The sequence below is a fragment of the Pseudomonas psychrophila genome (assembly GCF_001043005.1).
GTDB lineage: Bacteria > Pseudomonadota > Gammaproteobacteria > Pseudomonadales > Pseudomonadaceae > Aquipseudomonas > Aquipseudomonas psychrophila.
In genome coordinates this window covers 342,505-573,190 of sequence record NZ_JYKZ01000001.1, presented here as the reverse complement: position 1 = coordinate 573,190, position 230,686 = coordinate 342,505, and the positions used below count along the sequence as shown (strand labels likewise).

202 protein-coding genes, 10 tRNA genes, 13 pseudogenes and 1 riboswitch (2 of these 226 running past the window's edge) are annotated in these 230,686 nt (G+C 56.0%); of the genes and pseudogenes, 105 read left to right on the top strand and 120 right to left on the bottom strand.

The window, feature by feature from the left end; all coding sequences use genetic code 11:
- From TU76_RS02695 to TU76_RS02680, 4 genes are all read left to right on the top strand, one after another.
- Positions 1-438: the 3' portion of an adenosylcobinamide-GDP ribazoletransferase gene (locus tag TU76_RS02695; protein ID WP_048351043.1), read on the top strand. The gene continues 300 nt to the left of window position 1, outside the view; 438 of the gene's 738 nt are visible here — the last part of the coding sequence; the start codon falls outside the window, past its left edge; it ends in the stop codon at positions 436-438.
- 78 nt (positions 439-516) lie between these two features.
- Positions 517-930: a MarR family winged helix-turn-helix transcriptional regulator gene (locus TU76_RS02690; protein WP_019827705.1), complete on the top strand. Its 414-nt coding sequence runs from the start codon at positions 517-519 to the stop codon at positions 928-930.
- Positions 931-995: 65 nt separating this feature from the next.
- Positions 996-2,204 carry an MFS transporter gene (locus TU76_RS02685; protein ID WP_019827704.1) on the top strand — a complete coding sequence of 403 codons (1,209 nt, stop codon included), beginning with the start codon at positions 996-998 and terminating at the stop codon, positions 2,202-2,204.
- Positions 2,205-2,377: 173 nt separating this feature from the next.
- Positions 2,378-2,929 carry a glutathione peroxidase gene (locus tag TU76_RS02680; RefSeq protein ID WP_019827703.1) on the top strand — a complete coding sequence of 184 codons (552 nt, stop codon included), beginning with the start codon at positions 2,378-2,380 and terminating at the stop codon, positions 2,927-2,929.
- Between the two features lie 88 nt (positions 2,930-3,017).
- On the opposite strand, the gene TU76_RS02675 is transcribed toward TU76_RS02680, so the two are convergent.
- The 3 genes from TU76_RS02675 to TU76_RS02665 all read right to left on the bottom strand — a co-directional run bounded on the left by TU76_RS02675 (position 3,018) and on the right by TU76_RS02665 (position 5,414).
- Complete coding sequence (locus TU76_RS02675) at positions 3,018-4,298, bottom strand: OmpP1/FadL family transporter (RefSeq protein WP_019827702.1); 1,281 nt, start codon at positions 4,296-4,298, stop codon at positions 3,018-3,020.
- Positions 4,299-4,444: 146 nt separating this feature from the next.
- On the bottom strand, positions 4,445-4,924 hold the full coding sequence (locus TU76_RS02670) for a hypothetical protein (protein ID WP_019827701.1): 480 nt from the start codon (positions 4,922-4,924) through the stop codon (positions 4,445-4,447).
- 265 nt (positions 4,925-5,189) lie between these two features.
- Positions 5,190-5,414, bottom strand: a complete 225-nt coding sequence (locus TU76_RS02665) for a hypothetical protein (RefSeq protein ID WP_007898912.1) — start codon at positions 5,412-5,414, stop codon at positions 5,190-5,192.
- A 999-nt stretch (positions 5,415-6,413) separates the two neighbouring features.
- Between TU76_RS02665 and TU76_RS02660 the strand changes: the two genes are divergently transcribed.
- A complete protein-coding gene (locus TU76_RS02660) occupies positions 6,414-6,737 on the top strand; it encodes an SEL1-like repeat protein (protein ID WP_037032656.1) in 324 nt (107 codons plus the stop codon).
- A gap of 172 nt (positions 6,738-6,909) precedes the next feature.
- Entirely contained in the window at positions 6,910-8,274 is a 1,365-nt protein-coding gene (locus TU76_RS02655; RefSeq protein ID WP_173667422.1) for a DNA recombination protein RmuC, read from the top strand.
- A gap of 64 nt (positions 8,275-8,338) precedes the next feature.
- On the opposite strand, the gene TU76_RS02650 is transcribed toward TU76_RS02655, so the two are convergent.
- Positions 8,339-11,809 (bottom strand): hybrid sensor histidine kinase/response regulator, encoded by a 3,471-nt coding sequence (locus tag TU76_RS02650; protein ID WP_048351042.1) that lies wholly within the window; start codon positions 11,807-11,809, stop codon positions 8,339-8,341.
- 315 nt (positions 11,810-12,124) lie between these two features.
- On the opposite strand from TU76_RS02650, the gene TU76_RS02645 reads away from it, so the two are divergent.
- Together TU76_RS02645 and TU76_RS02640 are read left to right on the top strand one after the other, a co-directional pair.
- A complete protein-coding gene (locus TU76_RS02645; protein ID WP_019827697.1) occupies positions 12,125-13,276 on the top strand; it encodes a TDT family transporter in 1,152 nt (383 codons plus the stop codon).
- A gap of 135 nt (positions 13,277-13,411) precedes the next feature.
- The gene (locus TU76_RS02640; protein WP_048351041.1) at positions 13,412-15,286 is read left to right on the top strand and encodes an MFS transporter; all 1,875 of its coding nucleotides are present in this window, start codon (positions 13,412-13,414) and stop codon (positions 15,284-15,286) included.
- A 108-nt stretch (positions 15,287-15,394) separates the two neighbouring features.
- Here TU76_RS02640 and sugE read toward each other — a convergent pair whose 3' ends face one another.
- The 3 genes from sugE to rdgC all read right to left on the bottom strand — a co-directional run bounded on the left by sugE (position 15,395) and on the right by rdgC (position 17,850).
- The gene (gene sugE, locus TU76_RS02635; protein ID WP_048351040.1) at positions 15,395-15,709 is read right to left on the bottom strand and encodes a quaternary ammonium compound efflux SMR transporter SugE; all 315 of its coding nucleotides are present in this window, start codon (positions 15,707-15,709) and stop codon (positions 15,395-15,397) included.
- A 118-nt stretch (positions 15,710-15,827) separates the two neighbouring features.
- Positions 15,828-16,793 carry a bile acid:sodium symporter family protein gene (locus tag TU76_RS02630; RefSeq protein ID WP_019827694.1) on the bottom strand — a complete coding sequence of 322 codons (966 nt, stop codon included), beginning with the start codon at positions 16,791-16,793 and terminating at the stop codon, positions 15,828-15,830.
- Between the two features lie 136 nt (positions 16,794-16,929).
- On the bottom strand, positions 16,930-17,850 hold the full coding sequence (gene rdgC, locus TU76_RS02625; protein ID WP_019827693.1) for a recombination-associated protein RdgC: 921 nt from the start codon (positions 17,848-17,850) through the stop codon (positions 16,930-16,932).
- A 160-nt stretch (positions 17,851-18,010) separates the two neighbouring features.
- On the opposite strand from rdgC, the gene TU76_RS02620 reads away from it, so the two are divergent.
- From TU76_RS02620 to TU76_RS02605, 4 genes are all read left to right on the top strand, one after another.
- Positions 18,011-18,086, top strand: a tRNA-Val gene (locus TU76_RS02620).
- A gap of 19 nt (positions 18,087-18,105) precedes the next feature.
- A tRNA-Asp gene (locus tag TU76_RS02615) sits at positions 18,106-18,182 on the top strand.
- Between the two features lie 218 nt (positions 18,183-18,400).
- Positions 18,401-18,476 (top strand) — tRNA-Val (locus tag TU76_RS02610).
- Between the two features lie 19 nt (positions 18,477-18,495).
- Positions 18,496-18,572, top strand: a tRNA-Asp gene (locus tag TU76_RS02605).
- A gap of 152 nt (positions 18,573-18,724) precedes the next feature.
- Here the strand turns inward: TU76_RS02605 and TU76_RS02600 are convergent.
- From TU76_RS02600 to rloA, 8 genes are all read right to left on the bottom strand, one after another.
- The gene (locus TU76_RS02600) at positions 18,725-21,163 is read right to left on the bottom strand and encodes a TonB-dependent siderophore receptor (protein ID WP_048351039.1); all 2,439 of its coding nucleotides are present in this window, start codon (positions 21,161-21,163) and stop codon (positions 18,725-18,727) included.
- A gap of 76 nt (positions 21,164-21,239) precedes the next feature.
- A complete protein-coding gene (locus TU76_RS02595) occupies positions 21,240-22,226 on the bottom strand; it encodes a FecR family protein (protein WP_048351038.1) in 987 nt (328 codons plus the stop codon).
- A gap of 7 nt (positions 22,227-22,233) precedes the next feature.
- Positions 22,234-22,752, bottom strand: coding sequence for a sigma-70 family RNA polymerase sigma factor (locus TU76_RS02590; protein WP_019827690.1), 519 nt, complete (start codon positions 22,750-22,752; stop codon positions 22,234-22,236).
- Between the two features lie 277 nt (positions 22,753-23,029).
- Positions 23,030-23,764, bottom strand: coding sequence for a phosphoadenylyl-sulfate reductase (locus TU76_RS02585; protein ID WP_019827689.1), 735 nt, complete (start codon positions 23,762-23,764; stop codon positions 23,030-23,032).
- A gap of 68 nt (positions 23,765-23,832) precedes the next feature.
- Positions 23,833-25,176 carry an aminodeoxychorismate synthase component I gene (gene pabB / locus TU76_RS02580; protein WP_046810590.1) on the bottom strand — a complete coding sequence of 448 codons (1,344 nt, stop codon included), beginning with the start codon at positions 25,174-25,176 and terminating at the stop codon, positions 23,833-23,835.
- Between the two features lie 249 nt (positions 25,177-25,425).
- Positions 25,426-26,409: an alpha-L-glutamate ligase-like protein gene (locus TU76_RS02575; RefSeq protein WP_048351037.1), complete on the bottom strand. Its 984-nt coding sequence runs from the start codon at positions 26,407-26,409 to the stop codon at positions 25,426-25,428.
- The gene (gene rloB, locus TU76_RS02570) at positions 26,409-27,941 is read right to left on the bottom strand and encodes an osmotic stress tolerance membrane protein RloB (protein WP_019827686.1); all 1,533 of its coding nucleotides are present in this window, start codon (positions 27,939-27,941) and stop codon (positions 26,409-26,411) included. The genes TU76_RS02575 and rloB overlap by 1 nt, the downstream gene beginning before the upstream one ends.
- Positions 27,942-27,946: 5 nt before the next feature.
- Positions 27,947-28,483, bottom strand: a complete 537-nt coding sequence (gene rloA, locus TU76_RS02565; protein ID WP_048351036.1) for a retropepsin-like aspartic peptidase RloA — start codon at positions 28,481-28,483, stop codon at positions 27,947-27,949.
- A 280-nt stretch (positions 28,484-28,763) separates the two neighbouring features.
- Here rloA and TU76_RS02560 point away from each other — a divergent pair, with 280 nt between their 5' ends.
- The 6 genes from TU76_RS02560 (at position 28,764) to prpD (ending at position 37,267) form a co-directional block, all read left to right on the top strand.
- Entirely contained in the window at positions 28,764-29,486 is a 723-nt protein-coding gene (locus tag TU76_RS02560) for a GntR family transcriptional regulator (RefSeq protein ID WP_048351035.1), read from the top strand.
- Positions 29,483-30,370, top strand: a complete 888-nt coding sequence (gene prpB / locus TU76_RS02555; protein ID WP_019827683.1) for a methylisocitrate lyase — start codon at positions 29,483-29,485, stop codon at positions 30,368-30,370. The genes TU76_RS02560 and prpB overlap by 4 nt, the downstream gene beginning before the upstream one ends.
- Before the next feature lie 162 nt (positions 30,371-30,532).
- Positions 30,533-31,660 (top strand): bifunctional 2-methylcitrate synthase/citrate synthase, encoded by a 1,128-nt coding sequence (gene prpC, locus TU76_RS02550; protein WP_048351034.1) that lies wholly within the window; start codon positions 30,533-30,535, stop codon positions 31,658-31,660.
- Between the two features lie 159 nt (positions 31,661-31,819).
- Positions 31,820-34,411 (top strand): Fe/S-dependent 2-methylisocitrate dehydratase AcnD, encoded by a 2,592-nt coding sequence (gene acnD / locus TU76_RS02545; protein ID WP_048351033.1) that lies wholly within the window; start codon positions 31,820-31,822, stop codon positions 34,409-34,411.
- Between the two features lie 47 nt (positions 34,412-34,458).
- Positions 34,459-35,649: a 2-methylaconitate cis-trans isomerase PrpF gene (gene prpF / locus TU76_RS02540; RefSeq protein WP_046808722.1), complete on the top strand. Its 1,191-nt coding sequence runs from the start codon at positions 34,459-34,461 to the stop codon at positions 35,647-35,649.
- A 133-nt stretch (positions 35,650-35,782) separates the two neighbouring features.
- Positions 35,783-37,267, top strand: coding sequence for a 2-methylcitrate dehydratase (gene prpD / locus TU76_RS02535; protein ID WP_048351032.1), 1,485 nt, complete (start codon positions 35,783-35,785; stop codon positions 37,265-37,267).
- Positions 37,268-37,339: 72 nt separating this feature from the next.
- Here the strand turns inward: prpD and ppsR are convergent, their stop codons facing one another.
- Complete coding sequence (ppsR, locus tag TU76_RS02530; RefSeq protein WP_019827678.1) at positions 37,340-38,158, bottom strand: posphoenolpyruvate synthetase regulatory kinase/phosphorylase PpsR; 819 nt, start codon at positions 38,156-38,158, stop codon at positions 37,340-37,342.
- Between the two features lie 176 nt (positions 38,159-38,334).
- Here ppsR and ppsA point away from each other — a divergent pair, with 176 nt between their 5' ends.
- From ppsA to TU76_RS02485, 9 genes are all read left to right on the top strand, one after another.
- Positions 38,335-40,710: a phosphoenolpyruvate synthase gene (gene ppsA / locus TU76_RS02525; RefSeq protein WP_019827677.1), complete on the top strand. Its 2,376-nt coding sequence runs from the start codon at positions 38,335-38,337 to the stop codon at positions 40,708-40,710.
- A 102-nt stretch (positions 40,711-40,812) separates the two neighbouring features.
- Positions 40,813-41,757, top strand: a complete 945-nt coding sequence (locus TU76_RS02520; RefSeq protein ID WP_046808720.1) for an alpha/beta fold hydrolase — start codon at positions 40,813-40,815, stop codon at positions 41,755-41,757.
- A 268-nt stretch (positions 41,758-42,025) separates the two neighbouring features.
- Positions 42,026-42,517, top strand: coding sequence for a ribonuclease E activity regulator RraA (gene rraA / locus TU76_RS02515; protein ID WP_019827675.1), 492 nt, complete (start codon positions 42,026-42,028; stop codon positions 42,515-42,517).
- Positions 42,518-42,541: 24 nt separating this feature from the next.
- The gene (locus tag TU76_RS02510; RefSeq protein ID WP_048351031.1) at positions 42,542-43,537 is read left to right on the top strand and encodes a CorA family divalent cation transporter; all 996 of its coding nucleotides are present in this window, start codon (positions 42,542-42,544) and stop codon (positions 43,535-43,537) included.
- A 63-nt stretch (positions 43,538-43,600) separates the two neighbouring features.
- Positions 43,601-43,846 (top strand): hypothetical protein, encoded by a 246-nt coding sequence (locus TU76_RS02505; RefSeq protein ID WP_019827671.1) that lies wholly within the window; start codon positions 43,601-43,603, stop codon positions 43,844-43,846.
- A gap of 2 nt (positions 43,847-43,848) precedes the next feature.
- Positions 43,849-44,673 carry a mechanosensitive ion channel family protein gene (locus TU76_RS02500; protein WP_019827669.1) on the top strand — a complete coding sequence of 275 codons (825 nt, stop codon included), beginning with the start codon at positions 43,849-43,851 and terminating at the stop codon, positions 44,671-44,673.
- 91 nt (positions 44,674-44,764) lie between these two features.
- Entirely contained in the window at positions 44,765-45,355 is a 591-nt protein-coding gene (gene sigX / locus TU76_RS02495) for an RNA polymerase sigma factor SigX (RefSeq protein WP_029611289.1), read from the top strand.
- Between the two features lie 105 nt (positions 45,356-45,460).
- Positions 45,461-46,438: an OmpA family protein gene (locus TU76_RS02490; protein ID WP_019827665.1), complete on the top strand. Its 978-nt coding sequence runs from the start codon at positions 45,461-45,463 to the stop codon at positions 46,436-46,438.
- 122 nt (positions 46,439-46,560) lie between these two features.
- Positions 46,561-47,586, top strand: a complete 1,026-nt coding sequence (locus TU76_RS02485; RefSeq protein WP_019827664.1) for a quinone-dependent dihydroorotate dehydrogenase — start codon at positions 46,561-46,563, stop codon at positions 47,584-47,586.
- A gap of 128 nt (positions 47,587-47,714) precedes the next feature.
- Here TU76_RS02485 and rmf read toward each other — a convergent pair whose 3' ends face one another.
- Complete coding sequence (rmf, locus tag TU76_RS24550; RefSeq protein ID WP_019827662.1) at positions 47,715-47,930, bottom strand: ribosome modulation factor; 216 nt, start codon at positions 47,928-47,930, stop codon at positions 47,715-47,717.
- A gap of 540 nt (positions 47,931-48,470) precedes the next feature.
- Between rmf and rlmKL the strand changes: the two genes are divergently transcribed.
- Entirely contained in the window at positions 48,471-50,741 is a 2,271-nt protein-coding gene (gene rlmKL, locus TU76_RS02480) for a bifunctional 23S rRNA (guanine(2069)-N(7))-methyltransferase RlmK/23S rRNA (guanine(2445)-N(2))-methyltransferase RlmL (RefSeq protein WP_046810528.1), read from the top strand.
- Between the two features lie 185 nt (positions 50,742-50,926).
- Here rlmKL and dacB read toward each other — a convergent pair whose 3' ends face one another.
- A complete protein-coding gene (gene dacB, locus TU76_RS02475; RefSeq protein WP_019827658.1) occupies positions 50,927-52,393 on the bottom strand; it encodes a D-alanyl-D-alanine carboxypeptidase/D-alanyl-D-alanine endopeptidase in 1,467 nt (488 codons plus the stop codon).
- 233 nt (positions 52,394-52,626) lie between these two features.
- Here dacB and TU76_RS02470 point away from each other — a divergent pair, with 233 nt between their 5' ends.
- Positions 52,627-52,971: a YggL family protein gene (locus TU76_RS02470; RefSeq protein WP_019827656.1), complete on the top strand. Its 345-nt coding sequence runs from the start codon at positions 52,627-52,629 to the stop codon at positions 52,969-52,971.
- 218 nt (positions 52,972-53,189) lie between these two features.
- Here TU76_RS02470 and TU76_RS02465 read toward each other — a convergent pair whose 3' ends face one another.
- Positions 53,190-53,948, bottom strand: coding sequence for a hypothetical protein (locus TU76_RS02465; protein ID WP_048351030.1), 759 nt, complete (start codon positions 53,946-53,948; stop codon positions 53,190-53,192).
- Between the two features lie 333 nt (positions 53,949-54,281).
- On the opposite strand from TU76_RS02465, the gene TU76_RS02460 reads away from it, so the two are divergent.
- The 5 genes from TU76_RS02460 (at position 54,282) to TU76_RS02440 (ending at position 56,746) form a co-directional block, all read left to right on the top strand.
- Positions 54,282-54,357: transfer RNA gene (locus TU76_RS02460), tRNA-Glu, on the top strand.
- Between the two features lie 2 nt (positions 54,358-54,359).
- Positions 54,360-54,435 (top strand) — tRNA-Gly (locus tag TU76_RS02455).
- A 101-nt stretch (positions 54,436-54,536) separates the two neighbouring features.
- Positions 54,537-54,612, top strand: a tRNA-Glu gene (locus tag TU76_RS02450).
- Positions 54,613-54,617: 5 nt separating this feature from the next.
- A tRNA-Gly gene (locus tag TU76_RS02445) sits at positions 54,618-54,693 on the top strand.
- Between the two features lie 226 nt (positions 54,694-54,919).
- The gene (locus TU76_RS02440) at positions 54,920-56,746 is read left to right on the top strand and encodes a tyrosine-type recombinase/integrase (RefSeq protein ID WP_048351029.1); all 1,827 of its coding nucleotides are present in this window, start codon (positions 54,920-54,922) and stop codon (positions 56,744-56,746) included.
- 609 nt (positions 56,747-57,355) lie between these two features.
- Here TU76_RS02440 and TU76_RS02435 read toward each other — a convergent pair.
- The 3 genes from TU76_RS02435 to TU76_RS24540 form a co-directional block, all read right to left on the bottom strand.
- Positions 57,356-58,591 carry an MFS transporter gene (locus tag TU76_RS02435; protein ID WP_048351028.1) on the bottom strand — a complete coding sequence of 412 codons (1,236 nt, stop codon included), beginning with the start codon at positions 58,589-58,591 and terminating at the stop codon, positions 57,356-57,358.
- Positions 58,592-59,092: 501 nt separating this feature from the next.
- Complete coding sequence (locus TU76_RS02430; protein WP_048654667.1) at positions 59,093-60,040, bottom strand: SDR family NAD(P)-dependent oxidoreductase; 948 nt, start codon at positions 60,038-60,040, stop codon at positions 59,093-59,095.
- 1,040 nt (positions 60,041-61,080) lie between these two features.
- On the bottom strand, positions 61,081-61,785 hold the full coding sequence (locus tag TU76_RS24540) for a methyl-accepting chemotaxis protein (protein ID WP_420892974.1): 705 nt from the start codon (positions 61,783-61,785) through the stop codon (positions 61,081-61,083).
- A gap of 213 nt (positions 61,786-61,998) precedes the next feature.
- Between TU76_RS24540 and tnpA the strand changes: the two genes are divergently transcribed.
- From tnpA to TU76_RS25555, 4 genes are read left to right on the top strand one after another with little or no spacing between them, the layout of a single operon-like run.
- Positions 61,999-62,376, top strand: a complete 378-nt coding sequence (tnpA, locus tag TU76_RS25825) for an IS66-like element accessory protein TnpA (protein WP_048351027.1) — start codon at positions 61,999-62,001, stop codon at positions 62,374-62,376.
- On the top strand, positions 62,373-62,717 hold the full coding sequence (gene tnpB / locus TU76_RS02415) for an IS66 family insertion sequence element accessory protein TnpB (RefSeq protein ID WP_048351026.1): 345 nt from the start codon (positions 62,373-62,375) through the stop codon (positions 62,715-62,717). The genes tnpA and tnpB (TU76_RS02415) overlap by 4 nt, the downstream gene beginning before the upstream one ends.
- A gap of 37 nt (positions 62,718-62,754) precedes the next feature.
- A complete protein-coding gene (tnpC, locus tag TU76_RS02410) occupies positions 62,755-64,260 on the top strand; it encodes an IS66 family transposase (RefSeq protein WP_048351025.1) in 1,506 nt (501 codons plus the stop codon).
- Positions 64,261-64,263: 3 nt separating this feature from the next.
- The gene (locus tag TU76_RS25555) at positions 64,264-64,842 is read left to right on the top strand and encodes a plasmid pRiA4b ORF-3 family protein (protein ID WP_082136488.1); all 579 of its coding nucleotides are present in this window, start codon (positions 64,264-64,266) and stop codon (positions 64,840-64,842) included.
- Between the two features lie 57 nt (positions 64,843-64,899).
- Here TU76_RS25555 and TU76_RS25550 read toward each other — a convergent pair.
- The 18 genes and pseudogenes from TU76_RS25550 to TU76_RS02315 all read right to left on the bottom strand — a co-directional run.
- Positions 64,900-65,082: pseudogene (locus TU76_RS25550) on the bottom strand (HAMP domain-containing protein); the annotation flags it as partial.
- 1,683 nt (positions 65,083-66,765) lie between these two features.
- Positions 66,766-67,815 (bottom strand): aromatic ring-hydroxylating oxygenase subunit alpha, encoded by a 1,050-nt coding sequence (locus tag TU76_RS02390; RefSeq protein ID WP_048351021.1) that lies wholly within the window; start codon positions 67,813-67,815, stop codon positions 66,766-66,768.
- A 45-nt stretch (positions 67,816-67,860) separates the two neighbouring features.
- On the bottom strand, positions 67,861-69,060 hold the full coding sequence (gene fdhA, locus TU76_RS02385) for a formaldehyde dehydrogenase, glutathione-independent (RefSeq protein ID WP_048351020.1): 1,200 nt from the start codon (positions 69,058-69,060) through the stop codon (positions 67,861-67,863).
- A 134-nt stretch (positions 69,061-69,194) separates the two neighbouring features.
- Positions 69,195-70,022, bottom strand: coding sequence for an N-acyl homoserine lactonase family protein (locus tag TU76_RS02380; RefSeq protein ID WP_048351019.1), 828 nt, complete (start codon positions 70,020-70,022; stop codon positions 69,195-69,197).
- Positions 70,023-70,095: 73 nt separating this feature from the next.
- Positions 70,096-70,491, bottom strand: a complete 396-nt coding sequence (locus tag TU76_RS02375) for a carboxymuconolactone decarboxylase family protein (RefSeq protein ID WP_048351018.1) — start codon at positions 70,489-70,491, stop codon at positions 70,096-70,098.
- On the bottom strand, positions 70,484-71,395 hold the full coding sequence (locus TU76_RS02370; RefSeq protein ID WP_048351017.1) for an NAD(P)-dependent oxidoreductase: 912 nt from the start codon (positions 71,393-71,395) through the stop codon (positions 70,484-70,486). Before TU76_RS02370 ends, TU76_RS02375 begins: the two co-directional genes overlap by 8 nt.
- 81 nt (positions 71,396-71,476) lie before the next feature.
- A complete protein-coding gene (locus TU76_RS02365; RefSeq protein ID WP_048351016.1) occupies positions 71,477-72,133 on the bottom strand; it encodes an alpha/beta hydrolase in 657 nt (218 codons plus the stop codon).
- A gap of 9 nt (positions 72,134-72,142) precedes the next feature.
- On the bottom strand, positions 72,143-73,099 hold the full coding sequence (locus TU76_RS02360; protein WP_048351015.1) for a VOC family protein: 957 nt from the start codon (positions 73,097-73,099) through the stop codon (positions 72,143-72,145).
- A 60-nt stretch (positions 73,100-73,159) separates the two neighbouring features.
- Positions 73,160-74,215 carry a maleylacetate reductase gene (locus TU76_RS02355; RefSeq protein ID WP_048351014.1) on the bottom strand — a complete coding sequence of 352 codons (1,056 nt, stop codon included), beginning with the start codon at positions 74,213-74,215 and terminating at the stop codon, positions 73,160-73,162.
- 125 nt (positions 74,216-74,340) lie between these two features.
- Positions 74,341-75,153 (bottom strand): alpha/beta fold hydrolase, encoded by an 813-nt coding sequence (locus TU76_RS02350; RefSeq protein ID WP_048654666.1) that lies wholly within the window; start codon positions 75,151-75,153, stop codon positions 74,341-74,343.
- A gap of 298 nt (positions 75,154-75,451) precedes the next feature.
- Positions 75,452-76,399, bottom strand: coding sequence for an NAD-dependent epimerase/dehydratase family protein (locus TU76_RS02345; protein ID WP_048351013.1), 948 nt, complete (start codon positions 76,397-76,399; stop codon positions 75,452-75,454).
- Positions 76,400-76,421: 22 nt separating this feature from the next.
- Entirely contained in the window at positions 76,422-77,249 is an 828-nt protein-coding gene (locus tag TU76_RS25175) for a CmcJ/NvfI family oxidoreductase (RefSeq protein ID WP_048351012.1), read from the bottom strand.
- A gap of 95 nt (positions 77,250-77,344) precedes the next feature.
- Positions 77,345-77,515, bottom strand: a complete 171-nt coding sequence (locus TU76_RS24530) for a Rieske 2Fe-2S domain-containing protein (protein ID WP_231984237.1) — start codon at positions 77,513-77,515, stop codon at positions 77,345-77,347.
- A 25-nt stretch (positions 77,516-77,540) separates the two neighbouring features.
- Complete coding sequence (locus tag TU76_RS02335; protein ID WP_048351011.1) at positions 77,541-78,395, bottom strand: SDR family NAD(P)-dependent oxidoreductase; 855 nt, start codon at positions 78,393-78,395, stop codon at positions 77,541-77,543.
- Between the two features lie 28 nt (positions 78,396-78,423).
- Positions 78,424-79,677: an FAD-dependent oxidoreductase gene (locus TU76_RS02330; protein WP_072022792.1), complete on the bottom strand. Its 1,254-nt coding sequence runs from the start codon at positions 79,675-79,677 to the stop codon at positions 78,424-78,426.
- 45 nt (positions 79,678-79,722) lie between these two features.
- Entirely contained in the window at positions 79,723-80,688 is a 966-nt protein-coding gene (locus TU76_RS02325) for a PDR/VanB family oxidoreductase (protein ID WP_048351010.1), read from the bottom strand.
- A 181-nt stretch (positions 80,689-80,869) separates the two neighbouring features.
- The gene (locus TU76_RS02320; protein WP_048351260.1) at positions 80,870-82,054 is read right to left on the bottom strand and encodes a cytochrome P450; all 1,185 of its coding nucleotides are present in this window, start codon (positions 82,052-82,054) and stop codon (positions 80,870-80,872) included.
- Positions 82,055-82,194: 140 nt separating this feature from the next.
- Positions 82,195-84,948, bottom strand: coding sequence for a winged helix-turn-helix domain-containing protein (locus TU76_RS02315; RefSeq protein WP_082136483.1), 2,754 nt, complete (start codon positions 84,946-84,948; stop codon positions 82,195-82,197).
- A 438-nt stretch (positions 84,949-85,386) separates the two neighbouring features.
- Here TU76_RS02315 and TU76_RS02305 point away from each other — a divergent pair, with 438 nt between their 5' ends.
- The 8 genes from TU76_RS02305 to TU76_RS25820 all read left to right on the top strand — a co-directional run bounded on the left by TU76_RS02305 (position 85,387) and on the right by TU76_RS25820 (position 96,272).
- On the top strand, positions 85,387-86,547 hold the full coding sequence (locus tag TU76_RS02305) for a serine hydrolase domain-containing protein (RefSeq protein ID WP_048351007.1): 1,161 nt from the start codon (positions 85,387-85,389) through the stop codon (positions 86,545-86,547).
- Positions 86,544-87,965 carry a DUF1329 domain-containing protein gene (locus tag TU76_RS02300; RefSeq protein WP_082136482.1) on the top strand — a complete coding sequence of 474 codons (1,422 nt, stop codon included), beginning with the start codon at positions 86,544-86,546 and terminating at the stop codon, positions 87,963-87,965. Before TU76_RS02305 ends, TU76_RS02300 begins: the two co-directional genes overlap by 4 nt.
- 133 nt (positions 87,966-88,098) lie before the next feature.
- Positions 88,099-89,727, top strand: coding sequence for a DUF1302 domain-containing protein (locus tag TU76_RS02295; protein ID WP_157316092.1), 1,629 nt, complete (start codon positions 88,099-88,101; stop codon positions 89,725-89,727).
- 123 nt (positions 89,728-89,850) lie between these two features.
- Positions 89,851-90,918: a YCF48-related protein gene (locus TU76_RS02290; RefSeq protein WP_048351006.1), complete on the top strand. Its 1,068-nt coding sequence runs from the start codon at positions 89,851-89,853 to the stop codon at positions 90,916-90,918.
- Positions 90,919-90,923: 5 nt separating this feature from the next.
- Entirely contained in the window at positions 90,924-93,326 is a 2,403-nt protein-coding gene (locus TU76_RS02285) for an efflux RND transporter permease subunit (RefSeq protein WP_048351005.1), read from the top strand.
- Between the two features lie 10 nt (positions 93,327-93,336).
- A complete protein-coding gene (locus TU76_RS02280; RefSeq protein WP_048351004.1) occupies positions 93,337-94,095 on the top strand; it encodes an SDR family NAD(P)-dependent oxidoreductase in 759 nt (252 codons plus the stop codon).
- A 736-nt stretch (positions 94,096-94,831) separates the two neighbouring features.
- Positions 94,832-95,815 (top strand): IS5 family transposase, encoded by a 984-nt coding sequence (locus TU76_RS02275; RefSeq protein WP_048351003.1) that lies wholly within the window; start codon positions 94,832-94,834, stop codon positions 95,813-95,815.
- A 262-nt stretch (positions 95,816-96,077) separates the two neighbouring features.
- Positions 96,078-96,272: a Dabb family protein gene (locus tag TU76_RS25820; RefSeq protein WP_053070204.1), complete on the top strand. Its 195-nt coding sequence runs from the start codon at positions 96,078-96,080 to the stop codon at positions 96,270-96,272.
- A gap of 87 nt (positions 96,273-96,359) precedes the next feature.
- On the opposite strand, the gene TU76_RS02265 is transcribed toward TU76_RS25820, so the two are convergent.
- Positions 96,360-97,118 carry an SDR family NAD(P)-dependent oxidoreductase gene (locus TU76_RS02265; protein ID WP_048351002.1) on the bottom strand — a complete coding sequence of 253 codons (759 nt, stop codon included), beginning with the start codon at positions 97,116-97,118 and terminating at the stop codon, positions 96,360-96,362.
- 729 nt (positions 97,119-97,847) lie between these two features.
- On the opposite strand from TU76_RS02265, the pseudogene TU76_RS02255 reads away from it, so the two are divergent.
- A pseudogene (locus tag TU76_RS02255) lies at positions 97,848-98,368 on the top strand (transporter substrate-binding domain-containing protein); the annotation flags it as partial.
- A gap of 17 nt (positions 98,369-98,385) precedes the next feature.
- On the opposite strand, the gene mobH reads toward TU76_RS02255, so the two are convergent.
- The gene (gene mobH, locus TU76_RS02250) at positions 98,386-100,227 is read right to left on the bottom strand and encodes a MobH family relaxase (protein WP_048351000.1); all 1,842 of its coding nucleotides are present in this window, start codon (positions 100,225-100,227) and stop codon (positions 98,386-98,388) included.
- A 306-nt stretch (positions 100,228-100,533) separates the two neighbouring features.
- On the opposite strand from mobH, the gene TU76_RS02245 reads away from it, so the two are divergent.
- From TU76_RS02245 to TU76_RS02235, 3 genes and pseudogenes are all read left to right on the top strand, one after another.
- Entirely contained in the window at positions 100,534-100,854 is a 321-nt protein-coding gene (locus tag TU76_RS02245) for a type II toxin-antitoxin system PrlF family antitoxin (protein ID WP_048350999.1), read from the top strand.
- Positions 100,854-101,312 (top strand): annotated as a pseudogene (locus TU76_RS02240) (type II toxin-antitoxin system YhaV family toxin). The gene TU76_RS02245 and the pseudogene TU76_RS02240 overlap by 1 nt, the downstream one beginning before the upstream one ends.
- 29 nt (positions 101,313-101,341) lie before the next feature.
- A complete protein-coding gene (locus TU76_RS02235) occupies positions 101,342-101,701 on the top strand; it encodes a DUF3742 family protein (protein WP_048350998.1) in 360 nt (119 codons plus the stop codon).
- Between the two features lie 12 nt (positions 101,702-101,713).
- Here the strand turns inward: TU76_RS02235 and TU76_RS02230 are convergent, their stop codons facing one another.
- From TU76_RS02230 to TU76_RS02155, 16 genes are all read right to left on the bottom strand, one after another.
- On the bottom strand, positions 101,714-103,234 hold the full coding sequence (locus TU76_RS02230; protein ID WP_048350997.1) for a conjugal transfer protein TraG N-terminal domain-containing protein: 1,521 nt from the start codon (positions 103,232-103,234) through the stop codon (positions 101,714-101,716).
- A gap of 15 nt (positions 103,235-103,249) precedes the next feature.
- Entirely contained in the window at positions 103,250-103,600 is a 351-nt protein-coding gene (locus tag TU76_RS02225) for a hypothetical protein (RefSeq protein WP_048350996.1), read from the bottom strand.
- Positions 103,597-104,985 (bottom strand): integrating conjugative element protein, encoded by a 1,389-nt coding sequence (locus TU76_RS02220; RefSeq protein WP_048350995.1) that lies wholly within the window; start codon positions 104,983-104,985, stop codon positions 103,597-103,599. Before TU76_RS02220 ends, TU76_RS02225 begins: the two co-directional genes overlap by 4 nt.
- A 10-nt stretch (positions 104,986-104,995) precedes the next feature.
- Entirely contained in the window at positions 104,996-105,931 is a 936-nt protein-coding gene (locus TU76_RS02215; RefSeq protein ID WP_048350994.1) for a TIGR03756 family integrating conjugative element protein, read from the bottom strand.
- Positions 105,928-106,347 carry a TIGR03757 family integrating conjugative element protein gene (locus tag TU76_RS02210; RefSeq protein WP_048350993.1) on the bottom strand — a complete coding sequence of 140 codons (420 nt, stop codon included), beginning with the start codon at positions 106,345-106,347 and terminating at the stop codon, positions 105,928-105,930. Before TU76_RS02210 ends, TU76_RS02215 begins: the two co-directional genes overlap by 4 nt.
- Before the next feature lie 194 nt (positions 106,348-106,541).
- On the bottom strand, positions 106,542-107,021 hold the full coding sequence (gene radC, locus TU76_RS02205) for a RadC family protein (RefSeq protein ID WP_231984244.1): 480 nt from the start codon (positions 107,019-107,021) through the stop codon (positions 106,542-106,544).
- Positions 107,022-107,214: 193 nt separating this feature from the next.
- Positions 107,215-107,964 (bottom strand): DsbA family protein, encoded by a 750-nt coding sequence (locus TU76_RS02200; RefSeq protein WP_048351256.1) that lies wholly within the window; start codon positions 107,962-107,964, stop codon positions 107,215-107,217.
- Positions 107,965-107,980: 16 nt separating this feature from the next.
- Positions 107,981-110,845 carry a conjugative transfer ATPase gene (locus tag TU76_RS02195; RefSeq protein WP_048350991.1) on the bottom strand — a complete coding sequence of 955 codons (2,865 nt, stop codon included), beginning with the start codon at positions 110,843-110,845 and terminating at the stop codon, positions 107,981-107,983.
- On the bottom strand, positions 110,845-111,279 hold the full coding sequence (locus TU76_RS02190) for a TIGR03751 family conjugal transfer lipoprotein (protein WP_048350990.1): 435 nt from the start codon (positions 111,277-111,279) through the stop codon (positions 110,845-110,847). Before TU76_RS02190 ends, TU76_RS02195 begins: the two co-directional genes overlap by 1 nt.
- Positions 111,260-112,696, bottom strand: a complete 1,437-nt coding sequence (locus TU76_RS02185; RefSeq protein WP_048350989.1) for a TIGR03752 family integrating conjugative element protein — start codon at positions 112,694-112,696, stop codon at positions 111,260-111,262. Before TU76_RS02185 ends, TU76_RS02190 begins: the two co-directional genes overlap by 20 nt.
- Positions 112,686-113,594 (bottom strand): TIGR03749 family integrating conjugative element protein, encoded by a 909-nt coding sequence (locus TU76_RS02180; RefSeq protein ID WP_048350988.1) that lies wholly within the window; start codon positions 113,592-113,594, stop codon positions 112,686-112,688. Before TU76_RS02180 ends, TU76_RS02185 begins: the two co-directional genes overlap by 11 nt.
- On the bottom strand, positions 113,591-114,283 hold the full coding sequence (locus tag TU76_RS02175) for a PFL_4703 family integrating conjugative element protein (protein WP_048350987.1): 693 nt from the start codon (positions 114,281-114,283) through the stop codon (positions 113,591-113,593). Before TU76_RS02175 ends, TU76_RS02180 begins: the two co-directional genes overlap by 4 nt.
- Positions 114,280-114,681, bottom strand: coding sequence for a TIGR03750 family conjugal transfer protein (locus tag TU76_RS02170; RefSeq protein ID WP_048350986.1), 402 nt, complete (start codon positions 114,679-114,681; stop codon positions 114,280-114,282). The genes TU76_RS02175 and TU76_RS02170 overlap by 4 nt, the downstream gene beginning before the upstream one ends.
- Positions 114,682-114,691: 10 nt before the next feature.
- Positions 114,692-115,018, bottom strand: coding sequence for a TIGR03745 family integrating conjugative element membrane protein (locus TU76_RS02165; RefSeq protein WP_231984246.1), 327 nt, complete (start codon positions 115,016-115,018; stop codon positions 114,692-114,694).
- 52 nt (positions 115,019-115,070) lie between these two features.
- Positions 115,071-115,304, bottom strand: a complete 234-nt coding sequence (locus TU76_RS02160) for a TIGR03758 family integrating conjugative element protein (RefSeq protein WP_048350984.1) — start codon at positions 115,302-115,304, stop codon at positions 115,071-115,073.
- On the bottom strand, positions 115,301-115,657 hold the full coding sequence (locus TU76_RS02155; protein WP_048350983.1) for an integrative conjugative element protein, RAQPRD family: 357 nt from the start codon (positions 115,655-115,657) through the stop codon (positions 115,301-115,303). The genes TU76_RS02160 and TU76_RS02155 overlap by 4 nt, the downstream gene beginning before the upstream one ends.
- A 377-nt stretch (positions 115,658-116,034) precedes the next feature.
- Here TU76_RS02155 and TU76_RS02150 point away from each other — a divergent pair, with 377 nt between their 5' ends.
- Together TU76_RS02150 and TU76_RS02145 are read left to right on the top strand one after the other, a co-directional pair.
- Complete coding sequence (locus TU76_RS02150) at positions 116,035-116,358, top strand: helix-turn-helix domain-containing protein (protein ID WP_024718120.1); 324 nt, start codon at positions 116,035-116,037, stop codon at positions 116,356-116,358.
- Positions 116,355-117,644, top strand: coding sequence for a type II toxin-antitoxin system HipA family toxin (locus TU76_RS02145; protein ID WP_048350982.1), 1,290 nt, complete (start codon positions 116,355-116,357; stop codon positions 117,642-117,644). The genes TU76_RS02150 and TU76_RS02145 overlap by 4 nt, the downstream gene beginning before the upstream one ends.
- A gap of 15 nt (positions 117,645-117,659) precedes the next feature.
- Here TU76_RS02145 and TU76_RS02140 read toward each other — a convergent pair whose 3' ends face one another.
- The 16 genes and pseudogenes from TU76_RS02140 to TU76_RS02060 all read right to left on the bottom strand — a co-directional run bounded on the left by TU76_RS02140 (position 117,660) and on the right by TU76_RS02060 (position 136,253).
- Complete coding sequence (locus TU76_RS02140; RefSeq protein ID WP_048350981.1) at positions 117,660-118,409, bottom strand: TIGR03747 family integrating conjugative element membrane protein; 750 nt, start codon at positions 118,407-118,409, stop codon at positions 117,660-117,662.
- Positions 118,406-120,577 carry a type IV conjugative transfer system coupling protein TraD gene (gene traD / locus TU76_RS02135; protein ID WP_048350980.1) on the bottom strand — a complete coding sequence of 724 codons (2,172 nt, stop codon included), beginning with the start codon at positions 120,575-120,577 and terminating at the stop codon, positions 118,406-118,408. Before traD ends, TU76_RS02140 begins: the two co-directional genes overlap by 4 nt.
- A gap of 10 nt (positions 120,578-120,587) precedes the next feature.
- On the bottom strand, positions 120,588-121,139 hold the full coding sequence (locus tag TU76_RS02130) for an integrating conjugative element protein (protein WP_048350979.1): 552 nt from the start codon (positions 121,137-121,139) through the stop codon (positions 120,588-120,590).
- Positions 121,136-121,666: a transglycosylase SLT domain-containing protein gene (locus TU76_RS02125; protein ID WP_231984252.1), complete on the bottom strand. Its 531-nt coding sequence runs from the start codon at positions 121,664-121,666 to the stop codon at positions 121,136-121,138. Before TU76_RS02125 ends, TU76_RS02130 begins: the two co-directional genes overlap by 4 nt.
- A 35-nt stretch (positions 121,667-121,701) precedes the next feature.
- The gene (locus tag TU76_RS02120; protein WP_048350977.1) at positions 121,702-122,439 is read right to left on the bottom strand and encodes a TIGR03759 family integrating conjugative element protein; all 738 of its coding nucleotides are present in this window, start codon (positions 122,437-122,439) and stop codon (positions 121,702-121,704) included.
- A 9-nt stretch (positions 122,440-122,448) separates the two neighbouring features.
- Positions 122,449-123,105, bottom strand: coding sequence for a hypothetical protein (locus TU76_RS02115; protein WP_048350976.1), 657 nt, complete (start codon positions 123,103-123,105; stop codon positions 122,449-122,451).
- Positions 123,102-123,686 carry a PFGI-1 class ICE element type IV pilus protein PilL2 gene (gene pilL2 / locus TU76_RS02110; RefSeq protein ID WP_048350975.1) on the bottom strand — a complete coding sequence of 195 codons (585 nt, stop codon included), beginning with the start codon at positions 123,684-123,686 and terminating at the stop codon, positions 123,102-123,104. The genes TU76_RS02115 and pilL2 overlap by 4 nt, the downstream gene beginning before the upstream one ends.
- Before the next feature lie 226 nt (positions 123,687-123,912).
- Positions 123,913-124,221 (bottom strand): hypothetical protein, encoded by a 309-nt coding sequence (locus tag TU76_RS02105; protein WP_048350974.1) that lies wholly within the window; start codon positions 124,219-124,221, stop codon positions 123,913-123,915.
- A 450-nt stretch (positions 124,222-124,671) separates the two neighbouring features.
- Entirely contained in the window at positions 124,672-125,499 is an 828-nt protein-coding gene (locus TU76_RS02100; RefSeq protein ID WP_048350973.1) for a DUF932 domain-containing protein, read from the bottom strand.
- Positions 125,500-125,762: 263 nt separating this feature from the next.
- Complete coding sequence (locus TU76_RS02095) at positions 125,763-126,314, bottom strand: STY4534 family ICE replication protein (protein WP_048350972.1); 552 nt, start codon at positions 126,312-126,314, stop codon at positions 125,763-125,765.
- 319 nt (positions 126,315-126,633) lie between these two features.
- Positions 126,634-127,475: pseudogene (locus tag TU76_RS02090) on the bottom strand (adenine nucleotide alpha hydrolase family protein).
- A gap of 144 nt (positions 127,476-127,619) precedes the next feature.
- The gene (locus TU76_RS02085; protein WP_048350971.1) at positions 127,620-127,982 is read right to left on the bottom strand and encodes a DUF3085 domain-containing protein; all 363 of its coding nucleotides are present in this window, start codon (positions 127,980-127,982) and stop codon (positions 127,620-127,622) included.
- 83 nt (positions 127,983-128,065) lie between these two features.
- Positions 128,066-128,866 carry a hypothetical protein gene (locus TU76_RS02080; RefSeq protein ID WP_048350970.1) on the bottom strand — a complete coding sequence of 267 codons (801 nt, stop codon included), beginning with the start codon at positions 128,864-128,866 and terminating at the stop codon, positions 128,066-128,068.
- Between the two features lie 309 nt (positions 128,867-129,175).
- Positions 129,176-129,889: a DUF5983 family protein gene (locus TU76_RS02075; RefSeq protein WP_048350969.1), complete on the bottom strand. Its 714-nt coding sequence runs from the start codon at positions 129,887-129,889 to the stop codon at positions 129,176-129,178.
- A 1,603-nt stretch (positions 129,890-131,492) separates the two neighbouring features.
- Complete coding sequence (locus TU76_RS02065; RefSeq protein WP_048350967.1) at positions 131,493-133,517, bottom strand: DNA topoisomerase III; 2,025 nt, start codon at positions 133,515-133,517, stop codon at positions 131,493-131,495.
- A 309-nt stretch (positions 133,518-133,826) separates the two neighbouring features.
- Positions 133,827-136,253 (bottom strand): ATP-binding protein, encoded by a 2,427-nt coding sequence (locus TU76_RS02060; RefSeq protein ID WP_048350966.1) that lies wholly within the window; start codon positions 136,251-136,253, stop codon positions 133,827-133,829.
- 33 nt (positions 136,254-136,286) lie between these two features.
- On the opposite strand from TU76_RS02060, the gene TU76_RS25170 reads away from it, so the two are divergent.
- Positions 136,287-136,451 (top strand): hypothetical protein, encoded by a 165-nt coding sequence (locus TU76_RS25170; RefSeq protein ID WP_156877919.1) that lies wholly within the window; start codon positions 136,287-136,289, stop codon positions 136,449-136,451.
- A 224-nt stretch (positions 136,452-136,675) separates the two neighbouring features.
- A complete protein-coding gene (locus tag TU76_RS02055; protein ID WP_082136479.1) occupies positions 136,676-136,915 on the top strand; it encodes a DUF7740 domain-containing protein in 240 nt (79 codons plus the stop codon).
- A 201-nt stretch (positions 136,916-137,116) separates the two neighbouring features.
- On the opposite strand, the gene TU76_RS02050 is transcribed toward TU76_RS02055, so the two are convergent.
- The 12 genes and pseudogenes from TU76_RS02050 to tnpB (TU76_RS01995) all read right to left on the bottom strand — a co-directional run bounded on the left by TU76_RS02050 (position 137,117) and on the right by tnpB (TU76_RS01995) (position 147,788).
- On the bottom strand, positions 137,117-137,512 hold the full coding sequence (locus TU76_RS02050; protein WP_019689279.1) for a single-stranded DNA-binding protein: 396 nt from the start codon (positions 137,510-137,512) through the stop codon (positions 137,117-137,119).
- On the bottom strand, positions 137,509-138,024 hold the full coding sequence (locus TU76_RS02045) for a DUF3158 family protein (RefSeq protein WP_048350965.1): 516 nt from the start codon (positions 138,022-138,024) through the stop codon (positions 137,509-137,511). Before TU76_RS02045 ends, TU76_RS02050 begins: the two co-directional genes overlap by 4 nt.
- Positions 138,021-138,848: a PFL_4669 family integrating conjugative element protein gene (locus TU76_RS02040; protein ID WP_048350964.1), complete on the bottom strand. Its 828-nt coding sequence runs from the start codon at positions 138,846-138,848 to the stop codon at positions 138,021-138,023. Before TU76_RS02040 ends, TU76_RS02045 begins: the two co-directional genes overlap by 4 nt.
- A gap of 515 nt (positions 138,849-139,363) precedes the next feature.
- Positions 139,364-140,551, bottom strand: coding sequence for an STY4528 family pathogenicity island replication protein (locus TU76_RS02035; protein ID WP_048350963.1), 1,188 nt, complete (start codon positions 140,549-140,551; stop codon positions 139,364-139,366).
- A complete protein-coding gene (locus TU76_RS02030; protein ID WP_048351254.1) occupies positions 140,551-141,111 on the bottom strand; it encodes a DUF2857 domain-containing protein in 561 nt (186 codons plus the stop codon). The genes TU76_RS02035 and TU76_RS02030 overlap by 1 nt, the downstream gene beginning before the upstream one ends.
- Before the next feature lie 11 nt (positions 141,112-141,122).
- Positions 141,123-142,829, bottom strand: coding sequence for a ParB family protein (locus TU76_RS02025; protein ID WP_048350962.1), 1,707 nt, complete (start codon positions 142,827-142,829; stop codon positions 141,123-141,125).
- A complete protein-coding gene (locus TU76_RS02020; protein ID WP_048350961.1) occupies positions 142,822-143,082 on the bottom strand; it encodes a hypothetical protein in 261 nt (86 codons plus the stop codon). Before TU76_RS02020 ends, TU76_RS02025 begins: the two co-directional genes overlap by 8 nt.
- The gene (locus TU76_RS02015) at positions 143,066-143,929 is read right to left on the bottom strand and encodes a ParA family protein (RefSeq protein ID WP_048350960.1); all 864 of its coding nucleotides are present in this window, start codon (positions 143,927-143,929) and stop codon (positions 143,066-143,068) included. Before TU76_RS02015 ends, TU76_RS02020 begins: the two co-directional genes overlap by 17 nt.
- A gap of 36 nt (positions 143,930-143,965) precedes the next feature.
- Positions 143,966-144,175: an AlpA family transcriptional regulator gene (locus TU76_RS02010; protein ID WP_048350959.1), complete on the bottom strand. Its 210-nt coding sequence runs from the start codon at positions 144,173-144,175 to the stop codon at positions 143,966-143,968.
- Between the two features lie 495 nt (positions 144,176-144,670).
- Positions 144,671-145,549, bottom strand: a complete 879-nt coding sequence (locus TU76_RS02005; RefSeq protein ID WP_239660157.1) for a LysR family transcriptional regulator — start codon at positions 145,547-145,549, stop codon at positions 144,671-144,673.
- A gap of 305 nt (positions 145,550-145,854) precedes the next feature.
- Positions 145,855-147,410 (bottom strand): annotated as a pseudogene (tnpC, locus tag TU76_RS02000) (IS66 family transposase).
- A gap of 18 nt (positions 147,411-147,428) precedes the next feature.
- A complete protein-coding gene (tnpB, locus tag TU76_RS01995; RefSeq protein WP_019437365.1) occupies positions 147,429-147,788 on the bottom strand; it encodes an IS66 family insertion sequence element accessory protein TnpB in 360 nt (119 codons plus the stop codon).
- A gap of 163 nt (positions 147,789-147,951) precedes the next feature.
- Between tnpB (TU76_RS01995) and TU76_RS25545 the strand changes: the two are divergent.
- Positions 147,952-148,201, top strand: a pseudogene (locus TU76_RS25545) (hypothetical protein).
- Between the two features lie 254 nt (positions 148,202-148,455).
- Here TU76_RS25545 and TU76_RS01990 read toward each other — a convergent pair.
- The 4 genes and pseudogenes from TU76_RS01990 to TU76_RS25955 form a co-directional block, all read right to left on the bottom strand.
- Positions 148,456-149,154 carry a pentapeptide repeat-containing protein gene (locus tag TU76_RS01990; RefSeq protein ID WP_048350957.1) on the bottom strand — a complete coding sequence of 233 codons (699 nt, stop codon included), beginning with the start codon at positions 149,152-149,154 and terminating at the stop codon, positions 148,456-148,458.
- A gap of 724 nt (positions 149,155-149,878) precedes the next feature.
- Positions 149,879-150,286 (bottom strand): annotated as a pseudogene (locus tag TU76_RS01985) (alpha/beta hydrolase); the annotation flags it as partial.
- Positions 150,287-150,343: 57 nt separating this feature from the next.
- Positions 150,344-150,454, bottom strand: a pseudogene (locus TU76_RS25960) (short chain dehydrogenase); the annotation flags it as partial.
- Positions 150,455-150,457: 3 nt separating this feature from the next.
- Entirely contained in the window at positions 150,458-150,745 is a 288-nt protein-coding gene (locus tag TU76_RS25955; protein WP_053070203.1) for an SDR family NAD(P)-dependent oxidoreductase, read from the bottom strand.
- 487 nt (positions 150,746-151,232) lie between these two features.
- Between TU76_RS25955 and TU76_RS01975 the strand changes: the two genes are divergently transcribed.
- The 5 genes from TU76_RS01975 (at position 151,233) to TU76_RS01955 (ending at position 154,393) form a co-directional block, all read left to right on the top strand.
- Positions 151,233-151,308, top strand: a tRNA-Glu gene (locus TU76_RS01975).
- Positions 151,309-151,313: 5 nt separating this feature from the next.
- Positions 151,314-151,389 (top strand) — tRNA-Gly (locus tag TU76_RS01970).
- A 281-nt stretch (positions 151,390-151,670) separates the two neighbouring features.
- The gene (locus TU76_RS01965) at positions 151,671-152,693 is read left to right on the top strand and encodes an ABC transporter substrate-binding protein (protein ID WP_048350956.1); all 1,023 of its coding nucleotides are present in this window, start codon (positions 151,671-151,673) and stop codon (positions 152,691-152,693) included.
- A gap of 21 nt (positions 152,694-152,714) precedes the next feature.
- Positions 152,715-153,566, top strand: a complete 852-nt coding sequence (locus tag TU76_RS01960; protein WP_019827901.1) for an ABC transporter permease — start codon at positions 152,715-152,717, stop codon at positions 153,564-153,566.
- Positions 153,563-154,393: a quaternary amine ABC transporter ATP-binding protein gene (locus TU76_RS01955; protein WP_019827902.1), complete on the top strand. Its 831-nt coding sequence runs from the start codon at positions 153,563-153,565 to the stop codon at positions 154,391-154,393. The genes TU76_RS01960 and TU76_RS01955 overlap by 4 nt, the downstream gene beginning before the upstream one ends.
- A gap of 22 nt (positions 154,394-154,415) precedes the next feature.
- Here TU76_RS01955 and TU76_RS01950 read toward each other — a convergent pair whose 3' ends face one another.
- Positions 154,416-155,042 carry an alanyl-tRNA editing protein gene (locus TU76_RS01950; RefSeq protein ID WP_048350955.1) on the bottom strand — a complete coding sequence of 209 codons (627 nt, stop codon included), beginning with the start codon at positions 155,040-155,042 and terminating at the stop codon, positions 154,416-154,418.
- Positions 155,043-155,129: 87 nt separating this feature from the next.
- Between TU76_RS01950 and TU76_RS01945 the strand changes: the two genes are divergently transcribed.
- Positions 155,130-156,086: a LysR family transcriptional regulator gene (locus tag TU76_RS01945; protein ID WP_048351253.1), complete on the top strand. Its 957-nt coding sequence runs from the start codon at positions 155,130-155,132 to the stop codon at positions 156,084-156,086.
- Positions 156,087-156,135: 49 nt separating this feature from the next.
- On the opposite strand, the gene TU76_RS01940 is transcribed toward TU76_RS01945, so the two are convergent.
- Positions 156,136-156,552: a PA2817 family protein gene (locus TU76_RS01940; protein ID WP_019827906.1), complete on the bottom strand. Its 417-nt coding sequence runs from the start codon at positions 156,550-156,552 to the stop codon at positions 156,136-156,138.
- A gap of 63 nt (positions 156,553-156,615) precedes the next feature.
- Positions 156,616-159,063, bottom strand: coding sequence for an acyl-CoA dehydrogenase (locus TU76_RS01935; protein WP_019827907.1), 2,448 nt, complete (start codon positions 159,061-159,063; stop codon positions 156,616-156,618).
- 151 nt (positions 159,064-159,214) lie between these two features.
- Between TU76_RS01935 and TU76_RS01930 the strand changes: the two genes are divergently transcribed.
- The 3 genes from TU76_RS01930 to TU76_RS01920 all read left to right on the top strand — a co-directional run bounded on the left by TU76_RS01930 (position 159,215) and on the right by TU76_RS01920 (position 161,683).
- Positions 159,215-159,841, top strand: a complete 627-nt coding sequence (locus TU76_RS01930) for a glutathione S-transferase family protein (protein WP_048350954.1) — start codon at positions 159,215-159,217, stop codon at positions 159,839-159,841.
- Positions 159,842-159,974: 133 nt separating this feature from the next.
- The gene (locus TU76_RS01925) at positions 159,975-160,907 is read left to right on the top strand and encodes an ABC transporter ATP-binding protein (RefSeq protein ID WP_019827909.1); all 933 of its coding nucleotides are present in this window, start codon (positions 159,975-159,977) and stop codon (positions 160,905-160,907) included.
- The gene (locus tag TU76_RS01920) at positions 160,904-161,683 is read left to right on the top strand and encodes an ABC transporter permease (protein ID WP_019827911.1); all 780 of its coding nucleotides are present in this window, start codon (positions 160,904-160,906) and stop codon (positions 161,681-161,683) included. The genes TU76_RS01925 and TU76_RS01920 overlap by 4 nt, the downstream gene beginning before the upstream one ends.
- Before the next feature lie 134 nt (positions 161,684-161,817).
- On the opposite strand, the gene TU76_RS01915 is transcribed toward TU76_RS01920, so the two are convergent.
- From TU76_RS01915 to TU76_RS01890, 6 genes are all read right to left on the bottom strand, one after another.
- A complete protein-coding gene (locus tag TU76_RS01915; RefSeq protein WP_048350953.1) occupies positions 161,818-164,067 on the bottom strand; it encodes a lipase family protein in 2,250 nt (749 codons plus the stop codon).
- Positions 164,064-164,861, bottom strand: coding sequence for a hypothetical protein (locus TU76_RS01910; protein ID WP_048351252.1), 798 nt, complete (start codon positions 164,859-164,861; stop codon positions 164,064-164,066). Before TU76_RS01910 ends, TU76_RS01915 begins: the two co-directional genes overlap by 4 nt.
- 65 nt (positions 164,862-164,926) lie before the next feature.
- Positions 164,927-165,721, bottom strand: coding sequence for a hypothetical protein (locus TU76_RS01905; RefSeq protein WP_048350952.1), 795 nt, complete (start codon positions 165,719-165,721; stop codon positions 164,927-164,929).
- Positions 165,718-166,566 carry a DUF4123 domain-containing protein gene (locus tag TU76_RS01900; protein WP_048350951.1) on the bottom strand — a complete coding sequence of 283 codons (849 nt, stop codon included), beginning with the start codon at positions 166,564-166,566 and terminating at the stop codon, positions 165,718-165,720. The genes TU76_RS01905 and TU76_RS01900 overlap by 4 nt, the downstream gene beginning before the upstream one ends.
- On the bottom strand, positions 166,563-168,638 hold the full coding sequence (locus TU76_RS01895; protein WP_048350950.1) for a type VI secretion system Vgr family protein: 2,076 nt from the start codon (positions 168,636-168,638) through the stop codon (positions 166,563-166,565). The genes TU76_RS01900 and TU76_RS01895 overlap by 4 nt, the downstream gene beginning before the upstream one ends.
- A gap of 314 nt (positions 168,639-168,952) precedes the next feature.
- Complete coding sequence (locus tag TU76_RS01890; protein ID WP_019827916.1) at positions 168,953-169,468, bottom strand: DUF2062 domain-containing protein; 516 nt, start codon at positions 169,466-169,468, stop codon at positions 168,953-168,955.
- A 133-nt stretch (positions 169,469-169,601) separates the two neighbouring features.
- Here TU76_RS01890 and TU76_RS01885 point away from each other — a divergent pair, with 133 nt between their 5' ends.
- From TU76_RS01885 to murB, 7 genes are all read left to right on the top strand, one after another.
- Positions 169,602-171,821, top strand: a complete 2,220-nt coding sequence (locus TU76_RS01885; protein WP_048350949.1) for a DNA internalization-related competence protein ComEC/Rec2 — start codon at positions 169,602-169,604, stop codon at positions 171,819-171,821.
- A 159-nt stretch (positions 171,822-171,980) separates the two neighbouring features.
- Entirely contained in the window at positions 171,981-172,616 is a 636-nt protein-coding gene (locus tag TU76_RS01880; RefSeq protein WP_019827919.1) for a MotA/TolQ/ExbB proton channel family protein, read from the top strand.
- Positions 172,613-173,041 carry an ExbD/TolR family protein gene (locus TU76_RS01875; protein WP_019827920.1) on the top strand — a complete coding sequence of 143 codons (429 nt, stop codon included), beginning with the start codon at positions 172,613-172,615 and terminating at the stop codon, positions 173,039-173,041. Before TU76_RS01880 ends, TU76_RS01875 begins: the two co-directional genes overlap by 4 nt.
- Positions 173,041-174,051 (top strand): tetraacyldisaccharide 4'-kinase, encoded by a 1,011-nt coding sequence (lpxK, locus tag TU76_RS01870; protein ID WP_048350948.1) that lies wholly within the window; start codon positions 173,041-173,043, stop codon positions 174,049-174,051. Before TU76_RS01875 ends, lpxK begins: the two co-directional genes overlap by 1 nt.
- A gap of 25 nt (positions 174,052-174,076) precedes the next feature.
- The gene (locus tag TU76_RS01865) at positions 174,077-174,262 is read left to right on the top strand and encodes a Trm112 family protein (RefSeq protein ID WP_019827923.1); all 186 of its coding nucleotides are present in this window, start codon (positions 174,077-174,079) and stop codon (positions 174,260-174,262) included.
- Positions 174,259-175,023: a 3-deoxy-manno-octulosonate cytidylyltransferase gene (kdsB, locus tag TU76_RS01860; RefSeq protein ID WP_046809896.1), complete on the top strand. Its 765-nt coding sequence runs from the start codon at positions 174,259-174,261 to the stop codon at positions 175,021-175,023. The genes TU76_RS01865 and kdsB overlap by 4 nt, the downstream gene beginning before the upstream one ends.
- Entirely contained in the window at positions 175,020-176,039 is a 1,020-nt protein-coding gene (gene murB, locus TU76_RS01855; RefSeq protein WP_019827925.1) for a UDP-N-acetylmuramate dehydrogenase, read from the top strand. Before kdsB ends, murB begins: the two co-directional genes overlap by 4 nt.
- 79 nt (positions 176,040-176,118) lie before the next feature.
- Here the strand turns inward: murB and rne are convergent, their stop codons facing one another.
- Positions 176,119-179,352, bottom strand: a complete 3,234-nt coding sequence (rne, locus tag TU76_RS01850; protein WP_046809898.1) for a ribonuclease E — start codon at positions 179,350-179,352, stop codon at positions 176,119-176,121.
- A gap of 721 nt (positions 179,353-180,073) precedes the next feature.
- Here rne and rluC point away from each other — a divergent pair.
- The 3 genes from rluC to TU76_RS01835 are packed head-to-tail and all read left to right on the top strand — an operon-like array spanning position 180,074 to position 182,695.
- Positions 180,074-181,033 carry a 23S rRNA pseudouridine(955/2504/2580) synthase RluC gene (gene rluC, locus TU76_RS01845; protein ID WP_019827927.1) on the top strand — a complete coding sequence of 320 codons (960 nt, stop codon included), beginning with the start codon at positions 180,074-180,076 and terminating at the stop codon, positions 181,031-181,033.
- Positions 181,020-181,685 carry an HAD-IA family hydrolase gene (locus TU76_RS01840; protein ID WP_048350947.1) on the top strand — a complete coding sequence of 222 codons (666 nt, stop codon included), beginning with the start codon at positions 181,020-181,022 and terminating at the stop codon, positions 181,683-181,685. The genes rluC and TU76_RS01840 overlap by 14 nt, the downstream gene beginning before the upstream one ends.
- Before the next feature lie 20 nt (positions 181,686-181,705).
- Positions 181,706-182,695 carry a S49 family peptidase gene (locus TU76_RS01835; protein ID WP_048350946.1) on the top strand — a complete coding sequence of 330 codons (990 nt, stop codon included), beginning with the start codon at positions 181,706-181,708 and terminating at the stop codon, positions 182,693-182,695.
- A gap of 61 nt (positions 182,696-182,756) precedes the next feature.
- Here TU76_RS01835 and TU76_RS01830 read toward each other — a convergent pair whose 3' ends face one another.
- Positions 182,757-183,335, bottom strand: a complete 579-nt coding sequence (locus tag TU76_RS01830) for a Maf family protein (RefSeq protein WP_019827932.1) — start codon at positions 183,333-183,335, stop codon at positions 182,757-182,759.
- Positions 183,336-183,440: 105 nt separating this feature from the next.
- Here TU76_RS01830 and TU76_RS01825 point away from each other — a divergent pair, with 105 nt between their 5' ends.
- The 10 genes and pseudogenes from TU76_RS01825 to tmk all read left to right on the top strand — a co-directional run.
- Complete coding sequence (locus tag TU76_RS01825; RefSeq protein WP_019827935.1) at positions 183,441-183,968, top strand: YceD family protein; 528 nt, start codon at positions 183,441-183,443, stop codon at positions 183,966-183,968.
- Between the two features lie 13 nt (positions 183,969-183,981).
- Positions 183,982-184,164 carry a 50S ribosomal protein L32 gene (gene rpmF, locus TU76_RS01820; protein WP_003442519.1) on the top strand — a complete coding sequence of 61 codons (183 nt, stop codon included), beginning with the start codon at positions 183,982-183,984 and terminating at the stop codon, positions 184,162-184,164.
- A 4-nt stretch (positions 184,165-184,168) separates the two neighbouring features.
- Entirely contained in the window at positions 184,169-185,179 is a 1,011-nt protein-coding gene (plsX, locus tag TU76_RS01815; RefSeq protein ID WP_048350945.1) for a phosphate acyltransferase PlsX, read from the top strand.
- A 126-nt stretch (positions 185,180-185,305) separates the two neighbouring features.
- Positions 185,306-186,244, top strand: coding sequence for an ACP S-malonyltransferase (gene fabD, locus TU76_RS01810; protein ID WP_048350944.1), 939 nt, complete (start codon positions 185,306-185,308; stop codon positions 186,242-186,244).
- A 16-nt stretch (positions 186,245-186,260) separates the two neighbouring features.
- A complete protein-coding gene (gene fabG, locus TU76_RS01805; protein ID WP_046809899.1) occupies positions 186,261-187,004 on the top strand; it encodes a 3-oxoacyl-ACP reductase FabG in 744 nt (247 codons plus the stop codon).
- Positions 187,005-187,195: 191 nt separating this feature from the next.
- The gene (gene acpP, locus TU76_RS01800; RefSeq protein WP_016779952.1) at positions 187,196-187,432 is read left to right on the top strand and encodes an acyl carrier protein; all 237 of its coding nucleotides are present in this window, start codon (positions 187,196-187,198) and stop codon (positions 187,430-187,432) included.
- Positions 187,433-187,543: 111 nt separating this feature from the next.
- Entirely contained in the window at positions 187,544-188,788 is a 1,245-nt protein-coding gene (gene fabF, locus TU76_RS01795; protein ID WP_048350943.1) for a beta-ketoacyl-ACP synthase II, read from the top strand.
- A complete protein-coding gene (gene pabC / locus TU76_RS01790) occupies positions 188,788-189,606 on the top strand; it encodes an aminodeoxychorismate lyase (protein WP_048350942.1) in 819 nt (272 codons plus the stop codon). Before fabF ends, pabC begins: the two co-directional genes overlap by 1 nt.
- A gap of 3 nt (positions 189,607-189,609) precedes the next feature.
- Complete coding sequence (mltG, locus tag TU76_RS01785; RefSeq protein ID WP_048350941.1) at positions 189,610-190,704, top strand: endolytic transglycosylase MltG; 1,095 nt, start codon at positions 189,610-189,612, stop codon at positions 190,702-190,704.
- Between the two features lie 12 nt (positions 190,705-190,716).
- A pseudogene (tmk, locus tag TU76_RS01780) lies at positions 190,717-191,014 on the top strand (dTMP kinase); the annotation flags it as partial.
- A 616-nt stretch (positions 191,015-191,630) separates the two neighbouring features.
- Here tmk and TU76_RS25815 read toward each other — a convergent pair.
- Complete coding sequence (locus TU76_RS25815; RefSeq protein WP_048351250.1) at positions 191,631-191,963, bottom strand: helix-turn-helix domain-containing protein; 333 nt, start codon at positions 191,961-191,963, stop codon at positions 191,631-191,633.
- A gap of 548 nt (positions 191,964-192,511) precedes the next feature.
- Here TU76_RS25815 and TU76_RS01765 point away from each other — a divergent pair.
- The 4 genes from TU76_RS01765 to TU76_RS01750 all read left to right on the top strand — a co-directional run bounded on the left by TU76_RS01765 (position 192,512) and on the right by TU76_RS01750 (position 194,403).
- Positions 192,512-193,135 carry a metallophosphoesterase gene (locus TU76_RS01765; protein ID WP_330085978.1) on the top strand — a complete coding sequence of 208 codons (624 nt, stop codon included), beginning with the start codon at positions 192,512-192,514 and terminating at the stop codon, positions 193,133-193,135.
- Positions 193,136-193,222: 87 nt separating this feature from the next.
- Positions 193,223-193,573: a hypothetical protein gene (locus TU76_RS01760; RefSeq protein WP_048351249.1), complete on the top strand. Its 351-nt coding sequence runs from the start codon at positions 193,223-193,225 to the stop codon at positions 193,571-193,573.
- A 7-nt stretch (positions 193,574-193,580) separates the two neighbouring features.
- A complete protein-coding gene (locus tag TU76_RS01755) occupies positions 193,581-193,985 on the top strand; it encodes a DUF6957 family protein (protein ID WP_048350939.1) in 405 nt (134 codons plus the stop codon).
- 49 nt (positions 193,986-194,034) lie between these two features.
- Entirely contained in the window at positions 194,035-194,403 is a 369-nt protein-coding gene (locus TU76_RS01750; protein ID WP_048350938.1) for a hypothetical protein, read from the top strand.
- A gap of 379 nt (positions 194,404-194,782) precedes the next feature.
- On the opposite strand, the gene TU76_RS01745 is transcribed toward TU76_RS01750, so the two are convergent.
- Positions 194,783-195,933, bottom strand: a protein-coding gene (locus TU76_RS01745) for an IS3 family transposase (protein WP_088500082.1) whose coding sequence is annotated in 2 segments (ribosomal slippage) — positions 194,783-195,699 and positions 195,699-195,933 — 1,152 coding nt in all. Because the reading frame shifts where the segments join, the coding sequence is not laid out codon by codon here.
- A gap of 318 nt (positions 195,934-196,251) precedes the next feature.
- Between TU76_RS01745 and TU76_RS01735 the strand changes: the two genes are divergently transcribed.
- Positions 196,252-196,617 carry a histone-like nucleoid-structuring protein, MvaT/MvaU family gene (locus tag TU76_RS01735; RefSeq protein WP_048350935.1) on the top strand — a complete coding sequence of 122 codons (366 nt, stop codon included), beginning with the start codon at positions 196,252-196,254 and terminating at the stop codon, positions 196,615-196,617.
- Positions 196,618-196,766: 149 nt separating this feature from the next.
- Here the strand turns inward: TU76_RS01735 and TU76_RS01730 are convergent, their stop codons facing one another.
- Positions 196,767-197,126: an OsmC family protein gene (locus TU76_RS01730; RefSeq protein ID WP_338109554.1), complete on the bottom strand. Its 360-nt coding sequence runs from the start codon at positions 197,124-197,126 to the stop codon at positions 196,767-196,769.
- 116 nt (positions 197,127-197,242) lie between these two features.
- A pseudogene (locus TU76_RS24515) lies at positions 197,243-197,584 on the bottom strand (transposase domain-containing protein); the annotation flags it as partial.
- A 626-nt stretch (positions 197,585-198,210) separates the two neighbouring features.
- Between TU76_RS24515 and TU76_RS01720 the strand changes: the two are divergent.
- Both TU76_RS01720 and TU76_RS01715 read left to right on the top strand, forming a co-directional pair.
- Positions 198,211-199,505 (top strand): annotated as a pseudogene (locus TU76_RS01720) (HAD-IC family P-type ATPase); the annotation flags it as partial.
- Positions 199,506-199,572: 67 nt separating this feature from the next.
- The gene (locus tag TU76_RS01715; protein WP_048350933.1) at positions 199,573-200,007 is read left to right on the top strand and encodes a universal stress protein; all 435 of its coding nucleotides are present in this window, start codon (positions 199,573-199,575) and stop codon (positions 200,005-200,007) included.
- A 217-nt stretch (positions 200,008-200,224) separates the two neighbouring features.
- Here TU76_RS01715 and ppa read toward each other — a convergent pair whose 3' ends face one another.
- From ppa to chrA, 3 genes are all read right to left on the bottom strand, one after another.
- The gene (gene ppa / locus TU76_RS01710) at positions 200,225-200,755 is read right to left on the bottom strand and encodes an inorganic diphosphatase (RefSeq protein WP_048351248.1); all 531 of its coding nucleotides are present in this window, start codon (positions 200,753-200,755) and stop codon (positions 200,225-200,227) included.
- A gap of 165 nt (positions 200,756-200,920) precedes the next feature.
- Positions 200,921-201,304 (bottom strand): fluoride efflux transporter CrcB, encoded by a 384-nt coding sequence (gene crcB, locus TU76_RS01705; RefSeq protein ID WP_048350932.1) that lies wholly within the window; start codon positions 201,302-201,304, stop codon positions 200,921-200,923.
- A 137-nt stretch (positions 201,305-201,441) separates the two neighbouring features.
- Positions 201,442-201,502: riboswitch (Fluoride riboswitch) on the bottom strand.
- A gap of 72 nt (positions 201,503-201,574) precedes the next feature.
- Positions 201,575-202,768, bottom strand: coding sequence for a chromate efflux transporter (gene chrA, locus TU76_RS01700; protein ID WP_048350931.1), 1,194 nt, complete (start codon positions 202,766-202,768; stop codon positions 201,575-201,577).
- 690 nt (positions 202,769-203,458) lie between these two features.
- Here chrA and TU76_RS01695 point away from each other — a divergent pair.
- Both TU76_RS01695 and TU76_RS01690 read left to right on the top strand, forming a co-directional pair.
- The gene (locus TU76_RS01695) at positions 203,459-203,824 is read left to right on the top strand and encodes a histone-like nucleoid-structuring protein, MvaT/MvaU family (RefSeq protein ID WP_048350930.1); all 366 of its coding nucleotides are present in this window, start codon (positions 203,459-203,461) and stop codon (positions 203,822-203,824) included.
- A gap of 668 nt (positions 203,825-204,492) precedes the next feature.
- The gene (locus TU76_RS01690) at positions 204,493-205,770 is read left to right on the top strand and encodes a DUF2254 domain-containing protein (RefSeq protein WP_048350929.1); all 1,278 of its coding nucleotides are present in this window, start codon (positions 204,493-204,495) and stop codon (positions 205,768-205,770) included.
- A gap of 83 nt (positions 205,771-205,853) precedes the next feature.
- Here TU76_RS01690 and TU76_RS01685 read toward each other — a convergent pair.
- A pseudogene (locus tag TU76_RS01685) lies at positions 205,854-207,147 on the bottom strand (TrkH family potassium uptake protein).
- A gap of 611 nt (positions 207,148-207,758) precedes the next feature.
- Here TU76_RS01685 and TU76_RS01680 point away from each other — a divergent pair.
- From TU76_RS01680 to TU76_RS01670, 3 genes are all read left to right on the top strand, one after another.
- Positions 207,759-209,246 (top strand): SulP family inorganic anion transporter, encoded by a 1,488-nt coding sequence (locus tag TU76_RS01680; protein WP_048350928.1) that lies wholly within the window; start codon positions 207,759-207,761, stop codon positions 209,244-209,246.
- Between the two features lie 11 nt (positions 209,247-209,257).
- Positions 209,258-210,109, top strand: coding sequence for a universal stress protein (locus TU76_RS01675; RefSeq protein WP_048350927.1), 852 nt, complete (start codon positions 209,258-209,260; stop codon positions 210,107-210,109).
- Positions 210,110-210,202: 93 nt separating this feature from the next.
- Entirely contained in the window at positions 210,203-210,736 is a 534-nt protein-coding gene (locus TU76_RS01670; RefSeq protein WP_048350926.1) for an NUDIX hydrolase, read from the top strand.
- Positions 210,737-210,848: 112 nt separating this feature from the next.
- Here TU76_RS01670 and nhaA read toward each other — a convergent pair whose 3' ends face one another.
- From nhaA to TU76_RS01650, 5 genes and pseudogenes are all read right to left on the bottom strand, one after another.
- Positions 210,849-212,051: a Na+/H+ antiporter NhaA gene (nhaA, locus tag TU76_RS01665; RefSeq protein WP_048350925.1), complete on the bottom strand. Its 1,203-nt coding sequence runs from the start codon at positions 212,049-212,051 to the stop codon at positions 210,849-210,851.
- A gap of 123 nt (positions 212,052-212,174) precedes the next feature.
- Positions 212,175-212,364 (bottom strand): annotated as a pseudogene (locus TU76_RS25535) (inorganic diphosphatase); the annotation flags it as partial.
- Positions 212,357-213,103, bottom strand: coding sequence for an S-methyl-5'-thioinosine phosphorylase (locus TU76_RS01660; protein WP_048350924.1), 747 nt, complete (start codon positions 213,101-213,103; stop codon positions 212,357-212,359). The gene TU76_RS01660 and the pseudogene TU76_RS25535, both read right to left, overlap by 8 nt.
- A gap of 424 nt (positions 213,104-213,527) precedes the next feature.
- Entirely contained in the window at positions 213,528-214,295 is a 768-nt protein-coding gene (locus TU76_RS01655; RefSeq protein ID WP_048351247.1) for a haloacid dehalogenase type II, read from the bottom strand.
- 152 nt (positions 214,296-214,447) lie between these two features.
- Positions 214,448-215,020 (bottom strand): carboxymuconolactone decarboxylase family protein, encoded by a 573-nt coding sequence (locus TU76_RS01650; protein WP_048350923.1) that lies wholly within the window; start codon positions 215,018-215,020, stop codon positions 214,448-214,450.
- A gap of 321 nt (positions 215,021-215,341) precedes the next feature.
- On the opposite strand from TU76_RS01650, the gene TU76_RS01645 reads away from it, so the two are divergent.
- Together TU76_RS01645 and TU76_RS01640 are read left to right on the top strand one after the other, a co-directional pair.
- The gene (locus TU76_RS01645) at positions 215,342-215,872 is read left to right on the top strand and encodes a TetR/AcrR family transcriptional regulator (RefSeq protein ID WP_082136478.1); all 531 of its coding nucleotides are present in this window, start codon (positions 215,342-215,344) and stop codon (positions 215,870-215,872) included.
- A 55-nt stretch (positions 215,873-215,927) separates the two neighbouring features.
- The gene (locus tag TU76_RS01640; RefSeq protein ID WP_048350921.1) at positions 215,928-216,608 is read left to right on the top strand and encodes a haloacid dehalogenase type II; all 681 of its coding nucleotides are present in this window, start codon (positions 215,928-215,930) and stop codon (positions 216,606-216,608) included.
- 159 nt (positions 216,609-216,767) lie between these two features.
- Here TU76_RS01640 and TU76_RS01635 read toward each other — a convergent pair whose 3' ends face one another.
- The 4 genes from TU76_RS01635 to TU76_RS01620 form a co-directional block, all read right to left on the bottom strand.
- Positions 216,768-217,469 carry a TIGR04283 family arsenosugar biosynthesis glycosyltransferase gene (locus tag TU76_RS01635; protein ID WP_048350920.1) on the bottom strand — a complete coding sequence of 234 codons (702 nt, stop codon included), beginning with the start codon at positions 217,467-217,469 and terminating at the stop codon, positions 216,768-216,770.
- Complete coding sequence (locus TU76_RS01630) at positions 217,459-218,145, bottom strand: TIGR04282 family arsenosugar biosynthesis glycosyltransferase (RefSeq protein WP_048350919.1); 687 nt, start codon at positions 218,143-218,145, stop codon at positions 217,459-217,461. Before TU76_RS01630 ends, TU76_RS01635 begins: the two co-directional genes overlap by 11 nt.
- A gap of 95 nt (positions 218,146-218,240) precedes the next feature.
- Positions 218,241-218,882: a DUF1109 domain-containing protein gene (locus tag TU76_RS01625; protein ID WP_048350918.1), complete on the bottom strand. Its 642-nt coding sequence runs from the start codon at positions 218,880-218,882 to the stop codon at positions 218,241-218,243.
- Positions 218,879-219,451 (bottom strand): sigma-70 family RNA polymerase sigma factor, encoded by a 573-nt coding sequence (locus TU76_RS01620; protein WP_048350917.1) that lies wholly within the window; start codon positions 219,449-219,451, stop codon positions 218,879-218,881. The genes TU76_RS01625 and TU76_RS01620 overlap by 4 nt, the downstream gene beginning before the upstream one ends.
- A 484-nt stretch (positions 219,452-219,935) precedes the next feature.
- Here TU76_RS01620 and arsS point away from each other — a divergent pair, with 484 nt between their 5' ends.
- From arsS to TU76_RS01585, 7 genes are all read left to right on the top strand, one after another.
- The gene (gene arsS, locus TU76_RS01615; RefSeq protein WP_048350916.1) at positions 219,936-220,913 is read left to right on the top strand and encodes an arsenosugar biosynthesis radical SAM (seleno)protein ArsS; all 978 of its coding nucleotides are present in this window, start codon (positions 219,936-219,938) and stop codon (positions 220,911-220,913) included.
- Positions 220,914-220,924: 11 nt separating this feature from the next.
- Positions 220,925-222,310: an SLC5/6 family protein gene (locus TU76_RS01610; RefSeq protein WP_048350915.1), complete on the top strand. Its 1,386-nt coding sequence runs from the start codon at positions 220,925-220,927 to the stop codon at positions 222,308-222,310.
- A 53-nt stretch (positions 222,311-222,363) separates the two neighbouring features.
- The gene (locus tag TU76_RS01605) at positions 222,364-223,290 is read left to right on the top strand and encodes a metallophosphoesterase family protein (protein ID WP_197678350.1); all 927 of its coding nucleotides are present in this window, start codon (positions 222,364-222,366) and stop codon (positions 223,288-223,290) included.
- Complete coding sequence (locus tag TU76_RS01600) at positions 223,287-225,476, top strand: FAD-dependent oxidoreductase (RefSeq protein ID WP_048350914.1); 2,190 nt, start codon at positions 223,287-223,289, stop codon at positions 225,474-225,476. Before TU76_RS01605 ends, TU76_RS01600 begins: the two co-directional genes overlap by 4 nt.
- Complete coding sequence (locus TU76_RS01595; protein WP_048350913.1) at positions 225,473-226,549, top strand: FAD-dependent oxidoreductase; 1,077 nt, start codon at positions 225,473-225,475, stop codon at positions 226,547-226,549. Before TU76_RS01600 ends, TU76_RS01595 begins: the two co-directional genes overlap by 4 nt.
- A 58-nt stretch (positions 226,550-226,607) precedes the next feature.
- The gene (locus TU76_RS01590) at positions 226,608-227,027 is read left to right on the top strand and encodes a DoxX family protein (RefSeq protein ID WP_048350912.1); all 420 of its coding nucleotides are present in this window, start codon (positions 226,608-226,610) and stop codon (positions 227,025-227,027) included.
- 474 nt (positions 227,028-227,501) lie between these two features.
- Positions 227,502-229,076 carry a sensor domain-containing diguanylate cyclase gene (locus TU76_RS01585; protein ID WP_048350911.1) on the top strand — a complete coding sequence of 525 codons (1,575 nt, stop codon included), beginning with the start codon at positions 227,502-227,504 and terminating at the stop codon, positions 229,074-229,076.
- Positions 229,077-229,453: 377 nt separating this feature from the next.
- Here TU76_RS01585 and TU76_RS01580 read toward each other — a convergent pair whose 3' ends face one another.
- A complete protein-coding gene (locus tag TU76_RS01580; protein WP_048350910.1) occupies positions 229,454-230,167 on the bottom strand; it encodes a glutathione S-transferase N-terminal domain-containing protein in 714 nt (237 codons plus the stop codon).
- A 12-nt stretch (positions 230,168-230,179) separates the two neighbouring features.
- On the bottom strand, positions 230,180-230,686 hold the 3' portion of the coding sequence (locus tag TU76_RS01575; protein ID WP_048350909.1) for a glutathione S-transferase family protein. 171 nt of this gene lie beyond the right edge of the window; the window shows 507 of its 678 coding nt (coding positions 172-678); its start codon lies beyond the right edge, outside the window; the stop codon is at positions 230,180-230,182.

Here is a 230,686-nt window from a genome sequence, read left to right as displayed (position 1 = left end):
ATGAAAGACCCCCGCAGCGGACCGATCGCGGTGGTTACGCTGACGTTGGTGTTATTGCTCAAGTTCTGTGCGCTGCTGGCGTTGATAGAACAGCACAACGGTGCACTACTTCTGATCGCTCCCTTGATCGGGCGCAGCGCTTTGCTGGCCGTATTCCTGACCACCCCGTATGTACGGGCCGGTGGTTTGGGGCAGGCGCTGGCTGACCATTTGCCGCGCAAGGCGGGCTGGTGGATGTTGGGAGGCAGTGCCCTGGCGTGTGTGGTATTGGCCGGGTATGCCGGGTTGTGGGCATTGCTACTGGCAGCCGTGGGGTTTGAAGGGCTACGCCGGGTGATGATGCGCCGTCTGGGAGGCACCACGGGCGATACCGCTGGTGCGCTGCTGGAGTTGCTCGAAGTGCTGGTGTTGGTTGGGCTGGCGTTGATCGTTGCCTGACGTGCTGCCAGATTCACCAAGGTTGATCGCTCTGAGATAAATCTTGATTCTGTTTTATTGCGGGTATATACATACAAAATGTTACCAACTCAGTGTTTATGCACCAATCTGCGACGTGCTGCGCGTGGCGTGAGCAGGCATTACGACGGCGCTCTCGACGGCTTCGGGATCAACGTCGCCCAGTATTCTTTGCTGTGTAATCTCAAGCGGCTCGATCAACCCAGCATTTCCAGCCTGGCAGAAGCGATGGGGCTGGATCGCAGTACGTTGGGGCGTAATGTGCGGGTGCTTGAGGGCGCGGGTCTGTTGAAACTGATGGAGGGGGCTGATCAGCGTAATCGTCTGGTTTGCCTGACCCAGGCAGGGGACGAGTGCTTGACGGCTGCCCTGCCTGCCTGGGAGGACGCTCAGCAGCGCTTGATGGATCGTTTGGGTGAAGCCAAGCGCGCACAACTGTTACAGCTATTGGATGAGTTGGCAGGCACTGATTGAGAACACCCCCTAGGGGGCAGCGGTTCGATTATAAATGGGTATATACCCGCTCCCGGAGAACAACAATGACATCGGTGTGGCGCAACAGTGGATGGGTCCTTCTTGGCAGTGCGCTTATCCTGGCTCTGTCTTTGGGCGTAAGGCATGGGTTCGGTCTGTTTCTGCCTCCCATGAGCGCGCAATTTGGCTGGGGGCGTGAGGTGTTTGCCTTTGCTATTGCCTTGCAGAACCTGATCTGGGGCCTGGCTCAGCCTTTTACCGGGGCGCTGGCAGACCGCTTTGGCGCGGCCAGGGTGGTGATCGTCGGGGGTGTGTTGTATGCGGTGGGGTTGCTGTTGATGGGGCTGTCGGATTCGCCGCTGTCACTGTCGTTGAGCGCGGGGCTGCTGATCGGGATCGGTCTGTCCGGTACTTCGTTCTCGGTAATCCTGGGTGTCGTCGGGCGCGCCTTGCCCGCAGAAAAACGCAGCATGGGCATGGGGATTGCCAGTGCGGCGGGGTCTTTTGGTCAGTTCGCGATGTTGCCCGGTACCTTGGGGTTGATTGGCTGGCTCGGTTGGTCGACGGCGCTATTGGTGTTGGGTGTGTTGGTGGCGCTGATTGTGCCGTTGGTCAGCATGCTCAAGGATCGGCCGTTACCCAATCTGGGTGGCGAGCAAACCCTCAAGGAGGCTCTGCGTGAGGCGTGCTCGCACTCGGGCTTCTGGCTATTGGCGTTTGGCTTTTTTGTCTGCGGCTTTCAGGTGGTGTTTATTGGCATCCACTTGCCGGCCTATCTGGTGGATCAGCACCTTCCTGCGACAGTGGGTACGACGGTGCTTGCGCTGATTGGCCTGTTCAATATTTTTGGTACCTACACCGCCGGTTGGCTAGGAGGGCGGATGTCCAAGCCCCGTTTGTTGACAGGTTTGTACCTGGCCCGGGCGGTGGTGATTGTGTTGTTTCTGTGGGCGCCAGTAACGCAGTTCAGTGCATATCTGTTCGGCATGGCCATGGGGTTTTTGTGGCTGTCGACGGTGCCATTGACCAACGGTACGGTGGCAACCATGTTTGGCGTCCGTAACTTGTCGATGCTGGGCGGGATCGTATTTTTGTTCCATCAGCTCGGGGCATTCCTGGGCGGCTGGTTGGGTGGCGTGGTCTATGATCAGACAGGTAGTTACGATCTGATCTGGCAGGTCTCAATCTTGTTAAGCCTGTTGGCTGCGGCCTTGAACTGGCCGGTGCGCGAGCGCCCGGTGGCCCGTTTGCAGGCGCAGGGGAGTATGGGGTGAATTCAACCTGGATATGGCTCGGTGCAGCCAGTATTGGTGTTTTGTTGCTGGCCCTTGTGTGGTGGGGCTGGCATCAAGGCGGACTGGCTTTAATGCAGTTAGGCATGGGCGCTTGCTAGTGTGGCGTCGGGTGAGTAAGTTCTGAGCCTGCCTCTTTTTAAAGGACACCGATGATGCTTAAGCGCTGGATTGCGATGCCTGTACTGCTGATAGCTTGTGCCGGCTCGGTTTGGGCGGCGGATTGTCCCCCTTTGCTGGAAGGTACATTGCCTAAATTGCGGGCCAAGGAATCTATTGATCTGTGCCAGCGCTTTGCAGGCAAGCCGCTGTTGATCGTCAATACGGCGAGCTTTTGCGGCTTTGCCCCTCAATTCAAGGGGCTTGAGGCGCTGAACCAGCGCTACAAGGGTCAGGGGCTGGAGTTGATTGGTGTGCCGTCGGATGACTTCAAGCAGGAATCCAAAGATGGCGAAGAGACGGCCAAGGTGTGTTACGTCAATTACGGTGTGACTTTCACCATGATCGATCCGCAGCATGTGCGTGGGCCTGATGCGACGCACCTGTTCAAGGTACTGGCCGAGCAGAGCAGCGCGCCGAAGTGGAATTTCTATAAGTACGTGGTTGATCGTCAGGGCAATGTGATTGCCAGCTTCTCTAGCCTTACTAAACCCGATAGCCCGGAATTGATCGAGGCGATCGACAAGGCCATTGCTTCAAAGCCCTGAAACGCGCACCCATTAAAAATCCCCGCCTCGGTAACGAGAGCGGGGATTTTTTTGATTCAGCAGGCGAGGCGGTTGGCCTCGCGGTGAATCAGAACTTGTAGGTTGCACCTACTGCAAAGCCGTTAGCGCTGTTTTCATATTTGGCGCTGTAGCGGTTGATGCCTTTCGAATCGTTGACCTTGACCGACTCTTCCTTCAGGTAGGAGTAAGCCGCATCAATGGTTAGGTTCTCGTTGACGGCATAACCGGCACCCAAGCTGAAGATCGTCCGGTCACCGGTAGGAATGCGTGGCGAGCGATTTTCATTGTTGGTAGGCGATTGGTCCCAGGTCAGACCGGTACGCAGTACCCACTGCTTGTTCAACTGATAAGACGTGCCAATGGCGTAAGCCCAGGTGTCGTGCCAGTTTTGATCTTCTTTGATGGTGGTGAAAGCTTGAGCGCCACCTGCGCCAGCGTTGGCAGCAGTAACGCCTTCGTTTTTGACGGTAATGTCTTTCAGACGGCTCCAGCGCGTCCATGTAGTACCGGCATAGAGCTTCCATGCATCAGACATATCTTGGGTGACGGACAGGTCCCAGGACTCTGGGGTGTCGATCGACAGCGAAGCGTCATAGCGATTGCTTTTCAGCAGTCCAGCTGGTGTTCCGGCGCCAGCCTCGATGTCAGTGTGACCCTTGAGCTTGTAGCTGACTTTGGAGTGGTAGGTCAGGCCAACGCGGGTGGTGTCTGTCGCTTGCACCAAAATACCGGCGTTGAACCCCAGAGCTGTATCGTCGCCTTTGATTTTGACGTGGGCTTCAGGGGTGCCCGGGACCAACGCAAGATCAGATTCCAGCTTGCCAGCGATGCGGTTGATGGTTGGACCGAAGCCTACCGAAACCCGATCGTTGAATGCATAGCTGACAGTAGGCTGCAAGGTGACGACAGCAACGTCACTGGTGCTACCGAATGCACGGCCCTGGAAGTTTTTTTCATATTCTGTGGCAAGGCCGAATGGGGCATATACACCAAAGCCAACAGCCCACTGGTCGTTGAGTCGATTTGTATAGAAACCCATCGGTACGCCGGTGAAGGGCACCATATCGCCTTTGTTGGTACCTCTGGCGTTACCGCTGGCATCCTTGATGTTGGATGATGCATCAATTACAGCGACACCGCCGGTCACTTGCTGACCTTGAAGGCGGGACATACCGGCAGGGTTACCAAAAACGGTACTTGCATCGTCGGCAGAAGATGAACGACCTGCGAAACCGGTCCCCATACCGCTGACGCTTTGTTCGTTAAGTGCGAAGCCGCTGGCGAAAATCTGGCTGGAAGCCAAAGTGACAGCGAGGCCAAGTGTGGTCTTGAGCATTACTTTTTTCATTATTAGAACTCCTTATGATCACCGGACGAAAACTACCAACATTTTTGTTGAAGCGCTATAGGCTAAATCGCAGAAGATAGCGATGTTTTGTAGGACAATCCGACCGGTTTCAGGCTTTTTAGAGATTGTTGTAAGTGGCGGAAATCTCAAGCCACTTGGTTGAGAGGTAAAACGCAGGTACGCCAAGCATGGGCGAAATCCCGTAAACGTCCATGTGGTTCAAAGGCTTGGCGCCAAATTCTTGCCATGCCCAGCAGGTCATCGGCTGGTGGGATGGCGATCTTTTGCTGTTCGATCAACAACCAGGCAATGGCCGTGGCATACCGCAAATTAACGGTGAGCTCGAGGTGAGGGCTGCACAAGAATGCATGCTGGCTGGCCAGCCCCCGAACCAGGCTCGCCAGATCGGGGTCGTGGGCCAGGTACCCATCCCACAAGGCTGAATGACGAAGTTCGCGTATGCAGTAAAGGCCATGACCGTGACGATCATGCAGAGCCGAGCCTAAATGTGACTGGCTGGCTGCAATACCTAGCAACAAAGCTTCTGCGTCCGGGTTGTCCTGCCCCAGATACAGAAGCGTTGGTCGAATCACGTACTGGCTCAATTCCCTGGCGGCGATACCCATAAAGTCCTCGAGGCCCGAAATGACCAGCGATACCCTAGAGCTTGGCAGCTGTGGATCGAAAGGGTTCGCTGGAAGCGGAACATGCCGCTTAAGTTGAAGTGTAGTGTCATATCTTTGCTGTAAAGGACTGTTTTTAAAACATTTCAAGCTTCGGGTCGGTGGCTATATATCCGCAAGGACTTAAGCAATGCCGAATGTTTCTTAAATGGCAGGCAACAAAAAGCCCTGCGGATCAGGCAGGGCTTGTTGTGTAACGCTCAAGCTTTCAGGCAACAAGGGCCTGACGAGTACGCTCGATCACAGCTTGCAGAGGTTCTGCGCTGGAGTATTGGTCAGGGTACAAACGTTCGCTGTGACGTGCGATACCGTGTTCGTTGACCAGGGTGAAGCTGAAGCATCCTTTGCGAGCGGCCATAATCAGGCAGTTCATTGGAGCAAAGGCGTTGGTTAGGGTGCGAATGGCATCCTGAGTATGGATTTGAGTAGACATAGTTATTAGGTGTTCCTACAAATGACACGGATTCGATCCGTGCTGCGTTAAAACGTTCCAGTGACGCCGAGCCATTCTTTGGCTGGACGAAGAACCTGACTGGAACAAAGCCGCCAGTTGGAGCGCATTAATTATGTGGCGCTTGGGCTGGCAGGTAGGTACTTAGGAGGGCAGGCAATCACAACTGGAGCTAAGGTTCCGTGCTCCGGGTGAAGATCCTGATCAATTTGCAGGTTGGTTCGGTCAGAGTAAAAGAACTTCGCGATACCCTGTGCGTTTGTGCAGAGGCTGTATCGTCGCAAGTTTTACCTGGAAACCATCTAGGGGGTCGATCCCGCTTTGTCAGCGCTGCTTTGCATTACGCAAGGTGGCTGGGAGGATTTGTTCGGCCCGAATTGACTTTCAGCTTGGTACTAACGCTGCGGATACTAACGGGTTGAAATATTAAACGCAAGTGTGCTAGAAAAAATACTTTACGTAGTCGTGGCTCATGCAGTGAAAAATCCACTGGCGGCTCCGTACTTAGTCAGTGGTTTTGCTTGGTAATAGTACATATTTGGCCATTTACCAGGGACCGCCGAGCGGGTTTTATTGACTCAATACCTGCACAGCAGCGCTCTGTAGCGGTGCGCTGGCCTACAGATTATGCGCTGTAACGGCCCGGATTCCTGCTCTGAATGTGAACTTGTGCACATTTGCAGTGCTGCTCACAAAATCGGCGCAGATACCCGTGTGTTAGTCCGCCTAGCCTGTCTGGTAAATTTAAGTCAATGAAAAACATCGTTTTTTTTAATTGGTGAAAAAATCGACAGTTTGACCTGAGGCCCCGTAGGGTGGGCCTTTGCGGGGGTTAAACTGGGGTTGTCCACTGACTTATCCACAGGATCTGTGGATTGTCCCGTGCGCTTGCTCTAGATCAAGGGTGTAGACTTTTTTCGACTTTACCCAAAGAAAAAAAGGAGTAGAGTGGCGCGCCTTCTGTTCTGCCCACAGTGTCGTATGAAGTTCCGCACAGCTACTTCCTCTGTTACTCGCTCAAATACATCCAATGATGCCCCCAAACGCTTTTCTTTGCGGGTGGCCATCTGGTTGCTGGATAACCCGCGCCTGGGTGCCAACCCCAGCGTTCAGCACGTTGCCGGACATTTGCTCAAGCAGCCCGCGCGCCAGGGTGTAGTACTTGCGCAGAGTCGTTTGGGGCAATTGATGTGCCGTGAATGCGGCAGCGCCCGCGACCAGCGTATCGGCCATGAATTGTTGCGTCAGGCGGCCCGTGCTGGCGATCGTCTGGCACAGCAGGAATTGAGCAAGGCCGAAGACTGAACTGTCTTCGGCGCTGTCTGTTGGTTACCCTTGCTCTTTTACCTCGCGTGGAGGGGTTATGGCCCTGGATCTGAGCAGTCTGTTGCTTGGCCTGGCAGCAGCAAGCGTGCCATTACTGGCGTTTATCTGGCAGTTGCAGCGTCGTGCCAGTGGTCATCACGCTGAGCTTGCGTTGCTCAGCGAGCGTTTGAACACTGCGCAACTGGCCCAGGAAGGCTTGAGTGCCCAGCTGGATGCGTGCCGCGACGAAGTCAGTGATCTGGGGCAGGCCAATGCAGCCAAGCAGGCCGAACTGGCCGCGCTGCGTCGAGAGGTTGAGTTGTTGCAGGTGGAGCGCGATAATGGACGCGATGCTGCCCACGCCTGGAACCTGGAGCGCAATCAAAAAGAAGTCGAGCTGCGTCGCCTGGATGCTCATGCGTCTGCGCTGGCTGCCGAGTTACGCGAACAGCAAGACAGCCATCAGCAGCGACTCAATGACCTGCAAGGTTCAAGGGATGAACTGCGGGCGCAATTTGCCGAGCTGGCGGGCAAGATCTTTGATGAGCGTGAGCAGCGCTTCGCCGAAACCAGCAATGAGCGCCTAGGGCAACTGCTCGATCCGCTGAAAGAACGTATCCAGTCGTTTGAAAAGCGCGTTGAGGAAAGCTATCAGCAGGAATCGCGTGAGCGTTTCTCCCTTGGCAAAGAGCTTGAGCGCTTGCAGCAATTGAACCTGCGCCTGAGTGATGAGGCGACCAACCTGACGCGGGCCTTGAAAGGCCAGAAAACCCAGGGTAACTGGGGTGAGTTGATTCTGGAGCGGGTTCTTGAGCATGCAGGGCTTGAGAAAGGTCGCGAATACCAGACCCAGGTGAACCTCAAGGGGCCCGACGGCGAGCGTTTCCAGCCCGACGTGCTGATCATGTTGCCGGGTGACAAGCAGGTTGTAGTCGACTCCAAGGTCAGCCTGACGGCGTATCAACAGTACGTCAGTGCAGAGGACGACGTGATTGGGCAAGCGGCACTCAAACAGCACGTGTTGTCCCTGCGCAATCATGTAAAGGGGCTTGCCGGCAAAGACTACAAACGCCTGGAAGGGCTTCACAGCCTGGATTTCGTGCTGTTGTTCGTACCAATCGAGGCCGCCTTTTCGGCGGCGTTGCAAGCCGAACCAAACCTGTTTCAAGAGGCTTTCGATCGTCATATCGTGATCGTCAGCCCTACCACACTGCTTGCCACCTTGCGGGTGATTGACAGCCTCTGGAAGCAGGAGCGCCAAGGCCAGAATGCCCGTGAAATTGCCGAGCGCGCAGGCTGGCTCTACGACAAATTCGTACTGTTTATTCAGGATCTGGATGAGGTAGGCAATCGCCTTCAGCAGCTGGACAAGGCCTACAGTTCAGCCCGAAACAAGCTCACTGAAGGGCGAGGGAATCTGGTTAGTCGCAGCGAACAGCTCAAGTTGCTGGGCGCAAGGGCCAGTAAAAGCTTGCCTGCCGACTTGCTGGAGCGGGCCATGACCGACGTTGATGGCGTGGCCCATCCAGCGGAATAAGAGCTGGAGATGGGGTTTATGGGATCAAGCATGCTCCCACAAGTTTAGCCCCCTCCCTTCGCTGTCAGAGCGGCACATGCCTGCTCAGCAGCGCTCGCAGAACCGCAGGCTTAACCGGCTTAGGCAGGTATTCAAGGCCTGCGGCATGCACCTGTGCAATCATCTCCGGGCGGCCATCGGCGCTGATCACCACGCCCGGGACCGGTTCGCCCAACTGTGTTCGCAGCCAGCCCATCAGTTCTGTCCCGACCTCGCCATCATCCAGGTGATAGTCAACCAGTACCAGTTGCGGCCGCACGCCTTCGTTGAGCAGTGCGGCGCACTCTTCGCGGTTGCGTGCCGTCCACACGCGGCAGCCCCAGCGTGTGAGCAGGCTCTGCATGCCAATCAGGATGCTGTCTTCATTATCGACACACAGCACTTGAGCGCCTGCCAGTGGTTGTCCATTCTGCTCGGCAGCGACGGGCTGTGGCGCCGCCTGGCTCTTCGCCATCGGCACGCTGACGCTGAACACGCTGCCAAAGCCGGGCCATGAGCGTACTTGCAGGGTGTGGCCGAGCACCTGGCACAAGCCGTCGGCAATCGCCAAGCCCAGGCCCAAGCCTTTTTCGGCGCGGGTCTGGTGGCTATCGAGGCGTTTGAACTCTTCAAAAATGACCTGCAGTTTGTCTTCCGGGATACCCGGCCCGCGGTCCCACACCTCAAGGCACAGTTCGCCGCCGCGTCGTCGTACACCCAGCAATACGGGGCCTTTGGCGTAGCGAAAGGCGTTAGTCAGGAAGTTCTGCAAGATACGCCGCAGTAACTTGATGTCGCTGTTGACCCGCACACGGCTGCCCCGAACTCTAAAGTTCAAGCCCTGTTCCTGTGCCTGGGCGGTGAATTCATTGCCGAGGGTTTCAAACAGATCGTTAATGGCGAAAGGTTTGAGGTCGGGGGTGATCTTGCCGTTTTCCAGGCGCGAAATATCCAGTAGGTCACTGATCAGGTCTTCTGCGGAGCGCAATGAACTGTCCAGATGCTGCACCAGTTTCTGAGCTTCCGCGCTCAAGCCCTCTTCCTGGTGAGAGAGAGCAGCGGAGAACAGCCGTGCAGCGTTCATTGGTTGCATCAGGTCATGGCTGACGGCAGCCAGGAACCGGGTTTTGGATTGGCTGGCTGTTTCGGCCACGCCTTTGGCTTCGGTCAGCGCCTGATTCAGTTGCGACAGTTCAAACGTGCGCTCGGCTACCCGTTGTTCCAGGCCTTCATTGGCCTCGGTGAGCGCCTGCTCGGCTTCGCGGAACGCGGTAATGTCGGTAAAACTCATCACGAAACCGCCGCCCGGCATGGGGTTGCCGATCAGCTCGATCACTCGGCCATTGGGGAACAGCCGTTCAGAGGTGTGCGCCCGGCCCTGACGCATCCAGTGCAGGCGGCGAGCCACATGCACTTCAGCTTCGCCGGGGCCGCACAGGCCGCGTTCAGCATTGTGACGAATGATGTCTGCAATCGGGCGGCCCACGCTGATAAGGCCGTCGGGGTAGTTGAACAGTTCCAGATAGCGGCGATTCCAGGCCACCAGTTTGAGTGACTGGTCAACCACGCTGATGCCCTGGGTGATGTTCTCAATCGCGCCCTGAAGCAAGGCACGGTTGAACTGCAGCACTTCCGACGCTTCATCGGCAATACGTACGACGTCTTCCAGCTGCATTTCGCGTCCTTCAATGGCCGCTTTTACTACTGCGCGGGTAGAAGACGCGCCGAGTACCCCGGCCAATAGCCGTTCGGTATGGGCGATCCACTCGCCATTGGCGTTTTGGTTGGGGTTAAAGCCCTTGCCCTGACGGTACGCGAAGCGAATAAAACTCTGATGGGCGCGTTCTTCACCGACAAAGCGCGCCGCGAGGGCAAGCAGGTCGTTGACCTGTACCGAGAGCATGGAGCGGCCGCTGGGGTGGCTACTCAGTTCCTGGCCGATAAAGCGCCCGGCCTGCCAGTGTTCTGATACTCGGGTACGCGACAACACCGAGACCCATGCAAACAGGGTGAAGTTGCCGGCCAGCGACAGCACCACACCTTGGGTCAGCGGGGTGATCGACAGGCCCAGCGGATTGCTGTGCAACCACGCCAGCCCCGGGAAGTGGCTCAAGTGCCAACCAAAGCTGTGGGCGATGATCGGCAGTACCAGGGTGTAAAACCAGATAAAGGTGCCCGTAGCCAAGCCGGCAAAAACCCCGCGACGGTTGGCCTGCTTCCAGTACAGGGCGCCGAGCATGGCCGGGGCCAGTTGAGTGACGGCAGCGAAGGCGATCTGGCCGATGGTGGCAAGGCTGGCGGTCGAACCCAACAGGCGGTAGCTGACATAAGCCAGCAACAAAATCACCACAATCGATACGCGACGAACCGAAAGCATCCAGTGACGGAACACTTCGAACGGGCGCTCGGCGTTCTTATGCCGCAGTAGCCACGGCAGAAGCATGTCGTTGGAGACCATTGTCGACAGCGCGACACTGGCAACGATCACCATGCCGGTGGCCGCCGATGCCCCGCCAATAAAAGCCAGCAAGGCCAGCGCCGGATGAGCCTGAGCCAGGGGCAGGCTGATCACGAACGAGTCAGGCAAAACTGAGCTGGGCAGTAACATTTGACCTGCCAGAGCAATCGGTACGACGAACAGGCCCGCCAGAATCAGGTACGCCGGGAACACCCATTTGGCCAGTTGCAGGTCTTGGGGCTCGATGTTCTCAACCACCGTCACGTGGAACTGTCGGGGCAGGCATATGATCGCCATCATGGCCACGCCGGTCTGGACCACCATCGAAGGCCAATTGATAGTTTCCTTCCAGTACTGTTCGAGTCGCGGGGCGAGCATGGCCTGATTGAAGAGGTCGTCGAAACCGTCATACAGGCCATAGGTCACAAAGGCGCCCACGGCGAGAAATGCGAACAGTTTGACCAGCGACTCAAAGGCAATTGCCAGCACCATGCCCCGGTGGTGCTCGGTGGCGTCGAGGTTGCGCGTACCAAACAGTATGGTGAACAGTGCCAGTACCAGCGTCACGATCAGTGCCGTGTCCTCGACCCGTGAGCCGGTAGCGTCGGCGCCTGCTCCGATCAGCAGGTTAACCCCGAGCACAATGCCTTTGAGCTGCAGGGCGATATAAGGCAGTACACCCACCAGGCAGATCAGTGCCACCACAATCGCCAGCGACTGGGATTTGCCGTAGCGGGCGGCGATAAAGTCTGCAATCGATGTGATGTTCTCTTGCTTGCTGATCATCACCATCTTTTGCAGCACCCAGGGCGCGCATACCAGCAGCAGCACAGGCCCCAGGTAAATCGGCAGGAACGCCCAGAGCTGCTCGGCGGCCTGACCGACGGCGCCAAAGAACGTCCAGCTGGTGCAGTAAACCGCCAGCGACAGGCTATAGACCCACGCGCGAACCCGCGGCGGCAGCGGTTTGCTGCGCCGGTCACCATAGAAGGCAATGGCGAACATGATGGCCATATAGGCGAGGGCGACGGCGGCGATAAGCCCGCTGGACAACGACATGGACACTCCTGAGCGTGTAAGACCCGAGCAATCCGGCTGCGGGAAGCTAGTCTCGCATGATGTTCGGGGCGCGTCAGTGTCGACGATGGTCTGAGCGCGGCCTGGTGTCGCAGTTACAGGTTTGGCCTTTGTGCCGTCTGTGAGGCGGTGGGCGGTGGGCGGTGGAAAAGAGTATGAATCGGGCGTGGCGTGCTTGAGTTCAGGATATTCTGCGTTATCTATTAAATAGATAACAGTTAGAGAAATTACCCGTTATATAGATATTCGATTTGGTTCTACTCTAGTCCTACCTCATATGAGGAACAGGAGGAACCCATGACTTGCCCTAACAAAGCCAATGCCGGTTTTCGGCCCTTTAGCCACTTGCAGCACCCGCGCGAAGTGATCCGCCAGTTCACACCCAACTGGTTTGCCGCGACCATGGGGACGGGGGTTTTGGCGCTGGCGCTGGCTCAGTTACCAGTGCATATCCCTGGCCTGCGTGCCTTTGCCGAGGGGCTATGGCTGTTCAATATCGGTTTGTTCATCCTGTTCAGCGTGCTGTATGGCGCGCGCTGGATGCTTTACTTCGACGAGGCCCGACGCATTTTCGGACACTCCACGGTGTCGATGTTCTTCGGCACCATTCCTATGGGCCTGGCGACCATTATTAACGGCTTTCTGGTGTTCGGCGTGCCACGCTGGGGCGGCGAAATGGTGCAGGTGGCCGAGGTGCTGTGGTGGATTGATGTGGCTATGGCGCTGGGCTGCGGAGTGCTGATCCCTTATCTGATGTTCACCCGCCAGGATCACAGCATTGACCAGATGACCGCTGTCTGGCTGTTGCCGGTAGTCGCAGCAGAAGTCGCGGCGGCCAGTGGCGGGCTGTTGGCGCCTTATCTGACGGATACTGCCGCGCAGTTCCACGTGCTGATTACCAGCTATGTGCTGTGGGCATTTTCGGTGCCGGTGGCGTTCAGTATTTTGACCATTTTGATCCTGCGCATGGCGCTGCATAAGTTGCCTCACGAGAGCATGGCGGCTTCCAGCTGGTTGGCCTTGGGGCCTATTGGCACCGGCGCCCTGGGCTTGTTGTTGCTGGGGGCCGATGCGCCGGCGATTTTTGCCGCCAATGGCCTGGCGCGGATCGGTGAAATCGCGGAAGGTCTGGGGCTGATCTCCGGGGTTATTTTGTGGGGCGTTGGCTTGTGGTGGATCGTTATCGCGGCGCTGATCACGATTCGTTACTTCCGCTCGGGAATCCCGTTCAATCTGGGCTGGTGGGGCTTTACCTTCCCGCTGGGCGTGTACTCGCTGGCCACCTTGCGCCTGGGCAGCATGCTGCAGCTGACCTTCTTTGATGTGGCCGGTTGTGTGCTGGTGGTGGCGCTGGCGCTGATGTGGCTGCTGGTGGGGACTCGCACGGTGCAAGGCGCTTATCGTGGCGAGCTATTTGTGTCGCCGTGTATTGCAGGCTTGAAGAAGTAAAATTTGTGCTCGGGTTCTGTGGGAAAACGCCGAATTAGGTGTAACCGCAAACAGAACCCGAGCAAGGTTGTGTCCTGAGTGTTACAACGGCCCTCCAAAGAGAAAGCCTATCAGCGCAACGTGAGTACATGGACGATGAGCCACCCCTCGCAATTCAGTTTGCTAAGCAAGCGTCGCTTCCTGCCCTTTTTCGTGACCCAGTCCCTGGGCGCTCTCAATGACAACCTGTTCAAGCAATCCCTGATTCTGGCCATCCTTTATAAGTTGAACATCGAGGGTGATAGGGGGATTTGGGTCAACCTCTGTGCGCTGCTTTTCATCGTGCCGTTTTTTCTGTTCTCGGCGCTGGCTGGGCAGTTCGGTGAAAAATACCCCAAGGATCGCCTGATACGTCTGATCAAGTTGGGTGAAATCGCGATCATGATCGTCGCGGCCATAGGGTTTGCCTTTGATCATCTGGCCTTGATGCTGGTTGCCTTGTTTGCCATGGGCACACATTCGGCACTGTTCGGGCCGGTGAAATATTCGATCCTGCCGCAAACCCTGCGTGAGGAAGAGTTGGTCGGTGGTAATGGTCTGGTCGAAATGGGCACTTTTCTGTCAATTTTGGCGGGCACTATTGGTGCCGGAATCATGCTGTCGTCCAGTAATTACACAGTAATAGTCTCGGTAGTGATCATTGCGGTGGCAGTGTTGGGGTACCTGGCCAGCCGCGCCATTCCAGCCGCGCCTGCTGATACGCCGCAGCTTCGTTTGAACTGGAATATTTTCAGCGAGTCCTGGGCCACCCTGCGCATGGGGCTGAATCAGACGCCTGCCGTGTCGCGCTCTGTAGTGGGCAATTCGTGGTTCTGGTTTGTGGGCGCGATTTACCTGACGCAGATCCCGGCCTATGCCAAAGACTGGCTGTATGGCGACGAGACCGTGGTGACGCTGATACTCACTGTGTTTTCGGTGGGTATCGCCCTGGGATCGCTGCTGTGCGAGAAGCTTTCAGGGCGCAAGGTCGAGATTGGCCTGGTGCCCTTTGGCTCATTTGGGCTGACCGTGTTTGGCCTGCTGCTGTGGTGGCATTCGGGGCTGATGCCACAAAACATTCAGACCAACGATTGGCTGGGCGTGCTGGGGTTCAGTCAGGCCTGGTGGGTGTTGTTCGATATTCTCGGACTGGGTGTGTTTGGTGGCTTCTATATAGTGCCGCTGTACGCACTGATTCAGTCCCGGACCTCCGAAAGTGAGCGGGCGCGGGTCATTGCCGCCAACAACATCCTCAATGCGCTGTTTATGGTGGTGTCGGCGCTCGTCACCATCCTGTTGCTGAGCGTGGCCAAGTTGACGATTCCCGAGTTGTTTCTCGTGGTGTCGTTGATGAACATCGCGGTCAACACTTACATCTTCAAAATCGTTCCTGAGTTCAGCATGCGCTTCATGATCTGGCTGCTCAGCCATTCCATGTACCGCGTGCAACACAAGCACCTGGATCTCATCCCGGATGAAGGCGCGGCGTTATTGGTGTGTAACCACGTATCGTTTGTGGATGCACTGCTGATTGGCGGCGCGGTACGCCGTCCGATTCGTTTTGTGATGTATTACAAAATCTACAACCTGCCAGTGCTGAACTTTATCTTCCGCACAGCGGGCACGATTCCGATTGCCGGACGTGGCGAAGACGAGGCGATCTACGAGCAGGCGTTCGACAGGATTGCCCGGTATCTGAACGATGGCGAGTTGGTGTGCATCTTCCCTGAGGGCAAACTCACCACCGATGGTCAGATCAATGAGTTCAAGGCGGGAGTGACGCGGATTCTGGAACGCACGCCGGTGCCGGTGATTCCGATGGCGTTGCAAGGGTTGTGGGGCAGCTTCTTTAGTCGCGACCCGAACAAGGGTTACTTCAAGCGACTTTGGTCACGGGTGACGTTAGTCGCTGGCGAACCGATGACGGCCACTGAGGCCACGCAGAAAGTGTTGCGTGAGAGGGTGACGGCGTTGCGCGGGGCGGTCAAATAGGTAACACAAATGTGGGAGCGGGCTTGCTCGCGATGCAGGCGCTGCGGTTCTTCAGTAAAACCGCATCGACCGCCATCGCGAGCAAGCCCGCTCCCACAGTTTGTTGTGTTATGCGCTGATCTTGAGGCCAATCAGGCCGGCAATGATCAGGGCCACACTGGCCAGCCGGAACAGCGCCATCGACTCACCAAACAGGATGATCCCGGCGATCACCGTACCTACTGCGCCGACACCGGTCCAGATTGCGTAGGCAGTGCCCAGTGGCAGTTCTTTCATGGCAAGGCCCAGCAGGCCAAGGCTGATGATCATGGCGCCTACGGTCAGTGCCGTAGGTAACGGGCGGCTGAAGCCGTCCGTATATTTCAGGCCAACAGCCCAGCCAACTTCAAACAGGCCTGCGAAAAACAGAATGATCCAGGACATATTCATCTCCATCAACTGATGGGGTCGTCCCCAGAATAATCACTCGTTGAGTCGCGAGGTCGTCCTCGCAGTGCGCAGTATATTGCACATGATTATTCCGTCAGGCAACCCCGAAATTTCACTCAGTTGCAGCTTTGGCTGCCGCCAGACGATCTTCTTTCTCGCTCATGCGCCGGAAATACGTCGACAGCAGCGCCCCCGAGATGTTGTGCCACACACTGAACAGCGCGCTGGGTACGGCTGCCAGCGGCGAGAAGTGTGCGCTGGCCAATGCCGCGCCCAACCCGGAGTTCTGCATGCCGACTTCCAGCGCCAGGGATTTGCGTTGGGCCAGCGGTAGCTTGAACAGACGACCGGTAAAGTAGCCTAGCAAATAGCCGAAGCTGTTGTGCAGTATCACCACGGCCATGATCAGCAAGCCCGATTTGGCAATCTGAGCCTGACTGGCCGCCACTACGGCCGCGACGATGATCACGATGCTGACCACCGAGACCAGGGGCAGTACGTCCACGGCAAAGCGCACCCGTGCACCGAGCAGACGTTGGGCCAGCACACCAAGCACAATCGGCAGCAGCACAACTTGCAGGATCGACCAGAACAGCTCCATGAATGAAACCGGCAGCCAGGCTGAAGCCAGCAGCCAGATGAGTGCCGGGGTCAGCAATGGGGCGAGGAGGGTGGTCACGGCGGCAATCGCCACAGACAGTGCAAGATCACCGCGTGCCAGCCAGGTCATGACATTGGACGAAGTGCCGCTTGGGCAGCAGCCAACCAGAATCACGCCGACGGCGATCTCGGGTGGCAAGTGGAACACTTGGCAGAGCAACCACGCCACGCCGGGCATGATCACAAAATGAGCAACCACGCCCAGCGCCACGCGCCACGGATGGCGGGCGACTTCGGCGAAGTCTTCGAGTTTGAGGGTCAGCCCCATGCCGAACATCACGACGCCCAGCAAAGGCACGATGTAGCCTTTAAGGCCGACAAACCAGGCGGGTTCAAGAAACGCCAGCACGGCGAAAATCAGCACCCAGTAAGCAAAGGTATTACCGACAAAGCGGCTTAAAGCAGCCAGTGCGCGCATGGTGATCCTTATTATGATTATGGTGGTGGATATGAGTGTGGGAGCGAGCCTGCTCGCGATAATCGAGTGAGCGCCCTGGCGCTTCGACCTTCGCGAGCAGGCTCGCTCCCACAAAAAGACGGTTGCAGTGGGTTGTTTAGATCCCCTGCGGAATCTCTTCGCCGCCCAGTGCTTCAAACAGTTGCGGCAAGAACTCGCCGAAAGTCAGCATCATCAGGGTGAAGCTGGCGTCCTGCTGGCCCAGATCGTCGTCACCGCCGTCCTGTTCAGCCTGGTCTTGGAGCAAGTCTTCGAACTTGAGGCGTTTGACCACCAATTTGTCATCCAGTACGAACGACAGTTTGTCTTGCCATGCCAGTGACAATTGGGTCACCACTTTACCGGTACTCAAATGCAGCTGGATCTCGTCGCTGGTCAGGTCCTGACGTTTGCAGCGAATGATGCCGCCGTCTTCATGGGTATCGCGCAGCTCGCATTCGTCGAGGACGAAGAAGTTGTCGGCGGCTTTTTGGGTTTTGACCCACTCGGTCATGACGGCGCTTGGTGCGATTTTGACTGCCAGAGGGCGAACTGGCAGCGAGCCGATCACTTCACGCAATGTGGACAGCAGGTCTTCGGCGCGTTTTGGGCTTGAAGCATTAACCAGGATCAGGCCCTGCTTGGGGGCGATGGCGGCAAAGGTCGCCGAGCGGCGAATAAAGGCACGGGGCAGGAACGCCTGGATGATTTCATCCTTGAGCTGATCGCGCTCCTTCTTGTAGACCTTGCGCATTTGCTCGGCTTCGATCTCGTCGACCTTTTCCTTTAAAGCATCGCGCACAACGCTGCTTGGCAGGATGCGTTCTTCTTTACGAGCGGCGATCAGCAGGAAGTCCTGGCTGACGTGAACCAGGGGTGCGTCTTCGCCTTTGCCGAACGGGGCAACGAAACCGTAGGTGGCTACTTCCTGGCTTGAACACGGGCGGGCCAGTTTGGTGGCCAGTGCAGTTTCCAGCACCTGCGCATCAAAAGGCAGATCTTGGGTCAGGCGATAGATAAGCAGGTTTTTGAACCACATGGGGTGAATCACTCCTATATACAAAGACGCATTATTCGCTTGATAGCCTTAATAGGCCAACCCTGCGCTAAGCCTTTGTCACCGTTAGAAAAATTATTTTAAAAAGTGCTTGCCAGACTATAGGTCGCTACGTAGAATGCGCGCCACACCGAGAGTGAAAGGGTGATTAGCTCAGCTGGGAGAGCATCTGCCTTACAAGCAGAGGGTCGGCGGTTCGATCCCGTCATCACCCACCATTCGCTCACAGTGTTACGCGCAGCGGTAGTTCAGTCGGTTAGAATACCGGCCTGTCACGCCGGGGGTCGCGGGTTCGAGTCCCGTCCGCTGCGCCATTTTTTGTACCATGAGCCCCTTGAACGCTTGTGGTTGGATAAGCCCGCTAAATGCAGGTTTTCCTGAAAGGCTTCGATATTGTAGTTCGCTGCAATATCAAAGATGCAGGGCGTAGGAAACGGAAGTTTTTACAGGGTTTTTAAAAAAACTTGAATAAAAACAACCACTTACACAAAAAGTGTGAGAGAATGCGCTCCGCAACGAAAGTGAAGTGAAAGGGTGATTAGCTCAGCTGGGAGAGCATCTGCCTTACAAGCAGAGGGTCGGCGGTTCGATCCCGTCATCACCCACCATTTACTTTCAATGTTACGCGCAGCGGTAGTTCAGTCGGTTAGAATACCGGCCTGTCACGCCGGGGGTCGCGGGTTCGAGTCCCGTCCGCTGCGCCATATTCGGAATACAAGCCCCTTGAACGCTTGTGATCCACATGAAGCCTGCCTAGTGCAGGCTTTTTTGTGCGCGTGTGTTTTGTTGGCGGCAAAAAAAACGTAGCGGCTGCCTCGTTCCTACGGCAGCTGCTACGAAAATTGCATTTGCCCTTTTAGAAGTCCCAGCGCGTTGTCACCATTACGTTGCGCGGATCACCGTAGTAGGACGAGTTGTAAAAACCGACGTTGGTGTAATACGACTTGTCGAACACGTTGTTCAGGTTGACGGTGGCCGACAGGTTTTTCGAAATCTGATAGCGCGCCATCAGATCAACCAGCCAGTACGGATCCTGGGAAAACTTTTCCTCGACGCCACCTTTGTTCCAGTTGGTCAGCACCTGCCATCCCGTGCTCTGCCAGCGAACACCGCCGCCCAACGTCAATTTGTCGAGATCACCGGTCAGCTTGTAGCTGGTATACACGTTGATCTGGTCTTCAGGCTCCCAAGTCGAGACCTTTTTGCCACTTTGGTCGCGTATGACCTTGTGTGTGTAGCCCGCTTGCAATTGCCAGCCAGGCATCAGCTCCCCGGAAATTTCTGCCTCATAACCCTTGGTCGTGGCTTTGATGCCTTTATAGGCGTAGTCAATGTCGGGGTTAGTTGGATTGCCGTTGTAGGCCGTATCTGCTTCAGGGCGGTTGTCCTGATGTACTTCGAAGTACGCCAGGCTTGAATTCAGGCGGCCATCAAAGAACTCGCCTTTCAGGCCCAACTCATAGTTGGTGCCTTCATCCGGCTCAAGCATCTTGTTGTCGCGATTGCGGTAGTACGACTGCGGCAGGAAGATTTCTGTATAGCTGGTGTAGGCCGAAATAGTGTCGTTGATGTCGTAGATCAAGGCTGCATAGGGAAGCACTTTGCCCGTATCTTTAGCGTGACTGGTGCCGGTCAGGGTGTAGTTGGCCACTCGGGTGCCCAGCATAAGCTTCAGGTCGTCGGTCAGGCTGAAACGACCCGTCACGTATGTACCTGTCTGACGCGTGGTTTCATCATTGATCGACGTGACATTACCCCAGTCCGGCTCAAGGCTGTCGCCCTTCCAGTTGTAGTAGTCGTAGGCGTTGTTCACCATCTTGGCGTTGGTGTAATCCTTGCCGGTCCAATGGGATCTGGAGACCGAGCCGCCAATGACCAGCTCGTGTTCGCGTCCCAGCAGGCTGAAAGGGCCAGTGGCAAAAAGGTCACCGCTGTCGCTGACGTATTCACCGGTGTACTTGCGGGCAAGCATGGGCGCAAGGCCGGTGGTGGCATCCGGATCGAGCAATGCACCCAAAGGGGCGTTATAACCGTTGATTTGATGGTTGTATTGGCCTTTGACTACCCAGCCACTGTCAAAATTGTGCTCCAGAGTCGAGAAAACCGTCCGGGTGTATTGCTCCCAACTGCTCCATTTTGCGCCGTTGTTGAATGATCGAGAGGTGCTGATTCGATCACCCTTGGAGTTGAAGAGCGAGGCGCTGCCCGACCAGCTTGAGCCTTTGGGGTTATTGTCCTGATAGTCGGCGCCAAGGGTCAGCAGGGTGTCTGGGCTCAAGTCCACCTCAAGAATGCCGTAGTACACCTCGCTGTCGCGCTTGTAGTGATCCATGAACGAGTGCTTGTCCTGATAGGCCGCCACCGCCCGGCCACGCACATTGCCGCTCTCGGTCAAGGGCCCGCTGATATCGATCTCGGAGCGGTAGTTGTTCCAGGAGCCCGCTCCCACGTCGATATGCGCCTTGAATTCATGGGTGGGTTTTTTACGCACCATATTGATGGTGCCGCCCGGCCCCCCGGCGCCGGTGAGTAGCCCGGTTGCGCCCTTGAGGATCTCGACCCGGTCGTAGATCGCGGTGTCGGTCAGGGTGTGCCCGGCAGAGTATTGCGGGTCTTGCAGGATCGGGATGCCGTCGTACTGAAAGTTTTTGATCGCAAAGCCGCGGGAATAATAGCTGGTGCGATCACTGTCGTAGGTGGCCACGGTGATGCCGGGAGTGTGGCGCATCACATCATCGATCGAGTTGAGGCCAAAGTCGTCCATTGCCTGGCGCGTCACTACGGAAATCGACTGCGGTGTTTCTCGCGGTGTCAGCACCATGCGTGTTGCGGTTGCAATGGAGCCTGGGGTGTAGGAGCCGGACCCTTCGGTAATAGTGCCCAGCTGGTTGGCGCTGACCTGAGTGGCGCCCAACTCCAGCGAACCGCTCGCAGACGGTAGAGCGTCGAGCATATAGCCATTGGCACTTTTGACCGCTGTGTAGCCACTGCCACGTAGCAGTGCTTCGAATCCGCCTTGTTCGTTGAAGGCACCATGCAGACCAGGCGTCGACAGGCCCTCCAGAGTGCTCGACTGAAAAATGATCGCCACACCGGCCTGCTGCGCGAAGCGATTTAACGCGTTGCTCAGCGGGCCTGCAGGAATGTCATAGGTTTGCACGGCCGCCGATTGTGCCTGGGCGGTCGAGGTACAGATCACACCGGCCGCCGAAGCGACACTCAAGTGAATTGCCAGGGCCAGCGGCGTGCAGGTGCGCGGGCCAAGGCGCCCGCGCAGGTTGGAGGAAGTCAGCATGGAAAGCGCAGTCCTTTGTGAGTCGTTGTATCTACCTTGACGGCTGACTCGAAAAAAGCGGAACGAATGGGAATTATTATTTTTTAGGCGGCTGCAGGTGGCTGATCACAAGGAGCCACGGTGTATAGGTTTTGATCTGCACGGGCAGGGTTTCGGCGATCAGTTGCAACGCCCGGTCGGTATCGTCCAGGGGTAGCACGGCCGAGACACGCAAGCTGGCCAGGGCTGTGCGATCAAATTGCAAATGGCCGCGACGATGGCGAGAAATTTCATCGAGCACCTGAGGCAGGGGCTCGTTTTCAACCACCAGTTGATGGCGCTCCCAGGCTTGATTGATGCTGGCCGCAGAAACGGTTCCAGAGAGCTCGACCGAGTCGCGGCGAATCAATGCCCGGGAGCCTGCATCCACTTCCAGGGTTTGCTGCTCATTGACGCTTTGTGCCGCTACACGTGACTGCAACATGCTCAAGACGGTGGTGTCACCTTGGCGTTTGACCACGAAGCGGGTGCCCAATGCTCGCATGCTGCCTTGAGCCGTCTGCACTAAAAAGGGTCGGGCGCTGTCGTGGGCGACGTCAATCAGCACTTCACCCTGAAGCAACTCAATACGGCGTTCTCGTCCATCGAAATGCACGTTGACCGCACTGGTACCGTTTAGGGTAATGGTCGAGTTATCGGCCAGACGCCGGGTCTCCCAATCGGTAGGGCCGGTGCTGATATCGGCCGTCCATTGCTCGGGATAAGGGCTTTTCATGATCAGCGCAATGGGCAGTGCCAGGCAGCTGGCAATCAGTAATGCGCGCAGGTGCTGCTTGCGTTGGGTAGCAGGTTTTCGCCGGTTAAACGCGGCGTTAAGCGCCGCTTTTGCCGGAGCTGAATGCTCGCGAAAGGCTTGCAGGCGGTTAATCACATCCTGCATGCGCAGGGCTGCGGCAGCGTGTTTCGGACTTTGTTGCTTCCAGCACTCGAACTCCAGGCGCAGAGTTTCACTGAAGTCGTCTTCGTGCAGGCGAAGAATCCATTCGGCGGCTTGTTCGTCTATGGTTTGACGCTGCTCGGACATGGTTGTTTCAGGTATCCAGACTGTGGCTGCAGTGCAGCAGCGCCTGGATCAGATACTTGCGCACTGTGCGATCAGACAACCCCAGTTGTCGGGCAATCTCGCACTGGGTAAGGCCGTCCAGGTAATACATCACGAAAGCCTGGCGCGCCTTGTCCTGCATGCCTTCCAGAATAAACGCAATCTGCTCGAGGGCTTCCAGAGTGGTCAGAATCTGCTCGGGTGATTGAAAGTTTTCGAGTGCTTCTGTGGTCAGGGCCAGCTCTTGCAAGTAGGCGTTTTCTATCTGTTTGCGGCGTACCTGATCGATGATCAGTCGGCGTGCCGTCGTGCTCAAAAAGGCACGGGGTTCACGCAGTGTGGCTACAGACTCGCGGGCATTGAGGATTCGGGAGAAGGTGTCTTGGGCCAGATCAGCTGCATTTTGTGCGCAACCGAGCTTTCTGCGCAGCCAGCCAAACAGCCAGCCGTGATGTTCGCAGTACAGTTCAGTAATAGCGGTCTGGTAGGGAGGTTCACCCGAAGACATAGGACATTGCCTAAACGTTATTGAGAATAATTACCAATTCTTAACGAAAGTCTGGGGTAAACGCAAGGTGGGTGATCAGAGTAGAGCAGAGCTCAGTAGCAGCTGCCGAAGGAACGAGGCTGCGTCCGGCGGCGCAGCCGTCGTAAAACCAGGCACTGTGGTCGTTCAGAAAAATCTCGGACTCAGGTTTTACGGTCGCTTCGCAACCGAGCGCAGCCTCGTTCCTTCGGCAGCTGCTACGAGGAGCAGCAGAATATCTAAAGGCTTTATGCGGGGTTCAATTCTTGGCAATCAGATTGCCGGCATGCAGCCCACATTCTTTTTGCGTGGCTTCTTCCCACCACCAACGGCCTTCGCGCTCGTGCTGGTTGGGCAGAACCGGGCGGGTGCAGGGCTCGCAGCCGATGCTGATAAAGCCACGCTCATGCAGGCTGTTGTAAGGCAGTTCCAGCATGCGGATATAGCCCCAGACTTCTTCGCTGGTCATCTGTGCCAGCGGGTTGAACTTGTACAGCGTACGTTCTGGCGTCGAGAACGCGCCGTCGATTTCCAGTGCTGCGACCTGGCTGCGGGTGCCGGGGCTCTGGTCGCGGCGTTGGCCAGTAGCCCAGGCTTTGACTGTCGACAATTTGCGGCGTAGCGGCGCGATTTTGCGCACGCCACAGCATTCGCCATGCCCGTCCTTATAAAAGCTGAACAGGCCTTTTTCCTTCACGAACGGCTCAAGCGCGGTCTGGTCAGGCGAGATCAGTTCGATCTGGATGTTGTAGTGATCGCGCACTTGCTCGATAAACCGATAGGTCTCGGGGTGCAGACGGCCGGTGTCTAGGCTGAACACCTTGACGTTCTTGTTGAGCTTCCAGGCCATGTCCACCAGCACCACGTCTTCGGCACCACTGAAGGAAATCCAGAGCTCGTCGCCAAAGTGTTCGAAGGCGAGTTTGAGTATGTCTTGCGGGGACTTGCTGGCGTATGTCGCGGCGAGTTCAGCGACGTCGAACGGGTGGCTCATCAGGCGGCTTCCTACAGTAAATGGCGCTTGGCGCTCTCTAGTGACGCGATCTTAGCAAAAAGCGCGGGCTACAGGGTTTGCAGCGTATCGAGCAGCACCTTCACTTTGGTGATGGATTCCTGGTACTCGTCCTGCCAGTCGGAGTCGGCAACAATACCGCCGCCGCCCCAGCAACTGACCCGTCCGTCCTTGACCAGCAGGCTGCGAATCGCAATGGAGCTGTCCATTTCGCCGCGTACATCGAGGTACAGCAAGGATCCGCAGTAGATGCTGCGGCGCGTAGGCTCCAGCTCATCGATGATTTGCATCGCGCGGATTTTCGGGGCCCCGGTAATCGAGCCGCCGGGGAAGCTGTCACCGATCAGATCCAGCGCATCTTTACCGTCGGCCAGTTCGCCGATCACGCTGCTCACCAGATGATGGACGTTGGGGTAGCTTTCGAGGGTAAACAACTGCGGCACGCTCACTGAGCCGGTGCGGCACGTGCGCCCCAGGTCATTTCGCAACAAATCCACGATCATCAGGTTTTCTGCACGATCCTTGGGGCTAGCCAGCAGTTCGGCGGCGTTCGCTGCATCTTCGGCGCTGTCTTTGCCCCTTGGGCGGGTGCCTTTGATCGGTCGGGTTTCGACTTGATGCTGACTGACCCGCACAAAACGCTCGGGGGACAGGCTCAAAATGGCGTCGTCGTCAGGCAGGCTCACAAACCCGGAAAAAGGTGTCGGGCAGGCAGCGCGCAATGCGCAGTAGGCGGTCCAGGCATCGCCCTCGCACTGGGCGCTGAAACGCTGGGTGTAATTGACCTGATAGCAGTCGCCCGCCTGGATGTAGCGATGGATCTGAGCCAGAGCCTGCTCGTACTGGCCGGCGCTGATATCCGGCTGCATCGGTTGTTTGAGCGAAAAAATTCCGCTGTGCAGCGGTGCGGGCTGAGTGAACAACTGGATCAGGTGCTCACGCTCCAGGGGCTCGCAGCGTGGGTGAAACACCAATTGGCTGGTGGCCGCTTGATGGTCGCTGATCAGTGCCCAGGCATACAGGCCCAGTCGCGCCTCCGGCAGGTGCAGGTCATCAAGGGCGTAGGCGGGGAGTTGTTCGAGCTGTCGGCCAAAGTCGTAGCTCAAGTAGCCGATCAACCCGCCAGCAAAGGGCAGGTCGTAACCGGCGGGGAGCGCGGCATTACCCATTTGCTTGAGGCTGTCACGCAGACGCTGCAAGAAATCGCGCCCCGACTCGCCGGGCTGCAGGGTCAGTTCTGCCTGTGGCCAGGCACTCATCAGGTCGTAGCGTCCGCGGTCTGCGGTGGGACGGCCACTGTCGAGCAGCACGGCGCCAGGGGCATGACGAATCACCGCAAAATAGTCGGCAGGATTGGCGAGATAGGGCAGCGGGTGTACAGAACAGGTCAACATGCGAAGCAAATCAGCCATCGGAGCGGGGTGCAGATTGTAGTCCTGTGCAGGACTGCAAATCTATGTGGATTGCAGCCTGAGAGCGCCGTAAAACTTCGTAGCAACTGCCGAAGGTACGAGGCTGCGTTCGAGTGCGAAGCGCTCGTAAAAACCTGAGTATTCAGTTTGACAGGTAGATCGAAACCTCAGTTTTTACGACGGCTTCGCCGCCGAACGCAGCCTCGTACCTTCGGCAGCTGCTACGGGCAGTTAATCGGGCTGGTGAATATGCCCAAACAGCTCTTGGGCAAAGCGCACGCGCTCTTCCGGAGTTTCCTTGATGCCTTTGGCTGCCAGCTCTTCGAGGCGAGCCTCGACTGCATGGGTACGCAGGGTCAGGCCACAGTCGTTGGCGATCTGGATATTCAGGCCCGGGCGGGCGTTGAGCTCCAGAATCAGCGGGCCTTTGTCCTGGTCAAGCACCATGTCGACACCGATGTATCCCAGGCCGCACAGCTCATAACAGCCCGCCGCCAGCTTCATGAAACCGTCCCAGTTGGGCAGTTGCACGCCATCCACCGCATTGGTGGTGTCCGGGTGCTTGCTGATGATGTTGTTCAGCCAGGTGCCGCGCAGGGTCAGGCCCGTGGCCAGATCGACACCCACACCGATGGCGCCCTGGTGCAGGTTGGCCTTGCCGCCCGATTGGCGGGTCGGCAAACGCAGCATGGCCATCACCGGGTAGCCCATCAGCACGATGATGCGAATATCCGGTACGCCTTCGTAGCTGATGCTTTTGAAGATCTGGTCCGGAGTAACCCGGTACTCGATCAACGCTCGATCTCGGTGACCGCCCAGGGAGTACAGGCCGGTCAGGATGCTGGAGATCTGATGCTCGATCTCTTCATGGCTGATGATTTTGCCCGAGACCGTACGAAAACGGTCTTCGAAACGATCAGCGATCACCAGAATGCCATCACCGCCCGCACCTTGTGCGGGCTTGATCACGAAGTCGCTGCGATCACCGATGATTTCGTCGAGCTTGTCGATGCCTTTCTCGGTGGAGATCACGCCGTACATTTCAGGCACGTGAATGCCGGCTTTGATGGCGCGTTCCTTGGTGATGATCTTGTCATCCACAATCGGGTACAGGCTGCGTTTGTTGTACTTGAGTACGTAGTCCGCATTGCGCCGATTGATGCCCATGATGCCCTTGGCTTCCAGGGCCTTCCAGGTCTTCCAGAAGCCGAACATCAGGAATCAGCCTTCAAGAACGCTTTGAAACGCACCAGCTCGGTCAGGCGGTAGCCGCGATAGCGACCCATTGCCAGCATGAAGCCGACCATGATCAGCAAGACTGCCGGGAAGGTAAATACGAAATAGACCAGTTCCGGGATGCTCATGACCAGGTATGCCAGGGTGGCCGCGAACAGTGTGCCGATTGCAACTTTCATTGCGTGCCCACCACCTCGCTCTTCCCATGTAATCGACAGGCGCTCGATGGTCATTGTCAGAATCACCATCGGGAACAATGCTACCGAGAGTCCGCGTTCCAGGCCCAGCTTGTGGCTGAACAGGCTGATGGCCGCTATCAATATCACGACGAATGTCAGCACGACTGACAGACGCGGCAGCATTTGCAGTTTCAAGTGCTCGAGGTAGGAGCGTAGCGTCAGCCCGAGTGCCGTGATGACGGTAAACAGGATGATCCCGAAGCCCAGCTGTGTTTCGCGGAAGGCCAGAGCGATCAGTACCGGGGTAAATGTCCCCAGGGTTTGCAGGCCGATCAGGTTACGCAGAATCAGGATCACCAGTACGCCAATCGGGATCATCACCATGATCATGAAGGTTTGCTGGGTCTGCAGCGGCAAGCCGTACAGCGAGTACTCAAGGAAATTGGCGTCAGTGTTTTCGTCCGTCAGTTTGGCCAGGCGAATGGCGTTCATTTCGCTGTTATTCAGGCTGAAAGTGACGTTGGGTTTTTTGCCGCCATCGACCGTGACCATTGGCTCGTCACCGATCCACCACAACAGACGGTCAGACGGCAGGCCTTGCTCGCCGGTTTCAGGGTTGAAGTACAACCAGTCGTTGCCATTAAAGCTGCGCAGCCACAACTCAGGGTTTTGTGGCTGATCGGCCACCAGGCGGATGGTGTGGACCTTTTCCATCGGTACGTGGGCAATCGATAGCAGCAACTCGATGACCTGAGCCTTGTGTGCAGTCGAAGGATCGCCAGCCAGCAGCAGCTTCACGTTGTCATCGTTGGGGTTGCTGACGCGCTTGATAGTCTCGCTGATAAAGGTTTCAACGTCGGCCGAGTGCTGGCGGATCGGTGCGAGCAAAGCTTCGGCAGCGATTTTTTCCGGCCCTTCGACGGCGATGCTGTCACGGAATACCGGCCCCTTGACCTTGGTCTTGTCGCCCGAGTAACGCTTGGTCAGCACCAAACGATAATAGAGGGTCTGCTTGCCACTGACCCGGCGTGCGGACCAGGTCACTTTGCGGTTGCCATCAACGCGGTTGACGCTCACCCCGTAGTTATTGGAGATGAAGCTTTCGTTCAGGCTGACGTAGTCGCGGTTCAGCGGCGGTACGAACATCTGGATCTTGACCGGATCCTTGGAGCTGGCGACGAATTCAACCTTGGCGTCGATGTTCCAGAGGTCATCCGTTGCATCCTCGGTTACGGGGATGCCAAGGGCAAAAATCTGGTAGGCCGTAATCGAAATGCCCAGCACCACAAGGATGGTGATCAAGATTTTCAGGTGAAGGGTAAGAGCGCGCATTTCAATTACTCTGCGGTTTGAGCGTTAGCGGCGCAGGCAGGTTTGCCAGCAGCGTATTTAAGACTTGGGTCAACCAGCGCATCAAAGCGTTTGAGCGCCTCGGAGCCGATCAACAGCGGGTATTGGAACGCACTTCTATCGGTCAAGTTCACTTCGATGGTGCGTAAAGCCTTGCCCATGCAGATTTCCAGGGAAATGACCGGGCGGGAGGTGTAGTTCTTGTCGGCCTGCGGATCGTAGTCACCTGAACGGCGCTTGATCTTGCTGACCCGTGCCAGCGGGCGTTCGATGGGGTGAGAGTGAGCATCATCGATGGCCAGGTAAAAGCGCACCCAGCTCTCTCCGTCACGTTTGAAACGCTTGATGTCACGGGCGCTGAGAGAGGCGGTCTTGGCGCCGGTGTCGAGTTTGGCAGCCACCTGCAAATCGATGCCTGCGAGTTCGGCGTATTCATTGAGGCCGTACACTGTTTTTTCGGCGCCAAGGCTTAAGCCCGGTACGCACAGCAGGCAAGCGAGGATGGAGATGGTGGGAAATTTCATAAATCGGGGCACGTCTCTTGCAATCTTCAGTTCAAGGCACTGGCAGTACAGAGCAAGTTTCCTCGTGCGGCTGCCCTATGGGTGGGGCAGGGCTGATGCGGTCGGCATTCTAACATGATGGTTTTATGGCGCCAGCGCCGGGGTGCTTCGGGCCGGGCGTAAGGCTTGTCGATTAAACTAAGGTCGTATTAGTAGATTGTCGACAATATATATTTATTCTTTGACTACTTGTCGCTAAATGGCTAGTTTTGGCGCTATTGTTTTTCAAGGTGTCGACAATATGCTGCAAGCACTGGAACCTGCCCATATCACCCAGGACGACTCGGAAACCCTCTCCGAGAACGTGTTCCGGCGTATTCAGGCGGCTATTGTCAAAGGCGAGATCGCCCCGGGTAGCAAGATCTCCGAGCCTGAGCTGGCGCGCACCTACGGCATCAGTCGTGGGCCATTACGCGAAGCCATTCACCGTCTTGAAGGCCAGCGTTTGCTGGTGCGCGTCCCGCATGTTGGGGCGCGGGTCGTGTCGTTAAGCCACGCCGAACTGATCGAACTCTATGAGATTCGCGAGTCCCTTGAAGGGATGGCCTGTCGTTTGGCCGCCGAGCGTATGAGCGATGAAGACATCGCCGACTTGCGCCGGGTACTCGAAACCCACGAGCGCGATGAAGCGTTTCAGGCGGGTGTCGGCTACTACCAGCAGGAAGGTGACTTCGATTTTCATTACAAGATTATTCAGGGCAGCGGCAACCGCACCCTGACGCAAATGCTCTGCGGGGAGCTGTATCAATTGGTGCGTATGTACCGCATCCAGTTTTCTGCCACGCCCAATCGCCCGCACCAGGCGTTTGCCGAGCACCACCGAATTCTCGATGCCATTGCCGATCGCGACGGCGAATTGGCCGAGTTGTTGATGCGCCGACATATCGGCGCCTCGAAACGCAATATTGCGCGTCACTATCAAGACGGCGCCCAGCAGACAGCCACTCCACGAGGTGAGTCATGAGCAATAAAAACAGTCCAGGCCAGCGTTTCCGTGATGCAGTCGCCAGCGAACATCCTTTGCAAGTGGTAGGCGCCATCAACGCCAACCACGCGTTGCTGGCCAAGCGCGCCGGTTTCAAGGCGATCTACCTGTCGGGTGGCGGCGTCGCTGCCGGGTCTTTGGGGGTGCCGGACCTGGGTATCACTGGCCTGGACGACGTGTTGACCGATGTGCGCCGCATTACCGATGTGTGCGACCTGCCGCTGCTGGTGGACGTGGACACCGGTTTCGGCTCCTCATTCTTCAATGTGTCGCGCACCGTGAAGTCGATGATCAAGTTTGGCGCGGCGGCGATTCATATCGAAGACCAGGTCGGCGCCAAGCGTTGCGGTCATCGTCCGAACAAGGAAATCGTCTCGCTGCAGGAGATGGTCGACCGTATCAAAGCCGCCGTCGATGCCCGTACCGATGACAGCTTTGTGATCATGGCGCGTACCGATGCACTGGCCGTTGAAGGGCTGGAGTCTGCACTGGAGCGTGCCGCAGCCTGTGTTGAAGCCGGCGCAGACATGGTTTTCCCTGAAGCCATCACTGAGCTTGAGATGTACAAGCTGTTCGCCAATCGGGTGAAAGCGCCGATTCTGGCCAACATCACCGAGTTCGGCGCGACACCGCTGTACACCACAGAACAACTGGCTGGCGCCGATGTCTCGCTGGTGCTGTACCCGCTGTCGGCATTCCGTGCGATGAACAAGGCGGCCGAAAACGTCTACACCGCCATTCGCCGCGACGGCACCCAGCAAAACGTGATCGACACCATGCAAACCCGCATGGAGCTATACGACGCAATCAACTACCACGAATTCGAGCAGAAGCTCGATGCCCTGTTTGCGGCAAAGAAATAACCGGACACTGATCCTGTGGGCGCGAGCCTGCTCGCGATGGGATCAGTGCCGTGCTTCAGGCAAACCGTGTTGCCTGAATCGCGAGCTGGCTCGCTCCCACAGATGAATGTATTGAACCCAGTAGTTGCCGAATCCCTAACAAATTCAAGATTGGAGAGCGCAATGGCCGAAGCAAAAGTATTGAGTGGTGCCGGATTACGCGGCCAGGTCGCCGGGCAAACTGCCCTGTCCACCGTAGGTCAGGAAGGTGCTGGCCTCACTTATCGTGGTTATGACGTACGTGAACTGGCAGCCGATGCCCGTTTTGAAGAAGTGGCCTACCTGCTGCTGTACGGTGAGCTGCCAACCAAAACCGAGCTGGCTGCTTACACGGCCAAGCTGCAAAAGTTGCGTGATTTGCCACAGGCACTGAAAGAAGTGCTGGAGCGCATTCCCGCCGACGCCCACCCGATGGACGTAATGCGTACCGGTTGCTCTTTCCTGGGCAACATCGAACCGGAAAAAGACTTTTCCGAGCAGCAGGACAAGACCGACCGTCTGCTGGCGGCCTTCCCGGCGATCATGTGCTACTGGTATCGCTTCAGTCACGATGGCAAACGTATCAACTGCGTGACCGACGAAGAGTCGATCGGTGGCCACTTCCTGCACTTGCTGCACGACAAGAAGCCGAGTGAATTGCACGTCAAAGTGATGAACGTGTCGCTGATTCTCTACGCGGAACACGAGTTCAACGCTTCGACCTTTACTGCACGGGTTTGCGCATCGACGTTGTCCGACCTGTACTCCTGCATCACGGCGGCCATCGGCTCGCTGCGCGGCCCGTTACACGGTGGCGCCAACGAAGCGGCGATGGAAATGATCGAGCGCTTCGGTTCGGCGCAAGAAGCGGTGGAAGGCACCCTTGGCATGCTGGCGCGCAAGGACAAGATCATGGGCTTTGGCCACGCGATCTACAAAGACAGCGACCCGCGTAACGAAGTGATCAAGGGTTGGTCGAAAAAACTGGCTGATGAAGTGGGCGACACCGTGTTGTTCCCGGTATCCGAAGCCATCGATAAGACCATGTGGGAGCAAAAGAAGCTGTTCCCCAACGCCGATTTTTACCATGCATCGGCGTATCACTTCATGGGCATCCCGACCAAGCTGTTCACCCCGATCTTTGTGTGTTCTCGCCTGACCGGCTGGGCGGCGCACGTGTTCGAACAGCGTGCCAACAACCGCATCATCCGCCCGAGCGCCGAGTACATCGGCGTAGAACAGCGCAAGTTCGTGCCAATCGAGCGTCGCTGATCAAGCAGGCAGAGAGCCGACTGAAGGGTGGGGGCGGGCGTGCTCGCGATGGAATCAACGCGGTTTGACTGATAAACCGCAGCGTCGGCATCGCGAGCAAGCCCGCTCCCACATGAGTCCTTTGCCCTTTTGTAATTACCGTGATCGAGTCCCACGCCAATGAATACTGAATTTCGCAAAACACTACCGGGCACCCGGCTGGATTACTTCGACACCCGTGCGGCAGTCGATGCGATCAAGCCCGGCGCTTACGACACCCTGCCTTATACCTCCCGCGTACTGGCCGAGAACCTGGTGCGCCGCTGCGATCCGCAAACCCTGAATGCTTCGCTGAGCCAGTTGATTGATCGTAAGCGCGATCTTGACTTTCCATGGTTCCCGGCACGTGTGGTCTGCCACGACATTCTGGGGCAGACCGCGCTGGTCGACCTGGCCGGTCTGCGTGATGCCATCGCCCTGCAAGGCGGTGATCCGGCACAAGTAAACCCGGTGGTGCCGACCCAACTGATCGTCGATCACTCGTTGGCCGTGGAGCGTGACGGCACCGATCCCGAAGCGTTCGAGAAGAACCGCGCCATCGAAGACCGTCGCAACGAAGACCGTTTCCACTTTATCGAGTGGACCAAAAAAGCCTTCAAAAACGTCGACGTGATCCCTCCGGGTAACGGCATCATGCACCAGATCAACCTGGAGAAAATGTCTCCAGTGATCCAGGTCCGTGATGGCGTAGCCTTCCCGGACACCTGCGTCGGCACTGACAGCCACACCCCGCACGTCGACTCCCTGGGCGTAATCGCCATCGGTGTGGGCGGCCTTGAAGCAGAAAGCGTGATGCTTGGCCGTGCGTCGTGGATGCGTCTGCCGGAAATCGTCGGCGTTGAGCTGACCGGCAAGCTGCAACCGGGCATTACTGCCACCGACATGGTGCTGGCGCTGACCGAATACCTGCGCAAGCAAAAAGTAGTTGGCGCATGGCTGGAGTTTTTCGGCGAAGGCGCATCCGCGCTGACGTTGGGCGACCGTGCGACCATCTCCAACATGGCCCCGGAATACGGTGCCACGGCGGCGATGTTCTACATTGACCAGCAAACCATCGACTACCTCAAGCTGACCGGTCGCGAAGACCAGCAAGTGCAGCTGGTCGAGAGCTACGCCCGGCTCACCGGCCTGTGGGGCGACAGCCTCAAAGGCGCGCAATACGAGCGCGGGCTGAGCTTCGACCTGTCCAGTGTTGTGCGCAACATGGCAGGCCCGAGCAACCCCCATGCCCGCGTGGCCACCAGCGATCTGTCATCCAAGGGTATCGCCGGCCAGTGGGATGACGTGCCGGGGCAAATGCCTGACGGGGCGGTGATCATTGCTGCCATCACCAGTTGCACCAACACCAGCAACCCGCGCAACGTGATCGCTGCCGGTCTTATCGCCCGCAACGCCAACAAGCTGGGGCTAACCCGCAAACCGTGGGTCAAGTCGTCGCTGGCGCCAGGCTCCAAAACCGTGGCCCTGTACCTGGATGAGGCCGGTCTGACCGATGAGTTGGAGCAACTGGGCTTCGGCATCGTCGCGTTTGCCTGCACCACCTGCAACGGAATGTCCGGTGCACTGGACCCTGAAATCCAGCAGGAAATTATCGACCGTGACCTGTACGCCACGGCTGTGCTCTCGGGTAACCGCAACTTTGACGGGCGTATTCACCCGTACGCCAAGCAGGCGTTCCTGGCGTCTCCGCCATTGGTCGTGGCCTATGCCATTGCTGGCACCATCCGTTTCGATATCGAAAAAGACGTGCTGGGCCTGGATGCCGACGGCAAGGAGATCCGCCTGAAAGACATCTGGCCGAGCGACGAAGAAATCGACGCAGTGGTCAAGGCATCGGTGAAACCTGAGCAGTTCCGTCAGGTTTATATTCCGATGTTCGCGATCCATGAAGACACCGGCCCGAAAGTCGAGCCGCTGTACGACTGGCGCCCGCAGAGCACTTACATCCGTCGTCCACCGTATTGGGAAGGTGCGTTGGCCGGTGCGCGTCCACTTAAAGGCATGCGCCCGCTGGCCGTGCTGCCGGACAACATCACCACCGATCACCTGTCGCCATCCAACGCGATCATGCTCGACAGCGCCGCGGGTGAGTACCTGGCGAAAATGGGCTTGCCGGAAGTCGACTTCAACTCCTACGCCACACACCGTGGCGACCACTTGACGGCCCAGCGGGCAACCTTCGCCAACCCGAAACTGTTCAACGAAATGGTGATCGAGGACGGCAAGGTCAAGCAAGGGTCGCTGACCCGCCTTGAGCCTGAAGGCCAAGTGATGCGCATGTGGGAAGCCATCGAAACCTACATGGATCGCAAGCAACCGCTGATCATCATCGCCGGCGCCGACTACGGTCAGGGCTCGTCCCGCGACTGGGCGGCCAAGGGCGTGCGTCTGGCGGGTGTCGAGGCCATTGCTGCCGAAGGCTTTGAGCGTATTCACCGCACCAACCTGGTGGGTATGGGCGTGTTGCCGCTGGAGTTCATGCCGGGTACCAACCGTAAAACCCTGCAGATCGACGGCAGTGAGACCTATGACGTGATTGGCGAGCGTACTCCGCGTGCCACGCTGACGCTGGTGATCACCCGTAAAAATGGCGAGCGTGTCGAAGTGCCCGTGACCTGCCGTCTGGATACCGCTGAAGAAGTCTCGATCTATGAAGCGGGTGGCGTTTTGCAGCGCTTTGCCCAGGACTTCCTGGAATCAGCCACCGTTTGATCACTGCGCCGGGGCCACGTGCCCCGGCCTTAACAGGACTGTGTTTTATGGCCTATGCAGCGCAAATCAAAATCCCCGCGACCTACATGCGTGGCGGCACCAGCAAGGGCGTTTTTTTCAGCCTGCTGGACCTGCCCGCCGTGGCTCAGGTGCCGGGCGCAGCCCGTGATGCCTTGCTGCTGCGAGTGATTGGCAGCCCCGATCCGTACGAAAAGCAAATCGACGGCATGGGGGCTGCCACATCCAGTACCAGCAAAACCGTGATCGTGAGCAAAAGCCTGCACGCTGATCACGACGTGGACTACCTGTTCGGTCAGGTTGCAATCGACAAGCCATTCGTGGACTGGAGCGGCAACTGCGGCAACCTGTCGGCGGCAGTGGGTTCGTTCGCTGTCAGCAGCGGTTTGGTGGATGCGGCTCGTATCCCTCGCAATGGTACGGCTGTGGTGCGTATCTGGCAGGCCAATATCGGCAAAACCATCATTGCCCATGTACCGATCACCGACGGCGAAGTCCAGGAAACCGGCGATTTCGAGCTGGATGGCGTGACCTTTCCGGCGGCCGAAGTTCAGCTGGAGTTCCTCAATCCGGCGGCGGATGAAGAGGGGGCGGGCGGTTCGATGTTCCCTACCGGAAATCTGGTGGACGACCTTGAAGTACCGGGGGTTGGCACCTTGAACGTGACAATGATCAATGCTGGGATCCCGACGATTTTTGTCAATGCGCGGGACATCGGTTACACCGGTTCGGAACTTCAAAGCGACATCAACAGCGACCCTAAAGCCCTGGCGATGTTTGAAACCATCCGCGCCCACGGTGCGCTGCGCATGGGGCTGATCGACACGCTTGAAGAGGCCGCCAAGCGTCAGCACACGCCCAAGGTTGCCTTCGTTGCACCCCCTGCGGCTTATGTGTCGTCCAGCGGCAAGCCGGTGGCAGCGCAGGATGTGGACTTGCTGGTGCGGGCCTTGTCGATGGGCAAGTTGCACCACGCGATGATGGGTACCGCGGCCGTGGCAATTGGCACGGCCGCGGCGATTCCGGGCACGCTGGTCAATCTGGCGGCGGGTGGTGAATTGCGCAGTGCCGTGCGCTTCGGCCACCCGTCGGGCACCTTGCGCGTCGGTGCGCAGGCGCAGCAGGTCAACGGTGAATGGACCGTGACCAAAGCCATCATGAGCCGCAGTGCGCGGGTGTTGATGGAAGGCTGGGTGCGGGTGCCTGGCGATTCGTTCTAAATCCGGTGGGAGCGGGCTTGCCCGCTCCCGCTGATTGACATGTCTATTTCAGAGCAGGCATTCAGATCTGCCATGTAACGACCCTGACCCTGAGGATGGAACACGACACCTAACCACTCTTTGGAGGCACCCCATGAGCGCCAACGTCGACCTCAACAACCGCCCCGACTATGACCGGGTTTTGCAGGACATCGCCGATTATGTCCTGACCTACACCATCACCTCCCCCGAAGCGCTTAACACTGCGCGTAACTGCCTGATGGACACCCTGGGCTGCGGCCTGCTGGCGCTGCGTTTTCCGGAATGCACCAAGCACCTGGGGCCCATCGTCGAGGGCACCGTGGTGCCGTTTGGCGCTCGGGTACCGGGTACGTCGTATCGCCTCGACCCGGTCAAGGCAGCGTGGGATATCGGCTGCATCGTGCGTTGGCTGGATTACAACGACACCTGGCTGGCGGCTGAGTGGGGTCATCCTTCGGACAATCTGGGCGGCATCCTGGCAGTTGCCGATCACCTGTCGCAAAAGCGTATTGCCCATGGTGAGGCGCCGCTGACAGTGAGGGCTGTGCTTGACGCCATGATCATGGCCCATGAGATCCAGGGTGTGATTGCTCTGGAAAACTCCTTCAACCGTGTCGGCCTGGATCATGTGTTGCTGGTTAAAGTCGCTTCAACGGCGGTCTGTGCCAAGTTGATGGGGGCTAATCGTGAACAGCTGCTGTCGGCGTTATCCCACGCGTTTGTGGATGGTCAGGCGCTGCGTACCTATCGTCATGCACCCAATGCCGGGTCGCGAAAATCCTGGGCGGCAGGGGATGCGTCGAGCCGAGGCGTGCGCCTTGCCGATATTGCGCTGCGAGGCGAGATGGGTATTCCGGGTGTGCTGACGGCCCCGCAGTGGGGCTTTTATGATGTGCTGTTCAGCCATACCAACAAGGATCTGGCGCTCAAGCCCGAAGGCCGGCGTGAGTTCAGCCTGAGTCAGCCTTACGGCACTTATGTGATGGAGAACGTGCTGTTCAAGATCAGTTTTCCGGCTGAGTTTCATGCGCAAACCGCCTGCGAAGCGGCGGTGACGTTGCATCCTCAGGTCAAGGATCGCCTGCACGAAATCGATAAAATCGTGATTACCACCCACGAATCAGCGATTCGGATCATTTCCAAGCAGGGTAAATTGGCCAACGCGGCAGACCGTGATCACTGCATTCAATACATGACTGCCGTACCGCTGGCCTTTGGCAACCTGGTGGCCGAGCACTACGAGGACGACTTTCACGCCGCGCATCCGATCATCGATCAGTTGCGCGAAAAAATGGTAGTGATCGAAGATCCGCGCTACACACGCGAATACTTGGAGGCTGACAAGCGCTCGATTGCCAACGGGATTCAGGTGTTTTTCACCGATGGCACTCAGACCGGGCAAGTGGTGGTGGAGTACCCTATTGGTCATCGCCGGCGCAGGGCTGAAGGGATTCCATTGCTCGAAGACAAGTTCAAGGCCAATTTGGCGACGCGTTTTGTGGGTCAGCGTTGTGCCGATATTTTTGCGCTGTGCAAGGATCAGCCGCGGCTTGAAGCGATGCCGGTTAACCGGTTTGTGGACCTTCTGGTGCCTTGATGCATAACACTGCCCCTGTGGGAGCGAGCCTGCTCGTGAAAGCCTCCCACAGTGGTCATGTGTTTTGGCCGGTTACTTGAACCGCCGCTCCACGCCTTTTTCGACCAGAATCTTGGCCGAGATTTCCTCAACCGAGAAATGCGTGGAGTTGATGTGCGGGATGTTTTCGCGTTGGAACAAACGCTCGACTTCACGGACTTCAAACTCGCACTGGGCAAAACTGGAGTAGCGGCTGTTGGGCTTTCGCTCGTTGCGAATGGCGGTCAAGCGGTCCGGGTCGATGGTCAGGCCGAACAGCTTGTGTTTGTGTTCGCGCAGGGCTGCAGGCAGTTTGAGACTCTCCATGTCGTCATCGGTCAGCGGGTAGTTGGCCGCGCGGATGCCGAATTGCATGGCCATGTACAGGCAGGTAGGGGTTTTGCCGCAGCGCGACACGCCTACCAGAATCAAATCGGCCTTGTCGTATTTGTGGGTGCGGGCGCCGTCGTCGTTGTCGAGGGCGAAGTTCACCGCCTCGATTCGCTCCATGTAGTTGGAGTTATGACCAATGGAGTGGGATTTACCCACCGAATACGAGGAGTGCTCACCCAGCGCCTGCTCCAGTGGTGCCAGGAAGCTGGAGAAGATGTCGATCATGAAACCATTGGATGTGGCGAGGATCTCGCGAATGTCCTGATTGACGATAGTGTCGAAAATTATCGGGCTATAACCGTCTTTTTCGGCGGCGTTATCGATTTGTTGTACCATTGCCCGCGCTTTGTCCACGCTGTCTATGTAAGGGCGCGTGAACTTGCTGAAGGTCACATTTTCGAATTGAGCCAACAAACTTTGGCCCAAGGTTTCGGCAGTAATGCCCGTGCCATCGGAGATAAAGAAAGCAGATCGTTTCATTTGCGCCTGGGGCCTTAAGCTGGTGACGATTCTTGGATATGATAGGCGCGCTTTTGTCGCGCTACATGGCAGGCAGTGTCACTTATTTTCCGGGTCCAGGCCACAATCGCTGCGATGACTCATGATGAGTGTCCAGCGCCCTGAGCTTTTCCAACACAGTTAGTGGAGAGATCACCTTGGTAGAGTACGTAGTTTCCCTCGATAAGCTCGGCGTCCATGATGTAGAGCACGTAGGGGGCAAGAACGCATCCCTCGGCGAGATGATCAGTAATCTTGCAGGCGCTGGTGTTTCAGTTCCAGGTGGCTTCGCCACTACTTCTCAGGCATATCGTGATTTTCTAGAACTGAGTGGTTTGAACGATCAGATCCATGCAGCGCTGGATGCGCTCGATGTTGATGACGTTAATGCTCTGGCCAAGACCGGTGCCCAGATCCGTCAGTGGATCATGGAAGCCGAGTTCCCTGAGCAACTTAACGCCGAAATTCGTACCGCCTTTGCCGCTCTGTCCCAAGGCAACCCGGACATGGCCGTTGCCGTGCGTTCCTCGGCTACCGCCGAAGACTTGCCGGACGCGTCCTTTGCCGGCCAACAAGAAACTTTCCTGAACATCCGTGGCGTTGAGAACGTGATTCGTGCGGCCAAGGAGGTTTTTGCCTCCCTGTTCAACGATCGTGCGATTTCTTACCGTGTACACCAGGGCTTCGATCATAAACTGGTCGCCCTGTCGGCAGGCGTACAGCGCATGGTGCGGTCCGAAACCGGCACTGCAGGCGTGATGTTCACTCTGGACACCGAGTCGGGCTTTCGCGATGTAGTGTTCATCACTGGCGCCTACGGCCTGGGTGAAACCGTCGTACAAGGTGCGGTAAACCCGGATGAGTTCTACGTCCACAAGCAAACCCTCGAAGCCGGCCGCCCTGCGATTTTGCGTCGCAACCTGGGCAGCAAAGCCATCAAGATGATCTACGGCGAAGAAGCCTCTGCCGGTAAGTCGGTCAAGGTGATCGACGTTGATAAAGCCGACCGCGCACGCTTCTGCCTGACCGACGCTGAAGTGAGCGAACTGGCCAAGCAAGCGATGATTATCGAAAAGCACTACAAGTGCCCGATGGACATCGAATGGGCCAAAGACGGTGATGACGGCAAGCTGTACATCGTTCAGGCACGTCCTGAAACCGTGAAGAGCCGCAGCGCCGGCAATGTCATGGAGCGTTATCTGCTCAAGGAAACCGGAACAGTACTGGCCGAAGGCCGTGCCATTGGCCAGCGCATTGGTGCGGGTAAGGTTCGTATCATCAAAGACGTGTCTGAGATGGATAAAGTCCAGCCGGGCGACGTGTTGGTATCGGACATGACCGACCCGGACTGGGAACCCGTGATGAAGCGCGCCAGCGCCATCGTGACCAACCGTGGCGGTCGTACCTGCCATGCGGCGATCATTGCCCGCGAGCTGGGTATCCCGGCCGTTGTGGGTTGTGGCAACGCCACCCAGCTGCTGAAAGACGGTCAGGGCGTTACCGTATCGTGTGCCGAAGGTGATACCGGTTTTATCTTCGAAGGCGAGCTGGGCTTTGACATCAAGAAGAACTCCGTGGATGCCATGCCTGATCTGCCGTTCAAGATCATGATGAACGTCGGTAACCCGGATCGCGCCTTTGACTTCGCACAGCTGCCGAACGCCGGTGTGGGCCTTGCCCGTCTGGAATTCATCATCAACCGCATGATCGGTGTGCACCCTAAAGCGCTGCTGAATTACGATGGCCTGCCACAGGAAATCAAGGACAGCGTCGACAAACGCATCGCGGGCTATAGCGATCCAGTTGGTTTCTACGTAGAGAAACTGGTTGAAGGCATCAGCACGTTGGCTGGCGCGTTTACGCCGAAGAAAGTGATCGTGCGCCTGTCGGACTTCAAGTCCAATGAATACGCGAACCTGATCGGCGGCAAGCTGTACGAGCCGGAAGAAGAGAACCCGATGCTGGGCTTCCGCGGTGCTTCGCGTTACATCAGTGAAAACTTCCGCGACTGCTTTGAACTCGAATGCCGCGCTCTTAAGCGTGTACGCAACGAGATGGGCTTTACCAACGTCGAAATCATGGTGCCGTTCGTTCGTACCCTGGGTGAAGCGAGCCAGGTCATTGATCTGCTGGCTGAAAACGGCCTGAAGCGTGGCGAAAATGGCCTGCGCATCATCATGATGTGCGAGCTGCCGTCCAATGCCATTCTGGCTGAAGAATTCCTTGAGTTCTTTGACGGTTTCTCCATCGGCTCCAACGACCTGACTCAGTTGACCCTGGGCCTGGACCGTGACTCCGGTGTGATCGCGCATCTGTTTGACGAGCGTAACCCTGCCGTTAAAAAGCTGCTGTCCAACGCCATTCAAGCGTGCAACAAGGCTGGCAAATACATCGGTATTTGCGGTCAGGGCCCATCCGATCACCCGGACCTGGCGCTGTGGTTGATGGAGCAGGGCATTGAAAGTGTTTCCCTGAACCCGGATACCGTTCTGGAAACATGGTTCTTCCTGGCAGAAGGCCAAGCTCAGGCTTGAGTCGTTGAGCGAGGAGCAGGGTGGCCGTGAGGGCTGCTCTGCTCTTTATAGGCAGTAGGGCGAGTTCCTGTGTGAAGTCGCCCTTTTTTGTGCAAGAGCATTATGCAAAGCAGCAGTCTCCTTTTTCCCGTTGCCCTGATCAGCGCTGAGCGTCGGGGCGATCTGAGCGAAGATGTTTATCGCTTGAAACCCGCCAATAGCCCGGATATTTCCGTTGAACTGGTGGTTACTCGACTGGGTATGGCCGACGACAGCCAGGTGCGCGGTGTGCCGGTCATCCTGTTGCATGGCAGTTTTTCCAATCGGCGTTTCTGGTACTCACCCAAAGGCGTGGGGCTTGGGGCATATTTGGCCCGTGCCGGTTTTGATGTGTGGCTGCCAGAGATGCGTGGTCACGGCCTTTCGTCGCGCAATATTGCCTGGAGCAAGAACCGCGTGGCGGATTATGCCCGCTACGATTTACCCGCGATTGGGGCATTTGTTCGTGAGCAAAGCGGGCAAGTCCCGCACTGGATAGGACACTCCCAAGGCGCCATCAGTTTGGCCGCAGCCCTTGGTGGGCAGTACCTGAATGACGAGGACGTAGCGTCGGCGGCGTTTTTTGGTTGTCAGATCAATCGTCGTTATTGGTCATTGAAAATTCCGCCGGTGCAGTGGGGCGCTTATTTGTTGTTGAAGCGTTTTGCGCAATTGTCGGGTACGCGACTTAAGCGTGGCCCTGAGGATGAGCCTGTCAGCATTGCTCTGGAAGCCTTGCGCTGGAATGGTTTGATGGGGCGCTTCAAGGACGCTGAACGAGACTGGTGGGCTGGATTGGCAGAGGTCCAGGTCCCGACGCTGGTCGTGGCGGCTGTGGGCGATCGGCTAACACCGGAGTGGGCGTGTCGTAAATTGTTCGATCAGTTGGGCTCTGAGCAGCGCACGTTCGTGTCTCTGGGCACCGAGCACGGTTTTAGCTCTGACTTCAACCATGTCGAAATGCTGGTCAGCCAGCCTGCACAGAAGGAAGTCTGGCCATTGGTGCGTAATTGGCTGAGTGAGCGGTAGCGGTTGCTTCGCAGGCAGGAGTAACAGAAAACTTCAACCGTGGGAGCGAGCCTGCTCGCGAACGACTTTCGCGAGCAAGCTCGCTCCCACAGGGGTGGTTGATTTGTGACGCGATTGGCGAGCCGGGTCATATTTTGTTGCTTTAATCCAGGCAGGCTCTCATGGTGGGGCGCTGTCAATCTATAAGGCCAGCCCTTACCAAAGCGTCTATAACCATAGTGCTAACGTTGTTTTGATTGCTATGCCCACCCTGAACAGGAGCTTTCTCGTGAATCACTACATCACTCCCGATCTGTGCGATGCCTACCCTGAACTCGTGCAAGTGCTTGAACCAATGTTCAGCAACTTCGGCGGGCGCGACTCCTTTGGTGGCGAGATCGTGACCATCAAGTGTTTCGAGGACAACTCGCGCGTCAAGGAGCAGGCCGAACTCAACGGGCAGGGCAAAGTACTTGTGGTTGATGGCGGTGGTTCGCTGCGTCATGCCTTGCTGGGCGACATGATTGCCGAGAAAGCAGCGAAGAATGGTTGGGAAGGCATTGTGATTTACGGCTGTATCCGCGATGTGGATGTGCTCGCGCAAACCGACCTGGGCGTGCAGGCTTTGGCCAGTCATCCGCTCAAGAGCATCAGGCGCGGCGTGGGTGATGTGAATGTGCCGGTGACGTTTGCGGGTGTCACGTTCCGCCCCGGAGAATTCATTTATGCCGACAATAATGGCGTTATCATTTCGCCCACGGCTCTGAAAATACCGGGCTAAAGGCATTAACACTAAGGATCACGGATGTTCGAGGACGAAAACGCTCAATGGGGGCTGGTGCATGCACTGGTGCTGGATGGGGAAGGCGGTGCGCGTTCGATTGCGCGCACCGAGCTGAACGATCTGCAGTTGCAGGCCCACGAGAGCATCTGGTTGCACTGGGATCGCAGTCACCCGCAGACCCAGAGCTGGTTGCGTGATTCGAGCGGTTTAAGTGATTTCAGCTGTGACTTGTTGCTTGAAGAAAACACCCGTCCTCGTTTGGTGTCTGTTCCCAATAATGAACTGCTGCTCTTCATGCGCGGGGTCAACCTGAATCCTGGTGCAGAGCCTGAGGATATGGTTTCGCTGCGTATTTTCGGCAGTGCGCAGCGGGTGATCTCGCTGCGTATGCGTCCGCTTCGGGCCACTGACGAACTGCTCGGTGAGTTCTCCCAGGGCGAGGGCCCCAAAACCCCCTCTGAACTGATCCTTTATCTGGCACAACACCTGACGTTGAAGGTGCAGGATTTGATCGGAGATCTGTCAGAAATCGTCGATGATGAAGAAGATAAGATAGATGCCGACGAACGGTATACCCCTGACCATAATTCTATTTTGCAGATTCGTCGAAGGGCAGCTGCCTTGCGTCGTTTTCTGGCTCCGCAGAGGGATATTTTCGGTCAGCTCACGCGTATCAAATTACCGTGGTTTAGTGCCGATGATGCCGACTACTGGAACGAATTGAACAACAGCCTGACCCGCTATCTGGAAGAGCTTGAACTGACCCGCGAGCGCGTGGGGCTGGTGCTTGAGTCTGAAGACCGGCGTTTGAATGTGCGCATGAGTCGCATCATGTATCGCTTCGGTGTGCTTACCGGGATCTTTCTGCCGATCACGTTTATTACCGGTTTGCTGGGGATCAATGTGGGGGGCGTTCCGTTCTCCAATGACTCTTACGGCTTTGCGGTGACGTGCGGTGTGATGCTGCTCATCGGGGTGGGTCAGTGGTGGTTTTATCGCCGATTGCAGTGGCTGTGAGTGAGCCTGATGTGACCTCGATAAATGTGCCTTCGTCTTTTACTGACTTACCGAGAGGTGCTTATGCACGATCCGTTTGAACAGTCCTTACGTGAAATGCTCAAGGCTCCTACGTCCAATCGTGACGACGACGCCTGCCTGGGCCGAGTGCTGAAAACCGCCAACCGTCAGGTCGGTGCGGGTGATCTTTTCAGTCTGCTGGGGCGCTGGATGCAAGCACTGATGATTGCTTTGAATAGCGGTTCAGCTCATATTGCGCCCGTTTCGCGGCGCAAACCTGCTGCTCGCCCTGTTGATAAGGCTGATTGAACATGGAATTGAATGTCTGGACCCAGAGCCTGGTCGCGGCAATGACTGCCTTGTGGACTAAGATTGCGAACTTTATTCCCAACCTCTTCGGGGCGTTGGTGGTCGTACTGCTGGGCTTCGTGGTTGCAAAACTGCTCGACGCCTTGCTGTCCAAGCTCCTTGCCAAATTGGGCCTTGATCGCCTGATGGGTGGCACGGGCTTAACCAAAATTCTGGCGCGGGTCGGTATTCAGGTACCGATCTCGACGCTGATCGGCAAGATCGTGTATTGGTTCGTGCTGCTGGTGTTCCTGGTTTCCGCGGCCCAGTCGCTGGGCCTGGATCGTGTTTCATCAGCATTGGACCTGCTGACGGTGTATCTGCCCAAGGTGTTTGGTGCGCTGCTGGTCCTGCTGGCTGGCGTGCTGCTTGCGCAGGTGCTTAACGGTCTGGTTCGTGGTGCTGCCGAAAGTGTCGGTTTTGATTACGCTGGCGGGTTGGGTCGAGTGACTCAAGGTCTGGTCATTATCATCAGTATTTCGGTGGCCATCAGCCAACTGGAGGTCAAAACCGATCTCCTTAACCATGTCATTGTGATTGTGTTGATTACCGTTGGTCTGGCCATTGCCCTGGCAATGGGGCTGGGCAGCCGGGAAATCGCGGGGCAGATACTTGCCGGTATCTATGTGCGTGAGCTGTACCAGGTTGGGCAAGAAGTGCGTGTGGGCGAGGTTGAGGGGCAGATCGAAGAGATTGGCACGGTTAAAACCACGTTGCTGACCGATGAGGGTGAGCTAGTCTCCCTCTCTAATCGGATCTTGTTGGAGCAGCACGTAACCAGTCGCTGAGGCGGCAAACCCTGCTAATGTACGCCGCCGCAAAAAAGCCATGATTGATAGGCTGCGGCGGACATTGACCTGACTGCTGGCACAACTTGTTTTGAATAAAGCCCAATCGCTATCCATGCGCTACGACCCCCGCGAACTCTCTGATGAGGAGCTGGTGGCGCGCTCGCATGATGAGTTGTTTCACGTGACGCGCGCTTATGAAGAGCTGATGCGGCGCTATCAACGCACTTTGTTCAACGTTTGTTCAAGGTATTTAGGGAACGATAGGGACGCTGATGATGTCTGTCAGGAAGTAATGCTTAAAGTGTTGTACGGTTTGAAAAATTTCGAAGGGAAGTCGAAATTCAAAACATGGCTATATAGCATCACTTACAACGAATGCATCACACAGTATCGGAAGGAACGGCGAAAGCGTCGCTTGATGGACGCGTTGAGTATTGACCCCCTCGAGGAAGCGTCTGAAGAAAAGGCGCCGAAACCTGAGGAAAAGGGCGGACTTGATCGCTGGCTGGTGCATGTAAATCCGATTGATCGTGAAATTCTTGTGCTGCGTTTTGTCGCAGAACTGGAATTTCAGGAAATCGCGGACATAATGCATATGGGTTTGAGTGCGACAAAGATGCGTTACAAGCGTGCTCTAGATAAATTGCGTGAGAAATTTGCAGGCATTGCTGAAACTTAGTTCAGCGCAAATGGCTCTACGTGTAGGCAAGGTCTGATAGACTTGCCGCCGAGTTGTCCCCCGGTATGTGGGACTGCTTTACAATCACCAGATGGGATTTAACGGATGAAACTGAAAAACACCTTGGGCATTGCCATTGGTTCCTTTGTAGCCGCAACTTCGTTCGGTGCCCTGGCACAAGGCCAAGGCGCGGTCGAGGGTGAACTGTTCTACAAAAAACAGTACAACGACAGCGTCAAGCACGTAGAAGACGGCTACAACCCAGGCGCATCGATCGGTTACTTCCTGACCGACGACGTTTCGTTGAACCTGACCTACGACAAAACCAACCACACCCGTTCGAATGACGGCACTGGCCATCAGAAAATCAAAGGCGACAACTTTGGTCTGAACGCTCAGTACCACTTCGGCACCGTAGGCGACGCTCTGCGTCCATACGTTTCCGGCGGTGTTGCTCACAAGAGCATGACCAACGTGATCGCAGACGGCCACAGCGGTCGTGACCAGTCGACTTTCCTGACTGCAGGCGCTGGTGTTAAGTGGTACATCACTGACAACCTGTTTGCCCGTGCTGGCGTTGAAGCTGACTACAAACTGGACAACGGCAAGTGGGACTACGCTCCTACCGTTGGTCTGGGTGTGAACTTCGGCGGCAACGGCGGTAAAGTCGCTCCTGCTCCAGTTCCAGCTCCAGCACCAATCGCTGAGCCAGAACCAGAAGCTCCAATCGCTGAAGTTGTTCGCGTTGAACTTGACGTGAAATTCGACTTCGACAAATCCAACGTTAAGCCGCAGTACGCAGCTGATATCAACAACGTTGCTGATTTCATGAAGCAGTACCCTGCGACTACCACCACTGTTGCTGGTTACACTGACAGCGTTGGTACCGATGCCTACAACCAGAAACTGTCGCAGCGTCGTGCTGACGCCGTTCGTGCAGCTCTGGTTAACCAAGGTGTTGCAGCTAACCGTGTAGACGCTGTTGGTCACGGTAAAGCTAACCCAGTTGCAAGCAACGCAACTGCAGAAGGCCGTGAACTGAACCGTCGCGTAGAAGCTACCGTTCAAGCAGAAGCTAAGTAATTATTTAGCTCGGCTGTTCAGAAAAACCCGGCTTAGGCCGGGTTTTTCTTTGCCTGTGATTTAGCGGTCCGCGCAGCTATAATCGCGCACTCTTCAAGTAACCCTTTGAGTCCAATCAGCCCATGTATAACCTGGCCCGCCAGTTGCTCTTCAAACTCTCCCCTGAAACCTCTCACGATTTGTCCCTGGACTTGATCGGTGCGGGCGGCCGTCTTGGGCTCAACGGTTTGTTGTGCAAGGCGCCGGCAAGGCTGCCAGTGAAGGTCATGGGGCTCGATTTTCCGAATCCGGTCGGGCTGGCCGCAGGTCTGGACAAAAACGGTGCTGCGATTGATGGTTTTGCGCAGTTGGGCTTTGGTTTTGTCGAGATCGGTACGGTCACGCCACGACCTCAGCCAGGCAATCCCAAGCCACGAATTTTTCGGTTGCCTGAAGCGCAGGCAATCATCAACCGCATGGGGTTTAACAACCTAGGGGTTGATCATTTGCTGACGCGGGTTCAGGCGGCCAAGTACACCGGTATTCTTGGGATCAATATCGGCAAGAACTTCGACACGCCGGTCGAGCGTGCGGTCGATGATTACCTGATTTGCCTGGACAAGGTGTATGCCCACGCCAGCTACGTCACCGTGAACGTGAGTTCGCCCAACACTCCTGGCCTGCGCAGTCTGCAATTTGGTGATTCGCTCAAACAGTTGCTCGAAGCCCTACAGTTGCGTCAGAACGAACTGACACAGCGCCACGGTAAGCGCGTTCCACTGGCCATCAAGATCGCCCCTGACATGACCGACGAAGAAACCGTGCTCGTGGCTCAGGCGCTGCTAGAGACGGGTATGGACGCAGTCATTGCGACCAACACGACCCTGAGTCGGGTCGGTGTCGAAGGCATGGAGCATGGTGACGAGGCCGGTGGCCTGTCGGGCGCCCCGGTGCGTGACAAGAGTACCCATACGGTCAAGGTGCTGGCAGGTGAACTGGCAGGCCGTATGCCAATCATCGCTGCGGGCGGGATCACCGAAGGCAAGTACGCGGCTGAGAAAATCGCTGCGGGTGCGAGCCTGGTGCAGCTCTACTCGGGTTTCATCTACAAGGGCCCGGCCTTGATTCGCGAATCGGTAGATGCCATTTCTGCCTTGGCGCGTTCATAAGTCATCGCATCAACCGGAAGGCATTAAAAAGGGCTCCCTAGGGAGCCCTTGGGCCGAAGCCCGCCGCCTGGATAGGACGGCATGGTTAAGTCATTGCATCTTCGAGGTGATGTCGGATTTGCCCAGAGTTAGCCGACGGCGTGAAGTTCGTTGAGTCTGTGGATGCCCGCAGTGCCAGTCATACCGTCCCAGTTGTCGCCGCGTCCTTCGCGCCAGCCGTTAATCCAGGCTTGGCGTACCGACGGTAGAGTAAAAGGGCAAAGCTCGCGGGATTTCCCATGAACACCGTATTGATATCCGCGTAAGAAAGCTTTTTCCAACGGATCACGCTTAAGTCTTCTCATAGGGTAGTGCCCTCACTTGTTGACTGTTTTATTTAGCGTCGACCTTCTGAAGGTCGGGGCAGAGTGTTCTGCCGTTGGTGTGCTCGCTGCCGGCGTGGCGAGCATTTTGTTGTGGCCTGTGCGGCCATAACCTGTGTTGAGTTCTAACCAATGCGCCAAGGCGTGTGAATGATCGTTTTGTCATAAGGACGTAACGATAATGGTGTTATGGCCATAAGTAAGGTCGCTTTTTCACTGCGAAATACGACCAAAGCCTGACAGGACGAGAGTTTACAAAGATGATGCGTTTCATTCTCTGCTGCGAATACCCCCCTGTTTTACTGGGGCACTATTCGACGAAGGGTCTGAGTATGACCAGTTGTTTCTCGATGAATGACCTGCCCTTGCGTCTAAACTCTTCGTGCCTAAGTGCACGAATAACGCCTCGGTGGAACGGCACAGTTTCGTGCCACACGAGCGCTCTTCAAGAAAAGCGCTTGATTGAAAACGGAGCAGGCAATGCGTTGCCTCTTCACTGATAGCTAAAAGCTCAGGAATCCCATGTCGGATCGTTACGAACTCTTCCTTACCTGCCCTAAAGGCCTTGAAGGCCTTCTCCTCGAAGAGGCCACCGGCCTTGGCCTTGAGGAAGCTCGCGAGCATACCTCGGCCATTCGTGGCATGGCAGATATGGAAACTGCCTACCGCTTGTGTCTGTGGTCGCGCCTTGCCAACCGTGTACTGCTGGTGCTTAAGCGCTTTCCGATGAAAGATGCGGAAGACCTGTATCACGGCGTTCTGGACATCGACTGGCATGACCACATGGTCCCGGATGGCACTCTGGCTGTTGAATTCAGCGGTCATGGTTCAGGCATCGACAACACGCACTTCGGCGCCTTGAAAGTAAAAGACGCCATCGTCGACAAGCTGCGTACGCCGTCTGGCGAGCGTCCGTCCATCGACAAGATCAGCCCGGACATGCGCATCCATCTGCGCCTGGACCGTGGCGAAGCCATTCTGTCCCTGGACCTGTCGGGTCACAGCTTGCACCAGCGCGGCTACCGTCTGCAGCAAGGTGCTGCACCGCTCAAAGAAAACCTTGCAGCAGCCATTCTCATTCGTTCGGGCTGGCCGCGTCTGGCTGCCGAAGGTGCCGCCCTGGCTGACCCGATGTGTGGTGTGGGTACGTTCCTGGTTGAAGGCGCAATGATCGCTGCCGACATGGCGCCCAACCTGAATCGCATTCACTGGGGTTTTGATGCCTGGCTGGGGCACGTGCCGGCGATCTGGAAAAAACTTCACCAGGAAGCCACTGAGCGTGCAGAGGCCGGTATGGCCAAGCCGCCACTGTGGATTCGTGGTTATGAAGCCGACCCGCGTCTGATCCAGCCTGCGCGCAATAACATCGAGCGTGCAGGCTTGAGCCACTGGATCAAGATTTACCAGGGCGAAGTCGCGACCTTCGAGCCGCGTCCGGATCAAAACCAGAAAGGCCTGGTGATCTGTAACCCTCCGTACGGCGAGCGTCTGGGTGACGAGGCGAGCTTGCTCTACCTCTACCAGAACCTGGGTGAGCGTCTGCGTCAGGCCTGCTTGAACTGGGAGGCTGCGGTGTTCACCGGTGCCCCGGATCTGGGCAAGCGCATGGGTATCCGCAGCCACAAGCAGTACTCGTTCTGGAACGGCGCCTTGCCGTGCAAGTTGCTGTTGATCAAGGTTGTGCCTGATCAGTTCGTGACGGGTGAGCGACGTACGCCTGAGCAGCGTCAGATTGATCGTGAGCAGGCCGAATCCGATCTGCCGTCGAACATTGAAGCGCCAGGCAAGTACGAGAAGTTCAACAAGAACGGTAACCCGATCAAGCCGGTGCCGGTGGTGATTGAGCAGCCGCGCTTGAGCGAAGGCGGGCAGATGTTTGCCAACCGTCTGCAAAAGAACGTCAAGGCGCTGAGCAAGTGGGTCAAGCGCGAAGGCATCGATTGCTACCGTGTTTATGACGCCGATATGCCTGAGTATTCGATGGCTATCGACCTGTACCACGACTGGGTTCACGTCCAGGAATACGTGGCACCGAAGTCCATCGACCCGGAAAAAGCCTCGGCACGCATGTTCGATGCCCTGGCGGCCATTCCGCAGGCGCTGAACATCGACAAGAGTCGTGTGATCGTCAAGCGTCGTGAGCGTCAGAGCGGCACCAAGCAGTACGAACGTCAAAGTGCCCAGGGCAAGTTCACCGAGGTCAATGAAGGCGGCGTGAAGCTGCTGGTGAACCTCACGGACTACCTGGATACGGGTCTGTTCCTGGATCACCGCCCGATGCGCATGCGCATTCAGAAAGAGGCGGCCGGCAAGCGCTTCCTCAACCTGTACTGCTACACCGCAACTGCCAGCGTACATGCGGCCAAGGGCGGTGCGCGCAGCACCACCAGCGTTGACTTGTCCAAGACCTATCTGGACTGGGCGCGCCGCAACCTGTCTCTGAACGGATTCTCTGACAAGAACCGTCTTGAGCAGGGTGATGTAATGGTGTGGCTGGATGCCAGTCGTGAAGAATACGACCTGATCTTTATTGATCCGCCGACCTTCTCCAACTCCAAGCGCATGGAAGGTATCTTCGATGTGCAGCGCGATCACGTGCAGTTGCTGGATCTGGCCATGGCGCGTCTGGCGCCGGGTGGGGTTCTGTACTTCTCGAACAACTTCCGCAAATTCATCCTCGATGAAAATCTGGAAGCGCGTTATGCCGTTGAAGAAATAACCGCCAGCACCATTGATCCGGACTTTGCCCGCAACAGCAAAATCCACCGTGCCTGGAAAATCATGGCCCGTTAATAGCGACTGTGTACTGGCCTGCCTGCTTCTTGCAGGGGTGGGCCTGTAGTGGGAGCGAGCCTGCTCGCGATGGCACCTGCGCAGTTTTGCGACTGACCGGGTCGCCTGCTTCGCGAGCAGGCTCGCTCCCACAATAAAAAACGCCCCTGATTATGCGATCAGGGGCGTTTTTTTATTGTGGGATTTTATTGTGCGATGGAAACCGTGGTATTGGCGAGTGGAGGCTGGCGATACAGGTCGAGTAGCACCTGATCGAGAATCGCCGAGGCGCCCCACGGGCGAGGGTCGTTGAGGATGGCGACCACAGCCCAGGTGTTGCCGTTGCTGTCGCGGCTAAACCCGGAAATGGCACGCACGGTATTGAGCGTGCCGGTCTTGATATGAGCTTGACCGTTCATGGCTGTGGTTTTCAAGCGCTTGCGCATGGTGCCGTCTTTGCCGGCAATCGGCATGGAGCTGATGAACTCGGCAGCGTATGGGCTTTGCCAGGCGGCCTGGAGCATCTGTGCCATTTCACGTGCGCTCACGCGTTCGGCACGGGACAAGCCGGAGCCGTTTTCCATGACCAGGTGCGGTGCGGTGATGCCTTTCTTGGCCAGCCATTGGCGCACAACTCGCTGTGCGGCCTTGGCATCGTCACCGTCGGCGTCGTTGCGGAACTGAGCGCCCAGGCTCAGGAACAACTGCTGGGCCATGGTGTTGTTGCTGTACTTGTTAATGTCGCGAATGATTTCGGCCAGATCCGGAGAAAATGCCCGTGCCAGCAGTTTGGAGTTTTTCGGCACGCTGGCCTGACGGTCCTGGCCCTGAATGCTGCCGCCCAGCTCTTTCCAGATGGCGCGTACAGCGCCTGCGGTGTAGGTCGCGTGATCAAGCAGGGACAGGTACGTCTGCGAGTTGCAGCCATCGGCCAGTTGCCCGCTAACAGTAACGAGTACCGAGCCGTCTGCTTGCGGGACCGGGTTGTAGCGCACATCGCCAGTACATTGTTTAGCGTTGATGGCCTTGACCTGATTGTCGATCTTGATGCTCGCAATCGGAGGTTCCACCGAGATCAGGACCTTGCCGCCGTCGTTTCGTGCTACGAAGCGCAAGGCTTTCAGGTTGACCAGCAGCGAGTCGGGCTTGACCAGGAAGGGTTTGTTTTTGTCATTGCCGTCGTCGTTGAACACGGGGAGTTGAGGTTGATTGAAGAAGTTGCGATCAAGTACCAGGTCGCCGGTGACCTGTTGCACGCCATTGGCGCGCAAGTCGCGCATCAATAGCCAGAGCTTTTCCATGTTCAGCTTGGGGTCGCCGCCGCCTTTCAGGTAGAGGTTGCCTTGCAAGATGCCGTTGTTCAGGGTGCCGTCGGTGTAGAACTCGGTTTTCCACTGATGGGTCGGACCGAGCATTTCGAGGGCGGCGTACGTGGTCACCAGTTTCATGGTGGAGGCCGGGTTCATGGAGACGTCGGCATTGAATACGGTGGGAATGCCGGGGCCATTGAGCGGTAGAAGAACCAGCGACAGTGCGTCGTTCTGCAGTTTGTTGGTCTTGAGTGCTTGTTGAACCTTGGGCGAAAGCGTTGTGTTGACGGGGGCGGCGTTGGCGCCGAAGGCCAGTGGCAGAAAAAAGCTGGCAAGAAGCAATGGCCGTAAAGATTTGATCATAAGAAGTAAAACCCTGCAGGCGAGGGAGAAAAAATACGAGGGATGATGGAAAGTTCCCTCAATGGTCGTAAAAGTGTTGGCATTATGCCCCAAGGTTGTTGGGCTTGTGCATCCACCTGTAACAGGGTTTGGCTGATTAAGTATAGAAAACGATGAACCGTTCACACGGAACCGGGCAAGCGTTGCCTTAAGCTGCTAAAGTGCCGCCCGTTATTACTTAAGAGGATTGTTCAATGGCTACTAATCGTTCCCAGCGTCTGCGCAAAAAACTGTGCGTTGATGAATTTCAGGAGTTGGGTTTTGAGCTGAACCTGGATTTCAAAGAAGACCTGTCGGAAGAGGCTATCGATGCATTCCTGGCAGACTTCCTGGCGCAAGCCATGGAAGCTAACGGCCTGGGTTATGTTGGCGGCGACGACTACGGTCTGGTTTGCCTGCAGAAGCGCGGCTCGGTCAGCGAAGAACAGCGTGCAGCTGTTGAATCCTGGTTGAAAGCGCGCCCAGAGCTGAGCAGCGTTGAAGTTAGCCCGCTGTTGGACGTGTGGTACCCGGAAAAGCCAATCAATCCGGTAGCCTGACGTCAAACGCAAAGGCGGCCCGAGCGGCTGCCTTTGTGTGTTACGCCCTCTGACCCGTCTCGGGTTTTGCAGCACATCCTTCCACTTTATTGCCCGCACTGATCTGCGTGATTTTTCGTGGGTGCCATTAACGTGTTCGGTCAGACACGTCGCGTCGCTTTTTATCGCGAGCAAGCCCACTCCCACAAGAGCGGTATTGAACACTCATTTTGGGTGCCTCAGTCGTAAATGGCTTTCTTCTTCCAGTCAGCATCCGCTTCGTCGGTTTTCAAGCCTTCAGTCAGTTCATTGACTTCGCCCGTTGACGGCTCTAGGGCGTTCAGCACTTGTGCGTTGGCGCGTGCAAGTTGTGCCTCGAAATCCTTGATCTGCGCGTTATACATGGCGGGCACCGGCTGTTTGCGCAAGTACTGTACAGCGCGCTCAAAGGCCAGGCGCGCCTGCGCAGGCTGATTCTTTTGCAGGGCGAGTTTGCCCAGGTTATTGAAGAATTCGATATGTAGCACGACCAGCAAGTGGCGAATCTCTTTGATCCACTGCTTGGCTTCATTGGTGGGCAAAAAGCCGTCTTTGGCGGCACGGGTAATTTGGCCGTGCAGTGTTTCAAGCAAAAAGCGTACGTCTTTGGCTTTTGCTTCTGTCAGTACAGGGTTGGGCGGGTTGTTAACCGGGATCGACTCGCCTTTAGCTATCAGCCCGTTGAGCTCTGCTACTTGCGCCTTTAAAGCCGTGCTGGATTTTTGCAGGAGTAACAGGCGTTGCGTGGCGTTGAGCTCAAGGCGTGTGAGCAGCAGCTTGAGGCCTGGGGTCATCAGCTGGCCGGGAAAGGTTTCGTTTACTTCGCTGCAGCGACGTATGCGATCGTTGAGCTCGACTTTGAGGCGCGCTTTTTCCAGTTTGTTGTTTTCAACTACATGGTTCATGTAGACGATAGCGATCAGTAGTGCGATCCCGACAACGACAAGCAGGGCGATCATGGAGGGCGTCAACGTTAAAACCTCTTGTGGGTGTGGATGCGCTGTCTCGGTGAGGTCGGCGTGCCTGGCTATATAAAGAGGCTAAAGATCGACAGGCAGCAAACTGCCATCACTGAGGTCGAGCCATCATAACCTCCTTGTAGGGTGACGGAATATAGGCGTCAGGAGCTGGGCGACATACTGCGTAGGAAAGCGCCGAGAGAAGAGGGAAGTCATTGATTTCAATATATTTTCATATTGGGGTTGACGACTTTCAAATCCATCCCTAGAATGCGCGCCAATTGCAGCGTAAAGCGAACAGCTAAACGCATGTAACCAGTGAAGTTGTAGCGTGTCCCCTTCGTCTAGTGGCCTAGGACACCGCCCTTTCACGGCGGTAACAGGGGTTCGAGTCCCCTAGGGGACGCCATTGCGGGAATAGCTCAGTTGGTAGAGCACGACCTTGCCAAGGTCGGGGTCGCGAGTTCGAGTCTCGTTTCCCGCTCCATTTTTAAGCAGCTTCGCTTTCGGGCGGGGTTGAGTGAAAGCCAAGACATTAGCGTTTGTTAGTGATCTGGCACTGAAATGTACGTGTACATTTCGGGCAACGTCCCCTTCGTCTAGTGGCCTAGGACACCGCCCTTTCACGGCGGTAACAGGGGTTCGAGTCCCCTAGGGGACGCCATTATTGCGGGAATAGCTCAGTTGGTAGAGCACGACCTTGCCAAGGTCGGGGTCGCGAGTTCGAGTCTCGTTTCCCGCTCCAATTTATGATCTACAGACATCCACTGACGTCTGTAAGTCGTTGAAATCAGGACCTTCGGGTCCTTTTTTCGTTCCAGCGCGGTCCACTGAAATCCACGGGTATCCAGGACGTTTTAGTCCATTTTTTAGTCCATCTATCCGGGAGTACTGCGTTCCGTATTGTTGCTGGGATGGAGCGGTAAGTGAGAAGAGGATCTAGCTCTAACGCAACGTTAGGAGCTGGAAACATGGCACTCTCAGACGCAACCGTTCGCCACGCCAGGAGGACTGGCAAGGCATACACTCTGGGCGATCTTGATGGCCTCTCCCTGGCTGTCTCAGAGCAAGGCGGCCGATCTTGGCACTTTCGCTACTGCTGGGCCGGTAAACAAAAGCGCATGTCGCTAGGGACTTATCCTGAGGTTAGTCTCAAGGAGGCCAGGGCCGTCAGAGACCAGGCGCGAGCTCTGCTGGCAAAGGGCACCAATCCGAAACTCGATCGCAAACAAAAACGGCGCGCTGTCCGCTTGGCGGATGAGAACAGCTTCAAGGCTGTCTTTGTCATGTGGCTTGAACACCGCAAGCTTGAACTGAAGGAAGGTCGTAACAGTACCCTGTCGCAAATTATGCGCATCTTCGATAGGGATGTGATGCCAAGCCTGGGCAAGATGCCTATCTACGAGATTCGTCGTAGTGATCTGCTGGATGTCCTGGCCAGGATTGAACAGCGCAAAGCTCACACGACGGCCGAAAAAGTACGGACCTGGTTCAATCAGTTGTTCCGGTATGCCATGGTGAAAGTGGACGGGCTGGAAAGCAATCCAGCCTCTGATCTGGATGTGGTCGCTGTTCCCAAGCCACCGGTCATCCATAACCCCTTCCTGCGCCTTCCCGAACTGCCGGAACTTTTACAGAGGGTGAGGCGCTACCGCGGAGCGATCACTACGCAACTCGGTATTCGCCTGTTATTCCTGACCGGCGTACGTACGGGTGAACTGCGTCTGGCGACACCTGACCAATTTGACATTGAGCAGGGCATGTGGATCATCCCACCCGAAGTGGTCAAGCAACTTCAGCTCGATATGCGCAAGAAAGGCAAGCGTCCTCAGGATATCCCTCCGTACATCGTACCGCTGTCCGTTCAGGCTAAGGAGATCGTTGATTATCTGCTTGAGCAGATGAAACCCGCTCAGCGCTATCTGCTCTCGCACCGTGGCGAGCTGAAAAAACGTATCAGCGAGAACACTCTCAACTATGCTTTGACGCGGATAGGCTACAAGGACCTGCTCACCGGGCATGGTATTCGCGGAACCATCTCGACAGCCCTCAATGAATTCGGTTATCCCAAAATCTGGATCGACGCACAGTTATCGCACAGTGACCCGAATCAGGTTAGTGCAGCCTACAACCATGCTATGTATGTCGAGCCCCGGCGCAAGATGATGCAGGATTGGGCGGATCGACTAGACCTCCTCGAGCAAGGTGAGATGATCGCGGCGAGCAGTCATCTGACGATCCGTTTCGACGGCATGCCTCTTCTCGGGGATAGCGACAATCCATTCGACAGCCCGAAGAACGCCCCGATGACCGCTGGCATTCTGCCGGTTATGGCCGGTGAGCCGATGTACCGCCTGCCAGCGGTTCCCCCAAAACCATCCCCTGAGCCGGTTGTCGAAGTGGCCATTTCGGAGCTGCAACGCGAACGCATGGAAATGATCAACGCCTTTGAGGCACCCGATAACCTGCCGGTGGTGCAGTTTGCGCGGTTAGCTGGTAAATCACGCGACCAGATTAACCGTGAGATCAAGGCGGGCAAGCTCCTGACGCTGAGCATCGGAAACCGTGGCCAGCGCATCCCCGAGTGGCAGCTTGACCCGGTCAAGGCGAGGTTGGTACAAGGTGTCATTAAGAGGCTTTCGTGTGTGGATTCTTGGCAGTTGTATCGAGAGCTGATGCAGCACGATAGATCACTGGAAGGTTCAGCCGTTAAAAAAGTATCGGCTGCAAATTTGAATAAGATTACAGAATTACTGTGTTTCAAACTTGAAAGCCAGGGCAAACAGGAAATAGTGTAAGAGTCGGTGTCCAATGACCTTGTGCGCAAGGACCGCTCTTTGCCTCGAAGACCTTAAAGGGGATAGGCTGGTAGAATTGATAGGCTCGGAGTATGAGTGTCTCGGCATTTAGATTCCTCATGCTGCAGCTGGGTAACGCTTGAAGGTACCGACAGTTGCAGCGTGGTTGGGCTATGTTAATTAGGGCTACTTCGAGATTTCACGGTTGTTTAGGGGAGCTCTGAAAAAGTCACTCAGCAGCCGATAATGATAGATGAAGCGAGCGCTCTCCTCTTCAAAATGTATAGAAAGTAACTTTAATGGGTCCGGTCTTTGAGAGGCTGCGCTAGGCATGCCGCTCTGACATAGATACTAGGAGTTAGACGACGGTGGGGGCTTAGGGGTGAAAATTCTTAAGCGTTAACAGGGAGGAGTTAAGTGTAAGGAAGAGTATTGGAGTGTAGCGTTCTCTGGGCTGCTCAATCGATTTGGTAAATAAACCGATACTACTGGTGCTGACTGAAAGGTCATACTGAATTAAATATAAAGTTTGCGTTCAGGCATTACTGCGTCCTCGGACTGATTAAAAGAATCCCTCTTAAATAGAGGGATTCAGATCTGGTCAGATAATTATTTTAATGCTGGCTGCGGCGCAGCAGATCTTCGGGCTTTGGGGCCGAATTCTGGTAGTAGTTGTGCACATAATCCCATTAAGATCAAGCAGCCTCCTGAAAGTGCAAAGATCAGCTGATAGTTATCTCCGCCTAGTGGAGTGATTACTATGGCAGGAATGAAAACTGCTCCAATTAACATCAGTGTTGTCATAATTCCACCGGCAGCTCCAGCATACTTTGGGCCAATGGATTTTATTAATGCCGGCGAAATCATAAAAAGAGGCATTACGCCGCCTATGCAAAGTCCCGTCATAAACATGACGGGAGTTAAATAGGCCTCGTCGACCGTCCAGCCAAAGTAAATACCAGCACCTGCTAGCAGCCCCAAAGTCAAAAAGTAAGGCTTGTAATAGCCTATTTTTTGGGCAATGATCGGGCTAAGCAGTGCGCTTACCAAGTTTCCTAGCAAGACAGTAGAACCTATTGCTCCGGCTGTAATTGGATCTAAACTCTTTAAATGGCTCAGGGCTAAAGGGAGGAAAGTGGAAAATGCCATCATGCCGCCCATCGTAAAAGCGAGACAGAATCCGACAGTCCATAGAGCAGGGTTTTTGGCGGTCACACTCAAGATAGCCAATAAACTTTCCGCGGGTTCCGCTTGAGATATCACATCGATACGATTGTCCCTGACAACAATTAGCCACAAAATGGTGGAAACCAAACAAAGGCAGCCTCCAAATATAAACGCAGAGTCAGTTGAGGGGAAAAGTGCAGTTGTACCCATCCCAATAACCATACCGCCGGTGCCCGCCATAAGCACAATTCCCATGACTTTGCTCATTTGTTCAGGGGGAAACCAACTGGAAATGATTTTTGCCAGATTAGCATTGAGGAAGGCTGAGCCGGCTCCGGAAAAAGCCAAGAAGATCATCATCTCAGTGTAGTTGGTGGCGAATAAACGTGCCAATCCTCCAAATGCACCGAATGCTAAACCAATACCGATGATCTTTTTAATACCCATTCGATCGCATAAAATACCTGCGATAATGCCAAGCAATATGGATGGAATCATTGGGGCAGTTACCAAACTAGCAAATTCTGGGTTGGTAATACCTAACTCTGGAATCAGTCGAGCTGCAAGCGGCGGTAGCTGGAATTGGGCATAGGAGCCGCTGAACATTCCCAGGCAGGTAATTACCAGCATGAGAGAGCGTCTTTTGAATGAGTGAATTTTAGCTGAAGTTTGGGGCATGTGAGTATCCATATGATTGGTATGTTGTTATTGTTGCTGTAGTCTATGGAGAGGCTTAGATTTTCTTTTGTTGCTCTACGAGTTTTTTGTGTGCTCGTATGATCATTTCCGCCTAGGTGATGAGGTCTCCGCTAGCTTTCACTCCGCTGTCAATCGTCGCGCTTTCTCGATGTCGGGTGGAACAGCATTTTTTGCGGAAGATCGAAACCGCTGTCCGAATAGCTCAGCCGAATTCTGAAGCAATGAAACTAATGCCTCGCAGTTTCATTTTATTCTGTTGCATTGATGGCTGATGTATCAGGTTTGAACCACTGGGCGTTCTCCAGATCGAAGGAAAACTCTCTGGCGCTCGTGACATGTTCCCTACCAAAGGAGACGGTATGGCGTACTTCTCCCATGCCGCCAATGAGTTGACTTGGCTTAATTTTCAGAGTCGGCTTTAATTTTCGATAGATAGGATGCGCTCGCTTATGTTTCATCTGGGCGAAAAATATCGGAGAATTAGACGTTGGCCAATTCTGAAAGAGTTTGATCGCTAGGAGTAGACAGAGAAAAACGGCCACCCGGAGATAGCACCCACCGTGAGTTTTGAATCGGAAAACTTTCCAGTGCGTTGGTTAGAGCGTCTGTGGTCCACTTTACGCGACAATTGTTAGCATGACCTTCTGCGCTCCATTCGTTAAAGATAAAAATATCGTCTCCTTCCGCACCGAAAAGCCGGCCGGTGAAGCGGCAGTTATCTGATGCAAGATATACGACCAATTCAGCCACATGCTCAGGAAGATAGCGGTCAAAATCAGCATCGGCAGTCATCATTTCGAGCAATTCTGCAGACATCTCTACAAGCCTAGTTCGTGCAATGGGTGCAATCGCGTTGACGCGCACTCCAAGACAGGCAAGCTCTTGAGACGCAATAATAGTAAAGGCAAGAATAGAGGCCTTGGTGGCAGAGTAAATGCCGATTGGACTTAGGGGGTGAGGTGCAGCGGGGGAGGCAGTATTGATAATTGCTCGACCTTTCTTAGGCCCTTCTTTTTTCCAGTGGCGGGCGAGGGCGTTCATTATAGCTATCGGCCCTTTTGCGTTCACCGCGTTCTGAAGATCCCAGTCGACTTCTGTCAGATCCCCAAGTACACCTGGTCTACTTATTCCAGCGTTGTTTATTAATATGTCGATAGTACCGAATTTTTCTATCACATCTTCAACGATCTGGTGAGCGACAAGCCAATCTGAAACACTTCTGGTATCCGCAATTGCCTCTCCGCCGTTATTGATAATTTCAGCAACTACGGAATGAGCAGGACCACTATCGTCTCCTTCTCCAGAGCCGGAGCTTCCAAGATCATTTACTATCACTTTTGCACCGGCGGCTGCAAGTGCAAGAGCATGGGCTCGCCCCAGTCCACGACCAGCGCCGGTGACTAGTGCAATCTTTCCTTTTAAATTCATATAAATGCCTTTATTATTTGTGGGGTGTCGGTATTTTTAGTTTGCTGTTCGGATAATTTGGTTTATGATAACGAAATTATCTGTCAAGCTAACGGGTGCCGGGCGCTGTATTGTTGGTTGTGGTTTAGCAACAAGTCTCAGTGGATGGAGGTTCTAAATACATGGCCAACCAGAAGAATATGGGGTCGCTACTCCCTCAACGAAGCATTTTTTCTTTTAAAACTCTATTGCTATCCCGTGGGTGTGCTGCTACTTGTTGTACGTCTACTCTATTGCCCTTCCAAGTGCTTATTTTCTTATAGATTGGTGTGATTTTCAGCAATAATCACCTATCGATAGATAGTAATTACGGAATATATAAATGACTTAGGCCTGACCTCAAGCGTATCGCGAGGTTCCGCGAGGATAAAAGCTCGTTGGTGGTATTGTGCCGGTAGCTCCCAATTGTTTTCAGAGGAACGGATGGCCATCGAGCTAGGAGGTCAATGCAGCTGAACAACAGCTGATCTTCCAGTGTCTGTTCCGCCGGCTGATAACTGATCCATGTGTTCAGCTGTGCTGTTCTTCTTTAGACGGAATAGAATGAGTCCTCTGCAATTCTCTTAAGTCTCCAATCGGTAGCTTGGGTCAGTGTGAACTCCGCGCGAACACACGCTGAGGAGGAGGGTGCGTGGTCTTCTTATTGGTACTAGTGGCCGATCAACATCGGTGTAAAGCATGGTCAAGAATGAGAGGTCAGCAACATAGCGCTGCAGCCGGAAAAGTTGGCTATATGGAAGAAAACCTATCTGGTTTTTTGCGCGCCGGGGTGTGCAATGCGGCCTCAAGGGTGACGCCGGAACTGCTCTTTATTTAGCGACAAAACGTTTTCACTGAGCCGACTACTTGAGAGCTAGCTGCCCCAAAATGCATCTGTGGCATTACCAACGGTTGCGCCGATCGCCCTATAAACATTGGCTACAACGCGGCGGCTGGCTTGCTCGTTTTGAACTGTTTTCCCAGTGTCAATAGTTGCGGATTGGTTAAAGATAGCAGCATGTTCAAATGCGGAACTGTTGCACTCGTTGGTGCAATTCGCCGCCTAGATGTGCTAGCTCGGTGGTAGATCCGGCCATCTTTTCATTCGTCTGGGCGCTTTGCTCGGCAATGCTTCGCACATGCTCGACATTGTGGCTTATCTCGGCGGCCACTGCGCTCTGTTCCTCTGCCGCGGTGGCTATCTTTTGATTAAGCTGCTCAATGCTGTTCACTGCGTCAGTGATCAGCGTTAAAGCTTGGCGTGCTTGATCGCTGTAAGCTACCGCCTCCCGACTGAGCTGGGCGCTACCGGTCATCTGCTGAACGGTGCGTTCTGACATGGTCTGTAGTTCGGCGATGAGCAATTCGATCTCGCGGGTCGAAGCTTGTGTGCGCTTCGCTAGAGTGCGTACCGCGTCGGCCACCACGGCGAAGCCGCGTCCCTGTTCGCCGGCACGCGCCGCCTCGATGGCTGCGTTTAGGGCCAGCAGATTGGTCTGCTCTGCCACCGCCTTAATCACATCGAGAACTCCTCCGATGCGTCCGCTGCATTCGTGTAGGTGCTGGATGGTCTGTACGGAAAGATCCACATCCTCGGCGAGCCGTCCGATCTGTTCCGCAGTCTGGCGAACTACCCGTTCGCCGGCACCGGCCTGTTGATTTGCCTGACGAGCAACTTGCAAAGCTTCTTCGGCGTGTCGGGCTACTGCCTCAGCCGAGTACGCCATCTGCTGGGTCGCAGTGGCCGCCTGTTCAGTTTGATACTGTTGACTGCACGCTCCTGCGCTACTCTGCCGGCTGGCCTCTTCCAGGCCACCGGTCGCACGATGCAATTGATCGATTCCCTGCACGATACGCTGTAACCGTCCGGCCAGCACCCTCTGCTGACAGCCCTCCGAATTGGCCAAGATAGTGGACACCATTTTTTAGTGGACACTATCTTGGATATCATTGCCCCAGCCCGTCGACCCGGTCGTCGCCCCAACTTCCCGCCAGAGTTCAAACGCAAAGTTGTCGAAGCCACGTTCCAGCCTGGCGCCTCCGTGTCGTTGATCGCTCGTGAGCATGACGTCAATGCCAACCTGGTCTTTCGCTGGCGGCAGCAATATCAAGAGGGCTTGTTCGGCCCGGCCAGCCAGAGTGCAACGCTTTTGCCTGTCCAGGTGATCGAGGCGCCAATAGATTTACCGCAAGTCATTCAGTCACCGCCTGAGTGTCATTCCGTGATCGTTGTTGAGGCGGGAAAAGCCAAGCTGCGCATCACTGGCACGCCTGACCCGCAGACCCTGCAACTCATCTTGCAGCAGTTACTGCGATGATTGCTCCGCCCGCTGGAACCCGCATCTGGATCGCTGCCGGCGTCACGGACATGCGCCGTGGCTTCGACGGTTTAGCCGCACTGGTGCAGACTCAGCTTGAAGCCGATCCGTTCTCCGGTCAGATCTTTGCTTTTCGCGGACGGCGCGGTGACCGGATCAAATTGCTATGGTGGGACGGCGACGGGTTGTGTCTGTTTTGCAAACGGTTGGAACAAGGACGCTTTGTCTGGCCGCAAGCAACCAGCGGCAGCGTGTCGCTGACGGCTGCGCAGTTGTCGATGCTGTTGGAAGGCATTGATTGGCGCAGGCCAATTCGTACAGCACCCATCCTCGCGGTCTGACTTGCCACGCTGAAAAAATCCCAAGTAACATTCGGTCATGACGCTCGCGACCGACTCTTTGCCTAACGATCTTCAAGCCTTGAAGGCTCTGGTCTCTGCCCAGCGGGCAGAGATTGAGCGCTTGAAAATGATGATCGCCAAGCTGCGTCGTATGCAGTTCGGTCGCAGTTCCGAGCAACTGGACGCCATGATCGACCAACTCCAGTTGAGCCTTGAAGAGTTGCAAGTCAGCCAGACTGAACTGACACCACCAATCGAACCGCCCCCTCGCGTCGTCTCTCGGCGCAAGCCGTTGCCTGAACACCTGCCTCGCGAAATTCACGTCCATCAGCCCGAATCGCAATGCTCCGGTTGCGGTGGGAAACTTCGCCATTTGGGGGAGGATGTGTCTGAGGTGCTGGAGTACGTCCCAGCGCGTTTCAAAGTGATCCGCCATGTTCGCCCCAAGTGGGTTTGCCGCTGCTGCGAGCACATCGCTCAGGTGCCGGCACCGAGTCGCCCGATAGCCCGAGGCCTTGCAGGCCCTGGGCTACTGGCCCACGTGCTGGTCTCCAAGTTTGTTGACCATTTGCCGCTGTATCGGCAATCCGAGATCTACGCCCGTGAGGGCGTGGATCTGGAGCGCTCAACTCTGGTCGACTGGGTCGGCCAGAGCAGTCAATTGCTCAGGCCGCTGATCAACACCCTTGAGCGTCATGTCATGAGCGGCCATAAAGTTCATGCCGACGACACGCCGATTGGTGTACTTGCGCCGGGCAACGGCAAAACCAAAACGGCTCGCCTATGGACATACGTGCGGGACGACCGACCTGCCGGTTACACGACACCGGCGGCGGTCTGGTTTGCCTACTCGCCGGATCGCAAGGGGCAACATCCCCGTGCTCATCTCAAGAGCTTCAGCGGGATCTTGCAGGCTGACGGCTACGCCGGTTTCGCTCAGCTGTATGCTGCAGGCAGCATTCAGGAAGCCGCCTGCTGGGCTCACGCCCGCCGCAAGTTTTACGATGTCTACAAAGACCAGGCTTCACCACTTGCCAGTGAGGCGCTGCAACGGATTGCGGCCCTGTATGCCATCGAAAGCGAGATCCGCGGACAACCGCCAGATCATAGAAAAACGGTTCGGCAAAGTCGGGCGAGTCCACTGCTGGAGCACCTGCACGCGTGGCTTAACCAGACGCTGGCTCAACTGTCGAAAAAATCGACATTGGGCGGTGCAATCCTCTATGCCCTCAACCGGTGGCAGGCTTTAACGCGCTACTGCGATGACGGCCGAATCGAAATCGACAACAACGCCGCCGAACGGGCGCTGCGCGCCGTCGCGCTGGGCCGCAAAAACTACCTGTTTGCCGGTTCCGATGCCGGCGGAGAACGAGCGGCTGCGATTTACAGCCTGGTGGGTTCGGCCAAGCTCAACGACCTGAACCCGCAAGCCTATTTGACACACGTGCTGGAGCGCATCGCCGACTACCCAATCAATCGGGTCGACGAACTGCTGCCCTGGAACGTTTCTCTCACACTGACTGAATTCTGCGAGGCTGCCTGATCCATGGTTAAAACTGTCCGTTTACCCAAACCCGCCCCCGACCTGTTGCTGCTGCACATTGAGCTGAAGTGGATCACTCCGACGATCTGGCGTCGGTTCGCGGTGCCTGAAAACATCACCTTGGGCAAACTGCACCATGTCATCCAGGTCGTGATGGGCTGGAGTGATAGCCATCTGCATGAGTTTGAAATTGCCGGTGAGAATTACGGCATGCCCGACCCTGATGGTTGGGGGCCGACGGTAAACCCTGAAGCCCGTAAAACGCTGATCAAGGCGCTGAGCGGAAAGCGGACATTTAATTATCTCTACGACTTTGGTGACAGTTGGCATCACAGTATCAAGGTCGAAAAGACGTTACCGGCGGTTGCGTGTCCTCAGGTGCCGTACTGCATCGATGGCGCCAATGCTTGCCCACCGGAAGACGTGGGTGGCGGGCCTGGTTATGAGGACTTTCTGGAGGCCATGGGCAACCCCAATCATCCAGAGCATGACGACATGGTTGAATGGCATGGCGATGTTTTTGATCCGGCGGCATTTGAGTGCGAGCGCGTGAATCAGTGGCTTAAACGGATTAAGGTTTGAGTTGCAAGGCGGTGTAGTTCGGACGCTTACGATACGCTTGACAAGTTCGCGCAAATTGATCGTCATGGTACTCATCGCTTGGCACAACTGGCCGAGTTCGTCTCTGCGTCCTGTTGTGATGTCCCTACTGAGGTCGCCCGCGGCGATGCTTTGCGCGAGAACCAGAGTCTGGCGCAACGGTGGTAGAATCAGTTGGCGAATCACCCAGCCGGCCAGCGTTGCTAAGCCGAGAATTACCATGGCGCTGATGACCAGCACACGGAGGATGGAGGTCGACCGACGCACCATTTGCTGCTGGTGAGTGGACAGTGCTTGGTCGGTGTCACGCATTACCCTATCGGCGAGTTGTTTCATTTTTTCTGCACCACGTTCATTGGCGATGCGATTGGCACTATATTGCTTAAAGGCAACACGGTAGCTAATTATGGCTTCCTGGGCTGTCTGGAGGACGTCCTTCTGTTCCGCACTAATGCGCGTCTGCAGGAGGGATACGCTGTTCTCAGTAGCTTGCATGAGTTCTTCCCATTCCTTCAGGCACTGTTCGCCTCCCTGTTGTACATAACAGTATTCGCGGTTACGTAAGGCCAGCAGCAGCCGTAACAATTCAGAGGCGTTTTCCGCAAAGGTCAGCGTATCGGCGTTCAACTCGCGATGGGTTGCTATGGTTGCGCGCAGCGCGCTGTACATCTCCAGCTCCACGAATTCAAATTGCATACGGGCCTCGTCGGCCTGCTTCTGCATGTCTTTAAGTGCTTGGGCGGCCTGATGAGAATCGGTGACGAACTGTCCGAACTGCTTGCGGTAAGCCTGTGCGCTGGCGCGAATTTGGTCCAGTCCCACAAGGTTGGTCGCATCGTCAACGATTAATCCATTGGCATGCTGCTCAAGTGCAGCCAAGGTGACGTCGACCAATTGGGCTGGGCGCTTATCTGCGTTCAGAGCGAAGTCCTTTTCTGCGCTGCGTGCTTGCTGCAGAAGCAGGTTCATCTCGGCAATCGCCTGATTTTGTCGATTGTCGTTGAGCAGTGTCTGTGTGGATTGGAATGCGATAGCGAGAGCGACCAGCGAAAGGATAGAAACCATACCGAACGCCAACATAAGTTTGCGACCGACCTGGAGATCGACTAGGCCAGAGCGGAGGAGCGTCAGCATTTTTTTATCCTTCTGGCTGCTGGTGAAAATGACGTCGCTGGATCGTGGCAGGGGCTCACCCAGTCTAAAAAGAGCAAAACCGCTCGGCACCTATCCTTGGATAGATCTGCGTACGGGGGCGCAAGATACAATGCGAACGTGACCTCCACTAAGTCAGTGCGTAAACGTCGGATGGAAGCACTCTGCAGGTTCTCAACTACGTCCTGAGCGACTCTGACGTATCCCGCATCGCTACTTGAGGTCGGTGAAAGCTGCTTCGTATCCCACTGTGTCTCCGCCACAGTCAAGTGGGTTAAGGAGTCTCCGCTCGACGTTTGATCGGTACTCGGAAACAACTGAGGGAGGGTGTGATCCGGCGCATACGTAAAGTTCTCTTCATGCTTTCTGCGAACTATTGGGCGGCCGCGATGACGGCTTACATATCTCTGCACTGGTCTTTAGAGCGAGGATATAGTTTCATCGGAAGCTAAAATCTGTCCCACGGTCTGTCAGGATGTGCGAATTGTTGTATCCGTTCGTCATTTCCAATGAAGCTAAGGCGCTCCTACTTTTGGATGGTGCTTCGGTGCTCAACTTTAGAGCACCGCACCAGCGTTTGCTGAAATTTAGAATTGATAGCTATCAAAGAACGCCTTTCTTCAATAACTGGGCCCCTCAGAAGAATCATAGTGTTGGGGCGTTCTTGGGTAATAAATATGCCTATTACCTTAAAGAGCTCGCTTTTTGAAGTTATACGCTTCCACTGCGTATTACGAGACTGCTGCCCTGCCGTTATTCGGAGTCTATGAGAATGAGACGTTGCTCCTGGCTAAGCATACGCTCAAGTATCCGTCGGGATTGAACACCTCCTGCATCGATGTTCAACTTGAGCAGATTACGTTGGGGGGATTCGAGTAGATTACGTTGCTGACGTTCAAGCATTTCCAAATCTTCACTGAAAATTTTGCCTTGGCCTTCGCGAATGGTCTCCGTCAAGGCTTGATCATGTGGGTTGAAGTTTCGTGCCATTCCCCAGAAATACCAAATCGATGTTTCTGTCTCGGGTGTGATGAAATCGACTACGATACTTGATGCTTTATATTCCGGGCGGGCGTTATACCCACCTTTACCGGCATGCGCGACCCCAACCTCAATCAGGACGTGGCTGGGAGGGGTAAAACGGCAAATTTGCCATCGATCGACCGGTACATCGTCGGCTAAGTTGTTGCCGCGCAAGGCCATGCGCCAGAAAGGTGGCGGCATGATGTTTTCCATATGTCGTGCGGTAACGACGTCGTTGCCGTGGACCGTGGTGACGGGCGGAACTTCGTCAATTTCCTTCTGACCGATACTGGAGGCATGAACATAGGTCTCATGGGTCAGATCCATGAGATTGTCGATCATTAACCGGTAATCGCAGGCGATGTGAAACAGGCCACCGCCGTAGGCCCACTCATCACTGACCGCCCATTCCAGATGATGGATCAGCGCTGGATCAGCCAGGTGTTGGTCGCCGGGCCAGACCCAGATGAACCCATACCGCTCTACGACAGCGTAAGCCTTGTTGCACGGGAAGCCGCGAACTCGTTGTCCGGGCATGGACACGGTTGTTCCATCGCCGCCCATGACCAAGCCATGGTAGCCGCAGACGAGGTTGCCATCCTCGACATAGCCCAATGACAGAGGTGCACCGCGGTGCGGGCAAAAATCTTCCACCGCAGTGACCCGCTGCTCATGTCCACGATAGAAAACAATTTTTTCTCCGCAGATCTGCCGTCCGAGAGGTTTGTCGGCAATTTCATCCGGCGTACAGGCGACATACCACGCGTTCTTGGGATACATATTGATTCTCCTGCCGAGTGTTGTTGTTCTTGAACGAGCGGGCGATCAAGAACGACTCAAAGTACGATGCGGGTCGATGACAAATTTCTTCGGTACCCCAGCATCGAACTCTCCGTAGCCTCGAGGCGCTTCGTCCAGATTGATGACTTGGACTCCAACCACTTCGGCAATGTTAATTCGGTCCCACATGATGGCTTGCATCAGTTGGCGGTTGTACTTCATGACTGGGGTCTGACCAGTATGGAAGCTATGGGACTTTGCCCAGCCCAGACCGAAGCGAATGCTCAGGCTACCCATTTTTGCGGCTGCATCGACGGCCCCTGGATCTTCGGTAACGTACAAGCCTGGGATGCCGATCTTGCCGGCCACACGAACTACCCCCATCAGTGAATTCAGTACCGTCGCTGGTGCTTCTGCCTTCACCCCGGAATGTCCGTGGCCGCGGGCTTCGAAGCCGACGGCGTCCACGGCGCAATCCACTTCAGGCTCACCCAGCAGGGTGGCAATCTGTTCGTGCAGGGGCACGTCCTTGGATAGATCAGCAACCTCGAAGCCTTGTGCTTTGGCATGAGCCAGGCGGATTGGGTTGACGTCACCAACAATCACCACCGCGGCACCAAGCAGCCGTGCGGAGGCCGCCGCGGCCAAGCCAACCGGGCCTGCACCAGCGACATAGACGGTGCTGCCCGGCCCAACCCCTGCGGTCACTGCGCCGTGATAGCCAGTGGGCAAGATGTCTGACAGACAGGTCAGGTCGCGGATTTTTTCCATGGCACGGTCTCGATCCGGCAGCTTGAGCAAGTTGAAGTCGGCGTAGGGCACCATCACGTACTCTGCTTGGCCTCCGGTCCAATCTCCCATGTCGACATAGCCGTAAGCACCACCAGGGCGTCCCGGATTGACGCTCAGGCACACGCCCGTGTGCATTTCTTTGCAGGAGCGGCATCGACCGCAGGCCACGTTGAAGGGCACCGATACCAAGTCGCCGATTTTCAGATTCTCGACGTCACGGCCTTTTTCGATGATCTCGCCGGTAATTTCGTGGCCGAGCACCAACCCTACCTGCGCAGTGGTGCGCCCACGGACCATGTGCTGGTCTGAACCGCAGATGTTGGTAGTAACCACTTTCAGGATCACCGCGTGTTCGATCTTGCGCCCACGCGGATCCTGCATCTTCGGATAATCAATGGACTGCACTTCAACTTTGCCGGCGCCAAGATAAACTACACCACGATTCTCTAACATGATTCATTGCCTCTATGTTGTTGCCGACGAATCTCGGATTAAATGCATGCAACGTATGTCATACAAGGTTGTAAGTTGAAATATTGTGTGACCCTGTTGGTTAGCTCGCAGGGTCGGCCGGAAGTGTTTACTTACTAGCAACGCCCGTGTTTAGTGCCTAAATTCATTAATGGTGGTATGTGCAAGGCAACGATATCGGCGTCCTCGCTACCATAAATTGGGTAGTGCTGCCGAACTAACGGATCATGGCCTGGAATGACATGATCCGGGCTAGGAACCAGATTCAACAACGTTCGGTAGCCGTCCAACATTTCACCGACGTTCAATACGATGGGGAAGGGCGAGTCCTGTTCCAGGTTGGCGTAGTAATGGCTTGCATCGGAGGCCAGCACGATCCAGCCCCGGTCCGTATGGACGCGCACTACTTGCAGCCCAGCGGTATGCCCGCCGACCTTTACCAGTTCGATGCCCGGATACAATTCACTGTTACCGTCATGAAAGACCACCCGTTGCTGGTATACGCCTCTGACGATATTCACCACGTCTTCGACATTGAAAGAATGTCGCAGCGGTGGATAGAGCATGTATCGACCTGTTGCGAAACTTATCTCGGCTGACTGCACATGGAATCGAGCCGAGGGAAGTAGGTCAATATTTCCCGCATGGTCATAGTGCATGTGAGTAATAATGACGTCTTGCAACTGCTCGGCCTGGATCTCTAGTCCTTCAAGGGCCCCAATTGGACAGCGCAGCAACTGCCGTTGCCGTTTATCCGCTGTCAGCTGATTGAAACCAGTATCGACCAGCACGCACTTCCCATTCCCACGAATCAACCACACGAAATAATCCATCGGCATAGGGCCGTCGTGAGGGTCCGTCGACGAAATAAAGTTTTCGTGGCGCTTGCGCGCCACTGTGGCGTAGCGGATGGCAAAGACTTCGTAGCAGGGAAGGGCGCTCATTTGCTCGTTTCCTGAACATTCCAAGGCGTCACCAAACCGCGGATGACGCCAATGGGAGTTGACTGGTGGTTCGTCAGTCTTTGGCCGCGGCGGCGTCGTACGCAGCGATGGCGTCGCTTGCAACGCGGAAAGCTGCAAGCGCCGCCGGCACACCACAGTAGATCGCGGTTTGCATCAACACGGCGCGAATCTCTTCCCGGCTGACGCCATTGGTGAGGGCTCCTTTGACATGCACACCCAGTTCGTGGGACTGGTTGAGAGCAGTCAACATGGCCAGGTTGATGATGCTGCGGGTCTTGAACGGCAGCGTTTCATCACCCCAGACTTCTCCCCAGCAATACTCAGTGACCAGGGCTTGCATCGGCTTATTGAAGTCATCGGCGGCGGCCCAAGACTTTTCTACGTGAGCACTGCCCAACACTGCTTTGCGATTGTTGAAGCCCTTTTCGAACAGCTGCTTATCAGTCATTTGTATTCTTCCTGGTTGGTATCTCGATACCTGCCCATTGTTCGATCAGGCAGGCGATACGGGTGAAGTCGGCGTCTGGACCAAACGCTGCGTTGGTCATATTCAATACCTGGCGGACGGCACTCCCGACAGGCATTGGAACGCCCATCGCCTCGGCCTCGTCGAGGCACAAGCGTGTGTCCTTGAGCGACAAGGCCGTGGTAAAGCCGAAGTCGAAGGTGCGAGGCAGCACTGCACGAGGCAGCTTGTCGACAGTCGCGCTGTTGCGACCGCTGCCGGCGTTGAACACTTCAAGCATGACCTGGGGATCGAGGCCTGCTTTTACCCCCATCACTAAGGCCTCGCTGGAAACAGCCAGGGCCGTGACGGAAACGAGGTTGTTGACCAGTTTCATCGTCTGGCCCAGACCAGCGAGTTCACCGCATGAGATGACTTTGCCCAGCGTTTGCAGCATGGGTTGGACCAGCTGTACAGCTTGAACGGGGCCAGCGACCATCAAGGCTAACGTGCCTTTGGCAGCGCCGGCGGCACCACCACTGACGGGCGAGTCAATGGCAATGATGTCAGCCGCCGCCAGGCTTTCACTGACGTGTTTAGCCATCCGCGGGCCTGTGGTCGACAGGTCGACGAAGACTTTAACCTTCTCGCCATGAATGATTCCGTCTGGATCGAGCGCAACCTTTTCCACCACATTTGGCGTAGGTAGGCTGACAAACACAACTTCCGCTATGTTGCTGACATCCAGCGCGCTGGTGCAAGCAGAAGCACCAAGTGCGACCAGGCGCTCGACCGCGGCAGTGTTGAGATCAAACACATGCAGGTGTTGGCCTGACGCCAGTAGACGGGTGGCCATGGGTTCACCCATGGTGCCCAGGCCTACAAAACCAATAGTCGTTTGTGACACAGCATTTGCTCCTTGAGGAACCAGAAAACAGAACCCAATCCTTGGCACCCAACCAACCGTGCCGGCAAGGATTGGTCACGGTTAGGGTGCGGATGTACCGTTCATCAACGTGGATAGCAGCCCGCGGCCCAGTAAGATTTCTTCGTCATTGACCAGGTGAGCCATCCCCGGAAATGCGCGTAGGGTCAGATCGGCCTGCATGGTTCCGAAGACAAAGGCTGTTTGCAGAGTCCTGGACAACGGAACCCACTCATCGGCATCACTGTTGGCCAATACAACTGGCGTACCCTGCAAGCGCTCTGTGGTGGTCCAATCGATGTCAGAGGGGCCGATCAGCCCTCCCGTGTAGGCGATTAATCCGCCCCAGCGAGCAGGACGGCGGTAGAAGTATTCGCAGGCGAGGCAGGCACCCTGGGAGAACCCGAGGAGCACGATGTTGCGCCGGTCGACACCTAACGCGATCAATCTCTCTACTTCTAGGTCGAGACGTTGAATGGCTTCGCCCAGAGACGTCGCGTTGATCTCTTCCTGGTCCATGAACTTACCGGGGTACCAAGATTTTTCATGCGCTTGCAGAGCGATGTAGGCCATGTCAGGCAGGTTGATCCGCTCAGCAATCTCAAACATGTCAGTCGGCGATTGAGTGCGGCCATGCAACAGAATGGTCACCGCGCTATTGGGCTTGATTGGTGCGCCGAAGGAGAGCGATGGCAGGTCGAGGTGACAGTTGCTGTTCATATCGGCCACTCAGTACTTCAGCGGTTCGAGGTACGCCGAGATTTCCTCTGCCTTGTCACCCAACTGGGGAGGAATCTGGATGGTCTGACCGAGTGATTCGTAGGGTTCGTCTACCAGGAAGCCTTGTGGCTTGGAGACGGTGGCCTCAAACAGCGCGCCACCTGGGGTGCGCACGTAAATCGAATCGAAATACCCGCGGTCTTTGCGATCGGACACGTCGGTGTAGCCCATCCCTTCCAGATGGTACTTCACGCTCTTCTGAACGCTGAGGTCACTGACCTCGAAAGCGCAATGGTGGACCGTGCCCTCGCCGTATGCCCAGGTGCCCTGCTCAAGCTGAGGTTCGTGTTGGAAATCGATGATGGTGCCGCTGCCACCTTTACCGACATGGAAGCGAGTGAAGGCACCATCGGTGTTCGCCAGCTTTCCGCTCCAACCGTAGTGCATGAACTCCGCAGAATTTTCCATATCGCGCACGGAAACCGTGATCCCGTGGGTGCCGCGAATGCCGAACCCTTCTGGGATGACCCCATTGGAGTACGGTTTGCGATCGTCATCGGCGATGCCCACCAACTCGTATTCGATGCCGCAAGGGTGCGCGAAGTGCAGCAGCTGCTCACCAAATCGTTCAAGCAGCTCAGGTTTGAACCCATTGTTGGTGAGATGCGTAGCCCAAAAGCCCAGAGACGACACCGGCACAGACAACGCCAGGGTCTTGACTTGGCCTGTGCCACGCTTGGCCTTGCGCCCGGACTGGCGCATGGGGAAACACGTCACCAACGTGCTTTCTTCACCCATGTCATTGCCATAGTACAGGTGATAAATTGGCTCGGCACCATCGTACAGGCCGGTCTTCTTCACGCTTTTGAGCCCCAGCACTTTGGTGTGGAAGTCGTAATCTTCCTGGGCACCGCCGACGTTGAGGGTGATGTGGTGGTGGCGTTGAATGTGCGGGTTGAGTTCCATGACGGCCTCTTTTTTATGGTTGTTAAGGTTGCTGAGGTCAGTGAAATTCTGGTTGGCGGATTACGGACGGTTGCCAACTAGTGCGTTGGTCAGCAATTCCTGGATACCCTCTGCTTCAATCGGTCGTGGGCTCCAATAGGGTGTTGCGCACGCCAATTCCGTCGCTCGATCAATGTCCGCGGCCGTCATTCCCAGTTCCGCCAAGGTCATAGGAGCACCCGACTGTTTGGCGAGATCGAACAAACCACGAGCCGCATCTTGCGTCCCAAGTGCGCGGGCAATCATTGCCATCGCCTCGGGAGCTGCGGCTCTGTTGTAGGCAACTGCATGGGGCAGAATTACAGCGTGAGTGGGCGCGTGTGGAAGGTTGAAGCTTCCTCCCAGGGTATGGCAGAGCTTGTGGTGAATGGACATCCCTACCGCTCCCAGACACGTGCCACACGTCCACGCGCCAAACAGCGCATCGGCGCGCGCGTCAATGTCGTTCGGATCGCGGTGGATGGCGGGCAATGCTCGGCTGATCGCTGCAATGCCTTCCTGTGCCAGCATTGAAATCAGCGGGTTGGCATCTTTGGAGTAGAGCGCTTCCACCGCGTGAGCAATGGCATTGAGTCCACTGGTTACGGTCATGTCGGCAGGCAGCGACAACGTCAAATCGACGTCGTAGATGATGACCTCCGGCAGCACTTTCAGCGTGCGCTGAGTTGTCTTCAATCCATCTTCGGTTTGCCCGATGATTGGTGTAGCTTCCGAGCCAGCGTAGGTAGTGGGGATCGCAATTTGGGGCAGGTCGGTTCGCAATGCCAACGCTTTACTCAAACCGATGGTGGAGCCTCCACCAATGGCTACGAGGCAATCTGCACTGCTTTGCACAACAACCTGCAAGGCTTCTTCAGTCACGTCGATAGGGGTGTGCATGGTGGCATTGTTGAAAGCACCGACCGCCAAATCGCCAAGCAGATGGCACAGTCGTTGTCCCAAATCTTTCTGCGGTTCAGTGGTCAGCACAAAGGCGCGGGAACATCCTAGGGCTCTAACTTCATCCGCTAGCTGGGCTAACGTGCCTTGGCCGAAAATGACCCTTGAGGGCAGGGCGTTGTAGACAAATGTTTGCATACCGCTTCTCCGGTGAGGCGTTCTCTGTTCTTGTTCCTAGAGCTTCTCGCACCGCCGGCCACTGAACATCCTGTCAAAAGATAGTTCTGCAGCCCGTGACTGAACGTAGCTTCGTTGTCCCGCTGTTAGGCCGTCCGCTCACTCAGGAATGCGGCAACTTCATTGCAGGCGGCAGGAGACTCATCCAGTGCAAGATGACCGGCGCCGGGAAAAATTTTGAGGCTTGCGCCCGCGATTAACTGCTGCCAGGCGGCGCCTTGATCTGGCGGGACCAGGCGGTCCTTAATTCCCCAAATCAACAGGGTAGGGCTGCTGATCTTTTGCAGTACCTGCGCCATGTCGGGATGGTTGAGGGTCCCATTGCGCAAAAGGCCAGCGACTGTAGTGCCTTCCTTTTCCCTCATTGCGGCGAACTCGGCATCTTCGCCGTTGGGCAAATAAGGTTGGAGTGTGCGCAAGTCGTGGACCAGGTAGCCGAGGATCTCTTCGGGAGCAATAGTGCTGAGATCAGGCTGAGGATGATCGAGTACCTCCAGCCCAGCAGGCGCGACCAGGACCAGCCGATCGACCCGGTTTGCATGCTTGGCCGCGAAGTGGGCAGCCATCCAACCACCGAGCGAAAAACCAACCAAGTGAAAGCGTGAGAGTCCCAATGCCTCTGCCAACTCCGCGTAGTGGGACACGTAGTGGTCAACGGTCGTGAACTCGGCGCTACCCTGCGAGGGACCGAAACCTGGATGGTATGGAATGATCACCTCGAACTGAGAGGTCCAGCCCCGAGCGAAGTCGAAGCCATGCCAGGTGGCTGCCCCATGCATGAACAGCAGGGGCTGGCCTTGGCCTGCACGATAGACAACCGTGAGGATGCCGTTGATAGAGAGTTCGGTCTTGCTGAAGCCCGTCAGATCGACGCGGCGGTCGTTGAAGAGTTGCGTCATAGGGTGCCTCCATTAATGGTCAAAAACTGCATCCTTGGTGGTAGGGGGATTACCCATCAGTCAGATGCATTCTTTTGAGTAATGAGGATCAGGTCACCTATCAGCAGATAGTGGCGGCCAGTGGGGATGCCGCGTCGGTGCAGGTAGGCAGGTAACAGAACAAGTGCCTGCTACTGATCAATTGATGGGGGAATGGCTAAAGTTGCGCAGCAGTGCCCGAGTGGCATCGACGCCGCCATTTACGCCGAGAAGAAAAAGCTTGCTGCGCTCCCGACGAGGCAGCAAGTTCTCCAAATACCTAACCGAGGGTGAGTGCGGGGTTTGCGGAGATAACGTTCTGAATCAGCATTTGTACTGAGTCATCGCCGATGAAGCCCAGCTGTCGCGCTCCCTCAGCAGCCAACGGTGGTTGCCTGAAGATAGCTTCGACGGCGCTATTACCTTCACACGTAATCAAGCCATGTACATGCTCGCCATAGAACTCCGCCAATGCGTCAATCAAAGCCTGCATCTGGACATACAGCGCGGGCAGGGTCCAGTTGCGCCTGGCTGGTAGCTCACCTGTAAAGCGTGCAGCATGGGCTAGGTTTTCGACACAAGCCTTCACCGACATTACCCAGGTCCCGGCATCAGCAGCCATCGGCAAGATAAATGGCTGATGGGCGCGAGCGGCATAGAACACATCGCTGAGAAACGCCGATAACATGGTTTGTGAGCCCGCAGGGCGGGCGATAATGCCGGGAAGCCGGAGTGCCAGCCCGTCAAGGAACCCTGCGCGGCTGTAGTCATTGATGAGATGCTCACAGACCAATTTATGCGTGGCATAGCTGATGCCTGGATTGGGCAACGTTGCATCGTTGATCTCCACCGGCCAAGGACTGGAGAAGACTGCCGCTGAGCTGGCAAAGACAAACCTAGGGCTGTGGCCTTGTCGGCGAATGCCCTCCAGTAACTCTATGGTGGCATCTAGGTTGGTGGCTTTTCCGAGTGCAAAGTCATCGACCGATTGACGGCCAGCTACGGTTGCCAAATGAAAAACTGTATCGGCGGGATGACTCAGTAGCTGTTCCAGCACCTTTCGCTCGGTCAAACCGCCGACCACGTGCTGCACCCGGGGGTCCACCGGAGCCTGGTGGAACGCGAGGTCCGATGCCAGGATCCGGTCATCTGGACCAGCATCGCGGAGTAAGTGCTCAATGAGCGCACTACCCACGAAACCGCCCGCGCCAGTAATTAATGTAAGCACAGAGTCCCTCCTTTTCGTTTCTTCAAGGATTTGGGATGAATGCGATCGTACGCACTTCCAAGCTCTCGCGAGCCGGTGCATCGGCAGCACTGGTAGGGTCATCAAACGCGCTGTGACCAGCCCATTGCACTGCTTCGGCATCTGAGTCGACTAGTTTGAACAACAGCATTTCATCGGGCTGCATCGCCGGGTAGTAGTACCAGCGTTGCTGCTCGTTGTAGGAAATGTTGAAGCCAAATGCAGGGCTAACACCCGATCGAGTAGCCAATAGTTTGCAGAGGTGTTGGTCGTTTCGGTCGATGGTCGAACCATCCAATACGGTCAGCGGGTGACGCTGTACAGGCTTGATCGGCCGCCAAACGTTGATGATCATCCACCGCCCGTTGAGGAGGCGTTGACGGTCATTTTCCGGCACCAGGTGCTCGGCAATCGCATGCGCGGTGGGAGTGTCGTAATCAACGTGTACGTTCATTGCTGGGGTGCGAACCCTGGCAACTCCGCCCTCGCTGCCACCACGTAATTGCTCGCCAAACACGACGACATGTGTGGCGTTGGTATGCTGCTTGATGACATTGACGACTTCTTCGAAATACACCTGGCGCACATTTTCCAGATCGGTGAAGTCGCTAACAGCACTGGTCATTTTAACCAGCGTGAATGCATTTTTTTCCAGCGTGAAGTCGGCTGCTGAGAGGCGTGCGTTGTGAATTTTAACGGGGTACGGGATGGTTCGAATCTTGGCGTTCCCCTTCACCGCATCGTCCATGTAGGCGAGCTTTTGCGTGGGGTCTGCGAAATTAAGTATTGTTTCAACCGAATCAAACGGGGTAGTCGCAACGGGGGTGTTCATTGGTAACTCCATAACAGTTGGCATGTCGACGCGAGGCAGGACGGTCTCCCATTGGGCGGGAGACCTTGGCAAAGCCAATGATTCAAGTCGGCAAGTTAACGAGAGGAACAACCGCGGTGGCAGCAGCGGTCTTCCAGCGCGGCATAGCCACCGTCAGCAGTCCGATAGATCACCATTGGCTCATTCAATACGGAGGTTTTGAAAAGCCCCTCATCCTCAAGCTCATAATTCCAGGCAACGGTATACCAGCAGTTTTTTATATACATTTTTTGTTGTCCCATGCTGAATGGTTTATTGGACGGCGGAAGCAGCGCTTTGCTGACGCGCCAACGCCTGCTCCACCGATTCGGCGATCTGTTGATGCCGTGCGTAAATGAAGTCGAACAATTCGGGATGGGTGAGTACGTAGAGGTCGCCACGCTTGATTGCGTCGATGACCAAATCACCGGTATAGGCCGGGCTTACCCAGGGAATGTGCACGTCTCTGAAGTGTTCGGTAGATTCAAGGTCCACATCGGCAAGGTGACCCTCGCCGAGGTCCTTCGGTCGATTGCGACTGCTGTTGCCGATGTTGGTCCGCACAGGTCCGGGGCACAGCACACTCACACCAACCTTGGAGTTCTCGATTTCCAACTCTTGTGCCAGAACTTCTGACAGGGCAACCACGCCAAATTTGGCGACGGCATAAGCGCCGAGGGTAGGGGTGACGGCCATACCGGACATCGATGAGGTGTTTACAATGTGCCCCCCATCGGCATTGGACTTAAGCAGCGGCAGGAACGAGTGGATGCCATGAATGACGCCCCACAGATTGACGTCGAGCATCCACTTCCAGTCATTCAGTGTGAGGTCCGAAATTGCCGCCATCGGACCGATGCCAGCGTTGTTGCACAAAATGTCGACTTTGCCATGCAGGCTCAGCACTGCATCAGCCAGGGCTTGTACACTCACGCTGCTGGTCACGTCGGTGCGAATGCCGGTCGCTCCGATCTCCAGGGCAGTAGCCTGTAGACGATCATCGTCGATATCGGCGATAACCACCTGGGCCCCTTGGGCAATCATCCGTTCAGCAATCCCGCGCCCGATGCCGGAAGCGCCTCCGGTGATGACTGCTACTTTGCCCTGCATTGTTTCAATACGGCTCATTGCTTGCTCCTTGAAGTCGCTGCGCATATCAATCGTCGGTGGCGGTAAACAGCGGCATGGAATGCGGCTCACGCACGTCCCGCTCGCTCAATCGGTCGCGCCAATCAGCGCTGTATGGAGTACTGACAAGAGCGAAGAGATTCATCAGGGCGTTGCGCACATAGTTGGGATCGGAGGCCATCTTGCGAAAGCCTTCTTCGTCCTGCGCCCGTTTTACTGGGTCTGCTTCCTGCACCCGGCGTTTATGCTCGATGGCCAGGGGGTTAACGATGTCCAGGAAGATCCGTCTGCGCTCGCCGGCGTAATAATCCAGCACGTCTTCATCGTGGCCGTTAAGCACGAGACCCAAGGCCTCGATCAGGGTAGTGGCGTCCTGAATCCCGGCGGTAAAGCCGAGCCCGCCAATCGGGCTGGTGGCGTGTGCAGCGTCACCCGCCAACAAGACCCGGCCAGCGCGATACGTCGAGGCACAACGCTGATGGACGCGATAGGAACTGGCTCGCTCAAGCTTGTAGCTGGCGCTCTCGGGCAAGAAGTGCTGATATCGCTTTGCGACGTTTGCCTGACGTTCTTCTTCAGACCAGTCGCTACGCTCGCCGTAAGCGACGCGCCAAAGATTGTCGTTATTGATCTTGGAAATCACGGCCCACTCAACGGGGTCGGCGATCATCGTATTCTCGCAATAGCCGTGGGCTGCGAAATCGAAATAGACGTTGGTGGCCATGAACGTATCGGGCCAGGTGAAGCCTTCAAACTCAATGTCCAAGGCCTTGCGAACCGAACTACGGGCGCCGTCGGCGGCGACCAGCCAATCCGCTTCCAGCCGCTGCTCCCCAGCCTGGGTAGAAACTTCAATGGCTACCCGATCAGAATTGTCGAGAACCCGATTGAAGCGCGTGCCCCAGAGGACTGAAGTGTTGGGAAGCTGTAGGAACCGATCGAGGATCAACTTGGCGAGTACATGCTGGCCGAAGTGCAACGTGTAGTAATAGGGGGTATGTTCCTGGAGGACACGGTGATCAAGCTCACCGATATAGCCACTGGCAAAGCGCATGGTGAACGCGTGTCCGCGGGCGCCGACTTTTTCAGCATCTTCAAGCAGCCCAAGATCGTCCAGGGCTTTCAAACTGGATGGCAGATACACCATGGCGCGCGGGGAGTCGTCGAGCGTTGCACGCTCCTCTACCACAGTCACGTGCACCCCTTGTTTTGCCAGACCATAGGCGGTTAACAGCCCAGTCGGGCCAGCGCCGATAACTAGTACGTTTTTTCTTGTTGTCATCCCACACCTCATAAATATTGCAGCAGCATCCGACGGCAGCCCAAACTACAAATCCAGTACCAGGCGTTTGGATTTGGCCCTGGAACAGCAAGGGGTAAATTGATCATTTGCTGCTTGCGCGACCTCATCCAAATAGAGGTCGCGATGATCGGGAATACCGTCCAGCACTCGCGTGATGCACGTGCCGCACACACCTTGGCTGCACGAATACATGATCTCGATGCCTTGTTCTTCCAGCACCTCGACCACGTTGCGCTCTGCCGGGATGGTGTAGACGGCGCCGGTACTGGCAATCTCGACTTCAAAGGCATCGTCGGCGGAGTGATCGACAACTGCTCCGGCGAAATACTCGACGTGTAGTTGCTCCGCAGGCCAGTTGGCGGCCTTGCAGGTACCGAGCACGTAATCAATGAAGCCTTTCGGGCCGCAGACGTACACATGGGTTTGGGGATCGGTATCGGCAATCAGGGCACGCATATCGAGTTTTTGGTCAGGGTCACCGGAATCCAGATGGAGGGAGGCACGGTGATGAAACGGCGATTTAGTAATGCGCTTGTGGAAGGCCATTCGATCTAGCCCGCGTGCGCAATAGTGCAAGGCGAAGTCGGTACCCAGTTGTTGCAGGCGCTCGGCCATGCACAGCATGGGCGTGATGCCGATGCCGCCGGCCATGAGCAGGATTTTTTGCGCATTGACCAGGGGGAAGTGATTTTTTGGGGGACTGATGGTGAGCAGGTCACCTTCGTGAATACCCTCATGCATACCTACCGAGCCACCGCGAGACTGTGGATCCTTGAGGACGCCTATCAGGTAACGCTGGTTTTCGTGAGGGGGGTTGCACAACGAGTACTGGCGAATTAGTCCCGGACGTACTTGAACGTCAATGTGCGCACCAGCACTAAATGACGGCAGCGGCTTACCATCTGGATCGATCAACTCGAAACTACAGATATCTAGCGCTTCTTGCCGCTTACTTTGAACTTTAACTGTTAAGCTGAGTGCTGAACTCATGGGGATGCTCCGATCTTGCGAGGCCCGGGTACGTTATTGTTGTGCCCCGACGTCATTCAATGCGTTCTCAGGGAGAGATAAACCCTATCTGTAGAGAGGAAGTTGATGGCCCGGATCGGACGCGCTAGCGCGTCTCAGGCACGAGCACTGCGGACAGTCACTGTATTTCTCAACTTCCATGTCAGGCGGCGTGCAACTTCAATGGCACGCGAATCCAGCCTAGGATGTTGTTGTTGATCAGCCTTTCGGGAGTGCCAATGAGCTCCACTTTTTTGACGCGTTGTGCCAGGACGCTGAACAAACACTCGAACTCCAGACGCGCCAAAGCTTGGCCGGCACAGCTATGTACACCCACGCCAAAGCCGAGGTGCGGGCCTTTGCGAGTAAGGTCGTATTGATCGGCATTTTCCCAGCGGCGCGGGTCACGCCCGGCGGCACCGAGGAAGACTCCCAGCACGTCGCCTTTCTGTAGGGGCGCGCCTTCCAACTCCAGATCCTGCGTCACCAGCCGCCCCATCATGCGCGCCGGCGGGTCATAGCGGAGCGTCTCTTCCAGCGCATTTTTTGCGAGCAACGGGTTAGCGTGCAGCTTGCTCCATTCTTCTGGGTACTGGCTAAATGCATGCAGAGTGTTGCCTATCGTCACCATGGTGGTGTCGAAGCCTGCGCCGAGAAGGGTCATCACAAGCAAGTTCGCCTCGGCCTCGGTCAAAATCCCTTCATCGGCGAACCCATAAAGACGGCCCGCCAAACCATTGGGGGTGACCGCCTCACGGTTGCAATTGCGTTCGATCCACTCGAATGCCGGCACGGCCTGCACCAGCGAATCCGCAAGAATTTTGTTGCGGGGACCTGCACCGTTGAAGGCTGCCTCGCCGAACTTGAGTACCCGCTCGCGATTCTCTTCCGGCAGGCCGATCGCATCCGGGAATATCTTGAGGATGTAACTGGAGGCTAGGTCCTGAACCCCATCAAGAGTGCCTTGCTGCAGAAAGCGATCCACTACCGCTTCGGCCTGGCGGGTGAACTCTTCGCGCATGGACTTGATGGCCGGTGGCGACAGGAGATGCATGAGTGCATCGCGCGAGCGCGTATGCGCTGGCGGGTCCTCGGTGACCAGAATTTGGGGGACGATCGACTGTTCGTCCTGGAAAGGGCGCCCGGTTGAGGAGAACTCCCGCCAACGGGTCAGGACGGATTGGGCAGGTGCGTGTTGGCCAACAAAGAAACACTTATGCTGACTGAGCCAGACCACCGGGCCAAGCTCGCGAATACGGCTTTCAGAGCTCTTGGCATTACGGATTTCTTCGACGGCCCACGGGTCAGCATCGGTGGTGGGGATTACATTGCGATAAAGGCCGCTCATCATTAGTTCTCACGTTGTTGTTGGATTTCTTGCACGTGAGATCAGCTTAAAGAACGATTCTGCTGGCTATAACCTATCTGTTGATCAGGGGGCAGGCAGGAGCGAAGTAACGCGCGCAGCGCGTTACTTCGCTCCGCTGACTAAAAGATTACGCCGAACTGTCGTGCACGACTTACGGCCTGACTACGGCGCCGAACGCCGATCTTGTCGAATATCTGTTGCATGTACCATTTGACACAACCCTCTGTGATGTTCAATCGTCGCCCAATTTCCTTGTTGCGCAGACCGCCATGAACCAAATGTAATATCTCGATTTCGCGACTGTTGAGAACACCCGAAATGGCATCGGAGGAAAGTGTCGGTAGCTCGTTCGACAATGGCAGGGCCGGGGATGGCAGTTTCGGTTGGCGCTCCAAAACGTGGAACGCCTCTGTGCCGCGACAAAGCACGCTCAGCTCTTCGATAAAGTCATCGACCTGAACGCTGGTCGCGAACGTTACGTGCATGTGGTCCATGCTGCCAAGCAATCCACCTAGCCAGGCCTTCTCATCCACGAATGTGCGCACAATACGCCTACGAGCGGCCGTCTCGAAGCTTTTTTTCAGGCCGCGCTGGGCCCCTTTATCGTTCCCCGAGAGCAGCAGCAGGTGGGCGTGAAGGACTTCCCAGCGCAGACAGTTGTGCACGGCATCTGCTTGATGCAAGAAGCGCTGCCAGACACGGCACAGCTCGATTGCGTCGTTGAGCCGACCTTGCGCCATGGCTACGCGTACACAACAAAAAGCCCGTGCCTCGTCGCGGGTGGTAACCTTGGAGACTGGTCGAACATGTTCGAGCTGGCCGATCAGTCCATTCATGCGGCCGAGCCGGAGTACTTCCTTCTGATCTCCCAATGCGAGCAACAGGCGCATCCGTTCCGCCAGCGCGCAATAGCGCAGGCGCTCGAAGCCGTGCTGCCTGGCGGCCTGATCCGCTTTATCCAGGAGCGCGAATGCCTCTGCATAATTATCGTCATGACACGCAAGCTTGACCGCAGTCAGCCAGCCGGAAATCGTCTGATCGATGAACCCCTCGTACTCCACCAGAGGCAGGTAAGTGGCCAGCAACTCGCGCGCTTCCATCAATTCGTTTCGCTCGTAGTGCACCTCGGCCAGCGGCAGGGCCAGGATTGTGGCGTATGGTGAGCCGACGCCGGTTATACCCTCAGCAGCCTTGAGGGCACTACGCAAGTCGTTGATTACTTGTTGCGTTTGTCCAGCCATAAACCGTGCTGGACCGATGATAGCAGCGTGCACAATGATTGATAGCTTGCTGTCCCCACGCCTGAGCTGCTCTTCGGCAAGGTGGCCTAAGTGCTCGATTTCATCCAGTTTGAAGCGTTCCCGATGGGCGTACAGCAACGCGTTATAGACGCTACCACGCATGATCGGGTGGGCCTCGCTGTACTTGTCGATTAGGTCAAGCGCTTGCGTTTCCAAGAGGTGGGTATCGTCGACCATCATTGAAAACATGGCCTCGCGGTGCAGGAGTTCCTGACGCAGGATGCGCAAGCCGTTGTCACCATAGCGGTGCCGCGCTTCCTCGGTGCCGAGGTACTCGCGGGCGATCCGCAGCAACTCTTTGGCTGTCTCAAACTTCCACAGGTGTAGCATGGACCAGGCTTGGCCAAGCAAGATTCGCGGGTAGCGATTCAGTACGTGGCGGGGCAATTGTTCAACCAGGCGCCAAGCTGGGTCATCGCTGGCTTCGAAAAACATCACGATATTGTCGTCCACGATTTTCGCAGCGTGCTCAGCATCGTTCGATTGCAAGGCGTGGTTGTAGGCTTTGAATAATTGGTTGTGGTGGAGAAAGTGCTCACTGGCGCTCAGGTGCAGACTCTTCAAGGTGTGCTGCGAAGATTCGTGCAGCTGTTGGGCCAGGAACTTGCGAAAGAGCGGATGCAACCGATAACTGTTGGGGTATCTTGCGTCCTGGCTGAGGAACAGATCGTTGGCAGCGCAATAGCGGAGCAAAGCGGCACTGCCTTCAGTCTTGCGCAGGGCGTCACACGCGGCAAAATCGATTTGTTCTAGTACCGAACAGCTCAACAGCAACTCTTGAATAGCCGTTGTTTGTGCGTCGAAGACCTCTTCCCTAAAGAAGTCTTCATACCAACTGGCTTCCTCCCATGGCGCGGGGTGGGTGGGTTCATCCCGGGATCGCCAGCACTGCATCGCGAGGTTCATCCCCCCTGGCCAGCCATCGGTCAATCGCAGCAGCTTGCTGACGCCCTCTCCGTCTGTTGCAACTGCATAGCGTTGCAAAAACTGGGAATTTTCCGCAGCCGTGAATGCCAGATGCTTACTGCTCATCTCCATAAGCTCACCGCGCAACCTGTACTGAGCCAGATTGATAGGCGAGCTTCCGCGGCTGGACACGATGAACTGCACACCCGACGGCGCCGACTCCAATAGCAGGGCCAACAGGCGGGAGCTGTCGCCAGGCTGCAGCTTGTGCGCATCATCGATCAAAATATAGGCGCGGGCCGATATCTCCGTGTTGTTCTGAGCTGCACGCCACTGAGCATGGTTATCGCCATCTTGAAAATGCTCGTAGAGAGTACCGAGCTGATGTACAGCCCGCTCAAGGTTGCTGCACGCTACCCATACAAGTGTGGCACCCTGCGCTTTCAAATGCTGGTAATGCTGCGCCAGTAACGTCGTACGACCATAACCCGCGGGCGTGTGAATGAGTGCAATTCGTGAGAAACAGCTCCTCAGTTGTTGATGGAGTAGCTCGCGCGGCAGGGCATCTTTAGCAGGTGCAGCAGGTTGATCAACAGAAAATATACTAGGCAACCAGGTATTGAATGATTCGCGTTCAGTAATAGGTACTGATGTTTTATGATGCATCGCATCACCTCCTATAGGGCGGTAGGTAACCTCTTATTGCATCTCAGCTCTTGCGTCATACGGTGCTACGCAGGCGATGCCTGCTAATTAAGCCTGCGCTAATCGGGCAATGCAACGACCACTGCTCGGCTTAGATCGTGCTGCCGAAAGATGCCCGTGCCACCGAGCGCTGAAGGGCTCGTCTCTGCACCATAACTCATTCTTCTGATTCCACTTCCTATCGAAAGATAGGCTCGTATCGCCAGGCGCGATGACTCGCTGTGTGTGCCGCTCCACTGTCCATCAGATAGGTGATGGGAGTTGGGATGCTCGGTATTACTACCACTCAGAAAGGGCTTGCAGTTAAGCCAAACGTGCGCAATCGCGAATTTTTAACTCGCTGTTGTGGTGGGGTACGTCGATGACGGCCGCGTTATCAACGTTAAAGAGGAGTACTAAATGACCAAGCAGGCGATGGGACTAGTTCCGGAACGTCTAGCACAGATCAAGCGTGCCATTGAAGAAGATGTCAGCAAGGGCGTTTATTTTGGTGCTGTGATTCGGGTGACTCGCAATGGTGAAGCCGGTCTGGAAGAAGCAATCGGCTGGGAGGATGAGACTCGTCAAAAAGCACTTTCCACAAACTCGGTCTTCAGCATTTTTTCATTAACAAAAGCTTTCGTTAATATCTTGACCTTGGCGGCAATCGAGCGGGGACAGTTCGCGCTGACCACGAAAGTCGCTGATGTGATTCCCGAGTTTCGCGGCGCCCCACGCGATGGGGTTACGGTGAAGCATCTGCTGACCCATACCACCGGCATGCCGGGGGTTTGGGTGCCAAAACCAGATATGTATCAAGACCGGCTGGATGAAATGCTCGACGCCATTTGCGAGAACGTTCATGGCGCTGTACTGCCCGGGGAGCGCTGTGATTATGCACCAGCGGTCAACCATATCCTGCTGGGCGAATTGCTCCGCAAAACCGACCCTCAAGGGCGCGACCTGCGCACGCTGATTCACCAGGACCTGTTTGAGCCGTTGGGCATGACAGATACCTGGATGGGTGTGCGTCCCGATTTGCGTGAGCGGAAGGTGGTTCCGCAGATGCGCGGCGTTATTCCTATCGCGTGTCTCGGCCGGACGCAGTCAGGTCGCTACAGCTTGTTTGAAGAAGAAGTCAACGAAGCGGCTCACGTCGGGGCCGTATCGACCACTGCTGACCTCTCCCGATTCGCAGAAATGCTACGCCGCGGTGGCGAACTGGACGGGACGCGAATCTTGGCACCGAGAACGATCGAGGTCGCGCGCAAGAACTGGACTGGGGACCTCTACAATGAGCTCTATCGAACGGTTGCGTTGCGCGCAGGCTGGACCACTCCACCCAAAGCCTGCATCGGCCTGGGCTTCAACGTGCGCGGCGCTGACCTGGTTCACCATCAGTTTGGCACCCTCACCAGCGAGGAGACCTTCGGCAACTATGGTGCCGGCACCGGCCTGTTCTGGGTCGATCCAGTGTTGAACATGACATTTACCTGCCTGAGTGCGGGAGTTCTTCCCCAAGCGAGAAACATTGAACGCTTCCAGCGCCTTTCCGATATGGCGGTGGCTGCGGCGATTTGAAGATTACCGAAAGCTTTACAACAAAAATAACGCCCATGAAGCTGGAGATTTATATGCGCCACAATAAACATAAGACCTCACTCTACGTGCTCATGGCTGCGGGCATGCTGCACCCGGTCTTCTTCAACGTAAGCCACGCGGCTGCGTCTGCTGAAGAAGTGCAAAGTTTGGGCACCACGCTGACCCCACTCGGAGCGATCAAAGCCGGCAACGCAGCAGGTACCATTCCAGCCTGGACCGGGAGCAAAACCCAGTGCCCTGCCAACCTTCCTGCAGGTAGTCTGGCCTGGGAACCGTTCGCGGACGAAAAACCGATCCTATCCATTACTGCTCAGAATATGGCGGAACACAAGGATCAGCTGTCGCTCAGCGTGCAAAGCCTACTGCAATCCAACCCAGATTACCGGGTGGATATCTATCCAACGCACCGAACCGCAATTGAGCCGGAGTGGGTTTATCAGTACACCAAGACCAATGCATCGCGGGCAACGCTAACTGAAGGTGGAAAGGCAGTGAAAGGTGCCTATCGCGGCACTCCTTTCCCGATTCCGCAATCGGGTGGTGAAGCAATGTGGAACCATTTTCTGGCATGGAAAGGCTCCGCAGCGGATACGGTCGCGGATTTATTTGTCGTTGACTCTAACGGTACCCGCTCACTCTCTGCACGTATCGAGGCGAGTCGTGTGTATCCCTACTATGTCCAAGACGGTGAAAGCAAATTCGATGGCACTCACTGGATGTTATCGCGCGCTCAGCTCAAAGCACCGGCTCGCAGGGTAGGCGAAGCAACAGTCGGGGTGTTCCCCATGGATTATCAAAACCAGCTTTTTGGGTCATGGCAATATATGCCTGGCCAGCGCCGCGTACGCAAATTGCCCAACGTCCAGTTTGACACACCAAACTTTTTCGTTTCGGGCGTCGCTAACTTTGATGAGGCTTACGGCTTTTTTGGGTCTCCTGAGCAATATGATTGGAAACTGGTCGGCCGTAAGGAAATGTATATTCCTTATAATACCAATAAAATGCTAAAAGCAGGACCAGATGCTGCGATTGGTCCTCATTTCATAAAGCCTGAGTTTGTTCGGTGGGAGTTGCATCGAGTTTGGCAAGTGGAGGGGAAACTGAAGGACGGTGTGCGAAACTCGGTGGCATCACGAACTCTTTATCTAGATGAGGATACTTGGAACGTTGTCCTCAGCGATCTATGGGATACTCAGAACAAACACTGGCGAGGTGGCATTGTCTATTCAAGTATTTCTTGCGACCTGCCAGGCGTTATCCCGCTGCCTTTTCAGAATATCGATTTCCAACAGAAGGCTTTTGTGCTTGGCGAATGGAGCGATCAGTACCAGTCGCGTGAACCCCGCCCTAGAAGTTATTACAGTCCAGAGGCGTTAGTTCAAGGGGCTCAACGTTGATCTGATTGCTGTCATCTAACCATTCTGGCCTGTGCCGTCTCGAAATCCTCAGATGGCCCAAGCCGCGTTTCTCACACATTTCCTTTGATGAAGGCACATGATTCGCTCAGTGCTGTCAAACGAGTCAATAATAATGAAAACAAATAAAGCCTGCATCCCCTTTGTTTCCAGCAAAGTTTTACAACGCCAAGCGCGCAAAGTGCTTCAACCTTTGAATAGTATTTCGTTAGGTCTAGGCCTGCTTTTAACTGCAGGAGTGGCTCCCATGGTTTCTGCTATTACTCTAGATATTAATTCTGAGATAGAAGCAGACTGGACTAATACCCTCAAGTATTCGCTGGGTGCGCGCACTGGAAGTAAAAATAAAACCAACCTAAGCAATTCCAATGCCGATGACTCCGAGCGAAATTTTGACCGGGGTTCACTGGTAATGAATCGCGTGGATTGGTTGTCCGAGCTTAATTTTAAATATCAGAATTATAGTCTAAATTTGAGCGGTGCCGGCTGGTACGATAATGTCTACAATTCTTCCAACCAAAACGACTCCCCAAGTACAGCCAATGCCTTTACTGCTTCGAATGATCACTACACTTCGGACGCGCGGAAATGGGCAGGACGCGATTTTGAGTTGATGAATGCATTTGTGGGTGCTCAATATGATGCTTTCGGTTATCCCATCAGCGTTAGGCTGGGGCGGCATACGCTGCTGTGGGGGGAGAGCATGTTTTTCACCGATAACGGCATTGCATCTGCAATGGCTCCGGTGGATGTTTACAAAGCGCTGAGCGTTCCAAACATAAAGGCTCAGGAAGTATTCTTGCCCGTTAACCAAATTTCCACCAGCATTTTACTCAGCGATGAGTGGACAGCAGAGGCGTATTACCAATTCCAATGGGAGAAATCCCGCCTTCCCCCTGTTGGCACGTTCTGGAGTAATGCGGACGTTTTGGATGAAGGTGGCGAGCGGATCATCGTAGCACCGGGGAGTTATCTCTATCGCGGACATGATGATAAAGCAGACGCGCCACAGTTCGGGGTGTCATTGCGCTGGCGTCCGTCGGCATACAACCTGGATCTTGGGGTTTACGCCATGCGCTACAACTACAAAGAACCACGAGTCATGACTAGTCTGTCGGGAGGTTTTGATCCGGTGACTGGCAGCGTCGGAACCTACCACCTGGAATATAAAGAAGGTATTGAGCTGTATGGGGTGAGTGCAAATACATCCATTGGAAACCTAAACCTCGGTGGTGAAGTTTCCTATCGGCATAATATTCCTCTGCGTTCTCTTTCAAGTGTGCTAGAGCCTGATGTGCTCGGGGATACTGCTAACGTGCAACTTTCTGCAATTTACGTCGGCGGGGCAGGGGCGCTTTGGGACAACATCAGTTACGCGGGTGAATTGGCCGGCCATAAGTTAGCTAAAGTCACCCAGCATGGTGAGCAGCGGGACACCTCACTCAACAGCTTCGCTTACGGCACGCGAGGCGTTATTACTCTCGATTACTTTCAAGTCGCGCCTAGCCTTGATTTGTCCGTGCCGATTGGTGTCGGCTATATGTTCAAAGGTAAATCACCAACTTCTGGAGCGTTTGGAAATTACGCCGAGGACCATGGAGGCGATTTGACGGTGGGCTTGGGTGCTACGTATGAACAGCACTGGCAAGCAAGCATAAATTACACAACATTTTTTGGTAATCATGATAATAACTACTATGTAGGAAGGGATTTTGTCATGGCGACACTCAGTCGATCATTTTGATCGGGCGGCGCGGAAGTCCTGTGTGGGTCTTCCGCGGTCAATCGAAAGTGCCCCCAGAAAAAGTGTCGAATTTTATCAAAATAATAAACTATTGCGCTTATAGTTCGCTTACAGGATTTTACCATGCGTGCCATACGATTTCCGGGCCTCGCGGTCATAGCATTATTCATTTTAAATCTATCAGCTTCAGCGATCGCTAGCCCGCTCCCGACGGTATTGGACGAGCCGGCGCAGCGGGTCGAGAATCCCGAAAAGGCCTACCTACTGGGAATCGCTAAAGCCGGCAAGCGTCTTGTGGCCGTCGGCGAGGCAGGGCGAATCATTCTGTCTGATGATAATGCAAAGTCTTGGTATCAAGCCCAGTCGGTGCCAGTCAGCGTCCTACTGACAGACGTAGCTTTTGCCGATGAGCGCATCGGTTGGGCCGTGGGGCACTTGGGTGTGGTATTGCGTACGGAGGATGGCGGCAGGACCTGGCACAAGCAACTCGACGGTGTAAAGGTCGCCGAACTGATGCTCGCGCAAGCCAACAGCATGGTGAGCGGTAGCAGCGAAGCCCAGGCGCTGGCGGTTGATCAGGCCAAGCGCCTTGTCGAAGACGGTCCGGACAAGCCTTTCTTGGCCTTGCACGTGTCCACACCTGAGCAGGCGTTGGTGATTGGCGCGTACGGCCTCGCGTTGAGAACCAGCGATGGCGGGCTGCACTGGTCTGCGGCAACGCAGATCGCCGATAACCCGGGAGGACTGCACTATTATGCGGCGGCACAAGTCGGCAACGCCCAGCTCTTGGTCGGCGAGCAAGGGATGCTGCTACGCAGTGTTGCGGGGGAGACCTATGAGCGAATTGCTCAACCTTACTCGGGTACGTTGTTCGGATGCATCGGGGAAGCTGGTGGTCCGATGCTCGCTTTCGGTCTTCGTGGCAACGTCGTGAAGTCAGTGGATGGTGGCTCCACTTGGAAGCAGCTAGACAGTCCGCTGCATGCCTCTGTTCAGGCAGCCACACTGCTGGCAGACGGTACCATCGTCCTTGCTGCTGAAAATGGCCAAGTGGTGGCGTGGCGAGCCGAGGGGGGATTTTCTGCCCTGGGTCAGGCCGGCCAGCCAGTCGCAGCATTGGTTCAGACGCAGCCCCACACCCTGATTTTAGTGGGCCCTCATGGGGTTGAATCGGTAAGGTTCGGAGCATAATAGCCATGAATATCAATGTGCAGTGCTCTACCACCGCGTCGACATTTCGGGCGCAGGATGGATCATTCCTGGAGCGATTGCTGTTCGAGAATCGCGTGTGGATAGTTTTCTGTTGCTTGGCACTGACCGCCTTCTTCAGTTATCAAGTTCGCCATTTGGAACTCAATGCGAGCTACAAAGCCGTCATTCCCAATGACCATGCATATGTGCAGAACTATCTATCCCACGAGCGCGATCTGAAAGGGCTGGGCAACACTCTGAGGATTATTGTGGCCAATCCTCATGGTGATATTTTCGATCCTGATTATCTGAAGACCTTGCGTGAAATAAACGATGCGGTTTTCGCAATACCGGGGGTCGAACGCCCCTACATGCAGTCCCTATGGACCCGAAGTACGCGCTGGTTGGCTGTAACCGAGGAGGGCATCGATGGCGGCCCGGTGATGCCGGATGCGTATGATGGGACTCCGAAGTACCTGGAGGCGCTCAGGCTTAATATTCTGCGTTCAGGTGAAGTCGGCCGCCTGGTTGCTGCTGACATGCATTCGAGTGCCATCGTCGTTCCGTTGCTCGATTACGACGCCCAGGCTGGCCAAGCGCTGGATTACGGTAAGCTCTCACAGCAACTGGAGGCTATCCGGGCGAAATATCAGAATGACAAGGTCAGCATTCACATCGTTGGTTTTGCCAAGGTGATGGGGGATCTGATCGACGGCCTGTGGCAAATTTTGATCTTCTTCGCAATTGCCGTCGCCATTGCAACGGCTATGGTCTATTGGTTCACCCGCTGTCTGCGCAGTACGGTCCTGGTCGTACTTTGTTCCTTGGTGGCAGTGCTCTGGCTGCTTGGTCTGCTACCTATGCTGGGTTTGAGACTAGACCCTTACTCTATCCTGGTGCCGTTTCTCATTTTCGCCATTGGCATGAGTCATGGTGCGCAGAAAATGAACGGTGTCATGCAGGATGTCGGTCGTGGCCTATCGCGCATCGATGCTGCCCGCAACACCTTCCGCCGGCTTTTTCTGGCGGGCTTCACGGCGCTGGTGTGTGATGCTGTAGGGTTTGCGGTGCTGTTCATGGTCAATATTCAGGCCATCCGCGAGTTAGCGCTCACCGCAAGCCTGGGCGTGGCAATCCTGATCTTCACCAACTTGATTTTGCTGCCAATTCTGTTGACTTATACCGGGGTCAGCCATGACGCCGCGCGTCGTGCTCTAGCCAGCGAAAACAAAGCATTGGCGGGAGGCACGGGAGGTTGGAACATCCTGGTCCTGTTTACCCGTCGGCCATATGCATTGGCTGCAATTTGCACGGCACTGCTGTTGACCATTGGCGGAGCAGCCCTTGCGACTCGTTTGCAGGTGGGCGATCTGGATGCAGGGGCGCCAGAGTTACGTGCCGACTCCCAGTACAACATTGATAACGCTTTTGTGAACGGACATTACGCTACGAGCAGCGATGTATTGGCGATCATGGTGACCACTTCCGCCGAGCAGTGCGCTGACTATGCGACTCTGGTTAAGGTCCGCGAATTGCAATCGATCTTGCAGCGGCTGCCAGGAACAGACGCTACTGTGTCCTTTACTGATCTGGCAAAGCAGATGGGGACCGCGTTCAACGAGGGCAGCTTGAAATGGGCTGAGCTAGTACCCAACCAAACCGTTCTGAACACGATCATGACGCAGGCATCGCGAGGCTTGTTCAACGGTGACTGCAATATGCTCACCCTCTACGTCTACCTTCGTGATCACAAAGCCAGCACCTTGGAGCAGACGGTGCAAACGGTTGAAACATTTGCTGCGGGGGCCAATACGGACGATGTGAAGTTCCTGCTGGCAGCCGGCAACGCTGGTATCGAGGCGGCGACCAACCAGGTGGTCAAGCACAATAACTACCTGATGCTGTTAGGGGTTTACTTGGCGGTGATCATCCTCAGCCTGATCACCTTCCGCTCGTGGCGGGCCGTTCTCGTGGCCATTTTGCCCCTGGCGTTGACCAGTCTGCTGGCCGAAGCACTGATGGTGCTCGTCGGGGTGGGCCTGAAAGTGGCCACCCTCCCGGTGACTGCCCTTGGTGTAGGCATCGGGATTGATTACGCCTTGTACATATTAAGCATCATGCTCGTTTGGCTTCGTGCCGGTGCGTCGCTTGAACAAGCTTATTCCCGGGCCTTAATGTTCGTAGGACGGGTCGTATTGCTGACAGGCATGACGTTGGCGGCTGGAGTGGCGACCTGGATGTTTTCCCCGATCAAGTTCCAGGCAGACATGGGCTTACTGCTCGCGTTCATGTTCTTGGTCAACATGTTCGGCGCTTTGGTGCTGCTCCCCAGCATTGCTTGCTTCATGTTAAAGCCAACCACCCAGAGGCCGGTGACGGCCCCGACGAAAGTTATAGAAAATGCCTAGGAACCTTCTCATGAAGCGACGTTTTGAAAACAAGGTAGTCTTGGTGACTGGTGCGGCAGGAGGTATCGGTCTGGCCATAGCGCGAGCTTTCGCTTCTGAAGGTGCGAAAGTCATGCTGGCTGACCGCGACAGTGCGAAATTGCACGCAGCGGAGCAATTGTTACGCCAAGAGGGCGGCGATGTGGCCTCGGTCGTCGTCGATGTCACCGACTACAGCGACTGTCAGAAGATGGTCGCCGCGGTGGTTCAGCGGTTCAACGCGCTCGATATTGCCTGCAATAACGCTGGTGTTCCGTCCCCCATTGCGCCCTTCGAGGAGCAATCACTCTTGCAGTGGCAACGGGTGATGGACGTCAACCTGAATGGCATCTTCCATTGCATGAAAGCGCAAGTGCCTGCTCTGCGGGAAAGCGGGGGCACTGCAATTATCAATACTGCTTCGGTCACAAGTCATCTGGCGTTTGCCGGGATGGCGGGCTATGTGGCGAGCAAGCATGGTGTCGCGGGATTGACTAAGGCCTCCGCGTTGGATCTGATTGGTTACGGTATACGTGTGAATGCGGTGGCCCCGGGATTTATCGAGACCCCGATGCTTGCGCCCGCGCTTGAAGGCGAAGATGGTCGCGCCTTCTTTGATGCGCGGGCGCCGATAGGTCGTATTGGTAGGGCTGAAGAGGTCGCATCGTGCGTACTGTTTCTGGCTTCTGCAGAGGCGAGCTATGTGGTCGGTGCTGTATTGAATGTTGACGGTGGGATGGCGCTGACCTAGCGCTTGATGGGTGCTGATAACTGGAGTGCCCTCGAGGTCGAAAGACTGTACGTCAAGCGACACCTCACGGTTTCACTCTTACCGTGAGTGGAAGCCTAGGCCGATCAGCTTTGACCCTGCCCGGTCGCCAAGCGCCCCTGCGGCCCGCCTCCGACGTCACCCACCTGTAGGCCTGACCTGTGAAAGACGGCTTGTGAATCAAAGAGCACCTTTCACAGACCGATCAGTACGCGTGCTGCTCGACAGGTATGCCGCATTTTCTGTCAGCAGCAGCCCAAGTCATCTATGGATAGCGTTATGGAAAAGGCTTTTCTGATCGAAAGATAGGTGGTCGAGCGGTGTTTCGGGGGGCCTAATCAAGGTTCCATAATGGAGACTCCAACATGAAAACAATAAAAATGTGGATAATTTGCACGCTGATCGGTTTTACTTCCCTCGTAGCGACTGCCCTACCTAGCTTGCAGGTGACCTTTCCGGATAATCGAATGGCTATATGCCACCAAGAGCCCAGAGCGTGCCAGTTACCCAGCAATTTTCGACTCTGGCCGTAAATGGAGTAACCTGCAGACATGGAGCTTCAACTACCAATGAGTTGACGGTCGAAGACGTGCCCCTACCATCGTATTTATCGCCCTCTGGTTGCCTAGGGATTCTCCGATCAAGTTCAGCACAGCACAGCATCCGCTTGCTGTGCTGAAATAGCTCACTCCTCTCGCCACGAGCAACAGCCAGTCCCATGAGTCAGATGAGCTTTTCCGATTTCGAGTACGCCGGCAAATGCAAGCAGACCCGTCGCGAGCGATTCCTGGCCGAGATGGAGCAAGTCGTTCCCTGGAGCGGACTGGTGGCCTTGATCGAACCTCATTACCCAAAGGCTGGCGGTGGTCGCAAGCCGTATCCATTGGAGACCATGCTGCGCATTCATCTGCTGCAGAACTGGTTTTCTCTCAGCGACCCCGCCATGGAAGAGGTGCTCTATGAAATCACCTCAATGCGTCAATTCGCCCGGCTGACGCTCAGCGCTCCGATCCCCGAAGACACCACGATCATGAATTTCCGACATCTGCTGGAGAAGCAGCAACTGGCATCGGGCATCCTGGACGTCATCAATCGCTACTTGCAGGATAAGGGCCTGTCGCTTCGCCAGGGCACCATTGTGGATGCCACGATCATCCATGCCCCCAGCTCGACCAAGAACAAGGAAGGCAAGCGTGATCCTGAAATGCATCAGACCAAGAAAGGGAATCAGTACTTTTTTGGCATGAAAGCCCACATCGGTGCCGATGTGGAATCAGGCTTGGTGCACCACGTCCACGGCACTGCGGCCAATGTCGCAGACGTAACGCAAGTGGCTGAACTGCTGCACGGTGACGAGAACGCGGTCTACGCCGACGCGGGTTACACAGGTGTTGAGAAACGCGAAGAACATGACGGGCGCAAGTTGATCTGGCAGATCGCTGCGCGCCGCAGCACATACACGAAGCTGAGCAAGCGAAGCCTGATCTACAAGACCAAGCGTGAAATTGAACGGGTAAAAGCCCAGGCCCGAGCCAAGGTCGAACACCCGTTTCGGGTCATCAAGCGCCAGTTCGGCCACGTGAGAAACCGGTTCCGTGGATTGGTGAAAAACACGGCCCATCTCACCACCCTGTTTGCACTGTCGGACCTGTGGATGGTGCGCAAGAAACTGATGGGTATGGGTGAATTACGCCTTGGATGAACAAGGTGGGCTAAAAAGCCCGCCTACGACCACATGAACCGGCTCAATCATGCCCAGCATGACCGAGTAATGCTCCTGATTGCTGGTCTTGGCTCGGCAAAAGCTAACTTGATCGGAGTTTCCCTAGGTTGATCGCGACTTTGGCCGGTCCGACTGCAATAATTCAAGAAGTGCTTGAATGGTTGAGGGCGTCGCTATGTGGACTGTCGCCGGGGAGAACTGTGCAGAAAAAACGGAAATACCACTGAGGTGAAAGTGGCTTATGAAGGTTTGCGCTCGGATCCTTGGCCTTAACCACATCGAAGTTGGCATGGACTTCAGTCGCGGGGCTCATGCCTGTGACATCATTCTGCACAGTGAATTTATCAATCCAACCGATCTCGCAGCCTATGGCAGCAACCCTGAAAAGCTCAAGGCGAGTAGGGCGGTGCATGAGCTTTGCGTTACGCGGCCGTGATATGGCTAGTCTGATGACGGGCGTCAGCTCATGCGGCAGTTGCAGGGAACAGCGCGGAGTGCGCCATTCCCAGCTTGGATTGCATGATCACTGGTGCAGCTCACGCCAGTTCTTAGGAAGTGCTCCCAAAGTACTGCCACCATCCACCAAGTATTCCCCCCCTGTAATGTACCCAGAATCGCGATGTGCCAGGAATGTGACCATGCGGCTGATTTCCTCCGGTTGTGCAGCGCGAGAAATTGGCTGAACCGCAAGCACTGCGGACAGGTCATGCGGTGCAGTCATCGGCGTTTGCACGGGACCTGGTAATACGGCATTAACGCGGATGTTGTCGTGCGCCAGCTCCAAGGCTGCAGCCTTAGTCAACCCAAGTACCCCCCACTTGCTCGCGCAGTAGGCCGTTGCCAAGGGATACCCTTGAACCGCCGCAGTCGAGGCGATATTGACAATAGCGCCGCCACCGCGGCTCTTCATGTCATCGATGACTGCAGCGATGCCCAGATAGGCGCCAGTGAGGTTGATATCCAGCATCTTACGAAATAGAGCACTATTACCAGCGACAAGAGCCTCAATGCCGATGATGCCAGCATTGTTGACTAACACAGAAATCGCCCCGAATGTAGCGTTGGTGGCGACGACCGCATTGTGCCAAGAGGTCTCGTCAGCCACATCCAGACGAACATAGAATGCGCGATCACCCAGCTCCTCGGAAAGCTCTTGCCCAAGTTTGCTCGCGATGTCAGCAATGACGACATTTGCGCCTAAGGCATGGAAGGAACGGACATGTGAAGCGCCCATCCCGCTTGCACCACCGGTAATCAGTACTGTTTCGTCATTGAAGTTCATGTCGCTCTCCCAATTTAACGTGTGAATTGAAATATCCTACGAGCAGTTGGATGTCAGTCACCCTTTCGCCTCCAGCTAATAGTGGACGTGCGTTTGCATCATTCTCAGCTGAAAGAGATAGTTCACGAGGTGTCCTGCGCGGCTAACGCTGCGTTGAAGTCGAAGCCAGTCTCAGCTGTGGTGCCAGGTACATCCCTTTCAGAGGGACGGCTCGCTGAAGGACACCGTCAGCGTGTGAAGGAGCAGCGAGTTGCCCGCCGTCGGTAGCATTGGCAGCCATGTGGCATAGCATCAAAACGAGGATATTCGTGATGCTTTTAATCTGACCGCTCAGCCTGGCGCGATGCTCAGTTGTGAAGAGTGGCGATGGCGCATTGTCGAGAGGGGCTGCGGGGCATTGCGGTGGGATAATCATGACCTTTTCCTTATTTTTAGAGGAGCCTAAAGCTTGAGTCGACACAGTTTTTCCGTGGCCAGCATCGCCCAACCGCTGCGGAGCGTCGCCTATCCAATGGTCAACAGGTTCACTGACTGGAGGACGAATTCAGTTGCAAGGTCGGAAGGATAATCACGTGGAGACAGGCTCTACACGTTCGATCTTGCAGTCACTGTTGGTGGCTAAGGCCATGCTGCTTGGGCAGTGGTCGACGGTGTGGAGGGAAGTCCACCACTAGTTGACCTGCGTATCAGAGATAAGAGGACGCTGGATAGGTGCCGGCTTTGCTTTAGGCGCAGGCCGATGCCGTCGCCGTCATCAGCGCATATGGCGTACTGAAGGTGGCCGTACCTCAGGACTTTCCGCCTTCCGGTTCCATTGGTTCGGACCTGCAGCCGCGCGGCCTGGATATCGACACTGTGAAGCTGCTGGCCGACAAGCTCGGTGTGAAGCTGGTGCTAACCCCGGTCAACAGCACCAACGCATTGCATTCCTCACTACCGGCAAGGTCGACCTGGTGATCTCCAGCCTGGGCAAGGACCCCGAGCATGAGGCGGTACTCGACTTCTCCAGCTCCCACGCGCCGTACTACTTGGCGGTATTCGGACCTGAGACGAAGAAGGTCGAGTCTGTCGAGGCGCTCTCAGGCAAGACTATCAGCGTTACTCGCGGCACGATCGAGGACATGGAGCTCAGCGCCGTGGCACCCAAGGGGACCATCATCAAATGTTTTGAAGACGGCAATGCGACCGTCGCCGCTTACCTCTCCGGTCAGATCGAGCTGATCGCCAGTGGAAGCGTGGTCATGGCCTCGTGCCTCGCGTCGAATTTTCAGCCACCTTGGGTCAGGGACAGATAGGGGTTGTTGGGCGGAACCTCAGTCAATACCAAGCTGGCATCTTCCATCAGATAGCCATGAAGGCGGCGGGATTTCCTTGGACCCGTGACTTCGCAGGTCCAGATGTTCAAGCCATCAGGCTGCTTGCGGTGCAGTTGCAGCTTTTCGAAGCGCTTCTGTACCCATTGCCAGTCCTGCTGTTTTTCCTGTCTGGCCAAAGGGTCGATCTGTGGATGCTCCTGCGCATAGCGTTGAAACACGCCAGGGCTGACCAGATAGGCAGTGTCATTCACCGAATGAACCAGCGCTCTGGCATCGTTAATGATGAGCCGGCGTGATGCGATGCCCTCCTTCAACCAGCCCAGAAAGTGCTCACCTGAGGGGAGCTCCGTCGCTGCGGTTGATAATTGCTGTGCTTCCGGAATCTGTTCCGGCGCGACTGCAGCACTCGCGGCGGGTACTTTGCTGTCTGCGGGTGCCTGTACGCCTGATGGCCGGTCTGGGGAATCCCCGGATGCATTCCCCAGCATCGCCAGCATCTCTTCCATCATATCCAGCGAACCGTCCTTGGCGATGAGCATCGGCGCTGGCGGTATCAATGGGGCGCCGAAAGCTGGCTCTGGTGTAGGGTCTACCATGGTCGGTGTGGTGAGGGAGGACTGGTTCTGATCATCTGTGCCTGGCTCTCCAACACCTACCGCCACGGAGCCGGCAAAGGGCTCTGGGCGTTCGCTTGCCTCCCAGATCAGAGCCGGCGTCAGACGCAGCAACGTGAAACTGTGTGACCAGCCGGTCGTGCTGGTGACGGTAGCTTTCCAGATGGCCCTACCTGCCTCAGTGGGCTGAAGGATGCCGTGATCCTGCAGCACATTGAACACCGCTGTATTGTTCGCGGGTATACCCTCAATGCCCTGGGCCAGTAAATGCGCGCGCAGCTTATCTGAAACCGTCTTGCTCACGAGCCAAAGTGCTTCCTGGGTCAGCCAGCCGTCCGAGGGGCCTGGCTGGTTCAGTTTGAATTCTTCCTTCAGCAGGTAGCGCAGGCCATCGAGCAGTTTGCGTTGAAGAGCATGCCGGGGAGCCGACATCACCCTGGTCGGGTCACCTCCTAGTTCCTGAGCCACTGATGCTCGGTCAGCCTGGACCACGAGTTCGCCGAGGACGCCGGCATGCTCATACTGCCCTGCCAGTACATAGAGCAACGATGTCCAAAGAGCCGGGTAGCCGCTGAGCCAGTCGAGGATGTTCTGATCGAGCAACCGGTGGTAGAGCAAGCCAGTAGCGGCACTATGCAATCGGTATTCACGATTATCCCTGTAGCGGAAGCGGTACGGCTGGGTCAGCGGTCCGTGCCAGGGGTGCCAGGTGGTGCCGTCGGCCAGTTCGACGTGCAGATCGACCGCGATCTTGCCGATGTCGTGTAGCAGAGCGGCATAGGCGACGGCGGCCGTCCAGGCTTCGGCTTGCGCCGCCTGATCCTCGGGGCTGGCGGAGATAGGCAGCAGATGGGACTGTCGCAGTTTCAGGCTGTAGGCGACGATCTCCAGGCCATGGTCCAGCATGCCCCCCGGGTAGGCGTGGTGGTGGCTCTCCGAGGCTGGGAACTGCTGGACCAGCTCGGCGTAGCGCTCCAGCGGTGCGAGATACAGGCACCTGAACTGCTTGCGTGAGAGCGAAGTACGTTGCCAGATGTGTTCCAGCAGCTTCTGCCGACGGGGCGTCGCCAGCAAGGATGCGGCCGACTCCGGCCGGGTCAGCCCCTTACCTTTTACAGCCGCTTCCGTGGGCGCCATCGGTGCCGACGCCGAGCGTTTTCGTTGGAACAGCGCGAACATGATGTCACCTGACGTTGCGGTGGACGGGAGAGCCTTTTCCTTTTCCGGGTAGAGCCTTTCCCCTTTCCCCTTTCCCCTTGCCCCCATTCCATTGACCCTTCCCAGCCCTTTGACCTTCATCGAAGCCTTTACATGTAGCTCGGCTCGGGGAGTCGCTCTACAAGCTATCCGAGACGGGGTCAGTCCTTTTTTTGAGGTAAGCGCGATCCGTCTACCGGCGTCTGAAGATCTCGCCAATCTGTCTTGACGAGGAAAGGAATATTCCTTACCGTCGGAAAAGCTGTCGTCCAAGGAGCACGCCACGCCATGCCAGCCATTCATGAACTAGCCACGCTCACATCGAAGGGCCAGATCACGCTGCCCAAGCCGATCCGTCAGGCGTTGGGCGTCGATACCGGCGGCAAGGTAGCGTTCGACCTGGGCGAGGATGGGCAGATTGTCGTCACCCGCGCGAATGCCGAGCACGAAGATCCGGCCATCGGCGCGTTTCTGAGTCTGCTGGCCCGCGATATCGAGGCTGGCCGGCATGTTCGCGGGTTGCCGGACGAACTGGCTCACGCTATGCTGATGCAGGCTGGGCATGACGTGAATCTGGCCAACGAGATTGATGGCGAAGTGGCGCTCTGATGCAGCGGCATGGATGGACGCTACTCTTCCTCGATTGTGTGATCGAGCAGATGCAGAAACTGTATGCCGTCTCGCAGCGCGCGGAGCAGAATGACCCGATAGGATTTGCATCCAATGCCAACGTCAAGCTGTTCCGAGCCCTGAGCCAACTGATGCTTGAAGTCGTTCCCGGTGAGCCGGCGCGCGATGAGTACCGTCAAGGCAACACACTGGGGCCGGAATATCGCCACTGGCGACGGGCCAAGATCGGGAGACGATTTCGGCTGTTCTTCCGTTACGACTCGAGGGCCAAAGTGATTGTCTATGCTTGGGTCAACGATGAGTAAACGTTGCGCTCCTCGGGAAGCAAGTCCGATCCGTATGCGGTGTTTGAGAAGATGCTGGGTCGTGGAAATCCGCCAGACGACGGGGACGCATTGGCAATTACCAGCCGGCGGGACTGGAGCAAACTGGAGTAATTGTTCAACGCGCGTAGCAGGTGATGGCTATGAGCACGAGAACTCGCATCAGTAATGCAGAACGCTTTGGCCGCTGTCTCGGCCGCAGATGGCGTGCTTATGTGCGCAGAGAGCGGCGGGTATCGGGATGGCTGATTGCGCAAGGCGTGCCTACGCCAGCGGCGGCTGTGTTGATCTGGGGGGTCAAGCTCGCGGTACTGGCTGTGCTGCTCTATACCGCGTTCTGGCTGGCTCTGCTGTTGGTGTTCGGCGTCGCTGCAGCGTGGGTGGCCCGCAATACCAATTGGAATGAGCCGCAACCTGAATGGCGGAGCGGCAATCTCGGATTTGGCCTTTACCATCCTGATGGCTCAAGGATCGATCCTCACGATCCCAACGACGAAATGTAGGAGTAACTCATTTTACTTCTTGGCGACATTCATCAGTGAGGCCCCCCCTTTTCCGCCTGCCGTTTGCGCGTCCTTGCTGCCATTTACGAGGGCCTGAGTGATTGCACCGGCTTGGAAACCTGCCCAGCCCAACGCAGTCATCCAAAACGCAGGCAGCACCAAGAACATCGTCCCCATGACGAAATTCAGCAACAGATCGCCAAAGGCATTATTCAACCCCATCACCGGATCGAAATTAGTGACGGGCCGGTTCCAACCCCAGCCCGAGCCATAGAGCGCGTCGAGGATGGTGCTGTCGATCCAGCGAGCGAGCTGGAACCAGAAGTCGACGAAGAACAGCGCAAACTGGACCACGCTGACGGTGACCACGGTCTTCAGGTCGTAGGTGCCCATCAACAGCACCAGCGGGATGCAAATCACCAGGGCCATCTTCAGCAGCGCGAGTACCATCGGCAGCGCTTGACGCACCACGTCCATCGCCGGAAATGCAGGAATGGCTCCCACCGCAAGACCTACGTCGCCCGCCGTGCGGGTAACGATGTTCGGCAAGGTCTTGTCGATCTGGCCACCATAATCGGTGTAAACCGTTCCTTGGTTGAGCTTCTGTTGGCGCGGGGAGGCGATTGCGCGGATGACCGAGTCGTCGACCTCACTGCGGCTCAGAAAGCCTGCCCAGCCGGCCAGGGGTGTAAGCAAGCTGGGATCGACCTGGCCCAGCAGACGTGCCCGCAGACCATTGCCATTGTCGCTCCACCATTGCTGGCAGGTCGGGTAGCCGCCCCCGCCGGGCACCTGCGCAAGGCCCGCGTCGCGGTCAATGTCATAGGGCCAGGCATCGCGCGGCGTGCGTGAGTGGTAGGTGTCATAGTAGCCGCCAGTGTTGACGAAGTAGGTCGAGCCGATCCAGGTCACGTCATGCATCTGCGCGTCGTCGAGTGGGGGGCGGTTCATGAACAATTTCGCCCTGGCGGGTCCATAGCAGTCGTGGGTGAAGTCCGCCACGTCCTGCGCGAGGAGGGGGTCGTCAATGCGCGTAGTGTTGATCTCCATCCTCATTTGCCGCAGATCTGTTCCGCACGGGATCGCTGCCACCGAGGCCCCTGTCACCGCGCGGGAGAGCGCATGTATGAAGGCCCACCACACCGGCACCTTGGCGCTCTGGTTGTTGAGCGTGCTGAATGACTGCGACCAGCCGGTATCAGTAGGTTGCGGAACATTAACCTGGCACTGTGCCGATCGCGCCTGGTCGTACTTGATCGTGCCGAGGTCAATATCGATAAACGGGATGCCGGCGAACATCAGCACGACGATGGCCACCCAGATGCGGTTCTCGATGCGCATCGAGGACAGTACGCCCTTGTTGCCTTCGTCGGCCCCTTCAGTACGTGCTTTGAGCCATTCCTGGATAATAATGGCTATAAAGGGAATGGCAAACACGCCGCTGGAGACCAGCACCGACCAGATGCCGTTGTGGACGATCCAGCCCACGAGGGTCAGGTAATACTCCAGATAGTCAGTGGTGAAAAGCGTCATGTTCGAGGTCTCCCGTTAGACCGCCTGCATCAGCAGGCCGGCCTCCAGTGCGACGATCGCGATGAGGCCGGCGATCTCGGTACGTCGCAGCCGGCGCCGTGCCGAGGCATCCGACTCGCGTGTCAGCAGCCGACGGCGCATCCACACCCAGCCATAGACAGTCGCCCCGTAGAGGCAGAGCCGCCACAGCAGGAAGTAGCCAGCCGCGTTCGCCAGCCAGCGTTCCCAGCCGGCAATGCTGCCGACCAGATAGAGGCCGGCGATGTTGGCCGCCACTGCCAGCGCAACGAGCAGCAGCGTCCATAGCAATGCCCTAGCGACGCGGCTGTTGAGGAGCCAGCGCGGCCGTAGCCATGCTGCGTTCATGGCGTGCCTCCTGGATGGGAGCGCTGTAACTGGTCGAGGCGATCCGGCACCGGGTCGCCCTCGTAGATACCACGCGAGCCTGACGCGCGCGTGCCATGGCGCTGAATGATCGTCATCGGCGAGTTGTTTGCCAGCTCGCGCCTGATCTCCAATTCGGTTTTGAGGTTAAGGATCTCGCGGTCGAGTGTGTTGCTTTCATGATTGACCGCTTCGACGGCCAACTGGTTGGCTGCGACGTTGGGTTCTTTCTTGCCGGTCAATAGTGTGCGCTGCAGCAGCAGAGCCTTTTCCAGTACCGACGCCAGCGCTACCTCGGACGCTAGGCGGTGGGCGAGGACATCTTGGTCGGGCTCGTCACGTAGGGCTTCGATAACGCCGCGGGTAACCGGCAAGGATGTACTGCCAGCTGCACGCAAGTTCTCAGAGGTGGTATGGCGGGCGCCGCTGATCAATTCCTGCAGCGTTTCCAGCTTGGTCTCGTACTCTTCCTGAATCAGCGGCGTCAACCCGACGCCTGGCACGGTTTGGGTCTTGGTGCAGGTCTCGCAGGTGCGCTGCTCCTGTTCGCCGAGCACGCGTGTGGCCCAGTCGGTGGCCGCTTGCGGCGACGACCAGGTCTGGCAGGCTAGGCTATTGCAGCTCGCCGGGTCGATGGATGTTGGGTCGGTTGCACTGCGGCCATTGACCAGGTTGTAGCCGGCACGCGTTACGTCGCTGATCACTTTGATCGACGGCTGGCCGGCACCGCCAGCATTGCCGCCGCCCACCCAAGGCACGCCATCCTTGCCCCGGCTGGTCTCCGCCTGTTCGATGGCCAACACCGCGTCAGTGTTCGCCACCGCCTGGCGCAACGCCATGCCCTCGGCGAGTTGATTCCAGCCCATCTGGCCGCCTGCTGTGTCGGCCATCTTCTCGGCCATCGCGCGGCAGGTCAGTTTGGAACGATCGAAATCGAGCCTGGCCTGAAGAATACCGTTGGTCAACAGGTTGTAGAGGCCGGGGTCTGCCCGCTGAATGATCAGCGCCGGCAACGATGCTACCGCGCTCGTCGCGTTCTGGATCACGCTGCTCATGATGTTTTGAAAGCCATTGGTGAGGCCGTTGAGCTGGTTCTGGATCGTGGTGCTGATGTCCATGTCGCCGCACATCAGGTTGCTGTTCCAGCCTGCGCCCACACCGAGAGAATGCATGCCGGCCGCGCGGCTCATGGACACCGCGCTGCCGCCACCAATCGAATACATGAGGTCGTCGCTAATCACGCTGCCGCTGTTCTGGAAACCGTCGGGTTGGGCCGATACCAGGTTGCTGACCAGCACCAGCGCGCTGGCCAGAAGGGTTACCTGCCACCGCAACGGCAATTGGAAGAGGGTGACAGGACGCTTCATTGTTTTCCCCTCAGTTGAAGTCTGTACTGCCGAGGAACGTCTGCCCGCGGCGTTCGCAACAGCTGTATGGGCGCCAAAGCGCCCAGGCATAATCACCTTGCTGGGCCTGGGCCAGCGGTTCGCTGTGGGGGAACACCACGCAGCGGTTGGAAAGACGCGGCGTCAGCTCCTGCCACTTGCCGGTCGAGGCATTGCTTTCCTCCAGCGCTCCGGCCGGCCAGTAACCGGGCTGCGAGTTCGCGAGCAATGGCTGATAGACATGCAATTGCCCCCGCCGGGTGACGATGTCCCCGGCGCGTTGGGCGACCACGGCGCCGGCCTTGTAATCGTCGACCTGATGTAGAAATCCGCCGCGCGGATAGACGGCGCCCCACAGGTTGAACGTGCTGCGTGTGCCGATCTCGCGCTCGCCGGGCGTCAGTGCTTCGGGGTACACCATTTCGGGGATGTTGTAGCGCCACGCGATAGTGTCGAGCGTGCTCAGCAGGTATGGCATAAACGCGGTGCCGGCACCTTTGCAGGCGTAACCTGAGGCGCTGGCGAATTGGCCGAACACATGGCCGCCGGGATGGCCGATCACGTCGGCGTTCTTGAACTTCGCCATGTTGCTTTCATTGTCATGGTTCGTCGTGCCGTCGCCGCCTGCCTGGGCCGTCACGTTGGGGGCACTCATGGCCCGCACTTCGCTCCACGGGTTCTCACCGGTGTTGGAGTAATTCGAAACCACGGCATCCGGAATGTAGTGGCGCACCTTGGTGGACGTCCGCACCGAGCAGCCGAACGGCGTACAGAACAGCCAGTAGCAGATCCCTACGATCCGGTACTCCAGGCATGATGGGGACAAAGTGGAAGACACGATTGTCGCGGTGTTGAGCGCGAACGATGACGATGCGGTCGTCAATAAAATGGCGGCGATGCCGGTACGCCGAAGGCGGGCACACTTCATGGTTGAGTCCTACGGTAGGCCTCGATGCGTGCGATCGCCTTGGCGACGCCCGGCTCGCCATAAACTACGTAGCGTTGATCCACGACGATGGCGGGAAGGGTAGTGATGCCCAGGCTCCAGGCATCGGTCACGCCCTGGTAGGCCCTCGCCAGACGCTGCTCCAGCGCGGGGCCGCCGTGCTTGAGGCGCTGCTGTACCAAGAGTGACGCTTGCTGGACATCACTTGGAAGATCGGTCGACAGTTCGGCTTCAATACGCGCGGGTGCATCCAGCTCGATCAGTCGGTCAGGTGTACCTTGCACGCGATGTTGGCGGTCGGTGATGACCCAGATATCCATTGCACTAGCCGCAGAGGCACACAGCGCAATGGCCAACGCCAGGCACCTGATCGGGCCGGGGGAAAGAGAACACAACATGGCGCAGCATCCGGTGGTTCATGACCTCGGTAGTGCAACGCATCGCGCTTAACGCGACGACAAACAATCGGAAATGGGAGGTGCCCGGTTTCCATGCACCTATGAATCGCGGTATTTCGTGGACCGCAGATGCCCCATCGAAAGCATCGCTTCCGATGGGGTGTTGGAGCGTCAGCAAGCTGGCGCGAAGAGGATCAGATCAATCCGTGTTCGGCGAACGAATAAGGATCGCCTTTCCCGATGATGAAGTGATCCAGTAGACGGATATCGACTTGCCCCAATATCTCCTTCAATCGCTGGGTCAACGTTTCGTCCGCCGTACTGGGTTCAGTGCAGCCGGAAGGGTGATTGTGGCAGAGCACCAGAGCGGCGGCGTTATGGTCCATACAGCGCTTGAGCACCACCCGTGGATAGACGCTGGCGCTGTCGATAGTGCCTTGGAACAAAGGCTCGTAGGCCAGCACCTGATGCTTCGAATCGAGGAACACGGCGCCAAAGACTTCATGCGGCTGTGCTGCGATTTTCAGCTGCAGGAAATTGCGCACATCCTCCGGGCTTTTCAGCGATGGGCCACGAGTGAACACTCGCTGCTCAAGGATGACCAACGCCTGTTCGATGATTTGGTCTTCGTCCGGTGTGCCGACGGGATTGAGTGAAGCATTACCACTGATCATGGCGAGGGATGTGGACATGGGAACCTCCTTTAGGAATTGGAGGCAGCCGTCCCTGGAGGGCGGACCCTCCGGAGACAGTGACGATAGGCATCCGCCACCGCTTGCGCGGATGACCGTTCGCTCGGGGGATGCGTGGCGAACTGGCGTGCAGTCAACGCGGTCGAAACCGCGCCATAGCCTTGAAGACCGCGGGCTATCTGGGCATGTCGCCGACAACGTCGGCAGGCATTTGGTGATGAAGTTGTGCTGCGTTTGGCGCTGTACCGTTGGACACCAATAGGTCCAAGGCTGACAGCAACGCGTCGCCTTCGGCCGGGCCGGCCAGGGTCAGTGACTGGCCGCTGTGGTGGTCGATCAGACGCAGGGTCGGGGTGGCGCTCACGCCGCCATGGCGTGCTTCGTTGGCCTGCCCCTGGATGATGGTGTTGGGCCGCTCACTGGCGAGGCAGGCTTGCACGGTTGGGTCCTGGCCGTGGTACTCGGTGTCGGGCGGCAGGCCCTGGCCGTCGCTGCGGGTGTGCTGGTAGATCCAGGTGATGGCTTGCCAGAACGCATCATGGCCGTGGGACTCGCCGATGCATTCGGCCAGACGCGCCTGTCGAGTCGCTGCCGGCTCGTGCATGGCTAGCGGCAGGTGGTGCCATTGCAGATTCACCTCCGGGTGCTGGTCGATCCAATGCCGCAGGATGGGGTCATAGGCCTTGCAGTAGGGGCATTCGAAGTCGGCGTATTCGACAATGGTGAAGCGCGCATTCATGCGTCCATAGCGCCAGGGTGGGCCGGTCGGGTGCTGGGCAGCGGTGGCGTCCGACGTGTGGGTTGACTCATGCGACTCGTCGGCCCACGACCAAAGCCAGAGCACGAGCAGGCCAGCAATCACCCACCCCAGCAGCCAGACTCCGCACGGCCACCGACGGTAGAGGAGGAAAGTGGGCGAAGGCATGGCGGAATCCTCGACGTCAATCAAACAGGTCATAGCGCAGCGGCTCGATGCCCCGCGCCCGGTCGATCTGGTCGGCAACGCGTAGCGCGGCTTCCAGTTCACTGATGCCGTGCTGCTGCATCAACTGAAAACGTTCGGCTTTCTCTTCGGGTTCCGTCATTGCCAGCGCCAGGTACAGGCTGGGCGGTACCGCACGGAACAGCAACTCCATTGATTTTGACAAAATCACCCCCTCCGTGAATTTTCCGGCTTCCTTGCGTGCGGACAGCATCAGGGCCTTCTGCGAGGCGTTCAGTTCACGAAACCGGGCAATCTTCTCCACCTCGTCGGGTGGCATGCTCAGGCAAATCCACCACTCGATCATGTTGAGCATGGGCTCGGCGGCTTTCGGCAGGTCGTCCAGGTTCTGCGTGGCCAGCCAGTACCAGGCGCCCAGTTTGCGCCACATCTTGGTGATCTTGACCACATAGGGCGCGAGCAGCGGGTTCTTGGTGATGATGTGGCCTTCATCGGTGACATTGATGATCGGGCGGCCGAGGAACTGGTCGCGCTCGGCGATGTTGTTGACGGTGTTGATCAGCGAAATGTAGGCAATCGACAGCTGCGCGTTGTAGCCCTCGCGCGCCAACGTGGCCAGGTCGACAACCGTGATATCGGCCTCCGGCCAAGGCGTACCCGGCCTGTCGAACATCTCGCCATCGACGCCCTGGCAAAACATGTCCATCGCATCGGCCATTTCCAGCAGACGAGTACGACGTGTCTCGGGTAACGTCGAATCGCAACCGCGTTCGCGCAGCGCATTGCGTATATCACGGGTCAGTACCGTGCGTTTTTCTATCACGCAGCGATGGGCGGCCTCGAGGATGCACTGACGGATCAGGCTGCGATCGGCACGGGTCATCCTGGCTTCCTCTCTGTCCTCCCCGCCGGTGATCATCAATCGTGCGGTGATCTCCAGTTCACCCAGCACATCACGTTGCTCGTCAGCACTGGCATCGCCCTCGGCGGATTCTTCATCGAGCGCGTCGGCATCGAGTGTCTGGACCTGGCTGGGCGTGTCGACCAGGCGCCAGGCGTCGGCGAAGGGCGCAAGGCTCACGCCTGCACCGGGCGAAAGCCTGACGCGATGCACCGTCAGCCCCAGACGCGCGGCGAACTCACCGTAGAGGCCAAAGCTGTTACCGGCTTCCACGATGAACAGCCGTGGCCGGTAGATGGCGGTGATCTGGTTGAGGATGTTGTTGAGCGTGGCCGACTTGCCTGAACCGGTGGGGCCGAACAGGAACAGGTGTGCATTCATCTGGCGGTCGAGTCGGTTCAACGGATCAAAGGTGATGGTGCCGCCGCCACGGTTGAAGAAGGTGATCCCGGGGCGGCCGGTGCCGGCACTGCGCCCCCAAGTCGGTGCCAGGTTGGCTACATGCTGCGCGAACATGAGCTGCGTGTACCACTGACGCTTGTCTTTGCCCGGGTCATAGACACAGGGCAACCAGCGCAGGTAGCTGTTGAGCGGCGCGACTTCATCCTCTTCGCGTACCGGTTGCAGGCCTGCGTTGAGCAGGACGTTGCCCAGTTGCAGACCGCGGGTATCGAGGTCTGTCATGTCCTGACCCCGCAGGTAGAACGCCAGCGAGGCGCGATACAGCTTGTGTGCACTGCCAATCAGGCCACGCGCCTGCTGGACGTCCTTCAATGCCTGTTCCGAGGCCAGGGTTTCACCAACCGCTTTTTTCGCCAGGTGATTCAGGTGCGCCTCAAGAATGTCCTGCGGCGTGACGACCATCGTCAGGCACATCACGGTGTCTTCGGGCATCTGATCCATCAGGGCATTGATCGCATCACCGCCCTTGCGGGTTTCCCCGGTGATGTGCCCGGTGTTGGGCGGCGTGCGCAACCGGTCGACAACAACGGTTCGGTGGGGCAGGTCGTCGAAGTACCACAGGCCGTTTTCGACGTCAGAGCGGGGCTGGCCGAAAAACAGACGCTGCGCGAAATCCGTACCACTGGCCAGTTCCAGCCCGCCGGGTTCGGACTCCGTCGGATAGGCCGTGAGGCGGTAGAAGCGTTCGCGGTCTTCTAACGTGGGGCCGAGCATCGTCGGCCGCGGGTTGAACCAAAGCACCAGCCAGGCACGAATATCTGCCGCCTGCAGGCGACGGGCGCGTATGCCCGCATTTGACAGGCCGCCGAGCAGCCGGTCGCAGATGACATTCAACGCCTGCTCGGGAGATTGCCCGCGTCGGGCGGGCGTACTCCCAGCACGCCGATACACCACCAGGCGGACGCGGCGCGTTTGGCCGCGCCAAGGTAACTTGGTGACTGTGAGGTCCTCGAATAGGCCGCCCTGCTTGGCAACGGCCCGCAGATGGTGACCGAAAAAGCGCAGGTAGAACTCGCTGAAGGCGCTGCCCTGTGCCCGTGGCTGGAGATAACTGCGCAGGGAGGCAAGGTACGGGTTCCAGTCGGTCTCGTCCTGAGCGTAAAGTTGCATGACCCAGGGCGAGTCATCCAGCTCATCGAAACTGTCCTGTAGCGCGTTTTCCAGGGCGTCGCGCGCCTGCGCAAGCCAGGCTGCCTCACGTCCCTCCGTACCGACGGGCATCAATTCAAAAAATGCCGCGACGGAGACGCCGTCTTCGAGCAGCATGCATTTTGAATCCGGCAGGTATTCGACCCAGGGCAACAGGTCGGCGAACGAGGGCGCGACGTCATAAAGTGCCTGTTCGTCGGCCTGTGTTGCGGAACGCTGCCTCCTGACGCCGATCTTGCCCGGTACCGGAATACCGTGCGCTTGCAGTTCGGCAACATGCCGCTCCCAGGCATCCGGCGTTGGCCTGTCTGTCTGAGTTGTCTCAGGTACGCGGGAGAATGGCCAGCGCATCAGTAATCCTCGACCCGCTCACCGGGCATGGCGTACTGGACTCGCTGGAACAGGGGAAAGACGGTCGTGTACCCGGGAACGGGAGCGGGATCAGTGCCTGCCAGATGGGGAAAGACGTACATCACAAGGTCCGGATTGGGCAGGCGGTGAAACTGCCGGTAGATCTCGTTCTGTGCGGTGCGGGTATAGCTTGCGTTGACAGTCGACGCCGCGTTCACATCGTCTTGCGTGAGTGACCGGCGCAGCGACTGCCGGGCGTCCAGCAACTGCTGGGCACTCTGCCCGCCACGCGCGGCACCGCCGGTCTCCTCGTTCCAGATATCGAGCATGGTGTTGCCGTCATGCGGCAGCATCTTTTCCTTGCTGGTCGAGCAGCCGGCCAAGGCCACGGCCACCATGAGGACCGTTAGGCCGTTAATCCAGATCCTGCGCATGGGGAGCTCCTCCTAAACGGTGATCGACGCGACGACCTTTGGGGGCGTAGTCGATGGTGAGGGGTTGTTCAAGATGGACGGCGACCTGGGCGCCGGGCTTGACGTAGACGGCTGCGAAGGCCTGCCCGTAGAGCTTGTTCACCCACTGCGACATGTCCTGCACACCGCCCGCGAGGATGCGGCCCACCGCTTCGTTGCCGGTAATACCCACGGTGCCCATCGAACCGTTGTTGTTGGCCACCACGGCGACGCTGTCATTGTCCGATTTGATCAGCGATGCGGCCCCGGCACCCGCCGCCGTAATCAGTGCCTGACTGCCGAGGTACTGCTGGGCGTTGCTGCGGCGTTCTCCGGATACGCACGGGATGCCATAGGGATCGCTGATCCAGCCCAGGCCCTCCTGGGTAGCGTTGCTGCCCCTGTTGTCCTGCCGCCGGTTGCCACCGCGCTCGCCCTCTTCGGGCACGGTGCGGATGGTGCCGTCATGGAACACGAACGTCACACTGCGGACCTGGCCGCGCACGCAGGACAGCGTCCAGTCGCCTGATGCGGTACCGCTGACCACCGCGCCGGACACCTCGGGGAGGTCGATGCCGTTGGCGGTGAGGTTGTCGGGACCAATGAGGACCTTGAACGGGTAAGGGTCATTCACCGTACCGTCCACTGGCACGCGCCCGATCAACGCAGTCATCGCAATCGAGCCCATCAGCGTCGCGTTGGTCGGCACGGTGTAAACCGGCGTTGCGGTGGACACACCCGTCGCCTTGCTGCCAGCTTCCACGACGGTCTCCCGGGTCGCTTCCAGCGTCTTCTGCGCGGGCCCGAAACGGGTGGGGAAGCTGAAGCTGTCGCGCTTGCCAGAGGCGCTACTTTTGCCATCGCGCCTGGCATCGTCCGGTTCAATCCAGTGAATACCGTCACTGCCGAGTCCATCACCGTCCCCGGGTTTCAGGCCCAGACCGATGGGAAGGTCGGCATCGCCACGCTGACTGGACAGCCCTTCGATTTGGCGCTGCAGGTCTTGCAGCAAGCCCTGAGCTTGCTGCCGCTCGCCGGAGACCTGCTCACGGTCGTTGCGCAACTGGTTGCGTTCAGTCTCCAGCGCACTTTGGATGCGCCGGTCAATTGAGCCTTCACGCTGACGCAACCGCTCGTTTTCAGACTTCTGCGTTTTGTTGTCCGCCATCGCACCCTGCAATTCGGTACGCAGTTGTTTGACCTGACCTACCAGCGTCGCCACGGTGTCGCGAGGCGTATCGCCTTCGATACCCAATGCCTTTGCCTCTTGCGGCGTCAGCCGGGGAGTGCCGTCATGGGCGGGTTGGTCGTTACCGCCAGAAAACAGCTTGATCCCGACGAACACTAGCAAGAGCGCCATGGGCACCATCAGCCACTTCAGCAGACCGTTACCTTTCATGACGAACTCCGTCCTTCGGGGCAGGCGTTGAGGGGGACGGCAGATTCAGCGCTGCATTGATCGGGCTGACTGCCGGCAACAGAGATTCGGCCAGGCCATGCCCTCGGGTCACCAGGTAAACCACCGAGGTGTCTTCCGGGGTACCGACAGGGCCCAGGGTTGAATGCTGAAACGTTGCGGTCATGAAATCACCCTGCAGTTCGCGCTGATCCAGGGCGAGCCAGCGGGTCGACCTGTTGGCCAACCTGACGGCGGTCACCCACAGATCATCCAGCCGCCAGGCGGCGATGGCTCTGGCCTGAACGGGCAGGGTGGGCAGCAGCGCGTCTAGGGGCAGATGGCGGCGCAGGTTCACGCGCGTCACGCCAGGAACGGACTCGACTGTGCGCAGTGGGGCGTACAGGTGCTGCGCGGCGTAGCGGGTCAGCACCACGGACACAGGTGTTTCACGGGCAGCACGAGGCGGGCTGGTCGTGTCGGCGCTGTCATGACTGTCCTGAGATGTCTGCGCCTCGCCGTAGCGTTGAGCAGGGCCCTCAGCCTCAACAATGCGCACGGGCTCCATCGCTGCCTGGCCTGCCCGAGCGGGCTCGGCCGCGATGTCCAGCAGGATCAGTGTCCCGTTGTCAGCATCCTGCAGTTGCAGGCGTGTTGGTTCGATGGGCTCACTGGCGCGCAGATAGAGTGCACCACCGGCACTTTGTACCCGCAGGCGTCCGGCGAGTGAAGCAGGCACACCCACGCGGACGTTGCGGTCGATGAACACGATCCGCTCCTGATCCACGACCAGGGAAACCGCCAGGGGCAGGCGCTCCCAGCGCAGGATCTCCACGGCGTGGACTGTCGGCGACAGCACAACGGTGAGCAGCAGGCTGAAGGCACAGAGCAGGTGTTTCATGGCGTCTCTCCCATAGCGCCACCCAGCCCGCCCGGCGTGGTGCTGGCAGGTGTGACGGGGTCGGGGCTGATGATGCGTTGCGGCGCGCCGCTGTAGCAGTCCAGGGCCAGGCCGAACGGGTTGCGCTCGGGGTCGACGTCCACCCGTACGACCTTGAGCGGGTAACGAACCAGCGCTCGTTTGACCTGCTCGGCGCCGTAGTACTCATCCGCCGTCACATCAAGCGTGACGATCCAATCGCGGTCGGAGACGACTTTCACCCGCTGGGCCGGGTTCTCGCCGTAGCCACGCCCCGGAATTTCATAAATGCCTCGTACCCGCTGGCGTAACTCACCTGCCGTACGGCGGTATTCATAGTCATTGCGCAGAAAGGTCTGGCAGGCGGGGGTGAAGTAGGGCGCCAGTACATGAATGTTGCGCGCATAGTCTTCGTCACCGTTGGTGGGCCAGCGCTGGAGTTGCTGCCAGATGTAGAACGAGAAGGCGTAGACGCTTTCGGGTGGCACTTCCCACCATTTCCGGGTACTGCCGGAGCGCAGGTCGGGCGGGACGTGCACGGTCAGGTCACGCGGTGCGCTCCACCAGCCGCCGCCCATCACCAAGGCGATAACAAGTAGTGCGCCAAGCCCCAGCCGCAAGGTCTTGATGTGCGACTGGAGGTGAGTGATTTCGTTCTTGAACCGGCTCACGCTGCCTTGCTCCTGCGCGTGCTCCAGTAACCCGATCGGATCACTAACGCGTGCGCGCCCACAAATGACGCTAAGGCTGGATGACGCTGTGCAATACGCCACTGCAGTTGGCGATACAGCCAGGTATCGGGTCTGCCACGTTTCTGGCGACGCAGCATGCCGCCACCTGCAAACACCCCGGCAGCGATGCCCAGCATGATGACCGTGGGCACGATGGCGATCGTCGAAAATACAAAGGCCAGCGGCACGCCAACCACCAGGCTGCCTGCCGCCGACAGCCCGGCGCAGATCCACAGCTCATCCGCGGTAAGGCCGCGGACGACCACGGGGTGACGGTTGAGACGGTGTGGAAGAAACACCACCGTCCCGTCAGGCCGAATGTCCTGATGCGTGCTCATGGCATGACTCCTAGAGCACGCCGGTGGCTTCAGTGAGCAGCCAGACACCAACGACCAGCAGGACGGCGCCCACGGCCACCGTCAGGCCGAATTGCCCCCAGGTTTTGCGGCCCGTGTGGATTTCCGCATAGGTACCGTAGGCGTGGTAGCAGACACCGACAAACATCGAGGCGACCACCAGCAAGGCAACGAGCATCACGATGTCGTAACCGTAATTGCGCAGCGTCTCCATGATGCCGGAGCCGGTGCCCCTCGACGGATCTTCCAGGGTTGGGAGGTCGGCCCGGACAAACGTCGGCAGCATGGCGAGTGTGGATGCCGAGGCCAGGACGGCCATACGTGCCGAATGCAAGCGATACGAGAGCAGGTTCATGATGTGAGCCTTTGCGTTAGGAGAGCAGGAAAAAAGTCAGCACCACGTACATCGCGATAAACCTCACCGCAACGCCGACGAACTGACGCTGGGAAATCCGCTGTTCCGACCAGCCGACATAGGCTGTGCGCAGGGCCCATACGCCCCACAGCAGCAGGGTTGCGAACACGGCGCCGAGCAGTACGCCGGCGACAGCAGAGGGGGTGAAGCCTGTATTGGCCTGAAAGGCGGCAAGCTGGTTGGCGTTCATCGGTCATCCTCCTGTTCGGCGTCCTGGCGGTAATCGCCAAGCAGTGCAGAGGGATCGCGTGGCTGTGCACGCTGAGGCGTCAGGTAGTCGTTGATGCCCGACCGCATGCGCTGCAGGTCGGCATCCAGACGCCGATAGTCGAAGTGATAGCGGGAGCGTGACTCGGGGGCGGTGCTGGCGGATTGTTTGGCCAGACGGTCAAGCAGGTCGAGCTGGCGGGCGACGGCCGCCAGGTGTTCACGCTCATACCCATCGTCAGCTGCGGCGGCGAGCTGTGTGATGAAGAGATTGGTGAGCAGCAACGCTACGACAGGACGTCGCCATGCGTAAGCCGAATTGTGAAACCTTGCCATTGCGCCATTTCCGATGGACTCGAATGGCTCGATGCTGCGGGGATGGCTGGTGGAAAGCCGCAAACAATGGGGAGTTACTCCTCACCACTTTCCTTACCTACATTTTTTCGGTGGTGTTGCGTTGTGCATTCTGAAGAGAGTGGCAGGGGCGACTGTTTCATCGCAGAACAGCTATCTCTTCATCTGTGTCTCTGCGTATCGAAATCGTGGACGCTAAGGGCAGATATATTGTCAGATTTCACTTTAGCATTCTGATTGGAGTGCTAATCGCTTATTAGCGCTCCCGTGGGATGTTTATTGACAACAGTAACGAGGCGTGAGGTAATTGTTCTCATGGGAACTGATAATAGCCTTAAGCGTTCCTATGAGGATGATAAATGAGTACACCATTGCCGTTGCCCGTCGAGCGGGCGCTCCGCAAGCTCGGCAGCGACATTGAGCTTGCACGCAGGCGTCGACGGATTTCACAGGCCTCGCTTGCAGAGCGAATGGGAGCTTCTGTGTCCACTGTTCGGCGCATGGAGAAAGGGGATATGCGGGTGCCTATTCATTTCTTCGCCCGCGCCTTGCACGTGTTCGGTGAGGTACAGGCGCTGGCCAACCTGCTGGATACGGCGCACGACGACATCGGGTTGACGCTGATGGATGAACAATTGCCTAAACGTGTACGCAGTAAACCGCCGGCATCGGGGGCATTATGAAATCGGTTACTTCAGTTCGCCAGCAAGTCCAGGTCTGTCTTGGTAAGGCGGGAATACCTGTTGGCACTCTTATTTACGTCAAGCAGGGACGCCGTGAGAACACCACCTTTGCCTATGAGCAGGGATGGTTGGGGAATCAGGAGGGGTTCAATGTTTCTGCCGATCTCAGCCTGATCTCGGGCTATCAGCCACGTAGAGCTCCCTCAGCTCACGATTCGGTCTTTCATTTCGCCATTGCCGATACGACACCGGACGCTTGGGGACGCCGGGTCATCGCACGTGACCATGCCAAGCGTCGTAAGGGTAATCCATCGCTCGCGTCGCTGACAGAGATGGACTACCTGCTGGCGGTTGACGATTTCAGCCGGATCGGCGCGCTGAGACTGCGCGATCAGAACGGACATTATTGCCGGACGATTGAAGATGGGCGGCGCGCTACACCGCCACTGCTGGAATTGCAGCGCATCTACCAGGCCAGCCGGGCAGTTGAGAAAGGTCAGGAAAGCACTGAAGATTTGCGTTACCTTCAGGGCAAAGGCACATCGCTCGGCGGGATGCGCCCCAAGAGCACGGTGGTCGATGAGGATGGCGCACTCGCCATTGGAAAATTCCCAAGCGTGGGCGACACCCGTAGCGTGACGCGCGGCGAAGTGCTGGCCTTATGCTTGGCAAAACAAGCAGGTATCAATGCCGCGCCGGCCCGTATCATAGAGCTGGATGGCGTACCGGTCGCTATCATCCGCCGTTTCGATCGCGATGGTGCTGATGGGCGTATTCCATACCAGTCCGCCGCGTCTTTGCTGCAGGCGTCGCGCGAAGAGGATCGAAGCTATACCGAAATTGCCGATGCTATCCGTTCCGTGGGGCATGCACCGACCGCAGATGTGCAGCAGCTGTGGCGGCGACTGGTTTTTAACCTACTGATCACCAATGTGGATGACCACCTGCAGAACCATGGCTTTCTTCATGTGGAAAAGGGGCTCTGGCGGCTGGCACCGGCATTCGACGTCAATCCCTTCCCGGACAAAGAGCGAGAGTCGAAAACCTGGCTGTCGGAGGAGGATGGACCGATCACCGATCTTGAGATGCTGCTGGCGCGGAGCACCTATTTTTCGTTGAGTCGGGAGGATGCGTTGGCCGTGCTGGCAGAAGTGTATGACGCCGTGCTGGACTGGCGGCAGATTGCGCTCAGTGCAGTGGTGGGGTTGCAAGCGAGCGAGTTGGACGATTTTGCTCCAGCGTTTGAGCACGAGCAAATGGAGGCGGCGCAGGCATTACTGGCCTGAGATACCGGTCAGCACTTATAGGTATTTTTTGAAGCTGCCTGCTGCGAGGTCTGTTGCGGCACCTAACAAAATTGCGCAGGGAACCAAGATAAGAAGCGGGTGTGCGCTGACGGGCAGGGTCAGGTAAAGGACCCAAGGCATGACGGCGAGAGGCATCAGACTGGCCTTTGCCCGGTGGTAGACAAAGCCTGACTCACGGCCCGCACCAAAGCGCCTGATGTCCCGCCGCACTAGGCCATCGACCAGTCCGACGAAAGCTGCCATCAGGAATAGTGGGATGGTCAGTACCAGCACCAGCAGCCGGACGAGGAACACCAGTAGCGTGTACGCACTGGCGATCAGATCGTTCTCCAGGTACACATAAACCTGACTCAGATAAAAACGGAAATCCCGACCCGTTCCCTGGCTGGGTGAACTGGCTTTGGCCGATGCGTCGCGCATCCAGTCAATGAGCCCGCTTTTGACGAACACCCATTGGTAAGCCGTTTCTACCAACCAGGACGCCGTTTGTCCCGGTTCCTGCACCACGGCGCTGCGTGTGAAGTGTTGTGAGAGTTGCGTCAGTTCGTAGTCCAGCATGCCTTGCGCGTGCCGCCAGCCTTGATCGGCCCAGAACAGGTGCATACCCACACATTCGATCACGATGGACAGAAACAAAGACCCCAACAGCACGGCCACAAACCGGAATGGCAGCGTGATGATGCCGGTGATCAAACCCTGCTGTTGGGTCTGCTGGCGCTGCGCTGTGTTGGCCGGGTCACTCACGGTTGCGCCTCTTCAGCATCCACTTCGGCGGTCGCCATATGCCGGAACCCGTCAAGTAGGTCATCAGGCAGAGGGGCATCCTGCAGGCCCGGTAGTGCTTTGCTGTCCCACCAGTCACCCGCCTCGACGTAGTGTTGGCGCATGTACCCAGCAAGCTGCTGCAGGTCCCTAGGCATCACTTCGTCAGGGTCGGGTGCCGGTAGCGGCATGCGAATCTTCCAGAGGTTGCCGCCTTCGATCAGTGCAAAGCACTGCCCCTTGGGCAGACCGACGATATGGGCGGGTTCGAGCAGGGGCACACTCGTCGTCGTGATGCGGTCCTGGGTGTTACTGGTGAAATCGGTCTTGCCGTGAATGTCGGAGCTGTCGGTCGCACCGCTCATCAGTGAGGTGGTGTATACCTCAACCTTGGGCAATTGCTTCGTGAGTAATTCGGCGGTCGCGGTCTCTCGCACCCTCAACATGAACAGATTGTTGAAGTTACCGACCACCTGACCGGCTTTGGCGCGGTTGCCGATACGCGCTTCAATGTCACTGAGCGTTTGCGTGTAGGCGGTGACCTGGAGACCGGCACCGCCGCCTTTGTTGACCATAGGGATGAACTCATCACCCATCAGTTCGTTGAACTCGTCGGCGTGCACGTTGATCGGTACTTTGACCCCAGACGCCGTGCCGGGTAGACCATCGTCAATACCGAACTTGTAGATGTGTCCAGCGACCGACACCAAGTCGCTGAACATGCTGTTGCCCACGGCGGCTGAAACCTCGGCATCCGAGAGCGCATCGAGGCCCACATAAACCACGGCTTTCTTCCGGATAATCTGCATCCAGTCGAAAATGGGCCGGGGGTCGGCCAGATCGGCATAGTCCGGGGCCAGCAACTGAGAAATTTTTCCGGTCGTGAGTTTTTCCAGCAGGGGCAGCAACGAGGCGACGATCTTGTCGAAGTAAGTGCGGTCATAGCGTACGGCAGATCTGAGCCCGTCCAGCACCGGATCGTAGACCCTGACCTGTGACAGGTATTGTTCGAGTGCAATGACGCGCTTCTCGCGGCCGATCATGTTGCGGGGAATGTTCTTGTCGTTGAGCCTGGCCTCGATCTGCACGATGACTTCCCAGGCCTTCGGCTCGTTGCTCGCGAAGTAGTGTTGGGCGTATTCGATGAACAAGGCATCGATGTTCACCACGTGCCGCTGGATCAGCAGGTAGTCGGGCCGCTGCCCCAGCTCGACGAGTGCACGGGCGATGATGTTGACGAAGCGCCAGGCGAACTCGCGAAACGCCGCGGAATTACCCTCGCCGGAGAGTTGGCCGGCAATGCGCGTGGCCACCTCGCTGATGCGACCAAACCGTCCCACGGCGTTGTAGCGGGCGGAAATATCTGGCCAGCCGAGGTGAAAAACATAGAACTCGCCCTCGCGCCCGGCGCGTTTAGCCTCGACATACATGCGCTTGAGCAGGTCCGCATCGCCTTTGGGGTCGAAGACGATGACGACTTCGTGCTCGCCAACTGCGTTACGCCGCCGGATGTCCTGAGTGATGAACAGCTCGGCGAGTCTTGTTTTGCCCACCCGCGTGGTGCCCAGGACGAGTGAATGCCCAACCCGTTCCCCCAGCGGCAGCGTGACGTCCACCTCATGCGGTTCAATGCCATGCAGGCGCGGCATGCCACCGACTGGAGGTAGCGGCCGCGCCGGATTAAATGGGCTGTCCCAGGTCGTCAGTCGGGCAAGTTTTGAGAGTGGAAAGGGTGCGAGTTCCAGCCGCTCTTCCAAACGGCGGGCGATTCGGTAGGCGGCCGTGGGTTCCACATAACGACGAAACTCGGGGCGGTACGTTTGCATCAGCCGATGCGTGTGCCGCTGATCCCAGCGAAACCCTCGGCCGATGAACAGGCGCTGCTGACTGACCGGCACAGCGCGGCTGGTCATCACGTACTTCGGTAGACGGCGGACATTGCGCCGATAGTGCAGGATGAACCGTGCCTCACGGAGCCGAATAATGCCAAACACCAGGAACGCCAGGGCTGATCCCAGGCCCAGCAGTGGATTTAACGCGAGCGACCATGGCGCCACTAGGCACAGAAGCGCGGCGGCGGCGCAGACGGCCACCGTGTACAACTCCACCGCTGGCCGTAGCAGGACTTCCACCGCATGAGGCTGGGCCATGGCGAGCGGCTCACTGCTCAATGCCGGTGGCAGTGACCAGCACGGGGTAATGGCGCAACCCCAGACGTTCTGCGAGATCGTCGCCCGATACCGGCGATAGTGTCAGGCCCGGGGCCAGCCCGCGCAAGGTGGCAAGGGCGTCTGCAGATGCCACGTTGACGACCAAGCCGACCGCATTCAATTCGCCCAGGATTGCTGCACGCTCGCGTAACCATTGGCGCGAGTGGTCGTCATCGCCGACCAGAAACATTGGCCGCAGCCCGGAGGCCTGGATGACCCTGCGCGGCTCCTCCCCCGGCGACAGCCGCCCGGAACGAACCGGCAGCATGTCTGTTTCGCTGAAACGTTGCTGTGACGGATGAGGTGCGGAGAGGGAAGGGGCTAACGGCTGGTCCTGGCGTGGTCGTAGATTCAGTGATTGGTAGTAGGGCCATGCCGAAACACCGCCACGGTCTTCGACCACGATCAACGAGGCGGCGTCTGCGAGCGCTCCCCCGGTGGCCAGGCATAGCAGGCCGAACAGCGATGGGGCGGCGATTCGCAGAGGAGGATGGAGCTTCATAGTGGTTTTCTCCTGAGGGAGTTTTCAGCGAGGGCGCCGCCGAGCACGCGCTGCAGGTGCTTGTGCACACTCATGCGGTAGCGGGCAGCCGGTGCCCCACCTGCCGGGCGGTGGTAGCGTCCAATGGCGAGCAGCCAGTCCTCGCCGTCGGTGTGCTGTTCGCGCAGAATTTCCGCTGCGATAGCGAGGTTGCGATACGGGTCGAGTAGATCGCAGGGCTGCGGGTAGCGGTGCTTCTGATAACCCAGATTGATCTGGCCGAGGCCGACGTCGACCCGTGTGTGGGGAGCCTCCCACAGCGCCTTTTGCAAACCCGCACAGGCTTTGGCGCGGGAACTGAAGCGGTGCGGCACGCCCGCCACATTCAGGGTCCAGGGCCACGGCACCAGCCGGCCATCGCGTTGCAGGCCGCTCTCCTGCAACGCCACCGCATACAGCACCGCAGAGGGAATGCCAGCCCGGTGAGCTGCGATCTGATACGCCGGAGGCGGTACGTCCTGCGCGCCGGCGGGGGCGATTATGGTCATCCAGGCCAGTACCACGAGCCGATGACGCCAGCGGGTCACTGCCGTTGCCATTGGCCATTGACCTGTCGCACAACGGCAGGCAGGCCCCCCGGCAGGCCCAAAGACAGCCAGCGACCGGCATCGTGGTTGAGCGTGATTGAACCGTTGCGTACGCGATCTGGATTGATACTGGCGCGTTTTGCCCAGTCGCGAATGAGCGCGTCGTTGGCGCGGCTGCCAACCATGTAGAGGTCGAAGCCGACATCGGATACCTGCAACTGCTGAACCGCCAGGCCACATGGCGCGCAGCCGTCCTTGATGAACACGGCGATGCGGTCGGTGCTGTTGGCGGTGGTGGAGGAGTTGCCAGGAGTTTGGCTGGGCAGGATGACACGCTGCATGCCCGGGTGCAGGCGTTGCCAGGCGGCGTCGTAGGCCCGCTGGTATGCCAGCGTCTTTTCGACGCGGCGGGCTTCAACCTGAACCTGCAACTCGGCATAGCGGTCGCCTTCTTCCTCGGAGCGCGCTTCGATGCCGAGTGCGGTCAATGGGTCGAGGTTGGGCGAAAAGATGCCCAGCGGTCCCTGCATCAATTGGCGATAGCGAGCCCATTCCTCTGTGTGCAATCCCCAGTCACGGGCCTGTTGTTCGTCGCTGACGCGTGAGGTCGTTGTTTGTTCCTCGCTGGGCGAGACGGTAGAGGCGATCGTGCGAGCGTTCTGTGCGATTGCCGGAGAGAGAAAGGAGACGGCCAGGCTCAGCGTTAACGCGCGGAAGACGAGAGTGTTGTTCATTCCGAGCTCCTACGGCAGCGTCAAACGATGCATCTGGCCACCGTTCTCGCGCTGAAACACGGCGGCCTGGCCATCGATGGCTTGCAGGCGCCAGCCGCTGTCAGTTTCACCGGGACGCAGGACGCGCATCTCGGAAAAGGCGGCATTGCCGGTTGGCAGGATCGACAGAAATCGTTCGCCGCCGCGAAGCTCGATCCCCATAACCGTAAAAGGTAGGCCCGCTGCTTGGGTCGGTTTTGTCGGGGGTGTCACACGGGTGCGCACCGGTACTGGAGTCGTCTGGTTGGGTTTATCCAGACGGGCGGTCAACTGGTCGATGCGTGTTTCCAGAGAAGACAGGCTGGCTGCTGTCAGACGCTGCTCGAGTCCGATTTCGATGGCGGTCATTCGTTGCTCAAGTGTTTTGCTATCAGTATCATAACGGGCTTGGGTCAAGGTAACAGGCCGTTTCTGCAGAACGTCGAGGCGCTGGCTCAGATCAGTCAGCCGGGCTTCCAAGGTAACAACCTGGCTGCCCTGAGCGCTGGCGCTGGTCTGGGTGGCCAGACTCGACAGCGAGACGTGGTTGACGATCGTGGCTGCGCTAATCAGGATCAGCCATGCGATGCTGGCCGCACGCAACAGCATGCTGCGGGAGTCGCCTGGGGTGGATTGATATTCCCTCATGGTCTGGCCTCCGTTTTCAATGGAGGCCGCGCTATGTCGACAGGGGCGACCGGTCCGGATTGGGGAAGTGCACCATCGGTGGTGGGCTGCACTGCGCGTGTGAAGCAGATCCGGCGTGCGCCGTCGTCGACCTCCAGACCCCAGGCAGGACCGGCCAGCGTGAGCAGGGCATCACGCAACAACAGCGGGCCCAGTCGGTAGTGCGAAGCCGGTAGCGGGAGCACATTCAGCGCTGCGATATCACTGCTGGAACACAACTGGTAGCCAGAACGGAGCAGGACATGACGCAGGGCGCCCCCAACGGTGGCTGTGCGTGTGTCGGGAACGGTCACGTCGACGACCTGAAACAATAGGTCCTGTTGCGCTAATACCGGAGCCAACTCGACCAGGGTGTACCTGCCATAACGCACCACTGAGATGAACTCCGGCATCCCGCGCGCGGACGCGCTGGGACCTTTCTCTGCGGGTTTAACCGGAGTGGGTGGAGTCGGAGCGGATGCCGTCGTGCAACTGGCCAGAGCGGCTGTCATCAGCAGGCAGAGTAAGACCTTGCTGGGGTGATTTTGGCTGAATGCTGGCATCGGTCGATTCTCTGGAGCGTGGAACCGACACCATCGCCTCACAAGGCCGGTGTATCAGCAAACAATAGGATTCGCCGAGTCACCAGATTAATCATGCCTTTGGCCTCGCTCGGAAACTCTGCCTTAGGCCAAGGGGGACAGGGGCCGAGTTAGGCCCCCGGGCGGTGAAAAAAGTGACTGACCGGTACTGGCGACCGGAAGTCGGTAGATAATGGCAAGAACGGCCTCAGCGTTCCGACGGTAGTCGGATCATGGTGGCACTGCGGTCGGCCTCGGACATGATGCTAAGGCTGATTTCACGGGTGACCACGTAGAATGAATTGAGCTGCCCGTCGATCTTCAGCGCGGCGTTGTTGGCGTACCAGGTCTCGTCGGAAACCTGGCCCCAGTCACCACGCGCATGACGTTGAAAGAACGGCATTGGATCAAGGCGACCTTCACGCATCAGGCGATCGACGCCCTTGCTGAAGATCAACGCGCCAACCGGAAACAACAGCTTGGAGTGGTGGCGGTGATATCTGGATGAATGTGCCATGGAAGTCTCCTTGTTGAGGACCACAGCACCCTTGGGGGGATGGGCCCCAACAGGTGGATAAACCGACAATCTCGGCCTTCAGGGGGCAACTGCCTCGACGAGTAATTGAATGGTCGTGAGACTGCGTTGCTCGTCAGTGATAACCACCAACGCTAAATCACCACTGATGGCACGGTGCTCCTTGGGCGGAGAAGGGCTGCGCGGAGCGCAGATGTGGGAGGTATCGAAGGTTCATGGTAAAGCTCCTTTGGGATAAAAGAAGTCGGTCCGTGGATGCGCAGTAGCGGTTGGATGGCGGATGCATGGGGCATGGTGATGTCCTTACGAAGAAGCAGGGACGGCACCAGCCCGTGAGGCCAGTACAGTCCCTTGGGGATTGAAGAGCGCTCTGGCAGGAGCAATGTGTGAGAATCGCAGACTCTGCCCGGAGTGGGCAAAGTCAGCGAGCGGTCAAGCTTTGAGCTGTCGCAAACCTTCGGCCAGCAACCACAACGCCCGATTGAGGCGCACGTTCTGGTCGATGCCTTGCACAGGGCGTGTGCGTTGATGGCGACCGTTGGCGGTCCGACTAGACAGACCTCCTTTGACCAGATTTTCCTGTACTCGGTTAAACACCGACCACAGATCCGTGCGTTGGTCATCGAACCGGCGTGTCGCCAACACCTGGCTTTCAGTGATCGGCAGCACCTTGTCCGGGCTGTCGTACTTGAGCATCAGTGCCGAGCGCGCAAAGACCTCTGCTTCGCCATCGTCGAGCATGATAGCTCGCATGGCTTCGTGGGAGTCCTGTACTTGGTCGAAGCCACGCAGGACTTCATAGGCGCCCTCGATGACATGTTCCGTCACGTTGCCCTTGTGAGGCACACGGACGTCACCGACGATGTTGCCGCACACCAGACCGTTTTGGCAGACAAAGCGGAACATGCCCGCCAGCATCTGATAGCTGCTCGTACCGTCGTGACTATTGAGCAAGATAATTTCATTGGCCTCTTTGCCATTGATCTGGCTCGCATGACGAAGCCGGAGCATGTGCTTGGTGAATTCACGACGGTCTTCGTGACGCACGCGGGTCTGGCATACCATGAAGGGCTCGAACCCTTCATCGCGTAGTTTCGCCAGTACAGCGCAGGTCGGTATGTAGCTGTACCGCTCGGAACGGCTTTCATGCGGGTTTTCCGCGAAGATGGAAGGGGCGACTGCGCGGATCTGGTCATCGGACAGCGGATGATCAGTACGTAGCACGGGGGAACGTGATGCAAAACGAGAGGCAAGTTGCATGACAAACTCCTTGAAAATTGAGCAGCCGACAACGACTGGCTAGGAGCCAGGCGAGCACGAGTGCATAGGACAAAAAGCCCCGCGATGCAGGGGCTGGACGAAACTTGGCAGGAAGAAGCCCATCTGCATGTCGGTCGTACCGATGCGGATGGATACGCCAATGGCGTAATAACCCAATAGGCAATGAAGGAAGGCCGGGGCTTATGTTGGCCCGATATCAACCGCACGAGGGTTGAATCGAAGGACCACCCCGGCGTTACGGATCAGAACGACTCGGCCAGTGCCGGTGTTTGTGCATCGGTGGCTTTGTCGACAGGTTCTGCAACAGGCTCGGAGGTTTCCGAAGCGGGTGCTTCCTGGCTGACAGGCGATTCGGAAGCCGCAGGGGCTTGCGATTCGCTTTCATCGGCCTTGGTCGATTTCGGCTCGGCCTTGTAAACCAAAGCACTGTCGACCTTGATCCAACTGATGAACAGCAGACGGGCCTTGAGGCTCACTCCCTGTTCGCCTGCACGTTTACCTTTGGTGTAGGTGAACGTATCAGCCCACAGGTCGCTGAGTCGGAACCCGATCATCACTTTCTTCTCCGCCTCGACGGCCTCGATGCAGCGACGAACCAGGTGTTGTGCTTCCGAGCCCGATACGCGCGTATCAAAACGCACGTACGAGACGTCGTCGCTCGGACCATTGAGCGCTGCGATATCGCAGGCCAGGAACGGATCACCTTTCTTTGGCTTCACTTCGCGAACGCGATTGAGATAACCGAGGCCGGTGATGTGAAGATCGAAAAAGGTTTTTTCGGATGAAGTGGTCATGGTGAATCTCCAGACTTGCAGGACAAGAGTGCGGAGACACACCGACCTGGACGGGAGGTGTGTAACCCCCGCGTGGGTTGATGGATCCTGGGATCCGGTACAACTAGACTGGCATCACCATCGAAGACTCGATGGGCGTTCGCATCTGGGATGCCGAGTGCGAACTGGATTGATCAACGCGGACGGAACCGCGCCGTAGTCTTGAAGATCGTGACCACCTGGGCATGTTGCTGACAACGTCAGCGGAACATGGCTGAAACGTGGCACCCGTGGGATGTGCCCGCTACCGGAAATCGGTACTGGCGCGCATCCCCATTGTTCAGTCACCACAAAAACAGGCGATGGACGCTTCGTCGGAATCGAACATGTCGCGCTGGTGGGCGGCGAATCGGGCCAGGTCGGCATAGGTCGGGCCATCGTTGCGAAAGCGGGCGCCGCTGGGTTTGCTGGCAAGACTCAAAGACTCCATACGTATCCACCAGACGGCGGACCCCGGTTTGGCCTTGAACAGTGCCAGCCGCTGTCCCTGTGGCTTGAGAAGCACAGGTCGCAGTTGCCTTCGAGCGTGCGGCCGTTCACGGTCAGCAATTCCAGATCGAAGGGCTGGGCCTACCAGAAGGCGGTCACCTCGCGCATGCTCACGCCAGCCTCGGCCAACGGCATGCACATCGTCTCTCTGCTGGACTCTGTGGAATGACCGCGCGTCCTGATCTTCGCCACGCGGCGCTGCTCGTCAGCCCGGATGCCGATGAACTGATCCCAATCGGTCCAACCCAAACTGCTTACGAACTTGTGCATTGCCCGGATTTTCAGGGAGGTGGTGCAACCCAGAGCTACCGGGTTGGGCAGGTGCTGGCGCTTGCGGATTAGCGCCTCGAAGGGTTCGCCTTGCCGGCTGGCGTTTGCGAAATTGACCACCGCGAAGCCGGGCAACGCATCGCGATATTCGAGCCATTGGATCGGCACCTGCCACCGTACGCTGCACTCGCGTACGAAACGCAGCGTGGCCTCCACTTCCTTGCCGGTGTTGGCGAAGCAGACTACGGTATCCGCAGGCAGGCCCGCATTGGCTTGCAGCACTCGCCACAGCATGTAGGCGCTGGTGCGACCGCCGCTGAAACTGATACAGGTGGGTTGGTCAATCTTGAATGGGTCGCGCATGTGAGCTGTCTCCAGGCTGGTGTGCCGACAGGCACCGACGGCAGAGGGAACTCCTTGTGAAAGGAACGAGAGACAGGCATGCGGTCACATGGCCGTTGTTCAGAAAAAGGCCCCCGGATGGAGGCCTTGTGATCAGGTGGTGAGCTAGCCTTTACCAGGCTTGGACGCAACGGCTTGCAGCGAAAGCTGTGTCGGCGTGGCCGACAATTCAAGATCGTCTTCACTGTTGAGGATGCGGGTGAAGACAGTATCGTGGGGATCAAGAAACTCCCCGAAGTCATCCCCGCCAAGCTCGGTGCGGGCGAGTTCCCACCAGTCATCGAACGGATCAATGTCGGGATTGCAGCCGACGGCGTAGGCCAGCAGTTTTTGCTGCCCTTCAGGTGTACGCTCGCCGAACTCGGCCAGGAAATACACCCCATGATCCTTGGCGAGGATGAGGCGGCTCTTGTGAGCGATAGCCTCGGCCAGCACGGGACGCAAATTTGTACCTTTGAATCGCAACATGGTGATCTCCATTGCTTGAGGAAAATGCTTCCCACCAGGAAGGCAGGAAGCTGGACAGGTAAGGAGTGGTGTTGGGCGACTGATCAATGCCGGATCGGCTTGCGCCCGTCCGACAGGATTTCCACCTGGATCTGCCGCCAATGCCCGTCGTCGATCAGGTGTTCCAGCGTTTCGCCGAGCATGTCGAAGTACACCTCGTCCACGCGCTGGATGAGTTCATCAGCGTGGCGCAACTCCACGGCGTAATGGTCGCCGGCACGGTCATAGAGCACCGTGACGCGGCCCTGGAATTTCTCCGTGGAGACCGTGAAGCTGATCGCGGGTGGCGTCTCGATGATGTTGTTGGGCAACGGGTCGACCCAGGTGAAATCCCTGGCCTTGGCATCCACCAGGAGGTGGGTGATGCGCCGGAAACCATCGGGAGCGGGCAGTTGCTCCAGTTGATGAACGAGTTCCTGCAACTCCGGGCAACGCAGTTCAGGAGCCGGCAACTTGGCCGGTGCTGATCCGAGAATGTGTGTCTTCACCGTGTATGGAGTGCCGTCTGAGGCCACTTCTGTGCGCTCTTCGGGCGTATCCGCGCGAAGACCGTCGAAGCGACGACGAACATAGGGTTGGACTTGTACCTTGGTGCCTTCGTCGGGTTCCTGGCTCACCTGCTGGCGATCCAGTACGGCGAATTCGGCACGACCGATCTTGACCACAATGACCTGATCGGTCTTGGCGACAATTTTGCCCTCGAAGGGCTGCGGGTCCATACGGACGCCGAGCGAGAGTTCCTGCGGAAGGTCTTCGTAGATGCGGAACTTGAAGCTGCGAACATTGCGCGGAACATGGGCCGACACCAGCTCTGGTATCTGCGTGCGAATGGATGAGTGATCCATGGGGAGACTCCTTTGAGGAAAACAAGGGACTCCTGCCCGCAAGGGAGGGTATCCCTTGGGGGGTGGGTAAATAGATGCTGCGTGCATCAGGGAGCACAGTGACCAGCGCGCAAAACCGCACCGAAGTCTTGAAGGTCTCGACTACCTGGGATGGTGCCGGCTACGCCAGCAAACCTGTGCGCAGAATGACATCGCCACACGGCGGTAGGCCCGCGTCAATCGGCAACCGGTGTGCCCCGCATTTGTCGTTTCATCCGAGCAGAAAAAAGCCCCTCGGTTGAGGGGCTAGAAGGTATGTCGTGGTAAGGGTCATTCTTCGTACAACGGCAAGCCGTCAAGTACCGGTGCGTCGGCGTCGAAGATCAGGATGCGGACATCAGCCAGTGCGGCCAGAAGAAGAACATTCACCAGCGACTCCGGCATGCCTTTGTCGCATTGTTCCTGCCGCAACTGCTCGGCGGTGATGCCTTCGACGTACTGCAGGTTGGCATCGGTCCAGGGCGTGGCAATCACCTTGACGCCGATCGCCGGGCTGTATGGGATCCGGAAAGCGACGAACAGAAAGCCGATCGGCGTGGCGATGTCTGCAAGCTCTGTCAGGTAGCAACCCGCTTCTTCGGTGATGTGCGCCGTGCTGATTTCCCAGCATCGGCTGTAGAAGCCAGTCTCAAAAGTCAGGCGCCGTACAACTTCCCGCGCGTCCTCAGCGGCGTAGGTATCGCCGATGTGGATGGGCTGCCCGGCATCGCCGCCGAGGATGGCGTGGACCACCGAGCGGACGATTCCTTCGGTTTGGCACTGTGCCTCAAGGTCGTCGCCGACCTCCTGGCCTTCCGTGATCAGCGCGAAGTCGTTGCACAGGATGCAGGGAAACTGCGCGATTTGATCGTCCAGAAGGTGTGCTTGGCTGGGATGAAGTTGCCGCCATACGGGCGGGCTGTCGTCTTCATAGGTGATGCAGAGAGTACGAACGACATGCAGGTTTTGGTAGCCTCGGATGAAAGGATTGGGAGTCTGAGACATGGTATTTCTCCAGCAGAGGTTAGGCGGAACCCATCCCCAACTGGGGATCGGGTCCCAGTGGGTGAATAAATGCAGGCGCTTCAGTCGAAGCACTCAGCTCGGAGGTATCAAGCAGAAGCTGCGCAACGTGCGCTCGCAGGATCGCTTGAATATGCAGGTCGGAGATGCCGACAAGTAGGCTCACCGTCTAGCGCTTGAGCAGGCACGATGTTTCATCGATCTGGTTCTGCGGCGCGGCCTCGCGCAGTTGTTCGCCGAGATTCAGTGCCTGTGTTGAGTCGTGGGTGGAATATCACCTCGTTGCTGATGACGCAGCCATGGCCGCCGAACTCGAATAGTCGTGATTTGCTGCACAGTGCCATGGGAGCCTCCAGAAGACGATGCGCCATAGGCGCGGTGGATTGAATTCGCGTAAGCCGACACGACGGCAGTTCTGAACTGGTCAGTGCCATGCGTCGAATGAAGAAACGCGGGGTTGCGCGGGAATGAAGAGCATCGGCGCTAGGTGTGGCGCACGTCCGCGTAAAACGATGCGAAACGGACTGGATCGGTCTACGTGGAACCTCCACGTCGCAGCCTGAGGACCGTGGCTGCTGGCATGGTGCTGACCGGAGTTAGCAACAGATGGTGGCAGAATGGCAAAGCGGCTTCATGGCGTCTGCCGACAATGGGCTTTTTGCGCGCCCCTGTTATTGCAAGACCTGTTGCAGGTGTCGTCCGAGCTAGGCCGCAAGGCACGGCCATTGAGTTGCCAATGGCTTTGCAGCGAGGTGCACGCGATACGGCACCAGGGTGTAGTCGTCCGGTATGCCTTAAAGGCGGCACTCCTTGGGCATTAGCCGGAGCCCCCGTCATTGGTACCTGTCCGCTGTGCCGGGGTATTCCCGTAGTAGCAGAAATAGGGTTTCGTAGTTCGGCACCGGTATGGGGCTTTCGTCCTCATTACCGGTGCTGACGCCTAATTATGGCGACATGCCACTCTCCCTGTTCGGCGGCCAAGTTCATGACTTTGATGTGGCGGCACACGCTGCCGTACCGAAGGGGTTGAAGGTGCATGTGTCCATCTTCTGTTCTGGTTGTGGCGAAGTCACCCGGTTCTGGACAGGTCGCAGGCAGACGGCGTTCAAGATGCAGAGAGGAACAAGGCGCTGGAGGCAGTACGCCTCCAGCGGGGGACAGGGATACCACCTGTGGCTGTCGCAGGGACTCTGGCCGTCGTCAACGCCTGTCGCTGGAGCAGATCGCACCCGACCCGTTTCGTGGCTGGGGTCGATATCTTTCGGCGCACATCCGCGCACAAAAGGAGCCCGTTGTTTCACCGGCGGGCACCGGAGGCGAGCACCGTCGTCCCCGAAGGGTCTCCTGGCATCTCGCGCGCAAGGCGCCAGGAGACCCTTCGGGCCGGACGTAGAGAGTGCCGATCAACAGGCCGTGCATCCGGCCGGGCAGGAAAGCACCTTCAATCCTCCCGACGACACGAGCCGCTGGAGAGGTACATGCCATTGCAGAAGGCGGGGGCATGCTTGGGATGCCCCGCGGGTAGCGGGGCCATGCCTGACAACCGCTGGAAAACGCGGCTGGGGCAGGACGTGTCTGGCAGGCGTCAGGAAGCTCTGGGAGCGGTCCGCCGCTTGCGCGAAGCGGCTCGCTTGCCACCGGACGATTCGATTGCTACGGTGCCTTTACAGTCAGGATAACGGTTGCACGACCAAAAAGGACCTGTTTTGCCGGTGCGCTGCCGCGTCGCTGCACCACACAATGGGCAAGCCGGACCTTCGGGAATCTGGATGGACAAGGTGATGTCACGGTACTGTTGCACGAGTTGCGTGATCCAGACCGATTGCTTCTCGATGAAGGTGTCCAGGGTCAACTGACCGGTTTCGATCAGGTCCAACGCCTGTTCCCAAATGGCGGTCGTGCCCGGGTCGGCGATGGCCGCTGGAACTGCGTCGATCAGGGTGAAAGCCGCCTCGGAGGCGCGGACGGATCGACCTTTTTTGACCAGGTAGCTTCGGCCCAGCAAGCCGTTGATGATGTTCGCACGGGTGGCCTCGGTGCCGATGCCCGTGGATTCCTTCAACTTCTGCTTCAGGCGTGGGTCGGTCACCAGTTTGGCGACACCCTTCATGGCTTTGACCAACTCACCCTGCGTGAACGGTTTGGGCGGCAGTGTCTTCAGCGCTTTCAGATCGACAGAGCCTACCAGGCAATGTGTGCCCTCGGATAGCAGCGGCAGGATCTGGCTGCGTTGGGCGGGCTCGTCGTCCGCACCGTCGGGTGTGCCCGGCCCGCTGTTGATTAGTGCCCGGTGCCATCCCAGGACGGCAACCTGCTTACCCGTTGCCTGCAGTGTCTGGCCGCCGGCTGACACCGTGGCGACTGTTCTGTCGAACTCATGGTGAGGTAGAAACTGGGCCAGGTAATGCGAACGGATGAGCCGATAAACGGCCCGCTCCTTCTCCGACATGGCAGAAAGGTTGGTCGGCTCCAGCGTGGGAATGATGCCGTGGTGAGCAGTGACTTTCGCATCGTTCCAGGCGCGTGAGCGTTGGGTGCGGTCGAGTTGGTCGAATAAGGGGCGCAGGCTGGGATCAGTGGCGAGGATGGCGTTGAGTACCGTCGGCACTTCGGCCAGCATGCTCTCCGGCAGGTAGCCGGAGTCCGAGCGGGGATAGGTGGTCGCCTTGTGCGTCTCGTACAGCGATTGCGCGATGTCCAGTGTCTCCTGAACGTCGAGAGCAAACTGACGCGAGCAGACTTCCTGCAGCGTGCTGAGGTCGAACGGGAGAGGCGCGACTTCGCGGACCCGCTCGGTTTCCACCGACAGCACCTGCGCCTCACGAGTGCCGCCGATTTGGCTTACTGCCTGCCGGGCCGTTCGTTGGTCCAGGCACCGACCTGCAGCATCGGTGGTGGCATCGGGCGGCATCCAGTTTGCGGTGAAAGAATTGCCAGCGTGCGATAGCTGCACGTCGACGGACCAAAACGGAACAGACACGAACCGGGCGATCTCGCGGTCACGATCAACCACAAGACGCAGCGTGGGCGTCTGCACACGACCGACTGAGAGGACACCCTGGTAGCCGGCTTGGCGGCCGAGCACCGTGAACAACCGGCTGAGGTTCATGCCGATCAACCAATCGGCGCGAGAGCGGGCGAGTGCCGAGTAATACAGCGGCAGGGTCTCATTCGAAGGATTGAGCGCGTCCAGTGCCTTGCGAATGGAAGCGTCATTCAGTGCCGACAGCCACAGCCGTTGAATGGACCCACGGTAGCCGCACAGATCGATAATCTCGCGAGCGATCATCTCGCCTTCGCGATCGGCATCAGTGGCAATCACCAGTTCGGTGGCGTGGCCGAGCAACTGTTTGACGACCTTGAATTGCGCGGCAGTGGAGGCCTTGACCTCGCTGCGCCAGCGCTCGGGGATAATGGGAAGCTGTTCCATGGACCAGCGTTTGTACTGCTCGCCGTACGCTTCCGGTGGTGCCGCCTCGAGCAGATGGCCGATGCACCAGGTCACGACAATTCCTGGTCCGTTGTAGCAGCCAGTTCCGCGCTGTTTCGCACCCAGCACACGCGCTATGTCTTTGCCCTGCGAAGGTTTCTCGCACAGATACACGCGCATGCAGCCTCCTCGGAAATAGCGTGGTGTCCATCGAATGAGCACCAGCATGTCCGGGGAGACCACGAGAGACCGCAAACAAGGTGGACTCGACAATGACCGGCTTTTTGAGCGGGGGGAGTAAGGTTGAGTCCAGGGTCGTTTAGGAGATTGCCAGAGAAGGCGCTTCGTTTCGCGCGCGCGGGGAACTCAGTGGATGTCCATGGCGCTATACCCTGGGTATAGCGGTGTCCGCTGGAAGCCGGTATTTGGCAGGCCGACAGGCGCTGGCGCATTGAAGGCGACCATCGACTGCTACAGCCGCCACTCGGATCAGGCATCCGGTTCTTCACGCCACTTCAGATAATCACCCACACAAAAGAAGCCAGCAGCGGCCGCATTGCGCTCAAGCGTCCATGCAGTCTCGCCGGGACGGATCAGCACCTGTAGGTCTTCGGAGAAGTGCGCCGTCGAGTCGGCATGAGAGCCCCCTTGACGACCATCGGGCGGGTCGGCGTCTTTGAGGTCGCCGTCTTCAAATTCATCATCGCCAGAGTATTCCTGGTCGTCAGCCTCCCAGGGCTTTGCGGTCCACAGAGCATGAAGCAGGTCATCGCTCAGATCCTCGCGCAGCAAGTAGCACAGTGCGTCAGGATGGACCTCGTCGACCTGTACATGGAACAGCGTGGCGAATCGACGCCGTGCAGCCTCTTTGGCCTCGGTCTGGGCTTTCTCATAGGTTTCGATTTCGGCCCAATACGTGGCTTCTTCCTCGTCGTACTGGATCTGCGCTGAGGCACATTGCGCCGTGTCAACCCGGTGCTGCGCCTCGATGAGCTTCTGGTCAGCCTCGGCACGCGTCAGAACCTCCGACCAGTCGGGTGTCGGGGAACCGGTGCCAGCGACAGCAAGAAGCGTGTTCTGGTAATCGATGAAGGCCCTATTTTCGTCAGGAACCGGGTCGACGACGACAGGGTCGTTGCTGACATCTTCGATGGTCGGTGGTAGGTCGCGCTTCTCGCGACCGCTGCCGGCACGGTCGACCAGAAAGCGTTCACGCCAGGCCTCGCCACGCGCACGCTTCCCATCGCCCTCGAGGCTCATGGTGTACTTCATCAGCCACATGTGCATGTAGCGCTGGCGTTGCGCGCTGTGCTGCAGGGCGAGGTCATGGAAGCGCTGATAGAACGCGTCATCATGGCCACAGTCGAGGCTATCGCCTTCGTGGGCAACCTCGTGCTCGATAAGGGTAAAAATGTAGGCAGCGGTCCTGAGTGGACTCGATTTTAGCCGCTTCACAAGGGTGACGTCGACGGCGATGTAACTGCTGCCGTCGGTCCACGCCTCGGCGATGTTGGACTGCCCGAGAAGAATGTGTAGCGATTTACCCTCACGCACATGGCCTCCGTATCCAGGCCGGCCACCCGTGCACAGGGCGGCGTAGTGATGCAGGCACCAGCGCAAAGCAGTCCAGGCGCGGCGTGTCTCGCGATCGAGCGCATCTTTTTCCATCAAGATATGGGTCCGCTCAATGAACGCGTCGCGCAGTGTTGAAAACGCGAGCAAGTCCGGAACGTAGAGGCCGTTCAGCCACCAGTACTGTGTGCCGTTCTGCTCCACGTCGTGGTGAAGGTTGGCATGGACCCGAACGATACACTCGACAAAATCCTGTGCGTTGTAGCAGCCGAAGCGGTCGAGTGTGGTGGGGTGAACGATCACGGCGATACCTTCGCGGGCGATGGCTTCACCCTTCGGGACATCGAAGGCGTTGTCGACGACCGCGAACCTGCCGCCTTGCCGCTTGTTGTGGCTATAGCGGCATTTGCGCAGAAAGTCCTCCAACGACACGTGCCGCTTGCCGGGCAGAAGCGTGACGACCTCTTCCTGAGAGTAGATCTGAACGATGTTGGCATCGCCCGAAAGCAAGGCCCGCGCGGATTTTTCACGGCGAGCCTCGGTTTTACGGTGGTCACCAAGACGGGACGCCATCTGGTCAGCCATCTGGCCAAATTGTCTGGCAACTGATTTCCACACCGGGCAGGTCTTGCGCAGGATTTCGGTACGGGAGACGTTCAGGCCAATGGCCTTTTTGGAAACGATGAGGCCGCCCGCGCCCCACGTGTGAGCGGGATCGTGGCGTACCAGTACGCCCTGGTTGTAGATGGAGACGGCACCGTCCGCTTTCACGCGATACCAGGCGAATTCGTCCTCGGCATCCCAGCGCTCGGTGCGAGGATCGCGTGTGATGCACCGGCCATTCAGCTCAACAATGACGGGGGTGTAACGCACCAGGTCCCGAACCTCCTGGATGGTCGACATCAACTCCGCATCACTCAGGACTTCGTACCAGTCGCCAGAGATCGAGCAGCCCGGCGATGCGTCCTGGAGGTCGTCAAGATCGTAGTGATAGCCCATCTCACGTGTATCGACGGTCATCATCCAGGCGTTCGAGCGCCAGACTGTTGTGGCATGGGCCATGATCTGGCCGCGCCCGAGCCGGAAACGGCCGTAGGTGGCGTCGCCTTCATCGTGTGGCGTGCCGAACCGACCAAAGTACCGAACGACATCTTCGCGGCGGGCAAAGCCCTGGCCGTCGTCGCTGCAGGTGAAGCCGGTGCGGGACATCGAAAGATGCACAGAGCTGGCCCTGGCATCGACCGAGTTCATCAGCAACTCGATGATGGCTTTGCCGATGGAGCCCGCCTGGCTGTAAATGATGTGGTGGATGATCTGCGGATCGAGTTCGAATGGCAGACGCATGGACCCTCCTTGTAGCGTCAGGTCAAAATATTGATGAAAACGCCGTCCATCTCATTGCCGATGCGCAATGAAGAGCCCGGCATTCGACCTGTGCACCGGGAGAGGATGGATACGCGATCATTGATGCCGGCGATTACCGGGTTTGTCGAAAACCTAACCGTGCCACTGCTCATCCGTATTCAGCGTGAGCGGGTGTGATCAGACCGGAGTAAGCGGCGTGTGATGGAGTTCTCAGGAGGTTCAAACGTGTCGTGAGATGGCACGTCGGGAGCACTGTCATGTACCGCGGACTGCGACCTCAGTGGACGTCAGTGGAGCTATTTGACATGATCCAGACCCAAGCGGGTGGGTGCAAAGTGGCGAGACAGCGAGTGATGGCCATTAAGCTGCCCCCCTGATAAGCCGAAGAAAGACACTATGCAATGGGTCAAGTGTTAGTGGCGATTTGCAGCGAGAGTGAGGTGATGGCGAAGACGCTGACCGATGCATATCTAGTGCTGCTGTTAGCGGCGACCATCCACGGTACGGATGCCGCCGTGCGTGATACAGCGAAGCGCTGTGCCAAAACGCTGCCGAGAAGCAAGCGGCATGTGATGTACCAGATAGTGGACAGCAAGGAGCCGCTCAGGCTTGTGTTCCACATCGCGGAGAATCTGGACTGATGTAGCAAGCGAGGAGAGTCTGCAAGAGTCGGAAGCCATGAGGCCGCGAATGGAGGCCGTAGGTTGGTTCTCCGGGAGCTTCTCCATGTGCCGCGAACTGTGGATCTCAGGGGAACTCCATGGACGCTGGCTGTTGTCCGGTGAGCGACTGGTGGTTGGCGCAATCGCTCAGCGGGAAAGGTGCACGCAGGGCGGGAATGATCACTCGTTCTCGGCTGGCTCCGCCGCAGCGGGCTTGGCCCCGAGCACGACAGACTCAATGCGATAAGGCAGGATGCCAGCGCGGCGGGCTTCGATCTTGAAGGTCACACGCTCGTTTTCGTCCGCATCCTCCCAATCGTCTTTCACCGCCCGACCTTCGACCAAGACGCGCATGCCCTTTTGGTACAGCGCGGCCCAGCGTTCGGCGTCGCGATGCCAGATTTCGACCGGCGCCCAGAACCCACCGCGATCTTCAAAGCCCTCCTTGGTAGGCACGGGATTGTCGAAGTAGACATTCAGGCGCAACAGCCTGCGCGGCTCATTGTTGCCGTTCGGAAATTCGCGGAATTCTGGCGCCGAACCGATGTTGCCCTCACCGTAGAAATGCGTGCTCATGAGTGTGACTCCTTGGGGTTGGTGGCGTGGACACGCCGTTGGTAAGCCCCCTCGGCATGGGCCAACATGCTGGCACACTCCAAGGTTTGGCGGGCGATACTGTGAGTGAGGCTGATCTGCAGGTTCAGAACGATGCGCTGCACCTCGATGGCGAAGAGGTCGTCGATCAGCGATGCCGGTGTGCCGGGGCTGGCAAGCAGCTCCTCCCACAAAGCAGTACCCATGCGCGAACGATCGAGGTTGCGCCAACGCAGAAAGGTCGTGCCTGCGCCAGTGGTTTGCTGGGCCAGTTGCACGGCAAGCAGGTTGAAGGGGTGGCTGCGGGCCTGCGACAGCACCTTGCGCTGCGCCAGTCCGATCAGATCGTCCCGCAGTGCTTGGCACTGGCTGGCCCAGGTCGCAAGCTCCCCATTACCTTTAAAAGGCTTTAAAAGGCCTTTTAGGTAGCCTGCGTGTTCCAGCCTCTGGAAGTCAGCCTGTTCCAGTGCCAAGAAGCGGTTGGATGCGGTCATTCTGGGTGGTCCTCGCCGTCCAACGACACGGAAGAGTCGTCGCCCAGAGGCACCCCGTCAGATACGGCTGGCTCAGCCGCGTTGGGTTCACCGGCTGGCGCAACGTCGGAGGTAGTTGACCGGGTTGGCGCCGATGCCAAAGGGGCGCGACGGATGAGCGGTGGCGCAAAGCGTGAACGGCGTGTGCCATCGAGCACGTCCTGCGGTAGTTCACCGTATTTCTCCAAGGCGGCACGCGCCGCGGCATTGTTGGCAGCGAAGTCGTCGCGCTGGGTACCGGAGTAGCGGTACTGCTGCGCCAGGCTGAAAAGGCTGCGCAGCGCATGCGCGCCTTCATTGAGCCAGCGTTCTAGGGTGCTGCGGTCGATTAGGGCGGTGTGGTGCGCCAAGATCAGACGCCGGGCTAGGTCGTCGTAGTCGGCCAGCAGATAGACCGCCATGAAGCCGAGCTGCGAGGCCACGAACAGCGGCAGCTTTACTGGCTGGACGTTGAGGTTCTCGCCCAGGCTGAGTGCGGCCGGTACATCGGCCAGCGCCTGATCAACCTGTTCGCGCAGGGTCTGGAGTTGTGCCTTGGTGGTGCTGAGCTTGTCTTCGATGCGCAGCATCCACCAGTCGGAGTAGGGGTCGTCTTGCTCAGAACCTCGCTTGAGCTTGGTCATGATGGCGACAAAGCCGTTGAGCCCGACAATGCCGGGCTTGCCCTCGGAGGGCGTACGTCCGTGCCAGATACGGGACGCATGATGGGTGTGCAGCGTCAGCGACATCGCGCTGCGCAGCGAGCCAAGGTTCAACTGCAGGGAAGATTCGAGTTCGGTGGCCATCGTGACGACTCTCGCTGAAGAAACGAGTCGCCAGCATCGGCATTGGCCGGAAGGGTGTCAGTCATCAAATCGCACCGCCTGAACGCCTGTTTGTGAATTCACACTTCCGCAGTGAAATCTTGCACCTCGCTGCGGATGAGAGGGTTGCGTGAGGCGTTCTACGTTTGTTGCCCGCCACCGTTGCCGGAAGGCAGTGTGTTCAACTAAACCAGTGGTATAGGCGACAGCGGCCTTCGGTGGACTCTTCAGGCGGATGACCTGGGGCTGGAGGTGATGCGTTGCCGGAAGGCAGTCTGTTCAACTATACCAGTGGTATAGGCGACGGTGGCCTTCGGTGGACTCTTCAGGCGGATGACCCCGGGACTGGAGGTGATGCATTGCAAGGAAGGCAGTGTGTTCAACTATACCAGTGGTATAGGCGACCATGGACATCGTTGGACTTGCTTGCGGAGATATGGGACAAACCCTGATGTTGAGCATTGCAAAACGCCATTGATAGCACGTGAGCGCTGCTTTCACCTGCCGAGCAGTGAGCGTAGCCGTGCGATGTTCTCTCGGGCGACTTCTGGGCCGACAGCCTGCATTGGCTGCGGCTGCGGCTGCGGCTGTGGGGGCGGGCTTACCGGGGGGCTGGATTTTTCCTGGCCGGTCCATGCGCGAAATTCACCCTTCATGGCTTTCTGAATGATGCCAAACAGGTAGCCCGCAGGGTTACGCACCGAGCTTGCCCGACAACGTGCATCCCATTCGTCGATGATGGCCTGGTGCAACTCGGCATCCACGGGCTGCAGTGCGGTCAGCGCGCCTGATTGCTGCTCTGCTTTGAGTGTCATGAAGCGTTCGGGTAGGCGAAGTTTTCCCCGCTCGCGCGGTACTGTACGTACTTCTTTTAGTTCTTTTTCTTTACGTACAGTACTATCGGTCTTCGGAATCCGAAGCGAGCCGGTTTTTTTGGGTTTTGCGCCTGCTTCGGATTCCGAAATCGGGGGGGCAGGATTCCGAAGTAAGTCTTTGAGGCCTTCTTTGGATTCGTGGTCATCCCCAGGTTGTGGATAACTTTTCTCCTCGGTCCAGCCTCGTGCCGCCAGCCGTTGTGATAACACCTGGAGCCTGCTCGGCAGTGCCCGCGCCCTGAGCAGGGGGTCGTCGCCCATTTCTTTGAGGGTGTGCACACCGACGCGCTGGACAGATTTGCTGGCGTGATTCAATGACTGGCTGACCAGACCCAGATAGTCCGGGTCCAGCTGAATGGCTTCATAGGGCGTCAGAGGCTCGTCGTGCAGCACATAGAGGTTGCCCTGTATTCGTCCTGTTTTCGGATCACGATGGCGTCTCACCAGACTGATCCAGCGCGTCAGGCGCAGCAGCGTTAGCGCGCGGGCGACGGTCTCATGGGATGCGCGCGCCGTACACGGCATTGAAGCCAGATAGGGGCAGAGCTGGTCGTAGGTGGGAAAAGCAGTGATCCCGTCGTCGTTGAGCAGCAGACGAAAGACCTGCCAGGCGTTTCGTTCAAGCGGAGTCAGACGGTTATCCAATAGCAAGGCACGGGGCACGCTGGCATGACGATTGCCGCTGAAGATGAATCCATCAGAGTGAGTGGGTACCGGTGTCGCGTCCGGGGGCGGTTGCATGTGCTGCAGTGTCCGGTCGAACAGTTCTCCCAGCGATATGGGACCGTGTGAATGACGTGGACTGTCCATCAAACCAGCCCTGCATCAATCCACCCTTGGATAGCGCTCCAGATCACTGAGATGGGCAGGCCCGTGGGTTCTGCAAGATCGGCTGTAATCGCAAGCATTGCCATGTCGTCGGTCAGCGCAGTGCCACGCTCTTTTATGGTTTTAGACCAGCGATACCACAGATCGGAATCCTGAGCCTCTGTCAGGACCGGATGCCGACCCTTACGTTTTGGGAGTCCGATGACGTCGCGCCTGAGGGCGATCTCCTGGTGGGTCAAACCGTAGAACTTGCTGATGAGTTCTGTGCTCGCGCCCAGTCGCAGGAGTCGGTCGATCTCCTCGATTTCCCGTGCGAGATCCTCCACCTGGCTCAGGAGACGTCGAAGCACTTCCGGGTTCACGCTCACGGAGCACCATGAGACGGTGGCGTTGGCCAGGAGGCTGGCCATGGCCGGATGCTTGAGTGCATCCAGAGCAGCATCGTCGAATCCCATGGACTTGGCCCGGCGCAACTGGCCATTGCGCAAATCGTGGAGCGCTTGCGCGATGACGGCCTGATTGAGCGGATGCGGTTCGGGCATGGCGGCCGCCCTCATGATCCGTTCATGGCGGTATTGCCATCAGTGATGTCGGCCTTGATGTCCAGCAACCGCCGGGCAAGTCTCAATAAGCGGAAAAGCTTCACCAGACTCGTATCGCTCAATCGAGCGGCATGTTGTGATGACGGGGTGCGTTCCAACCCCAGCAGAAGAGTGCCCAAATCTCCAGGCATTCGTAAAGGCGGAGTCCCGTCCGGCTGGTAGGGAGCGCTCAGGCTATGCAGCAGTAGTAATGCACCACGGAGATTTGGGGGCGTGTCCGCATCGCCAGATGTTCCCGCGCATGTGAAGCCTATGCCCTCGTCGCAAGCGACAATGGCATCTTTCAGACCCGCTTCGGTGGCGATCTCATGCGCGAATTGAGCGATGTGGATGCGCAGTCGATCGGGCGTGTCGAGGCTGGGGTCGATGTACCAGACATCCGAGATGGGATAGAGACCTCCAGCCTGAACAGGGATGGCCTGTAGTACGTTATTTCCGAAATCGGGTGGTGTCTCGCCGACATGGTCGGTCACCAATCGTTGGATCGACTGTAGGCGCTCGGTGGTCTCGGCAGGCGAAACGATATGTTCCTCAATCAAGACCGAGCGATCGTCCTTTTCCTGTTGATCCTCATTCGCGTCGGCCGGAGGGCGTGTTGCCGATCCACCTGGTAGCGTATGGGGCTCGCTTGCAGATGTTCGGGGTGTCTCCGTCGTCCGCGGTGTGGATGCTGACGGCGGCGGTGCGGTCGTCGATGGCAATGTAGGCTGGCGCGTGGGTGCCTGTCCGGTCGTCGCCGTGCTGGACGTGTCGTTGGGGTCACTATTTAGCAGTTGCCAGCGCTTCTCGGAATCGGTGATTTCGAACGCCAACGTGTCATAGTCCACCCCGAGCAAGTCGGCCATTTGACCGATCAGCTCATCCTGTACTCGCTGCGCCGCAAAGCTCCCAGGGGAGTCAAATACCATCAGCACGTCTTGGAACAGCGTCGCAAAATCAATGCTTAAACTGTTCGTGGTCACGCGCGCATCCCAGATCCGGGAACCGGCTCTACGCAGGCTGGTCAGTTGCTCGACTTGGGGGCGTCCCAGGCCGGCATAGAGCACGTTCGGTATCGCTGGCAGCAGGAACTGGATGGCCTCCTGCATGCGGCTGATGTGGGGCTGAGGCACGGGGTAGCCGTCAGCCTTGAGACGTCGGGCAAGCTCTGACTGCGACAGCGATTTACCATCCTCCTGTTCATAGAGCTCACGGACTTTTTCAACACCCAGGGCACGTTCGATAAACGACAGGCCACCGTGAAGTTCGTTTTCTGCGAGATGTCCCGTCAGGGCGACGATCTCACCGCGCTCCGGCCATGGGCGGAACAGGCAGCCGATACGGAAGAATCGTTCGTCTTTGCTCTCACTCCACAGATCGCGCAGTATCGCCAGGCGCGTGTTGCCGCCGTTACGAATGATGTAGTGATCGGCACCGGGGCGACGGGTGATCGGCGGCGGGGCATCCAGCCCACGCTGGCGGATGGACGCTTTGATCTCCTCGTACAGCGGATTGCGCGTCAGCCTCGGATCGAGCTCATAGGGGCGCAACTGGTCCAGCGTCACCATCATTGGAGTATCGGCGATCGGCTCCGTCAGGGTATCCGCAACGGGTCCGGAGCGTCCAAAACCGTCGCTCATCAGTTTATTGGCTATCTCTTGAGGGGAGGCATCAGTCATAGTCGGCCCCCTCCTGAGCAGGGTGCTCCGCCGTCATGGCGTGACGTTGTGCACGACGCAACATGGCGCGCGCATTGCGTTCTGCCCGGTGATCGCTGGCTGTCGCGCTGGTATAAATCGGCGGTAAGCCCGGCTTGACGAATTTGAGGTGCCCGCCAGGTGTTCGGGAGACATTCCAACCCTCGCTCAGGGCATGTTCAATCAGCGGAAGTAGTCGCTTGTGGCCACGGGCTAATTCATGGGCGTTCGACATGAGAATGTCTCCCCTCACACTTCCCGGTGACCAGGGCGAACTGTTCCTGCCATTGCGGGCACAGTTCGCTGGCCAACCCGCGCACAATGTCCAGCGCGGCTGCCGCGACTCGGCCAGTGGGCCGTCGGTGCTCAACCCGATGGACCGGCAAACCACGCGTTGCCGCTCGGGGAAATGCCTCGATTGCGGGGATCTCGGTACGCAGGACGTGAACCCCTTCCTGATCTCGGAAGATCAAACGCAGTGTCTGCTGGATCAGCTTTGCATTGGCAGACACAGCAGGTACGCGGTTGAGCAGGAGATTAAGGTGCGGAGGGTTAATGCCCAGATGCCTATAGAGGGCGATGTCTTCGATGAGCTGCAAAGTGCCTCGGCGCATTTCACGCGCGGCGAGGATTTCGGGGGTTACGGGCGAGACCGCCTGCTCGGAGGCCAGCACGGCCATCTCCAGCAGCACACTGCGAGCGCCTTGAGTATCGAGTAGCACTAGGTCGTAGTGCGGCCGAAACACCGGTAGCAGGTGCCGCAGTCGAAGTCGCCCATCCGGTGCATGAAGCAAGAGGGTATTCAACTGCCGATGCTCGTCATTGGACAGAATGACGTCCAGCCGGTCTATGACGGTGCGCGATACCAGGCGCGCAATGTCGCGTTCGTTGAATGCCAGCAGCTCATAGATCCCGTATGGAGCCCGACTTGCAAGCTCGTAGTAGGATGACAGCGTCGGCTGCATATCAAGATCAAGCAACAGAACCCTTAGGCCGGCATCGGCGATAAAGCCGCCGAGGTTCGCGGCTACGCTGGTTTTTCCTACGCCGCCTTTGGTCGAGATAACAGAGATCACCTGCATGGCTTGCTCCTCTTTGGCAAGGAATGGGGAGCTCAGTCAGACGCGTTCTTTAAGACGGTCAGTGATCCACTGGTCGATCTCAGTGGAGTCCCAGCCAACGGCACGGACGCCAAGTTTTATGGCTTTGGGGAATTGGCCCGCTTTCATGAGGCTGTAAAGATAGGCGCGCTTGAAGCCTGTCTTGGCCTCAACTTCAGGCCGGCGGAGAATGCGTCGCTCCGCTGGAGCCGAGTTCTGTTCAGACATAGCAGTCACTCCTTAATGCTCAGTGGCACTTCTCGGGTTGACCTGTATTGAATCGCTGCCACCCCTGAAGCACATCAAACAATAGGACTGTGCTGACCACCGTATTGATGCTCCGTCATCCAAACTAAGGCTGCGAGGCAAAGCATTGCGGCCAACGCTATCCGTGGAGCTGACACTGTTAAAAGGTTCGGCGTCTTGATAAATAGTCTGTCTGGCGGAGGCTCGCTGTTCAAATCATAAGCGAGTGAACGCGGCATTTTTTGTCATGCGGGCGACAGAAAATGTCCGTCAGTAACGGTAGGTTGTGATTGACAAGCGCTACACCCTAGCGCGCTTGTGCATGAGCCGGTGCACACCAACTGAACTCAATGGCTAGCCCCTTTATCTCGCGACGATGAAGGGGATATTTGGGTCGTGCTCCAGACAAAAATGTATGGAACTTAATGTGAGAGTCCAGAACTGAGGATGGGGTGATCATTCTTGCTCACGCATCGGTCATGCTTCCCCGATTTGTTGCGCTCTTTTCATGAAGCGCTCCAGCTCTGCTGAAATTGGCCTCTCCGGTACAACGATGAATGTTGCCGTGTCGGGGATATCGTCGATCACCTGCCGAACAATGACGTCAGGGTGGTTGTAAATGGAAAGCTGCGATTCCAACCCGATACCAATGCCATAGCCAGCGGCCACCAGCATCATCATGGGCTCATGACCAGAAACCTGTTCAGCAATGGTGGGAGAGGGCAGCGAGTCGTCCTCAAACCAATGATTAATGACATTGCGTCCTCCGGCGCAACGTTCAGGATGGCAAAGAATCAGGGGGTGCCGGAGTGCTTCCCCAAGAGGCACTTTATCCAGGGAAAGCAGCGGATGGTGAGTGGGAATAGCAATGGCAGGGCGTTCGGCCCAAACCCTTAACTTTGTGAAGCCATTGGTGGCGTCTGTGCTGTCGACAGTGAAACCCGCATCTATCTCGTCGTGTAAGAGCGCTTTGTGCATCTCGTTGACTGTCATTTCACTGATTCTGATTTCCGTACTTGGCTCCTCCTCACGGCAGCGCGCGAGCAACCGTGTCAAGCGCGGTTGAGCCAAGCTGTCCGACAGACCGATGCGCAGCCGGCCGTGAAATCCCCGCGATGCTGACTGTACCCGGCTCTTGGCGCTATCTATGAAATCAAGGATTCGGCGAGCTTCCTCGCGAAACACTTCCCCTGCCCAAGTAAGACGAATACGCCCTTTGGTACGATGGAATAACTGAACTCCCAGATGATGCTCCAGCTCTTTGATGGTGCGAGACAGAGGTGATGGTTCGATGTGGACTCTGGCAGACGCGCGTGCGAAGCTCTGTTCCTCTGCGACCACCAGAAAGTAATTCAAATGTCGGACTCTCATTCGACTTGCTCCTTTTACTCCATTGGTTGTTATTAATTGCCCTGATTGCTGGCAAAGCTTCCCTGCTCAGTGTGCGACGAAGCCCTATGATTGCCTCGGTAGGCTCACCTTCCGCAGGAGGAGCAGGTGTGAGCGAGTAGGCTAAGCAAAGAGATCCGAGAGCGATTGAGCAGCGGGCGTGACGCCGCGAAGCATCCATAGATGCAATGCTGCAGATAATATGAGTAAGGCTGTCCTGATCTTTGGAGTGCGATCCATGAACCCCACCTTCTAAAAGATAGGGCCTCAGCTTACCGTGGTATCTCTGGCGAGCAGTTCCATGGCAGCAAGGCTTCGTAGTCTGAGACCGACGACGCATACGGCAGGCGCTCAAGTACGTGGCGCAGCCACGTATAGGGCTCCTGGCCGTTGACCTTGGCGGTCTCGACCAAGCTGTATATCTGCGCACTTGCCGTGGCGCCCTTGGGCGTGTCACTGAACAGCCAAGCCTTGCGCCCAATGACAAACGGTTTTATCGCACGCTCTGCCAGGTTGTTGTCGATTGGCAAATGGCCCGCTTCGACATACCGTTCCAGGCGGCTCCAGTTGTTTGCCAGGTAATGCACCGCCTTGCCCAATACGCTTTGCGGCGTCACCTGGGCGTACGTCTTGTCCAGCCAGCTTTTCAGCTGACCGAGGATCGGTAAGCTTCTTTCCTGGCGACCGATGAACCGCTGTTCGTCGCTGACCTCCTTGAGGTCGCGCTCGATGTCATCAGCTTATTGATCATCGTCAGCGCCACATCGGCTCGTCCGGTCTTACCCTTGGGCTGCACCTTTTGTGCTTCGACGAACTTGCGGCGCGCGTGAACCATGCATGCCAGTCGCTCGATACCGGGCTGCAACGCCAAAGCGTTGTAACCCGCATAATCGTCGGTCATCACATAGCCGCGATAGCTTTGCAGCAGACGCAATGGTACTTCCTGCGCACGGCTGGTGGTGTAGTCGAACAGCACAACTTGTCGATCAGGCGGGCCACTGGCTTGCACCCACATCCAGGATTGGCTGGTCGGGTCTCGATCCGGTTCTTTCAACACCTGGACGCGAGTCTCATCGCAATGAATCACCGAACTTTCCAGCAGCCGATCACGCATCAGGTTCAACAGCGGCTGGAAGTATTTACTGCACTGGATCACCCAACGCGCCAGGGTTTGTCGTGGAACCTCGATGCCGTGGCGGGACAGCACACTTTCAAACCTGTGTAGCGGCAAGCCATCGACGTACTTGGTCGTCAGCAGCATGGCCAGCACGCTTGGGCTGGCCATGCTTTTTTCGATTAACTGGGCGGGCTTGTCAGCAGTGACAGGAGCAGTCTCGCAACCACGGCAGCCATAGATCTTGCGCACGTGTTTGAGTACGCGGATCTGCATCGGCACGATATCGAGCTGCTCGCTGGTTTCTTCGCCGATGACATGCTTACGGCAACCGCAGGCGCAGGTCAGTTCGTGTTCGGGCAACTCATGGATAACTTCGATACGTGGCAGATTAGCCGCCAGTGGCTTGCGCTTGCCACGGCGCTTGACCGGGAAAACGACTTCTTCATCGGCATCATCGACTACAGCCAGCAGAGGGTCATTTTCCGCTTCATCGAACATGGCCAGTTGCGGCGTTTTGGGATCGACGGTTTGCTCGGACTTGCGGCCAAAGAAACGGTCACGCCATAACTTGATTTGCTCTTTCAGATCGTCAATTTGGACGATGTGGGCCTGATTGACTTCCTGCTCGCGCAAACGGGCAGCATAGCTCTCAAGCAATAATTGCTTGAGCAGGGCAGGATCGTCTGGGAGATTGTCGGGCACGGAAATCATGCCGCGGATTATACCGGGTCAGGCGACGTAGCGCGGAGTCAAAACCTGATGGGGACGGTTGCGCCAAAGGTCGAAACCGTCGAGCAGCCAATTGAGTTCTTGGACGGTCAGGACAATCGCTTCGTCGCTGGGCTCAGGCGACATTTTGAAGCGCTCGGCTTCCAGGCGCTTGAGCCAGAGGCAGAAGCCGTTGCGCTCCCAGTACAACACTTTGATCCGATTACGCGCCTTGTTGAGGAAGACGAAGAGCACGGGGTCGAACACGGCGACTTTGATATCCAGTTCTACCAAGGCAGTAAGGCCGTCGATGGACTTTCGAAAGTCCACAGGCTTGGGGTAGAGGTAGACTTTTTCGACTTTGCTGTCGGGGCGCATCATGCAGGGCTGGCTCCAGAAGGAAATCGGGAGCACAGCATCGGGCATCAGGTAAGCGCTTTGAATGTGGGGTTCATGGAGCACTTACGATCTTTGGGGTTCATACCGGCGGGTTTCGCTATCGCACACGGGGCGAGGTCCAGCATTGGCAGTCATGGGGGGCGTTATGACAATTCGCAGTGATTTTTTCTGGAGGTGGGCTGATCCAAATCTCCATCATAGGATCCATGAAGAGATCCTTCACGATGGAAAGCACATCGATGTTCAAGTGCGGCTTTCCCGTACAGGGGATGCCAGATGTTTATCAGTGTGTATGGCCGTCAGGGAGTCCGTTGTATGAAGAAGCTTTTGTTGCTCGCCCAAATGAGTCGATGACTGCAGCTATGGCCTGGGGGGCGGGCTCAAATGATGGCTGACAGATAAATGCTGCAGGCCGATGTTCAAACAGTGATTCGAGCTGGCCTATGAGGATTTTGACGGGGGTGACGCAGGGACTGAGCGCCACTAAAGCTCCACGACACCACCACATCCGAATCAGCCAAGCACCTCGACCGAGAATCATTGGCGCGGGTTTTGGGGACAGCACTGAGTCGTTATTTCTATGACAGCGACCTGCCCATCTACAATGCTATCCGTCACCGATGGACTACTTGCCGTAGCCCACGCTTGTTTAGAGCACTGTCAACCCCAACCCGCCGAGCAGCATGGATGCTTGCGTGCGGGAAATGATCGCCCCCTTGAACAGTTTAGCATCGACTAAGCGAAGCCCATCAAGGCTGGCTTCCCGCAGATCGGCCTGATCGAAGCGGGCGTCATTAACCCGTGCCAGTGAAAGACTGCCTCCATTGACAAATACGGCCTTGCGAAAATCGCAGTGGCTTAGGTCAGCCTCAGCGAAGTCCAGGTTGTTTAACTCGCTCTTATAAAACGAAATGCCCGGCAAGCAGGCGCTGCGGAGTACGCAATCGTTGAATTGAAGCCCCAGCGAGGACACATCGATAAAGTTGGCACCGGTGAGCTTACACGCCTCGAAGCTGACATGTGCCAGCTTGCTACGCTGCCATTTGCTGTTGTTGAGGTCGCAGCGTTGGAATTTTGCATCGGTCAACGTAGCCGAGGCGAAAATTACCTGAGCTCCACGGCAGTTGAGCCACTGGGTGGCATCCAGCTTCGCGGCAGTGAGGTCGCTGTTGGCAAAAAGGCATCGCTCGAAGCGCGCACCACGCAAATCTAGACGCGATAGATCTTGCCCACTGAAATCGACGTTGGTGAATGCCAGCCGCCTATCCTGAGCCGCGATCAATGCGGCCAGGCCACATCTATCAAGCTCATCTTGGTCAACGCTGCAGTAGGCCTCTTCGTGATCCATAAATTTCCCGTAGCTGTATGTTGGTTTACGTCTATGAAGTGATGCACTCAGTCGATCATTTTGTCGAAGCATAGATATCTGGCAAGCCAGCTGTAGAATCGCACGGTAAAGCATTCAAACATCACAGGCCTGCCATGGCTGCCTTGCCAAAATGGCTTAGTCGGCAAGTGTATCTAAACGGCCCTAGCTTCCTAGAAAGAAAACGTCGGGCTGATGATAGGCGGCAATTCTATCCTGCACGATCGAGCGGTTCATCGCCTCGGCGGTGCTCTTAAGTATGAGAGGTTTGAGGTGAATCGGGGAAGGACCGACGTGAGCGGAACTCCATATCAGTATCGTCTCACCCGACACCGGTAGGTTGTCGGCGTGCAGCCTGTATCACGCGGTGCTCCCGCAGCCCAAGGTGCCGGCTTCCTCCTATGCCGGATCATCGGCACCTCAATGATGTATTCCTTGGTAAACACAGTGAACACCGACAGCATTCTGTTCTGGATTCCTGGAGTGCCACTGTGGGCGCTTGCTGCGGTATGACGCCACCTCGCGAGTTCTGGAAGTGATACCGGCCCCTCCACGCAAATTCTCCTCATCGGGGCCTGCGGCAATGATCTCGACAACGCCATCTGGACTCCGGATTTTGGCGAAAACTTCCGCTTTTGTACGAAAGATCGCGATCTCGCGATTCCGAAAGAAATTCGCCTGGCTGCGGGGTAGTTCCCCCGCTTCCCTTGCCAGTGGAAAACTCCTCATAGCGCTGCACTGCGGCTTTGGCGAGCATGTCTTTGCGCTACTGCAGCGTCAGCGCATGGTTCAGCCCGTTGCGAGTGACCGCGCCCATGTCATACATGCTGACAGTGGCAATGGCTTTCAGGCGCGGGTCCATTTTTGCGGCACTGATGGCAAAGCCGCCGCTACCGCAAATGCCCAACACGCCAATGCGATTGCGGTCGATAAATTCCTGCGTACCGAGATAATCGACGGCTGTGCTGAACGCTTCCGAATACAGTTCCGGCGCTACGAGATTGGGAGGCTGTCCCTCGTTTTCACCCCAATAGGGCAGATCGATTGCCAAAATGACAAATCCCTGCTCCGCCAGTTTTTGGGCATAGAGCATTGAGCTTTGCTCTTTGACCGCCCAGTCTTTTTCGGTGACTTCGCTGATCGGCCCCACCGGTTGCTCGATACCGGCGTTGTTGAACGCGAGGTCGATTCGACCGAACTTCGCTACCGCGAGTTCTACTGCCTTCTTGACCTGTTCGTTGCTGCGTACATCGCAAGCGACAACGAGAGATTGGCCACCAATCCGCTAGATGACCCGTGCCGTCTCCTGCGTACCTTGTTCAGAGATGTCCACCAGGACGACGATTGCGCCTTCTTGCGCAAAGACGATGGCGGTGGACCGCCCGATACCGCTCGTGGCGCCAGTGACAAACGCCACTATCCCTGCAAACCGTTGGCTGTGCTGGATGTTCATAAAAATTGCTTGTCGGTTGAAATGCGTGCAATAGCTGCCGCTAAAGCCGCCACCAATCATCAAGAGCGGCGGAAAGGAATGCTTCGACTGTGTATGGAATCGCACGCGATAGCAGTGCATGGCTCATGATTAGAAGGGCCATCAATTCCGATAAATGGGGGTGGTTTTCATGTACTTGTGAAAAAACTCAATAATTGAGAGGTGTCCGGTGTCCGGTGTCCGGTGTCCGGTGAACGGTGAACGGTGAACGGTGAGAGGTGAGAGGTGAGAGGTGCTGCTACCACCCATGGACCCTCGCCAGATCAGCGGCTGCTTATGCTCACTGGAAGTCTGTTTGACTCGCTGTACCAGGCCCACCACAGCTCAGCATGGAATTATTTTCCCCTGGCTGTTGACAGGATGGTCGAACAAGTCCAGAATTGCGTCCATTCCTGAGATAGGAAAGCGGAAAAACCTTTGTTAATCAAATGGTTAGAGGCTAGATTAGAGTCTCGTTTCCCGCTCCATTTTTAAGCAGCTTCGCTTTCGGGCGGAGTTGAGTGAAAGCCAATTCATTAGCGTTTGTTAGTGATCTGGCACTGAAATGTACGTGTACATTTCGGGCAACGTCCCCTTCGTCTAGTGGCCTAGGACACCGCCCTTTCACGGCGGTAACAGGGGTTCGAGTCCCCTAGGGGACGCCATTATTGCGGGAATAGCTCAGTTGGTAGAGCACGACCTTGCCAAGGTCGGGGTCGCGAGTTCGAGTCTCGTTTCCCGCTCCAAATTTTGTTTTTTGGAGCTACGCAGTTTCAAAAAACACACAAAAAGCAGCCTTAGGGCTGCTTTTTGCGTTTTTGGGTTTTGATTTTCCGTTCACCCCTCGCAAAAAACCTGCAGCAATGGTGCGATCGGCATCTGTCCGAATGTTTGTACCGCTCTCTCGATTTCAGCAGCTACGCTGAAAACATCGCAGCCCATATTTTCCAAGGCTTTAGGCGCTCTCGCAGAGAAGACGACTGGCAAGTTGCGTGCTCGGCCGTCCCTCCATAACCAGAGAAACCGTATGACTAACTTTAAAAAGTGGCTTGGTGGTTCACTGCTGGCATTTGGGCTTGTCGCTCAGCCAGTATTGGCAGATAACACGGGCAACCCCGTTCACTTCGGCGACCTCACCTGGGAGAGCGGCAGCCTGATCACTGAAGTGCTGCGTCTGATCACCGAAAAAGGCTATGGCGTTGCAACCGACACCTTGCCCGGCAGCACCGTAAGCCTGGAAGCTGCGCTGGCCAAAAATGACATTCAAGTGATCGGCGAAGAGTGGGCAGGGCGAAGTCCCGTGTGGATCAAGGCTGAGGCCGAAGGCAAGGTTTTCGGTTTGGGTGACATCGTCAAGAACGCCAGCGAGGGCTGGTGGGTGCCGGAGTATGTAATCAAGGGCGATCCGGCAAAAGGCATCAAGGCATTGGCACCGGACTTGAAGTCGGTCAACGATCTGGCCCGCTATAAAGAAGTATTCCGTGATCAGGAAGACCCTGCTCGTGGGCGCTTCCTTAATAGCCCCAGCGGTTGGACCTCCGAGACCGTCAACAGCCAAAAGCTCAAGGCTTATGGTCTGGATAAGGACTTCGTTAACTTTCGCACCGGTTCAGGGGCGGCGCTGGATGCCGAGATCAGCTCCTCGATCCGTCGTGGCAAGCCGGTGTTGTTCTACTACTGGTCACCGACTCCGCTGATAGGGCGCTACAAACTGATCAAGCTCGAAGAGCCGCCTTTCGACGCCGAGGCCTGGAAGACCCTGGCTGATGCCAACAACCCCGAACCCAAAGGTACGCGCTCATTACCGGCGAAACTGTCCATTGGCGTATCGGCACCTTTCAAAGCCCAATACCCGCAGTTGGTCGAGTTCTATGAAAAGGTCGATTTCCCTATCGACTTACTCAACATCACCCTTGCCCAAATGAGCGAAAAGCGCACCGAGCCGCGCAAGGCAGCCGAAGCTTTTTTGCGCGAGCAGCCGCAGATCTGGCACGCCTGGGTGACCCCGCAAGCGGCTGAAAAAGTCGATGCAGCGCTTGAATCTCAATAACCCGCGGAGCACGAGCATTGCATGTTTCCTGACAATCTGACGTTTTCCATCGCAGGGTGGGTCAATGACGGGGTTGATGCACTGGTCAGCAATTACGGCGATGTGTTCCGGCATATCTCCGAAACGCTGCTGTGGGCCATCATCCATCTCGAAAACCTGCTGCGCATTACCCCGTGGTGGCTGATGCTGGCCATCGTTGGAGTGATTGCCTGGCATGCCACACGCAAAATCCTCAGCACTCTGTTGATCATCGGCCTGTTGTTTTTGGTAGGTGCAGTTGGCCTGTGGGACAAGCTGATGCAAACCCTGGCGCTGATGATGGTCGCCACGGTGATTTCGGTGTTGCTGGGCATCCCCCTCGGGATTCTGGCCGCACGCAGCAACCGGCTGCGTTCCGTGTTGATACCACTGCTGGACATCATGCAGACCATGCCCAGTTTCGTGTACCTGATTCCTGTGCTGATGCTGTTTGGCCTGGGCAAGGTTCCGGCGATTTTTGCCACGGTAATTTATGCCGTGCCGCCGCTGATCCGCCTGACCGACCTGGGTTTGCGTCAGGTCGACCGTGAGGTGATGGAGGCGATTAACGCGTTCGGCGCGAACCCCTGGCAGCAGCTGTTTGGCGTGCAATTGCCACTGGCCATGCCCAGCATCATGGCCGGTATTAACCAGACCACCATGATGGCATTGTCGATGGTCGTGATTGCCTCAATGATAGGTGCCCGGGGCCTGGGCGAGGATGTGCTGGTGGGGATTCAAACACTCAACGTCGGCAAAGGCCTGGAGGCTGGTCTGGCCATTGTCATTCTGGCAGTGGTGATCGACCGCATCACTCAAGCGTATGGCCGGCCTCGGCGTGGAGGCCCGAAATGAATGAAATGGCGATCAACAAGATCGAGGTGCGTAACGTCTTCAAGGTGTTTGGCAACCGCGAAAAAGAAGTGATGGCCCTGATTCGTGAAGGCAGAACCAAAGACGAAGTGCTGGCCAGAACCGGCTGCGTTATCGGTATCAACGATCTGTCGTTGTCGATCCGCGCCGCAGAGGTGTTCGTCATCATGGGGTTGTCCGGCTCGGGCAAGTCCACGCTGGTGCGGCATCTGAACCGTTTAATCGACCCTACCAGCGGCCAGATTCTGGTGGATGGTGAAGACATCCTTGAATACGACATGCCCGCCTTGCGCCAGTTTCGGCGGCACAAAATCAGCATGGTTTTTCAAAATTTCGGTCTGTTACCTCATCGCAACGTGATTGAAAACGTCGCGTATGGCTTGAAGGTGCGGGGCGACAGCAAGGCGCAATGGGAAGAGCGAGCGCAGCACTGGATTTCCACGGTCGGGCTGGAGGGGTATGAGCACGCTTTTGTTCATCAGCTGTCGGGCGGTATGCGCCAGCGTGTCGGGCTGGCCCGGGCGTTGGCGACCGACACTGATATCATTCTGATGGACGAAGCCTTCAGTGCCCTCGATCCGCTGATCCGTGCCGAGATGCAGGACCAGTTGCTGGAGCTTCAACGAAGGCTGCAAAAAACCATCGTGTTTATCACCCATGACCTGGACGAAGCGTTACGCATCGGTAATCGCATCGCCGTGCTCAAGGACGGGCGTTTGATTCAGGTCGGCACCCCCCGGGAAATCCTGCAGTCCCCGGCGGATGACTACGTGGACCGGTTCGTCCAGCGGCGTCGCACCAGCATTTAGGTTGTTTGAGCCGATGTCATGGTCAATTCAGATCGTAACGCACGGACAGCACACCTTTTTTGAGGGTGACAGAAAGCACGTTGACCGCCACTAATTCGCTCAGGGAGCGAACATGGGTGCCACCGCACGGATAGCTCGGCAAATTGCCAAATCCGACGGCGCGTTGGCTGGAGTCTAGATGAAGCTGGCGGGGTAAGTCGGCACTGATCCAGCGCTCCAGTTGTAGCTGGATGGCTGGGGCTTCCAGTGGTTGAGCGTCTTCGCCGGGGGTGAAGCTGACCCGGCATTCGCCCGGCCAGTGATGTGCCTTGGTCGGCATCCAGCCAGCCTGTTCGCCGAGGACTCCAATCAAGTGCCCGGCACTGTGCAGTCGGGCGTTGAGATGTCGTCGCGCTGCATCCACCTGAGCGCGTGCGGGGCCAGGTGCAATGGCCTGCGTGACGTAATGCACAATGTTGTCTTGTTCTTGCAGCACCTTCACCACTTCACTGTCACCGATCAGGCCCAGATCGCACGGCTGCCCGCCGCCTTGCGGATGAAAAGGGGTCGCCTCCACGGTCACGGCAAATACGTCTTCGTGGGCTGTGCAACGGATCACGTTAATGTCTGCAGTCAGTGCGTCATCGGTAAAAAAGAGGCGTTGGGTCATTATGGTGTCCTGGTCGGTGTCTTTTTTTAGTATAGAGTTGCGCGTTGACCGTGATAATCCACCAGAATTTCAATGGACCTGTGCGCTGTGAGCATAAATCTACCGTTATCGTTGTTGGCTGAAATGGTGATGTTCGTGAAGGTGGTCGAGGCCGGGAGCTTCTCTGAAGTGGCGCGGCAGCTCGGTACATCACCTTCTGCGGTCAGTCGCAGCGTTTCGCGTCTGGAAAAAGCCCTGGCTATCCGTTTACTGCAGCGCACCACGCGCAAATTACGCTTGAGCGATGATGGCGAAGAAGTCTTCAAGCGCTGCTGTGAGGTGGCGGGTGCTGCCCAATCCGTCATGGACCTTAGCGGGCGCTTCACCCGCAGCGCTGAGGGCTTGATCCGGATCAGCGTGCCCAAGGCCGTTGGGCGTTATGTGATTCACCCGCACATGCCCGAGTTTTTACGGCGCTACCCACACGTTGATGTGCAATTGATTCTGGAAGACCGTTATGTCGACCTGATCGATGACAACGTTGACCTGAGCATTCGTATCACCGACCAGCCGCCTCCGGGGCTTGTGGGGCGTCAATTATTCCCGATCGAGCATGTGTTATGCGCCACGCCTGCTTATTTGGCGGAGCACGGCACGCCCGCCGAGCCCGAGGATTTACGTGGGCATAGCTGTATTTATCTGGGAGAAACACCAGCGGATGCACGGTGGAAATTTAAGCAGAGCGCCAGGTCGGTAACCGTTGGCGTGCGCGGGCGCTACGCAGCCAATCACACCGGGGTGCGGCTGGATGCCGTGTTACAGCATCTCGGAATTGGCAGCCTGCCGTACTTCACTGCGCGTCAGGCACTGGATCAAGGGCTGATCGTTCAAGTGTTGCCTAAGTGGAGTTTTATTGCTTCCTACCATGGAGGTGCATGGCTGCTGCATGCACCATCGCGTTATTTGCCCCCCAAAATGCGGGTGTTCATCGACTATTTGGTTGAGCAACTGGCGCAGGAACCCACCCTTGAAATGGGGCGGACACAGGAATTTCGTCCTTCATAAAAAAGCCCGCGCGGTAAACCGGGCGGGCCTTGAATAGTTTGCGAAGCGATCAGTGCTGTGTGCTGTCGTCTGACACAGGCATCGCCATCAGTTGTTTTTCCTGATTCCAGTCGAACGGCTCGTCGTTCTGTTCTGCTTCGTGACGACGCTCTTCCAGTGCTTCATACATGTCCAGTTCTTCATCCGACAGGAAGTTGAAGCAGGCACCACCGAAGTACCAGAGCAGATCACGCGGGACCAGGTGAGCGATCTGTGGATAGCGCTCGATGACCTGGCACATGATGTCCTGGCCCAGATATTGGCTATTGATCGGGTCAACCGGCAGCGAACTGCGCATGTCGTCAAAGCGTTCCAGAAACAGAGCGTGGCTTTCCTCAGGGATCTGCTCAGCGTCACCGACAGCAACCAGGATGCTGCGCAGAATGTCGAGCAAGACAAGGTTGTGGTTCAGATCATTGGTGGCCATTGCGGGTGTCCTCTAGAGCAAAACGGGCGCGAGAGTATAAAGCCCCCGGCGCCCGCTGTCCCGTTATCGAATCTTTCCTTCACTGTGGGTGAGTTCTTCCTTGGAGAAGTCATCCACATCAATCACCTTGCGCCGCGCCGCTTCAGCGGTGCGTAGCGTGTGTGCCTCGGCCGGTTGCAGTACGCCGGCTTGCAGTGCTGCATCGATGGACGGTTCTCCCGCCTCCGGTTTTACCTGACCGCTTTTAAGGGCTTGATGCAATTTTTTGTGCAGCGGGCGCGCCTCATTCAGCAGGTCGCAGGCATGTTGCAAGGCGCCCACCGCGTCGTCTGGCGATTGTGGGCGATAACAGCCCGAGAGCACCGCCTCAAGCGTCGGATCACCCTTGCCACGACCCAGTACTTCGGCAACTTCGGCATCCAGCTCATCTGATGGCCCGGTGTGGCGTCGACCAAACGGGAACACCACGCCGCGCAGCAGGCAGCCCAGTATGCGGCTCGGGAAGTTTTTCAGCAGTTCATCCAGTGCGCGCTCGGCGTGCCCTAGGCTTTCTTCCATGGCCCATTTGAACAACGGGTTGAGGTACTCCGGCGAGTCCAGATCGTGGTAACGCTTGAGCGCGGCGCTGGCCAGGTACATGTGGCTCAACACGTCACCCAGACGCGCGGACAAACGCTCGCGACGTTTGAGCTCGCCCCCCAGCAGCATCATGCTCAGGTCGGCCAATAGTGCAAAGGCTGCTGCCTGGCGGTTCAGTGCCCGGAAATAACCTTGGCTCAGGGCGTTGCCCGGTGCATGTTCAAATCGACCAAGGCCCAGGTTCAGCACAAAAGTGCTGGCCATGTTGCTGATCGCAAAACCGATATGCTTAAGCAGCAGGTCGTCAAACTCAAGCAGTGCCTGATCCTTGTCTTCACGCCCGGCCAGGGCCATCTCCTTGAGTACGAAGGGATGGCAGCGAATGGCGCCCTGACCAAAGATCATCAGGTTGCGTGACAGGATGTTTGCGCCTTCCACGGTGATGAAAATCGGCGCGCCTTGCCAGTTGCGGCCCAGATAGTTGTTGGGCCCCATGATGATGCCCTTGCCGCCGTGGACGTCCATGGCGTGGCTGATGCATTCGCGGCCGCGTTCGGTGAGGTGGTACTTGAGAATCGCCGACAGTACCGAAGGTTTCTCGCCCAGGTCCACTGCGTTGGCGGTGAGCATGCGCGCGCTGTCCATCAGCCAGGCGTTGCCGCCAATTCGTGCCAGGGCTTCCTGGATACCCTCGAAGGCGGCCAGCGGCACATTGAACTGCTCACGCACCTGGGCGTACTGCCCGGTCACCAGACTGGTGAACTTGGCTGCGCCGGTGCCGACAGCCGGTAACGATATCGAACGCCCGACCGACAGGCAGTTCATCAGCATCATCCAGCCCTTACCGAGCATTTCCTGGCCACCGATCAGGTAATCCAGGGGGATAAATACGTCTTTGCCTGAGTTTGGACCGTTCATGAAGGCTGCGCCCAAAGGCAGATGGCGGCGGCCGATCTCAACCCCGGGGGTGTCAGTGGGGATCAGCGCAAGGCTGATGCCAAGGTCTTCCTTGTCGCCCAGCAGATGGTCCGGGTCGTGGGCCTTGAAGGCCAGGCCAAGCAGGGTGGCGACAGGGCCCAGAGTGATGTAGCGCTTCTCCCAGTTCAGACGCAGGCCGATCACTTCTTCGCCTTGCCATTGGCCTTTGCAAATGATCCCGGTGTCGGGCATTGCGCCGGCATCGGAGCCGGCCAGCGGGCCGGTCAGGGCAAAGCAGGGGATGTCATCGCCACGGGCCAGGCGTGGCAGGTAGTGGTCGCGCTGCTCATCGGTGCCGTAATGCAGCAGCAACTCGGCGGGGCCGAGGGAGTTGGGCACCATTACGGTGGAGGCCAGATCGCCACTGCGGGTGGCCAGCTTCATTGCTACCTGGGAGTGGGCGTAGGCCGAGAAACCTTTGCCACCGTAGGCTTTCGGGATGATCAGGGCGAAGAAGCCGTGTTCCTTGATATGCGCCCAGGCCTGTGGCGGCAAATCCATGGCCTGCCCGATTTCCCAGTCGCTGACCATCGCGCACAGTTCTTCAGTGGGGCCATCAATAAACGCCTGTTCTTCTTCTGTGAGCTTGACCTTGGGGTAAGCCAGAAGCTGGTTCCAGTCGGGGCGGCCGCTGAACAATTGACCATCCCACCATACGGTGCCGGCGTCGATGGCATCGCGCTCGGTTTGCGACATGGGTGGCAGGGTCTTTTGAAACCACTTGAACAGCGGTGCGGTAAATATTTTGCGCCGAAGGTCTGGCAACAGCAGCAGAGCGGCGGGCGCTGCCAGCAGTAGCCAAAGGATTGTCAGCAACCAGCCCGGCACATGGCCGATGACACCCATTGCCAACAGATAAACCGCGACAACAGCCAGAGTCGTCAGCGGAGCGATGCGGCGATGGGCCATATAGGCGATGCCAACAATCAGAACCAGTATCCACAACAACAGCATATTTAATCCTCCATGAAACCAGGGGCGATAACTCTTGTGAGCTTAGTCGCAACTTCCGATCAAGGTTGTAAGGATAGTGACCTTGCGCTGGAGGCAGAGTTCGACATCCCGGCGTAGACTCCGTCGGCGTCTATCAATCAGGAGCCAGATCATGCTGAAAGTGTGGGGTCGCAAGAATTCGTCAAACGTGCGCAAGGCGTTGTGGTGTGTCGAAGAATTGGCGTTGCCGTATAGCCGGGTAGAGGCGGGCGGTGCATTTGGAGTGGTCGACAGTCCTGAGTACCGGTCGTTGAATCCCAATGGTCGGGTTCCCATGATCGAGGAGGATGACGGCTTTGTGCTGTGGGAATCAAACGCCATCGTGCGTTACCTCACAGCCAGATATGGTTCGGACACGTCCTGGTATCCAACCGATGCCCGAGTGCGTGCGCAGGCTGATAAATGGATGGACTGGACCAGTACCTCATTTGCGGTTGAGTTTCGTGCAGTGTTCTGGGGTGTTCTGCGCACGCCTGCCGAGGAGCAGGACTGGGTGAAAATCAACGCCGCCATCAAAGCCTGCGATCAATTGCTGGCTGTTGTGGATCAGGCGCTGGCTGAAAAACCCTACCTGTCGGGTGATGAGATCGGCATGGGCGATATCCCGCTGGGATCCTTTATCTATGCCTGGTTTGAAATGCCCATCGAACGTGCGCCCCTGCCGCATTTGAGTGCCTGGTATGAGCGCTTGAAGCAGCGTCCGGCTTACCGAAATGCAGTGATGACCGCGTTGACTTAATAGCCACTATTAATACGGGCGACTGTACTTGTGCGGCGAGGCCAAGCACCATACGGCCTTGTCGGACTTGCCCTACAGGTAGTTCGCCCTTACTTATACCTCCCCATTTCCCCATCTTGGTGCGTAATCCGATATGAGTTCCGCTCTGTCCATACGGCAGCTAACCAAAACCTACGGCAACGGTTTCCAGGCCCTGAGTGGTATCGATCTGGATGTTGCTGAAGGTGACTTTTTTGCCTTGCTGGGCCCTAACGGCGCCGGCAAATCCACGACCATCGGCATTCTCTCGACCCTGGTAAATAAAACCAGCGGTACGGTGAATATCTTTGGCCATGACCTCGATCGCAATCCGGCAGCCCTTAAGCGCTCGATTGGCGTGGTGCCGCAGGAGTTCAATTTCAACCAGTTTGAAAAGACCTTCGACATCGTCGTGACCCAGGCGGGTTACTACGGCATCCCAGCCAAAATCGCCAAGGAGCGTGCTGAAAAGTACCTGACGCAGTTGGGGCTTTGGGATAAACGCGACACGCCTTCGCGCTCGTTGTCCGGTGGCATGAAACGCCGCTTGATGATTGCCCGGGCCTTGGTGCACGAGCCGCGTCTGTTGATTCTCGATGAGCCCACTGCGGGTGTGGATATCGAGCTGCGTCGCTCGATGTGGAGTTTTCTCACCGAGCTGAACGAGCAGGGCACGACTATCATCCTCACCACTCACTATCTGGAGGAGGCTGAGCAGTTGTGCCGCAACATCGGGATCATCGACCACGGCACTATTGTTGAAAACACCAGCATGCGCCAGTTGCTGGGGCAGTTGCATGTCGAGACCTTTTTGCTCGATTTGAAGCATCCATTGCAGGCGGCCCCGCAGTTGATCGGCTATCCGAGTCAATTGCTCGACGCCAGTACGCTGGAAGTACAGGTCGACAAAGCCGTGGGTATTACCGGTCTGTTCACTCAGTTGGCTGCGCAAAGCATCGAAGTGGTGAGCCTGCGCAATAAAACCAATCGCCTTGAGGAGTTGTTCGTGTCGTTGGTCGAAAAAAACCTGGCAAAGGTGGCGGTATGAGCTCGGAGCTGCGTCCCAACCTAGTCGCGTTGAATACTATCGTTTACCGCGAAGTTCGACGCTTCATGCGCATCTGGCCGCAGACACTGCTGCCGCCTGCGATCACCATGGTGCTGTACTTCGTGATTTTCGGTAACCTGATCGGTCGACAAATCGGTGATATGGGTGGTTTCACCTATATGGAGTACATCGTGCCGGGCTTGATCATGATGTCGGTGATTACCAACTCCTACGGTAACGTGGTCTCAAGCTTCTTTGGTGCCAAGTTTCAGCGCTCGATTGAAGAGCTGATGGTGTCGCCGGTATCGCCCCACACCATTCTGATCGGTTTTACCGTGGGCGGGATTTTGCGCGGGTTGATCGTGGGCTTGATCGTGACGCTGCTGTCGCTGTTCTTCACCCACCTGCAGGTACACCATCTGGGCCTGACCATTGTGGTCGTGGTGCTGACGGCGACGATCTTCTCGCTGCTGGGGTTTATCAACGCCGTATTTGCGCGCAACTTCGACGATATTTCGATTATCCCGACCTTCGTGCTGACGCCGCTGACTTACCTGGGCGGGGTGTTTTACTCGATCACACTGCTGCCGCCGTTCTGGCAGAGCGTGTCGCTGGCCAACCCAGTGCTGCATATGGTCAACGCATTCCGCTACGGGATTCTTGGAGTGTCGGACATCAAGATCAGCGTGGCGCTGACCTTCATGGTGGTGGCAACCATCGTGCTGTACTTCGGCTGCGCGAAACTGCTGGTGAGCGGGCGGGGTATGCGTCAGTAGTTGGGAGCGCCATGTCTTTGAGCTGCGCTGCCGTGTAGAGAACATGCCGTTGTCTTGGGTAATGACTTGTCTTGCTAATCAATAAGATAAGCCATGTTCTGTTCACGCAGCGCTAGAGCGGTATCCCAAACGGGCTAGCTAAACGAATCAATATCAAAATTGAAGGGTGTTCCCGGAATGCGGACTCCGGTAATGGCTGCTATCGCCCGCTCATCATCATCGTCGGCTGCTGGCGGAGCCATTGCCAGTTGTTCCTCCTTACGGTTCTCTGCATGAGCTTTCCAGCGAGGCAAATCGTCCTCTGCCAGTTCGGGTAGTCCCGCGAACAAGCCATACACATCGGCCTCACTGATACGGTTTGCCCGTAACTCGCTCAGCCGCGTGCGCGTGATTTCTATGTTGGTGAACTCTTGTTGAAGAGCGGCCATCGCCGCGGCTTGATGACTGACATATCTGTCGGGGCTCGCCGCCAGACGGCTCTCCAGGGTGAGTATTTGCCGCTTGGCATTCGTTAATGCCTCATCCACTTGCTCAAACTCATCAATAGTCACCAATGAGCGATTGGACTCCTGAGCAGCCTGCCAGCGGCGCAGGCTGGCCCAACAGTTTGGAATGTAGCTGACGACCATTTTGTGGTGGGCATTATCAATCACCTGCCGCAAGAATGGGCCGCGGGCGGGCAGGCCGTCGGTTGCCTTCAGCGCTACGGCACAACCGTGGTCGTTGATGGTGCTGCACCCTGGCTTCCAGAGGATCGAGGACATGATGCCCGCGTTAAAGTAGACCGGCATGAAGTGTCGCAGTGTGCCGTGGTGGGCGTAGGGCTCACCGGTCATGTTGACCATGCCCAGTACCAGCGATGCCACCCCGATAGCCGGATTCACCACGGTAACGACACCCTGTGCCATGTACTCCCGCTGGGTGGACGTATTCATCCATGTCGATGGAACGCTTGGCACCGGGTCGTTGTGGTTGACTATGCGGTGGTGAACCAGCGGTTTTGCGCCCTCAACGAAGACCTTGTCACCGGCCCGGGGGGCACCGTAGGTGTAAAGCACGATGTCTGCTGTATACCGTTTATCACGTCGTAGCATTTCAGACACGATCAAGGCAATCGCCCCGCCCAGGCTGTGCCCGGTGATAACCAGCTTTTGTCCGCTGTAAAACTTGTTCAGGTAACGGGTAACAAAAAGGTAGGCCACCTTGGCCGCACCATAAAATCCGTTGTGCACCTTGCCAGGCGAATCGCCAAAGGGCACCTGAGTCGCATCCATGTCGCGCAAGGCATCAGCCACACTGGCCGTGCCCCGGATCGAGAGAAGAATCAGCGCATCATGGTGAGTGATGAAAGCTTGGGTATCGGTGCCACCGTCTTCTGCACGATCATCAAGCCAGTGAATAGTCGCCGGATTTTCCTGCTTTTCCCCCAGGCTTGGGCTATTAACCTGCGGGTAGAGTTCCGGGTCGAAGGGCACCACCTCCAGGCGTCTGGAGTACGGCACCTCCTCATACAGCGGGTAATACGCCTTTCCCCCGGCCTGCGCCGCATCCACCTGCCAAAGCTCGTCAAATTTTGCTAATGCGTCAGCAAACCAATTGCCGATGCTCGGCTGTAGCGGAAAGCTCACTGTGTCGGTTTCTACCGGATGATCGTTGGGCTGCTGGGCGAAGTCGCTGTAACTCAGGGTTGACATCAGTGCCAGCTGGTAGAGGTTGAGCGCGCAGAAATCGTTGCTGGGTGACAGCATGGGGCGCAGGGCGCGCAGAGGGCGCACCTCCAGCACGGTGTGCCGGTTCGGCATCAGCGCAACGCCGAAACGTTTTGTTAGCTCAGGCTTGTAGCCAGCACTCCCTTTGACAGGTAGCGGTCGAAACAGCTTAAAGACATGGAAGTTGGGAGGGGAATGGCGTGCGGCCAACGGCGGCAGGTGTGCGCCGTGTTCCACGAGTTCTCGTACCTCTACCTGATAAAAGGCACCTGCATTGGTCTTGTCTTGTGCAGGATTGGATTGAGTGCGAAGACCGGACTTATTGGAGAAGCGAGTTTTTTCGGCTCGTACCTGTAGTTCGGTGATGGGTAGGGGGTAGTTTTTCCGGACTATTAGTTCGTTGTAGTCGTCTTCACGACCTTGGTATGTCTGATTCAGTCGAAGCTCCACAGGGCCGCAGTAGTGGTTTTCCACCTTGCCGGAGCCTGTCGCATCCAGCTTGCCGGTGTAAATAATGTCTTCGTGGTCGATGATTTGATAGGCCAGCCCGGCATAAGGTTGTCCATCGCCGAACTCGTCCACTAACTGAAAACTGGTCGAGTGTTCCCGTAAAGGGCAAGCGTGAATGGTGCCATCCATGGATGACCTGTCACGTTCTGGCAGTGCAAGGCTCATGGGGCAATCTCCTTGTTTTCAGTACAACCGGGGTAAATGGTGCAGGTGTCGCGGCCATCCGGCATGCGGAAGGTGCTGAAGTCTTTGTGGTTGCCGTAGCAGAAAGCGTGCTGGTCTTCAAAACCTTTGCCCATACAGCGTTTCCAGCCACCGGGTACCTTGACCCAGGTATCGCCCATGTAGGGTTCTTCCTCATCAGCCAGCTTGATCTTCAGTTTTACGGTTTTGCCCGGCAACTGATCGAGGGTGTACGCGGCAAACGGACGACCTTTGGTGACATTGCCCTGGGCATCGGTGTTTTTGCAGTCAAGTATTTTGGTGATGTAACGCTTGGGGCCAATCGTGCGAAATAACCACTGACACTGCCCCGAAAACTGGCTTTCACCAGCCGCATTGAAGGTGCCCTTGTCGCGAGCGTCGAGATAATCGCGCACCGCGATAAACCCGGAATCACCGCCTGAGTCACCAAAGTCTTTGCCGTATACCCCATTGATCTCAAGGTCTATGCCATTCAGCACCAACTCGCAGCCTTTGCGGGCGCGGTGTATTTCAATCTCTACAGTGGCCTTGTATTCAGCCCACCATTCGCGGTTGAACTGCTGTTTCACATTGTTATACCTGCCCAGGTTGCAAGATTGACCGGGGACGGGCACGTAGGTCACTTTCGCGACATAGGCAAAGCCCGGAGGCATGTCGGCAGTAAGGGTAAAAGTGTCGGACTTTCCTCTGGCTGAGCAGCCGACGGTCAAGGCCAGGCAACTGCCAAGAATTAAACTCTGAATGACGCGTTTTATACGGGGGCAGGTATGGATACGGCTATCAAAGGACGCTTTAACACTGTCTTTCAGGGAAGCAAGGCTCATGGGGTCACCTCCTTGTTTTCGGTGCAGCCGGGATAAATGGTGCAGCTACTGCCATCAGGCATTTTGAAGGTGCTGAAGTCTTTGTAGTTGCCATAGCAAAAGGCATATTGGTCTTCAAAATTTTCGCCCATACAACGTTTCCAGCCACCGGGTACCTTGACCCAGGTATCGCCCATGTAGGGTTCTTCCTCATCAGCCAGCTTGATCTCCAGTTTTACGGTTTTGCCCGGCAACTGATCGAGGGTGTACGCGGCAAACGGACGACCTTTGGTGACATTGCCTTGAGCATCGGTGTTTTTGCAGTCGAGGATTTTTCTTAGAATTCGAGTTTTACCCGAGGTCCGAAATAACCACTGACACTGCCCGGAAAACTGGCTTTCGCCAGCCGCATTGAAAGTGCCCTTGTCGCGAGCGTCGAGATAATCGCGCACCGCGATAAACCCGGAATCACCGCCGGAGTCACCAAAGTCTTTGCCGTATACCCCATTGATCTCAAGGTCTATGCCATTCAGCACCAACTCGCAGCCTTTGCGGGCGCGGTGTATTTCAATCTCTACAGTGGCCTTGTATTCAGCCCACCATTCGCGGTTGAACTGCTGTTTCACATTGTTATACCTGCCCAGGTTGCAAGATTGACCGGGGACTGGCACGTAGGTCACTTTCGCGACATAGGCAAAGCCCGGAGGCATGTCGGCAGTAAGGGTAAAAGTGTCGGACTTTCCTCTGGCTGAGCAGCCGACGGTCAAGGCCAGGCAACTGCCAAGAGTTAAACTCTGAATGACGCATTTCATACGGGGGCATTCCCCTGCCAATACAGCGTCTCCTGATAAACCCGGTCAAAGTGCATCGCCGGGGTTTCGTTTGGCCGGGGTAGCCAGTTTTTGGGTGGGGTGTAATCCGGCGCCTGCAAGCTTTGCGTCAACAAAAAATGAATGCTGTCGGGTTCCTGCCAGCCCCAGGTGTGCGCCAGGTCGAGTTGACCCCGTAGCCAGCTATCAATGTCTTGTTCTCGGGCCAGATCGAGCAGCGTGTCGAGGTACTCGCGGACCAGGTAACGGCGCGTATTGTCGAACTGTATGCCCTTGAAGATTTCTTCCGGTGTAGGGGTATGGCACCAGGCGGGGTCTGTGGGCAGGGGATGAGCACCGGGATCAGGGTTGTCGGTAACAGTCCACTGCTCAGCCTGCCAGTAACACACGCTGGTCATGAGGCCGAGGTACTCTGCACGTTGCTCGGGTTGCAGGTAGGCCAGTGCACGCCCCAGTACGCGGTTATCGTGAAAGCGATAAAGCGCTTGGTTCGGCCGCTCACCGGTCACCAGACGGTTCTGCCAATGGGCGGTCAACGCATCGAGGTCAGCGCTTGCGGCGCTGGCAAGCCAGCCCCAGTGACGGTCCGGTGTCTTGAGCAGGGCCTGAAGGGCCGGATGCTCAACCGCGTCCAACCTGAAGAGGTAGGGGGCAACGTTGGCCAATGAATCAGCAGGTGTTCCCCTGTACAGATTGCGGTAGTGATCGACGCCCAGTTCACTGACCAACCCATTGCGCTCGTCAAGTTGGCCATCTGAATCCAGTACCAGGTAAAGGTGTCGTCCCTGCCGGGTTTGCTCTTGCAACCATTGCTCAAGGGTAATCATGCACGTTCTCCAGTGCTGCATAGTCCATCACGACAGGCCTCGCACAGTGGGCATTTGTCCGCTGCTTTCTGTTTGACGGCGGCCAAGATGGACAGCGGACTCGCGATAATCGATTGCGGTGCGTTGACCAGCGCCTGCGCGGCTTGCAGCGAAGGAACACCCGCCACCGGCGCACCTCCCTGAACAATGTCCACGCTGCTGAAAATGCCGCCTGCGGTAATGAGAATGTGTTGACCACCGGCCTGGAGCGTCAGGCTCATGCCGGCATTGATCACCACATCGGCGGCGGTGACATGGGCGTGTGCCCCCGCCTGAATCACCAGCGTGCCGTCGGCCGTCGTGCTGCTGTTACCGGTGATGCTGATCAGTTCGTTGCCACCGATCACCGTGTTACGCAGGCCTTGGGTGGTGTGCAGTTCGTCACCCTTGATCAGGCTGGAGCTGTTGTTGTCGACTTGTTCAAAACGGTCGTTGCTGATCAGGCTGTGGCTGTCTCGGGTGACCTGTTCGCGGCGGTCATTACCGACTTTAGTGTCGATGTCGTTGAGGATCACCTGCTCCATGTCGCGCTGCGCACGCAGGTAGATCAGTTCCTGCCCGGCCCGGTCTTCAATCGACAGCTCGTTGTAGCCGCCACTCGCGGGCGAGCTGTGGCTGCGCAGGGCTGTTTTGGTTTTGTTCGCGGGCAAGGGGTATGGCACCGGCGTGATCTTGTTGGGTACGCAACCCGTAATCAGCGGGAGGTCGGGGTTGCCCTCCAAATAGGTCACCACCACTTCCATGCCGATACGCGGGATGGTCACCGCACCGAAACCTTCCCCCGCCCAGCTGGATGACACCCGTAGCCAGCAACTGCTCTTGTCGCTGCCCAGCTCAGCGCGATCCCAGTGGAATTCGACCTTGACCCGGCCGTATTCATCGCAAAAAATCTCTTCCCCTACAGGGCCGGTGACTCTGGCCGTCTGACTGACCAATACTGATTGGCGCATGACCAAGGGGGGGCGGTAGAACACGTCCCAAGGAATCGCACTGAAGGTGTTGCGGTAACCCTGGGTGAAGCCGTCTTCGGGGTTAACGTCGTGGGTGATCGTTTCTTCTAGCGCCTGAGGCTGCTTGCCTGTGTGCGTCACGCTGAGCAACAGCCACAAGTCGTTGCACGCTGTGCGGGGGTGTTCGGTCAGGTCGAAGAAGTGACCGCTGCGCAGAGTCGGCTGGTCGCTTTTGCCCTCGGCCAACTGGTAGTCGGTGCGGTGCCGCTCCAAGGCCTGCTGGGCAATCTGTTTGCCGAGCTTTTCATTTTCGATCAACGCCGGGTAACGGTAGTCTTCGAGCGCAGGACTGAACTCGGCAGTGAAGTGGCTTTCCAGCAACAGGCTTGGGCGTTTTAAGTCATAGCCCCGGCGCGTGGTGGTGCTGGTTCGGGTGCTGAAACGCATGGAGAACTGGCTGACGACCGGGTGATCCGCGGCCAGGCCAGAGCCTTGCAGATAGGGCGTGCCCCCCAACTTTGGGAAATAGGTCTGATCGTCGGTGAATACGAGCAGGTGGCCATCTTGGCTGTGTTGGTGGTGCCACGAAATCCCGTCCTCACTGCACAACCTCTGGATGAACTCGAAGTCGTTTTCCCCATATTGAGTGCAGTATTCGCGTTCCGGGCTGGTGTTGACGTGGAAGGTGTACGCATCGGCCTGGATGCCATGGCCTTTAAGGACCTGAGCAACGATCTGCGGCACTGTCAGGTGCTGAAAAATTCGTTGGTTATGGCTGAACTGCAAGTAGTAAAGCGCTGGCACCAAGGTCAACTGATAGCGGGTCAGACGTTTACCGGCCTCGCCCACGAACACCTCTTCGATATGGCCATGAATGCCTTCACCCCTCAGACCAAACTGGAGAAACGCCGGCTGACTGAGCAGGCTCTCCAGATCGAAATCGGGGTACTCGCTGACAAGTTCAACCTGGATCGCATACAGGCTGCTGATGGCTTCGGTGCCCTTAAAGGCCAGCACCTTGAAGTCGTTGCGAACATGGGGGATCACTAACGTGAAATGCGCAGCATTGGCCGACGCGAACATACGCTTGTCCTTAAGCCGATAATGAGGAGTATTGCGATATCTGAGCCTGAGCGAGCTCGAAAACTGCGGTGCAAGCTAGCAGGGCGCCAAACCGATTGATGTAAGACGCTTCCTAAAACAGGAGGGAATTTTCAGTTGTTCAGGGTGTGAGTCGGCGAACGGCAGAGGCAATGAAGGTGACGCTGAAGTGATGGTTCAACTGTCTGGATGCGCTACCCAGAATTATTCAGCAGCGCAAAGCTGCTGATCCGCGGGTGTGGTGTGTCAGTAGTTGTCGTTAAATACACATGAAAAGGCCCCTTTCGGGGCCTTTTCTATGGGTGCTTGTTTTTCCGTCCCTTCCATTTACGGCTGACCCACCAGCGCCAATAAAGCATGGTCAGGCAGTAGGCCAGTGCTCCAAGTACCACTCCGCACACGACTGAGCCCAATAGGAATGGTTGCCACACGGTTGAAAGCTGGCCGCTGATCCATTCCCAGGTCAGCTCATCGGGCAGGGTGCGCGCAGGGACATTCATCAGCCAGGCGCCAATCTTGTAGGTGCAATAAAACACCGGCGGCATGGTGATCGGATTGGTCAGCCATACCAGGCCCACTGAGATCGGCATGTTGGCGCGCACGTTTACGGCCAGAAAGGCCGCGAGCAGCATCTGAAACGGCATGGGGATAAAGGCTGCAAAAATACCCACAGCCATTGCCCGGGCCACGGAGTGACGATTGAGGTGCCAGAGGTTTGGGTCATGCAGCAAGGTGCCCAAAAATCGTAAGGACTTGTGTTCCCTGATCAGGGCCGGATCTGGCATGAAACGTTTGATTAAACGCCGTGGCATGGGCCTCTCCCTAGGTCAAGGGCGCAGTATGACCAAATTCGACAGGATGCCTATTCAGACTTTGTGACAATTTCTTAAGCGAGGGTCCCTGATAACAACTAATCCGAGTCAAAGGGATAAGTTGAGTATAGGCATGTACACAGGGATGTTTGCGTTGGCGACGGGCCTGATGGCACTGCGGTTTTTACCCGCGCTGCCGTCACCGGGGTGGTTGCTGGTGATGTTAATGGCGGCGCTATTGATTTTGGCTATGCGTCTCTGGCCGGTGGGTCTTTTTGTGCTTGGGTTGACTTGGGCGTGTGCACAGGGGCAAAGGGCGCTTGATGATCGCCTGCCAGTCGCACTCGACGGCCGGACGCTTTGGGTCGAAGGGCGGGTCATCGGATTGCCGCAGCAGACGGAAACTTCCGTGCGGTTTGAGTTGCAGGGTGCCCGCTCGCGCCACGGCGCGTTGCCTGCCACCATCAGGTTGAGCTGGTATGGCGGATTGCCCGTCAACAGTGGCGAACATTGGCGACTGGCGGTCACGCTCAAACGTCCCAAGGGGTTGCTCAACCCTCAGTCGTTTGACTATCAGGCCTGGCTGCTGGCGCAACGCATTGGCGCTACGGGCGTGGTCAAGGAGGGTCAGTTACTGGCTGCGGCCAGCCATGCCTGGCGTGATGGTTTGCGTCAGCGTTTGTTGCACATCGATGGCAATGGTCGGGAGTCGTGGCTGGCAGCGCTGGTCATGGGCGACGGTTCGGGCTTGAACCGTGATGACTGGACGCTGCTACAAGCAACTGGAACCGTACACCTGCTGGTTATTTCGGGCCAGCACATAGGGTTGTTTGCCGGATTGATCTACGGGCTGGTCGCGTTGCTGGCGCGTTATGGCCTGTGGCCGGGCTATTTGCCGTGGCTGCCCTGGGCCTGTGGCCTGGCGTTTGCGGGGGCTACGGGTTACGGCATGCTCGCCGGCTTTGAAGTGCCGGTGCAGCGCGCGTGCGTGATGCTGGGGCTGGTGTTGATCTGGCGTTTGCGGTTTCGTCATCTGGGCGTGTGGCTGCCATTTTTGCTGGCGCTCAATGCGGTGCTGATTGTGGAGCCACTGGCGAGTTTGATGCCGGGGTTCTGGTTGTCATTCAGTGCTGTGGCGGTGCTGATTTATACCTTCAGCGGGCGGCTGGGGGCTTGGGATTGGAGGGGTGTCTGGCTGCGCCCCCATGGACTGATAGCCCTGGGCTTGTTTCCGATGCTGTGGATTCTCGGTCTGCCCATCAGCCTGACCGGCCCGCTGGCCAATTTGATTGCCGTGCCCTGGATCAGCCTTTTGGTGCTGCCGACGGCATTGCTGGGAACGTTGATGCTGCCGGTGCCCTGGCTTGGTGAAAGCCTGTTGTGGTTATCGGGTGGCTTGCTCGACTTGTTGATCAACGGGTTGGCCCTGCTGGCTGATGTTGTCACGCCCTGGTTGCCCGCAGTCGTGCCGATCTACATTTGGCTGTTGAGTGCTCTGGGGGCGCTGATCCTGTTGCTCCCGGCCGGGGTAGCCCTCAGGCCGTTGGGGTGGCCGCTGGTGCTGTTGGCCGTTTTTACGCCTCGCGAGCACATCCCTCACGGTGAGGTCGAGGTCTTGCAGCTGGATGTCGGGCAGGGGCTGGCAATTGTCTTGCGGACCCGTAATCACACCCTTTTGTATGACGCAGGCCCCAAAGTCCGAGATTTTGACCAGGGAGAGCGGGTGGTGGTGCCGGTGTTGCGTTCGTTGGGGGTGGGCGAGCTGGATGTGATGCTGCTGAGCCATGCTGATTCAGATCATGCGGGAGGAGCGCTGGCGGTTCAGCGATCGATGAACGTGGCACGGGTGCTCGGTGGTGATGTGTCGGGGTTGCCAAAGCAGTTGCGGGCGCAGCCGTGTGCCAACGGGGAGAGCTGGGTGTGGGACGGCGTGAGGTTTTCACTCTGGCAGTGGCCAGGCGCGAGCGATAGCAATCAGAAGTCTTGTGTCCTGCAGGTGCAAGCACGCGACGAACGGTTACTGCTGACGGGGGATATTGACGCCCATGCAGAGCGAGCGTTGCTGCGCAGTCCGCTGGCCGTGCCGACCCGCTGGTTGCAATCTCCCCACCACGGCAGCAAGACCTCGTCGTCAATGGCTTTTCTCAAGGCGCTGGTGCCTGAAAGGGTGCTGGTTTCCCGGGGGCACGGTAACAATTTTGGTCACCCGCATCCGCAAGTGATGTCCCGTTATCAAGCGTTGGGGGTGCAGGTATGGGACAGCGCCGAGCAAGGAGCTGTGTGGTTTCGTTTGGGGGCGTCCGGCAAGGTTCAGAGCATGGCCGGCCAACGCCGGTTCTGGCGCGATGGATGATACGTGTCTGGGGGTGGCTTGCTGGCGATTCAGGCGGCGCGATTTGTCTGGTGCGCGGTGTTGATACCTTGAGGAGCGTGCCCGCTCCCGCACGTCGGCCCCTAAGGTTCAGGGCAATCCTGTGGTAGAGTGGCGCACTTTTTCGAGGGGATTGTCACTGTGTGGGAACTGGTCAAATCAGGTGGCTGGATGATGCTGCCGATCATTCTGAGCTCTGTTGCCGCGCTGGGCATTATTGTTGAGCGTCTGTGGACCCTGCGTGCCAGTCGCGTAACCCCGGAACATCTGCTCGGACAGGTCTGGGTCTGGATCAAAGACAAGCAGATGGACAAGGAAAAACTCAAATTACTGCGCGCCGACTCGCCGCTGGGTGAGATTTTGGCAGCGGGTCTGGCCAACTCAAAACATGGTCGCGAGATCATGAAAGAGTGTATCGAAGAGGCCGCTGCCCGGGTGATCCACGAACTTGAGCGTTATCTCAATGCGCTGGGTACGATTGCTGCAATGGCGCCGCTGCTGGGCTTGCTGGGCACCGTACTGGGCATGATCGATATTTTCAGCTCGTTCATGGGGTCGGGCATGACCACCAATGCTGCCGTGCTGGCGGGCGGTATTTCCAAGGCGTTGATCACCACTGCCGCCGGTCTGATGGTGGGTATCCCTGCAGTCTTCTTCCATCGCTTCCTGCAACGCCGTGTCGACGAGCTGGTGGTCGGGATGGAACAAGAGGCGATCAAGCTGGTTGAGGTGATACAAGGCGACCGTGAAGTCGATGTGGTCGGGAGCAAAGCGTGAAATTTCGCCGCAAGCCACGGGAAACGGTTGATATCAACCTCGCGTCATTGATTGACGTTGTGTTTATCCTGCTTCTGTTTTTTGTCGTGACTACTACGTTTACCCGCGAAACCCAGCTGCGCGTCGATCTGCCGGAGGCCGTCAGCGGCTCGCCCAGCGAGGATCAAAGCACCAAGCATCTGGACATCGCCATCAGCGCGGACGGTGTTTTTTCGGTGAACGACCAGTTGTTGCCGAAGAATGATCTGGCGAGCCTGATGGAGGCTCTGCAGAAAGAGTCCGGCGGCGATACCCAATTGCCACTGTCGATCAGTGCCGATGGCAAAACCCAACACCAGGCGGTCATCACCGCAATGGATGCGGCCGGTAAACTCGGCTTCAGTCATTTGCGCATGACCACTGTCGAGGCGCAGGCGACTCCCTGATGGCCATGTCCGATCGTTTGTTGCGCGCCTGGTATGCCGGGCATCCGCTGCTGACCCTGCTGCGCCCGCTGGAATGTCTTTACCGTCGAGTGGTTGAGCGCAAGAGAGCGCGTTTTGTGGCAGGAGAGGGCGAAATCTATCGTCCTCCCGTTCCGCTGATCGTTGTGGGCAATATCACTGTGGGCGGCACCGGAAAAACGCCTTTGATCCTCTGGCTGATCGAACATTGCCAGCATCATGGGCTGCGGGTCGGAGTGGTCAGTCGCGGTTATGGGGCTACGCCACCTCAGTTTCCGTGGCGCGTGAGCGCTGAACAAAGTGCCGCGCAGGCAGGTGATGAGCCTTTACTGATCGTGCAGCGCACCGGCGTACCTCTAATGATCGATCCGGATCGCAGCCGTGCGGTCAAGGCCTTGCTGGCCAGCGAGCAGTTGGACCTGATTCTGTCCGATGACGGTTTGCAGCATTACCGTCTGGCGCGCGATCTGGAATTGGTTTTGATCGACAATGCCAGGGGCCTGGGTAACGGCCGCTGCCTGCCTGCGGGGCCGCTGCGTGAACCGGTCGAGCGTCTGCAGGATGTGGACGCGGTGTTGTACAACGGCGCTTCCAGCGACCCCGGCGGCGGTTATGCCTTCAGGTTGCAGCCCACTGCACTGGTCAATCTGATCAGCGGTGAACGTCAGGCGCTGGACTATTTTCCTGCTGAACAAGTGCTGCATGCGGTAGCCGGGATCGGCAACCCGCAGCGTTTCTTCACTACCCTTGAAACGCTACACTGGCGGCCAATTGCCCATGCTTTTGCCGATCACGCGCCCTATAGCGCCGAGGTGCTGAATTTTACGCCGCCCTTACCCGTGGTCATGACTGAAAAGGACGCGGTGAAGTGCCGTGACTTTGCGTCACCCGACTGGTGGTATCTGGCCGTGGACGCAGTACCCTCAGAAGCTTTTGTGCTGTGGTTTGATCAACAGTTGCTGGGTCTTTTGCCCGATCGTCTTTTGACTTGATCCATCTTTATCCAGGGGAACCCTAATGGACACCAAATTGCTCGATATCCTTGCTTGCCCTGTTTGCAAAGGCCCGCTCAAGCTCAGTGCCGACAAGACCGAGCTGATCAGCAAGGGCGCAGGTCTGGCTTACCCGATCCGTGATGGCATTCCAGTGATGCTGGAAACCGAAGCCCGTACCCTTTCAGCTGATGAGCGTCTGGATAAATGATTCCGGTTTTTACAGTCGTAATTCCGTCGCGCTTTGCCTCGACCCGTTTGCCAGGCAAGCCGCTGCAGATGATTGCTGGTAAGCCGATGGTCCAGCACGTCTGGGAGCAGGCCTGTAAAAGCAGCGCGCAACGTGTGGTGGTTGCCACTGACGATGCGCGCATTGTCGACGCCTGCAAGGCGTTCGGCGCCGAGGTGCTGCTGACACGTACCGACCATGAGTCCGGCACCGACCGTCTGGCTGAAGTCGCCACGCAATTGGGGTTGGCCAGCGACGCTATCGTGGTCAATGTTCAGGGCGACGAACCCATGATCCCGCCGCAAGTGATCGATCAGGTTGCTGTCAACCTGGCTACCCACACTGAAGCGAGCATGGCGACCCTGGCCGAGCCGATCGATGATGTCGAGACGCTTTTCAATCCCAATGTGGTCAAGGTCGTCAGTGACATCAACGGGTTGGCGCTGACCTTCAGCCGGGCCACGTTGCCGTGGGCACGGGATGACTTCGCGCATCAGCCGGACAAATTGCCCGTTGGCGTACCCTATCGTCGACACATTGGCATCTACGCCTATCGTGCAGGCTTCCTGCATGACTTCGTCAGCTGGGGCCCTTGCTGGCTTGAGAACACCGAGCGCCTTGAGCAGTTACGGGCACTCTGGCATGGCGTACGCATTCACGTGGCGGATGTGCTTGAGGCCCCGCCGGCCGGTGTTGATACCGTAGAAGACCTTGAACGCGTTCGGCGTTTGCTGGAGTCATGAGTTTGGACCTGCAGGTCAATGCGTCGCTTAAGCCCTTCAACAGTTTTGGCGTTGATGTGAAGGCGAGCCTGTTTGCTCAAGCCCACAGCGATGCCGATGTGCGTGAGGCGTTGTTGTGTGCGGTTGAGCACCAGCTGCCGTTGCTGGTCATTGGTGGTGGCAGTAATTTGCTGCTGACCGGTGATGTTTCGGCGCTGGTTCTGCGCATGGCCAGTCGCGGCATTCGTTTGCTGGAGGATGACGGCGACAGGGTTATTGTCGAGGCCGAGGCGGGGGAGGTATGGCATGCCTTTGTGCTGTGGACCCTGGAGCAGGGGTTGTCGGGGCTCGAAAACCTCAGCTTGATCCCGGGCACCGTAGGAGCCGCGCCGATGCAAAACATTGGCGCATACGGTATTGAAATCAAGGATGTATTCGTAGGGCTTACGGCGCTTGATCGGCAAACCGGTGAGTTGCGTGAGTTCAGCCTTGCAGAGTGCAACTTCGCTTATCGCGACAGCCTCTTCAAGCAACAGGCCGGACGTTGGTTGATTTTGCGGGTGCGGTTTGCCCTGAGTCGCGCCACGCGCCTGCACCTGGAATACGGCCCTGTGCGTCAGCGCCTTGCCGAGCAGGGGATTGAACAGCCTACGGCCAGCGATGTAAGTCGGGCGATCAGCAGTATTCGCAGCGAAAAACTGCCCGATCCTGCGGTACTGGGCAATGCCGGCAGCTTTTTCAAAAACCCGTTGGTCTCGGCTGCCCAGGCTGATGAGTTGAAACTGGCTCATCCTGGGCTTATTGGCTATCCGCAAGCGGATGGGCAGGTAAAGCTGGCAGCGGGCTGGTTGATTGAAGCGGCGGGTTGGAAAGGCTTTCGAGAGGCCGACGCAGGCGTGCACCGTTTGCAATCGCTGGTGCTGGTCAATCATGGCTCGGCCACCGGCCTGGAGTTATTGGCATTGGCGCAGCGCATTCAAGCCGATATCCAGCAGCGTTTTGCCGTGCAGCTGGAGATGGAGCCCAACGTTTACTGACAGATCAGCCGGCTGTTGAGCCCCATAAAAAAAGCCCCGCCAGTTCAGAACTGGCGGGGCTTTTTAGTGGCCTTTGGAATTAGGCGAGAGGTTTAGACTCGTGTTCCTGTTCCTGGGCTGCGGTTTCACTTGCAGGTGCATGGGCGGCGGCAGCAGCGGCGGCTGCAGCCTCTTCACGCTTGCGACGACGTACTTCGCGCGGGTCGTTAGGTGCACGGCCATTGCTTGGAGCGCTGACTGCAGGAGCTGCAACCACGACTTCAACCACTTCAGTCGCCACAACGACTTCAGCTTCAGCTGGAGTCGGTTGAGCGGTGACTACGGTCTCGACTACAGCTTCAACCGCCACCACTTCAGGAGCGGCAGGTTGTGCTGCAGGAGTGGTTTCAACTGCGGCAGGCTCGGCAATTGGCTCGCGTACAACGCGGACTTCCTTGGTAGGCTCCGGTGCTTTTTCGAAAGCTGGCGCCTCGAAAGCTGGAGTCTCAACGACCGGAGTTTGCGCGACGGCTTCGATGACTGGCTCTGGAGCTGCTACAACCGGCTCGGCGACAACCTGGACTTCAGGGTGGGCTTCTTGTACCGGTGCAACTTCAACTTCAGGTGCCTTGATCGCTTCGATCGGCGTTACTGCTTCGACAGCCGGTGCTTCTACAACCGAAGTTTCAACAACAGTTGCTTCTACAGCTGCGGTTGCTTCAGCAGCGGGTGCTTGAGTCGCAGGTGCTTCTACAACAGCTACTTCCTGCGCAGCTTCAGCGGCAACTACGGTTTCAGCCGGGGCTGATTCCTGAGTTGCTTCAGTCGCACGCTCTGCTTGTTGGTGAGCCTGAGCTTCAGCAGGAGCACTGATTACCGAGCTGGCTACTGCTTCTGTCACGGCCAGGCCGGCAGCGATTTCAAGGGTGGTTGCAGGAGCGTTTTGGGCGTTGCCTTCTTCGCTGTTCTCTTCCGAGCCCTCAATCACGTTGCCGTTGGCATCGCGTTGACGTTCACGACGATTGCTGCGACGACGCTGACCACGGGAGCGGCGACGTGGACGATCGCCTTCGGCGTTGTCCTGTGTCTCGTCCTGGGATTGCTCTTCGCTGGACAGCACTTCTTCGTCTTCAGCAGCAGCTGCTACGTGCTCTTCGCGTGGAGCGCGCTCTTCACGAGGGGCGCGAGGCTGGCGTTCTTCACGAGGCGGGCGGGCCGGACGTTCTTCGGTTACGGCTGCGGCTGCAGCAGCAACAGCAGGCGCTGCGTCCAGAGGCTCGCGCAGTTCGCGTACGCGCTCTTCACGGCCTTCGCCACGAGGTTTGCGGTCTTCGCGAGGTGCGCGTGGAGCACGTTCTTCACGAGGTGGACGCGGTGCACGTTCTTCGCGAGGTGCTTGAGCAACAACCGGTGTTTCTTCGCGAGTTGTACGCTCTTCACGCGGCTCACGGGCAGCACGCTCTTCACGTGGTGCGCGTTCTTCGCGAGGTTTGCGTTCTTCATCGCGACGACCGTTGCGGTTGCGGCTTTGCTGGCGGCCGTTGCGACGCTCTTCGTTGCGTGCAGGTCGCTCAGGGGTTGCCGGCTTCTCAACCACGGTCGGAGCAACAGGCTCTTCCTTGGAGGCGAACAGGCTTACCAGCGACTTGACCAGGCCTTTGAACAGGCTTGGCTCGGAGATGGTGGCGGCGGGTGCAGGTGCAGTCGGCGCTGCGACGGCTTCGGTAGGAACCGGTGCCGAGGTGCGTGGCGGTGCAGTTTTAACGGCGGCTTCCTGGCGAACCAGAGTGCGGGTGGCAGCAGCAGGCTGGACTTCTTCCACTTCGGCAGCAGCGGCAGCAATTTCATAGCTGGACTGGTTGGTGTGGGCTTCCGGGCTGTCATCACGCAGGCGCTGAACTTCGAAGTGCGGCGTCTCAAGGTGGTCGTTCGGCAGAATGACGATGCGAGCACGGGTGCGCAGTTCGATCTTGGTGATCGAGTTGCGTTTTTCGTTGAGCAGGAATGCAGCAACCGGGATTGGCACCTGGGCACGTACTTCGGCAGTACGGTCTTTCAGGGCTTCTTCTTCGATCAGGCGCAGGATGGCCAGCGACAGCGACTCAACATCGCGGATGATGCCGGTGCCGTTACAGCGTGGGCAAACGATGCCGCTGCTTTCGCCCAGGGATGGACGCAGACGCTGACGGGACATTTCCAGCAGGCCGAAGCGCGAGATACGGCCGACTTGTACGCGGGCACGGTCTGCTTCCAGGCATTCGCGGACTTTTTCTTCCACGGCGCGCTGGTTTTTGGCAGGGGTCATGTCGATGAAGTCGATGACGATCAGGCCGCCGATGTCGCGCAAGCGCAACTGACGGGCGATTTCTTCAGCCGCTTCAAGGTTGGTTTGCAGTGCGGTTTCTTCGATATCGCTGCCTTTAGTGGCGCGGGCCGAGTTGATGTCGATGGACACCAGGGCTTCGGTCGGGTCGATAACGATGGAGCCGCCGGAAGGCAGTTCAACGACGCGCTGGAAGGCGGTCTCGATCTGGCTTTCGATCTGGAAACGATTGAACAGCGGAACGCTGTCTTCGTAGAGTTTGATTTTGCTGGCGTACTGCGGCATCACCTGGCGGATGAAGGTCAGTGCTTCGTCCTGGGCTTCAACGCTGTCGATCAGTACTTCGCCGATGTCCTGGCGCAGGTAATCGCGGATAGCGCGGATGATCACGTTGCTTTCCTGGTAGATCAGGAATGGCGCGGAGCGATCCAGTGAGGCTTCTTTAATGGCGGTCCACAGTTGCAGCAGGTAGTCGAGGTCCCACTGCATTTCTTCGCTGCTGCGGCCCAGGCCTGCAGTGCGAACGATCAGGCCCATGTCAGCAGGGGCGATCAGGCCGTTCAGCGCTTCGCGAAGTTCGTTGCGCTCTTCACCTTCAATGCGACGGGAGATGCCGCCGGCACGCGGGTTGTTCGGCATCAGCACCAGGTAACGACCGGCGAGGCTGATGAAGGTGGTCAGGGCTGCGCCCTTGTTGCCACGTTCTTCTTTCTCGACCTGGACGATAACTTCCTGGCCTTCGCTCAGGACGTCCTTGATGTTTACGCGGCCTTCAGGAGCCTTCTTGAAGTACTCGCGGGAGATTTCTTTGAGGGGCAGGAAGCCGTGGCGCTCGGAGCCGAAATCGACAAAGGCAGCCTCAAGGCTTGGTTCAATGCGAGTAATACGGCCTTTGTAGATGTTGGCTTTCTTCTGCTCGCGTGCGCCCGACTCGATGTCCAGGTCGTAGAGGCGTTGGCCATCTACCAGTGCAACGCGCAACTCTTCAGGTTGAGTTGCGTTAATCAGCATTCTTTTCATGTTGTACCGTCGGTTTCCGGGCTACCGGAAACGGCGTTCGGCACACACGACTTCTCACGGTCGGTGTCAGGTGCGTCAGGAGTTGTTGGCCACTCCTGTGTACAGCGAGGTTCGAACCTTGGGGTCGAAGTCGCGACTTACGCTTCCTGCTTGCTGTGGTGCTAAAGCACCTCTTAAGCAAAAGTCTGGTCAGGAGGAGGAATCAACCGGCGGCTGTGGACGAGATGAAGCGTCTTGATAAAGCCTATTGCTACACAGTCCGGCGGTTGTGCGTCTCCACCCTACACGTATCCCTGATAATTCGGGTGCTGCCGCGCGCAGAATCCGCAGCGGGTTGGCATTTACCGTGTTCTCCAAAAGGGGAGTTCACGCATCATGGCTAATAAAGGCAATGTTTCTGAAGCTTTCGCCCGAAATTCCCGAAGCTGACTGCACTTTGTGAACTGGCCGTGAATATCGGCGTAGAAGGGGAGTTTGCACTCTGCTTTCCAGGCTCGCTTCAGGCCTCATGTCACCTGCGCTTGTTACAACTCCAAGTCTTGCGTGTGTTGCGAAAGCCCCGTGGGACGGCCTCGCGTCCTTGTTAAGAGCGTTGGTCAGGGCCGGTGGTACACCGTTAATCCTCTGTCCAGGCCGCTTTTGGCGGCGTTCGCGACTATAGCAGCAATGATTAAGTGCTTCAATTCCATAAAAAATTGTTATCATCGGCGCCATGACGACGACTACCCCCCCGACCCCCAGCGTCCAGCTGCTTGAGGTCTCGCCGGAATATGCCGGCCAACGCATCGACAATTTCCTGCTTGCTCGACTCAAGGGTGTTCCCAAGACCTTGATTTACCGCATTTTGCGTAAAGGCGAAGTGCGCGTGAACAAGGGCCGGATCAAACCTGAGTACAAGCTGCAGGCGGGCGATATCGTGCGCGTGCCGCCGGTGCGCGTGCCTGAGCGCGACGAGCCGGTGCCTGTGGCGCAAGGCTTGCTGCTGCGCCTTGAGGCGGCGATTGTCTATGAAGATAAGGCGCTGATTGTATTGAACAAGCCAGCAGGTATCGCCGTGCACGGCGGCAGCGGCCTGACGTTTGGTGTGATTGAAGCCTTTCGTCAGATGCGACCTGACGTCAAGGAACTGGAGTTGGTACACCGTCTGGACCGTGACACGTCCGGCCTGTTGATGATTGCCAAAAAACGCAGCATGTTGCGCCATTTGCACGAAGCGCTACGTGGCGACGGTATCGACAAGCGTTATATGGCATTGGTGCGTGGCAACTGGGCGGCTTCGATCAAGCAGGTGCGTGCGCCACTGATGAAGAGCAATCTGCGTTCGGGTGAGCGCATGGTTGAAGTCAACGAAGAAGGTAAAGAATCGGTCACGGTCTTCAAGGTGCTGCGCCGCTTCGGTGATTTTGCAACCATGGTAGAGGCGCGCCCGATCACCGGCCGTACTCACCAGATTCGCGTGCATACCCTGCATGCCGGACATTGCATTGCCGGTGATACCAAATACGGCGATGAGGGCTTCTCCAAGGAGATCCGTGACTTGGGTGGCAAGCGGCTGTTTCTGCATGCCTACATGTTGACGGTGCCTATGCCCGATGGCGGTGAGATGAAATTCCAGGCTCCGGTAGATGAAATGTGGGCCAAGACCGTGGAGCGACTGAGTGTCCCCTACTGATTACAAGCTGCTGATTTTTGACTGGGATGGCACGCTGGCCGACTCCATTGGTCGTATTGTCAGTGCGATGCAGGTTGCGGCGCAGCGGGCGGGTCGCCCTGAGCGCGATGCGCCTGCAGTCAGAGGGATTATCGGCTTGGGCCTGCCTGAGGCGATTCTGACGCTGTATCCCGACATGACGCCAAGGCAGGTGATTGCCTTCCGTCAGCACTATGCGGATGTCTATATCGCCATGGATGCTGAGCCTTCGCCGCTGTTCGCAGGGGTCAAGGAGTCGCTTGAAGCATTCCGTGCGCAGGGCTATCGCCTCGCGGTTGCCACGGGCAAGGCGCGTCGCGGGCTTGATCGCGTGCTCAAGGCTCACGGATGGGAGGATTTTTTCGACATCACCCGTGCGGCAGACGAGACTGCAAGCAAGCCTGATCCCTTGATGCTCAATCAGATTCTGGCTCATTGTGATGTGCTTCCGGGTCAGGCGTTGATGGTGGGGGATGCTTCCTTTGATTTGTTGATGGCACGCAACGCGGGCATCGACTCTGTCGCGGTAGGCTATGGTGCTCAGTCAATGGAGCGCTTGCTGACGTTCGAGCCCCGGTTGGCGATTGACAGTTTTCCCGAGTTGCGCGCCTGGCTGGGTCGTCAGGTTAATTAAAGTCTTTGCTGGGGTAGTGCATGGTTGATCAATGGAAAGCGCCCTCTGCGGCTGAATCGACTGTCGGTGATGCGAAAAGCTGGCAGCTGCTGGAAAAAACCTTGTTGGCGGGTATCCAGGAGCAGCGCCGTTCGCGTCGCTGGGGTATTTTCTTCAAGGTCCTCACGTTCTGTTATTTAGTGACGGTCCTGTTGCTGTTCACTCCGTTGCTGGACATGGAGCGTGCTGCTGTCGGCGGCTCGGGTTATACCGCGCTGATTGATGTGCGTGGCCCGATTGCTGATAAAGAGCAGGCCAGTGCCGATAATCTGGTCACCAGTCTGCAGGCTGCGTTCGAGGATCCAAGGGTCAAGGGTGTGGTGTTGCGCATCAACAGCCCCGGCGGGAGTCCTGTGCAGTCGGGTTATGTCTACGATGAAATTCGTCGTTTGCGCGGCCTGCATCCTGACACCAAGGTGTATGCGGTGATCTCCGATCTGGGTGCTTCCGGCGCTTATTACATCGCCAGCGCTGCTGACGAAATATACGCCGACAAGGCCAGTCTCGTCGGGTCGATTGGTGTGACCGCGGCAGGCTTTGGCTTTGTCGGAACGATGGAGAAGCTGGGGGTTCAGCGTCGTGCTTACACCTCGGGTGATCACAAGGCATTTCTGGATCCGTTTGAGCCAGAAAAGCCGGACGAAACCAAGTTCTGGCAGGGCGTTCTGAATGTGACTCACCAGCAGTTCATTGATAGCGTCAAGAAGGGCCGTGGTGATCGCCTGAAAGACAAGGAACATCCGGAGTTGTTCTCGGGGCTGGTCTGGACCGGTCAGCAGGCGTTGCCGCTGGGGCTGATTGACGGGCTGGGCAATACCAGTTCGGTTGCTCGCGATGTGATCGGTGCCAAGGATCTGGTGGATTTTACTGTTCAGGAATCTACTTTCGATCGATTCTCGAATAAGCTCGGTGCCAGCGTGGCTGAGCAATTGGCGATGTGGATGGGCTTCCAGGGGCCGACGCTGCGCTGATTGTCTTGTGCTTCAGTGAGAGCATTGGAAACCGGCATGAAAATGCCGGTTTTTTTACGCCTCAAGGAATGTCGACACCTTCGGCGAGCAGCATGTCCACAAGGCGTATTAGCGGCAGCCCGACCAGGCTGGTGGCGTCATCGCCTTCTGTGCGCTGAAACAGGCTCACGCCAAGGCCTTCGGCTTTAAAGCTGCCAGCGCAGTCGTAGGGCTGCTCGGCGAGCAGGTAGCGTTCGATCTGCTCTGTCTTTAGGGGGCGCATGTGTACGGTAAAGGGGATGCAGTCGACCTGGTAGTGCCCGGTCTGGCTGTTGAGCAGGGTCAGGCCGGTCAGGAAGCTCACACTGGCACCGCTGGCACTCATCAGCTGTTGGTGGGCCTTATCGTGGGTGTGGGGTTTGCCGATGATTCGTCCGTCGAGTACGGCGACCTGATCAGAGCCGATAATCAGATGGTTTGGGTGGCTGTGGGCCAGTGCTCGCGCTTTCTCCAGGGACAGGCGTTTGACCAGTTCGACGGCGGTCTCGCCCGGGCGGTGGCTTTCGTCGATATCGGGCGAGCTGCAACTGAAAGGCAGGCGCAGGCGAGTCAGTAAATCGCGGCGGTAAACCGAGCTTGAAGCAAGTAATAAAGGTAGCATGCGCGGCTCCTGTAGGTGGTTGGCGATTCTAACGGGCGTACGGGATGTCGCACAGGCACAATTTCCTTTGACAGGTGAGGGGGTCGTCCCTAGAATGCTGCGCCTATGTTGAATGACCCGATTCCACCTCACGTTGACCCGCGCAAATTAGCTGATCGTGGCACTACCCTTCAAGGTGAAGTGCTGCTGGCTGATTTGGAGAGACTCTGCGACCCGCTTTCCGACAATGTCGGTACGGTCCAGGCTAAATTTGTTTTTGAGCGAGACGAGCGAAGATCTGTGGTAATACACAGCTCCATCGACGTTGAGGTCAAAATGGTTTGCCAGCGTTGTCTTGAGCTGGTCACCCTGCCGATTCACAGCGAGTGCAGTTATGCTGTGGTGAAGGAGGGTGCAAATACCCAGTCGTTACCGAAAGGTTATGACGTGCTGGAACTGGGCGAAGATCCATTGGATCTGCAGTCACTGATCGAGGAAGAGCTTTTGCTTGCCTTGCCCATTGTGCCTGCTCATCATCCGGAAGAATGCCAGCAGCCGGCGGGTCTCGATGAGCCCGAACCAGGCGAGGACGAGGTAACGCGGTCCAACCCGTTCAGTGTATTGGCGCAGTTAAAGCGTGACCCAAACGTTTAGGAGTTAATTAATTATGGCTGTTCAGCAGAACAAAAAATCCCGCTCTGCCCGTGACATGCGTCGTTCGCACGATGCTCTTTCGGCTAGCACTCTGTCCGTAGAAAAAACCACCGGTGAAATTCACCTGCGTCACCACGTATCGCCAGAAGGCGTATACCGTGGTCGTAAAGTGATCGACAAGGGCGCTGACGAGTAATCACTTGTCCGCTCAGGTCATCGCGATCGACGCAATGGGCGGGGACTTCGGTCCCCGCAGCATTGTTCAGGCTTGTATTGCCTGCCTATCTGCTACCCCCTCGTTACACCTGACCCTCGTCGGTCAACCTTCCGTACTTGAAACCTTGATCGCTGGCCATTCGGCTGTGGATCGCTCGCGCCTGACGATTACTCCTGCTTCAGAAGTGATTGCCATGAATGAGCGGCCTTCCCATGCCTTGCGCAGCAAATCGGATTCGTCCATGCGTGTGGCACTGGAGTTGCTCCGTGATGGCAAGGTGCAAGCCTGCGTGAGTTCCGGCAATACCGGTGCACTGATGGCGTTGTCCCGGCATGTGCTCAAGACCTTGCCGGGGATCGACCGTCCGGCCATGGTGGCGGCGGTTCCGACCCAGACTGGCTACTGTCAGTTGCTGGACTTGGGCGCGAATGTCGATTGCACGGCCGGGCAGTTGTTTCAGTTTGCAGTGATGGGGTCGGTGGCGGCGCAGGCGCTGGGTGTTCTTCGTCCGCGGGTTGCCTTGCTCAACATCGGCACCGAAGACGTCAAGGGCAATCAGCAGGTCAAGGAGGCCGCCGCGTTATTGCAAGCGGCGCCCGGGCTGCATTACATCGGCTTTGTCGAGGGCGATGGCGTGTACCGGGGTGAGGCGGACGTGGTGGTGTGTGACGGGTTTGTCGGCAATATCATGCTCAAGTCCAGTGAAGGGCTTGCGACCATGATTTCAAGTCGGCTTGAAGCGGTGTTCCGGCGTACCCTGTTCAGTCGCTGTGTCGGGGTGCTGGCGTTGCCGTTGATGCGGCGCCTGCAGGCTGATCTGGCGCCCGCGCGTCATAATGGCGCGAGCTTTCTCGGGTTGCAGGGGATTGTGATCAAGAGCCACGGTTCGGCAGGTGCTCAGGGCTTTCAGAGTGCGATAGAGCGCGCACTGATTGAAATCCATGAAGACCTGCCAAAGCGTTTGTATGGGCGCCTTGACGGGTTGTTGCCGTAGGCGTTTTACCGGGCGGATACTAAAATGTGACCGCTCAGTCCAATCAGCCATCCAACTGTCAGTTTCTTGCGTCCACTACGGTAGGGCGTCAATTCTCCGACGACAAGATCATTAGGGGCTTGTTACATGTCTACATCCCTCGCATTTGTCTTTCCAGGGCAGGGTTCGCAGTCCCTCGGCATGTTGGCCGAGCTGGGCGCGGAACATCCGCTGGTCCTGGAAACATTTAAAGAAGCTTCTGATGCTCTGGGTTACGACCTGTGGGCACTGATCCAGGAAGGTCCTGCAGAGAAGCTGAATCAGACCGACATTACCCAGCCTGCCATTCTGGCTGCCTCGATTGCCCTGTGGCGTCTGTGGCTGGCCGAAGGCGGCAAGCGTCCTGACTTTGTTGCAGGCCACAGCCTGGGCGAATACAGCGCATTGGTTGCTGCCGAGTGCCTGACATTGGCTGAGGCGGTCAAGCTGGTTGAGCGTCGCGGTCAACTGATGCAAGAAGCCGTGCCGGCTGGCCAAGGTGCCATGGCGGCAATCCTGGGGCTGGAAGATGCTGACGTGCTGGCGGCCTGTGCAGAAGCAGCACAAGGTGAAGTGGTCAGTGCAGTTAACTTCAACTCGCCGGGCCAGGTTGTTATTGCGGGCGCCAAGGCGGCTGTCGAGCGCGCCATGGAGCTGTGCAAGGCTAAAGGCGCCAAGCGTGCACTGCCGTTGCCGGTAAGCGTGCCCTCGCACTGCGAGCTGATGCGTCCTGCCGCTGAGCGTTTTGCCGAGTCCATCGAAGCAATCGACTGGAAAATGCCGACCATTGCGCTGGTGCAGAACGTCAGTGCCGCCGTTGCCACTGACTTGCCAACCCTCAAGCGTGACTTGCTCGAGCAGTTGTACAAGCCTGTGCGCTGGGTTGAGTCGGTACAGGCTCTTGCAGCCGGTGGTCCGGTTGATCTGGTTGAATGCGGCCCGGGTAAAGTTCTGGTAGGCATCAGCAAGCGTTGCGCTGAAGGCGTAACGACTCACAATTTGAATACCCCGGATGCCTTCGCCGCTGCGCGATTGGCTCTGGTCTGAATCAGGAGAAGCCTGCATGAGCTTGCAAGGTAAAGTTGCACTGGTAACAGGCGCAAGCCGTGGCATTGGCCAGGCTATCGCATTGGAGTTGGGTCGTCAGGGCGCCGTTGTCATCGGTACCGCGACTTCGGCAGCCGGTGCCGAGCGTATTGCTGCCACCCTGAAAGAAAACGGTGTTCAGGGCACTGGTATGGAGCTCAATGTCACCAGCAGCGAATCCGTTGCTGCAGTGCTGGCGAGCATTCAGGAGCAGTTCGGCGCGCCGGCGATTCTGGTCAATAATGCCGGTATCACCCGCGATAACCTGATGATGCGCATGAAAGATGACGAATGGCATGATGTCATCGATACCAACCTGAACAGTCTGTATCGCCTGTCCAAGGGGGTTTTGCGCGGCATGACCAAGGCCCGTTGGGGGCGAATTATCAATATTGGCTCTGTTGTGGGTGCCATGGGCAACGCAGGCCAAGTAAACTACGCCGCCGCCAAGGCAGGGCTTGAAGGTTTCGGTCGTGCGCTGGCACGTGAAGTGGGCTCGCGCTCGATCACTGTCAACTCGGTAGCTCCGGGCTTTATCGATACCGATATGACCCGTGAATTGCCGCAAGCACAGCGCGAAGCCTTGCAGGCGCAGATTCCGCTGGGCCGTTTGGGCCAGGCTCAAGAGATCGCAAACGTGGTCGCTTTCCTGGCATCCGACGGTGCAGCCTACGTGACTGGGGCTACAATCCCGGTCAACGGCGGGATGTACATGAGTTAAATGTGACGGATTGCTTCAAAAAAATGTCATACGAGCTGTCTAAAATCCGTTATAAAGCTGCAATCTATTTATAGGCAGCCGGTTGTTGAGGTGTGAGTGCAAAGCTTTCAGTTGAAAAACTGAAAAGGCTTTCGATACACTTGCCCACTGGCCAGCTGCCTGAATTTGTCCATTAGGAGTGAAAACAAGGTATGAGCACCATCGAAGAGCGCGTCAAGAAAATCGTTGCCGAGCAACTGGGCGTTAAAGAAGAAGAAGTGACCAATGCCGCTTCCTTCGTTGAAGACCTGGGTGCCGACTCCCTTGACACCGTTGAGCTTGTGATGGCTCTGGAAGAGGAATTCGAGACTGAGATTCCTGACGAAGAAGCTGAAAAGATCACTACTGTACAAGCCGCTATCGATTACGTTACTAGCCACCAGGCGTAATAGTTTGTAATCGTTGCTCGCTGTCATGGAAAAACCGCACTGCCGCTCTGGCGTGCGGTTTTTTCTTTAGGCGTGAAGCAAAGTGTCGTCAATAGAATAAAGGAGAGTGCTGTGTCGCGTAGACGCGTCGTAGTCACCGGTATGGGGATGTTGTCGCCACTGGGTGCGGATGTTCCGAGCACTTGGCAAGGCATTCTGGCAGGCCGAAGTGGCATTGGTCTGATCGAACACACGGATCTTTCTGCCTATTCCACCCGTTTTGGCGGCTCGGTACAGGGCTTTAACGTTGAGGATTACCTCTCCGTCAAAGAAGCCCGAAAACTTGACCTGTTTATTCAATACGGTTTGGCAGCTGGGTTTCAGGCTGTGCGTAATTCCGGCCTTGAAGTAACCGACGCCAATCGTGAACGCATCGGTGTGGCAATGGGGTCGGGTATTGGCGGTTTGACCAATATCGAAGAAACCAGCCGTACCCTGCACGAGCAAGGCCCGCGACGGATTTCTCCGTTTTTCGTGCCCGGTTCGATCATCAATATGATTTCCGGCTTTCTGTCTATCCATCTGGGTACACAGGGGCCTAACTACGCCATTGCGACTGCCTGTACCACGGGTACGCATTGCATCGGCATGGCAGCGCGCAACATTGCTTACGGCGAAGCCGACGTAATGATTGCCGGCGGTGCCGAAATGGCCGCCTGCGGCCTGGGCATGGGTGGTTTTGGTGCCTCCCGCGCGCTGTCGACCCGCAACGACGATCCAACCCGTGCCAGCCGTCCGTGGGACAAAGGCCGTGATGGTTTTGTATTGTCTGACGGTGCCGGTGCGCTGGTGCTCGAAGAGCTTGAGCATGCCAAGGCGCGTGGTGCGACTATCTATGCCGAGCTGATCGGTTTTGGGATGAGCGGTGACGCTTTCCACATGACCTCGCCTCCGGCCGATGGTGCAGGTGCTGCCCGCTGCATCACCAATGCCCTGCGTGACGCTCAGCTGAACGCTGATCAAGTGCAATATATCAACGCCCATGGTACTTCGACGCCTGCCGGTGACCTGGCAGAAGTGTCGGCGATCAAGTCGGTGTTTGGTGATCACGCCTACAATCTGGCGGTGAGTTCCACCAAGTCCATGACCGGTCACCTCTTGGGTGCGGCGGGTGCGGTCGAGGCGATTTTCAGCGTGCTGGCCATCAACAGCCAGATTGCACCGCCGACCATCAACCTCGACGAGCCTGACGAAGGCTGTGATCTGGACTTCGTGCCGCACACCGCGCGCGAAATGCCGATCGATGTGGTGTTGTCCAACTCATTCGGCTTTGGTGGCACTAACGGCTCGTTGGTGTTCCGTCGGTACGCCGAGTGATGCAAAGCTGGGTCGATGGTCAGCCGGCGAACGCACTTGCGTCGCTTAAAGACCGTGGGCTGGCCTACGGCGATGGTCTGTTTGAGACCCTCGCGGTCAAGGTTGGCACACCATTGCTGCTGGAGCTGCACATGCAGCGTCTGGCGCTCGGTTGTTCCCGGCTGGCGATTGTTGCGGATCAGGCATTGATCCGCAGCGAATTGCTGGCTTATGCGCAAGCGATGGGCGAGGGCGTCCTCAAACTCATCCTGACCCGTGGCGATAGCCTGCGTGGTTATGGCGCGTCCCCCGAGGCTAAGCCTCGAAGAATCCTGCAAGCCAGTCCGGCTGCGGCTTACCCTGATGCCTACGGGCAGCAGGGTATAGCGCTGTTTGACTGCGCCACCCGTTTGGCTGAGCAGCCGCTGTTGGCGGGGCTCAAGCACCTCAATCGACTCGAGCAGGTCATTGCGCGATCCGAATGGCAAGACCCGGCCTACGCCGAGGGCTTGATGCGCGACACCTCGGGGCGAGTGATTGAAGGTGTCTTCAGCAATCTGTTCATGGTGCGTGACGGGGTTCTGATTACCGCCGATCTGCACCGTTGTGGCGTGGCTGGCGTAATGCGCGCTGCTCTGCTGGCCGAGGCCGAGCGCCTGGCCATCCCTTGTCATGTCACTGACATCAGCCTGGCGCAGCTGCAACAGGCCGATGAACTCTTCCTCTGTAACAGCGTGTATGGCGTTTGGCCCGTGCGCGCATTTGCAGACCTGAGCTGGCCGGTGGGGCCACTCACCCGTAAACTGCAAGGCATTGCTCGCACCCTATTGGATGTTTGATTCGTGAAACGTAAATTCTTGGTGCTGCTGGAGACGGGTCTGGTGCTGGCGGGCTTGCTGCTGGGCGCTAGCGCCTGGAAGCTCAATTCGGCGCTCGACCAACCGCTCAACCTGACGCAGGAACAACTGCTCGATGTACCGGCCGGGGCAACGCCGACCGGTACGTTCAATCGTCTGGAAGCCGACGACACGCTGCGTGACGCGTTCTGGCTGCGCTTGTACTGGCGCTTCAACCTTGAGGGTCAGCCCTTGCACAGCGGCGAATACCGCATGACTCCGGGCATGACCGCCCACGACCTTATCGGTCTGTGGCAGCGCGGCGAAGTGGTGCAATACAGCCTTACCCTGGTTGAAGGCTGGAACTTTCGTCAGGTGCGCAGCGCTTTGGCCAAGCACGAAAAAATCGAACAGACCCTCGATGGCCTGAGCGATAGCGAAGTCATGGCCAAGCTTGGGCATGCAGGCGAATTCCCGGAGGGTCGATTCTTCCCGGACACCTATCGCTTTGTGCGCGGCATGACCGATGCCCAACTGCTGGAAAAGGCCTACGACCGTCTCGAGAAAGTGCTCGCCCAAGAGTGGGAGCAGCGTGATCCAAGCGTGCCTTATGCCACGCCTTATCAGGCGCTGATAATGGCCTCACTGGTAGAGAAAGAAACCGGTGTGCCACAGGAGCGTGGGCAAATTGCCGGGGTTTTCGTGCGCAGGATGAAAATCGGCATGCCGCTGCAAACCGATCCTACGGTGATCTATGGTCTGGGCGAACGCTACAACGGCAAGCTGACACGGGCCCATTTGCGTGAACCCACGCCATACAACACCTATACGATTCCTGGCTTGCCGCCAACGCCCATAGCCATGGTCGGGCGTGAAGCGATTAACGCCGCCTTGCACCCGGTCAGTGGGACAAGCCTGTACTTTGTGGCCAAGGGCGATGGTAGCCACACGTTTTCCGACGATCTGGATGCGCATAACAATGCGGTGCGCGAGTTCCAGATCAAGCGCCGGGCCGATTACCGTTCGAGCCCCGCGCCGTCCCCTGCTGCTGAGCCGGCGAGTCCCCCGGCCGAGCCGCAAGGCCCGAAAGACACTGATTAAGGATTGCTGCCTGTGACTGGCTTGTTTATTACCCTGGAAGGCCCCGAAGGCGCGGGAAAAAGCACCAACCGCGAGTATCTGGCAGAGCGCTTGCGCGCCGAAGGTATCGACGTAGTGCTGACCCGCGAACCTGGCGGAACACCCTTGGCAGAACGTATCCGCGAACTGTTGCTCACGCCCAGCGATGATGCGATGTGTGCCGACACCGAGATGTTGCTGGTGTTCGCCGCCCGGGCCCAGCATCTGGCCGAAGTCATTCGCCCAGCTTTGGTCCGTGGTGCGGTGGTGCTGTGTGATCGCTTTACCGAAATGTTATTTTTTGTTGATGGTAAACGTAAACCAAAAACCGATTCTCGTTTCTACCATCTTGAAAAGACATTTCTTGCGTAGAAATCCCTATATATCAGGGTTTCTGGATTCGGAAGGTTGCTGCTTTATACCATTATAGTATTGGTTTTTTTCAAAAAGTAAACCCAGTATTCTCGCTTTGTCATAAAAAATCAAACGTAAACCCAAAACGCCGGTTTCTTCCGCTAGTAGCACCCAAGTCCTACCCTCATGCCCCTCGGAGCCCAGTAAATACGGGCCCCTACCACGTTTACGTTTTTGTTTTATCGTGCCCATCGACGACCGCCTGCGCTGATCCGCTTTTTGCTTCAGCCCGATAGTCATCTAAAGGCCCTAACGCCCACTCGTGCCCAAGACTACCCACAAGCCAAATACGAAAGCCTGCCATCCTAATGAGTAGGTTGAGAGCTTGAGCGTTATTCAGGCTAGGAAAGTCGCATCGGTTGATTCGGTTGAAACTGACGCGAGATGGGGCAGAGGCTGTATTGCCACAGACCTTTTGCAGATCAGTCCTGACGTTCAGCTTCGGTAGAAAACGAAGGATCTGCCACATGTACATGAAGGGCTTTCGATCCTGCCTATTTCAGCCTTCGCCATATTCGGTTGACTGTCGAAGTCGGAATACCAAGCGCGTCGGACGTTTCTTTCTGCGTCATTCCCTGTGCCTGGCAATGAAGCACAGCTTCTATTTTTTTGGGAGATGACGGTGGGCCCGCCTTGCTGGGTACGAGTGAACCATCAACGAATTGCTCGGACAGTCCCTTGACGACTCCCAAGTCGATGAGACCTTTTATCTCTACGCGGAGCCCTTGTAGAAATTCATCGTGAGTCAGATTTTTTTCAAAACATGACGCGACCACGAGGAGAGCCAACGGATCGACATTCAATGCTGAGGAGGTCGTATTTAGCATATCGAGAGTTATGCCGGTCTTGGCGTTCTCCAGATTGTATAAATGCTTGGGGTCAATCTGGCCTTGAAGATCTTCCTTCGAAAGGCCCCGAGCAGATCGAATTAGTCGGAGTACTGCCGCCAGCGATTCCCTCATTGTCATGGCGAAACCTCAAAAGCGAGGATAAAGCCATATTGAGCAATCCCATGCCATGGAATATAATGCCAGTAATGGGATCTTGTTTCGCATACCTGTACATCCTGTAGGAGATCCTCAGGAAGCTTAGAATGACGGATCACTTTGGCTTGGGTGCGATCGGAGCTGATATATCATTTCGCCACCACAATCTGAATTTCCAACTGCAAATTTTTAAGTGACACATTTTCACTCCAGCGCGTTCGGTAACTCTAATAAAACATTAGTCATTAATTGACAGTATGGATGGGCATTTTATGGTAGGGGATTTTGAAAATTCATTTGCTGTCAGACCTCCACCTTGAGTTCCAGGATTTATCGCCTGATGCGGATGTTGTCGTGTCGGCTGGGGACATCAATCAATTAGCCAGGGGGTGGAATGGGCGAACAAAGCCTTCCACTGCCCCGTGGTTTACGTCGCCGGAAATCACGAGTACTACAAAGGTCATCTTGATCGCACACTTCAAAGAATGCGCGAGAAGGCGCTCCCGCATGTTCACGTTCTAGAGAACGATCAAGTGATCATCGATGGAGTGAGGTTTCTGGGTACAACCGGCTGGACTGATTTCAGTTCAACTGGAGACGTGACTGCTGCGCTTCAAAGCACCCGAGGATCCATGAATGACTATCGGCAGATCAGAACTGGAGGTCAGTATTGGCGTGTAAAGCCAATTGAAATCCTGAGCAGGTCGGAATTTGCGAAGCGGTGGTTACTCTCGCAATTGTCCACTAAACACCACGGGAAGACTGTTGTCGTAACGCACCATGCGCCATCACCTGAGTGTGCCCTAGGGATTGAGTATGAGATGGGGTATCTGGCCGCTGCTTATGTCAACGATTGGAAGGATTTTACTCTGTTCGATATTGACCTGTGGGTTCACGGTCACACGCATGTCGGGTATAAAAAATCTATTGACGGTATCCCACATGCATCCAACCCGCGTGGCTACCCGGTTGAAGATACGGGATTTGTATCTGATCTAGTGCTCACGATTTAAAAGTCAAAGGCGCCCCCAATAGAGTCTGTTATCCAGGAGTATGTAGTGTTCAGAACAAACGAGAGTCAGCTACAAGGCAGATTCAAAATGCCTGATGAAAATCTTCTTTTATGGAAATCCGTTGATCTTACCCCTAATCAATATTCCTTTTTTGTGGAAGGAATTGGATTCTTCGATGGGGTACCTGGGCCAAGCGCGCGCCTCGTCTGTGACGCAGAATCGGTTCAAAATATTTTCACTTCGGGCGATTCAGAATTTCTTGCTGTCACCAGGGTATACCTCATCTCGCCGCCTTGGATGAACCGGCAGCATGAACGTCTGATGGAACCGCTTTCCGACATCAGATTGAAAAGTTCTGACAAAGAACCACCGATCTATGAATTCGTCACTGAAGGGGGGCAGACCTACACGAGTGTTCGCGATCACTCAACGACATGAGGTGCGCATGGTGACTCTAAATGAAATTTCTCAGCTCCTTTACGGTGCTGGAGAAGAGATGCCTGGCTGGCTGGGCTCTCAAGAAGACCTAATCTCTTTGGCAGCAAAGTCATTCCCAGGCAAAGCATTCTGTGTGGTGAAACAGTGGATCTTAATCGACCTCACCGTGACGCCGGTTGAAAGGGAAAAGCTTACGAGTCTTGGTCTACTTCCCATGACGCTTTTCGCTCACGAAATTGTCCTAGACAGTAAAGGTCGTTTCCAGTCAGCCATGTGGGTACGCAGTAACTTCGGAAAATCTTTCACTGAAGGCTGCATGTTTGAAACCAAGAGTACCGTCTACCTCCTTTTAGGTTCAGGTCTGAGAAAAGAGGCAAGCATTGGCGCTGCTTTTTCCATGAAAGCCGGATAATCGACGGTCAGCACATATACATAATGTGTAATTTTGGAGCTTTGGCCGGATGCCAGAAATCATTGAAATTGAATTTCATAGTAAGTATCTCAGTGACTTTCAACTGAGTCGTCTTGTACAGGCGAGTCTTCGAAAATACACCGTGGCCATTACGGCTTATATCAGCGATGCGGTGATCATTGAAGACATGTGCCTTGGCGTGTTCTTCGATCACTTTCAGGAAGACGGGACGTATCTAACAGCCAATGGCGGAATCATTTGCACGACGAAAATTCAAAAGGCTTGGAAAGAAGGACGTTTCTGGCTTTTGGAGACGGAGGAGGGGAATTACCTCGTTGGTAGCTTCAAACGCGGCGGTGGGCGACGTAGTTTTCTTGAGTTGCTACGATCATGTGAACGTCTCAAATCAGAAGATTGAATACTTGATCTCTAGCGCAGTGGAGATATGACTGTATGGCAGTTGATGAGCGCTGAATTGCAATTACGGTTTTGATCAGCCGCGCTCCGAGTTTGACGTGCGGAGCGCTTCAAATTGCCGCTATCCGGTGGGACTCATTTTTCCATCGGATTGATTCATAGCTCACCTTGGTTTAATAGCCAAAGTTGTTCAGCAGTTTCTGCAAAAATTCACGCCTACGTTGGACAATGCTCAAAATTAGGTAGTCACGGTCGGTATCTCTCGTCGACAGATGCCCAGCGTCCACAAGGCCATTAATGTAGCCTTCAGCTCTGCCTCTAGCTTCGAGCAACGTCTTTGTGGAAGTGCTTTTGTAGATGTCTGAATCGCCCCGGCTTTTCTAGACACTCTCCAAGCTCGCTGTGTAACGCTTTTCAAACTCTACCGGTGACAGCTGATTGTTGAAACCATGACGACGCTTCGAGTTGTAAAAAATCTCGATATAATCGAACACATCACCACGAGCATCCTCTCGTGTGGTGTAAATTCTCCGCTTGATCCGCTCCCGTTTTAGCAGCTGGAAGAAGCTCTCAGCTACGGCATTGTGGTGGCAGTTTCCTCGACGACTCATGCTGGCGATCAGGTTGTTGGCCTTTAAAAAACTGCGCCAATCAGAACTGCTGTATTGACTGCCCTGATCAGAGTGAATCATCACCTCTTGCTTCGGTTTTCGCCTCCAAACCGCCATCAGCAGCGCATCAATGGCTAAGTCTCTGGTCATTTGTGGCTTCATTGACCAGCCAACAACCTGGCGTGAAAACAAATCGAGCACCACGGCTAAATACAGCCAGCCTTCATATGTTCGAATGTAGGTGATGTCGGTGACCCAGACTTTGTTGGGCTCTCGGACATCGAACTGGCGCTTCAGCAAATTTGGCGAGGCAACCGCTGGTTTGCCGCCAGATTTCCCTGGTCGCCGCCGATACCCAGTCTGAGAACGCAATCCCTCAAGGCGCATTAACCTAGCCACCCTATGGCGGCCGCAGCTTTCGCCAACCTCGCGCAGGTCATCATGAATTTTGCGATAACCATAAACACCACCGCTTTCCGGCCAAGAATGCTTGATCAAACCAAGCAGTCGTTGATCGTCCTTAGCTCGCGCAGATTTTGGTTCAGATAGCCACGCGTAATAGCCGCTGGGATGAACCCTCAGCGACAGGCAAAGCCGTCGAATGGAGTAATCACCGGCAAGCTGCTTAATAAAGGCGCACTTCAGCCGCACTCCTTGGCAAAGTACGCGGCGGCCTTTTTTAAGATGTCTCGCTCCTCCGTCACTCGCTTTAGCTCAGCACGCAGACGACGAAGCTCGGCACTCTGATCGTCCTCTTGAACGCGTTGCTCCTGAGGCTTGGTGTAGCGCTTAATCCAAGCATACAGGCTGTGCACGGACACACCCAATCGCGCAGCCACCTCCGAGACAGGAAGCTGCTTTTCGGTCACTTGGTTGACCGCCTGGATCTTGAATTCTTCGGGATATCGATGGTTGCTCATGGCACCTCCTAATGGGCCTCATTTTAAGGCTTGGAGATGTCTACGAAACTAGGGGCGATTCAGCGTTCGCTGGCTGTTAGAGCAGTGTTTCGTATATACCAAGTTTAATCGCCCAGATTTAGTAGGCAAATCCATACCTCAAAGAGGTTGACCTCAATACTTCGCTTTTGACAGGAAACAATAAATTAGAGATTCCTAATCTAGACTCCTCAGTGCGGGTCTTCGTTATCGCTCCTCATGAACCTGATACCTAAACGATTTGCGGCTAATTCCAGAGTTTGGTGTATTGTTAGTGGACTAACTACGGAGAGACTAAACATGTCCAAGCTCGCTGAATTCCGCCAGCTCGAAAAACACCTAGCCGAGCAACTACAAGCCCTAGAAGCCCTGAAAGGGGATGCTGGCCTCAAAAAGGAAATAGAGTTCGAAAAGAAGCTGCGCGCTCTTCTTGCTGAGTACGGTTATAGCCTGTCTAACGTAATCAACTTATTGGATCCTCAGGCTGGCCGCAGCGCTCCAGTGGTCGAATCCAAACCAGGGACTCGTAAGACTCGTCAGGTTAAGGTCTACAAAAACCCGCACACTGGCGAGGTCATCGAAACCAAAGGTGGGAATCACAAAGGCTTGAAGGAATGGAAAGCTGAATATGGTTCGGACACCGTCGAGTCTTGGCTAGCCAAGTGATTCAGGTTTGAGTGAAAAAGGGCCCCTTAAGGGCCCTTTTTTGCAGTGTAGAGCTAAGAATCCGAGTTGTAAGCTTCCGGCAATTTCATCTAAGCATTTACGTAGACTTTGAGATGGTGCCCGACTATGCGGACACCATCTCTGATTAACTAGGTGGTTGGGCTTATCGATATTTCGGGTGCGTGGCTTACTGGAAAGTTTACCGAACGAGCAATGAAGCATTTTTCGTGAGCTATTTTGTGCAGCGTCTGAGCCTTAGCGATCTCAGACCCCGGTGCCAGGATCACTTTCGGCCTCAAAATAACTGAGGTGAACTGACCAGCGCCGTTGCTCTCCTCGACCATTGTCCCTTGAGCGTTGTCCTCGTAGGCCACCACAACGATCCCGGCTTCAGCGCAAATGCCAAGGTACCAAAGCTTGTGGCACGCAGATAAGGATGCCAATAGCAATTCCTCGGGATTCCAGCGCGTAGGGTCTCCTCGAAAACTGGGGTCGGACGACCCCTCAATTGGTATTTTGCCGTTAGCTGCGATTAAGTGCGCCCGGCTGTAACCTCGATAAGATGACGTTCCTGTCCCGTTGTTGCCGGCCCAAGTTACCTAGACTTCGTACTCGTGCGCTTTATCTACCATTGATCCCTCCTGGGAAAGTTCTCGAAAAGTACATTAAAAAACGGACTTATTGAGTAAGCACCTCGACGAGGTAGCAGTTCCATAATTTCACTGACCCACTGCGTAGACCGGCGAGTGAGTACGTCCTTCAAATAAGCATACGGATCATGCCCTTTGAGTCGCGCCGACTTGATCAGGCTCATGATCACCGCCGCCCGTTTGCCGCTGCGTAGTCAACCTGCGAAGAGCTAGTTTTTGAGACCCAAGGCTCACGGTCGAATCTGGATCTCGGCCCAATTATTGTCTATGAGTATGGCCCCGTCATCTATGTAGCGCGACAGCGTCGTCCAGCACTTGGCTCTAAGCCAAGGGTCTGCTGATAGGCTCGGTGGCGAGCCAGATAGAGTCGGGGATCATTGCAACAGGTCTCGCAGAAACGTCGCACAGGCAGCCGCGTTTTCGGTCGGCCAGTTAACTTTGACTGTGTCGCGAGGGTGCGGGATTTCGAGGAAAATAGTCGCAGCGGTGATATCTGGTCGTGACTTCGGCGACGGTAATGTCAGCGGAATAAAGGCAGGTTGCCCATGTTGAACGCTTCTGGGTTCCTCGCCTTGCACTCGTTGCTACGGCGTCAGTAACATCCAGGCCAAACCTACATTAGCGATTGCGTTTGCAATGGAAGTGTTCATGAACAGCAAACACCGTGGCGGAGCCTATATTCGAGCAGCGTATGCTTTCACATCTCTGCTTGCAGATCTCCTAAGGCGTTTGGGGGAACTTAACGTCCTAGAGGAACCGGAAGAGATATTGGGCCTAGAGCCTGACATTGTCTTTGGTCGGCGAGATACGTTGACAATGGTTGAAACCAAATTCTATCGACGTTCCTCCCCACCTCCATCGTCTACCTTTAAACGCGCCCTCGAACACACCGCTGATAGAGGCATTAGGATGGGGGCGTCCACTATCGTGCTGGCAATATCGTGAGCAAATACTGGCCATGAGCACGCGGCAGTTCGTAACCGATGGCGTGACTGAGCCCCTTAACGCGGACTTCTGGTACGAACAGGCAAACACCATCGCCGCAAAAGGGCAGCGTCTATTAGCGTTTGCCGCTAGATCCGTTCCGCACGAGCACACGGTGTGGGGTTGAGTGATGTGCAAGGAGAGCTAACCTTATTGGGTACGGTCGGACTGATTGACTCACCTAGATCCGAGACGAGCAAAGCCATTCAACAATGTGTAGCTGCGGGCATTGTCGTAGAAATGATTACTGGTGATCATGGCGGTACCGCCGCTGCTATCGGTCGTCAGATTGGCTTGCAAAATCCCGACCAGGTGCTGACTGGTGGAGACCTTGACTCCACGAGTGATGCAGTCCTTAAGGAGGTGGTAAAGGATGTCAATATCTTTGCTCGTACTAGCCCTGAATATAAGCTTAGATTGGTTATACTGCAGCGATCAAATGGCATGACAGTGGCAATGACCGGTGATGGCGTTAACGATGCACCAGCGCTAAAGCGAGCCGATGCAGGTATTGCCATGGGTGGAAAAGGCAGTAAAGCCGCGAAGGAAGCAGCTGACCTGGTGCTGGCCGATGACAACTTCGCGTCCATCGTAGCTGCAGTGCGCGAAGGACGGACAGTCTACGACAACATTAAGAAAGTACTGAGCTGGACGTTGCCTACCAATGCTGGGGAGACAATTACTATAATAGTAGCCTTGTTACTCGTTCTTACACTTCCAGTGACGGCAATTCAGATTCTGTGGATTAATTTGATAACCACAGTGAATCTCGGCATCGCACTGGCATTCGAGCCCACCGAGGAAAACACAATGCGTAGGCCGCCCCATTCACGCCATAAGCCTCTGATAAATGGTGCATTGGTGTGCCACATGGTACTTGTTTCTTTTTTGTTACTATGCGGAGTTTACGGTATTTTTTCGTATGCGATCGATCGAGGATACTCGATAGAGTTGGCTCGAACCCTCGCGGTCAACACTTTAGTGGTGATGGAAATATTCCATCTGTTTTTCATTCGTAATCTCTACAGCACATCGCTTACATGGAAGGACATTTGCGGCACTAAGGTCGTGTGGGTGACCGTCGCGGTGGTAATGGTAGCTCAGTTCGCCATCACCTATACTCCGTCGTTGCAGAAGGTGTTTGCTACTGAAGCGATCCCTTTCCTTGATGGCCTACTGGTAATAGGAGTTGGGGTTGCATTTTTTATGGTCATTGTGATTGAGAAGCAGACTCGAGTCTGTTTGTCCGAGTAGAACTGATTGCAAGCTGGCAATCCCCTAACGACGAGCATCTTCAGGCCACTGAAAGAGAATTTAGAAAATGCATAAAGTACTTGTAGCTGTCGATGGTTCCGAGCACTCGGAGCGCGCAGTGCGTTACCTTGTTGGGCTAATCCAAGATGGCGGGTTACTGGGCGGCAGTGTTGAGGTGCATCTGGTGAATGTACAGCCACTGTTACCAACTCGAATTGCACACGACATGAGAGCGGATGAGATTGATCGTTACTACGGTGATAAAAGTGCTGAGAGCTCACAAAAAGCTGGGGTACTTCTGAAGCAGGAAGGGGTTGCATTTACACTTCACACCTTACAAGGCGATGCAGCAAGCCAAATCGTGGCGTGCTCACACTCTTTAGGAAGTAACAACATCATCCTAGGCTCACATGGCAACGGCTTTCTTGCAGGGATTTTTATGGGCTCTGTCGCGGCAAAGGTGATTCAGCTCTCAGATATACCAATCACCTTAGTCAAATAGGAGATCGTCAAATGCATGATAGTGCGACCCCATAAGTGGGTTATCAAAGGCCGATATTCTGGAATGACTTTGATTTAGTTGAGTCATGCGCAGCATAAGCTATCCACTTTTCTATGCGTGTGGTTCCCTCGACATTTGATGTCTCGAGCGACTGAGAGGCAAATCACTTGCCCCTCAGTTCTGACTCCCGGCTGATGCTTTCAATTTGGAGTGAAACCTACTTGGGTATATACGCAGCTACCGACTTGCGAATCTCTTCCCGCGCCTCATCCGCGCTCCCCCAACGCCCCATCTTCACCCACTTACCCGGCTCCAATGCTTTGTAGTTTTCAAAGAAGTGCTGGATCTGTGCGAGGAGTAGCGCAGGGAGGTCTGAGCACTCCTTTACGTCGTTGTACATCGAGCTGAGTTTTTCATGAGGCACAGCGATCACCTTGGCATCCGCTCCGGCTTCGTCAGTCATGTACATCACACCCACCGGGCGACTGCGGATGACAACTCCAGGTGAGACGGGATAAGGGCAAACCACCAGGACGTCCAGAGGATCTCCGTCATCGCTCAACGTATTTGGAATGAACCCGTAGTTGGCCGGATAGAACATCGGTGTGCTTAGGAAGCGGTCAACGAAGATCTGTCTGCTCTGCTTGTCGACCTCGTACTTGATCGGCGAGTGGCTTGCAGGGATCTCAATAACTGTGAAGAAGTCATCGGGGATCGCGTTACCAGCAGGAATGTCCGCGTAGCTCATGTTCATACCTCCGATGTTGTAGAAGTGGTTGCGTCGGACGGATCTCTCCCAAGTGGGCTCATTTCTTTTGGCAAATCGACTATCCATTCGCCTAACATCATTCCCTGATAGCGACGGTTTTGTTGAGTAAAGAAAACGACCATAAAGCCTTTTATGTCTATCTCCTCAGCGAGTACCAATCACTTGGTATGAAATAAGCCCTGCAGCGGTCATCGCCAACGAACCAACCACGTGCAACGAAATTGAGCCAAGCGCCCAGAGCAGTTTTCCTTCCTGAATCAAGGTGACTGTTTCGGCTGAAAATGTAGAAAAAGTGGTAAGACCACCACAAAATCCGGTGATGATCAGGAGGCGCCATTCAGGGCTGAGCGAAGGCGATGCAGCCAAGAAGGCGATGGTCAGCCCTATGAGATAACCCCCGACCATGTTCGCGACTACAGTCCCGGGAGGAATCGTAGGAAATAGAGCGTTCAGCTTTATACCCAAAAGCCAGCGTAACCAAGCACCAGCTGAGGCGCCGATGGCAATGACGATCAATGATTTCAGCATGGCGAGCACTCCTTACCAAACCTGGAGGGCCAAGCATGCAGAGGGACAGCGCTGTAAGATGGGCGAAGCACGAAAAGTAAGATCATATCCTGTCCTAAATTAGGGACAGGGAGGCACACCTACGCACCCTGTCCAGGGTTCACGTAGGCATCATCAGCACAAGGCGGTTAAAGGAGGAATGCCATCTCCTGATAAGATCCTATAGCATCCGCGCTACTGACATCAATAACCTCCTCTACAGATCAAGATACCTTTGGCTGATGCTTGCTTTCAAAGTACACCGCTGAGCCACCATCCAAGCATTCCACTGCCCAAGACGACTACCCATGGGGGAACCCTCCAAAACATTAGGGCGACAAGGGCTATCAGCGCCAAACCAAAGTCTTGAGGTTTCAAAATTGCACTCGTCCAGACTGGGTTATATAAGGCCGCCAAGAGTAGCCCTACTACTCCCGCATTAATTCCTGCAAGGGCCGATTGGGTGCGAAAACTATGTCGTAGTTGCTCCCAGAATGGCAACACGCCGATTACGAGTAGGAATGAAGGTGCGAAGATAGCAACCAGGCATACCGTAGCTCCGATCCAACCAGAGGGTTGGGCGTTCATGGACGCTCCGAGAAATGCTGCGAAGGTAAAGAGCGGGCCCGGTACGGCCTGTGCTAAGCCATACCCTGCAATGAATGTGTCGTTGGTTACCCATCCGTTGAATACGGTCGCAGACTGAAGTAACGGTAGTACAACATGCCCCCCTCCAAAAACTAATGACCCTGCTCGGAAAAAGGCATTCGTCATAGCTAGTGCTTCAGAGGGCCAAACCTGGATCAATAATGGTAGGCCTACCAATAAGCCAAAGAACACCACCAACGATACCAGACCTACTTTTCGGCTAACTGATATTGGAAGGGGCTCAGCTGTATGCTGTTGAGCGGGCTTGAAAAGCATCAGACCGATGACAGCACTGCAGATAATCACGGCGATCTGCCCCCAGGCATTTGGCCAGATGAGTGCTGCGCAAGCTGCAAACACAGCGATGGTTACCCTGGGCACATCAGTACAAATATTGCGCGCCATTCCCCAGACGGCTTGAGCAACAACAGCAACCGCGACGATCTTAAGTCCGTGCAAAAGACCGCTTGGGAATGTATTTCCCCACGCGGACATCCCTTGCGCAAACAAAACGAGGATCATTGCCGATGGCAGTGTGAACCCAGCCCACGCGGCAACTGCTCCAGAGAACCCAGCACGCGATAGCCCCAAACCTATGCCTACCTGGCTACTGGCAGGCCCTGGCAGAAACTGGCACAGGGCGACCAAATCGATATAACTGCGCTCACTGAGCCATTGGCGCCGAACAACAAACTCTTCGCGGAAGTAACCTAGGTGTGCAATTGGCCCTCCGAAGGAGATGAATCCCAAGCGCAAGAACACCAGAAAAACCGTCCACGGGGTATGGGCTGTAATCATCTTGGTACTACTTTCAGCTGACAAGATTCATGCTCCCAAAAATAGCTGCTGTACTGACCAATTAACACTGTGGCCACGCTCTACAATCCAATATGCCTGTTTTAGGAGGCGCTTACATCGATTTACACACACACACCGACGACTTTGGGCAGAGGCAGGGCGATGGTTACCTTAGTCAGCAGGTCAATCCGCAAGAAGCCGTTGAAGTAGCCCGAGGCGTGACTGGACATTCAGTGGATTTAAAAGGCCTGCTTGGGCTGGGCCCGGTGTCCGATCTACATACCAAAATCTGCCTCAAGACGGGAACCCTTCAAATTGGTCGGCAATGTCCCGACGGGCATGATTTTAAGTTTCTCGCTAGTGAGATACTCGGCGTGAGCGGAGTAAGTCGCGATTCACCCTTGCTCAACCGACCTATAAGGCACAGCCGCGTCTGCAGCAGCTGGGTAAATCTCAGAATACTCAGCACATCATCCTGAATAACCCTTAGTTTCATAGACATATCCATGCCACAAAGATGTTGACCTCAATACTTCGCTTTTGACAGGGAACGAATAAATTTAGAGTGTGAGCCCAGACTCCATAGTGCGCGTCTTCGTGATCGTTACTCATGAATCTTATACCTAAACGATTGACGGAAAACTCCAAAGTTGGTGTATTGTTATGAGACTAACTACGTAGAGACTAAACATGTCCAAACTTGCTGAATTTCGCCAACTCGAAAAACACCTTGCCGAACAACTCGAGGCTCTCGAAACACTGAAAGGCGATGCTGGTCTCAAAAAGGAAATAGAGTTTGAGTCGAAGCTGCGCGCTCTGCTTGCTGAATACGGTTACAGCCTGTCTAACATCATCAACTTGTTGGATCCTCAGGCTGGCCGCAGCACTCCAGTAGTCAAATCCAAAGCTGGCACTCGTAAGCCACGTCAGGTGAAGGTCTACAAAAATCCGTACACTGGCGAGGTCATCGAAACCAAAGGTGGGAATCACAAAGGTCTGAAGGAGTGGAAGGCAGAACACGGCTCAGATACCGTTGAGTCCTGGCTGACCAAGTGATTCAGGTTTGAGTACTAAATGGGGCTGAGAGCGCCTTTTTTAGCAAGTTAAGGATGTTTTCTAATGGTAGAAGGGCTGTTAACAGCCCTAGTTACGCATAGCAGTCGATCGCGTTGTTACGGTCTAGGTACTTAAGTAAAAACTGTCTTTGTCGTCGAGATTTTGGGTAAGTTTTATAGGGTTTTCCGGGACTCTGTCATGAGTGGATAGTCCGTATAGCCGCGCTCTTCACCTTGGTAGAAAGTCGCTGGGTCTGCTTTATTCAGCTGTTCGCCTTGCTTGAAGCGATCGACCAAATTCAGGTTGACCAAGAACGCTGTGCCGAAGGAGACTAGGTCTGCATTACCGTAGCTTAAGGCGCTTTCTGCTTTCTGCTTTCTGCTTTCTGCTTACTCTGCGTCATAGCTACCATTGGCCATGTAGGTGCCACCAAAATGACGTTTCATTTTGACGAAATTAAATTAACCTTCTCCCAGTTCCACTACTTGAATGTAAGTCCGACGTTTAGGATGATAGCGTTCGCTTAAAAGTACGTGGAGGACTATCGTCCTTAATGCTGGAGTTCGGAAGGTGTGTTCGCCGGTACCTTACAACGATAATTTTATATTGCCGAATAAAACCTCTGTATTGCCAGCCACTCTACTGGCCTAGTCACTAAGGGACTCCACATGATCGCTCGTTGGCGCTGGGTAACGAATCAACTGACTAAAAGGCTTTGGTTTAGAGCCTCGCTGTTTTCACTTCTCGGTGTAGCTACAGCACTGGCAGCTGTTGTTTTCAAAGATTTCATCCCTGAATCATTATCAGCACGCATCGGCGCGGACGCTGTGGACAAGATTCTGGGGATCATCGCTTCCAGCATGCTGGCCGTCACAACGTTTTCGCTAAGTACTATGGTCACGGCTTATGGTGCCGCTAGCAGTGGAGTCACACCGCGCGCCACCACCCTAGTAATGGAGGACACCACGACTCAAAATGCCCTTGCCACGTTTATTGGTTCATTCTTATTTAGCCTGGTAGGGATCATTGCGCTGAGTACCGGAGCCTATGGTACTCAAGGTCGAGTATTGTTATTCGCAGTGACGATAGGTGTAGTCGTCCTGATTGTTTACACCCTCCTGCGTTGGATCGATCACTTGTCCAAACTCGGAAGGGTTGGAGAAACCATTGACCGTGTCGAGAAAGCTGCGATTGAGGCAATCAGCCAGCGCGTTCAGTGGCCATATTTGGGCGGTTCGGTTTACCCCACTGATCTGGTACTACCTCTTAGCGCAATAAAACTCGCAAGTGATCAAACGGGCTACGTGCAACATATTGATGTGAGCGCCCTTGGAGTTATCGCGCAGGAGGAACAAATTCAGATTTATCTGACCGTGCTTCCAGGGACATTTGTACACGAGGGAATGCCACTCTTACAAATTGTAAGCTTGGGTAGCACGATGATTGATGATATCAGTACCGCTAGAAATAAAATTCGAGCGACGCTGACCATCGGCACTCGGCGAACCTTTGATAATGATCCCCGTTTTGGGCTCTGCGTGCTCTCAGAAATCGCTTCTCGCGCCTTGTCTCCTGCTGTCAACGATCCAGGGACAGCCATCGATGTGATTGGTCGGGGGGTGAGAACTCTGACTTGCTGGAGTAAGCCACAAGTCTCGAGCTCAAATAATGATCAAGGATGTAAACAAGTCTTTCTTCGAGGATTGACGGTTGATGATCTTTTCGACGATTTTTTTGCCCCGATCAGTAGGGATGGTGCAGCTTTGCTCGAGGTTAATCTCCGGCTATTAAAGGCCCTCATCAGTCTCGCTAAAATAAACCCTGCTATTTTCAAGGATGCCTGCATCAAACATACAGATCTTTTGATTGCTCGCGCAGATACCGCGTTAGCGCTGCAGAATGAAAAAGATCAACTTAGCTCATTGGCCAAGACGATGTACCTTTAGGGCCATCTGGTTGGTTTACTTGAAGCGGTGTAGGACTCTTTTTCTGTTAGGATATTGTCGATAAGGCATACCCGTAATGGGGATTAATATCTCCAAAAAACTGGGGTAATTAGCACCAGTACAGTGAGTATGGCCAGTCGTCCCAGCAGCATGCCAATGGTAAGCAACCATTTTGCTGCGTCAGGTATTGATGAAAAGTTACCAGCAGGCCCGATTATGGTGCCAAGACCTGGCCCAACGTTGCACACTGCATTAGCAGCGCCACTCACGCAGTCGTCCAGTCCGATCAAGGCGAGTCCTAAAGCGATTATTGCAATGGTGATGCTGAAGAAAACGGGAAAGTCAAAAGCGAGCGCCATATCTCCTCGTCAATTGGATGGCTGTTGTACTTTTTCTGAGTCACGGCTCTAGGATGGATCAATTGCTTCAAGCCACCTATCAGTAGAGTGGCAGCAACCTGAAAGCGGAAGATTTTGAGGCCTCCTGCCGCAGATCCCGAACATCCACCAACAAAGGTGAGATAGAAGAGCAAAAGAACAGCAAAGCTTCCCTACAGCGTGTAATCGCCCACCGCAATTCCAGTGGTCGTAACAACAGAAGTCACGTTGACTGCGACGATACGATACGAAATGCATCCCACCATCCGTAATCGCTGTGAAAACAGAGCCATGTCCCTACGGCCAGCCAGGTGACAATCAAGAACCCAATAAATCCACGTACTTGGTGATCTTTAATCAGCGCACGCCGGTTACCGCGCAATGTTGCAACATACAAGGTAAACGGTAGTCTACCCAGAATCATGATGACCACAGCTACCCAGTGTATTGCTGGCTGCGTCCAATGCCCCAGTGAAGAGTCCGAAGTCGAGAATCTTCCAGTTGAGATCAAGGACATGGGGTGGTTGACCGCTTCGCAACAGCGGAAAGATCGCTACAGCCATGCCTATGAAGCCTATACCGCCGAGCCAATGCAGCATTGAGCGCCAGATCAATAATCCTGGTGAAGTGCTATCTAAACCACTTAAAACGGTAGAGCCAGTAGTTGTAATCCCGGACATCGTTTCGAAGAAAGCGTCGGTGAAACTAATACCGCTGATGAATACCATCGGCAATGCTGTGAAGGTGCATGCCACAACCCAACTGCCAGTCGTCAGCAGGTACATATCTCTAGGGCGAAGCTGTACGGGGTCTGGCCGCCCCCGTACGACCAATAGTAGTCCGCAGACAAAGGTAATACAACTCGACCAAAGAGAGGCAGGCAGGTCGTTGCTACGTTCATAGGCCACTAACGTAATCATGGGATAAACATGCTCACAGCTAGAGTGACGAAAAAGATGCCTAAGATGAAACCGATAAGCCGTATTGCAGCAAGGGACATAACGATAGCCCGAAAATTTAGCGCCTAGCAGTATCGGATTCTTAGGCCTTGAGCTCCGTAAATTTTTCGTAAAAAGCCTTCAGCTAATCGTTAGGTAGGGTCTCTAATTACGTGATAGGTCTTGCTTGATTCAATACATTAAACAGGTTGTACTGGAGTATTGATTGAAATTTAACCAAGCAATAAAAACCGAACTTAGTGCAGCTTTGTACTTACGGTCTCAATAAAAAATTTCCAATTGATAGGGGTGGAGAGCTTGTGAAGAGGAGCGCAGATAGCTGATATTGACAAAATGTATCTCGCCACCCAAATCTAGGCAGGAAGTCGCAATCGGTGACAATTTGACGGTATACTTACCACTCACCCGATACCTTGAGCTACAGGAACATCAGCATGACTGTACTCCAAACGATCTACTGGCAGCCTACGCCGCCTTAGCGCTACGCCCCCTCGCAACACCTTGCTTCCGCTAGCTTCGCTCGCGGGTGCTCACTGCTGTACGCCTGGTTTTGCACCTTAAGCACACAGCAAAAAATCCTCAAAATTTGAATTTGTATCGATTCGCTCGCCGTTCTCTTGGCGTGCGCGATGCTTTGCCTTGGATATTTTCTATGCTGCAAAAATTTAGACAAACGTGGTTTTCCAACGTCCGTGGCGACGTGCTCGCGGGGTTAGTGGTCGCACTCGCGCTTGTCCCTGAAGCAATCGCCTTTTCCATCATCGCCGGTGTTGACCCCAAAGTCGGTCTCTACGCCTCCTTCTGTATCTGTGCTGTCATCGCCTTTGTCGGCGGGCGCCCCGGAATGATCTCGGCGGCTACCGGCGCCATGGCACTGCTCATGGTTACGCTGGTTAAAGAGCACGGACTTCAGTATCTGCTGGCCGCGACCCTTCTATGTGGCGTACTTCAAATCCTTGCCGGCTACCTGAAGCTTGGCTCGTTGATGCGGTTCGTTTCACGGTCGGTAGTCACCGGTTTCGTAAACGCATTGGCGATCCTGATTTTCATGGCGCAGTTGCCGGAACTTACGAATGTCACCTGGCACGTCTACGCCATGACGGCAGCGGGCCTCGGGATCATCTACCTGTTTCCATACGTACCGAAGATCGGCAAGCTGATTCCGTCACCGTTGGTGTGCATCCTGACGCTGACTGCCGTCGGCATTTACCTCGGTTTGGATATCCGCACCGTCGGTGACATGGGCCAACTGCCGGATACGTTGCCGATTTTCCTTTGGCCCGAAGTGCCGCTGAACTTTGAAACCCTGCGCATCATTTTCCCGTACTCGGCTGCGTTGGCAGTAGTGGGTCTACTCGAATCAATGATGACCGCGACCATCGTCGACGATCTGACCGATACCACCAGCAACAAAAACCGCGAGTGCAAAGGCCAGGGCGTGGCCAACATCGCTGCCGGTATGCTTGGCGGCATGGCCGGTTGCGCCATGATCGGCCAGTCGATCATCAACGTGAAATCTGGTGGCCGCACCCGTCTCTCGACATTGTGTGCCGGCGTTTTCCTGCTGCTGATGGTGGTATTTCTTGGCGAATGGCTCTCCAAGATCCCGATGGCGGCGTTGGTTGCCGTGATGATCATGGTGTCCATCGGCACCTTCAGTTGGGATTCGCTGCGTAATCTGAAAGAGCACCCGCTGTCGACCAACCTTGTCATGGTCGCGACTGTTGTAGTCGTCGTGGCAACGCACAACTTGGCCTATGGCGTACTGGTAGGTGTGCTGCTGGCATCACTGTTCTTTGCTAACAAGGTTGGACACTATCTCGATATCAAGAGCAGTCTTGAAGAGGCTGAATCTCATCGTACTTACCGCGTTGTGGGCCAGGTGTTCTTCAGCTCCGCCGACAAGTTCACCAATGTTTTCGACTTCAAAGAAGCGGTCAAGAAAGTCACCATCGACCTGACCCAAGCGCATTTCTGGGATATCACCGCCGTTGCTGCACTGGACAAGGTAGTCATTAAATTCCGTCGAGAGGGTGCAGAGGTTGAGGTGCTGGGGCTGAATGAAGCCAGCGCTACTATCGTTGACCGATTTGGCGTGCATGACAAACCTGACGCCATCGACAAGCTCATGAGCCACTAAGGAGATCAACAATGACCCACGTAATGGCATGCATTGATAACTCACAGTCCTCACTGGCGGTCTGCGACTACGCAGCATGGGCGACGCAAGAGTTGGATGCGCCTCTTACCTTGCTGCATGTATTGGATGAAGAGAAATACCCGGCTGCAGCAGATCTCAGCGGCAATATTGGCCTCGGGAGCCGAGAGCATCTGCTCGAAGAGCTGGCTACGTTGGATGCTCAGCGCGCCAGGCTTGCTTTGGAACAAGGACAGCACACGCTCGAGAAGGCAAGGGAGCGGACGGTCATCGCCGGTGCAGCTTTTCCTGAAATGAAGCAACGCCATGGCCATCTGGTAGAAAGCCTGAGCGAGCTTGAGAAAGAGATTCGACTGTTGGTCATTGGACGATTGGGTGAAGACAGCACACGCGGTGCTCAAAGCCTCGGCAGCCAGATTGAAGCTGTCGTACGCACAATTCACCGTCCAATTTTGGTCACAGCCAGCAGCTATAAAAAGCCGGAAAAAGTAATGCTCGCATTTGACGGCAGCCCAACAGCGTACAAAACCGTTGAGATGCTTGCAGCCAGCCAGCTTTGCGAAGGGTTACCCATTCACCTGGTTATGGTTGGAACAGACTCAGGAGATAATCGAGAGGCGCTCGATAAAGCCAGAAGCATGCTTCTAACTTCAGGCTTTGTAGTCCATGCAGAGATCCGCCAAGGAGAGGTGGAGATGGCACTTCACGCTTATCAGGCAGAGCACGCAATTGTTCTTCTCGTCATGGGCGCTTATGGGCAATCACGCATCCGACAGTTTCTGGTAGGCAGCACGACTACGACAATGCTTCGAACAGCCACCATGCCTGTGTTGCTGCTTCGCTGAAGTGTCGCTTGCGGGCACAGCATTTCCAGGACTCCAGAAATACTGTGCCCATCTTAAATGATGATTACCTGAAAAAGTCCTGGCTGAGACCTCATGCAACTCATAACCGAAATTATTCACCCAGAGCTGAAATCCAAACAAGGCAGGGTGTTCCGCCGTCATGCCGCACGCGGCATCGTGTTGCGGGACGAACAGATCCTGTTGCTGTTCACCGAGCGCTATAACGACTTCAGCTTTCCTGGAGGCGGCCTTGATGGTGACGAGGACATTGTCACAGGCCTGAAGCGTGAGCTTGAGGAAGAGACTGGTGCCCGTGAGATTCAGGTACTCCAGCACTACGGTTATATCGAGGAATACCGGCCTTATTGGAAGCCACAATATGACCTAATGCACATGACGTCGCATTTTTATCTATGCGAAGTAGCGACTCAGCTAGAGCCGGTCAGGATGGAAAGCCACGAAATCGCTAATGGAATGCGGCCTGTCTGGATCAACCTGCATGAGGCCATAACGCACAATGAAGCCGTGATGCAGCGTCAGGAGTCATCGATGGGGCAGTCAATTCAGCGCGAAACTTTCATGCTGAAAAAAGTCGCATCCGACTTGTTGGTGACGATTCGCGGTTAAGAGGACGCCTCGGTAGCTTTTGGTGTAAAGCGCGATGACCAAACTTCGCCAATCGATGTTACGGCCACAGGATTTCGATCAGGGAGAAATTCTGTGGCCGTCTTGCTTACGCTTAACTGGAAATCGTGGCGGGCGCAGCGGCAGGAACAGCACTGCGTCGCAAAATCAGGACACCACCGATTGCAGCCAGGGTCGAACCAATCAACACACCCACTTTTACTTCGTCAATCAGGTGAGCTGATCCTGCAAACGCCAGGTTCCCGATGAACAGGCTCATGGTGAAGCCGATGCCACACAAGAGCGCAACGCCGTAAAGCTGTGCCCAATTGCTGCCTTCCGGCAGTTTGGCCAAGCCCATACGAATGGCCAGAGCAGCCAATAGGAAGATGCCAATCTGCTTGCCCACCAACAAGCCGAGCGCCACACCCAACGGAACTGGGTCAACTAGGTTCTCCATGGAAATACCGGCCAGTGAAACTCCCGCATTGGCGAAGCCAAAAATCGGCACCACAGCGAACGCTACCCACATGTGCAGCTTTTCTTCTAGGAACAGCAGTGGAGACCGGGCTTCCTCTTCAGGCTTGCCCATTGGAACGCACAGTGCCACAGCGACACCCGCAAGGGTGGCGTGCACTCCCGATTGCAGCACGAAGAACCACAGCACACCACCGACCAGCAGATATGGGAACAATCTTCTGACGCCGAATCGATTCATTGCGATCAGAATGATCAGGGTTGCAAGCGATGCCAGCAACATCGGCATGGAAAGACCGGTCGTGTAGAAAAAGGCGATGATGACCACAGCACCTAGGTCGTCGATGATTGCCAAAGCGGCGAGGAAAACCTTCAACGAAGTCGGGACTCGCTTACCCAGCAACGACAAGACGCCAAGGGCGAATGCAATGTCGGTAGCGGCTGGGATAGCCCACCCCTTCAAGGTCTCAGAGTTACCCCAGTTAATTGCGATGTAGATCAGCGCAGGCACAACCATGCCGCCTAAAGCACCAAACCCAGGCAACGCGCGCTGACCCCAAGTGGAGAGCCCGCCTGCCAGAACCTCTCTTTTGATCTCGAGTCCGACCATCAGGAAGAAGATCGCCATCAGGCCATCGTTGACCCAATGCTCCATAGACATACCCAACCAGACACTGTGCAAGGCTGCAAAATAACCTTGGGAGAGAGGTGAATTGGCCACAATCAGTGCCGCGAGTGCTGCGCCCATCAGCACAAGACCGCCAGCGGATTCCGACGACATGAAGCGAGCTAAAATTGCAGCTGCTCTTGGGGTTTCTGCAGGCGTTCTATTGTCGGTCATCAGTGTCCTTGCGCTTCGATCTAAAGAGAGTATTTTAACATCCGACGTTTACCGGTGCGGCTGTCTAAATAGCCTGTAACGATTATTGTCACAGGCGAAATCAGCCTCCAGCTTGTTCAACTACGCCCCAGCACCGGCTTCGTCTGTCATATACATCACGCCGACAGGACGACTACGAACGACAAGGCCAGGCGGTACCGGGCAAAAGCAAAAACCAGAACGTCCAAAGGATCACCTTCAGCGGTCAACCTATGTGGGGCTAACCTTTGTTGGCCGGATAAAACAAAGATGTACCGAAGAAGCGATCAACGAAGGTCAGAGCCAATGAGCCTAACCAAAACAGCCTTGGCATTGCTAACTCCTACTTGCAACACCGACTCAATCTCCGCCATAGAAATCTCAGACGAAGATTTTCCCGCAGCTGGGTTAACAACCAACGCTAAACATGCATATTCGAGTTCTAACTCACGAGCCAGCGCCGCTTCAGGCATTCCGGTCATACCTACAATGTCACAGCCGTCACGCTCCATTCGGATTATTTCCGCAGCTGTCTCTAGGCGAGGGCCTTGCGTGCAGCCATAAACACCTCGTGCACTGAAATCAAAACCCTCAGCCGCCAATGCAGTAATCAGCCTAATGCGCAACTCATTAGTATAAGGTTTGCTGAAGTCAATATGAGTGACTTTGTCTAGATCTTTATCAAAGAACGTCTGCTGACGGCAGTATGTATAGTCAATTAGGTCGTGAGGAACACAAAATTTACCAGCTCCCATTGCATGATTAATCCCACCAACAGCGTTGAAAGCGAGAATTGAATCTGCTCCGGTCTCCTTAAGGGCCCAAACGTTAGCTCTGTAATTAACTTGATGGGGCGCATAGCGATGTGGCTCGCCATGGCGAGACAAAAACATAACCTCCCGACCTCCATAGTCGCCTATATAAATATCACCCGATGGCTCACCGTAAGGAGTATTGATTGATATAGACTTTCTATTTCTAAGGTCTTCCAAGTCGGCTAGCCCAGAACCACCTATAATTGCGTAAACGGTCATATATAATCCTTCAATAGAATAGTCGCACCTTTCAGAGCTAAGGGGATGCGCTAATTGTGGATGTGCAGTTGTATACTGAGCGACCTGAAGGCTGCTTGGTCGATTGACTGGTTGTCCATTCGAGCTAGCCGACTTCAACACACTGTACTGCCAATTTGAAAAAACAGTCAAGGCAAAATAAATTGGCGGTTAAAAATAGACCTTTCCTCGAAGTCTTACTAGTTCGTTTTTATTCGGTTTTTTAGTGGTGTGATGCTTAGGGGGACGGAGAGAAAACCAAAAAACCTAAAATGTATAAAGGCTATACAGTAAGCGGTTTTAAAAGTACGGCGAGTGGAATGCGCAACAAATTTGAATGATGCTCCACTCAACCTAAATAATTTAAAGCCCGCTGGTAATTAACGTCAGCAAGCAATTTTTTGGCTTAACGCTTCGGTAGTAAATTCGAGAGTTCAACCAAGTCGTTGACTATGTAATCAGGTGATTTCGCTAATGGATAGATTGCCTTTCCAGCTCGTGCTACGAATGCTGTTTTCATGCCTGTCTCCTTAGCGCCCGCTACATCCCAGCCATGTGCAGCGACTAACAAGGATTCCATACCGCTTACTCCGATTTTTTGCATCGCCCAATCATAGACCTTTAGATTTGGCTTATAGCTGTGCACAGCTTCACCACTCAAATACTCGTCAAACAAATCATACAATCCTGCGTTTTTCAGTTGTTTCTCTACGGTGGAGCGTGACGAGTTTGTCAAAGCCACTAATTTGTAGCCTTTGTTCTTTAGCGTTTCTAATCCAGTGCGAACATCAGGATGCGCCGGAAGGCTAGTGATGGGGGCGATAGCTTTCTTCGCCTGGTCTTGAGTAATAGTCAACCCGTTCGATTGAGCAACCATGATTAGTGCTGCTGCACCAATCTGGCCAAAGTCATGGTATTGATTAATTGATGTCTCTACTAATGAATAATACAGCATCGTCGAAAACCAAATGCTCAACAAGTCAGGCCTGCCGCCAAGCGCATCTCCGACTGTTTTTTGTAGAGGATGAAGATCTAGAAGGGTTTCATTTACATCAAAAAAAATAACTTTAACATCTGTTTCCGAAGCTTTTGTTTTCTGGCTCGCGAATGCTAATGGCGAAGCGACCAGCAATGCAACCATTAGAAAATTAAAAACAGATCGAATACTTTTCATCTTTGGTCTATCTCTCATAATTTAAAAAAATTGGGCAGCATTTTAGTAATCCTGTGTTCTATGTTTCTTGCGCGAACACCCATTTCTCGCAACCAAACCAGTGAGCGCTAAAACGCAACCTGGAAGCGCTCAACTGGCATAACAGGTTGAAATCAGTTCTGCGTCCAAGCGCGGGCTGCAAACTTTTCATCTAGGGGAGTATGAAAGAGGTGATTGGAGTAATTACTAAGGGTCTTCACAGCCAACGCGAGAACGATTTCGAGGATGTGCCGCTCGCTGAACTCGGCCTTCAAAAACGACTGAACTGACTCTTCAGTTGGTAGGCCACGGGTCTGGAACATTACGCTGGTAAATTCGGCTAAAGCGGCAAGCTTGAAATCACTGATTGGTGTGCCATTGCGAATTGCGTCCGTCACCTCTGGGGACACACCTGACATGACGTCTGCCAAGGTGCTATGAGCAGCCATGCAGTATTCACATCCGTTCTCGCGGCTGATAACCAAGAAGATGACCTCTTGCTCCTCCAAGGAGAACCCTGATTCTTTTCTGAAGGCCGCATAGCCTTGCAGGTAGGTTTCGAGCAAACCTGGCGAATTAGCCATGCGTGCATACATATTAGGGATAAACCCTGTCTGTGCTTTTGCCTTAGTCAGTACATCCCGGCCATGACCTTCGGTAGATTCAGGAGTAAGCGACGGGAGAGAAATTTTGTATTCGCTGAGCATTATGAGCTCCTCTGTTTGCGGACTGATCAGTCCTTAATGTGGCTCGGTTGTGGCTCCGAGTGTCCAAAGACCTCTGGAAAAATTTACTGAGGGACGTTTTTTATTTTGGGACTGATCGGTTCATAAGTCAATTTCTCCCGAGAAGCCAATCGTGTGGAATGATGCTCGCACCAGCTTCAGGGGCTAAAGGGATGGACTGCTCTGTGTCGTCAGCAGCCTTACCCGGTCGGGCTTTGAAAAAAAATCCGATCAGTCCATAATGGCCGTATGAATCGCGGACGCCCCAGAATCTTTGACCCTGAACTTGTACTGGAAAATGCCATGGAGCTTTTCTGGAGTCGAGGCTATGACGCCACGAGCCTGCAGGATCTGCTTGAAGCTACTGGTCTTTCCAAAAGCAGTCTTTATGAAAGCTTCGGTAACAAACAGAGTCTATTCGAGACTGCATTCACTCGATATTTCGAGGGACGGGCAAGGTTTATGCGTGAGCGCCTTGATGAGTCCGAGTACGCGCTCGAATTCATTCGAGAATGCCTGATGTCCGTGCTCGAGGATGCTTCGCGAGACAGCCCCCGTGGCTGTATGCTCGTAAACGTAGCCAACGAATTTTCATCTTCCGACCCGGCGATACATCGCCTAGTGATCCTGGCTTCCAAGCGATTCCGTCGAGTGTTCGAGTTAGCGTTTGAGCGAGCCCAAGAGAGCGGTGAAATATCTGCTGATAAGACGCCGGCAGAGCTTGCCCTCTTAATGCATTGCATAATGAATGGTCTGCGCACCCAAACCAAATCTGGGCTCTCGCATCAAGAGTTGCTTATGGTGATCGATCTGGTAATGGCGCGCTGGGCTTAAATTTAACGAATTATGGACTGATCGGTTCTTAATTTACTCAAGACGGATTACCACGATGATCAAGGCAGTTGCATTCGATATCTACGGAACGTTAATCGACACTCAGGCTGTACTAGGCCAGTTGACACAAGTGGTTGGTGAGAAAGCGGTAGATGTGGCGAAGACTTGGCGACAGAAACAGTTGGAGTACAGCTTTCGCAGAGGTTTAATGCGTGATTATTGCGACTTCTCTGTCTGTACTCGCGAAGCATTGATCTTCGCCTGTCGCGAGCAGTTGATTGAACTGGACAGTGCTGAGATCCAGGTGCTCATGAACACCTACTCAGAGCTTGATGCATTCGATGATGTAAGCAGCGCGTTGGAGGAAATGGTAGGCAGTGGCTTGCATCTGTACGCATTTTCAAATGGTAGCAAGCAAGCCGTCGAGCGCCTGCTGCAGCACGCAAATATTCTCGCGTATTTTACTGAGATCGTAAGCGTAGAGTCGGTGCGCTCCTTCAAACCCGCGCCAGAAGTTTATGACCATCTGGTCGACGTGTGTGCGCTGCCCTCGGCAGAAATCTGCTTGGTTTCAAGCAATACCTTTGATGTCTTGGGAGCGATGTTTTCGGGCTTGAAATGTGCCTGGGTTAATCGTGACTCAGCGGCGCAATTTGATCCATGGGGAATTAAGCCGCACATAGTCTTGGGTGGCTTGGCAGGTGCCTGCCACGAAATACAAAGTCTTGATGTGTAAATAGCGCCCTAAGGAGTCAGGTCTTAAAGGAGGTCTGGCTGAATGTAGTCGTATTGGTCTCCACACTGCGCACCAGGTTCTGGGCAAGCGCTAGTAATATGTCGCCTATGATTAGTGAATTTTCGGGAGTGCGTGGGTAGGTTACGCTGGGAGGGGTAATCATTTTCGCGAACTATAAATAGCTGCTAATCGGGACGCTGGGACACCCATCCAATAAGCTATCGCGAGCAAACGATTACGAAACGACCGATGCCACCAGCCATCGCGCTGCCAGCGTCTTGCATCAACCCCCAGACCTTTAGCCAACTCTACGAATCGGCCTTGGTCACGGACGCGCCTCACAAGTTCGACCTCCTCGAACAACGGTGACGCATCATGTTGTCCAGATGATAGATAGATATCGTGCTGGAAAAATAATCCCTGGTCGCCGTAAGGAATCCCAAAGCGGGTACGCATGTTGATCAGCTTTTCTAACAACCTGCTTTGCCAGCAATTGGCATTGGAGAATCTGAATGCAAAATAACCTCCTGATGCACCGGAGTCGATTGCACTACGGATAGCAGGTAGACAGTCAAACGTTAAATGAGCGTCAGCATGCAAAAACCAGAGAATCGAATGAACTGCGTGGCTTGCCCCCAACCGCAGCTGCTCACCTCGGCAGGGTGATGCAGGTATCCACAGCGAACCATGACGCTGACAAATTTCTAGGCAACTCTCGCTTTGGGCCGCATCAACCACTATCAGTTGTAGTGACTCGCGCTCATTTTTTGCTATTAGATTTAGATGATTGAGCAGCTTTTCCAGCGATGCTTCGTCATTCCAGCAAGGCACGATAATGCTGACAGAGGCGCTATTTTGCATCTGATACTTCCAGCAAACCTGCCAACGCATTTTTCAGTTTTAATCTCTCAGGTCGTGCATCCTCAGCCAGTGCCTCTAGCAAGGGCTTTAGGTCTTCTTGGAGGTCGATGTCGAATAACTCACCAGCCAGTGAAACCGAGTGGCCCGAGCTCCGGCAACATTCGAGTAATGCTTGACCGAGATGCTGAGTGCTCCAAGGCAAAGCGCTCAAGGTCGGCCAGGGCTTACGAGAGGCCATAAGAACAACGCCACCATCTTGCGCCATCGTTAGCACTGTATCTGAGTACCGAAGTTGCTCGTTCACACGTTGATAGTCGTCAGGGCCTAACAATGGACAGTCGCTTCCTATGTAAATAAGGTACTGGTGACCCAAGTTACGGAGTTGCATATCCAATGCATTCAAGCGTTCACCGAGGTTCCCCTCGCTCTGTGGAATGCAGAGTGCGCTCTCGCACAGAGCCTGACCCCATTGCTGGTGTTGTGCTTGGTCAGGAGCTAAAGCTCGAGTACCCGGAAAGTCCAGAAGGTCTTCTACAGCGCAATCGAGAAGCAACTGAGCGATAACCAGGGCGCGTTTCTTACCAACGCCCTCTGCCAGCCGCTGTTTTGAGTGGCCCAGCGCAGGTCGCTTACAAAGTAGTACCAGGCATGGATAATGATTGTTCAGCGAGTTCATCTGCTTGATCCCAATATTCGTCCGGTATCACGCATCGCCTGAGCTGATGGTGTTGGTGGATATCTCTGAACAGCACGGGTGATGACTACGATCTGCTACCAGCGTAGCCAGCGTCGACCGAGCAGTGCGCCTAATACGGTCGGCACCAGCATGCCCAGCAAGTACCATACGCCCCAAAATGGTATCTGCATCTCGGGGCATCGAAAGGAGTAAGCAATCGTTGCCATTGAGCCTGCTAGCAATCCGCCGCAAGCACCTGATAGCCTCAGATTGGTGGGTGCTAGCCCCTTCAGCGCCCAAAACACAGCGACAAACCCGGGAACCGACAGCAAGGTGATATTGAGTACGCATACTTTCCAAGTTTCGCCGAGGATAATCGCAACTCGTTCGTCAGGTGGGCTAACCAACAGGACATAGATAGATGCGACCCACACCGAAAAGACTGCAGTAACAATTAGGATTTTGCCGGGGCCCGAGGCTATTCCGGGTCTAGCCAATTTCCCTACCATACTCAACGCACCGATCATCAAGCTGAGCGGAAATGCGATCCTTGCCCAAAAAATAGGCTCGGCCATGGCTTGGCCCAAGTCTGGACGAATACCCATTATTGCTATGACTAGTAAAGTGGCGCCCATGAAGCCAGCCAGCACCGCGATGCTGATTCGCTTAGCTACCATACTTCGGTCAACAGGGGCGACGCCGGAGGCAAGCAGGGAAATAAAATCATCAGTATTCATCTTGCACCTCTAACTCTTCCCGCCAGTGCTTTAAGCCCACGGTGTATGCCTATTTTCACCGCTGACTCAGATAACCCGGTCAATTGAGCGGTTTCAGTCACAGACAGCCCTTCTATTTTCACATGCACAATAGGTAGACGCTGACGTTCAGGTAACTGCTCTAGCAACCTGATTAGGTCGCGACTGGCCTGTGCTGGTTCAAGATGTGGATTAGCAAATAGCTCTGCCACATCTTCGAGTGATTCGTTAAACGCGTCATAACGTGACCTGCCTCGGAAAAAGTCGGTGAGTTTGTAACGCGCAATAGCAAAAACCCAAGCCGTCAGAGGTTCGTCTACCCGATAGGTCTGGCGAGCATTATGAACGGCCAGCAAAATCTCTTGCAGCAAATCCTCTACTTCGCTAGGTCGTTGCTGAAGTTTCGAGCGCAAAAAACCACGAAGATGACCACTTAACTCCGTTAAAAAAATTCGATAAGCAGATTCGTCCCCTCCGAGACCCGCGATGAACAGAGCCTGCAGGTTGAACTCTCGCCTGCGCAACTCATCGTTATGTGTAATTCGTTCCATCGTTCGCTCTGGTTACACAAAAGGTAAAAATATCTCGCTCCTGCATGAAGCCAGCATTAATGACGGGCTGCAAACCTCATATTCGGTACCGAGCTAAGGTAACAAGTGAATCAGTTTGATGGTCGAAAAAAATTCGCGGACGCTGTAACCGGATGTGGAGGATCAACGAACTAACCTTAGATCGAATGACAGTACCCAGCACTGACTAGACGAGTAGGGCCCGTAATCCTGAAGACAAAGCAGCGAACGACCTTAGAGAATCGGCTCTTGCTCTTCCCTGTCATTCAGCACGAGCAGTGACCATCCTAATGGCAAATCGAGGCGGCTTACAGGGTGCAGTCGCCCAAGCTCATTCTTGTGCCACACAGTGAATCTCGTGGGTCAATGCTTAAGCAACGAGCGATGCTCTGGCTTTCGCCTCTTCAGCTTGTAACACACAGAGGCCAAGGCCTTAGACCATCAGTATTCGAGAGTAGATATAGTCATGCACGCAATGTTACCGCTTCTGAATACTTTGAGCTTTCCGCGCCTGCAGCGTGGCCAGTTGGAAGCCTTGCAGGTCAATCTCACGTACCTTTGCAACCAGCGCTGCCTGCACTGCCATGTCAATGCAGGCCCGACTCGTACAGAATCCATGACGGATGAAAGCCTGGCATTGTTGCATCAAGTTATTGACGCCCATCCAGTGAAAACCCTCGACCTGACCGGTGGCGCTCCTGAGATGCATCCCCGCTTCAGAGAAATCGTTGTACATGCTCGACGCGAAGGATTACGTGTAATTGATCGCTGCAATCTGACAATTCTTTGTGAGCCTGGGTATGAGGACTTAGCGGTATTTCTAGCAGAGCAAGGCGTTGAGGTGACTGCATCTCTGCCTTGCTATTCCCGTGAGAATGTCGACAAGCAACGAGGTGATGGGGTATTCGACGCAAGCATTGAAGGCCTCAAGAAGCTCAACAATCTCGGATACGGTATTTTTGACAGCGGCTTAATCCTAAATCTTGTTTACAACCCTCAAGGCGCAAATTTGCCCCCGCCGCAGGCCCAGCTAGAAATAGATTACAAAGCTCACTTGGCCGAAGATTTTGGCATTCAGTTCAACCATCTCCTGACGATTACCAACCAACCCATTGCCCGATTTGGAAGCACACTCGTTAGCAAGGGGCTGTTCGGTGATTACATGCAACTGCTCAGAGACAGCTATCGATCAGAGAATCTGGATGCAGTCATGTGTCGGAACTTGGTCAGCGTTGACTGGCAAGGTTACCTCTACGACTGCGACTTCAACCAAATGCTAGACCTGCCGATGCTCATACCTGATCTGATTGGTCGTGATCGGCCTCATTTACGAGATTTGCTCGAATCGTCAAGCCTGGAAAATAACCCAATAAGCACTCGTGATCACTGCTTTGCGTGCACAGCTGGTCAGGGTTCGAGTTGTGCTGGCGCATTGAAGGAATAGGGAGAAGATCAATGGAGCCGAATAGCCTGCTAGGTGTATTTTTTTGGGGTTTTTTACTGATTTACGGTCTCATCATGTACGCATTGTCACCTCGTGCTGTAACCCTGGGGGGCTTCTTTCATGGCGAAGATTCCCGAGGTCGTAGCGCGGCTCCCTGGTTAGTGACATCGAGTATTTTTATCAGCTGGATTTTCGCTAAGTCGGTAACGAACGCTGCCAACTTGGGCGCAAGCTATGGATTGATTGGTGGCTTGGCTTATGCCACCTATTGGCTTTCGATCCCGCTGGCAGGTTTAGTCATATTCAGGCTGCGCCGACGCTTTGGAGCGACGGGACTGGTCAGCTTTCTGACCACCAATTACGGTCGATCTGCGGCACTGGCTTTCAGCGCAGCCATTCTTATCAGGCTCTTTAACGAGGTCTGGAGCAATACCGCCGTGGTCGGTGGCTATTATGGTGCTGCCGGTAGCATTGAGTTTATCGGAGCCGCCTCGTTGTTCACCGTGGTGACGCTGGCATACAGCCTTCGTGGTGGACTTCGCAGTTCAATCATGACCGATGCGGCCCAAGCAGGAATTTTCTTGATTGCCCTTGTCTGGGTGCTTGGCTTGGTTTTACCGCAGCACAGCACCAAGGAGTTGATGAGTACCAGTCATTGGGCGATGAGCTCAGGCGTTGATTTATTACTGGTCGCAGGGCTCCAAATATTCAGTTACCCGTTTCATGATCCCGTCCTGACGGATCGTGGCTTCATCAGCGAAGAACGGACGATGCGTAGGTCTTTCTTCGTTGCCGGCCTGCTGGGTTTTGTTGCCATTCTCGCGTTCAGTTTGATTGGCGTACACACCACCCTCATCGGCATGAATGTTTCCGATAACGTCCCAGCGGCACTGGCGAAATCCATGGGGGTAGTCGCGCTGATGGTGATGACCGTCGTAATGGTCTCCGCAGCAGGCTCCACTCTCGACTCCACTTTTTCGAGCCTGGCCAAGCTAGTGGGTCGAGAGCTGCCACTGTTGGCTGGTCACGATCTAGGCAAGAAGGCAATCGGAGTAGGCATGTCTGTGATGATGATATTCGCCGTCTTGGGCAACATTCCAATGCTCACCGGAACCGACATTCTCAAAGCAACAACCTTGAGCGGCACAATGGTTATCGGTCTCGCACCCGTATTCGTTTTACATGGAATGGTGACTCCGACTCGGTCGGGGTTTCACCTGAGTTTCTGGTGCGGCATTGCCTTGGGCATAGCCCTTACGTTGGGTTGGATACCTCAAAGTTGGGCTATTGGTGATGGCAAGTATGCCCTGCTGTTGGGTACCAATCTTTACGGATTGGCGCTATGCATATTGGGTTATTTGATCCCGGGCTACCTAGCTAAGCGAGTCGCAATATGAGTCTTGACAGAATGCTCATGCGACCTGGGCGCGATTGTCCTCTGGACTACAGATTGCCGCACAAGGCATTCGACGGCCCCGCGCAATTTGGCTGCAAAACGCTCTACGTCGTAGGCGGCCTTTACGGAAACACTTATGCGTTAGATGCGCTGGACATGTTGCTAGCAGATGAGCCAGAAGCTCGTGTTGTGTTCAACGGCGACTTGCACTGGTTTGATCGTGATCCAGAAATCTTCCGGTGCCTCGAGGATCGCGTTGCGCCTCACGTTCTTCTTCGCGGTAACGTCGAGACTGAGTTAGTCCGCGTGGAAGACAGCGGAACGGGATGCGGTTGCGCGTATCCTGAGGAGGTAACAGAACTCACAGTCGCTTGGTCTAACTCTATCCATGAACGGCTGTGTGAAACCTTCGCTACTCTTCCCTCGTTGAGAGCTTCAGTTGCGTTGCGTCCTGCCCATGCGCTGGTCGAAATTGCTGGACGTACAGTCGCCATCAGTCATGGTGATGAGCGCTCACTTGCCGGCTGGCAGTGCTCACGCGAGGCATTGAGATCTGTTGATCGCCAAAGGGAATTAGCGGATTGGATGGCGAAAAGAAAAATCGATGTTTTCGCCACCAGTCACACCTGCTCCCCCGCAGCCTTGAGCTGGGGCTCTGGGGCGGTGATCAATAACGGTGCTGCCGGCATTCCAAACTTCAGCGCAGAACGTAAAGGACTTGTTACACGGATAGCTTCCACACCACATCCGCAGGCGCTATATCGCGCCCAAATACTCGGGCTCTATGTCGAAGCGATTTCGGTTGATTACGACCATGTGGCCTTTCTCCAAGACTTCGACCGGCAATGGCCCTCACAGAGCCCGGCAGCGCTTTCTTATCGTGATCGTTTGCTCAACGGAACTGACGATCTTCCATCATCAGCCTTGCTGGGCGGCTTTCAGGAGTGTTCAGTTTCTACGCAAAAGGATCCACTCTCATGAACCTTCGTAAGCTCATACTCCTAGTGGTGATAGCTGCGCTGATCGCTTCTTTTTTTATCTTCGATCTGGGCCAATATCTCAACCTGACAAACCTCAAAACCCAGCAGGAAGCGTTTAGTGAACAGGTGTCTGCCAACCCTTGGCTTATTGGGGGGGCGTATTTCTTTATATACGTTTTGGTGACAGCTCTTTCGCTACCCGGTGCGGCTCTGATGACGCTGCTTGGCGGTGCATTATTTGGCTTATTCGGCGGTACGCTCCTTGTGTCCTTTGCATCTACGCTTGGGGCCACATTGGCGATGCTGATCAGTCGCTTCATGCTGCGCGACTGGGTGCAAGCCAAGTTCAGTAAACGCCTGATGGGAATAAATCAAGGGGTTGAGCGCGAGGGGGCATCCTACTTATTCGCCTTGCGCCTGGTGCCCGTATTTCCCTTCGTATTGATCAACCTGGCGATGGGATTGACCAAGTTGCCTGTGCGCACATTCTGGTGGGTCAGTCAGCTGGGTATGCTGCCCGGCACGCTGGTTTACGTGAATGCTGGTCGCGAGCTTGGTCAACTCAATTCGTTAGGTGGAATCCTATCACCCAGTCTCATCGGTGCATTCCTGTTGCTTGGTTTGCTACCGATGTTGTCTCGCAAAACTCTGGAATGGTTCAAGACTCGAAAAGTGTATTCAGGCTGGAAGAAGCCCAAGCGATTTGATCGCAATTTGGTGGTTATTGGCGCTGGCTCCGGTGGCCTGGTATCGGCGTACATAGCAGCGGCTGTGAAAGCAAATGTCACGTTGATCGAAAAGCACAAGATGGGCGGCGACTGCCTTAATACGGGATGCGTTCCTTCTAAAGCACTCATTCGGTCTGCCAAATTTGCCCACGAACTTAAAAAAGCAGAGAATCTGGGCTTTAAGTCCGTGGCCGGCGAGGTTGATTTCGCGGCAGTCATGCAACGTATTCAGCACGTGGTGTCGACAATCGAGCCACATGACTCCATCGACCGTTACACAAAGCTAGGCGTAGAAGTCATTGAGGGAGACGCCAGGATCACCTCTCCCTGGACGGTTGAGGTCAATGGTAAAACCCTCAGCACTCGATCCATCATTGTCGCCACTGGCGCCCGTCCATTGATACCCAAAATTGAAGGTATTGAGCTCATCACTCCTCTTACCTCGGACAATATATGGGCATTGCGCGAACAACCAAAGCGATTGCTCGTTTTGGGAGGTGGGCCAATCGGTTGTGAGTTGGCACAAGCGTTCCAGCGCTTGGGAAGTGCTGTGACCCAGGTCGAGATGGTTGAGCGACTATTGATCCGTGAAGATGTAGATGCGAGTGACCTCGTCATGACAAGCCTCAGGGCGGATGGTGTCGATCTCAGGTTGCAGCATAAAGCGATACGCTTTGAGGTTATTGAAGGCAATCAGCAGCTGATTTGCTTAAACCTCGCGGACAATAGCGAAGTAAAAATATCTTTCGATCAAGTTCTTTTGGCCTTAGGCCGGGTCGCTAATGTAAAAGGTTTCGGCGCTGAAGAGCTTGCTCTGGAAGTGCGAGGCAATGGCACTCTGAGTACCAACGAATATTTGGCGACGCGCTTCCCCAATATATTTGCCGTAGGAGACGTCACCGGGCCTTATCAATTCACCCACACGTCAGCGCACCAAGCCTGGTATGCCGCAGTGAATGGACTGTTTGGGAGCTTTAAGCAATTCAAAGTCGATTACCGGGTGATTCCTTGGGCGACGTTCACTGATCCAGAGGTGGCGCGGGTTGGCTTAAATGAGCAAGAAGCCAAATCCCACGACATTGCCTACGAAGTCACCTGCTTTGGCATTGATGATCTAGATAGGGCTATCGCCGATGGTGCAGCTTACGGTTACGTCAAAGTCATGACTGAACCTGGCAAGGATCGGATCCTTGGCGCAACAATTGTAGGCCAGCACGCGGGTGATCTAATCACCGAATACGTAGCTGCCATGAAACATGGCTACGGTATGAACAAAATACTCGGGACGATCCATATCTATCCTACTTTGGCCGAAGCGAACAAATATGCTGCCGGAGAATGGAAGCGTGCTCATGCCCCCATCGGAGCACTGCGCTGGCTTTCAAAATTTCATCAATGGCGCTTGGGCGGCACCAAGCATATTGAGTCTGGGCTCAAGACAGACGAGAAAACCTCTTGAACGCGGAATATGACCTCCTGCTTGCAGGATCTGGTCATGCCCATTTGGGCGTGCTTCGCCAGTGGCTTTCTATTCCTCGGCCTCACGGGCGTATCGCACTTATTAGCGATGGAGGAGCAGCTTGGTATTCGGGGATGCTTCCAGGCCTGCTAGCGGGGAGGTATAGGCCAGATCAGTGCCGCGTCCCATTACCCGCACTCTGTGCTTGCGCAGGGATTGAACTGATACAAGGGGAGATAGTGGGCATTGATCCAGACTCAAACTCTTTGTCACTTGCTGATGGACGAGTTTATTCAGCCAAATGGTTATCTCTAAACGTTGGCTCAACGCTAGAAGCACTCCAGGTAGAGACTTGCGATTTGGAGATGGTACCCGTGAAGCCCTTCGTTGGTCTCGTCCGTGCTTGGTACGCTTGGCAGCAAACGCCTCAACCATTAGCAATTTTAGGTGGTGGCGCCGCTGGGGTTGAGCTCGCTCTTGCCCTTACAACTAAAGTTTCAGAATTAACACTTATTAGCTCTGGAAAGATCCTCGCCGGCCACCCGCCGGGGCTGAGGACTAAGGCAATCCGAAGCCTGGTGAGTGCGAATGCCAAACTTATCGAGGGTTCATTAGTCGACTCAGTCCATGGCGATGCATTGCTCTCTGGGTCGAAGATTGTTTGGCGCGGTAAGCAACTCATTTTGGCCACCGGAGCAGTGCCACTGCCATGGTTGAGAGAGGGAGTGCTTGCCTACGACAAACGTGGGTTTATTGCCATTAGCCCCACACTTCAAAGCCTATCCCATCAAAGCATTTTTGCCGTGGGTGATTGTGCCAGTCTGCCCGATTGTCCGCGTAACGGTGTTTATGCGGTGCGCCAGGGGTCGATACTCGCGAAGAATTTAGCGGCAGCTCTAGAGAAGAAACAGTTGAGCAACTTTGTACCGCAACGCCACGCATTGGCACTCTTGGCCGATGGTAAGGGCGGTGCAATGATGAGCTGGGCCGGGATAACAGTGCAGGGGCGATTATTTGGGCGATGGAAAGATCGACTTGATCAAAGCTTTATAAACAAGATAAAGAAGATATGACAGTCGTCATTTAGATTAAAAAACAATCAACTCTATATACAAATATCGAGGTTCTGTAATGAAATGCTGGACACTGTTGCTACTGAGGGTCTCACTCGGCTGGTTGTTGGTAATCTGGGGAGCCGATAAGGTTTTTAATGTAGAGCACAGCGTGGCTGTGGCTAACAAGTATTACTTAGGCTTAGGAACCGAGAGCATCCTGCAATTAGGTGGAGTCGTTCAAATACTTGTTGGATTACTGATCGTTGTGGGTTTTGCTCGCCGTTGGGTATACCCCATACAGGTGCTATTCAACGGCGCATCCCTTCTGGCCGTGATGAAATCAGTCATAGATCCATGGGGTTGGATTTTTGAGGGATCCAATGCATTGTTCTACCCATCACTTATCATCTTTGCAGGGAGTTTGCTGTTGGTTGCATTTCGCGATGAGGATTATCTATCGTTAGATAAAAAAGAGAATCTAGATAATATATTATAGATGAATCTTGCTGGTATTATTAGTTGTGGTGCTAACCATATTGGTTGTTTGTAAGGATCAGTTTTTTGTAATATTTCAAGTGCTGGGCGTGCATCGCTTTAAAATCTGTGTTTGATTGATACTCTAGGACTTATACGAAAGACAGATCTGAATTTGTCTCAGGACGCACAATTCCCCTTAATCTTTTACTATAGGGAGTGGTGTCCACTTAGTGGACACCACAGCTTACCAGTCGAATAGAGTCGTATTTACAATCTACTCCCTACCTATTATCTTATTTTAGCGCTTTTTGGTTTGTCTTATGGTGATCTGTCAATAGATATTTTTTAGATTGAATTTGGATTTCTAATCCGCCTTGCAGGTTACACAAGTCTAGGTCTGTCGTGTAGAATTAGGGTGTGTAGAGTGAAACAAAATACAGAAATAAAAAAATGATCTAGTATAAAACACTTCTCTCAGCGTAGATTTCATTCAATGACTTTCAAATCTGGCCTATCTATTTTTTTTCGTGTGAATTTACGGCGCTTAATCTTGTCGCTCGCTCTTCTCAGTGCGCTGATGCTCCAATTAAATACATTTTATGCAAGCTATGGAGTTCAGCGTCAATTATTAATTGATAATACCCTTGAGAGTAATCGTGTCTACTCTCAAAAATTAGCTGACAGTGTTGAGGATTTTTTAAAAACCTCGCAGCAACAATTGGCTTATAATGCTAGAAATCTCGCCGGAATTTTAAAAAAACAGTCTGCGCTAGAGGCTGAAGTGGATCGACTGCGTTTGCAGACGAATAGTTTTAACTCCGTCGTTGTGGTTGATAAGAATGGAAAGGTTTTAGCAACGTCTCCTGATGCTATTAATATTTCTGGCAAAACAATTGAGTCCCCAGGAGCTAGAGAAGCCCTAATTAAAAGGAGGCCTCTGATCAGTTCTCCTTATATTTCTGCAGCTGGCAATCTGTTGGTGTTTATCTCGAATCCAATTCTCGACGAGAAAGGAGAGTATCTAGGTTATGTTGGTGGCACGATCTATTTAAAGCAAAAAAATATTCTCAATAATCTGCTTGGTGAACACTACTATCGCGACGGCTCTTACCTGTATGTTGTAGATCAAGACAGGCAGCTCTTGTATCATCCAAATCCTGAGCGGGTAGGCACGAAAATAATTAAGAACTCAGCTATTGATGCAGTTACCCATGGCAAAGTGGGCAGTATGCGCCTTTATAATAGTAAGAATGTCGATATGCTGGCTGGTTACGCCATAATACCTAGTGCCGAATGGGGAGTTGTAACGCAAAGACCAACGCAAGCTACGCTGGCGCCACTTAACGGATTAATGATAAAGGTTTTACTTAATACGCTACCTTTAACCTTTTTAATTCTATTGTTGATTTGGTGGGTCACGAAGAAGATCACTTTACCCTTACAGGAGCTAGCCGACAGTGCTCAGCACATGGATCGACCTGCTGCTGCTGAGCGCATCCAGAAAATTCGCTCTTGGTATTTTGAATCCAATGAGATAAAGCGAGCGCTTCTTTCTAGCTTCAAACGTGTTCATTTTAAAATTAATAAATTACTTTTAGATGTCAAAAGTGACCCTTTGACCGGTCTTCACAATAGGCGCGGACTAGACATGGCATTAGATATCATGCAGGCAGAAAGTGAAAATTTCGCCATAGTGTCTTTGGATATAGACCATTTCAAGTCTGTCAATGATACATACGGGCACGATGCAGGAGATAAAGTTTTATCGCATCTGGCGAAAATAATGAAAGCTCTTTCGCGAGATGATGATGTTATATGTAGAGTTGGAGGTGAGGAGTTCTTGATATTATTACCAGGCTTGAGTTCGAAGTCTGCTGAAGACTTTGCTAATCGCCTTAGAGGTGAAGTTGAAGAGATGAAGTTTGATTTAGTAGGTCATATAACTATCTCTCTAGGTGCCGCATGTTGGAGTCGTGATGCTGGAGATGTTGTGGGAGTATTGAAGATTGCAGATGAAATGCTTTATCAAGCAAAGAGAAATGGAAGAAATCGAGTGGAAGCTGCTTAAGGGTGTAATCTACCCCTAAAAATATAATATAAGAATTCTAGAGAAGTCATTTATGTTGCTTGTCTAAATGGTTTTAGATGATGAGTTGCTCTTGGTTATTGAGGAACTCCTGAGCCTAAAATCAGGCATCGTCAAAGATGTGATAAGCAGCCCTTGTTAGCAGCAGTAATTCCTCCTACTCAGTAGATTTGCTAAGTGACCTAACTACTGCTTTATTTCTGGAAGATGGATGCGTGATTGTGGAGGCATAGTCGTTAGATGGATTAGTTATAAAGCTAGGCCCTAATAACAGCATTTTTAGAGTGCTCCATCGATTGATTTTTGCTTAGGCTTACTTCGGATTAAGCTTGCCATGCAATAAAATGTATGTGTCCCGTTTAGTGTGGGTTGCTTGTTGGATGCGTGCTCGCATCTTGGTTGAACAATAGTTTTCGGGTCTCATCGTCTACTACCGGTGCGGTATTAATTTGATCTGCAAGCGCGTAAGCACGCTTCGTTGCGGCTCGATTACTAACTCTTTCAAACCAGATAGCCAAATGTGGAAAGTCGGAGATGTTTTGATTCTGCCTGACGTAAGGAACAATCCATGGGTAGCATGCCATGTCGGCAATGCTGTAATCACCCGCGATGTAGTCACGGCCATCAGCTAGCCGTTTATTTAACACGCTATACAAACGAGCCGTTTCTTTAATGTATCGTTCTTGTGCATAAGGGATTGATTCAGGAGCGTATTGGACGAAGTGATGATTCTGCCCTGCCATCGGCCCCAGTCCGCCCATCTGCCAGAAAAGCCACTGCAAGGTTTCGTTGCGGCCACGTATATCATTAGGTATGAACTGATGAATCTTATCTGCTAAGTATAATAAAATGGCGCCCGACTCGAAGATAGGTAATGGCTGACCGCCACCCAGTGGTTCATGATCGACAATGGCTGGAATACGATTATTGGGAGCAATGCTTAAAAATGAAGCCGTGAACTGCTCACCTTTTCCAATGTTCACCGGCACGATGCGATAAGGCAGGCCCGACTCTTCAAGGAACATAGAAATTTTGTGCCCGTTAGGGGTAGTCCAGTAATGCAGGTCGATCATGATCTCGCACCTCTATTGAGTAATTTGAGGAAACATTGCTTTACGAGCTTCAGCATCCATTTCGCTTTTGTAGCAGTGTTTGTTCTTCAGTGCTTCAGCCCGCTGGGCTGCCGGTCGCTCGTTGATTTCATCAAGAAGGCGCTTCACGTTTGGTAGGTTCTCCCAAGCTTCGTTACCTAGGATGAAAGGTACTGCACGCGCCCAGCCCCAGACTGCCATATCAACCAACGTGTACTCATTACCTAACATGTAAGGCATTTTTGCCAGACGGTCGTTGATGATTGTCCAGTGACGCCAGGCTTCAAAGTTGTAACGGGCAACGGCGTAATCTTTGGGGGCGGGAGCGAAGTGTTTGAAATGCACTGCTTGACCAGAGTACGGGCCAATACCCGTTGCAACGAACATGAGCCAGGAATACATTTCGCCACGAGCATTCAGGTTGTCAGCGGGCAGGTACTTTCCGCTTTTTTCGGCTAGATAAAGAAGTATGGCGTTGCTGTCAAAGACTACGGCTTCGCC

Excerpts from the sequence above, each read along its gene's own strand:
- TU76_RS02690 (WP_019827705.1), top strand. The coding sequence starts at position 517 with ATGTTACCAACTCAGTGTTTATGCACCAATCTGCGACGTGCTGCGCGT.
- TU76_RS02685 (WP_019827704.1), top strand. The coding sequence starts at position 996 with ATGACATCGGTGTGGCGCAACAGTGGATGGGTCCTTCTTGGCAGTGCG.
- TU76_RS02680 (WP_019827703.1), top strand. The coding sequence starts at position 2,378 with ATGCTTAAGCGCTGGATTGCGATGCCTGTACTGCTGATAGCTTGTGCC.
- TU76_RS02675 (WP_019827702.1), bottom strand. The coding sequence starts at position 4,298 with ATGAAAAAAGTAATGCTCAAGACCACACTTGGCCTCGCTGTCACTTTG.
- TU76_RS02670 (WP_019827701.1), bottom strand. The coding sequence starts at position 4,924 with ATGGGTATCGCCGCCAGGGAATTGAGCCAGTACGTGATTCGACCAACG.
- TU76_RS02665 (WP_007898912.1), bottom strand. The coding sequence starts at position 5,414 with ATGTCTACTCAAATCCATACTCAGGATGCCATTCGCACCCTAACCAAC.
- TU76_RS02660 (WP_037032656.1), top strand. The coding sequence starts at position 6,414 with ATGAAGTTCCGCACAGCTACTTCCTCTGTTACTCGCTCAAATACATCC.
- TU76_RS02650 (WP_048351042.1), bottom strand. The coding sequence starts at position 11,809 with ATGTCGTTGTCCAGCGGGCTTATCGCCGCCGTCGCCCTCGCCTATATG.
- TU76_RS02645 (WP_019827697.1), top strand. The coding sequence starts at position 12,125 with ATGACTTGCCCTAACAAAGCCAATGCCGGTTTTCGGCCCTTTAGCCAC.
- TU76_RS02640 (WP_048351041.1), top strand. The coding sequence starts at position 13,412 with ATGAGCCACCCCTCGCAATTCAGTTTGCTAAGCAAGCGTCGCTTCCTG.
- sugE (WP_048351040.1), bottom strand. The coding sequence starts at position 15,709 with ATGTCCTGGATCATTCTGTTTTTCGCAGGCCTGTTTGAAGTTGGCTGG.
- TU76_RS02630 (WP_019827694.1), bottom strand. The coding sequence starts at position 16,793 with ATGCGCGCACTGGCTGCTTTAAGCCGCTTTGTCGGTAATACCTTTGCT.
- rdgC (WP_019827693.1), bottom strand. The coding sequence starts at position 17,850 with ATGTGGTTCAAAAACCTGCTTATCTATCGCCTGACCCAAGATCTGCCT.
- TU76_RS02600 (WP_048351039.1), bottom strand. The coding sequence starts at position 21,163 with ATGCTGACTTCCTCCAACCTGCGCGGGCGCCTTGGCCCGCGCACCTGC.
- TU76_RS02595 (WP_048351038.1), bottom strand. The coding sequence starts at position 22,226 with ATGTCCGAGCAGCGTCAAACCATAGACGAACAAGCCGCCGAATGGATT.
- TU76_RS02590 (WP_019827690.1), bottom strand. The coding sequence starts at position 22,752 with ATGTCTTCGGGTGAACCTCCCTACCAGACCGCTATTACTGAACTGTAC.
- TU76_RS02585 (WP_019827689.1), bottom strand. The coding sequence starts at position 23,764 with ATGAGCCACCCGTTCGACGTCGCTGAACTCGCCGCGACATACGCCAGC.
- pabB (WP_046810590.1), bottom strand. The coding sequence starts at position 25,176 with ATGTTGACCTGTTCTGTACACCCGCTGCCCTATCTCGCCAATCCTGCC.
- TU76_RS02575 (WP_048351037.1), bottom strand. The coding sequence starts at position 26,409 with ATGTTCGGCTTCTGGAAGACCTGGAAGGCCCTGGAAGCCAAGGGCATC.
- rloB (WP_019827686.1), bottom strand. The coding sequence starts at position 27,941 with ATGCGCGCTCTTACCCTTCACCTGAAAATCTTGATCACCATCCTTGTG.
- rloA (WP_048351036.1), bottom strand. The coding sequence starts at position 28,483 with ATGAAATTTCCCACCATCTCCATCCTCGCTTGCCTGCTGTGCGTACCG.
- TU76_RS02560 (WP_048351035.1), top strand. The coding sequence starts at position 28,764 with ATGCTGCAAGCACTGGAACCTGCCCATATCACCCAGGACGACTCGGAA.
- prpB (WP_019827683.1), top strand. The coding sequence starts at position 29,483 with ATGAGCAATAAAAACAGTCCAGGCCAGCGTTTCCGTGATGCAGTCGCC.
- prpC (WP_048351034.1), top strand. The coding sequence starts at position 30,533 with ATGGCCGAAGCAAAAGTATTGAGTGGTGCCGGATTACGCGGCCAGGTC.
- acnD (WP_048351033.1), top strand. The coding sequence starts at position 31,820 with ATGAATACTGAATTTCGCAAAACACTACCGGGCACCCGGCTGGATTAC.
- prpF (WP_046808722.1), top strand. The coding sequence starts at position 34,459 with ATGGCCTATGCAGCGCAAATCAAAATCCCCGCGACCTACATGCGTGGC.
- prpD (WP_048351032.1), top strand. The coding sequence starts at position 35,783 with ATGAGCGCCAACGTCGACCTCAACAACCGCCCCGACTATGACCGGGTT.
- ppsR (WP_019827678.1), bottom strand. The coding sequence starts at position 38,158 with ATGAAACGATCTGCTTTCTTTATCTCCGATGGCACGGGCATTACTGCC.
- TU76_RS02520 (WP_046808720.1), top strand. The coding sequence starts at position 40,813 with ATGCAAAGCAGCAGTCTCCTTTTTCCCGTTGCCCTGATCAGCGCTGAG.
- TU76_RS02510 (WP_048351031.1), top strand. The coding sequence starts at position 42,542 with ATGTTCGAGGACGAAAACGCTCAATGGGGGCTGGTGCATGCACTGGTG.
- TU76_RS02505 (WP_019827671.1), top strand. The coding sequence starts at position 43,601 with ATGCACGATCCGTTTGAACAGTCCTTACGTGAAATGCTCAAGGCTCCT.
- TU76_RS02500 (WP_019827669.1), top strand. The coding sequence starts at position 43,849 with ATGGAATTGAATGTCTGGACCCAGAGCCTGGTCGCGGCAATGACTGCC.
- TU76_RS02490 (WP_019827665.1), top strand. The coding sequence starts at position 45,461 with ATGAAACTGAAAAACACCTTGGGCATTGCCATTGGTTCCTTTGTAGCC.
- TU76_RS02485 (WP_019827664.1), top strand. The coding sequence starts at position 46,561 with ATGTATAACCTGGCCCGCCAGTTGCTCTTCAAACTCTCCCCTGAAACC.
- rmf (WP_019827662.1), bottom strand. The coding sequence starts at position 47,930 with ATGAGAAGACTTAAGCGTGATCCGTTGGAAAAAGCTTTCTTACGCGGA.
- rlmKL (WP_046810528.1), top strand. The coding sequence starts at position 48,471 with ATGTCGGATCGTTACGAACTCTTCCTTACCTGCCCTAAAGGCCTTGAA.
- dacB (WP_019827658.1), bottom strand. The coding sequence starts at position 52,393 with ATGATCAAATCTTTACGGCCATTGCTTCTTGCCAGCTTTTTTCTGCCA.
- TU76_RS02470 (WP_019827656.1), top strand. The coding sequence starts at position 52,627 with ATGGCTACTAATCGTTCCCAGCGTCTGCGCAAAAAACTGTGCGTTGAT.
- TU76_RS02465 (WP_048351030.1), bottom strand. The coding sequence starts at position 53,948 with ATGATCGCCCTGCTTGTCGTTGTCGGGATCGCACTACTGATCGCTATC.
- TU76_RS02440 (WP_048351029.1), top strand. The coding sequence starts at position 54,920 with ATGGCACTCTCAGACGCAACCGTTCGCCACGCCAGGAGGACTGGCAAG.
- TU76_RS02435 (WP_048351028.1), bottom strand. The coding sequence starts at position 58,591 with ATGCCCCAAACTTCAGCTAAAATTCACTCATTCAAAAGACGCTCTCTC.
- TU76_RS02430 (WP_048654667.1), bottom strand. The coding sequence starts at position 60,040 with ATGAATTTAAAAGGAAAGATTGCACTAGTCACCGGCGCTGGTCGTGGA.
- TU76_RS24540 (WP_420892974.1), bottom strand. The coding sequence starts at position 61,785 with ATGGCGTACTCGGCTGAGGCAGTAGCCCGACACGCCGAAGAAGCTTTG.
- tnpB (WP_048351026.1), top strand. The coding sequence starts at position 62,373 with ATGATTGCTCCGCCCGCTGGAACCCGCATCTGGATCGCTGCCGGCGTC.
- tnpC (WP_048351025.1), top strand. The coding sequence starts at position 62,755 with ATGACGCTCGCGACCGACTCTTTGCCTAACGATCTTCAAGCCTTGAAG.
- TU76_RS25555 (WP_082136488.1), top strand. The coding sequence starts at position 64,264 with ATGGTTAAAACTGTCCGTTTACCCAAACCCGCCCCCGACCTGTTGCTG.
- TU76_RS02390 (WP_048351021.1), bottom strand. The coding sequence starts at position 67,815 with ATGTATCCCAAGAACGCGTGGTATGTCGCCTGTACGCCGGATGAAATT.
- fdhA (WP_048351020.1), bottom strand. The coding sequence starts at position 69,060 with ATGTTAGAGAATCGTGGTGTAGTTTATCTTGGCGCCGGCAAAGTTGAA.
- TU76_RS02380 (WP_048351019.1), bottom strand. The coding sequence starts at position 70,022 with ATGAGCGCCCTTCCCTGCTACGAAGTCTTTGCCATCCGCTACGCCACA.
- TU76_RS02375 (WP_048351018.1), bottom strand. The coding sequence starts at position 70,491 with ATGACTGATAAGCAGCTGTTCGAAAAGGGCTTCAACAATCGCAAAGCA.
- TU76_RS02365 (WP_048351016.1), bottom strand. The coding sequence starts at position 72,133 with ATGAACAGCAACTGTCACCTCGACCTGCCATCGCTCTCCTTCGGCGCA.
- TU76_RS02360 (WP_048351015.1), bottom strand. The coding sequence starts at position 73,099 with ATGGAACTCAACCCGCACATTCAACGCCACCACCACATCACCCTCAAC.
- TU76_RS02355 (WP_048351014.1), bottom strand. The coding sequence starts at position 74,215 with ATGCAAACATTTGTCTACAACGCCCTGCCCTCAAGGGTCATTTTCGGC.
- TU76_RS02350 (WP_048654666.1), bottom strand. The coding sequence starts at position 75,153 with ATGACGCAACTCTTCAACGACCGCCGCGTCGATCTGACGGGCTTCAGC.
- TU76_RS25175 (WP_048351012.1), bottom strand. The coding sequence starts at position 77,249 with ATGAACACCCCCGTTGCGACTACCCCGTTTGATTCGGTTGAAACAATA.
- TU76_RS24530 (WP_231984237.1), bottom strand. The coding sequence starts at position 77,515 with ATGTATATAAAAAACTGCTGGTATACCGTTGCCTGGAATTATGAGCTT.
- TU76_RS02335 (WP_048351011.1), bottom strand. The coding sequence starts at position 78,395 with ATGAGCCGTATTGAAACAATGCAGGGCAAAGTAGCAGTCATCACCGGA.
- TU76_RS02330 (WP_072022792.1), bottom strand. The coding sequence starts at position 79,677 with ATGACAACAAGAAAAAACGTACTAGTTATCGGCGCTGGCCCGACTGGG.
- TU76_RS02325 (WP_048351010.1), bottom strand. The coding sequence starts at position 80,688 with ATGAGTTCAGCACTCAGCTTAACAGTTAAAGTTCAAAGTAAGCGGCAA.
- TU76_RS02320 (WP_048351260.1), bottom strand. The coding sequence starts at position 82,054 with ATGAGCGGCCTTTATCGCAATGTAATCCCCACCACCGATGCTGACCCG.
- TU76_RS02315 (WP_082136483.1), bottom strand. The coding sequence starts at position 84,948 with ATGCATCATAAAACATCAGTACCTATTACTGAACGCGAATCATTCAAT.
- TU76_RS02305 (WP_048351007.1), top strand. The coding sequence starts at position 85,387 with ATGACCAAGCAGGCGATGGGACTAGTTCCGGAACGTCTAGCACAGATC.
- TU76_RS02295 (WP_157316092.1), top strand. The coding sequence starts at position 88,099 with ATGAAAACAAATAAAGCCTGCATCCCCTTTGTTTCCAGCAAAGTTTTA.
- TU76_RS02290 (WP_048351006.1), top strand. The coding sequence starts at position 89,851 with ATGCGTGCCATACGATTTCCGGGCCTCGCGGTCATAGCATTATTCATT.
- TU76_RS02285 (WP_048351005.1), top strand. The coding sequence starts at position 90,924 with ATGAATATCAATGTGCAGTGCTCTACCACCGCGTCGACATTTCGGGCG.
- TU76_RS02280 (WP_048351004.1), top strand. The coding sequence starts at position 93,337 with ATGAAGCGACGTTTTGAAAACAAGGTAGTCTTGGTGACTGGTGCGGCA.
- TU76_RS02275 (WP_048351003.1), top strand. The coding sequence starts at position 94,832 with ATGAGTCAGATGAGCTTTTCCGATTTCGAGTACGCCGGCAAATGCAAG.
- TU76_RS25820 (WP_053070204.1), top strand. The coding sequence starts at position 96,078 with ATGAAGGTTTGCGCTCGGATCCTTGGCCTTAACCACATCGAAGTTGGC.
- TU76_RS02265 (WP_048351002.1), bottom strand. The coding sequence starts at position 97,118 with ATGAACTTCAATGACGAAACAGTACTGATTACCGGTGGTGCAAGCGGG.
- mobH (WP_048351000.1), bottom strand. The coding sequence starts at position 100,227 with ATGTTCGCGCTGTTCCAACGAAAACGCTCGGCGTCGGCACCGATGGCG.
- TU76_RS02245 (WP_048350999.1), top strand. The coding sequence starts at position 100,534 with ATGCCAGCCATTCATGAACTAGCCACGCTCACATCGAAGGGCCAGATC.
- TU76_RS02235 (WP_048350998.1), top strand. The coding sequence starts at position 101,342 with ATGAGCACGAGAACTCGCATCAGTAATGCAGAACGCTTTGGCCGCTGT.
- TU76_RS02230 (WP_048350997.1), bottom strand. The coding sequence starts at position 103,234 with ATGACGCTTTTCACCACTGACTATCTGGAGTATTACCTGACCCTCGTG.
- TU76_RS02225 (WP_048350996.1), bottom strand. The coding sequence starts at position 103,600 with ATGAACGCAGCATGGCTACGGCCGCGCTGGCTCCTCAACAGCCGCGTC.
- TU76_RS02220 (WP_048350995.1), bottom strand. The coding sequence starts at position 104,985 with ATGAAGCGTCCTGTCACCCTCTTCCAATTGCCGTTGCGGTGGCAGGTA.
- TU76_RS02215 (WP_048350994.1), bottom strand. The coding sequence starts at position 105,931 with ATGAAGTGTGCCCGCCTTCGGCGTACCGGCATCGCCGCCATTTTATTG.
- TU76_RS02210 (WP_048350993.1), bottom strand. The coding sequence starts at position 106,347 with ATGTTGTGTTCTCTTTCCCCCGGCCCGATCAGGTGCCTGGCGTTGGCC.
- radC (WP_231984244.1), bottom strand. The coding sequence starts at position 107,021 with ATGATCAGTGGTAATGCTTCACTCAATCCCGTCGGCACACCGGACGAA.
- TU76_RS02200 (WP_048351256.1), bottom strand. The coding sequence starts at position 107,964 with ATGCCTTCGCCCACTTTCCTCCTCTACCGTCGGTGGCCGTGCGGAGTC.
- TU76_RS02195 (WP_048350991.1), bottom strand. The coding sequence starts at position 110,845 with ATGCGCTGGCCATTCTCCCGCGTACCTGAGACAACTCAGACAGACAGG.
- TU76_RS02190 (WP_048350990.1), bottom strand. The coding sequence starts at position 111,279 with ATGCGCAGGATCTGGATTAACGGCCTAACGGTCCTCATGGTGGCCGTG.
- TU76_RS02185 (WP_048350989.1), bottom strand. The coding sequence starts at position 112,696 with ATGAAAGGTAACGGTCTGCTGAAGTGGCTGATGGTGCCCATGGCGCTC.
- TU76_RS02180 (WP_048350988.1), bottom strand. The coding sequence starts at position 113,594 with ATGAAACACCTGCTCTGTGCCTTCAGCCTGCTGCTCACCGTTGTGCTG.
- TU76_RS02170 (WP_048350986.1), bottom strand. The coding sequence starts at position 114,681 with ATGAGCACGCATCAGGACATTCGGCCTGACGGGACGGTGGTGTTTCTT.
- TU76_RS02165 (WP_231984246.1), bottom strand. The coding sequence starts at position 115,018 with ATGGCCGTCCTGGCCTCGGCATCCACACTCGCCATGCTGCCGACGTTT.
- TU76_RS02160 (WP_048350984.1), bottom strand. The coding sequence starts at position 115,304 with ATGAACGCCAACCAGCTTGCCGCCTTTCAGGCCAATACAGGCTTCACC.
- TU76_RS02155 (WP_048350983.1), bottom strand. The coding sequence starts at position 115,657 with ATGGCAAGGTTTCACAATTCGGCTTACGCATGGCGACGTCCTGTCGTA.
- TU76_RS02150 (WP_024718120.1), top strand. The coding sequence starts at position 116,035 with ATGAGTACACCATTGCCGTTGCCCGTCGAGCGGGCGCTCCGCAAGCTC.
- TU76_RS02145 (WP_048350982.1), top strand. The coding sequence starts at position 116,355 with ATGAAATCGGTTACTTCAGTTCGCCAGCAAGTCCAGGTCTGTCTTGGT.
- traD (WP_048350980.1), bottom strand. The coding sequence starts at position 120,577 with ATGGCCCAGCCTCATGCGGTGGAAGTCCTGCTACGGCCAGCGGTGGAG.
- TU76_RS02130 (WP_048350979.1), bottom strand. The coding sequence starts at position 121,139 with ATGAAGCTCCATCCTCCTCTGCGAATCGCCGCCCCATCGCTGTTCGGC.
- TU76_RS02125 (WP_231984252.1), bottom strand. The coding sequence starts at position 121,666 with ATGACCATAATCGCCCCCGCCGGCGCGCAGGACGTACCGCCTCCGGCG.
- TU76_RS02120 (WP_048350977.1), bottom strand. The coding sequence starts at position 122,439 with ATGAACAACACTCTCGTCTTCCGCGCGTTAACGCTGAGCCTGGCCGTC.
- TU76_RS02115 (WP_048350976.1), bottom strand. The coding sequence starts at position 123,105 with ATGAGGGAATATCAATCCACCCCAGGCGACTCCCGCAGCATGCTGTTG.
- pilL2 (WP_048350975.1), bottom strand. The coding sequence starts at position 123,686 with ATGCCAGCATTCAGCCAAAATCACCCCAGCAAGGTCTTACTCTGCCTG.
- TU76_RS02105 (WP_048350974.1), bottom strand. The coding sequence starts at position 124,221 with ATGGCACATTCATCCAGATATCACCGCCACCACTCCAAGCTGTTGTTT.
- TU76_RS02100 (WP_048350973.1), bottom strand. The coding sequence starts at position 125,499 with ATGCAACTTGCCTCTCGTTTTGCATCACGTTCCCCCGTGCTACGTACT.
- TU76_RS02095 (WP_048350972.1), bottom strand. The coding sequence starts at position 126,314 with ATGACCACTTCATCCGAAAAAACCTTTTTCGATCTTCACATCACCGGC.
- TU76_RS02085 (WP_048350971.1), bottom strand. The coding sequence starts at position 127,982 with ATGTTGCGATTCAAAGGTACAAATTTGCGTCCCGTGCTGGCCGAGGCT.
- TU76_RS02080 (WP_048350970.1), bottom strand. The coding sequence starts at position 128,866 with ATGGATCACTCATCCATTCGCACGCAGATACCAGAGCTGGTGTCGGCC.
- TU76_RS02075 (WP_048350969.1), bottom strand. The coding sequence starts at position 129,889 with ATGTCTCAGACTCCCAATCCTTTCATCCGAGGCTACCAAAACCTGCAT.
- TU76_RS02065 (WP_048350967.1), bottom strand. The coding sequence starts at position 133,517 with ATGCGCGTGTATCTGTGCGAGAAACCTTCGCAGGGCAAAGACATAGCG.
- TU76_RS02060 (WP_048350966.1), bottom strand. The coding sequence starts at position 136,253 with ATGCGTCTGCCATTCGAACTCGATCCGCAGATCATCCACCACATCATT.
- TU76_RS25170 (WP_156877919.1), top strand. The coding sequence starts at position 136,287 with ATGAAAACGCCGTCCATCTCATTGCCGATGCGCAATGAAGAGCCCGGC.
- TU76_RS02055 (WP_082136479.1), top strand. The coding sequence starts at position 136,676 with ATGGGTCAAGTGTTAGTGGCGATTTGCAGCGAGAGTGAGGTGATGGCG.
- TU76_RS02050 (WP_019689279.1), bottom strand. The coding sequence starts at position 137,512 with ATGAGCACGCATTTCTACGGTGAGGGCAACATCGGTTCGGCGCCAGAA.
- TU76_RS02045 (WP_048350965.1), bottom strand. The coding sequence starts at position 138,024 with ATGACCGCATCCAACCGCTTCTTGGCACTGGAACAGGCTGACTTCCAG.
- TU76_RS02040 (WP_048350964.1), bottom strand. The coding sequence starts at position 138,848 with ATGGCCACCGAACTCGAATCTTCCCTGCAGTTGAACCTTGGCTCGCTG.
- TU76_RS02035 (WP_048350963.1), bottom strand. The coding sequence starts at position 140,551 with ATGGACAGTCCACGTCATTCACACGGTCCCATATCGCTGGGAGAACTG.
- TU76_RS02030 (WP_048351254.1), bottom strand. The coding sequence starts at position 141,111 with ATGCCCGAACCGCATCCGCTCAATCAGGCCGTCATCGCGCAAGCGCTC.
- TU76_RS02025 (WP_048350962.1), bottom strand. The coding sequence starts at position 142,829 with ATGACTGATGCCTCCCCTCAAGAGATAGCCAATAAACTGATGAGCGAC.
- TU76_RS02020 (WP_048350961.1), bottom strand. The coding sequence starts at position 143,082 with ATGTCGAACGCCCATGAATTAGCCCGTGGCCACAAGCGACTACTTCCG.
- TU76_RS02015 (WP_048350960.1), bottom strand. The coding sequence starts at position 143,929 with ATGCAGGTGATCTCTGTTATCTCGACCAAAGGCGGCGTAGGAAAAACC.
- TU76_RS02010 (WP_048350959.1), bottom strand. The coding sequence starts at position 144,175 with ATGTCTGAACAGAACTCGGCTCCAGCGGAGCGACGCATTCTCCGCCGG.
- tnpB (WP_019437365.1), bottom strand. The coding sequence starts at position 147,788 with ATGATGCGCCCCGACAGCAAAGTCGAAAAAGTCTACCTCTACCCCAAG.
- TU76_RS01990 (WP_048350957.1), bottom strand. The coding sequence starts at position 149,154 with ATGGATCACGAAGAGGCCTACTGCAGCGTTGACCAAGATGAGCTTGAT.
- TU76_RS25955 (WP_053070203.1), bottom strand. The coding sequence starts at position 150,745 with ATGCACTGCTATCGCGTGCGATTCCATACACAGTCGAAGCATTCCTTT.
- TU76_RS01965 (WP_048350956.1), top strand. The coding sequence starts at position 151,671 with ATGACTAACTTTAAAAAGTGGCTTGGTGGTTCACTGCTGGCATTTGGG.
- TU76_RS01960 (WP_019827901.1), top strand. The coding sequence starts at position 152,715 with ATGTTTCCTGACAATCTGACGTTTTCCATCGCAGGGTGGGTCAATGAC.
- TU76_RS01955 (WP_019827902.1), top strand. The coding sequence starts at position 153,563 with ATGAATGAAATGGCGATCAACAAGATCGAGGTGCGTAACGTCTTCAAG.
- TU76_RS01950 (WP_048350955.1), bottom strand. The coding sequence starts at position 155,042 with ATGACCCAACGCCTCTTTTTTACCGATGACGCACTGACTGCAGACATT.
- TU76_RS01940 (WP_019827906.1), bottom strand. The coding sequence starts at position 156,552 with ATGGCCACCAATGATCTGAACCACAACCTTGTCTTGCTCGACATTCTG.
- TU76_RS01935 (WP_019827907.1), bottom strand. The coding sequence starts at position 159,063 with ATGCTGTTGTTGTGGATACTGGTTCTGATTGTTGGCATCGCCTATATG.
- TU76_RS01930 (WP_048350954.1), top strand. The coding sequence starts at position 159,215 with ATGCTGAAAGTGTGGGGTCGCAAGAATTCGTCAAACGTGCGCAAGGCG.
- TU76_RS01925 (WP_019827909.1), top strand. The coding sequence starts at position 159,975 with ATGAGTTCCGCTCTGTCCATACGGCAGCTAACCAAAACCTACGGCAAC.
- TU76_RS01920 (WP_019827911.1), top strand. The coding sequence starts at position 160,904 with ATGAGCTCGGAGCTGCGTCCCAACCTAGTCGCGTTGAATACTATCGTT.
- TU76_RS01915 (WP_048350953.1), bottom strand. The coding sequence starts at position 164,067 with ATGAGCCTTGCACTGCCAGAACGTGACAGGTCATCCATGGATGGCACC.
- TU76_RS01905 (WP_048350952.1), bottom strand. The coding sequence starts at position 165,721 with ATGAAATGCGTCATTCAGAGTTTAACTCTTGGCAGTTGCCTGGCCTTG.
- TU76_RS01900 (WP_048350951.1), bottom strand. The coding sequence starts at position 166,566 with ATGATTACCCTTGAGCAATGGTTGCAAGAGCAAACCCGGCAGGGACGA.
- TU76_RS01895 (WP_048350950.1), bottom strand. The coding sequence starts at position 168,638 with ATGTTCGCGTCGGCCAATGCTGCGCATTTCACGTTAGTGATCCCCCAT.
- TU76_RS01890 (WP_019827916.1), bottom strand. The coding sequence starts at position 169,468 with ATGCCACGGCGTTTAATCAAACGTTTCATGCCAGATCCGGCCCTGATC.
- TU76_RS01885 (WP_048350949.1), top strand. The coding sequence starts at position 169,602 with ATGTACACAGGGATGTTTGCGTTGGCGACGGGCCTGATGGCACTGCGG.
- lpxK (WP_048350948.1), top strand. The coding sequence starts at position 173,041 with ATGGCCATGTCCGATCGTTTGTTGCGCGCCTGGTATGCCGGGCATCCG.
- TU76_RS01865 (WP_019827923.1), top strand. The coding sequence starts at position 174,077 with ATGGACACCAAATTGCTCGATATCCTTGCTTGCCCTGTTTGCAAAGGC.
- kdsB (WP_046809896.1), top strand. The coding sequence starts at position 174,259 with ATGATTCCGGTTTTTACAGTCGTAATTCCGTCGCGCTTTGCCTCGACC.
- murB (WP_019827925.1), top strand. The coding sequence starts at position 175,020 with ATGAGTTTGGACCTGCAGGTCAATGCGTCGCTTAAGCCCTTCAACAGT.
- rne (WP_046809898.1), bottom strand. The coding sequence starts at position 179,352 with ATGCTGATTAACGCAACTCAACCTGAAGAGTTGCGCGTTGCACTGGTA.
- rluC (WP_019827927.1), top strand. The coding sequence starts at position 180,074 with ATGACGACGACTACCCCCCCGACCCCCAGCGTCCAGCTGCTTGAGGTC.
- TU76_RS01835 (WP_048350946.1), top strand. The coding sequence starts at position 181,706 with ATGGTTGATCAATGGAAAGCGCCCTCTGCGGCTGAATCGACTGTCGGT.
- TU76_RS01830 (WP_019827932.1), bottom strand. The coding sequence starts at position 183,335 with ATGCTACCTTTATTACTTGCTTCAAGCTCGGTTTACCGCCGCGATTTA.
- TU76_RS01825 (WP_019827935.1), top strand. The coding sequence starts at position 183,441 with ATGTTGAATGACCCGATTCCACCTCACGTTGACCCGCGCAAATTAGCT.
- rpmF (WP_003442519.1), top strand. The coding sequence starts at position 183,982 with ATGGCTGTTCAGCAGAACAAAAAATCCCGCTCTGCCCGTGACATGCGT.
- fabD (WP_048350944.1), top strand. The coding sequence starts at position 185,306 with ATGTCTACATCCCTCGCATTTGTCTTTCCAGGGCAGGGTTCGCAGTCC.
- fabG (WP_046809899.1), top strand. The coding sequence starts at position 186,261 with ATGAGCTTGCAAGGTAAAGTTGCACTGGTAACAGGCGCAAGCCGTGGC.
- acpP (WP_016779952.1), top strand. The coding sequence starts at position 187,196 with ATGAGCACCATCGAAGAGCGCGTCAAGAAAATCGTTGCCGAGCAACTG.
- pabC (WP_048350942.1), top strand. The coding sequence starts at position 188,788 with ATGCAAAGCTGGGTCGATGGTCAGCCGGCGAACGCACTTGCGTCGCTT.
- TU76_RS25815 (WP_048351250.1), bottom strand. The coding sequence starts at position 191,963 with ATGCTAAATACGACCTCCTCAGCATTGAATGTCGATCCGTTGGCTCTC.
- TU76_RS01760 (WP_048351249.1), top strand. The coding sequence starts at position 193,223 with ATGCCTGATGAAAATCTTCTTTTATGGAAATCCGTTGATCTTACCCCT.
- TU76_RS01755 (WP_048350939.1), top strand. The coding sequence starts at position 193,581 with ATGGTGACTCTAAATGAAATTTCTCAGCTCCTTTACGGTGCTGGAGAA.
- TU76_RS01750 (WP_048350938.1), top strand. The coding sequence starts at position 194,035 with ATGCCAGAAATCATTGAAATTGAATTTCATAGTAAGTATCTCAGTGAC.
- TU76_RS01735 (WP_048350935.1), top strand. The coding sequence starts at position 196,252 with ATGTCCAAGCTCGCTGAATTCCGCCAGCTCGAAAAACACCTAGCCGAG.
- TU76_RS01715 (WP_048350933.1), top strand. The coding sequence starts at position 199,573 with ATGCATAAAGTACTTGTAGCTGTCGATGGTTCCGAGCACTCGGAGCGC.
- ppa (WP_048351248.1), bottom strand. The coding sequence starts at position 200,755 with ATGAGCTACGCGGACATTCCTGCTGGTAACGCGATCCCCGATGACTTC.
- crcB (WP_048350932.1), bottom strand. The coding sequence starts at position 201,304 with ATGCTGAAATCATTGATCGTCATTGCCATCGGCGCCTCAGCTGGTGCT.
- chrA (WP_048350931.1), bottom strand. The coding sequence starts at position 202,768 with ATGATTACAGCCCATACCCCGTGGACGGTTTTTCTGGTGTTCTTGCGC.
- TU76_RS01695 (WP_048350930.1), top strand. The coding sequence starts at position 203,459 with ATGTCCAAACTTGCTGAATTTCGCCAACTCGAAAAACACCTTGCCGAA.
- TU76_RS01690 (WP_048350929.1), top strand. The coding sequence starts at position 204,493 with ATGATCGCTCGTTGGCGCTGGGTAACGAATCAACTGACTAAAAGGCTT.
- TU76_RS01680 (WP_048350928.1), top strand. The coding sequence starts at position 207,759 with ATGCTGCAAAAATTTAGACAAACGTGGTTTTCCAACGTCCGTGGCGAC.
- TU76_RS01675 (WP_048350927.1), top strand. The coding sequence starts at position 209,258 with ATGACCCACGTAATGGCATGCATTGATAACTCACAGTCCTCACTGGCG.
- TU76_RS01670 (WP_048350926.1), top strand. The coding sequence starts at position 210,203 with ATGCAACTCATAACCGAAATTATTCACCCAGAGCTGAAATCCAAACAA.
- nhaA (WP_048350925.1), bottom strand. The coding sequence starts at position 212,051 with ATGACCGACAATAGAACGCCTGCAGAAACCCCAAGAGCAGCTGCAATT.
- TU76_RS01660 (WP_048350924.1), bottom strand. The coding sequence starts at position 213,103 with ATGACCGTTTACGCAATTATAGGTGGTTCTGGGCTAGCCGACTTGGAA.
- TU76_RS01655 (WP_048351247.1), bottom strand. The coding sequence starts at position 214,295 with ATGAAAAGTATTCGATCTGTTTTTAATTTTCTAATGGTTGCATTGCTG.
- TU76_RS01650 (WP_048350923.1), bottom strand. The coding sequence starts at position 215,020 with ATGCTCAGCGAATACAAAATTTCTCTCCCGTCGCTTACTCCTGAATCT.
- TU76_RS01645 (WP_082136478.1), top strand. The coding sequence starts at position 215,342 with ATGGAGCTTTTCTGGAGTCGAGGCTATGACGCCACGAGCCTGCAGGAT.
- TU76_RS01640 (WP_048350921.1), top strand. The coding sequence starts at position 215,928 with ATGATCAAGGCAGTTGCATTCGATATCTACGGAACGTTAATCGACACT.
- TU76_RS01635 (WP_048350920.1), bottom strand. The coding sequence starts at position 217,469 with ATGCAAAATAGCGCCTCTGTCAGCATTATCGTGCCTTGCTGGAATGAC.
- TU76_RS01630 (WP_048350919.1), bottom strand. The coding sequence starts at position 218,145 with ATGAACTCGCTGAACAATCATTATCCATGCCTGGTACTACTTTGTAAG.
- TU76_RS01625 (WP_048350918.1), bottom strand. The coding sequence starts at position 218,882 with ATGAATACTGATGATTTTATTTCCCTGCTTGCCTCCGGCGTCGCCCCT.
- TU76_RS01620 (WP_048350917.1), bottom strand. The coding sequence starts at position 219,451 with ATGGAACGAATTACACATAACGATGAGTTGCGCAGGCGAGAGTTCAAC.
- arsS (WP_048350916.1), top strand. The coding sequence starts at position 219,936 with ATGCACGCAATGTTACCGCTTCTGAATACTTTGAGCTTTCCGCGCCTG.
- TU76_RS01610 (WP_048350915.1), top strand. The coding sequence starts at position 220,925 with ATGGAGCCGAATAGCCTGCTAGGTGTATTTTTTTGGGGTTTTTTACTG.
- TU76_RS01600 (WP_048350914.1), top strand. The coding sequence starts at position 223,287 with ATGAACCTTCGTAAGCTCATACTCCTAGTGGTGATAGCTGCGCTGATC.
- TU76_RS01590 (WP_048350912.1), top strand. The coding sequence starts at position 226,608 with ATGAAATGCTGGACACTGTTGCTACTGAGGGTCTCACTCGGCTGGTTG.
- TU76_RS01585 (WP_048350911.1), top strand. The coding sequence starts at position 227,502 with ATGACTTTCAAATCTGGCCTATCTATTTTTTTTCGTGTGAATTTACGG.
- TU76_RS01580 (WP_048350910.1), bottom strand. The coding sequence starts at position 230,167 with ATGATCGACCTGCATTACTGGACTACCCCTAACGGGCACAAAATTTCT.